Source organism: Stenotrophomonas sp. 99219_Sma (assembly GCF_056480785.1).
Genome location: NZ_CM151117.1, coordinates 115,344 through 325,000 on the forward strand (window position 1 = coordinate 115,344; position 209,657 = coordinate 325,000).

A 209,657-nucleotide genomic window follows, 5' to 3' on the forward strand; every position below is an offset into this window, starting at 1 on the left:
CGTGCACTGGGTGATGGCCGATATTCCGGCCTCGGTGCAGGAGATCGCCGCCGGCAGCTGCAGCGATGGCTTCGTGGTGAAGGGCAAGACCGCACCGGCTGGCCCGGCGGGCAGCCGCCAGGGCCTGAACGACTTCACCGGCTGGTTTGCGGGCAACCCGGACATGGCCGGCGATTACCTGGGCTATGACGGCCCCTATCCGCCGTTCAACGACGAGCGCATGCACCGCTATTTCTTCCGCGTGTTCGCGCTGGATGTGGCCTCGCTGGAGCTTCCGGCGCGCTTCACCGCCGCCGACGCATATCGCGCCATGCACGGCCACGTGCTGGCCGAAGCCGCACTGCATGGCACCTACACGTTGAACCCGGCGCTGGGCTGAGGCTCGCTGTCTGTAGAGCCGAGCCCACGCTCGGCTTTGCTTTCTGTAGGGTCGAGCCATGCTCGACTCACCGTGAAAGTAGTCGAGATCCTATGTTCGTGGTCAAGCCTGCTGGAAGCAGGCTTGACCCACCTTCAGCATGGCCGGATCGAAGTCCCGGCCGCTTTTGAAGACACCCCAGGCGATCCTGGCCAGCTTTCTGGCCAGGATGTTGAAGACGGCGGTGCTGGGGTGACCGCGTTTTGACAGCTCGTCGTAGAGCGGTTGCCCCCGACGACACCGCTTGAGCCCCATGGCGGCCATGTAGAGCATCTGGCGCAGCACTGGCGCGCCCTGTTTGGACAGCCTACGCCGTCCCGTTCTGCCGCCAGACTCGTTAGGCCGGGGATCCAGGCCGGTGCAGGCGATCCACGCGTTGGCGTTGGCCAACGGCCAGCGCGTCATGTAGTAGATCAGGTGAGCGGCGACGGCAGGGCCGACACCAGGGATGGTCAACAGGCGCTTGTAGAGCGTGCCATGCTCTCCATCGCGACCCAAGCGCTGCAGTTCGCTTTCCAGCTCGGACAGCGTCCCAGCCAGAGCGCAGAACAGATCTGACAGCTCCCCGGGGGCACTTTTGCTTACCCCGAAGGATTGCTCCAGGCGCGCGCGTGTCTTTACCAGCGTCTGCCGCTTGCGCAGCAAATCGTGCATCTGCTGCTGCTCGTCGGTACGCGGTACGTATTCACGCAGGCGATCGTTCTCCTTCTTCACGTACCGGGCGATCGCTTCGGCGTCCATGGCGTCCGTCTTGCCACGCGAGCCCGTCGCCCGGCCGTAGTGCTTGATCAGACGTGGATTGATCACATAGACAACGTGGCCTGCCTGGCCAGCCATCCGAGCCAACAACTCGTAGTACCGCCCCGTCGCCTCCATGCCAATCCGGCATCGCTGGGGCAAGGTGTTGAGCCACTGGGCTATGCCGGCCCGGGTGTTGGCGATCCTGTCGCCGGCCTTGCGGTCGGCCACTGCCGGTACGAACTCCTTGGAGTCCACGTCCACGCCAATATCGAGAGAATCAGACATTTGTACGGCTCCCAGCTATCTTTAAGGGGCTGGGGTGGTACCGCACCGACGTTAGCTTGCCTACATCGACGATCCCCTTTGGGGGCCGTACGATCCTTTATCGACGTTCGTGTGCGGGATGGGGATCGCTCGACTCGTCTGTCGGCTAGTATCCGCAGATGCATGCTTGACGGTCCCTCCACCCTGGCTCCTACATACCTCGTAGGAGCCGGGAGGAACATACAAGCATGGCTCGACTCTACAGAACGAAGAAGGGCGGCCTTTCGGCCGCCCTTCCATCGTTTTATTTCTTCTCGATGGCCGACTCGACCACCATGTCCAGCACGTACGCCTGCGACGGCGCATCGGCCGGCGGGTTCTTCACTTCGTAGCGCTTCACGCGCACCACGTTGCGCACGCCGTCCTCGTGGGTGTAACCCTCGATGTTGCCGTAGAAGTTCTCGAACTTGCCCGGCTCACCCTGCTTCAGGCCCTTGTCGTCGAACTTCACTTCACGCACCTGCAGGCACTGGTAGTCCGGGATCAGCGGGTGCGAGCACTTCTCGGTCTTGGCGGCCACTTCCAGGAATACGGTCTCGCCGGCGCCGCCGTAGCGGGTTTCAGCGGTCGGTTCCGGGTTGAACACCAGCACGTCGCCCTTCGCGTTGGTCAGGGTCAGCTTGCCATCGGCATCCTGCTCGGCCTTCAGCTCGCCCTGCAGGCGGCTCGACACGGCCTCGTCCAGCGCCATCAGCGCCTTGTCGGTGCAGGCCATCATGGTCGAGGCCATCGCACTGACCGTCAGCTTGCCGTCGGCCAGGGTGTAGCCGCCACCCATGTGGTTGCAGGCGTTGCTGACCGACAGGCGGCCATCAGCGAAGTCCAGGGTGACCGGCTTGTCTTCGCGGGCGAACAGCGCGTCGATGCGCTTGCCGTCGGCGGCGGTGGCCTGCTGCAGCAGCCAGTGCTGGCTCTGCAGGCGCTGCGCGTCCAGGTGCGCCAGCGTCTGCTGGTCTGCTGCCTTGGCCGCGGCCGGGGCCACGTCGTCGCCGCCGGTGCCGGCCGGGGCCGGGGTCTGGCTGCAGGCGGCCAGCAGGGCCAGCGGGAGGAGCAGGGTGAGCTTGCGGTTCATGGTGATTCTCCTTGGGGAACCGTGGGGGAAACGGGGTGGGGCCGGCAACGGGGTTACCGTGCCCCGGCGCTGTTCAGCTGCCGGACGGCAACCACAGCAGCAGCGCGGCGCCCAGCGCGATGCGGTAAAGCGCGAACGCGGTGAATTTGTGCGATTTGATGTAGCCCATCAGCCACTTCACTACGACGAAGCCGGTGACGGCCGCGGCAAGGAAGGCCACGCCCACCTCGGTCCAGTTCTCGCTGCCCAGCTGTCCGGCCTTGGCCATTTCCAGGAAGGTGTAGGCGCTGGCGGCGAACATGGTGGGAATGCCGACCAGGAACACGAACTCGGCGGCGGCCGCGCGGCGGCTCAGGCCCAGCAGCATGGCCAGGAAGATCGCCGAGGCCGAACGCGAGGTGCCGGGGAACACGCCGGCCACCACCTGTGCCAGGCCGACGCCGATCGCCACGGTCCAGGTCACCTGGTCGCGGTCGGGCAGGCGCGCGGTGTAGGCCTCCACCAGCAGCATCCAGATGCCACCGATGATCAGTGCCCAGGCCACCGGGCTGACCGTCTCGGGCAGCGACCAGCCGGCTTTGCGCACCACCAGGCCGACCACGGCGGTGACCAGGAAGGCCGCGCCCAGCTTGAATACGTACTCGCGGTTCTCGCGCTGCCCGAAGCCGGTGGCCAGCTGCAGCAGGCGCTGGCGGAACACCAGTACCACCGCCACGATCGCGCCGGCCTGGATGACGATGTTGAAGAAGTCCGAACGGGCACCCAGCCAGTGCTGGGCGATGAGCAGGTGGCCGGTGCTGGAGATCGGCAGGAACTCGGTCAAGCCTTCGAGGATGCCCAGCAACAGGGCGGAGAGCAGGTCGGACATGGACGGTGCGGGCACGCGCGGCAGGAAGGAAGAAGGTCGAGAGGATAGACGATCACTGCCGCACCAAACGGGTGCGTCCGCTGTCGGCTGCACCCATTTGGTGCGCACGGTTCTGCACCGCTGCGGGGCGGCCTTATTGAAATCAATGACTTGCAGCCTACGAAAAGTTGGCACGGTCGTTGCTGTACCTCAGCAGGCATTCATCCCCATCCGAGGTCGTACCGATGTCCGTGGAAAACGTTGAGAAGCTGATCAAGGACAACCAGATCGAGTTCGTCGACCTGCGCTTTGTCGACATGCGTGGTGTCGAGCAGCACGTGACCTTCCCGGTCAGCATCGTCGAGCCGTCGCTGTTCGAAGAAGGCAAGATGTTCGATGGCAGCTCGATCGCCGGCTGGAAGGGCATCGCCGAATCGGACATGGTGCTGCTGCCGGATACCGCCAGCGCCTACGTCGACCCGTTCTACGCCGATCCGACCATCGTGATCAGCTGCGACATCCTCGACCCGGCCACCATGCAGCCGTATGGCCGTTGCCCGCGCGGCATCGCCAAGCGCGCCGAGGCCTACCTGAAGTCCTCCGGCATCGCCGAAACCGCGTTCTTCGGCCCGGAGCCGGAATTCTTCATCTTCGATTCGGTCCGCTTCGCCAATGAAATGGGCCACACCTTCTTCCAGGTCGACTCGGAAGAAGCGGCATGGAACAGCGGCGCCAAGTACGACGGCGCCAACAGCGGCTACCGTCCGGGCGTGAAGGGCGGTTACTTCCCGGTGCCGCCGACCGACACCCTGCACGACCTGCGCGCCGAGATGTGCAAGACCCTGGAACAGGTCGGCATCGAAGTGGAAGTGCAGCACCACGAAGTGGCCACCGCCGGCCAGTGCGAGATCGGCACCAAGTTCAGCACCCTGGTGCAGAAGGCCGACGAACTGCTGCGCATGAAGTACGTGATCAAGAACGTCGCGCACCGCAACGGCAAGACCGTCACCTTCATGCCCAAGCCGATCGTCGGCGACAACGGCAGCGGCATGCACGTGCACCAGTCGCTGTCCAAGGGCGGCACCAACCTGTTCTCCGGTGACGGCTACGGCGGCCTGAGCCAGCTGGCGCTGTGGTACATCGGCGGCATCTTCAAGCACGCCAAGGCCATCAACGCCTTCGCCAACTCGGGCACCAACAGCTACAAGCGCCTGGTGCCGGGCTACGAAGCACCGGTGATGCTGGCCTACTCGGCCCGCAACCGTTCGGCTTCGTGCCGCATTCCGTGGGTGTCCAACCCGAAGGCACGCCGCATCGAAATGCGCTTCCCGGATCCGATCCAGTCCGGCTACCTCACCTTCACCGCGCTGATGATGGCCGGCCTGGACGGCATCAAGAACCAGATCGACCCGGGCGCACCGAGCGACAAGGACCTGTACGACCTGCCGCCGGAAGAAGAGAAGCTGATCCCGCAGGTCTGCTCCTCGCTGGACCAGGCGCTGGAAGCGCTGGACAAGGACCGCGAGTTCCTGAAGGCCGGCGGCGTGATGAGCGATGACTTCATCGACGGCTACATCGCGCTGAAGATGCAGGAAGTGACCAAGTTCCGCGCGGCCACCCACCCGCTGGAATACCAGCTGTACTACGCCAGCTGACCGGTGGCGATGGCGGTGGGCTTCCCCTCCCACCCGCCGCCATCGCTTCCGTCTTCGCGGCTGGGGAGCCGCAGGGCGGGCCCCGGTCCGCCGTGGTAGAGCGGACCCCGACCCGCCGTGGTAGAGCGGGCCGCTGGCCCGCTGCAGTAGAGCGGACTGTTAGTCCGCTGAAACAGGGGCAAGAGAGACCGGATACGCGACCAGGGCCGCCCTCCCTCCCGCGTCGGTCGTGCAAGGAGAGAGGCACGGCCGTCCCGGCCCTGTACGTGTCCGGTGCAACAGCCACGGCCATCATCCTGATGGCCGCTGGTTGCCTGATGCCAACGCGCGCTGGCGCGCTGGCCCCATCCACCCTCGGGACATGCGCATGAAACTGATCTCCGCCATCATCCGGCCGTTCAAGCTCGACGAGGTCCGCGAGGCCCTCTCCGACGCAGGCGTGTCGGGCATCACCGTGACCGAAGTGAAAGGCTTCGGCCGCCAGAAGGGCCACACCGAGCTGTATCGCGGCGCCGAGTACGTCGTCGACTTCCTGCCCAAGATCAAGATCGAAACCGTGGTCACCGATGAGCGTGCCGACGCGGTGATCGAAGCGATCCAGTCGTCGGCAGGCACCGGCAAGATCGGTGACGGCAAGATCTTCGTCACCGCCGTCGAACAGGTCATCCGCATCCGCACCGGCGAAATCGGTGCCGACGCGCTGTAACCCCTTTCCGGAGACTCCCCCATGAAGATGCGCCTTCTCACCGGGTGGCAAGCCCGGTTCCACTTCGTGTGCCTGTTGATGCTGCTCAGCGCGCTGGCCGCCGGTGCGTGGCCGGGCAGTGCCCACGCTCAGGCCCAGATCTCGCCGCTGCCGAGCGAAAGCGTGGCGGTCGAACCGCTGCAGGATCCGGTCGCTGCGGCCGCCGCACCGGCCGCGGCTGAAGCCGCCGCGACCTACGACCATGGCGACGTGGCCTGGATGCTGACGTCCACCCTGCTGGTGTTGCTGATGGTGGTGCCGGGCCTGGCGTTGTTCTATGGCGGCCTGGTGCGTTCGAAGAACGTGCTGTCGGTGCTCAGCCAGATCCTGGTGGTGTTCTCGCTGGTGCTGCTGCTGTGGGTGGCCTATGGCTACAGCGCGGTGTTCAGCGCCGGCAACCCGTTCTTCGGCTCGTTCACCGAATTCGCCTTCCTCAAGGGCTTCACTCCGGAGTCGGTCGGCAACACCCCGATCAAGGGCCTGCCGGATTACCTGTTCGTCGCCTTCCAGTCGACGTTTGCTGGCATCACCACCGCGCTGATCGTCGGCGCGTTCGCCGAGCGCATCAAGTTCCGTGCGGTGCTGCTGTTCTCGGCGCTGTGGTTCACCCTCAGCTACATCCCGATGGCGCACATCGTCTGGGGTGGCGGCTACCTGGGTGAGATGGGCGCGATCGATTTCGCCGGTGGCACCGTGGTCCACATCAACGCCGGTGTGGCCGGTCTGGTCGCCGCGTGGTTCGTCGGCAAGCGCCTGGGCTATGGCCAGACCGCGCTGAAGCCGCACAACGTGCCGTTTACCTATATCGGCGCGATGCTGCTGTGGGTCGGCTGGTTCGGCTTCAACGCGGGTTCCGCCGCTGCCGCCGATACCGTCGCCTCGCTGGCCTTCCTCAATACCGTGCTGGCCACGGCCGCTGCCGTACTCGGTTGGACGCTGGTGGAAGCGATCAGCAAGGGCAAGCCGTCGGCACTGGGCGCGGCCTCGGGCGCAGTGGCCGGCCTGGTCGGCATCACCCCGGCCTGCGGCACTGTCGGCCCGCTCGGCGCGATCATCATCGGCTTCGTCGCCGGCGTGGTCTGCGTGTGGGGTGTGACCGGTTTGAAGCGCCTGCTGAAGGTGGACGACACCGCCGACGTGTTCGGTGTGCATGGTGTCGGCGGCATCGTCGGTGCGATTCTCACCGGTGTGTTCAGTGCGCAGTCGCTGGGCGGCACCAAGGCCGATCTGGATATCGCCCATCAGGTCTGGGTGCAGGTGGTCAGCGTCGGCCTGACCGTGGTCTGGTCGGCGGTAGTGACCACGCTGATCCTGCTGGTGGTGCGCAGCGTGGTCGGCCTGCGCGTGACCGAGGAAGCAGAGCGCACCGGCCTGGATGTGACCTCGCACGGCGAGTCCGCGTACGAGGCCTGAAATAGCGGCCGAGCTGCTGCATTGATGTTGTGGGTGCCGACCGTTGGTCGGCACTTCTACTGGTCTGGTAGGTGCCAAGCTTGCTTGGCACTGGGTCTGGGTCTGCTCTGGTGGGTGCCGACCACTTGGTCGGCACGGCAGCATGCATCATCGCGCCTGATCGCGCACAATCGGGCCATGCACCCGATCCGCACCGCCCTGATGCTCTCGGCCTGCCTGCTGCTGGCCGCCTGTGCCTCCGCGCCGCAGGAAACCCGCAACCCGCTCGCCACCTGGGTGCCGTCGCCGAACCAGAACGCGCGCACGCCCGTCATCATCGTCATCCATCACACCGAGCAGAAGTCAGTGCAGCAGAGCCTGCGTACGTTGCGCACGGCCAACAGCGGTGGACCGGTCAGCGCGCACTACCTGATCGGTGCCGATGGCCATCGCTATCAGCTGGTTGCCGATGAGCGCCGCGCCTGGCACGCCGGCGCCGGGCGTTGGGGCACCATCACCGACCTCAACTCGGCATCGATCGGCATCGAGCTCGACAACGACGGCCGCAGCCCGTTCAGTGCGGCGCAGATCGAATCGCTGATCGTGCTGCTGCGCGATCTCACCGCCCGCCTGAACATTCCGCCGCGGCAGGTGATTGGCCATGCTGACCTGGCGCCGACGCGCAAGCAGGATCCGAGCCGGTTCTTCCCGTGGCAGCAGCTGGCCGAGGCCGGTTTCGGCGTCTGGCCGCGCGCGGCCGACGGTGCGGCACCGGAAGGCTTTGACGCGTGGAGTGCGCTGGCCCGCTTCGGCTATCCGCTCGACAACCGGGACGCCACCGTCGCAGCCTTCCACCGCCGTTTCCGTGGCCGCGACGACCTGCCGAAGACACTGGATGCTGAAGACGCCCGCATTCTGCATTCCCTGCTGCTGCAGACGCCGTGAGCCGGCGCATGAACGCTTGGCCCAGCGCTGGGTTGCCGCCCAGCGGCCGGCACTCCACCATGGCGGCATGATCGATTCCGCCATCTTCTTCAAGCGCAAGCACTGCATCCTGCTGGCAGCGGCTGTGCTCGCCGGCTGCTCCACCACCGCTCCCCGCACCGGAACCGAAGTGCCGACGCCGGTCACGCCGCCCGCTGCCACCTATGCCAAGGCCGCATGGAGTGCACTGCCACCGGTCTCCGACAGCGACCTGCAGGCCGGTTTCGTCGCCTGGCGCAGCAGCTGCACCCGCCTGAAGAACGATGCGGTCTGGGCCAAACCCTGCGCCACCGCCGCGACGGTTTCGGACAAGGACCCGGCGGCGATCCGCCAGTTCCTGCAGCGCGATTTGGATGTCTATGCATTGCGTGCCGGCGGCCACCAGGCCCACGGGCTGATTACCGGCTACTACGAGCCGATCTACCCCGGCAGCCTCACCCGCACGGCTGCTGCCACCGTACCGGTTTACGGCACGCCGAATGATCTGATCGTGGTGCAGCTGGACAGCGTCTACCCGGAATTGAAGGGCAAGCGCCTGCGCGGGCGCGTCGAGGGCAAGGTGCTCAAGCCCTATGACGACGCCGGCACCATCGCGGCCAAGGGCGCCAAGGCGCCGGTACTGGCCTGGCTGACCGACCCGATGGACCTGCAGCTGCTGCAGATCCAGGGGTCGGGCCGGGTGCGCCTGCCCGATGGCACGCAGGTGCGGCTGGCCTATGCGGAACAGAACGGCCACCCCTACCGCGCGATCGGTCGCTGGCTGGTCGACCAGGGCCAGCTGAAGAAAGAAGACGTCACCATGGACGCGATCCGCGCCTGGGCCCGGGCCAATCCCGCGCGCGTGCCGGAACTGCTGCGCAGCAACCCCAGCTACGTGTTCTTCGTGCGCAACCCGGACAGCCCGGAAGGCCCACGTGGTTCACTGAACGTGCCGCTCACCGCCGGCTACAGCGTCGCAGTGGATCGCACCGTGGTGCCGCTGGGCAGCCTGCTGTGGCTGTCCACCACGCGCCCGGACGGCACCCCGGTGGTGCGCCCGGTGGCCGCGCAGGACACCGGCGGCGCCATTGCCGGTGAAGTGCGCGCCGACCTGTACTGGGGCAGTGGCGATGCCGCAGGCAAGCTGGCCGGCGACATGAAGCAGAAGGGCAACATCTGGATGCTGTGGCCGAAGGGCGTGGCGCTGCCTGCGTCGGCCCGGTGAAGCACTCACCTGCGCGCTGCGAGGTCGGGCGATAATGGCGCCATTCCGAACTTTCCGACCGCGCCTGCGGCCAGGACCTCTGCAATGACCTACGCAAAGCACAACGCAAAACCCGGCGCGAAATCCGCCGCGAAGAAGTACTACAAGCACTGGGCCGAATCGGGCCTGGGCAAGGGCAACGTGCTGATGGAAGCCCGTGGCGAGAAGATCGTGCGCCAGGTGGAGATCTACGGCACCAAGATGGTCTGGGCCGACGAGCATGCCCACAGCGATGACCGCTTCCTGCTGGCCGACCAGCCGGTGTCGTTCCTGGATTTCGACGAAGACGACGAGATCAGCGCGCGCGAATTCGAAAGCGCCTGGAAGAAGGCCCGGGAAGCCACCGGCTACCCGGTGTAAGCCACCGCTCCACCCCGTTTTTGTAGAGTCGAGCCATGCTCGACTGCTGTTTGCCAGGAGCAGTCGAGCATGGCTCGACTCCACATGGCAGACGCATGTAATGTTATATAATTACATTTCATCTGCGCCCGTCCACCCCCATGAAAACCTCCACGCTGGTGGCCACCCTCGCGGCGGCTCCGTTCGCCCCTGAAGCACTCGCACAATCGGCCGACGCCGCACTCACCCTCGGCAGGGTGCAGGTACACCAGCACGGGGAGGGCCAGCTGAGCGCGCACCAGGTGCTGACCTCGGTGGACGTGCTGGGCGCGGACCAGATCGAAGACCGAAACGTCTCGCACAGCTGGGAACTGCTCGGGCAGATGCCCGGCATCCAGCTCACCGAAACCCGGCAGGGTGCCGAATCGGGCAAGGTCAGCTTCCGCGCCTTCAACGGTGAGGGCTACCTCAATGCCATCAAGACGCTGATCGATGGCATCCCCAGCAACGTCAACAGCGGCAACCAGCGCTTCATCGACATGCTGTTCCCGCTGGAAATCAGCTACATCGAAGTAGTGCGCGGTACCAACGATCCGCGCTATGGCTTGCACAACATCGGCGGCACCGTGAACTTCGGCACGCGCCAGGGCGGCAGCTATACCGATGCGCGGCTGGCCTACGGCAGCTACAACACCCGTGATGCGCAGCTGGCGGTAGGCCGTGAAGCCAATGGCGTCGCACAGAACTATTTCGTCGGCACCCAGGCCAGCGATGGCTACCGCGACCACGACACCTCGAAGAAGTACTCGCTGGGCGGCAAGTGGTTCTACGGCTCGCTGGACGAGGGCCTGCGCGTGGGCCTGACCGCGCGTGCGTACCACCACGAAGCCGAAGAACCCGGCTTCATGACCGCCGACGAACTGCGCACGCATCGCCGCGGCAGCGACCTGCGCAACGGCAACGATGGCGATGACCGCGACATGCGCCAGATTGCCGCGCACCTGGATATGAAACTGTCCGAGAGGCTCACCTTCGGCACGCGGCTCTATTACAACCGCTACGAAGACGACCGCCGCGTGACCTTCAGCGACCTGCCCACCGGCAACCTGCCGCGCCAGCGCCGCGTGTGGGATGAGCGGCAGACCGGCCTGCTCAGCACGCTCACCTGGCAGGCCAGCCCCGCGCTTACCGTCGAGGGCGGCTTGAACTACGAGCAGCAGGACAACAGCTACCTCCGCGATCGCTACGCCTACGCCGAACCCACCGACTTCAGCCGTGCCCCGGCACGGGTGCAGAACAACGACCGCCACAGCTTCGACAATTGGGGCGCCTACGTGCAGGCCATCTACCAGCCCGTCGAGGCGTGGAAGATCGTGCCGGCCTACCGTGTGGACCGCTTCAGTGGCCGTACCCACCTGATGAACGGCCTCAGCGCTCGGCTGCAGGATTACGGCAGCATCGGCCAGCCCAAACTGAGCGTCATCCACAGCCTGGGCGAGAACACCCACGTCTACGCAAACTGGGGCCGCACCTTCCAGGTGCTCACTGGATCCACCGCGCCGGCTTACCTCGCCCCGGGCCAGGCGCCGATGCATCCGTCCACCAACACCGGCATGGAGCTGGGCCTGAAGTTCCAGCCGTTCGCGGGCAGCCAGGCACGTCTGGCGGTATGGCAGCAGGATGCGGAAAACGAGGTGTCCAACATGCCGGCCACCGGTACCACGGTCACCTTGGGCAAGACCCGCCGACGCGGCGTGGATGCGCAGTTGAGCCTGCAGCTGGGCGACGACTGGACGGTATGGGCGTCGCACGCCTACCAGGAAGCGAAGATCACCCGCGACGACCGCGACGCCAGCATTTCCCTGCAGGGCCGCGAAGTGGCCGCCACCCCGCGATACATCAGCAACCTGGGGGCGGATTACCGCGCCAGCGACGCGCTTCGCCTCGGCCTGCAGGCACGCGCGCAGGGCGACTACTACCTTGAGGAGCGCAATGTGGCCGGAAAGTTCGGTGGCTTTGCCGTGCTCGACCTCAGCGCGGCCTACCAGATCAACCCACGCTGGAGCGTGGACCTGCAGCTGAAGAACGTTACCGGACGCCAGTACGCCTACGCCTGGTACGACAGCTTCTTCTGGGACAGCGCTCGCCCGATGTTTTCGCCGGCCCCTGGCCGTAGCGTGTTCGTCGGCCTCAATATGAAACTGTGACCCGCTCACGTATCCGGAAGTGGGCGAGCTTGCTCGCCCTGCGGCAGTGGTCAGGGCCCTTTCCTGACGGAAAGGGATCCGACCCCGGACCCGCGTTTTGCACTACATTGGTGCAATGTCCGACCCCGCACCCCCACCGTCCCTCGATGCCCTGGGCACGCCGTTGGCCTGGGCCGGGGCCGATGGCTGCATTGCCGGCTGCAATCCGGCCTTCGCCCGCTGGCTGGGCGTCAGCGTCCGGCGCCTGCTGGGGCGGCCGCTGGCTGCACTGGAAGTGCAGGGCGAAGCCCTGGCTCATTTCCTGGCCCGCGATGAGCGCGACAGCCTGCGCCTGAACCGGTTGGCGCTGGCGGTGCCCGGCGAGGCCCCGCGCTTCGCCGAGGGCTGGATGAGCCGCCGCGATGATGGCGGCTGGCTGCTGGAGGCGCATCCGGTCGATGAATTCCCCGGGCTCGACCCGACCCAGGCCCTGCCCAGCGCGCTCAGCGCGGCGCTGAAGGGACTGGCCCACGAGCTTCGTAATCCGCTGGCCGGGTTGAAGGGCGCGGCCCAGCTGCTGGCCCGCCGCGCGGCCCAACGCGATGCCAGCGAACGTGAGCTGATCGAACTAATCGGGTCCGAGATCGAGCGCCTCAACGGCCTGCTCGACCAGCTGCTGTCGCCGGCCCCGGCTGCACCGCATGCCGAGCTGAACATCCACGCCGCGCTGGAACGCGTGCTGCGCCTGGCCGAGAACGAGGCCGGCTGGGCGGTACGCCTGCAGCGCGACTACGACCCCAGCATTCCCGAATTCCACGGCGACGCCGACCGCCTCACCCAGGCGGTGTGGAACCTGGTGCGCAATGCGATCCAGGCCGGCGCCGGCAGCATCACCCTGCGCACCCGCGTGGAGCATGGCGTACGCATCGCCGAGCAGCTGCACACGCTGGCGCTGCGCCTGGAAATCGCCGACGACGGCCGTGGCGTGCCCGAGGAGCTGGCCGAGCATCTGTTCCTGCCCTTGGTCAGTGGCCGCGCCGAAGGCACTGGCCTGGGCCTGGCGCTGGCCCAGCAGGTCGCGCGCGAGCATCGCGGTACGCTGACCTACCGTTCGCGCCCGGGCCATACCGTGTTCACCCTGCTGCTGCCGATCATCAGCGGCGCCGTCCCGGCCGAGGAGGCCCCGCGCGATGTCTGAACCTTCCACCGCCGCACAGCGCATCTGGGTGGTCGATGACGATCGTGCCGTGCGCTTCGTGCTGTGTACTGCGCTGCGCGAAGCGGGCTACCAGGTCGTCGATTTCGACAGTGCCGCTCCCGCCCTGCAGGCCCTGAGCGAAGGCCCGCCACCGGCGCTGCTGTTCACCGATGTGCGCATGCCGGGTGACGATGGCCTGGTGCTGTTGGACAAGCTCAAGGCCGCGCTGCCGCAGCTGCCGGTGGTGGTGATGTCGGCCTACACCGATGTGGCCAGCACGGCCGGTGCGTTCCGCGGTGGCGCGCATGAATTCCTGTCCAAACCGTTCGACCTGGACGACGCGGTGGCGCTGGCGCAGCGTGTGCTGCCGGCGGTGGCGCCGGCATTGGCTGCCCCCAGCCCCACAGCTGAAACTCCCAGCGACCAGCCACCGCAACTGGTGGGCGATACCCCGCCGATGCGCGCGCTGTTCCGTGCCATCGGCCGCCTGGCGCAGGCGCCGCTGGCGGTGCTGATCACCGGCGAAACCGGCACCGGCAAGGAGCTGGTGGCCAATGCGCTGCATCGCGAATCGCCGCGCGCGCAGGGGCCGTTCGTCGCGCTCAATACTGCTGCAATCCCGTCCGAGCTGCTGGAAAGCGAGTTGTTCGGCCACGAAGCCGGCGCCTTCACCGGTGCCCAGCGCCGCCATATCGGCCGTTTCGAGCAGGCCAACGGCGGCACGCTGTTCCTCGATGAAATAGGCGATATGCCGTTGCCGCTGCAGACCCGCCTGCTGCGCGTGCTGGCACAGGGCGAGTTCTTCCGCGTCGGTGGTCGCGAGTTGATCCGCGTCGACGTGCGGGTGATTGCCGCCACCCACCAGGATCTGGAAGGCCTGGTCGCGCAGGGGAAGTTCCGTGCCGATCTGCTGCATCGCCTGGACGTGGTGCGCCTGCAGCTGCCACCGCTGCGCGAGCGTCGCGAGGACATCGCACAACTGGCAAGTACGTTCCTGGGCGCCGCCGCACGCAAGCTGGATACGCCGCCGAAGCGCCTGACCGCTGCCGCACTGCAGGCGCTGCGCGAACACGATTGGCCGGGCAACGTGCGCGAGCTGGAAAACGTGTGCTGGCGGATGGCGGCGTTGGCCGCCGCTGACACCATTGGCGTGGCCGACGTCGATACCGCGCTCAACCGTACGCGCGGTCGTCGCAGCAGCACCACCAGCGCCGATCCGGGGCAGTGGGAGGCGCTGCTGGCCGAATGGGCACGCCGGCAGCTGGCCGAAGGCACCGAAGGCCTGCACGCGCAGGTGCGTGAGCGGGTCGACCATGCCCTGCTGGAGGCCGCGCTGCAGATCACCCATGGCCGCCGTGCTGAAGCCGCGGCCCGCCTGGGCCTTGGCCGCAATACCCTTACCCGCAAGCTGGGCGCTGGCCGCCGTCGCGGGGGCCATTGAACGGTCCCTGCACGCGATCCTCGCGCCCGCTTGCCGAACCGTTGATCGTTCATGGACGATGCCGTCCGTAGTGTCACCTGCAAGGAGTCTTCGATGCGTCTGTCCTTTGCCATCCTGCCGTTGTCCGCCGCCGTGCTGCTGTCTGCCTGTGGCAGTGCACCGAAGAAGGCCGAACCCACCCCGCCACCGCCGACCGTGGTCAGCGCCGCCAAGCAGGCCGAGGCTAATCTCTCGCCGGCCTCGGCCAGTATCGTCAGTGGCCGCATCGCGCTGATGGTGGAGCCCGGTGGCATCCACATCACCGGGCTGATCGGTGGCCTGCAGCCGATGCAGCAGGCTGGCTTCCACATCCACGAGCGCGGCGACTGCAGCGCGGTGGATGCCAGCAGTGCCGGCAATCACTTCAATCCCGGTGGCGCTGCGCATGGCCGCGCCGGCACCGGCAAGCACCACCTGGGCGACATGGACAATCTGCGTGCCGACGCCCAGGGCCGCGCCAACGTCGATATCCACCTCAAGGGCGTTACCCTTGGCGGAGGCGCCGCCACCGATATCGCCGGACGTGCACTGGTCGTGCATGCCAACGCCGACGACTATCGCAGCCAGCCCGCCGGCAATGCCGGCGTCCGCATCGCCTGTGGCGTGATCCGGGTTGTCCGCTGATCACTGCAGGCATCATCCAGGGAGAAATTCCATGCGTCTGATCCACACTTCGCTGTTCGCAGCCATTGCTGCACTGGGCCTGGCGGCCTGCAACCAGCAGCCGGCCGCGCCGCAGGCTGAAACCGCGCCGGCCGCTCCGGCCGACGGCGCCACCGCCGAACCGGCCGCAGCACCTGCACCGGCTGCCGATGCCTCGGCCACGGCCGAGCTGGCGCCGACCCAGGGCAACGAGACCAAGGGCAGCGTCACCTTCAAGGTGGTTGACGGCAAGGTCCACGTGACCGGCCAGATCAGCGGCCTGAAGCCGGGCAGCGAGCACGGCTTCCACATCCACGAGAAGGGCGACTGCAGCGCGCCGGACGGCATGAGCGCCGGCGGCCACTTCAACCCGGGCAAGCAGGATCACGGCAGCGTGTCCGCCGATCCGCACCACGGTGGCGACATGCCCAACATCAAGGCCGACGACAAGGGCGTGGCCACCATCGACGGCCCGGTGTCGAGCAACGTCAACATCGGCAAGGGCGATGACTTCGACATCATCGGCCGCGGCCTGATCGTCCATGCCGATGCGGATGACTACAAGACCCAGCCGACCGGCAACGCCGGTGCGCGCCTGGCCTGCGCAGTGATCCAGAAGGCGCAGTAAGCCATCAGAAAACGCCGGCGCAAGCCGGCGTTTTTCTTTATCGGTAGTGCCGGCCGCTGGCCGGCAATCGCAGATCCGGAGGTTGCCGGCCAGCGGCCGGCACTACCAACAGGCCACCCGGGTCAGCGCGCCAGCAGTTCGCGCGCGTCCTGACCGGCCTCGCAGTGCACGAACAGCACCGGCACGCCGTGCGCTTCCAGCACCGCGGCCATCTGCCGCTGGCGCATCAGGAACTGCTCGTAGATGCCCTTCAGGCGGTCGCAGTCGTTCTTGCCGTGGTTGTAGTGCGCGCACCAGCCGGCCGGATCGAACAGCGCCATGCGTGCCTCGCCGTGCGTGTAGCGCAGCAGCGGCTCGGGCGCGGCGTTGAGCCATTCGTCCTCGCCCGGGGCCATGATCGCGGTCTCGATCAGCGGCCACAGCGCGGCCAGGCCCTGATTGTCGTACTGCATCGACATCATCGCGGCCAGATCATTCACGGTGAAATAGCGCGCATGCTCGATGCGGGCACCGAAGCTGTTCTGCGCCATCAACGCGGTATCGGCATGGGCCATGCCGTTGGCCAGCAGCGTGTCTTCCAGCGCCTCGGCCACCGCATTGGTCGTCGCCACGTCGCTGCCGGTCAGCAGGAACGGCACCACGCGCAGGCCACCGCCCACCAGGCTGGCATCGGCCTGGAACGGCAGCGGCACGTCACCGTTGGCATCGGTACCGAAGGCCAGCAGGCGCGGGCCCTGGTTACGGCCCGGCGCACGCATCTGCAGTTCTTCCAGACGGCGGTGGATCGGCCAGCCCGGACGCAGTACTTCGGCCGGATCGAAATGGGCGGCGGCGAACACCAGGTCCAGCTCGGCCACCTGCGGCACCAGCTTGGACAGGTCGCGGCCGACGCGATCGGCCAGTTCACCGGCCTGTTCGGCGCTGAGCACCGCCTGGCGGGGGATTTCGCCGCCGGCCAGTTCCAGGGCCAGCACGCCAAGGGCATTCATCGCGGGGTCGGGTTTGCTCATGGTTCCACGGTTGGCCCATCACAGGGCGGCAGCTACACTTGGCTCCATTATGCCTGCTCCGTCGTGCAGGCCATGTTGCAGACACCCTCATCCATGCCAGGTATCTCCATGCCCAACGCTCGTCCCGTCGCCATCCTCGGTGGCGTCCGCATTCCGTTCTGCCGCCAGAACACCGCGTATTCGGATGTCGGCAACCTCGGCATGTCGGTCCGTACGCTGGGCGCGCTGGTTGAACGTTTCGGCCTGCACGGCCAGCAGCTGGGTGAAGTGGCGATGGGTGCGGTGATCAAGCACTCCAGCGACTGGAACCTGGGCCGCGAAGCCACGCTGTCCTCCGGCCTGTCGCCGTTGACCCCGGGCATCACTTTGCAGCGCGCCTGCGGCACTTCGCTGGACAGCATCATCACGGTTGCCAACAAGATCGCGCTGGGCCAGATCGAATCCGGTATCGGTGGCGGTTCAGACACAACCTCCGACGTGCCGATCGTCTACGGCAAGAAGCTGCGTGCACGCCTGCTGGCGGCCAACCGTGCCAAGAGCACCGGCGACAAGATCCGCGCGCTCACCGCTGGCTTCAAGTTCTCCGAGCTCAAGCCCGAATTCCCGGGCGTGGCCGAGCCGCGCACCGGCAAGAGCATGGGCGACCACTGCGAGGACATGGCCAAGGAATGGAACATCTCGCGTGACTCGCAGGACGAGTGGGCGGTGTCGTCGCACAAGAAGCTGGCTGCTGCCTATGAGCGCGGTTTCTTCAACGACCTGATCGCACCGTTCCGTGGTGTCGAGCGTGACAACATCCTGCGCCCGGATACTTCGCTGGAGAAGCTGGCCACGCTGAAGCCGGCGTTCGACAAGGTTTCCGGCCGCGGCACGCTCACCGCCGCCAACTCCACGCCGCTGACTGATGGCGCCGCCGCGGTGCTGCTGGCCAGCGAAGAGTGGGCGCGTGCCCACGGCCATGAGCCGCAGGCCTATCTGCGTGACGCGCACGTCTCGGCGGTGGACTTCGTGCATGGCGAAGGCCTGCTGATGGCGCCGACCGTGGCCGTGCCGGAGATGCTCAAGCGCAACGGCCTGACCCTGCAGGACTTCGACATCTACGAGATCCACGAAGCTTTTGCCGCGCAGGTGCTGTGCACCCTGCGTGCGTGGGAGAGCGAGGATTACTGCCGCAATCGCCTGGGCCTGGATGCACCGCTGGGTCGCATCGACCCGGACAAGATCAACTTGCTGGGCTCGTCGCTGGCCACCGGCCACCCGTTCGCGGCGACTGGCGCACGCGTCATCGCCACCGCAGCCAAGCAGCTGGCCGAACGCGGCGGTGGCCGCGCGCTGGTGTCGATCTGCACCGCCGGCGGCATGGGCGTAGTGGCGATCGTCGAGCGCTGATCGCTGCGACCGCGCGCCAACCAAGGTTGGCGACTACCCGGAATATGCGCTGGATCTGCTGCGGTAGATGCCGACCTTGGTCGGCCATGCGATGCCATCGTTCGGAAGATGTCAGAGCGCCAACCAAGGTTGGCGACTACCGGGTTCCACAGATGAAAACGCCGCCCAATGGGCGGCGTTTTTCTGCTCCGGTGGGTGCCGACCGTTGGTCGGCACGCTTCACGGCAACCGTGGATTGCCGAATTCGTCGCGCTCTTCGTTGGCGTCATACACCGGCGGCTGCACCGTAACCGGCTGCTCCTCCACCGTGGCACGCAGCGGCGCTTCGGTGCCGCGCACCAGTTCCACGCTGTCCTCGCCACGCTGCAGTCGCAGCGCATTGGCCAGGCACTGCGCGGCCAGCGCGTGCTCGCCACGCTGTGCGAACAGCTCACCCAGTGCCTCCCACGCCGGGGCACCGGCGCCCGCGGCGATGGCCTCGTGCAGGAACGCATCGGCGGCATCCCACTGCTGCTGGGCCAGGGCCACGCGGCCCTGTGCCAGGCGCAGCGCAGCCGAGCTGTCGTGCACGTTGCGCCAGCGCGCGAGGTTGGCCTGACGCGTGGCCAGGCGCTCGGCCGGCAGGCGGCCATACAGCGCCACCAGTTCGTCATCCCAACGCTGGTCCAGTGCCTGTTCCAACGCCAGCAGCGCCGGTTCGTCCCAGTTCAATGCAACCGCACGACTGGCATACGCACCCACCACGTCCGGGGTTGGCCGCAGCGCCTTCGGCGTGGCTTCCCATTGCGCGGCCAGCGCATTGACGTCGGCCGCTTCCAGTAGTGCCTGTGCGGCCAGGCGTGCTTCCAGTTCGCTGTTTGCGTCGGCCGGCAGCACCTTGCTCTGGCGCAGTGCACCCAGCTGGCCATACGCCTCGTGGGCGCGGCCGGCCTGTGCCAGCGCTTCGGTACGCAGCCACAGGCCGCGCGGCGGCAGCGGCTGGATCGTCGCCACATCCAACGCGTTGATCGCATCCACCGGCAGATCGCGCGCCAGCAGCTGTTCGGCGCGTAGAAGCGCCTGCAGGGTGGCATCGCTCTCGCCCAGGCGCTGCAGCAGGGCTTCACCGGCGGGGCCGTCGGCACGTGCCTGCGCACTGCGCACGGCATTGGCCAGCGCCACCGCGCTCACTTCCGGATCCTTGGCGGCACCATCCAGCAGCTTTTCCGCGCGTTGCCACTGGCCGTGCTCATAGGCCTGCAGGCCGTCGATCAGGCGCACCCGGCCCTGCTTGCGGCGGTAGCGGCCCCAGGCGCGGAACGGTGCAGCGATCAGGCTCCACAGCAGCCACAGCACCAGCACCGCGATCACCGACAGCAGTGCCACCTTGGGCAGGTTGCTGTGGTAGTCGTAGCCGCCGTAGCGCAGGGTCACTTCGCCGAAGCGGTTGAGGTCATCGGCGCCGAGCCATTGCGCGGCCACCACGCCGATGGCCACGGCCAGCAACAGCACGACCAGGGATTGCAGGGGTTTCATGGGGGATTACCTCCGGTCGGTCTGGGTGCGCAGTTGCTGCAGGGTGCTGCCAAGAACGCTGTTGCTGGCCTGCAGCGGAAGCTCGCGCAAGGCCTTCAGTTCAGCACGTTGCGCGCGCAGGGCCGGTGAATCCGGCCAACGCCGCTGTGCCCAGTGTTCCACGCGCGCCAACGCGGTATCGCGACCGGTGCGGTCGCCACGTTCGATTGCGGCACGCGCCAGGGTCAGTTCCAGCTGCAGCGCATCGTCGGCATTGCGGCGTTCGGCGGCGGTCAGCGGGCCATTCTGGCGGCTCGGGGTGATGTCCACGAACGGTGCCAGCGTGGCCTGCCACCAGGGCTTGCCGGCGCCGGGCGCGGTGCTACCCGTCACCTGCGAGGGCAGGCCCTGCAGGGCCTTGGCCAGGGCATCCAACCGCTGCAGCGATTGCACGCGCGGGCCGGTGCCCAGCGCATCCAGTGCATCGCGTTCCTGTACCAGGGCCTGGCGCAGGTTCAGGCCGTCGCTGTCGGGCAGATCGGCCAGCGCTGTGGCGGCCTGTGCATACAGGCGGCGTGCGCCTTCCACGTCGTCGGCGTAGTTCAGGCGCTGCGCCGCCTGGGTCAGCAGCAGTTCGGCCTCATCGCGCTGTACCGCCTGACGGCCCTGGTTGGCGCTGTCGGCCAGCTTGGCCAGGTTCTCTTCCAGCAGCGCACTGCGCTGGGAAAGGCCCAGCATCTCGTCGCGCAGCACGCGGTTGGTGGTCGCCGCATCCTGCAGGCGCTGGCTGGTTGCGCGCTGGTCGCGGCGCAATGCATCCAGCGTCGCCTGCAGGCCCTGCAGCTGTACGGCCGTGGTCTGCGCCTGCGCTTCCTGTTGGTGCTGTTGCTGCTGCCAGACGTACCAGCCGGCATAGCCGCCCACGCCAAGCACGACCACCCCGGCCAGCGGCAGCAGCCAGCGCACGGGTCGACGGGGCGGGGAAACGGGCGGAGTCTCGTTCATGGGGCTTCCTTGTCGGCACCGTCGCCGGTCAGGTTCCGGCAGGCCGCGTTGTGCACAGCATCACTGTTGCCGACCACAGCGGCAAGCGTGACCCACGTCCCTGTTCAGTTCGCTGCCGGGACGGTGAGCGTGGCGTGTGCAGCCGCCACCAGCTGCGCGGTGGTGGGCCCGGCCGCGCGCACCACGCGCTGCAGCCTCAATGCGTGCGCCTGTTCGCCCAGCCGTTCGCTGGCCACGACGGCGTTGGCATGTGCCTGACAGCGTTGCTGCAATGCCGGCGGAAGCTGCTGCCAGAAATGCAGCAACGCCTCACCACTGCTGACCGCCAGCACCCACGGATACGCTGAATGCGCCAATCGAGCCAGCGTGCGTGGCGACAGGCGCAGCAGGCGACGCTGATAGACATCGGCGCGTTCGATGCTGGCGCCGGCCGCCTGCAGTTGCGCGGCAATCAGGCCGCGTCCGCCGGGGGCGGTCACCAGCCCGATGCGCAGGCCGCGTACGTCCGCCAGTACCGGCAGCGCCAGCAGGCCCTCGCTGTCCATCCGCTGCGGCGCATGCACCTCGGCGACGCCCTGCGCCCGCAGCGCGCGCGCGGTGCCGTCGCCCACGGTCAGCCACGGACTGCGCTGTGCCTCGGCCAGCGGCAGCAGGGACGCGGCCGCTGCCACAGCGGCCGGGCTGGTGAACACCACCCGATCGCAGTTCAGCGCGCGTTGCAGCTGGTGCACCACTGGCGTGCCGTTCAGGCGCTGCAGGCGCCAGGGTGGCAGGGCCAGCACATGCCCGCCCAGCCCAGCAACGGCGCGGCGCAGCGCGGAATTCTGGCCCTGCGGTCGCAGCGAAATGAAGGTCCAGCCCGGCTCGGAACCGGCAGCGCCAGTGGGTATCGTATGGTCGGCCATTGCCTGCATTATGCGGGCCCTTCGTTGTCGTGGTCCCTGCTCCGATGTCCGTTGATGCTCTGACTTCCTCGCTGGCCGCCCTGCAGGACGTGCTTGACTGCATGCCGGCGGTCCGCGCCATGCAGATCCAGCTCGACGGCTATGCCGATGGCGTGCTGCGCATCACCGCGCCGCTGGCCGCCAACGTCAACGACAAGGGCAACGCCTTCGGTGGCAGCCTGGCCTCGGTGCTGACCCTGTCCGGCTGGGCACTGGTCAGCCTGCGCCTGCGCCTGGCCGGCCACGATGCCGAGGTCTACGTGGCCGACAGCAACCTGCGCTACCTGGCACCGGTCTACGAAGACCTGCACGCCCATGCCGAAGCGGCCGAGGCCACTGGCTGGGATGCCTTCCTGAACACCTTCCGCCAGCGCCGCAAGGCCCGCATCAGCATCATCGCCACCCAGCCCGGTGCCGATGGCAAGCCCGCCGCCGAGTTCAGCGGTCGCTTCGTTGCCTTCGCCAAAGGGTAGGATGGCAGGCTGACGTTCTGGGGAAACCACCGATGCGCCGCCTCATCCAGTTCCTGATGTGTTCCCTGCTGCTGGCCAGCGCCGTGGCTTCGGCCGACGACCTGAGCCGCAAGCAGCGCAAGCTGCTGGAAGAGACCCAGATCGCCTACGGCGCCACCATCCGCTGGGGCAGCATGGACGATGCCATCGGCTATCTGGACCCCAAGCTGCGCAAGGAAAAGCCGCCCACCGAGTTCGAGCTCAACCGCTACGCGCAGCTGCGCGTGTCGTCCTACCGCGAGCGCAGCAGCGCGGCGCTGGAAGGCGGCCTGGTCGAGCGCCGGGTCGAAATCGGGGTGATCAACCAGAACACCCAGGCCGAACGCACCGTGGTGGTGGTTGAGCGCTGGCGCTGGGATGCCGAGGCCAAGCGCTGGTGGCAGACCGCCGGCCTGCCGGACCTGTGGAAGGGGCAGTGACGGGCCGCGTCCGGCTTGTGCGACAATCGGCGCCCGCTTAATCGACCCGTGACCTGAGTGAATTACGAAGAGTTGCTGGCCTTTGCAGGCCGAAACCCGATGCTGTCCGCGGCCCTGGTCGGCCTGACCGTGGCCATCATCGTCACCGAGATCCGCCGCTTGTTCCGGGGCTTCAAGGGCATCAAGCCCGCCGAACTGACCCAGCTGATCAACGCGGGTGGCACGGTGGTGGTCGACCTGTCGGCCAGCGGTGACTTCGAGAAGGGCCACATTGCCGGCAGCCGCAATGCCCAGGCCAGTGCCTTCGGCCCGGACAACAAGCTGGTGGCCAACGCCAAGCAGTCGCCGGTGGTGCTGGTGTGCCGCAGCGGCAACGCCTCGGAAACCGCCGCCAAGGCGCTGAAGAAGGCCGGCTTCGAAAAGGTCTACGTGCTCGACGGCGGCATTCCCGCCTGGCAGCAGGCCGAGCTGCCGCTGGTCAAGGGCCGCAACTGATTGCCGCAGGTGGCGGATCCGGCCTTGTATGGGCCTGATCCCGCCCCCATCGCAGTAGTTCGACCATCGTTTTCATTGCATTCACCTGGAGTTACTGGAAATGTCCGAAGAGATCACCAACGGCGCCGCTGCGCCGGTCGATGCCGCTACCGGCCCTGCTTTCACCGTCGAGAAGATCTACGTCAAGGACGTCTCCTTCGAGTCGCCGAACGCTCCGACCATCTTCAATGACCAGGTGCAGCCGGAACTGCAGCTCAACCTGAACCAGCAGGTGCAGCGCCTGGGCGAGAACGCCTTCGAAGTCGTGCTGGCCGTGACCCTGACCTGCCAGGCCGGTGAGCGCACCGCCTACGTGGCCGAAGTGAAGCAGGCCGGCGTGTTCGGCCTGGTCGGCCTGGACCCGCAGTCGATCGACGTGCTGCTCGGCACCCAGTGCCCGAACATCCTGTTCCCGTACGTGCGTCAGCTGATCAGCGACCTGATCCAGGCCGGCGGCTTCCCGCCGTTCTTCCTGCAGCCGATCAACTTCGAAGGCCTGTACGCAGAAACCCTGCGCCAGCGCCAGGAGCAGGGCGACGCACCGTCGCTGGCTGACTCCGAGCCGGCTGGCAACGCCTGATTCCTGCCGCGACGTCACGGATGAGCACTACCGCTGACAAGATCGCCGTGCTTGGCGCCGGTTCCTGGGGAACCGCGCTGGCCAGCCTGCTCGCACGGCACGGTCACCCGACCGTGCTGTGGGGGCGCGACGCTGCCGTGGTCGAGGCCATCGACCAGCGCCACGAGAACCCGCGCTACCTGCCGGGCATCCCGCTGCCGGACAGCCTGCGTGCCACCACCGACCTGGCGTCGGCAGTGGAGGGCGCCGCCTGGATCCTGGTGGTCACCCCGTCGCATGCCTTCGGTGAAACCGTGCGTGCGCTGGCGCCGCTGCGTCCGGCCGGTGCCGGCGTGGCCTGGGCCACCAAGGGCTTCGAACCTGGTTCGGGCCGCTTCCTGCATGAAGTGGCGCGCGAAGTGCTGGGTGAGGACGTGCCGCTGGCCGTCGTCACCGGGCCGTCGTTCGCCAAGGAAGTGACCCAGGGCCTGCCGACCGCGATCACCGTGCACGGCGACGTGCCCGAGTTCGCGCAGGCGGTGGCCGAGGCGATGCATGGCCCGGCGTTCCGCGCCTACACCGGCGACGACATGGTCGGTGCCGAGCTGGGCGGCGCGATGAAGAACGTGCTGGCCGTGGCTACCGGTGTGGCCGACGGCATGCAGCTGGGCCTCAACGCCCGTGCCGGCCTGATCACCCGTGGCCTCAACGAGATGCTGCGCCTGGCCGCGGCGATCGGCGCCAAGCCGGAAACGCTGATGGGCCTGGCGGGCCTGGGCGATCTGGTGCTGACCTGCACCGGCGACCTGTCGCGCAACCGCCGCCTGGGCCTGGCCCTGGGCCGCGGCCAGACGCTGCAGGATGCCGTGCGCGAAATCGGCCAGGTGGTCGAGTCGGTGCAGACCGCCGACGAGGTGATGCGACAGGCACGCCGTCATGGCATCGACCTGCCGATCTCGGACCGCGTGCGTGCCGTGCTGCACGGCGAGCAGACGCCTGAGGAAGGCCTGCGCGCGCTGCTGGCACGGGAACAGAAACCGGAGTATCCGGACACGCTGTTCAAGTGAATCGAAAAACCCCGGCTACGTGCCGGGGTTTTTTATGTGTGTGGCCCATCCACGCATGGCGTGGATCTACTCCGGAATCCGCTTCTGGTAGCAGCCAACCTTGATTGGCGCCCGGTAGCGCCGGGCCATGCCCGGCGGAATCCATCACCGCGCCCGTGGCGGCGCGCTGGTGTTGTCCATGTCCGAGAAGATCAACCACGGCCCGTCGCCCACGCGCTTCAGCGTCAGCGTGAACTTGCCGGTGTCCCCCACGTTGTTGCCGTAGGTGTAGGCACCGATGATGTAGCCCGTGCTGCCCTCCACCGAGTACGCCAGCGCGCGCAGCCGCAACGGGCTGCCGCCCTGGCCGGCATACGCGGCTTCGATCGCGCTGCGCCCACGCACCGGTAGCTGGTTGCTCTGCAGCACAAAACCATCCTCGGCGAACAGCGCAGCCAGTGCCCTGGCATCGCCCGTGCGCCAGGCCTGCTCGTAGTCGCGCAGTACGCGGTCCAGCGTCGCGGGCAGGGCCGCATCAGGAAGAGGCTGTGCGGGCTTCGCACCTTCAGCATCGTGGGCGATGGCCGGCGATGCCAGCAGCAGGGCACTGCAGAAAATCACGGCGAGTCGTGTGCGGTGCATGCGTCCGGCTCCAGGCGATGACGGGAACGTGCGAACGCATCCTAGCGCACTGCTGGTTAGAATCACGCAGGCGCCCGCGCGGCGGCATGCACCGCAGATCAGACAAGGACAAGGAATGAAGATTCGAATCACAGGGATGGCACTGACGGTCGCACTGCTGGCCGCCTGCGGACAGGCACCAGCGCCGGATGCAGCACCGACCGCACCGGCACCAACCACCGAAGCACCTGCGGCCACGGCAACGGTGGTCGAGCAGGCGCCGTCCATCGAAGACGGCGTAGACCCCTCGGTGTGGGACAACGAAGGCGAACCGGAAGACCCGAGCGCCGGCGGAGAACTCACCTGTGCGGACAACCCGCTGGCGACGCATTTCTTCACCCTGGTGGGCGGCAACACCGTGGACGACTGTGGCCGCAAGGATCCGAAGGTGCTGGCCGCGTTCAACGCCCTGATGAAGAACACAGCCGCGGCCGAATCTGCTGACAAGGAGATTCCGTCGCTGCGCGAACGCCTGTTGAGCGGGCCCAGCGGGCCCGGCGAGCTGGTGGTGCTGCAGGGCGAGCCATGGTGGTTCTACACCGCCTGCCAGGCCCACGACTGCCCCGGCACCGCATTGGCGATGCTGTACTCGCCCGATCAGTCGAAGATGGTCGGCCGCCTTACCGCGCGCTGCAGAATCTGGTGGCTGGGTGAACCCAGCGACGAGCAGCGCGCGCTGATCGAGCGCGAGCAGCCGGTGGACAAAGCGATGCTGAAGGAAGAAGGCGAGTCCTGCGAGTAATCGGTGGTGACGCCGGATGATGTTCCGGCGGCCGCATCATGCGGGTGAAAGCTGCCTCACCATGTCGGCGATGATCACGTGGACCAGTGTTCTCAGGAAATGCACTTCGCCTTCCAAGGTTGGGCCGATGTCGAAACGGGTCGACCATTGCTGGTTTTCCTGCAGCACCAGCGCGTAAAGCGCCTGGGCTTCGCTCGTGATGCGGTCGATCTGATGGCGCAGCTGCCGGGTGGCAGCCGGCCTTCCCAGGCCCAGCGCTTCACCGGCAGAAACCAGATGCTCGAAACGAAGGTCGTGGAAGCGCGCGACACCGAGAATGGGCCACGACAGTTCCGAGCGTTCTGGCCAACGTGCGCCCTCGTCGGCATACGCGCGGGTCTCGTAACATGCGGTGGACAGCAGGTCGTAGTGGGGGGCCAGTTCGATGCCCCTGCTGTCGACCAGGAAGCTCAGGTTCTTCAGGTGCGCATCGTTGTTGCCGGTGAGTACATTGAAGATCAACCAGTCGAACAGGCGGACGCGCGTCTTGAGCTTGCTTCTGCATTGCTCGACGATGACCTTCAGGGTGTCGATGCTGCCGAGCGTGTACTTGAACTGCCGGTCGAGGTTGAGCAGCTGGCAGGCGTCGATGGCATGACGGCGATGGATGGCATCGGCGGTGATTTCGCGATCAAAGCGCTCGATGATGAAGACCGGCTCCGGTACGTAGCGGCGCTCGATCTTCGGCACCTGCAGCCCCATGCGCTGTGCAAGGCGCATCACGAACCACTCGTTGGCCACGCTGTGGGGATAACTGCTGCTGGTGCTGTCAGGCTTGAGGATGTGGGTCGAGGGCTCGGCGCCCAGAGGTTGGTAGAGTTCTCCCCCTGTCTCGATGATTGCCAGCTTGTGCTGGGCACCTGCCAGTGACATGCGCTTGGCGGCACCCGCCGCAAGCGACGTGCGTGGCAGGCCTTGGATACGCGTGGAGAGTTCCGCATCGGGCAGTGGTTTTCTGCCGCCGGGTGGCAGGCGCTGGCCTGGAGGCAGCAGCGTCAACGAGCCTGCCGATTCCGCGCCATAGGCGGCCAGCAATGCGAACGCGTCCGCGCCATCCACCCTGGCATCGGTTGCCATCAGCGTGCGTTGCTGCTCTTCCGGCAGCAGATTGTCGAAGTACCACTGCACGGGGCGTTGGCTGGAGCCATCGAGGATGGCGGTGTCTTGCAGTGGCAACGCAGGCGCCAGTGGAAACCGATGTGCGCTGCCGAGCCACTCCGGCGCATAGGTGAAGCGCCACAGGTTTGCTGCTTCGGTCAGGCGGCCCACCGGCGCTTCGTCGATGCTGACCTGCAGTTCGCGTGGTGGAAGCGGATAGTGCAGTCCAGACAGGACGGTCGTTGTAATGACGTCCTTGAGATCAATACGGGGGGCGCTCATGGCACCTTCCCGTTGGCACGTTTGGCCAGCAGGGCCATCGCTTCGTCCGGCACGTCGATTTCGACATGCAGCCCCAGCTCGTCAAGCACGGTGAACAACTTGCCCCATTGCACCGTGGTACCGCCGCGTTCGACCTTTGCCAGGAAATTTTCGCTGACCCCGATGCCTTCGGCGGTTGCATCCTGGCGCAGTCCCTGATGCTTGCGGGCGGCTCTCACCAGTGGTCCCAAGGCCTCAGCCTTCTCAAGCCTGATCTTCAATGGGAACTCCCCCAGCAGAGCCTGACGCTCTGGATTCGACCCATCGTCTATACCATATAATCCTCACTGCGGTGAGGATTCTTCGCGCAAAGCCCAGGATTCCTTAGAATCCTTTCGATCTTGAGGATTTCTTGGCAAAAGAGCTGGATGCAAGAAAATCCTCATTGAAATAAGGATTTATCTGCAAAGGCGTCCAGCCTCCAAAAAATCCTCATGAACTCAAGGATTCTTTGACGTCGTGGGAGCGCGATGCCTCATCCGGTCCATATGGGCAGCGCCACGAGGGTGGGACCTCCGCGATGAGTGGGGTCCAGGTGGGGCCTGCCAGGAGCGTGCCCGGGAACCTCTGCCTGCAGCGCAGGCTCGCATCGTCAACAGGCCTGGCCGCACCCCGGCCACAACCAGCCATGGCCGCAGGCAAAGCGTCTGTTACTTGCTCGCGCGCCGCGCGCCCTTCTCGCCTTCGTCCTTTGCATCGCCCCGGCTCTGCGCGAACTCCGGGAACGTCTTCGCGATCGAATCCTTGTCCGGAAGGATGTAGAACACGCCGCCCTTCTCGAACGTGGATTGCACGATCTGCTCGTAGAACGCAGGCGTGACGTTGATGCAGCCGTGCGTAACGCGGTTGTCGTCCGGCGAAGGTGATGCCAGCCGTTCGGCGCGCTTCTCTTTCGGAGTGCCTGGCGGCAGCGGGTGCATCGAAACGGCGGAATCGTAGTCCACCCACAGCACGCGACCGGCATCGTCGGAGGGGCCATAGCCACCAATGAAACGGCCCGCCGGGGTAGTGCGGTCATGGCCTGGAATCGCACTCAGCGCGAGCTTGGCAACGCCGGGTGCGGAGTGATCGCCGATGGCCGAACCGAACAGCGCCGGTGCGGCACCGCGCAGCTTGCCGTCTCCACCGAAGACCAGTACCTGCGCAGCCGCCTTGTCCATGATCGCGAACGGATAACCCTGGTTGTCCTTGCTGGCGACTACCCAGCCGGCCAGTTCGATCACCGTCTCGGACACGCTCTGGTCAGCGGGCAGTTCATCGACTGCGGCGACCGGGGGTGCAGGTACGTCCTTGTCCCTGGCGTTGGCTACGCCGCTGCACGCAACGGCCAGTGCCATGGCCAGTGCGGCATGGAGGGCGCGGCGCGCAGGGGAGGAGGAGGTACGAATGGGACGGCTCCTTGCAGTGCAATCTTGGTGGAAGGATGCCAGTGGCCGGTGAAGGCCACTGGTTCCCGATACAGAGATGGATCAGTTCAAACGGTGAGGGAGGATCAGCCGCGCGGCTTGCGGCCGGCAGGTGCCCTTTCAAGCTGCTGCACGCGACCTTCGATCTGGTCCAGACGCTGGTTGGCCTGCTGCGCCGACTGGTTGGCGGACTCGGCACTCTGGGCGGCGCCCTGCACCTTTACATCGAGCTGGTCGAGACGCGAGTTGATCGTTGCAAACTCGTTCTTGTAAGAGGCGCAAGCGCCAAGGCTCACGGTGGCGATGAGCGCCACGCTGAGTGCACGGGCCATCTTCATGTGTTGCGAGGTCAGTTTCATCACTCCCTCCTTCGTCTGGGGAAGCTGGAATATAGCGGCGTTTGTTCCCGGCGCTACCAAGCGCTTTCAGCTGGAATTTGAATACGTGGAAGCACTGTGAAGCCCACCTCTGACCCAGCATTAACAAGCGGGATGAGGCGAGCTGATCCGGCCCGGCGGATCGCCTTGCGCCCCTTCATAACTGCCAATTCATCAGTATGAAGCGGGTGTCACAAGATGATCGATACACCGCATCAGTGCAGAAGTTGATTGGGACACGCAGTGACTGTCACTACGAAAAGGGAGACCGCGGCTGTCCGCCACTCTTCCCAACTGACAATGCACCAATCGGCCGAATGAACTGTTCAGTCTGCTCTACCCTGTGTCAGTCTCGGATGCTCCTCCGCAACCACGATAAATCCTGACGGCATGGCACTCACCGTCAGGGCTGCGGTGCTGCGATGGATCAGATACAAATCAGACATTGGTCCGGGAACTGCCAGCTTGCACCGGCCTCAAGAGCGGTTTGATCTTCCTCAATGCTTCACCGTTCAACGGATAGCGCCGATCGTTCACCTCATTCAGTCTCTCCAACATCCCGACGACCGCTGGAAGATCGATCGATGCGGCTTGGAGAACGCTACGCAAGGCGTCCACCGAAACTTCGTGCCGGATGCAACTGCAAAGAAGTGCAATCAAGCCTGTCGGCTCATGCCGAAGGTTGCCCAGATACTCCTGCAGGCTTGGCTTGTCGTCGATGGACAAGACACCGTTCGACCGTGGGGATCCGAATCTCTCATCCCAGAGAGCCCTGCGCAGTGCCAGATTGAGGAGAAGTTGCTGCCATTTCTCGCGGTATATCGTGTCATCAATGTGCAGAATCGAAAGGACCGCCGTGCCAAGCGCCTCGTTCAAATGTGCGACGTCCCACCGATGAACAGTGTGGGAGCTGCTGAGCCGGGCTGCGGCCTGGTCGAGAGCGGCAACACCAACGCAGGCGAGCATTAGCAGAAGTCTGCTGGCGTCTGACCTGTCAGAGTAGTCACGTTCTCCAACATCTGTAGAACCGAATTCCAATACCTCGCGCAGGCCATAGGCCGTGTCCCACCAGCTCAGCCAGGCCGCAGACAGATCCTTGCCGGAGCCGAGGGGAACTGCGAGCAAGTGGGAAGAAAGGTTGGGAGAGCCCTCTCGCGGGAGATGAAGCGATGCGCGTTCGACCAGAGAGCGTCCTTTTGTTCCTCTCCAGTCTTCGGGAGAAATCTCCCATTCGGACATCAGCCCTTCAAGACGGGGTCCATTCCCCTCTCCCTCATGAGCCATAAAACAGTGTACGCAATAGTGGCTCCAGTACTCCCACTCCGCGGCATCTGCTGGCGGGGTGCCGAACAGTTCCGAACTTTGTAGCTTCGATGTCGCAGCCTCCAGCAGTGCATTGTCTACAAAGCCGTCCGCCCGTACGTCTTGGAACTGAAGTTCTCCCCGGAGGATCATGTGCCGCATCAGCCACGAGCACCAACGTCCAAACGTCGCTGGTGCGTCCTCTCGAGCAGCTAGCGCACCCACGACTGCCTGCGCTAACTCGGTAGTCGCACGGGAGAGAGTGGAAACCTCCTCTTCGTCGGCGCCGTAACGTGGGACCGCTCTCATGGCTCCCATCAGATTGCTGCGGGCATGCACCAGCAGAAGTGGCAATAGAACCGAACCTGTCCAACGGCCGTCTGGATCAAATGCAAGGGGGGCCGCACGCACGCACGCCTCCCATCGACTGAAGCGCGGGTTGAATGCTGCAACTGACCCGCCGAACAGAGCGGCGTTAACAAGAAACGGATTGCTGGATCGTCCCAACAGCTGATGAAAATCATCCGGAGCGAACTCGGCGATAAGGCCGAAGACGCGCATCGCGTCCTCATAAATCATGACGTCAGAACCACGAAGGCCCCACCATATCTCGTCCAAGCGGTGAGTCGAGCCATCCCAGTATGCTCGGTGCTCCTGTACCACTTGACTGACTTTGGGGGTGAGAGACTTCATCTCACCTTGGTCCAGATCAGACCAGAGGGTCCTCGCCAGCTCGATGTAGGAACCTACCGTTTTGTCGTGGAGAGTAGCGAGCGCTGCCATCGCCTCGGGCAGCCAATTCTCGACCTCCCAAGAGTGGCGCGCGATCTGCTGAACATTGCCCCACGTAGACAGACTGGGCCGGTTGGCAAGCGCCTGAGCGCATGCCAGTGTTGAAAGCATCTCCGCGCTTCTGCAGGAGGATGAAGCATTCGAAATCAACAAGCCCCATTCTTCGTTCGAGATCAACCGCTCTGTCGAATCAATGTGGTTGGACAGCCCGCTCACTACTGATGAGCCGGCACCAGAAAGCTCGTCGACCAGCTGTAGAAAATCTTCGCGAGTTATGAAGCGCTCTTGGCAAAATTCGCCTGTGTCGCCGGGGTGGCGCTCTCCGATCCATTGCATGGCTACTTTCCCTCGCAGCTGCTCCAGGCCATATCGAAGAAATCGATCGCGCCTGAACTAATTGCGTCCCAGCCACGGCTGGCCGCGTTCACGTGATTATGAAATCCGCCCACCGTCGCGCCGAAGTGCCAAAGCTCTTCGTCAATTATTGCGAAGCGATCATGTATTAGATCAAATTTCTCGGTTAGACGGGTACAGACACGAATGCTGCATTCGGTCCCGCGTCGCGTCTGCCGAGCGTTTATTCTCTTGGCGCGATCCTGAAACCGCTGCAACGCCGCTGCATTGATCTCTGCATGGGCCTTGGTGAGTATCCGCACATCGCTTGCGATCAATTCTTCGTGCAACCAATCAATGATCCTTTCTATCCGGCTCTCGGGGTGCTGCTTCTCGGCGGGAAGAAGGAAGTACGGATCCACCACCCATATGCGGTCGGTTGCCTGTCGCACCGCCTCGCGAAAGGCAGACATCGGAGCGGGATCAAGGGAGTGCTTTCGCCCATAGACTGCATCGAGAGTGGTCGGAAACCGCCGGCTATCGCCGCTCTCACATCCCCAGATGATCTCCGCACTCCGAGTCTTCGATTCGCGCGTCCTTTCTACATTCACGCTAGAGGGGAATCGACTCATTGGGTGCCCCTGCCATTCTCGTCAATCACCATCGTTCGGTACCGGGCAAGATCGGGGGCATCGTGCGCCAACTGTTCCAGTCGAGTGATCACCTCAGAAGAATTGGGTAAGCGCACGATCATTGACGCCTTGTCTCCCAAGGAATTCAGTGAAGAACCCAGCATCCACACCTCATCATCCACCACCAGGAAGCGATCATGAAGACTGTGCTTGGAAATAACTCTGACTTCGGGGTTCAAATTCTGTATCGCTTTCAGGTCTTCAATATGTCCGTTGAAATGATCTAGTCTTTGAAGCTTGGTCATCGCTTTCTTGGGTTTGAACGCATTTGCCGTTGTCAATATCTGAATGCTCAGCGCACTTCCGTGCACCGAGTAGAGAAACTGATTCAACTGCAGAGCCCCTAGATAGGGATCCGCGATCATCAAACGCGACCGCACGCGGCTGATGATATCCCTTAGAAGATCTACTGCTTCTTTGCGTGATCCCGCCGGAAACCAGCGCTGTCCATAGTGGCGAGCTGCGTTGCGCCTCTCACGCGAGGCAGCCATGGCCGCTACGCGTGCTCCGGTTCCAGCGTCCTTCACTTCCCCGATGACACGACTCGACGTCATTTCTGAACTTTCCGCAGCCGTGTATTCGGCGTCGGGTGCGTCATCGGAATCGCTAAGCGCAACGTGAACCGTTCTCCGGATGCGAGGTATGAATCGTGTGGTTACGTTGACTTGCCTAAGGAAGGACGTTGGTGGGTGATATGCGAGAATTCCGTGCTCTTCATGAGTCAGGACGTATCCGTACCTTCCCATGCAACTGCCTTTCTCGACATCGAGAATTCCATCGTCGGGGACCGGGAGTGTTTCAAATCCGGTTAGCAGTTGTGTCTCGCTGTCAATTGCAGTGAGGTGAAGTCCGCGAAGGCTTTGCCCAATGCGAGGGATAATTCGATAGAAGATTCGCTCACCACGCTCCCCTTTGGCTGGAACCATGAAACACTCGACTTTTCGAACAATCGGATCGGGAGCAATATAGACTGCGCTTCCAAGATACTCCTGGTAATCGAACAGGCTGACGTGCATGCGCCGTGCGACGAACGCCTGCGCATTCTCATCGCGTAGGAATGCCTCAAGACCCTTGCACTCGCCAAATCGACGATGTATCCGTGCGGGAACACTGCCAATAAAGGGGGCTGGATTGTCGATCCGCTTCCCGGAAAGCTTGAAGAACGAGTCGCCAATCGGAAGGCCAAGCTTCGGCCAAGGCTGTAGATCTTCCAGTTGTGATACGAGGATCCTGGTAGCGTCTATGCTTTCGATGTCCGAGCTGTCGCCAGCCGTGGGTGAACTGCATTCACCCTCTTGAAGCGACAGGTACCAGGCGATCGCCTCCTTTTTTGCGAGTACGGTTCGACGGAAGCGAACAGTTTCCGTGCTCCCTTTCAGCGCAAATGATTCGTATCCATGCGGAATGGTGGGCCGGAGCGCGCCGAGCGGCAGTTCGCTCAGAGTAACGAACAACAGTCTTCCAACCTCACTACCGTCATGAATCGTGACAATTCTGAGTACCACCCACCCTTGGCCTTCTTCGCCTGCCACTTCGAAATGCTCCCTGTGATAGATATTGCTACTCCCGAGTGGCCCTCGGTGCGCCTTCTGTTGGAAGGGGCGCCCCTGGATCGGATCTCCGAGACCGCGCGTAGTACGATGATATCGGCGATATTCCGCGTTTCTCGAGGTGGCAGAGACTTGATCGGCTTCGTTGGTAGCAGCGAGCTGCCAATGGCGGCGACCGAAGTTCGAGGACAGTCTAGTACCAGACTGGTTCCCTTCTTTGGACAGAGGGTTCCAAAACGTTTGCACGAGCCGACAATCTCATCTTCTGCTGGCAGCAGGAGAGTGCTGGGGACCACGTTTGAAATGGGGCGGCGGGTGTCCGGCGGAGTTGTAGACAGACAACAGATCCAGGCGGACCCCATCGTGCGTGCTTCTGCTTTTGCTCTTGAGGGAGCCACTTCGAGTGGTCACGCCACCACTGTTCCCACGGGCTATGAGAAGCGTGGCCGAGGGCAGGCGTTCAGAGCAGAAGCGCGTGACATCCCCGGTCCGCACGATGCCGTGGGCCGCAGCAGGCGATTTCCGCTCAGCGGCCTCTACGAGTGGCACAACGATCAGGATCAACGCATGCAGCAGGCCGCGTGCGCGGTGTGGATCGGGTGGTGATGTGCAGGAGGGGGCTGACATGCGGAGTTCCCTGAACGCCAGCCTTATTTATACACCAGTCAGTTCAATATTCAGGGTTGATTAGACCCCCTAACGGATAATTCACACCTGTCGACCGCCTCCTCTCTCTCCCCCTCCCGGGAGGCGGTCGACGAAACCAAAATAATTAAAGGTGTGTCCCGATGAACAAGAATTCGCTGCTTGCCCTGGGTCTTCTGGCTGCTCTGCCGTTCGCTGCATCGGCAACCGATGGCCTGTCGTACAACTACGTTGAAGGCGGCTACGTGAACACCGATGCCAAGGGCGGCGACGCCGATGGCTGGAAGGTGAAGGGTTCCGTTGCGGTGCACCCGAACTTCCACGTCTTTGGCGACTACAGCGCCCAGGAAACCGACAAGTTCAAGAATGACGTCGACCAGTGGCGCCTGGGTGTCGGCTACAACTACGGCATCGCACCGAACACCGACCTGGTGGCCCGTGTTGCGTACCAGAAGTACGACGAGAAGCGCGGCCTGGACTTCAACGGCTACTCCACCGAAGTGGGCGTGCGCACCGCGTTCAACCCGTACGTGGAAGGCTACGTGATGGCCGGCTACGAAGATTTCAGCAAGAAGCACGGCTACAACCCGGACGGCGAGTTCTACGGCCGCGTCGGCGCCACCGCCAAGTTCAACCAGAACTGGGGCCTGAGTGGCGAAGTGAAGCTGGCCAAGGCCGGCGACCGCGAGTGGTTCGTGGGCCCGCGCTTCACCTGGTAACAAACGCCTGTCGTTAGTGCGTGTTGTGCTGGCGTGTGACTCTCTCTCTCTCCCACACGCCAACCGAAGCCCGGCCTCGCGCCGGGCTTCACTTTTATGGGCCCTGTGGCGCCACAATGCGGCATGGGCGACCCTTCCTCCCTCGCAGGTACTGGCATGGCCTACCAGGAGCATCTGGTGCCTGCGCCGCTGCGTGGCCACTTCGGCCAGCTGTGGCAGAGCCAGCTCCCTGCCGATGCCGATGGGCACATCACCGTATTGCCCGATGGCTGCGTGGATATCCTCTGGCGCGACGGCGCGCTGTTCGTGGTCGGCCCGGATCGGGTGGCTGCACATCCGGCACTGGCACCCGGTGCACAGGTACTGGGGGCACGCTTCCGACCTGGCCAGGCATTGGCCGCGCTGGGACTGCCACTGGCCGGCATCATTGGACAGGCGGTGCCGTTGGCCGATCTGAAGGGCGGATGGGCCACAGCAGCCGCTGCTTCCATTGGCGATACCGCGCCGGCTCAACGATTGCAGCGGATGGCGCAGTGCCTGCAACAGCACATGGGCGCGGCGGCCCTCGACGTGCAGGCGCAACGGGCTCATGTGTTGTTCCACGCGCTTGGCCGTGGCCAAGCTACGCTGGACGAGCTGGCGGCAGGCTTGAACCTGAGCCCGCGCAGCCTGCGCCGTTTCAGCCAGTCGCAGTTCGGCTACGGCGCCAAGACGCTGGAGCGCATCCTGCGCCTGCAGCGCTTTCTTCGCCATAGCCGCGCGCTGCCGCAGCACTCGTTGGCGATGCTGGCCGCTGATGCCGGCTATGCCGACCAGGCCCACCTCAGCCGTGAGGCGCGCGAGCTTGCCAGCATGACCGCACGGCAGCTGCGCCTGGAATGGGGCCGATGATGGCCGTTTTGTTCAAGACCGCCGTGCCGCGCTGACCGAAGCTGGGGCTCCCACCCAGGAGTCACGCCATGAGCCACGCCGCACCCCGCGATGCCGAGCGCCGCATCGACAACATCGAATTCAACGTCGCCGACATCGCCCGCAGCAAGCGCTTCTACGGCGAGGTATTCGGCTGGAAATTCACGGACTACGGCCCGGCCTACACCGAGTTCGACGACGGCCGCCTGAAAGGCGGCTTCGTGTCCGACACACCGGTACGTGCGCAGGGCGGCCCACTGGTGATTCTCTACTGCGCGGACCTTGCCGACGCCCAGCAGCGCGTGATTGCCGCCGGTGGCGAGGTGGTGCAGGCGGTATTCGCCTTCCCCGGTGGCCGCCGCTTCCACTTCCGCGATCTGGATGGCTACGAGCTGGCGGTCTGGAGTGATATGGATTGAGGTCTTCGTACCTTCGCCGGTGGACGGAACGAGAACCGCTCCGTCCCCGGTCAGGCGGTTCCGCTATGATCGCCCGCACATCGCCACACGCGATGCGCCCGCCTCAAGCCAGCAGGAACCGCCGTGAACTCCCAGCCCGCACCGATCACCGCCCTCAACCACACGCTCGACAACGAGCCGCAGCAGATCACCGCGCCGCTCACCCATTCGGCGGCGTTCCTGGTGCTGAAAGTGAAGGATGACGAGGCGTCGATCGCCAAGGCACGCGAGGTGCTGGCCAGCACCGATGACCTGATCAAGAACACTGCCATCCGTGAAATCGAGCGCACCTTCACCTGCAATGTGGCCATTGGTCACCGCGTGTGGCAGCCGTTGGTGGGCACCACGCCGCCGCGTGAACTGAAGCCGTTCCGCGAGATCAAGGGCGCGACTCACACCGCGGTGTCCACGCCGGGTGACCTGCTGTACCACATCCGTGCGCGCACCATGGACCTGATCGTGGCATTCGAGCGCAACCTGCTGATGGCGTTCGGCGATGCGGTGGAAACGGTCGATGATGTGGCCGGCTTCCGTTATTTCGATGGCCGTGACCTGCTCGACTTCGTCGACGGCACCGCCAATCCGGAAGGGCTGTCGTTGCCGGAAGCCACCATCGTGGGCGATGAAGATCCGGAGCATGCCGGTGGCAGCTACGTCGTGGTGCAGAAGTACCTGCACAATCTTGATGCCTGGCGCGCGCAGAAGACCGAGGCGCAGGAAGCGATCATCGGCCGCACCAAGCACGACAACATCGAGCTGGACGATGCACCGGCCGATGCACAGAAATCGCACAAGACCCTGTGCACCATCGAGGACGCCGACGGCGAGCACGAGATCCTGCGTGACAACATGCCGTTCGCCAACCCGGGCCGTGGCGAATACGGCACCTACTTCATCGGCTATACCCGCCGCCTGTGGGTGATCGAGAAGATGCTCGAGCGCATGTTCATCGGCAATCCTGCGCCGCTGCATGACCGCATCCTCGACTTCTCCACCGCCACCACCGGCGTGACCTTCTTCGCGCCCTCGCGCAAGGTGCTGGCCGACCTGGGCGATTGATCGCGCCGGCCAGCGCCGCCCGCCATCTGCCTGTCATCTACCGCGCCGACCATCAGACGTTGGATGAGAGCGCAGGGGCGGGCGATGGCGATGGCAAGGAACACAACCGGCGCACGCCGCTGGTGGCGGCCGCTGGCCGCGTTGTTCGGTGCGCTCGCACTTGGTAGTGCCAGCGTTTCCGCGCAGGAGGCTCCCGCACACTGGATGGCCTATGCCGCCGCCGTGGGTGGCCAGCTGCAGCAGCGCCTGCAGCAGGAGCAGGACCCGCAGGCGCAGCGCGTGCTGGAATGGATGCAGGCACACCCGGATACGCCGACGCCGTTGTCGGTGAGCGTGTGGATCGCGGCGGATGGCCGCATTTCGAAACTCGAATTCGACAGCCTGGGCGACGCCCAGGTCGACGCCGACCTGCGCGCGACCCTGCAGGCCGCGCCGTTGCAGGCCGCGCCACCGGCCGACATGCGTCAGCCGCTGCGGCTGGGCCTGCTGCTTACCCAGTAGATTCACGCCATGCGTGGATGCGCCTGGTAGATGCCGACCTTGGTCGGCACGCGCACGCCAACCAAGGTTGGCGACTACCGGTAGGCCCCTAGCCACGCATGGCGTGGCTCTACTGATCTTGCGGGTGCAGTAGATCCACGCCCTGCGTGGATGTGTTGGGTAGATGCCGACCTTGGTCGGCAGGCGTGCGCCAACCAAGGTTGGCGACTACCGGTAGCCCCAAGCCACGCATGGCGTGGCTCTACTGATCTTGCGGGTGCAGTAGATTCAGGCCCTGCGTGGATGTGTTGGGTAGATGCCGACCTTGGTCGGCAGGCGTGCGCCAACCAAGGTTGGCGACTACCGGTAGGCTCCCAGCCACGCATGGCGTGGCTCTACTGATCTTGCGGGTGCAGTAGATTCAGGCCCTGCGTGGATGTGTTGGGTAGATGCCGACCTTGGTCGGCAGGCGTGCGCCAACCAAGGTTGGCGACTACCGGTAGCCCCAAGCCACGCATGGCGTGGCTCTACTGATCTTGCGGGTGCAGTAGATTCAGGCCCTGCGTGGATGTGTTGGGTAGATGCCGACCTTGGTCGGCACGCGCGCCAACCAAGGTTGGTGACTACCGGTAAGCCCCGGCCACGCATGGCGTGGCGCTACTGCGTTGCCACCTGCGGTTCACGCGCGGCTGCGCTCCATGCGCGCAGGCCGAACACGGCCAGGCCGAGGAAGAACACGTACAGCGCGGCGGTCACGTGCAGCGACTTGAACAGGTACGCGCCCACGTACACCACGTCCACCGCGATCCACACCCACCAGCAGGCCACGTGGCGGCGCGCCTGCCACCACTGGCCCACCAGGCTCAGCGCGGTCAGCATCGCGTCCAGCCACGGCAGCGCGGCATCGGTGAAGGTGTGCATGGCCGCACCCAGCGCCACGCCACCACACAGGCCGATGGCCAGGTCGCGCAGCAGCTTGCCGCGTGCCAGTGGCACGATGCGGACGCTGCCCTCGTCGGAGGCGTGCTGCCGCCAGTTGAGCCAGCCATAGATCAGGAAACCACCGAAGGCGACCTGTAGCAGCGTGTCCGAATACAGCTTGGCCTCGGCGAAGACCAGCCCGTACAGCGTCACCGACAGCAGGCCGACCGGCCACGCCACCAGCCGGCGCTTGGCCATCAGCCATACGCCAAGGATGCTGCACAGCGCGGCGGTCCACTCGAGCATGACGCCGCTCACAGTGCGAACGTCACCGACAGGCGGGCCTGTCGCGGTGCGCCGGGGAACAGGTAGTAGTCACCGCCACTGCTGCCGGTATCGCGCCAGTAGAAGCGGTTGAACACGTTGTCCACCGACAGGTTCCAGGTCACCGCACGCTCGTGCAGGCGATGCTGGAAGCGCAGACCGGCATCGAACACCGAGTAGTCCGGTGCGCGTACACCACCGTCGGCGCGTGCCACGTTGGCACCGGCATAGCGCCAGCCGCCGGTCACATCCAGGCCCTGCACGAACGGGAGCGCATAGGCCACGTGCACGCTGGCGCGCACCTTTGGCACATTCACCAACTGATGGCCTTCATAGGCCGGGGTGCCGGTGTCGCGCGCGCGCGCCTGCAGCACGCTGGCGCTGGCCACGATCTGCAGCGCGTCTGTCAGCTGCCCGTTGGCAGTCAGCTCCAGGCCGGTGTGGGTCTGCGTGCCTTCCTCGACGAAGGTGTAGCCGACGTCGCTGCTGTCCGGCTTGGCGTACTGGTACGGCTGCGAGATGCGGAACACGGCTGCGCCCAGCGTCAGCGCCTCGACCGGCACGTACTTCACGCCCACTTCCAGCTGGCGCGACTGCACCGATGGCAGGAAGGTGTCGGCATTGCTGGTCCAGAATGGCGCTTCCTGGCCCAGCGAGATGCCGCGCACATAGCTGGCATAGGCATTGAGCTGATCGGTGGCCTTCCACACCACGGCGGTCTGCGGCAGGAAACGCGACAGGCGGCTGTGCCGCTGCGGGGTACCACGCTTGTCGTAGGCACGCTCGTCCAGGCGCACGAAGCGGCCGCCGGCCAGCCACTGCCAGTCATCACCGAAGCTCATCCGGTCCAGCGCGAAGAACGCGGTCTGGCGGCTGTCCAGGCGTCGTGCGGACGGCCCTGGCATCTTCGGCGACGGCTCGAACACCGGCACCTGCGCGTCGTGAATGTTGCTGGTGCCGACGTACTCGTTGACGCTCGGGCGCTTGTCCACGGTGCGGCGGAAGTAATCGGCACCGATGGTCAGCTGGTGGCCGACGCTGCCGGTCTCGAAGCGGCCACGCAGCTCGGCACGGGCCTGCTGGTTGCGGCGGGTGTCGTCCGGGCTGCGGTAGTCGTACACGTCGTAATCGCCATTGGGCGCGAAGTAGTTGCCCGGTACGCTGCCATCGGCGCATTGCGTGGCGTAGTAGCAGCCGTAGGCGAAGGCGACGTTGTCATCGATCACCGAGCGGCTGTGGCCGACCGAGACGCGCGACTGCCAGGCATCGTTGAAGTCGTAGGTGTGCAGGGCGGTGATGTTGGTGCTGGCGATATCCACCGGCCGCTGCCACGGCTGGTAGCCGAGCAGGAATTCGCGATCCACGCCGTGCGGCAGCTCACGCGCGCCCAGCAGTTGGTAGCCGGACACCGAACGCTGCGAGCTGGTCTGGTAGTTGGCATCCACTTCCAGCTTGCCGCGTTCGCCAATCAGCCAGTCGGCGGCCAGCGAGTAGAAGTTGCGACGGCCATCGGCGTGCTCGACGTAGGAATTGCTGGAATCCCATGCGGCATTCAGGCGCAGGCCGAAACGCGGGGTGATCCAGTGGCCGACATCGACGGCGACGTAGCGCGAGCCTTCCGAGTCGGTACCGAGCGTGGCGGTGCGCACTTCGGCCGGGCGCTTGCCGATGTAGTTGATGATGCCGCCGGGCGCCATCACGCCTGCGGCCAGGCCGGCTTCACCCTTGAGGATCTCCACCGACTGCACGTTCTCCAGCGCAAGGCGCTGTTCGCCGGCGATGGACAGGCCGTTGAAGCGGTAGCCGGTGGCGGCGTCCAGCGCGAAACCGCGGATGGCGATGTTCTGGTAGTAGCCCACCGGCGCATACGCATCGCCCAGCGAGGCATCGTTGCTGGCCAGCTCGGACAGCGAACGCACCTGCCGGCGGTCGAGATAGTCGCGCTCGAGCACGTTCACCGATGCCGGCGTGTCCTTCCAGGAACCACCACCGAAGGCGTTCACGCGCGAGGTATCGGCCTTGGGTTTGCCGGCCTGCACGCGCACTGCCGCCAGTTCGGTGGGCGAGCGCTCGGCGCCGGTGGCAGCCGCATCGGTGGCAGCGTCGGCCTCGCTGGCATGCAGCGGCAAGGCGGCGCAGAGGGCGAGGGAGAGCAGGGTGGGGCGCAGGCAGCGGTTCATTCGGTTCGTCTTCGGACAACAAGGGAGACGAAGCGACGGCGCGCAGGTGCACCGCCATGACGGGGGTGTGGCTGCGGCTCAAAGCTCCCTACGCCGGTGCAAACCGGATCAGGTTCCAAGGGACTCTCTCAGCCTGGCAGATCCAGGCACCCCCGCTTCAGGTGACCATTTCACTACAAATGGTACGGATTTGCGAGCCGGTGCCCTTCAGGCTGCCGCGTGCAGCGCCTGCAGCAGTGCCTGCCCCGGCGCGCCGTGGAACCACGCCGGGTGCCCCAGCATGAAGGGCTGCCAGGCCACATCCGCGTTCGCGGTCGAGCCGGTGACGCCTTCGAAGTACTCCACTTCGGACAGTGCGAAGTCGAAATGGACCATCGGCAGCAGGTCGGCCAGCAGGTGCACGCGTGCCGCCGACAGCGGCAGCACCTCGCGGTAGCCGTCGAGCAACGCCAGTGCGATGTCGATGCGCACCGCCTCCATGCCGCGCTCCAGTTCCAGCCACGCCACTGCGTTGCGCTCGATCGCGGTGGCGAGGTCGAACAGTGCGCTGGTGGGCGAAGCCAGGCCGAAATCCAGCACGGTGCTGACCTGCCCGTCGCGCCACAGCAGGTTGGAGACATGCCAGTCGTTGTGCGCCCACAGCCGTGGCTCGTCGCGCAGGCGTTCGGCCAGGCCGGCATGCCACGGCAGCACGTCGCGGCGAAGCTGGGTTTCCCATGGAATGCGCGCGAGGTAGCGGGCCAGCCCCGGTCGTGTGGGCAGTTCGGCTTTGATCGCGGCGATGGGATCGTCGGCGCGGATCAGATCGTCGCGCGCCACCAGCAGATGGGTACTGCGCTGTGGCGCGTGATAGCTGGCGGCGGCACGGTGCAGCCGGGCCAGCATGCGGCCGGCTTCGCGGGCCTGCGCGACATCGGTCAGCAACGACCACGACACGGCATCGCGGTACAGGTCCTCGCCCACGCCCACGGCATGCAGTTCGAAGGTCCATTCGCCGTGCTCTACTGCGGTGTGGCCATCGGTTGCCGCCAGCACCTGCACCACCGGTACGCCGGCGGCAGCGAGATGGGCGATGAAGTGGTGTTCTTCTTCCAGGCAGGCGGCGCTGCGAACGCTGTGGTGGTGGCGCTTGATGAACACCGGTCCGCGCGTGCCATTGACGATGGCGGCGGCCGACAACGGTCGAGGACTGTGCCAGTGCGGCTGGCTGCCCGCATCCAGCTGCGGAAAGCGCTGGCGCAGCCACGCGAGGTCTGCGGTGCTGATCGGCGGCCAGTCGGCAGCGACCTCGTCGTTGTTGAGGCCCTGCACCCGGTGGGAAGAAGAAGTCATGCCGCAGCCCCAATGGGGAAAGTCACATCCAAGGGTGCGCATTCAACGCCATGGCCGCCCGCAACGCAAACGGGCGGGTCATCGACCCGCCCGTCCGTGCATCGGCATGGGGGATGCCGCGCTGCTTACCAGCCGCGATGGCGGCCGCGGTCGTGGTAGTAGCGGTTGTCGTAGTAGCGCTCGCGCTGCCAGCGACGGTCGTCACCGCGGTCGTAGTAGCCGCTGCGGTAGTAGCCACGGTCGTATCGGCGATCGTAGCGGTTGTCGTAACGGCGATTGTCGTAGTAACGACGGTCGCGGCGGTCGGAAGTGGTCAGGTTGCCGATCGCGCCGCCGGCCACGGCACCGCCGACAGTGGCAGCGGGATCACCGTTGGAGAGCAGGTTGCCGGCCACGCCACCGACCACGGCGCCGACCAGGGTGCGCTTGTCCTTCCTCGACATCGCGCTGGCATCGCTGACCACGGCCACACCGGCCACCAGTGCCAGAGCCATCGCCAGACCGCGGAAGCTGAGTGCGGAAGTACTGAGCATGTTCGTTCTCCTGTGAGGTGCATGCCACGCTGGGCAGGGAGGGCGCGGGGCGCCCCGGCTGCCGTGATGTCCACGCTGGCGTTCCAACATTGCCGGAACATTGCCTGGTCCACCGTGCGGCTTGCGCATTCATCTAGCGGCAGGCGGCATGAAGCAAGGCTGAAAGCGGCCCCGGCCGCTCAGCTGGCAGAAAGGGAAAGGGCCACGCGAACGTGGCCCTCCCTTCTCTCCCAAGGCGCCGCGGGCCTAGACGCCCATCGCCTTCTGCGCCTGCCGGGCCTGCTCCTGCTGCGTCTCCTGCTGCTGGTGCAGCACGTTCGGCGCGCCCTGCACGGCACCGCTGCTGAGTGCCAGGCTCTGCTCGCTGGCCGTACGGGTCTCCACCGCCGCGCGAATGGCGGCCGGGTCGCCGATGGTGCCCTGCACGGCGAACAGGCGCTCACCGTTCGGGCTGGGCACCACCGAGTCGATGCGCTGCAGGCCGGCGGCATGCGCCTCCTTGGTCAAAGCCGCAGCAGCGCTTTCCAGCGTGTGGCGGTCCTTGAAGGTCCCGGCCGGCAGCAGTTCCAGACCCTTGCTGGCCTGGATGAACAACGGATTGCGCGGGTGCCGCTCGTCGTTCAGCAACGGCCGTTCGCGTGCGTCCTTGATTGCCTCCAGGGTCTTCGCCCCGACAATGCCGTCGACCACCAGGCCGTTGTCCTTCTGCAGCTGGCGCACTGCCGCGTCGGTGTTGCGGCCGAAGCGGCCATCTTCGACCAGCGGCTTGCCGTCGGCGCCGACGTAGCCCAGGTGGCCCAGCTGCTCCTGCACCTTGCGCACGCCCTCGCTGTGTGCGCCCTGCTTGTAGAGTTCGGCGTGCGGCGTGGCAGCGGCCTTGTGCTCGGCCGCGGGCCTGCCCTGAGTCTGTTCGTGCGACTGGGTGCGGTTCTCCAGCAGATCGCGCGCCTTGGACAGCGGGTCGGAGGCGTACAGCTTCCAGTTCGGGTGGTCCTTCACCTGCTTGAGGTAGTCCTCGACCGGCATGGTGTGCACGCCCTTGCTGCCGGTGGACTGGCTGATCAGCAGCTTGTCGGTGTTGGGGTCGCGCACCACCATCACGATGTGGTCGATGCCGTTCCAGTGCTCATGGCGGGTCCTGGCCGTATCCAGGCCGATGATCATGCCTTCCTTCAGCGCATCGGGCTTCAGGATCGCGTCGCGGTCCAGCAGCACGCCGGACTGGTCGAACGCCTTGCGCACGATCCCACCGGAACCGAGGTTGCCCAGGTCGATGCGATCAGCCTTGCTGAACACCGCGTGCCCGGCCTTCTGGTTGATCTCGTCCATGGTCCGGTTCTGCAGCGTGCCGACCCAGCCGGAACAGTCGATGTAACCCTGCTCCACGTTCTTGCCGGTCTTGCCCGGTACGTACAGTGCGTGGCCCGGAATGTTGATGGCGTACTTGACGTCGTCGTACTTCACGCCGGCCTCGTAGGCGGCCTGCAGTTCAATGCCTGGCTTCGGTGTGGCAGCTGCCGTTGCGGTTGCCGCCAGCGTGGCTGCACCCGCCGCCACGGCTGCGCTGGCCTGCGCAGGTGCTGCCGGGGTCTGGCCCTGGCCCTGCACTACCGCCTGCGGTTCGATGTTCTTTTCCGGAATGCTGATCGCTGCGTACTTGTGGATGTAATAGCTGGAGAACGTCCGCGCCAGGTCGCCGTCGTTCATCCCGCGCATCTCGGCCAGGGTGTGGCCGGTCAGCGCCTTCGCGTCGGAGCCGATCTGGTTCAGCACGTTGCGGCGCATGTTGATCTCGTCGCCGTGGCTGTTGCGGACCACACCGAAGGTGCCGGTGGCAATGGCAGTCTGCACCGAGCCGTAGCCGGCGCTGCCCTGCTGGTGGGCCAGGTACAGGTCCAGCCCGGTGGGCGTGTTGCCCCCGGACAGGTACGGGTTGCCGGTGCGCTCGTTGCGGCGCGCCATCGAGTCCAGGTTGTCCTGGTACATCTGCGCGGCCGCTTCGGTGTTGCGGGTGGGGTCGAACTCGTGGCCGGTCAGGTGGTACTGGCGCGCGGAGCCGGGCACGAACTGGAACAGGCCCTTGGCGCCGGATGAGGTGTTGTGGGCGCGCTCGTTGAAGGTGCCGCCGGTCTCGATGTGCGCGAAACGCATGAAGTCATCCACAGGGATGCCCTTCTGCCTGGCGACCTGCTCGACGATGTCCAGGACTTCCTTTCTGCTGTAGTCATGCTGTGCCATGACGTTTTCCTCGGGGTTGATGGAGCGGCGCGTGCCGCGAATCGCCAACCGGACTCATCCGTGAGTCAAGAACATGTCGGTCAACAGGGAACCCGCGCGTGGCGGGTGCTATCAGGGCGCGACGTACTGCTGGGTCGCGCTGTCGAAGGTGTAGTGCACGGCGTCGCCGGCACCCAGTGCGCGGGTCTTGCCGGGGCCTTCGATGGTGGTGCCCTTGAAGGTCACGGTCAGTCGCGGCAGGCCGTCGCCGTCGGCAGCGAAGGTCAGTTCGCCATCGCTGTCGGTGCAGGGCATCACGTTGCCGTCGTCGCAGGCGGCGCTGTTGTCCTCACCCGTGCGCACTGAACCGACATAGCGCCAGACCTTGCTGTCCACGTCGTCTTCGCTGCGCCTGGGGTTGAACAGCAGCAGCGCATAGCCGGTGCTGCTGATGCCGCGGTCGAAGCTGCTGGTCGGCACCGCCAGCAGCAGGCGACCATCGGCCGTGCGATGTTCAAGCGGCTTGCGCCGGGTATCGACATCGTCGGCCTTGTCGTACGCGCCCAGTGCGCCGATGGTCCATTCCTGGCCACGGAACTTCCATGGCTTCCTGGCGTCGGTGCCGGCCAGCACGAAGGTGGCCTCGGCAAGGTTGGCGCGGTCATCCGGACCGGCCGGCGTCTGCTCGCCCGGCTTGCCGTAGTGCTCGCGGGTATCCCAGGAGAAACCCGTGTAGTACGTGGTGCCATCGAGAGTGAAGGTGTGGCCGAACCAGAAGGTCGCCACGCTGCCGTTCTGGACCTCATAGGAGGTCGCGCCATCGCCGTCCACCTGGTAGGTGAAATACATCACGGTCGGCGCGTCGGGCGGGGTGGCGGCGGCATCGGGGGTGGGGGTCTGCATCGGGGCAACATCCTGTCGGGGCGCATTGGCAGCCTGCGCAGGGGCGCCGGGCTGGGAGGACGAGGGGGCCGGATCGGCGGCGCTGCAGGCGGCAGCGGAAAGAGAGACGAGCAGGCACGCCGCGAATGCGCGCAGAGGCCGCAACGGCAGGGTCCAACATAGCTTGGGGGGATGATGCATGCGCCTCTCCATGGTCAGCGTTGCCGGGCCAGACGGCCGGCAGGAAACCGCGCCACGTCCACCAGGAACGGGAGCGAGGACATGAGCCGGTCGATTCCTTCGACCTCGCATTGAGAACTCATGCCGGACCATCTTGGCACAGATCGGCGGCCGGTCAAAGAGGGCGGTGGCAGCTGACCTTCTTGTGTGATCTGGCTCTCAGATCTTGCCGTCGCGCAGGTAATCGAACAGCTCGGCGTCGCCCTTGAGGCCCAGTTTGAGCATGGCGTCACCCTTCTGCCGGCTGATGGTGCTGACGCTCTTGTGCAGCTGCAGCGAGATTTCCTTCACGGTCATGCCGGTGCCCAGCAGCCGCAGCACCTCCACCTCGCGTGGCGACAGTGGCTTGCCGTCGCCCTCGCGCATGCGCCAGCTGCCAGCGGCCTCGACCCGCTCGCGCAGGCTGCGGCTGATGTAGGGCTGGCCCCGGTAGACCGCCTGGATGGCCTGTGGCAGTTCGTCCATCGACGAACTCTTGTCGACCAGGCCGAGCACGCCGCTGTCGAGCACCATGCGCAGGATCGCCAGGTTGTTGGAGACACTGAGCATCAGCACCGGCAGGTCGGGATGACGGCGGCGGATCATGCCGATCATGGCGAAGCCGTCGGCCTGGGGACTGCCCGGCATGGAGTAGTCGGTTACCAGCAGGTCACAGGGTTGGCTGCCGAGCAGGGCCATCAGCGCCTGCGCGCTGTCGGCTTCGCCGACCACGCGGCCCACCCCGCTCGATTCGATGACGGCACGGGTACCGATACGGACCACCGGGTGGTCGTCTGCGATGATGATGCGCAAGCTCATGCTCTAGTATGGCCACCGGGCACGCCGGACCGCGACCATCGCGGTTCCTGGCAGATTCTAGGAGATCAACGCCGATGCGTAGCTGGGCTGTTCGCGGGCTGGTCCTGCTGCTGGCCGTGCTGGTGCTGCCTGCGGCGCTGGCACAGGCGGTGCCTGGGCTTTTGCCGCTCAGCCCGCTGCAGCGCGAGTACCTTGCCGCGCATCCGAGCATCGTCGTGGGCCAGTATGACAGTGGCTGGCCGCCGTTCGAGTCCCTCCGTGATGGCCAGCAGGTCGGCCTGGGCCCGGATTATCTGTCGCTTCTCGCCCGTCAGCTGGGCGTGAAGGTGGAGGCACGGCGCTATCCCGACTGGACATCCGTGCTGGATGCGGCATGTCGTGGCGAGATCGATGTAGTGATGAATGTCGGTCTCAGTGCCGACCGCACCCGCTGCATGGTCTATACCGCCGCCTATGGCGAGGCACCGCTGGCCCTGGTGGGACGCCCGGATGACCTGCGTGCCTCCGACATCCCCGACCTGGATGGACTGCGGGTGGTGATCGAGCAGGACTTCCTGACCGGCCCGCAGGTGCGGGCGCGCTTTCCCCGGGCACGACAGCTTGTCGCAAACAGCTCGTTGGCGGCGCTGGAGATGGTCAGAGACGACAAGGCAGACGTTTACATCGGCAATGCCTACGTGGCCACCGAACTGATCGCACGCGAGGACCTGCAGGGGGTCGTGCTGCTGCGCCCCAGCGATCTGCCGCCCGAACGGCTGCACTTCGGTGTTCCCAACAGCAAGCAGCCGTTGGCCGAAGCATTGGACCTGGCACTGGCTGCGACCAGCCAGGCCCAGCGCGATGCGCTGGTGCAGCGCTGGCTGCCACCTCCGCAGTGGTCGGCATCGGCACAGCTGGCGTTGAGCCAGGCCGAGAAACGGGTATTGGAGCAGCCGTTGAAGATCGGCTTCGCGCCGAACGCGGCGCCGCTGTCGTTCGCGGACCAGGATGGCAACCCCAGTGGCCTGGCCAGCGAATACCTGCGGCGCCTGCTGCAGGCTGGCGCCAACCTGCAGGTGGAAAACAGCCATGACTGGTACGAGGTGCGCGAGAAGGCGCGTCGCGGCGAGCTGCAGGCGGTGATGGGCATTCCTGCCGATTCTCGCTACCTGGGCCCGGACTGGGTGTTCAGCCAGCCCTTCATCAGCGTGCCGAACGTGATCGTCAGCCGGCGTGACAGCCCGGCGTTGCTGGGCCTGTCCGACCTGCAGGGCAAACGGGTGCTGCTGTCCGATCCGGAACGCGTGCGTGGCTATGTGCTGCAGCAGGCGCCGCAGGCGCGGATCATCGCGGCACGCAGCGCGGAACAGGCCCTGCAGCGCCTGATCAATGGCGACGCCGATGCCTACGTAGGCAACCTGGCACTGGTTGACCATCTGCTGCGCAACCGCTTCCCGGGGCGCCTGCAGGTGGCGGCACCGGCAGGTTTCAACGATCAGCTGGTGCTGGCGGTTGAGCGCCGCCATGCCGCCCTGGCCACCACCTTCGACCGCCTGCTGCTGCAGATGACGCCGCGCAAGCGCGAGGCCCTGCGCGGGGACTGGCTGGCCGTCGAGTACCGCAACGGCCTGGACTGGAACAGCGCGATGCGCTGGGGCGTGCCGCTGCTGCTGGTGCTGCTCACCGCGCTGCTGGTGCACGCCATCGGGCATTGGCGGCTGCGCCGCGAGGTGGCCGGACGGCGTCACCTGGAACAGCGCCTGGCCGAAGTCACCGACAACCTGCCCGCCGTGGTCTATCAGGCTCGCCGCGCGGCAGACGGAACCCTCAGCTTCCCGTTCATTGCCGGTGACCTGCAGGCGTTGTTCGGAATCAGCCGGCAGCAGGCCGAACAGGATGCAATGTGCCTGCTGGAGCGCATCGAGGAAGACGACCGCGAGCACATCCTGCATGCGGTCGAGCAGGCGGCGCGCCAGTTCGCACCGCTTGTTCTCGAGTTCCGGCTGCGACCTGAAGGCACCGGCGCGCGCTGGGTGCGCAGCCAGGCCCATCCCTATGCGGCGGAAGCGGGCGTGGTCACCTGGAGTGGATACTGGGTGGATGTCAGCGAGGCGCGTGCACAGGCCGAGGCCCTCACTGCGGCCAAGGCTGACGCCGAACAGGCGGCGGAGGCGAAGTCGCGTTTCCTGGCGACCATGAGCCATGAAATCCGAACGCCGATGAGTGGCGTGCTGGGCATGCTGGAAGTGCTGGCGCATTCGCCGCTGGATGCCGAGCAGCAGCGCATCCTAGGGGTGATCGAGGATTCGGCGCAGATGCTGCGGCAGATCCTCGACGATATTCTTGACTACTCGCGGCTTGAGGCCGGCGCGCTGCGCCTGGAACCGGTGCCGCAGCCGCTGCGGCCATTGCTGGAAAGCGTGTGCCGGTTGTTGTCGGCGCAGGCCAGTGCACGTGGGCTGGACCTGCACGTGCAGATCGACCCGCAGCTGGCGGCCGCGCACGAAGTGGATGGCGTGCGCCTGCGCCAGATCGTGTTCAACCTGCTCAGCAACGCCATCAAGTTCACCGTGCGCGGCGAAGTGCGGCTGCAGCTGGACGTGCTGGGGCCGACCGCCGAAGACGGCAGCCAGCCGCTGTGCCTGAGCGTCACCGACACCGGCATCGGCATCGCGCCGGAACAGCTGCAGCACCTGTTTGCGCCGTTCACCCAGGCCGGTGCCTACATCCAGCGCGACCATGGGGGTACTGGCCTGGGCCTGAGCATCTGCCAGCGCCTGGTGCAGATGATGGACGGCGAGCTGGAGCTGCACAGCACGCTGGGCGAAGGGACCCGCGCCGAGGTGCGGCTGTCGCTGGTGGAAGCCGGCAGCGGTGATGTGGAAGCGCTGGTCGCCGAGCAGGAACAGGCCTCGCTGCTGCCGCCGGCGCTGCGCCAGGCGCGGGTGCTGGTGATCGAAGACCACCCGACCAACCAGGCGATGATGGCCTGGCGACTGCAGCAGCTGGGGGTGCCGCATGTGATGGTCGGTGACGGCCAGCAGGGCTTGGATCGGCTGTCGTCGGAGAGTTTCGATCTGGTGATCACCGACTGCCGGATGCCGGTGCTCGATGGCTTCGGTTTCACCCGCCTGCTGCGCGAACGCGAGGGCCGCAACGGCCAGCCGCGGCTGACCGTGCTGGCGCTGACCGCCAGCGTGCTGGATGACGATGCACGGCGCTGCCGCGAGGCCGGCATGGACGAAGTGCTGGCCAAGCCGCTGTCACTGGCCACGCTGCGTACCGCACTGCTGCGCTGGTTGCCGCAGGCGCAGGGACAGTCGTTCGAGGAGCCGCAGGCCGGGTCCGCCGCCGACGATGCTGGGACGCTGCCCGATCTGGACAGCCTGCAGCGGCGCTTCGGCTCGCGTGCGGTGGCCGAGCAGCTGCGCGACAGCCTGTTGCAGGCCAGCGAGGGCGATCTTGCCGCCGTGCAGCGCGCGCTGCAGGCTGGAGATCGCGAGGCGGCCGCACTGCACCTGCATCGTCAGGCCGGTGGGTTGGGCGCCGTGGGAGCGACAGTGCTGGCCGGGCAGGCCAATGCGCTGGTAGAGCGTCTGCAGGATGCGGCGGAAGCCGATGTGGCGCCGTTGTTCGCGGCAGTGGCGGAATTTGTGGCACGGCTGCAGCGACAGCTGCAGCGCCTGGCTCACTGAGCCGACTGCTGCTGCAGGTAGGCGATCACCAGCGCGCGGCGTTCGGCGCTGGGGAAGGCGTTGTACATGCGTGTGCCGGGCACCACGTGGGTGGGCGACTGCAGGAACGCATCCAGGGTCTGCGCGGTCCAGGTGATATCGGCGCGGCGCATGCCGTCGGAATAGCCATAGTCCGGCAGGCTGCCAGCGCGGCGGCCGATCACGCCGTGCAGATTGGGTCCGAAGCGGTGGATGCCACCAGGTTGCACGGTGTGGCAGCCGGCGCACAGCTCGAACGCGCGCTGCATGGCCTGCTGCTGCGCCTGTTCCGGCGTGGCCGGTGCCGCAGGCGGGCGCTGGCAGGCCGTGGCCGCCAGGGTCAAAGCAATGGTGATGAGCAGGCGGAAAGCACGCATGGGCGGGCAGGATAGCGACGCAGCGGGGCAGGTGGGCTGCGACACGCGGTCGCAGCCCGGAGCAATCACATGCCCGAATAGTTCGGGCCGCCACCGCCCTGCGGGGTCACCCAGACGATGTTCTGGGTCGGGTCCTTGATGTCGCAGGTCTTGCAGTGCACGCAGTTCTGCGCGTTGATCTGCAGGCGCGCGTTATCGGCTTCACCGACGAACTCGTACACACCCGCCGGGCAGTAGCGGGCTTCCGGGCCGGCGTACTCGGCCAGGTTCACCTTCACCGGAATGCTGGGGTCCTTCAGCGTCAGGTGGCTGGGCTGGTTCTCGTCGTGGTTGGTGCTGCTGAGGAACACCGAGCTGAGACGGTCGAAGGTCAGCACGCCATCCGGCTTCGGGTAGGCGATGCGGGTGTGCTTGGCCGCCGGCTCCAGGCAGACGTGATCCGGCTGCGTGCGGTGCAGGGTCCACGGCGGATTGCGCACGCCCAGCTTCGGCAGCAGCCACTGCTCCACGCCGGTCATCAGCGTGGCCACGGTCTGGCCCTTCTTGAACCACTGCTTGAAGTTCTTGGCCTGCTGCAGCTCGGTGAACAGCCAGCTGGCTTCGAAGGCCTTTGGATAGGCGCTCAGTTCGTCGTGCTGGCGGTCGGCGGCCAGCGCGTCGAACGCGGCATCGGCGCACAGCATGCCGGTCTTGATCGCGGCATGGCTGCCCTTGATGCGGCTGGCGTTGAGGTAGCCGGCCTCGCAGCCGACCAGCGCGCCACCGGGGAACACGGTCTTGGGCAGCGACAGCAGGCCACCGGCGGTGATCGCACGCGCGCCGTAACCGATGCGGGTGCCACCCTCCAGGTGCTTGCGGATGGACGGATGGGTCTTGAAGCGCTGGAACTCTTCGAACGGGCTCAGCCACGGGTTCCTGTAGTCCAGGCCAACCACATAACCGATGGCGACCTTGCCGCCGTCGGCGTGGTACAGGAACGCACCGCCGTAGGTGTCGCTGTCCAGCGGCCAGCCGGCGGCGTGCACCACCAGGCCCGGCTCATGCTTGGCCGGGTCGATCTGCCACAGTTCCTTGATGCCGATGCCGTAGGCCTGCGGGTCCTTGCCTTCGTCCAGCTTGTAGCGTGCGATCAGCTGGCGGCCGAGGTGGCCGCGTGCGCCTTCGGCGAAGATCGTGTACTTGGCCTGCAGCGCCATGCCGCGTTCGAAGGCCGGGCCGATGCTGCCGTCCTTCTCGATGCCCATGTCGCCGGTGGCCACGCCGATCACTTCACCGTTGTCGCCGTACAGCACCTCGGCTGCGGCGAAGCCGGGGAAGATCGCCACTTCCAGCGCTTCGGCCTGCTGCGCCAGCCAGCGGGTCACTTCACCCAGGCTGATGATGTAGTTGCCTTCGTTGTGGAAGCACTCCGGCAGCAGCGCATTGGGCGTGCTGCGTGCGCCGGTTTCGCTGAGGAACAGGAATTCGTCGCGGGTGACCTTCTGCTTCAGCGGTGCGCCGCGCTCGGCCCAGTCCGGGAACAGTTCGGTCAGTGCGCGCGGATCCATCACGGCGCCGGAAAGGACGTGCGCGCCCGGTTCGGAGCCCTTCTCCAGCACGCACACCGACAGGTCGCGGCCGGCTTCGATCGCGCGCTGGCGCAGGCGGATCGCGGTGGCCAGGCCGGCGGGGCCGGCGCCGACGATCACCACGTCGAACTCCATTACTTCACGCGGGGGCAGGGCGTTGGCTTCAGCGCTCATCGATTGCATGACTCGTGGGTAGGGCCGGCATCGGGGCCACCGGCGGTGCCTGGGAATCGCGCGTGCAGCCACGAGCGAAACGGTTGTTTGAATGTGTCAGGGTACCGGGCCGCGCGTGATCGAGCTAGATCGACGATGTTCACGTCATGATTGCTGCGGTGCAGCGTAATGCACGTGGCCGGGTAGGTGCCAACCTTGGTTGGCACATTGTTTCACCGCCCGGACCCGCTTCCGTGTGGACCAAGGTCCACACCTGCCAGACGCGATGCTTGCGGATGACCGACAATGGCCGGGTCCTGACTGCGCGTGAGTGCCATGGCTTTGCATCCGTACGATCTGTTCGATGTCCGTTCCCTGCTCAACGAGGAAGAGCGCGCGGTGCAGGAGAGCGTCGCCCGCTTCACCAACGAGCGCGTGCTGCCGATCATCGGCGATGCCTTCGACCAGGCCCGCTTCCCTTCAGAGCTGGTGCCGGAGATCGCCGCGCTGGGCCTGCTCGGTGCCACCCTGCCAGCCGAGTACGGCGGCGGCGACCTGGGTGCGGTCAGCTATGGCCTGATCTGCCAGGAGCTGGAGCGCGGTGATTCGGGCCTGCGCAGCTTCGTCTCGGTGCAGAGCTCGCTGTGCATGTACCCGATCTATGCCTACGGCAGCGAGGAACAGCGCCAGCAGTGGCTGCCGGCGATGGCGCGCGGTGAGCTGATCGGCTGCTTCGGCCTGACCGAGGCACACGGCGGTTCCGATCCGGCCAGCATGAAGACCCGCGCTGTGCGCGACGGCAGCGATTGGCGCATCAGCGGCAGCAAGATGTGGATCACCAGCGGCCCGGTGGCCGATCTGGCCATCGTCTGGGCGCAGACCGAAGACGGCATCCAGGGCTTCGTGCTGGAAAAGGGCATGGCCGGCTTCACCACGCAGGAGATCAAGCACAAGATGAGCCTGCGCGCGTCGCTGACCGGCGCGTTGTTCTTCGACGACGTGCGCGTGCCCGACAGCCACCGCCTGCCGAACGTGAAGGGCCTGAAGGGCCCGCTGGGTTGCCTGACCCAGGCCCGCTACGGCATCAGCTGGGGCCCGATCGGCGCTGCCATTGCCTGCCTGGATGAAGCGCTGGGCTATGCCAAGGAACGCGTGCTGTTCGGTCGCCCGCTGGCGGCCACGCAGAGCGCGCAGATCAAGCTGGCCGAAATGGCCCGCCGCATCACCACCGCGCAGCTGCTGGCGCTGCAGCTGGGCCGCCTGAAGGAAGCTGGCCAGCTGCAGCCGCAGCAGGTCAGCCTGGCCAAGTGGAACAACTGCCGCATGGCCATCGACATCGCCCGTGAGTGTCGCGATCTGCTGGGCGGGGCCGGCATCACCACCGAGCATGTAGCGATCCGGCATGCGCTGAACCTGGAATCGGTGATCACCTATGAAGGCACCGAGACCGTGCACCAGCTGGTGATCGGCCGCGAACTGACCGGCATCAACGCGTTCTAGGCGGTGCGGGGAACACCATCCACGCATGGCGTGGATCAACTGCACATGGCACCTGCCACGGCCACCTGGGATGTGCTTTGGTAGGTGCCAACCTTGGTTGGCACATTCCTTCAGCGCGCGACCGGGCATCGGTGCGGACCAAGGTCCGCACCCACCAGAAGCAGGTCCACACCCACCTGAGGCGGTTTACGCGCCGCCAGCAAACCCGTGCTGCCGCCACGCTTCGTACATCACCACCGCAACGGTGTTGGAAAGATTGAGGCTGCGGTTGTCCGGCCGCATCGGCAGGCGCAGGCGGCGGCCATCGGGCAAGGCATCGAGCACGTCCTGCGGCAGGCCGCGGCTTTCCGGGCCGAACAGGAAGGCATCACCATCTTCAAAGGCCACGCTGTCGTAGCGCACGCTGGCCCGGGTACTCAGTGCGAACAAGCGCTTTGGTGCGATCCGCGCCAGCGCGGTGTCCAGGTCGGGGTGCACCTGCAGGCGCGAGTATTCGTGGTAGTCCAGGCCGGCGCGCTTGAGCTGCTTGTCTTCCAGTGCGAAGCCGAGCGGCTCGACCAGGTGCAGCTGCGCGCCGGTGTTGGCGCAGAGCCGGATCACATTGCCCGTGTTGGGCGGGATTTCCGGTTGGAACAGGATCACATGGAACTGGGGCGCGGCATTCATCGGCGCAGTGTACCTGCGACGACCGCCGCCTTTACGGCGCACGCCCTGCGCTGGGCAGGGCGGCACCGCTTACGGGCGCAGCAGGACCTGGGCGGTTTCGGTGGCCAGGGCCTGCAGGTCGGCGGCGCTCGGGCGCACCTGCAGGGCCGGCAGGTTGACGATGACCGAGTTGGCGACGTTGGTGGCGGCAGCAGCCAGGGTGGCGGCGTAGCGCTGGGCTTCCATTTCGGCGGCCAGGGCGACGCGCTGTTCCAGGCTCGGGCGCACTTCCACCGAGGCCAGGGTGGTGATCGGCATCGCGGCAGCAACCGGGGCGGCAACGTAGCCGTTGCGCTCGGCCAGCTGGTCGGCGCTCGGGCGCACTTCCACGGTGGCCAGGGTCGGGATGCCGCTGGCCTGTTCCCAGGCCTGCTGGGCCAGCTGGTCGGCGGCCGGGCGGACCTGCACGGTGGCCAGGGTCTGGATGGATTCGGAGGCCTGCACCGACGAAACAACCGCGGTGCCGGCGATCAGGGCGATGGCGATGGCAATGGTCTTGGCGTTCATGACGGGGCCTGTTTAGTGTTGGTGATCAGTGGTGTGGTAGTAAGGTAGTACACCGATTATGGGCTTGCAAGGAAAATTTTCGGTTTCCTGCATGTGTTCAGTCTTCAGTCAGCTTTCATCTGAAGCCCTTCCTGGCGCAGGAAGTACCAAGCAATCCCCGTGCCAACTTTTAGTTGTTGATTTGCAAGAGTTTTTGTTTGGCCGAGAAGTGTCCGGTAGGCGGACACCTGTCCATTCGATGTGCTGCGGACACTGTCCGGACGGTCCTGGCGGGCGCTTGTGACCGGTCGGGCAGCGCAGATCGGCGCTGCGGATGGGGCACAGGGGCAAACACCCCCAGTGACTGCTGGCCGATTCCTGCCGCTGCGTGCGCAGGCTAGGATCGGGGTTCACCTATGTGACCAAGGATCCGGATATGTCTCTCGCCCTTCGCCCGCGCGCTGCACTGCTGGCCGTCGCCCTCAGCACCGCCCTGGGCACGCTTGTGCCTTCCCATGCGCTGGCGGCCAAGCCGGCCGCACCGGCCAAGGTCGATATCCCGTATGAGCAGTTCACCCTGCCCAACGGCCTGCGCGTGATCGTGCATACCGATCGCAAGGCGCCGATCGTCGCCGTCAACGTCTGGTACCACGTGGGCAGCAAGGACGAACCGGCCGGCCGTACCGGCTTCGCGCACCTGTTCGAACACCTGATGTTCCAGGGCAGCGAAAACCACGACGGCGAATTCTTCGAACCGTTCAAGCAGGTCGGTGCCACCAACCAGAACGGCACCACCAATACCGACCGCACCAACTACTTCGAGAACGTACCCACCACCGCGCTGGACATGGCGCTGTGGATGGAGTCGGACCGCATGGGCCATCTGGTCGGTGCGATCGACCAGGCGGCGCTGGACGAGCAGCGTGGCGTGGTGCAGAACGAGAAGCGCCAGGGCGAGAACCAGCCCTACGGTCAGGCCTGGGACCAGCTCAACAAGGCGCTGTACCCGGTAGGCCACCCGTATCACCACGGCGTGATCGGTTCGATGAACGATCTGAACGCGGCGTCGCTGGATGACGTGAAGACCTGGTTCCGCACCTGGTACGGCCCGAACAACGCGGTGCTGGTGCTGGCCGGCGACATCGACCTGGCCACTGCCAAGGAAAAGGTCGGCAAGTACTTCGGCAGCATCCCGGCCGGCCCGACCATGGCGCAGCCGGCAGTGAACGTGGCCAAGCGCAACGCCGACACGCGCGAGACGATGACCGACAAGGTGCCGCAGGCGCGCATCTACCGCGCCTGGAACGTGCCGCAGGTCGGCACCACCGATGTCGATCAGCTGCAGCTGTTCGCGCAGGTCCTGGGCGGTGCCAAGTCCTCGCGCCTGAGCCAGCGCCTGCAGCACCAGGACAAGCTGGTGGACAGCATCGCCTCGGGCCTTTCGACCTCGCAGCTGGGTTCGAACTTCGTGATCATGGCGACGGTCAAGCAGGGCCAGGACCCGGCCAAGGTCGAGAAGATCATCGACGAGGAACTGGACCGCCTGATCAAGCAGGGTCCCACCGCGGCCGAGCTGGAGCGCGCCAAGACCGGTGCCCGCGCCGGCTTCATCCGCGGCATCGAGCGCATCGGCGGCTTCGGCGGCAAGGCCGACGCACTGGCCGAGTGCGCGGTGTTCACCGGCGACCCGGGCTGCTTCCGCACCTCGCTGGCCAACATCGAGAAGGCCAGTGCCGCTGATCTGAGCCGGCTGGGCGCGCAGTGGCTGGACAAGGGCAGCCACACCCTGGTGATCGCACCGGGTGAGCGTGTGGCGCTGAAGGAAGACCCGAGCCAGGCACCGAAGCCGTTCAACGTTCCCGCGGTGGACCCCAAGTACAGCACCTTGCCGGAGCAGGTCGACCGCAAGGCCGGCGTGCCGCAGACCCGCGAGTTCCCGCAGCTGAAGTTCCCGGCGCTGCAGCGCGCCACGCTGAAGAACGGCACCCAGGTGATCCTGGCCGAACGCCACGAGATTCCGGTGGTGCAGTTCAGCTACCAGTTCCCGGGCGGCTTCAGCGCCGACCAGGGCCGCAAGCCGGGCACCGCCAACTTCACCATGAGCCTGATGACCGAAGGCGCCGGCAAGCTCGGCTCGCTGGCCTTCGCCGATGCTGCCGATGCGCTGGGCGCCAGCCTGGATGCCTCGGCCGGCCTGGACTCGATGAGCGTGGACCTGTCGGCACTGAAGGAAAACCTGGCACCGTCGCTGGCGCTGTACCGCGACCTGCTGCGCGAGCCGCGCTTCGAGCAGGGTGAGATCGACCGGGTCAAGGCGACCTGGATCGCCGGCATCCAGCAGGAGAAGGTCAACCCGGGTGCGGTGGCGATGCGCGTGCTGCCGCCACTGCTGTATGGCAAGGGCCACCCGTATGCCATTCCGTTCACCGGCAGTGGCGATGAGGCGGCGATCAGCGGCCTGACCCGCGAAGATCTGGTTGATTTCCACCGCGACTGGCTGCGCCCGCAGAACGGCACCCTGATCGTGGTCGGTGATACCACGCTGGCGGAAATCGTGCCGCTGCTGGACAAGCAGCTGGGCGACTGGAAGGCTGCCGGCGATGCCCCGCAGGTGAAGGCGGCCACCGACGTCGCATTGCCGAAGGGCCCGCGCGTGTTCCTGATCGACCAGCCGGGCGCGGTGCAGGCCAACCTGTTCGCCGGCCAGGTGGTCGCGCCGTCCAGCGCCACCAGCTCGACCCGCTTCGATATTGCCAACGGCGTGATCGGTGGCGACTTCACCTCGCGCCTGAACATGAACCTGCGTGAGGACAAGCACTGGTCGTACGGTGCGCGCAGCAGCGCGATCAATTCGGTGGGCCAGCGCCCGTGGATGGCCAGCGCGCCGGTGCAGATCGACAAGACCGGCCCGGCGATGGCGGAAATGCGCAAGGAAATCGCCGCGTTCGCCGACGGCAGCAAGCCGGCCACCGCCGCCGAGGTCAACCGCATCCGCAACATCCAGACCCTGAGCCTGCCCGGTGCCTATGAGACCGCCAGCGCGGTGGCGTCGACCATCGGTTCGATCGTGCAGTTCAAGCGCCCGGACGACTACGTGCTGCGCCGCAAGGCCGAGATCGAGGCGATGACCCCGGCACAGGTGCAGCAGGCCGCCGCCGAGATCAAGCCGCAGGCGCTGACCTGGGTGGTGGTGGGTGACCTCAAGCAGACCGAAGCGGCCGTGCGCGCGCTGAACCTGGGCGAGGTGACCGTGATCGATGCCGAAGGCAACCCGGTCAAGAAGTAAGGCACTACCCGGCCCGCCATGGGGCGGGCCGGCTCCTCCGGTAGTGCCGGCCGCTGGCCGGCAACTCCGTGACCCGAAGGCGGGGTCAGGCTCCCCTGCGGGGGATCTGACCCCACCCACCGGCTACCCCCGATTCAGGCTGTTCAGGCAGAATCCCCCCATACCCTTCCAGGATCTGCCCATGCGCGTTCTGCTGCTTTCCTCCCTGCTGCTCACCGTCACCGCCTGTACCTGGGTGCCGATCGAACCGGCCGGCAAGGCGACCCGCGTGCTGCCGGCAGGCCCGGTTCCCGCTGGCTGCATCGCCAAGGGCGAGGTGGTGGTCACCGTGAAGAGCAAGGTCGGCTTCTACAACCGCAACCCGCTGCGTGTGCAGGAAGAGCTGGAAACCCTGGCCCGCAACGAGGCCCCGAGCGCCGGCGCCAACGCCGTACAGGCCGCCGCCGCTCCGGCCGATGGCAGCCAGCGCTTCGCCGCTTTCCAGTGCCCGCCGCGCTGAACGCTTCACCATACGGCCAAGCCTGAATTCGTAAAGATGCGGTGAAGGCCCCGGGGGTTATAGAATAGCGCCCCCTTTTGCCTGAGCCTTGGCGCTAACCTCGATGCTCTTCAAGAATGTCTCGATCGCCGGCCTGGCACACGTTGATGCGCCGCATACGCTGACGACCAAGGAAATCAACGAGCGGCTGCAGCCGACGTTGGATCGCCTCGGTATCCGCACCGACGTGCTCGGCGATATCGCCGGCATCCATGCCCGCCGCCTGTGGGACAACGGCGTGCTTGCGTCCGATGCCGCCACCATGGCCGGCCGCAAGGCGCTGGAAGACGCGGGCATCGATGCGACGCAGGTCGGCCTGCTGGTCAACACCTCGGTCAGCCGCGACTACCTGGAGCCGTCCACGGCCTCCATCGTGTCGGGCAACCTCGGCGTCAGCGACGAGTGCATGACCTTCGACGTCGCCAATGCCTGCCTGGCCTTCATCAACGGCATGGATATCGCGGCGCGCATGATCGAGCGCGGCGACATCGACTACGCGCTGGTGGTGGATGGCGAGACCGCCAACCTGGTGTACGAGAAGACCCTGGAGCGCATGACCGCCCCGGACGTCACCGCCGACGACTTCCGCAACGAGCTGGCCGCCCTGACCACGGGTTCGGGCGCCGCCGCGATGGTGATGGCGCGCTCGGAACTGGTGCCGGATGCGCCGCGCTACAAGGGTGGCGTGACCCGCTCGGCCACCGAGTGGAACCAGCTGTGCCTGGGCAACCTGGACCGCATGGTCACCGACACCCGCCTGCTGCTGATCGAAGGTATCAAGCTGGCGCAGAAGACCTTCAGCGCCGCCAAGATCGCACTCGGCTGGGCTGTGGAAGAACTGGACCAGTTCGTGATCCACCAGGTCAGCCAGCCGCACACCGCCGCGTTCATCAAGAACTTCGGCATCGACCCGAAGAAGGTCATGACCATCTTCGGCGAGCACGGCAACATCGGCCCGGCCTCGGTGCCGATCGTGCTGAGCAAGCTCAAGCAGCTGGGCAAGCTGAAGAAGGGCGATCGCATCGCGCTTCTGGGCATTGGCTCGGGCCTGAACTGCTCGATGGCTGAAGTGGTCTGGTAAAAAAGTCACCGCTGACCTGCTGCACGATGGGCAGCGATGATTTTTCCAAGTGTCCAGGGGCCGGTTCTACCGGCCCTTTCTACAGGTGCGATTCGATGTCCCAGCTTCCCGGTTACCCCGCCCACCCGCAGCGCTTCGAGGTCCGCCCCGGCCTGTCGATGAACTATCTCGACGAAGGCCCGCGCGATGGCGAAGTGGTGGTGATGGTGCATGGCAACCCTTCGTGGAGCTATTACTGGCGCACGCTGGTGGCCGGCCTGTCGGACACGTACCGCTGCATCGTGCCGGATCACATCGGCATGGGCCTGTCGGACAAGCCCGATGACAGCCGCTACGAGTACACGCTGCAGTCGCGCGTGGACGACCTTGATGCGCTGCTGAAGCACCTGGGCATCACCGGTCCGGTGACCCTGGCCGTGCACGACTGGGGCGGCATGATCGGCTTCGGCTGGGCGCTGTCGCACCACGACCAGGTGAAGCGCCTGGTGGTGCTCAACACCGCCGCGTTCCCGATGCCGGCAGCGAAGACGATGCCGTGGCAGATCGCGCTGGGCCGGCACTGGAAGATCGGCGAGTGGATCATCCGCACCTTCAACGCGTTCTCGTCCGGTGCCTCGTGGCTGGGTGTGGAGCGGAAGATGCCGGCCGATGTGCGCCGCGCCTACGTGTCGCCGTACAACAACTACGCCAACCGCATCAGCACCATCCGTTTCATGCAGGACATCCCGCTGTCGCCGGCCGACAAGGCCTGGTCGCTGCTGGAGCGTGCCGGCAAAGCGCTGCCGTCGTTCGCGGACCGCCCGGCCTTCCTCGGCTGGGGCCTGCGCGACTTCGTGTTCGACCACCACTTCCTGAAGGGCTTCCAGGCCGCGCTACCGCAGGCCCAGGTGCATGCCTTCGAGGACGCTGGTCATTACGTGCTGGAAGACAAGCACGAAGTGCTGGTGCCGGAAATCCGCGCGTTCCTGGACAAGAACCCGATCTGAGGTGTGCCGACCAACGGTCGGCACCCACCGGAAGAGGACATGGGTAGGTGCCGACCGTTGGTCGGCACACCCGAAGGGTTCATGAGGTTGCCGGCCAGCGGCCGACACTACCACTACGCCGCGATCGGCGCCTGCGGTGACGGGCTGTTGCCGTTGTCGTCCGGGTGGTCGTCGTCGTTGCCCGCTTCGTCGCGCCAGCGCCAGTCGGCCAGGGTCAACGGATCCAGGCCATAGGCAATGCGCGCCTTGTCGCACTGCGGGCTGGCCTTGCCGTACTCCCACGATGCATCCACCTCACGGCACACGCTGGGCCGGTTGGGGTGGATGGTGCAGCGTGAATACACGCCGATCTGCGCATCCAGCGCCACGCAGCGCACCGGCTTGGAGTGGGTGCCGCGCATGCACAGGCGATGCGGGTCCAGCACCTCGGTCAGCTGGTGCGGTACGCCGCCGGGGGTGACCTCGTCCGATTCCATCCAGTGGAAGGCCACGCGGTATTGGGTGCAGCAGGCGCCGCAGGTCATGCAGGGATGTTGCATGGGCAAGCCGCCTCGGGCGGCAGTCGGAATCAGGAACGAGGGTGCGGATTTTCCACGAAGTTGGCCGCCGCGCAAGAAATTCCGTAAGCGGCGACAATGAACGGATGAACCGACCCTGCAATATTGCCGCCCGTTTGCCTGAACTGGCGCGTGAACGGCCCGACCAGATCGCCATCCGCTGCCCGGGCCGCCGTGGCGCCGGCAACGGCATGGCCGCCTACGACGTGACCCTGGATTACCGCCAGCTGGACGCCCGCAGCGACGCCATGGCGGCTGGCCTGGCAGGCTACGGGATCGGTCGCGGGGTGCGCACGGTGGTGATGGTGCGGCCGTCGCCGGAGTTCTTCCTGTTGATGTTTGCCCTGTTCAAACTGGGTGCGGTGCCGGTGCTGGTCGACCCGGGCATCGACAAACGCGCGCTGAAGCAGTGCCTGGATGAGGCGCAGCCGGAGGCTTTCATTGGCATTCCGCTGGCACACGTGGCGCGGTTGGCGCTGCGCTGGGCGCGCTCGGCGACCCGCCTGGTCACCGTCGGCCGCCGCCTCGGCTGGGGCGGGACCACGCTGGCCGCGCTGGAGCGCGCCGGTGCCAACGGGGGGGCGATGCTGGCCGCCACCGATGGCGAGGACATGGCCGCGATCCTGTTCACCAGCGGCTCCACCGGCGTGCCCAAGGGCGTGGTCTACCGCCACCGTCATTTCGTCGGCCAGATCCAGCTGCTGGGCAGTGCCTTTGGCATGGAAGCGGGCGGGGTGGACCTGCCGACCTTCCCGCCGTTTGCCTTGTTCGACCCGGCGCTGGGCCTGACCTCGGTGATCCCGGACATGGACCCGACCCGGCCGGCACAGGCCGACCCGGCACGCCTGCATGACGCCATCCAGCGCTTCGGCGTGACCCAGCTGTTTGGCTCGCCTGCGCTGATGCGGGTGCTGGCCCGTCACGGCCGGCCGTTGCCGACGGTGACCCGGGTGACCTCGGCCGGTGCGCCGGTGCCGCCGGATGTGGTCGCCACCATCCGCAGCCTGTTGCCGGCCGATGCGCAGTTCTGGACCCCGTACGGCGCCACCGAGTGCCTGCCGGTGGCGGTGGTGGAAGGCCGCGAGCTGGAGCGCACCCGTGCCGCCACCGAGGCCGGTGCCGGTACCTGCGTGGGCAGCGTGGTTGAACCGAATGAGGTGCGCATCATCGGCATCGATGACGCACCGTTGGCCGACTGGTCGCAGGCGCGCGTGCTGGCCACCGGCGAGGTGGGCGAGATCACCGTGGCCGGACCGACCGCTACCGACAGTTACTTCAACCGCCCGCAGGCCACCGCGGCGGCGAAGATCCGCGAGACCCTGGCCGATGGCAGCACGCGCGTGGTGCACCGCATGGGTGACGTGGGCTACTTCGATGCGCAGGGCCGCCTGTGGTTCTGCGGCCGCAAGACCCATCGCGTGGAAACCGCACGGGGGCCGCTGTACACCGAACAGGTGGAGCCGGTGTTCAATACCGTGCCCGGGGTGGCGCGCACGGCGCTGGTCGGTGTTGGTCCGGCGGGAGCACAGGTGCCGGTGCTGTGCGTGGAGCTGCAGCGTGGCCAGTCAGACAGCCCGGCGCTGCAGGAGGCGCTGCGTGCGCACGCCGCAGCCCGCGCACCGGAGGCCGGCCTGCAGCACTTCCTGGTGCATCCGGCGTTCCCCGTCGATATCCGTCACAACGCCAAGATCGGCCGCGAGAAGCTCGCCGTCTGGGCCAGCGCCGAACTGGAGAAGCGCGCATGAAGATCCTGGTCACCGGTGGTGGTGGTTTCCTTGGCCAGGCGCTGTGCCGTGGGCTGGTCGAACGTGGCCACCAGGTGCTGGCGTTCAACCGCAGCCACTACCCGGAACTGCAGGCCATGGGCGTGGGCCAGATCCGCGGCGATCTGGCCGATGCGCAGGCGGTGCTGCACGCGGTGGCCGGCGTCGATGCGGTATTTCACAACGGCGCCAAGGCCGGCGCCTGGGGCAGCTATGACAGCTACCACCAGGCCAACGTGGTCGGCACCGACAACGTGATCGCCGCCTGCCGCGCGCACGGCATCAGCCGGCTGGTCTACACCTCCACGCCCAGCGTGACCCACCGCGCGACCCACCCGGTGGAAGGCCTGGGGGCTGATGAGGTGCCGTACGGCGAGGACTTCCAGGCACCGTATGCGGCGACCAAGGCGATCGCCGAACAGCGCGTGCTGGCGGCCAATGACGCCTCGTTGGCGACGGTGGCGCTGCGCCCGCGCCTGATCTGGGGCCCGGGCGACCAGCAGCTGGTGCCGCGCCTGGCCGAACGTGCGCGGCAGGGCCGCCTGCGGCTGGTCGGCGACGGCAACAACAAGGTGGATACCACTTACATCGACAATGCCGCGCTCGCGCACTTCCTCGCTTTCGAAGCATTGGCGCCGGGCGCGGCTTGTGCGGGCAAGGCCTACTTCATTTCCAACGGCGAACCGCTGCCCATGCGCGAGCTGGTCAACAAGCTGCTGTCCGCGGTGGGTGCACCAACGGTGGACAAGGCGATCAGCTTCAAGACCGCTTATCGCATCGGTGCGGTCTGCGAGCGGCTGTGGCCGCTGCTGCGCCTGCGTGGCGAGCCGCCGCTGACCCGCTTCCTGGCCGAGCAGCTGTGCACGCCGCACTGGTACAGCATGGAGCCGGCGCGCCGTGACTTCGGCTACGTGCCGCAGGTCAGCATTGAAGAAGGGCTGCGCAGGCTGAAGGCTTCATCTGCCGCATAGGTCGCCATCACTGGTTGCACACCGCCAGATCGGGAGGATGGACCCACGCCATCCAACGGCCCGGACATCTGCGAGGAGCACCATGCTGCATTACGCCGTTATTTTCTTCGTCATCGCCATCATCGCTGCCGTGCTCGGCTTCTCCGGCATCGCCGGTGCCGCCAGCAACATCGCCTGGATCCTGTTCGTTGTGTTCCTGGTACTGGCAGTGATTTCGATGTTCCGCAAGCGCGGCTAGAAGACCGCTGGGTAGTGCCGGCCGCTGGCCGGCACTGCTCTTTCCGGTGGGTGCCGACCGTTGGTCGGCACGCATCTTTGTAGAGTCGAGCCATGCTCGACTCATGAAAAGCAGTCGAGCATGGCTCGACTCTACAGAGAGCGCTGCTACACAGCGCTGTGCAATCCGCGATCGGCTGCATGACGCTCCAGCGCCAGTTCGATCAGGCGCGTGATCAGCGTGGTGTAGTCCACACCGCTGGCGCCCCACAGCTTCGGGTACATGCTGATGCGGGTGAAGCCCGGCAGCGTGTTGACCTCGTTGATGACGATCTCGCCGTCTGCGGTGAGGAACACATCCACGCGCGCCATGCCCGCACACTCCAGCGCCTGGTAGGCCCGCAGCGCGATCTGCTGGATACGCGCCTGGGTTGCAGCATCGATATCCGCCGGCACCACCACCTCGGCGCCATCCTCGTTGATGTACTTGGTGTCGTAGGCGTAGAACTCGTCGTGCACCACCACCTCGCCGCACAGGCTGGCCTGCGGCTGTTCGTTGCCCAGCACCGCGCACTCGATCTCACGGCCGACCACCGCCGATTCGACCAGCACCTTGTGGTCATAGCGCAGCGCCAATGCAAGTGCCTCGGCGAAGCCCGCCGCATCCTTGACCTTGCTCACACCCACCGACGAACCCTGGTTGGCCGGCTTCACGAACAACGGCAGGCCGAGCTGCGCGATCACCGCATCGACATCAACGTCAGCGGCCTGGTGACGTCGGATGCACAGCCACGGCGCCACCTGCAGGCCAGCGTCGCGCAACAGGCGCTTGGTGACGTCCTTGTCCATCGCCACCGCCGAGCCCAGTACCGGAGAACCGACGAAAGGCAGGTTGGCCATGCGCAGCAGCCCCTGCAGCGCACCGTCCTCGCCCAGCGGCCCGTGCACGATCGGCAGTACCACATCGATCTGGCCCAGCGCGCTGGCCGCATCGGACGGCTGCAGCTGTGCCTGCTCAGCACCCGGGCGTACCGCCAGCGACGTGCCGGACCGATGCAGCGCGATGCGCGACGGATCATCGGCATTGATCAGGAAGGTATCCGGCTGGCTCAGATGCCATTGGCCCTGCTTGTCGATACCGACCAGCACCGGCTCGAAGCGCTCGCGATCAAGCGCATCGAGGATGTTCTTCGCCGACTGCAGCGAAACTTCGTGCTCGGAGGACTTGCCCCCGAAGATGATGCCGACCCGGGTCCGTGCCATGGTGTTGCGATGTCCTGTGCGTTGCGTGGCCGTACAGCATGAACCTTCCATTGACGCACAGGTGAGGCACAGATGAACCGCCTGACGGTCGGCTCGAGTAGCGGCCAACCCTGGTTGGCACCCCCGGAAATCCAGCGCCGACCAAGGTCGGCATCCACCAACGCGAGATGCCATCAGCATTGGGGTCAGAGCCCGTTGCGCAGCAACGGGATCCGACCCCGGATAGCCTGACAGATCGCAGGAACCTGTCGAAGGCGGGGTGGGTCCGGTTGCGGGGGCGTGAGCCGCATGGGCCCGAGGCATGCCTCGGGCGGGTTGGGCAGGACGCCCAACCCCGGTCTTGCCGTGTGCGCAGGACAGCGCACACGAGCAAGCGGCGACCGAGCTTACAGGGACGTACTTGCAGCGGCCCCCGCAACCGAACCCACCCCGCCTCTCCACAGGAAGCCAGCCTTTGATGTTGCTCTGGCAGTCGCCTCTGCGGGTGCCGGGCGGCAGCCCGGCCCAAGCCCCCCACCCACGCAGGTAGAATGCGCACATGGCTCTCTCCCTGCTCAAGTCCCTCAAGCCGGTCGCTGGCCGCGCCCTGCAGATCGCCCTGAACCGCGCGCTGGCGCTGGATCCGGATACCCGCCATGCACTGGCCAGCCTCGACGGCCGGCACATCGACCTGACCCTGGAAGCGCCGTCGCTGGCCATGCGCATCAGCGTCGACGGTGATGCACTGCGGGTCGGCCCGGTGGACGCGCAGGAAGCCGACCTGGCCGTGCGCAGCAGCCTGGCCGGCGTGCTGGCGCAGCTGCCGCTGCTGGCCAACGCACGGCGCGGCGACAACAACGGCAAGGGTCGCGTGCGCGTGGCCGGTGATGCCGAACTGGCGCGTCGCCTGCAGCAGCTGGCCAAGGGCTTCGACCCGGACTGGCAGCAGCCCTTCGTCAGCGTGTTCGGCGAGGTGCTGGGCGTGCAGGTGGCCAACACCCTGCGCGGTGCCCTTCAGCACGCGCGCCAGGGCGCGATCGACCTGGCCCACAGCGCCGCCGAGTTCATCACCGAGGAATCGCGCGACGTGGTGCCGCGTGCCGAGCTGGATGCCTTCCACGACGATGTGGACGTGCTGCGCGACGACGTCGAACGCCTCGGTGCACGCGTGCAGCGTCTGCGGGGTGCCGCATGAAGGCCGTGCTGCGTGCCAGCCGCATCGGCCGGGTGATCCTGCGTTACCGCCTCGACGACCTGTTGCAGGGCACTCCCGCCGAGCGCTGGCTGCGCCTGGCCAAGCCGTTCGTGCCGCGCGCCTCGGCCGACATCGCCGCTCAGTCGCGCGGTGCACGCCTGCGTCTGGCGCTGCAGGATCTGGGCCCGATCTTCGTAAAGTTCGGCCAGATCCTGTCCACCCGCCGCGACCTGGTGCCGCCGGATGTGGCCAATGAACTGACCCTGCTGCAGGACCGGGTCAAGCCGTTCGATGGTGAGACCGCGCGTCGCATCGTCGAGGAAGCGCTGGGCCTGCCGGTCAGCGAGGCCTTCGCCAGCTTCGATACCGAACCGCTGGCCTCGGCCTCGATCGCGCAGGTGCACGCAGCCACGCTGGCCGATGGCCGCCAGGTGGTGGTCAAGGTGCTGCGCCCGGGCATCGAGAAGCAGATCGACGCCGATATCGCGTTGCTCAATTCGCTGGCTGCCCTGGTCGAGCGCACCCACCCGCGCGCCGAAAAGATCCGCCCGCGCGAAGTGGTGGCCGAAGTCGAGAACACCCTGGCTGCCGAGCTGGACCTGCAGCGCGAAGGCGCCAATGCCAGCGTGCTGCGCCGCTTCTGGGAAAACAGCGACGATCTGTACGTGCCGGAAGTGATCTGGAGCCACACCGCCGAGCGGGCACTGACCCTGGAACGCGTGTGGGGCATCCCGTCCGATGACATCGCCGCACTGGACAAGGCCGGCATCGACCGCAAGGCGCTGGCCGCCAAGGGCGTGCGGGTGTTCTACACCCAGGTGTTCCGCGACAACTTCTTCCACGCCGATGCGCACGCCGGCAACATCTGGGTCGACACCGATCCGGCGCGCCGCGCCAACCCGCGTTTCATCGCGCTGGACTTCGGCATCATGGGCCAGCTCTCGCAGGAAGATCAGTACTACCTGGCCGAGAACTTCATGGCCATCTTCAACCGCGATTACCGCCGCATCGCCGAACTGCACGTGCAGGCGCGCTGGATGCCGGACAACGTGCGCATCGATGACCTCGAGGCCGCCGTGCGTTCGGTGTGCGAGCCGTACTTCACCCGGCCGCTGTCGCAGATCTCGCTGGCCGAAGTGCTGATGAAGCTGTTCCGCGTGGCCCAGCGTTACCAGCTGACCCTGCAGCCGCAGCTGATCCTGCTGCAGAAGACCCTGCTGAACATCGAAGGCGTCGGCCGCCAGCTCGACCCGCAGATCGACATCTGGGCGGTGGCCAAGCCGGTGCTGGCGAAGATCCTGCGCGAGCGTTACAGCCCGCGCCGGGTGGTACGCGAGATCGGCAAGCGCCTGCCGGAAATCATGACCCATGCGCCGGACATGCCGCGCCTGGTGCACGCCTGGCTGACCCAGCAGGTGGAAGGCCGCCACGAACTGTCGATGCGTTCGCGCGACCTGGCCGCACTGGATGCCAGCGTGCAGCGCCTGCAGAAGCATGCGGTCGGCGCGATCACCGGTGTCGGCCTGCTGGCCATCGCTGCACTGATGTATGTGCTGCAGCCGCCGGGCTGGTACTGGGGCGACGTGCCGGCGTGGAGCTGGCTGTCCGGTGCGGTCGGCGCAGTGGCGCTGCTGCGCGCGTGGTGGAAGTAGGCCCCATGCTGCAGGCACTCAAGGACGAACTGATCCGCTTCGGCGCCGACAACGACGCACGCGAGAGCGAGCGCGGCCGACGCATGCTCAACATCACGCCCGACACCGGTGAATTCCTGTCGGTGCTGGTGCGCTTCGGCAACGCTCGCCGGGTGCTGGAAATCGGTACGTCCAACGGCTATTCCACGCTGTGGCTGGCCGAGGCAACCGCCGCCATCGACGGCCACGTGACCACGCTGGAATACGCCGAGAACAAGGTGGCGATGGCGCGTGATACCTTCGCGCGCAGTGGTCTGGCCGATCGCATCACGCTGGTCCACGACGATGCCGGGCTCTGGCTGGCGCAGGCCGCCGATGCCTGCATCGACCTGCTGTTCCTCGATTCGGACCGCGGGCAGTACGCCGGCTGGTGGCCGCAGCTGCGTCGTGTGCTGCGCCCGGGTGGCCTGCTGGTGGTGGACAACGCCACCTCGCATGCGGAAGAGATGCAACCGCTGCGCGTGCTGCTGGACGCTGATCCGGACTTCAGCACCAGCCTGGTGCCGGTGGGCAACGGCGAGCTGCTGGCCGTGCGCAGCGCCTGACCGCTCTACAGGTAGGTGCCAACCTTGGTTGGCACGCTGTTGCCGGCCGCTGGTCGGCAACCGCAGCCATCCGACTGCCCGGAGACAGCCGGCCAGCGGCCGGCTCTACCCCATTCAGTGCCCAGCCCCGATAATCCTGCCGTGAGCACCGAACCCGATACCCTCGCCGCGGTCGAGACCGACACCGTGCCCCTGCAGCTGCTGCACCTGGATGAGCGCCTGGCCGTGGTCAACAAGCCTGCCGGGCTGATGGTCCACGACAGCAAGCTGGCTCGTGGCGAAGACGACTTCCTGGCCGACCGCCTGCGCGAGCAGCTGGGCCGCCCGATCTTCCTCGTGCATCGCCTGGACCGGGCCACCAGTGGCTGCCTGCTGCTGGCCTTCGACCGCGATACCGCCAGTGCGCTGGGCAAGGCCCTGATGGGCGGCGAAGTGCTGAAGGACTACCTGACGGTCTGCCGGGGCTGGCCGGCCGAGCTCGCCTGGCAGGTCGATCATGATCTGGACGGCGGCCCGGGCAAGCCGGTGAAAAAGCCGGCGATCACCGACTTCCAGCGCCTGGCCACCGGCGAGCTGTCGGTGCCGGTCGGTGAATTCACCAGCTCGCGCTACGCACTGCTGCGCTGCCAGCCGCAGACCGGACGCTTCCGGCAGATCCGCCGGCACCTCAAGCACCTCTCGCATCACATGATCGGCGACACCAGCCACGGCGATGGCCGCCACAACCGCATCTTCCGCATGCAGGGCGTGCACCGCATGCTGCTGCACGCCGAGCGCCTGCGCTTCCCGCATCCGGACGGTGGCACGGTGGACGTGCGTGCGCCGTTGGACGGCGGGTTCCAGAAGGCGCTGGACCTGTTCGGTTGGCAGGTGGATACCGATTGACGGTAGTGCCGGCCGCTGGCCGGCATCTGCGCGATTCCATATGTAATGGGGAGCCGGCCAGCGGCCGGCACTACCTCATTTCTTTTCCGGCTCGTTGACGATCGCTTCCAGATCCTTCTGCAGGTCCGCGAACAGCGGCTGCATGCGCGCCTGGATTGCCACCATCACGTTCTGCATCAGCGCCGGGGTCTTGTCCAGCAGGCTCTGGCCGGCCGCGCTCTCGTAGAACTCGGCCATCGCCAGCACGTCTTCCTTGCTGAAGGTCTTTTTGTACAGGTCCACGTACATCGGTCGCAGCTGCTGCCACGACAGGGCCTGGCGCAGGGTCTGGCTGGTCCGCGCCTGGATCCGCTTCAGCTGTTCCTGCTGCTGGGCATTGAGCTGGCGCTGCGCGGCCACCTGCTGGAACTGCTGCTGCTGCATCGCCTCGATCTGCGGCAGCATGGTGTCGATCATGCTCTGCGCGCGCGAGGCCGACAGCAGGCGGTTGATGTCGCCATCGGTCGGCGGCGCGGCCAGGGCCGGAACGCTCGCCACGGCCAGCGCCAGCAGCAGGGCAGCGCGGCGCAGCAGGGACGGCAGGGCGGGTACGGTGCGGGTCATGCGGGGCTTCCTGCAGTACATGGGACGGCCAGCATACCCGCAGCCAAGGCGAAGGCGGCGTGTTCGGTACCTGATCGGCGGCATACGGGGCGCGATGCCGCACTCCGGTGCGTGGCTGCCGCTACAATGCGCGGATGGGCAGTGGACCGGTCACCATCAGCGCGCAGCTTGAAATCCCCGACGGCGAGATCGTCGAGCGGTTCGTGCGTGCCAGTGGCGCCGGTGGCCAGAACGTCAACAAGGTCTCCACCGCGGTGGAACTGCGTTTCGATGTGGCCAACTCGCCCTCGTTGCCCGAACCGTTGCGCGCGCGCCTGCTGGCGCGGCGTGACCGGCGCATGACCGGCGAAGGCGTGCTGGTCATCGACGCGCAACGTTTCCGGACCCAGGATCGCAATCGCGAGGATGCGCGCGATCGGCTGGCGGCCTTCATCCAGGCCGGGCTGAGCGTGCCCAAGCCGCGCAAGACCACCAAGCCGACCCTCGGGTCGAAACTGCGTCGTCTGGACGCCAAACGCGGGCGCGCGCAGATCAAGCGCGGGCGCTCATCACGTGACTGGGAGTGATTGCTTGAACAACCCGACTTCGTTGCTGCCGGCCGTGCCGCCGCAGATGCCGCAGGTCAAACCCAACGCCTTCCTGCGCTGGCTGGCGCGCTGCACCCTGCGCATGGGCGGCTGGAAGGTGACCGGTACCCTGCCTGACATCCCCAGGCTGGTCTTCATCATCGCCCCGCATTCGTCCAACTGGGATGGCCTGTGGGGCATGGCCGCGAAGATCGCGCTGGGCATGAAGGTGAAGGTGCTGGGCAAGGCATCGCTGTTCTGGTGGCCGCTCGGCCCGCTGCTGCACAAGCTGGGTGTGATCCCGCTGGACCGCAGCTCGCCGCAGGGCACCGTCGGCCAGGCCGTGGACCTGCTGCGCAACAACGAGAAGATGTGGTTCGCCATCACGCCCGAGGGCACCCGCAAGGCCGTGAAGGACTGGAAGGCCGGCTTCCTGAAGATCGCGCGGATGGCCGACGTGCCGATCCTGGCCGCGTATTTCCACTACCCGGAGAAGACCATCGGCATCGGCCCGCTGTTCACGCCGACCGGCGATGACGCCGCCGACATGGCCGCCATCCGCGAGTTCTACCGGCCCTGGATCGGCAAGACCCGCGGTACGGTCTGAGCCGGCCGCAGGCTGCCGCATAGACGCCACGTCCGGCACATGCCGGGCGAGCGCGACAGGAGTAGGGTGGAGGGCTGGTATCCCGTACCGTCTGCCCAAGGAGTGTTTTACATGTCGCGTACCGTAGTCCTGGCCGCCGCCATCAGCCTGGCGCTGGCGGCCTGTTCCGGCAAGGAGTCCACCCCCGTGTCCGATGCCCAGAAAGCCCCGGCCCAGCAGCCGGCCGAAGCCTCCACCAATCCGCTGCTGAGCGCCAGCACGCTGCCGTTCCAGGCGCCGCAGTTCGACAAGATCAAGGACAGCGACTACCTGCCGGCGTTCGAAGAAGGCATGCGCCAGCACCTGGCCGACGTGCGCAAGATCGCTGACAGCAGCGAGCCGGCCACCTTCGACAACACCATCGTGGCGATGGAGCGCAGCGGCGAGACGCTGAACCGTGTGTCGCGCATCTTCTTCGGCCTGGTCCAGGCCGATACCAACGATGCGCGCCAGAAGATCCAGGAAGACGTGGCGCCGAAGCTGGCCGCGCACCAGGACGAGATCAACCTCGATCCGAAGCTGTTCGCGCGCGTGAAGTCGCTGTACGACCAGCGTGACACGCTGGAGCTGGACCCGGTGCAGAAGCGCCTGGTCGAGCACTACTACGACGGCCTGGTGCGCGCCGGTGCGCAGCTGTCCGATGCCGACAAGGCGAGTCTGCGCAAGCTCAACGTGGAAGAGACCACCCTTTCCACCCAGTTCCATACCCGCTTGGTGGCCGCCACCGCCGCTGCGGCCGTCGTTGTCGACGACAAGGCCAAGCTGGCCGGCCTGGACGAGGACGCGATCAACAACGCCGCCAACGCCGCCAAGGACCGCAAGCTGGATGGCAAGTTCCTGCTGCCGCTGCAGAACACCACCCAGCAGCCGGTGCTCGGCTCGCTGAGCGACCGCGACCAGCGTGCCGCCGTGCTGAAGGCTTCGGAAACCCGCGCCGAGCGTGGCGATGCCAACGACACCCGGCAGACCGTGCAGCGCCTGGCCCAGCTGCGTGCGCAGAAGGCCAAGCTGCTCGGCTTTGACACCTTCGCCGACTACCAGCTGGGCGACCAGATGGCCAAGACCCCGGCCGCCGCGCTCAAGCTGCTGACCGACACCGTGCCGGCCGCCACCGCCAAGGCGCGCGCCGAGGCCGGCGAGATCCAGAAGGTGATCGACGCGCAGAAGGGTGGTTTCCAGGTCGCTGCCTCGGACTGGGACTTCTACGCCGAGCAGGTGCGCAAGGCCAAGTACGATCTGGACGAGTCGCAGATCAAGCCGTACTTCGAACTGGACAACGTGCTGCAGAACGGCGTCTTCTACGCCGCCACCCAGCTGTACGGCATCACCTTCAAGCCGCGTACCGACATTCCGACCTACAACCCGGACATGAAGGTGTACGAAGTGTTCGACAAGGACGGCACCTCGCTGGCCCTGTTCTACACCGACTACTTCAAGCGTGACAGCAAGTCCGGCGGTGCCTGGATGGACGTGTTCGTCGAACAGGACGGCCTGACCGGTGCCAAGCCGGTGGTCTACAACGTCTGCAACTTCACCAAGCCGGCCGCCGGCCAGCCTGCGCTGATCAGCTTCGACGACGTGACCACGATGTTCCATGAGTTCGGCCATGCGCTGCACGGCATGTTCTCGAACGTGAAGTACCCGTCGATCGCCGGTACCGCCACCTCGCGTGATTTCGTCGAGTTCCCGTCGCAGTTCAACGAGCACTGGGCGCTGGATCCGAAGGTGTTCGCCAACTACGCCAAGCACTACAAGACCGGCGAGGCGATGCCGCAGGAACTGGTCGACAAGATCCTCAAGGCACGCAGCTTCAACCAGGGCTACGCGACCACCGAGTACCTGTCGGCCGCGCTGCTCGACCTGGCCTGGCATACGCAGAAGGCCGATGCGCCGCTGCAGGATGTCGGCGCCTTTGAAGCCAGCGCGCTGAAGAAGTTCAAGGTCGACCTGCCGCAGGTGCCGCCGCGTTACCGCACCACCTACTTCGATCACATCTGGGGTGGCGGTTACTCGGCCGGTTACTACGCCTACTTCTGGGCCGAAGTGCTGGACCATGACGCCTACCAGTGGTTCACCGAACACGGTGGCCTGACCGCGGCCAACGGCCAGGAGTTCCGCGACAAGATCCTCTCGCGCGGCAACAGCGTGGAGCTGTCGACCCTGTACCGCGATTTCCGCGGCAAGGACCCGTCGGTGGAACCGCTGCTGAAGTTCCGCGGGCTGAAATAAGAAAGCGAAAACGGCGGGGGCAACCCCGCCGTTTTTCTTTCTGTAGCGTCGAGCTTGCTCGACATTCTTCTGTAGAGCCGAGCCTACGCTCGGCTGCGATTCCCGCCCTTGTAGAGCCGAGCCATGCTCGGCTGCCTTTCGATGAAAAACCAGTCGAGCATGGCTCGACTCTACAAACAACGTTACGTCCCCACGTGCACCCGGTTCGCCTGCTCGGCCAGGCCCAGGTGATCCAGCGCGATATCCAGCGCCAGCACATAGCTCTGCGCGCCGTAACCAGCGGCGATGCCCAGGCGCTGGCCGACACCGGCCGGCAGGCACGGCTCGGCCACTGCACCGTCGTCATGCACTTCCACATAGGCGTTGTGCAGGTAGGGCAGCAGGCGCTGCAGGCGCAGGCTGTTGGCACACGCACCCGGATCCAGCAGGGTCACCTCGCCGCGACTGTGGTCGGCCACGCGCAGCGCGTCCAGCAGTTCCTGTTCCGAACCACAGGCACGGATCGCCACGCTGGTGCCGGCGTCGATCGCACGATGCACCAGTGACTTGAGTACCGGTGCCGGCAACGGCATTGCCGTGCGGATCAGCGCACCGGCCGCTTCCGGGCCACGGATGATGAAGATCGACATGGCTCAGCCCTCCTGTGCCAGACGGCGGCCGACAATGGCCAGCGACAATGGATACCCCGCCTGCTGGCTGCGCTGGTCCACCACCACCGCAGCAGGACCATGCTGCAGGCGCAGGCGCGCATCCAGGCCGGGTTCGCTGGGTGACTGCAGTTCGATGTACTGCGCCGGCAACCGTTCCAGCGCCGCCTGCAGCGCGCCGCCCTCGGCCTGCCATTGCGCCTCGTCGGCCACGCCGACATCCAGCAGCACCCAGTCGGCCGAGCGCGCCTGCGGCTGGCACAGGCACTGGCGCACTTCAGACAGGCTGGCGCAGTCGCTGCACAGCACGCGATGGCCGGCCAGCTGCGCCGGCAGCTGCGGACGCGGCGCCGACGAAGATGCGTGGCGGATCACCAGGAGGGTCATACAACACCTTGCGGAATGCGCCCTGTGGCGCGGTGGGCACACGATGCGCGCGGTGGCCGTAAAGGTGCGATGCCCGCGCCCGGGCCGGGGCGTAAAACCTGCGTAACCCGTGTCCGGCGCTACCGGGAACCTCCTGCGCCCGGATGTGGTCTGATAGCGCTACCACTTGCTCGGAGCCTGTCATGGATGCTGTTGCCCGCCCCCCGTTTTCCGAACGCGCGCTGGTCTGGCTGAAGAAGGAGGCGCTGCCGTTGCTGGTGATGCTTGGCCTGCTCGCCGCCGCCCGCGATACCCTCGCCAACCACTACGTGGTGCCCAGCGGCTCGATGCAGCCGACCCTGCAGCCCGGCGACCGGGTGGTGGTGGACATGCGCGCCTATGGCCTGCGCCTGCCGTTTACCGGCAAGGAACTGATGGCGACCGGCACCCCGCAGCGCGGCGAAGTGGCGGTATTCGACTCGCCGGCCGACGGCACCCGCCTGATCAAGCGCGTGGCTGCAGTGGCCGGTGATCATGTGCAGCTGCGCGAAGGCCATCTGAGCATCAACGGCCAGCCGCTGCAGACCGCCGACCTGCAGGACGTGGAAGCCTTCGGCGAGCGCCGTGCCCGCCTCGACCTGGACATGGGCGGCGGTCCGGACATCGCTGACCTGGTGGTGCCGGACGGCAAGGTACTGGTGCTGGGTGACCACCGCGGCAACAGCTTCGACGGTCGCTTCTTCGGCTTCGTTGACGCCGACAAGCTCTACGGCCGCGCCGTGGCGGTGTACTACCGTCGTGGCGACGGTTTCGAGTGGCAGCGTCTGTAAGCTGAATTGATACTTCTTATGTATCAATCCTGACCTATCAGGTTATGGATCGACTGGATGGACGGGCCTAGTCTGAGGCCCGTTCCCTCCCACGCTTGGCCGCCCCACCGGCCCATCGATCCCATGACTGGCGAAACCGCGGCGGCCGTCGAACGCCGCCCCCCCACTGTCGATCCCATCGCCGAGACCCGCATCCAGCAGGGCACACCGGCCTTCCGCCGCACCGCGCTCGCGTTGTTCCTGGCCGGTTTCTCCACCTTCGGCCTGCTCTACACGGTGCAGCCGCTGCTGCCGGAGTTCAGCCGTCATTTCGGCGTGTCCGCCGCCGGCAGCGCGATGTCGCTGTCGTTGACCACCGGCACGCTGGCAGTGGCGATGCTGCTGGCCGGCCTGCTCTCCGATGCGGTCGGCCGCCGTCCTTTGATGATCGCCGCGCTGCTGGCCTCGGCCACGCTGTCGCTGTGCACGGCACTGGTGGATGACTGGACCACGCTGCTGGTACTGCGCACCCTGCTCGGCCTGGCGTTGAGCGGCGTGCCGGCAGTGGCGATGACCTACCTGGTCGAGGAAATGGACAGCCGCGCGCTGGGCCTGGCGATGGGCCTGTACATCGGCGGCAACGCCATCGGTGGCATGAGCGGGCGCCTGCTGGCCGGCATCATCGCCGACCACTGGGGCTGGCGCTGGGGCATCGGCGTGGTTTCGATCATCGCCATCGCCAGTACCGTGCTGCTGTGGCTGCAGCTGCCGCCGTCGCGCCACTTCCACCCGCGCCGCGATGGCCTGCGCCAATTGCCGTCGCGCTGGCGCACGCTGTTCGCCGACCCGGGCCTGCCGTGGCTGTTCGCCACCTCGTTCGTGCTGATGGGCGTGTTCGTCACCCTCTACAACTATCTCGGCTATCACCTGCTGGCGCCGCCGTACCACCTCAGCCAGACCGTGGTCGGGCTGATCTTCAGCGTGTACCTGGTGGGTACCTTCAGTTCGGCGTGGATGGGCCAGCAGGCCACGCGCTACGGTCGCGGCCGCATCCTGTCGATCTCGTTCGCGTTGATCGGTGCCGGCATCGTGCTGCTGGCGATGCCGTGGCTGAGCGCGATGGCACTCGGTATCGCGCTGGTGACGTTCGGCTTCTTCGGCGGTCACTCGGTGGCCAGCAGCTGGGTCGGCAGCCGCGCCGGCGCGATGCGCGCCGAAGCCTCGGCGCTGTACCTGTTCGCCTACTACCTGGGTTCGAGCGTGCTCGGTGGTGTGGGTGGCCTGGCCTATGCAGCGTGGGACTGGCTGGGCGTGTGCCTGTTCGCCGCCGTGCTGACCCTGATCGGCGGTGGCATCGTCTGGGCGCTGCAGCAGCGCGCGCCCCTCAGCCGGTGACGGCGTGAACCTGCTCTGGTAGATGCCGACCTTGGTCGGCGCCGTGGCCGTGGGCCAACCAAGGTTGGCCGCTACCGGGTGAGTTGCGCCTCACCCTTCCGCGAACGCCTCGCGCAGCAGACCAGCAAAATTGCGGATCAGCGGCGTCACACCCTCGCGATGCCAGGCCAGCTGCACTTCCGAATGCGCACCGGCATCGGCCAGCGCTACGAAGCGCGCGCCTTCCACCCGGATGTGGTCGCAGGACGACGGCAGGATCGCTGCGCCCAGGCCTGCGGCGGCCAGACTGATCAGCGTCGATGCCTCGCCCGCCTCCTGCACGATGCGCGGGGTGAATCCCGCCGCCGCACACAGCGCGATCATGTGGTCGTGGATGCCGGCACCGGCACTGCGGCGGAACGCCACGAACGGCTCCTGGGCGAAATCACGCAGGGCCAATGTGCCCTGCTTCGAAAGGCGGCGCAGGGCAGGGTGGTCGGCGTGCACGATCAACGCCAGCGGATCGACGAACAGGCTGTGCGCCACCAGTTCCGGCGGCAGCGCACGCTTGCGGATGATGCCCACGTCCAGGCTGCCATCGAGCAGTGCATCGATCTGCTGCAGGGTGTTCATCTCGCTCAGCTGCAGCCGCACCTGCGGGTACTGCTGGCGGTAGCGCAGGATTGAACGCGGAATCTGCGGTGACAGTGGCGTGGCCCGGGTCAGGCCGATACGCAGTTCGCCCTGCTCGCCGCGCTGCGCGCGCTGCACCTCGTCCACCGCAGTCTCCACCTGCTGCACGATGGCGCGTGCACGTTCCTGCAGCAGCTCGCCCGCAGGCGTCAGCTGCACGCGGCGATGGCTGCGCACGAACAGGCGCGCACCAATCAGGTCTTCCAGCTGGCGGATCTGCTGGCTGAGCGGTGGCTGCGACATGCCCAGCCGCTCCGCCGCCTGTCCGAAGTGCAGCGTATCGGCAACGGCGAGGAAGTAACGCAGATGGCGGAGTTCGATGGACATGGGTCCAGTCTAGCCAGACCGGCACCGGGCTTGTCGCCTTCTTCGATCGCTTTTCCGCCAGTCGAGATCCTATGTTCGTGGTCAAGCCTGCTGGAAGCAGGCTTGACCCACCTTCAGCATGGCCGGATCGAAGTCCCGGCCGCTTTTGAAGACACCCCAGGCGATCCTGGCCAGCTTTCTGGCCAGGATGTTGAAGACGGCGGTGCTGGGGTGACCGCGTTTTGACAGCTCGTCGTAGAGCGGTTGCCCCCGACGACACCGCTTGAGCCCCATGGCGGCCATGTAGAGCATCTGGCGCAGCACTGGCGCGCCCTGTTTGGACAGCCTACGCCGTCCCGTTCTGCCGCCAGACTCGTTAGGCCGGGGATCCAGGCCGGTGCAGGCGATCCACGCGTTGGCGTTGGCCAACGGCCAGCGCGTCATGTAGTAGATCAGGTGAGCGGCGACGGCAGGGCCGACACCAGGGATGGTCAACAGGCGCTTGTAGAGCGTGCCATGCTCTCCATCGCGACCCAAGCGCTGCAGTTCGCTTTCCAGCTCGGACAGCGTCCCAGCCAGAGCGCAGAACAGATCTGACAGCTCCCCGGGGGCACTTTTGCTTACCCCGAAGGATTGCTCCAGGCGCGCGCGTGTCTTTACCAGCGTCTGCCGCTTGCGCAGCAAATCGTGCATCTGCTGCTGCTCGTCGGTACGCGGTACGTATTCACGCAGGCGATCGTTCTCCTTCTTCACGTACCGGGCGATCGCTTCGGCGTCCATGGCGTCCGTCTTGCCACGCGAGCCCGTCGCCCGGCCGTAGTGCTTGATCAGACGTGGATTGATCACATAGACAACGTGGCCTGCCTAGCCAGCCATCCGAGCCAACAACTCGTAGTACCGCCCCGTCGCCTCCATGCCAATCCGGCATCGCTGGGGCAAGGTGTTGAGCCACTGGGCTATGCCGGCCCGGGTGTTGGCGATCCTGTCGCCGGCCTTGCGGTCGGCCACTGCCGGTACGAACTCCTTGGAGTCCACGTCCACGCCAATATCGAGAGAATCAGACATTTGTACGGCTCCCAGCTATCTTTAAGGGGCTGGGGTGGTACCGCACCGACGTTAGCTTGCCTACATCGACGATCCCCTTTGGGGGCCGTACGATCCTTTATCGACGTTCGTGTGCGGGATGGGGATCGCTCGACTCGTCTGTCGGCTAGTATCCGCAGATGCATGCTTGACGGTCCCTCCACCCTGGCTCCTACATACCGCGTAGGAGCCGGGAGGAACATACAAGCATGGCTCGACTCTACAAAATCCGGTTTCGATCATTTGCAGCGGGGGTCAGAGCCCATTGCGCAGCAACGGGATCCGACCCCGACAGATCGCGGGAATCTGTCAGAGGCGGGACGGCGTGGGTGGGCAGGACCGTTGGCGCCATGGATGGCGCCATCGAGCCCCCATGGACGGGTTTACGGCGTGTCCTGCCCACCCACGCCGCCCCGCCATCCCACGGATAGCCCGCTGTTGCCGTTGCTTCGGCTTCGGCAGGTGCAGGGCGCAGCCCTGCCGCACACCCTCACCGCTCGGAATGCCCGCTCTGGTCGTAATCGCGCGGGCTGAACAACTCCGGCTGGATCAGCTCGATGAACGCCCGCGCCTGCGCCGACAACGCCTTGCCCCGGCGCACGATCACCCCGTAACTGCGTTCCGGGAACCAGCGCTTCATCGACCGCGCCGCCAGCCGCTCGCGATCGGCCTCGTTCAGGCACAGCGCCGGCACGATGGAAATACCCATGCCCATCGCCACGTACTGCTTGATCACCTCCCAGCCACCCACTTCCAATGCCACGGTGTAGGCGATGCGGTGGCGCTGGAACACCTGGTCCACCAGGCGGTAGGTGATCTGCCGCTTCGGCGGCAGCACCAGCGGATAGCGCGCGATGTCGGCCAGCTCCAGCTCGCCGCCACTGGCCAGCGGATGGTCGTGCGGCGCGATCAGCACCTGCTCGAAGCGGTAGGCCGGGGCGTAGCTGAGGTCGGCCGGCACGTCTGTCATCGAACCGATCGCCAGGTCGGCCGCGTCCTCGCGTAGCAGGTCGGTGCCGTCGGCACTGATCGCGTTGTGCAGGGTCAGGCGCACGTCGGGATGGTGCAGGCGGAAGCGTTCGACGATCTTCGGCAGCAAGTACAGGATGGTCGAGCTGTTGGCGGCGATGTTCAGCTCGCCCGCGTCCAGGCCGCGCACCTTGTCGCGGAAGCGCGCCTCCAGCCCGTCCAGGCTCTCTACCAGTGGCTGCGCCATCTCGTACAGCAGCTGGCCCTCGCGGCTGGGCACCAGGCGGCGCCCGCTGCGCTCGAACAACGGCACCCCCAGCTCTCGCTCCAAGGCCTGCAACTGCAGGCTGATGGCCGGCTGGCTGACGAAAAGCGCCTCAGCCGCCCGTGAGACCGAGCCCAGGCGCACGGTCTGGCAGAACGCGCGCAGCGGCTTCAACCGGTCGGATTTGTAAGAAAAACGCGGACTTGGCGGGGGGCGTGTGCTCATCGTGTCACAAGTATTAGCACAACTTATGTAGAGCATTGCAAAAACTGTTTTGCCAAATACTCGGCGCCGACGGCACCGTGGAGGCGTTCCCCCACCGCTGGAGTCGCCCCATGTCCGCCGTCGCTTCCGCTGTTCCCACCCCCGCCAGCAAGGCCACCCCCGGCATCGCCCTGGCGACCCGCGTGGCCGGCCAGGACACCCTGCTGCCGGCGCCGCTGCTGGCCCTGCTGGTGTCGCTGCACCGTGCGGTGGAACCGGGCCGGCAGGCACGGCTGCAGGCGCGCCGCGTGCGCCAGGCGTTCTTCGACCAGGGCGGCCTGCCGGACTTCCGCGAGGACACCGCCGCGATCCGCAGCGGCGACTGGCGTGTTGCCCCGCTGCCGGCGGCGCTGCAGGACCGCCGTGTCGAGATCACCGGCCCGACCGACCCGAAGATGGTCATCAACGCGCTGAACTCCGGCGCCAAGGTGTTCATGGCCGACTTCGAGGATTCGACCTCGCCGACCTGGCGCAACCTGCTGGCCGGGCAGCAGTCGCTGGCCGCCGCGGTGCGTGGCGATCTCGAGTACACCGCACCGGCATCCAACGGGAAGGCCGGCAAGCACTACACCTTGCGCCCGTTCGACGAACAGGCGGTGCTGATCGTACGCCCGCGCGGCTGGCACCTGGACGAGAAGCACGTGCGCATCGATGGCCAGTTCATCGCTGGTGGCCTGTTCGACGCGGCGGTGTTCGCCTTCCACAACGCCCGCACCCTGCAGGCCAAGGATCGCGGCCCGTACTTCTACCTGCCCAAGCTGCAGAGCATGGAAGAGGCGGCGCTGTGGGAGACCGCGCTGTCGCACATCGAAGGCATGCTCGGCCTGCCGCACGGCCAGATCAAGGTGACCGTGCTGATCGAAACGCTGCCGGCGGTGTTCGAGATGGACGAGATCCTGCACGCGCTGCGTGACCGCATCGTCGGCCTGAACTGCGGGCGCTGGGACTACATTTTTTCGTACCTGAAGACCTTCCGCCGCCATGCCGACCGCGTGCTGCCCGAACGCGGCCAGGTGACCATGACCCAGCCGTTCCTGAAGGCGTATTCGGAGCTGTTGATCCAGACCTGCCATCGCCGCGGTGCGCATGCGATGGGCGGCATGGCTGCGCAGATTCCGATCAACAACGATGCCGCTGCCAACGAGCAGGCGATGGCCCGCGTGCGTGCTGACAAGCTGCGCGAGGTCACTGCCGGCCACGACGGTACCTGGGTGGCGCACCCGGCGCTGATTCCGGTGGCGATGGTGATCTTCGACGAACACATGCCCACCGCGAACCAGCACAGCGTGCTGCGCCAGGATGTGCGCGTCGGCCGCGACGAACTGATCGCGCGGCCGACGGGCACCATCACCCGTGCCGGCTTTGAGGGCAACGTGGAAGTCTGCGTGCGCTATCTGGCGGCGTGGCTGGATGGCAACGGCTGCGTGCCGATCCACCACCTGATGGAGGACGCGGCCACCGCCGAGATCAGCCGCAGCCAGCTGTGGCAGTGGCTGCATACGCCGGGCCAGCAGCTGGACGATGGCACTGCGATCGACCTGGCGCTGCTGGATTCCACCCTCTCGCAGCTGCCGGCACGGCTGGGCGATACCGCCGCGCTGCCCGGTGGCGCGCGCATCAGCGAGGCCATCGCCCTGCTCGGCGAACTGAGCCGCAGCGAAGAGCTCACCGATTTCCTGACCCTGCCGGCCTACGCGCGCATCGACTGATCGCCGACCGCGTTTCCTGCCGTTTCCCTCCCCGCTGCACGCACGAACCGAACTGGAGAAAGACATGAGCAAGCTGCCCACTGCCGAACAGATCCAGCACGACTGGGATACCAACCCGCGTTGGGAAGGCATCCAGCGCAACTACAGCGCCGCTGACGTGGTGCGCCTGCGCGGCACCGTCCACATCGAGCATTCGCTGGCCCGCCTGGGTGCGGAGAAGCTGTGGGCGTCGCTGCATGAGCGCGAGTTCGTCAACGCGCTGGGTGCATTGACCGGCAACCAGGCCATGCAGCAGGTCAAGGCGGGCCTGAAGGCGATCTACCTGTCCGGTTGGCAGGTGGCGGCCGACGCCAACCTGGCCGGGCAGATGTACCCGGACCAGTCGCTGTACCCGGCCGATTCGGTGCCGGCGGTAGTCAAGCGCATCAACAACACGCTGCTGCGCGCCGACCAGCTGCACCACGCCGAAGGCAAGGACGACATCGACTTCCTGCAGCCGATCGTGGCCGATGCGGAAGCCGGTTTCGGCGGCGTGCTCAATGCGTTCGAACTGATGAAGGCGATGATCGAGGCCGGTGCCGCTGGCGTGCACTTCGAAGACCAGCTGGCCTCGGTGAAGAAGTGCGGCCACATGGGCGGCAAGGTGCTGGTGCCGACCCGCGAGGCCATCGAGAAGCTCAACGCCGCGCGCCTGGCCGCCGACGTGCTGGGCGTGCCGACCCTGCTGGTGGCGCGTACCGATGCCGAGGCCGCGGATCTGCTGACCAGCGACATCGATGGCAACGACAAGCCGTTCGCCACCGGCGAGCGCACCGTGGAAGGCTTCTACAAGACCCGTAATGGCCTGGACCAGGCGATCAGCCGCGGCCTGGCCTATGCGCCCTATGCCGACCTGGTGTGGTGCGAGACCGGCAAGCCGGACCTGGAATTCGCACGCAAGTTCGCCGAGGCGATCCATGCGAAGTTCCCCGGCAAGCTGCTGGCCTATAACTGCTCGCCCAGCTTCAACTGGAAGAAGAACCTGGACGACGCCACCATCGCCAAGTTCCAGAAGGAGCTGGGCAGCTACGGCTACAAGTTCCAGTTCATCACCCTGGCCGGCTTCCATGCGCTGAACTACGGCATGTTCAATCTGGCCCACGGCTATGCACGTCGACAGATGAGCGCGTTCGTGGAACTACAGGAAGCCGAGTTTGAAGCGGCCGAGCGCGGCTTCACTGCGGTCAAGCATCAGCGTGAGGTTGGCACCGGCTACTTCGATGCGGTGACCCAGGCGATCCAGCAGGGCCAGTCGTCGACCACCGCATTGACCGGTTCGACCGAGGAAGAGCAGTTCCACGGCGGGCGCAGCGAACGCGCGGCGTGATGCGGTAGTGCCGGCCGCTGGCCGGCAACCGCGTGATCCTTCGGGCACCACAGGGAAGCCGGCCAGCGGCCGGCGCTACCGAAGCTTCGGAATCCGATCAGGGTGGCCAGGGAAGGGCCAGACAACGCCGGCCGGTCGGGGGACCTGCCGGCGTTGTTGTATCGATGCAAGGGAGCAGCGCGCAGCCAGCGTCAATCAGGCGCACCCCCGCGTGCCGGCAACTTGGCCGAAAGCCTGTGAAATCCAGCATCGGATTGATCCAGCAGGGGTTTTGCCCGGACACCCGTGACCAGAACGGGCCACCACCGATCTTCACATCAATCAAGATCGGCAGACGGGTCAAAATGAGATAGGGCGCACACTTTAAAGCGGTGCTATGCTCCGCGGCTCACCAGGGGACGCTGGCGGCGGGTGCAGGGAATGACCGGCAGGGGTGCGGCCGAGAACAGTGATGTGACGTCAGGTATCGCCCGGGTGGCGATGGCCGAGATCGTGCACGCGCTGCTTTCCGCTGCCGAGGTTGCATTGTTCGCCAGATTTGCCCGTCCATGCAAGCTTCATGCCGGACAGTGGTTGTTCCAGCGTGGCCATCGCGGCGAACGGATGTATGTGATCCTCCAAGGCCAGATCGAACTGGACTTCGGAGAGGACCTGGTGATCAAGACGCTCGGCCAGCATGAGTTCTTCGGTGAGCTTGGCCTGCTGGTCGGCGATCACCTGCGCAGCGCCAGTGCACGCGCGCTGGCCGACTGTGAAGTACTGGAGCTGGGCCCGGCCGACTTCCATCGCCTGGTGGAATCCGATCCCGGCCTGGTCGCCTACTTCCTGCGCCGTACGATCATGCGCGTGCTGACCAATGAGCAGGCGCTGATCAGCCAGCTGCGCCGGCGCAACCACGATCTGGAAACCGCGCTGGACAACCTGTACATCACCACCCACCAGTTGACCCACACCCGTGAACTGGTACGTACCGATGAACTGACCGGGCTGCACAACCGTCGTGGCCTCACCCTGTACCTGCAGGAATGCCGCGCCGATGGCGAAGGGTTGCCGCAGGCACTGCTGCTGATCGACTGCGACCGCTTCAAGCAGATCAATGATCGCCACGGCCACCAGGCCGGCGACCGTGTACTGCAGAGCATGGGCAACATCCTGCGCTCGATGGCCGGTGAGCAGGACCTGGCCTGCCGCCTCGGCGGCGATGAGTTCTGCCTGATCCTGCGCCGTGGCAACCATGAGATCGTGCAGCACGCGGCCGAGTTCATCCTCAGCGCGGTGCATGGCCTGCTCGAACGCAGTCATGGCACGCCGCACGTCAGCCTGGTCAGCATCGGTGCCAGCCTGCTGGCGCCGGAGGCGGGCTGGAGCGAGTGGTACGCCAACGCGGATCGCGCGCTGTACCAGGCCAAGCGCGATGGTGGCAACTGCCTGCGCTGGGTGGATGCAGCGGACATACCTTGATCGGGAGAGACCGGCGATGAATGGCGACAACGGAACGTCGACGCCGCACAACCAGCAACTACGTGCGTTGCTGTTCACCGATTTGTGTGATTCGCTGCTGCTGGTCGAACGCATCGGCGATGTTGCTGCCGCCGAGCTGTTCCAGGAACACGACCGCTTGGTGCTGGCGCTGCAGCAGCGCTGGCACGGCCAGCTGATCGACCGCTCCGACGGATTGTTCATGCTGTTCGAGCGCCCGATTGATGCGCTCGGATTCGCCCTGGATTACCAGCGTGGCCTGCAGCCGCTGGGGCAGGCGCGTGATCTCCGACTGCAGGCGCGGGCTGGGTTGCACGTGGGTGAGGTCATCCTGTGGAACAACAGCTCGGAATCGATCGCGCTTGGAGCCAAGGCTGTGGAGGTGGAGGGCCTGGCCAAGCCGATGGCCGCGCGCCTGATGCAGTTGGCTCCCCCCGGACAACTGCTGATGTCGGCGGCTGCTGAATCGGTGGTGCGCCGTGCAGCGACGGAGCTGGGTGAACTGGGCGGTCGCCTGCAGTGGAGGTCATTCGGTCGCTGGCGCTTTCGCGGTGTGGCGCAAGCGATGGAAGTGCTGGGCGTGGCGGTGGCGGGGAAGGGCATGCTTTCCCGGCCGCGTGCCAGCGACAAGGCACGCCCTGATGTTCCGGTCTGGCGGCGTCCGCTGGCGATGGCCGCGCAGGCGGCCCTGATTGTCTCTGTCGGGCTGGGCCTGTGGCTGCTGGCCCGGCCACAGCCGGCGATTGCCTTCGCCGAACGCGACTGGGTGGTGATGGCCGATGCGCGCAACCTGACCGATAACCCGGTCCTGGACGACGCCCTGAACCAGGCGTTGCGCATCGGGCTTGAGCAGTCGCGTTACGTAAACGTGATCAGCGACATGAAGGCGCGCGACACCATGGCGCGCATGTTGATGCCAGAAAACACCGAGATCGATCGTGCCGCCGCTGTCCAGATCGCAATGCGCGATGGCGCGCGCGCGGTACTCGATCCCTCGATCCGTGAGGTACACGGCCAGCTGCGTGTGGCCGTCGATGTCGTCAATCCTGCCACTGGCGAGACCGTCTACTCGGTTTATTCCGATGGCAAAGGCCTGCCTTCCGCGCTGACCTCCAGTGACCAAGTGGTGGTGCAATTGCGATCGCGGTTGGGCGAAGCGATGGCGCAGATCGGCAAGACATCGGCACCGTTGCCGCAGGTGGCAACAGCCAACCTCGACGCACTGCATGCCTACGCACGCGGACAGCTTGCCTATGGCCGCGGACAGACCGAGTCGTCATTGAAATTTTTCCAGATCGCAACGCGCATCGATCCCGACTTCGCCATGGCCTATGTCGGGCAGATGCGATCGATGTTCAGCCAGGGCCAGCTGGAGGACGCGCGCGGTTTGCTGACCAAGGTCAGGACGCTGCGTCATCGGCTGAGCACGCGTGAGGGCCTGTATCTGGATGCATGGCAGGTGGAGCTGGAGTCCGGTTCTGAATCCGCCGCTGGCGAGGCCTGGAAGGTACTGGCCGATCTGTATCCGGATCATCACGGGGCCAGCGTCAACCATGGTCTGGCCGAGTTCGTGCTGGGCCACTACGAAAAGGCGGAGCAGGCCGTTGCCCATGCCAACGTGGAGCAGAACCCGTTGCGCAGCGTGACGCTGGAGCTGCTCGGGCGCATCCAGTTGGCACGGGGAAAGGTCGATGAGGCGGTAGCAACGCTGCATCGTGCCATGCAGCTCGCCGAAGGTCGCCCGAACCGGCAGCTGGTTGCGGCGCTGGCCGTGTCCGGGCGAAATGCAGAGGCCAGTGCAGTGCTGGCGCGGTTGCCGGAGAACGGGCCGGGACGGTGGCTGGAAGGGACTTCACTGGCCATTGATGAGGGGCGATTCGAGGAGGCGTTGGCAGCCTCGGTCGCGTCCGCAGGCCGGTGCAATGGCGGTCCCTTCGTATGTGATCTGCTGGGCACGGTCAATTTGGCTGTTCACGCCGCGGCGGCTCGATGCGTAGCGCCACGCGACTTCTCAACGCAGGCCAGCGCGCTGCTGCGGAATGCGGCACGCCCCGAAAACGGTGAACGCGGACAGTATCTGTATTTCGCTGCGGCCAGCTTGTATGCGGCACAGCGCTTGGGCCTGCAATCCTCGATCGGCCGGCAGGTGGCCGAGCTTGACGTATTGGCGGCCGACGCCGTCGACCCACGTGCGCGCCAGTTGGCGGCGGTGGTCAAGGCCAATGCGTTGCATCTGTCCGGTGACAGCGCGCAGGCAATCAAGATGCTGCAGGCGATGGTTGATGGCAGCGAGCTGTTCCAGGTCCACAGCGTGCTGGCAGCGGCCTACGCCGCACAGGGCGCGATACAGGAGCAGCAGTCGCAGCTGGACTGGATGCGTCGGCACCGCGGGCGCGCCTATACCGAATTCGCAGGCTCGTCCGTGTTGCAGGCATTGAATGTAGGCGACAGCCAGCGTGGGCCATCACGCCCGGGATGCGCCCTCTCACCGGACGCATCCTGAGCGATCAGCACCAAGGTCAGGGCGTCGGTGCCTGCGAACCGTCGATGAAGCAATGCGGATGGCTGAACACCGCGCGCTCGGTCAGCTGCTGCACCAGATTGTCGCGTGCAGCGGCCAGATCTTCATTGGAGGCCAGGTCGGCGGACAGCATGCAGCCCTGCGCGGCGGCACCCGCCTCGACACTGATCTGCTGCAGGGCTGTTGCCGGGTCCTGCTTGAATGCTGTGCGGAAGTCTGCGTCGGTGGTGAGCAGATCAAGCAGCGTGGTGGCGTCAGCGAGGGACAGTGGGGATTTGCGGTTGGTCATGAGCGTGGGATCCAAGGAGACAGGGAAGGTCGAACAAGTGGCGCGTGCCTTTGACCGTAGTCATAGCGGCGCGGATCGATGGGTCTTGAACGCGGTACTGGGCCATACTTACCCAGCTCCACCGGCAGCACATTGCCGGAATCCCATTTGCCACAGGAACGTCGATGACCTCTTCGCGGTACCGCCGATGCCACGCGCTGGCTGTTGTTCCCGATGAACAACCATCGTTCTCCCTGAACAGCCTGCTGGCTGGTGGAACCGGTGTGGAGTTCGTGCAGCAGTTGCAGGTGCGTGCTGCCCATCTCGATCAGCCTGTGACGCTCGATGCCGACGCTTGTGCGTTGCTGTTGCAGACCAGCGCCGAGCGCTGGCAGGTCTTGCCGGATGACCTGCAGAACCGCGCCCGAGTGGCATCGCTGCTGGAGGCGGGGTTGCTCATCGCCGAGAAGGGCGCGCCCGAGGCGGCGCGACAGGCTGACCAGCGTGTTCGCGACGGACACTGGTGGGCCTTGTCAGCCATCCATCATCGCCATTCCCGCTGGGCGGGCGTAGACAGTGCCGGCGATATGGAGAAGCACCGGATGGTGACCGCACAGGACCTGGTGCAGCAGCTCGGCAAGCCACCGGCCGAAGCCCCGGTGCGGCAGCCGGGTGCCATCGCTCTGCCGGTCGCGGCACCCGATGCCGTGGCACAGCTGTTGGCTGCACGTACCACCTGCCGCAACTACGCCGAGGACAAGCCTCTATCGCTGGAGATGCTGGCGGGCATGATGCAGCACGTGCTGATGGCGCAGGCACAGGTAGAAACCGAACCCGGCGTGCGCTTCCTGAAGAAGAACGTACCGTCCGCGGGTAGCCTGCATCCGCTGGAAGCGTACGTGATTGCGCGCAAGGTCGATGGCCTGCAGCCTGGGTTGTATCACTACCATGCTGTGGCTCACGAGCTGGCACGGCAACAGGCACAGCCCGCCCAGCTGGACGATTTCTGCCTGCGCCTGTTGTCGGGCCAGCACTGGTTCGCTTCGGCCCACGCCATGGTGGTGCTGGTCTGCCGTTTCGGTCGCAACTTCTGGAAGTACCGCAACCACGCCAAGGCCTATCGCGCCGTTAGCCTGGATGTCGGCCATGTGTCGCAGGCACTGTATACAGCGGCCACGGCCAATGGCTTGGGCGGCTTCGTCACCGCGGCGATCAATGAGACGGAGATCGAGTCGCTGCTGGGGTTCGACCCGATGGTCGACGGCGCAATGGCGGTGTGCGGATTCGGTTGGCGTGCGCAGAGCATGACCACGGCGGAGCTGGACCCTGCGGGGCATGTCTGGAAGCGCGAGGCCCGCGATTGAACAAGCCCGGCAGGGCGCTGGAGTACCCAGCGCCCCTTGTCGGGTGCATTACTGGATGATGCGGTGGACGTGACCGGCTTCGAAGGTGAAGACCACGGTCATGGATGCGCGGTGGCTGGAGAGATAGTTCACCAGGGCATCGCGGGCCTGGCTCAGCTCTTCCTTGCTGGCCAGCTTGCCGGTGCTCAGGCAGGGCGGCACCTGCGCCATCGAGTCGAATGCCAGGCCGATCTGCCGGCAGGCCTGCAGCGGGTTCCTGCTGAACTGCGCACGGAACACATCATCGCTGCACAGGCGGTCGAGCAGGGCAATGGCGGTTTGCGGCTCAAAGCGCGGCGACTCGGTGGTGGTGTGTTCGCTGGAGAACCGGGTACGAGTGGATGGCAACATCGAATCTACCTCTGAAGTGGATTGAGGGGCGTTCAAGCGGCCTGCGGTACGGCGGAGTGGTGCACGCTTCCCTGCAGATGCCCGGATTCGAACATGAAGGGGACAGTGAATGCGGCGCGCTGGGCCAGGAGCGCGGCGATCTGCTGGCGCACCTGTTGGAACTCTTCCTTGCTGGCCAGGACGTTGTGGATGGCGCAGGGGCTTGTGCCGGACTGTGCCTGCAGCCCATGCCGCGCCATCGCAGCGCCGGCATCGGCTGTGAACTCTGCGCGGAAGGCGTCGTCAGAACACAGCAGGTCGAGCAGCCGACCGGCATTGACAGTGGTCATCGGGGACTTTGCGGACATCGCAAACACTCCTTGTGGGTCAATGTCCGCCGATTAAACCACGTGTGACTACCGCGAGCGTGCCGCAGCGCAGCGTCAAGCAAGGCGCGCCGAGCCGGTACAGGCCAGTGGTCCTGCTGGGCATGGCACCGTGGTTCCAGAAACGTTGGAAGAGCGCACCGGAGATGCCAGCTTGACGTTCCTGCGACACAGTTTCAGGGCGGTGTCCAGGTCGGAGGCGTCGTCGGCGACCTGGCCCATCGAGCACGAATTTGGCCTAGATCCGCGTTCCGAGGGCGTCCTCGCCGTATGCGGTTTTGGCTGGCGCGCCCCGACCATAACCACGACCGAACTGGACCCGGCAGGTGTGATCTGGAATCCCGAGGACCGCGCGGTCTGAACCCACGCGGCCCCCGCCACGTCACGCCGCTTCGAAGTCCACCAGCACCGCACCATCACCCACCTGGTCGCCGGCCTTGGCGCGGTAGCCCTTCACCGTGCCGTCTGCCGGTGCCTGCAGGGTGTGCTCCATCTTCATCGCTTCCAGCACCACCAGCGGCGTGCCGCGCTTGACCTCGGTGCCGGCCGCGACCAGTGTCGCGACGATCCTGCCCGGCATCGGCGCCAGCAGGCTGCCGGCATCGGCCACGGCGTGGTCCGATTCGCCCACCGGATCGTGCAGGGTGAAGCGGTGCTGGCCATCGGCGCCGAACAGATACAGCTGGTCGCCTTCGCGCAGTAGCTGCAACGACCAGCGGCGCTCGCCCAGCAGCACGGTCAGATGCTGCGCATCGGCCGTGCCAAGCACCTGCACCGGCGCGGCGTCATCGCACTGCACGCGCCAGCCATCGGTCTGCGTCCACACCTTCAGCGTGTGCTTGCGTTCGCCCTGCTGCAGCGGCAGCACGCGCGGTGCCGATGCGCCAAGGCGCCAGCCGTCCTGGGCCTGCCACGGCGAATGCGGATCGCGCGCGTCGGTGCTGGCGCCGCCCGTGCTTGCAACCGCAGCCACCGCAGCCAGCTGCCACAGGGCATCATCCGTGTCGCCCACTGCACTCAATGCCGCCTGCTCGCGCTCGATAAGCGCGGTGTCCAGCTTGGCCTGCGCGAACGAATCGGTGTTCACCAGGCGGCGCAGGAAGCCGGCATTGGTGGTCACGCCCACCACCTGGCAGTCCGCCAGCGCCTGGCTCATGCGGCGCAGGGCGGCATCGCGGTCCACGTCCCAGACGATCAGCTTGGCAATCATCGGATCGTAGTACGGGGTGATGCTGTCGCCTTCCTCCACGCCGGTATCCACGCGCACATGGGCCGACGGGGTCGGCAGGCGCAGGCGGCGCAGGGTGCCGGTGGAGGGCAGGAAGCCCCGGTCGGCATCTTCGGCATACAGGCGCGCTTCGATGGCGTGGCCGTGGATCGCCAGCTGTTCCTGGCGCAGCGGCAGCGGCTGGCCCGAGGCCACGCGCAGCTGCCACTCCACCAGGTCGGTGCCGGTGATGTACTCGGTCACCGGGTGCTCGACCTGCAGGCGGGTGTTCATTTCCATGAAGTAGAAATCGCCGTCCGGGCCGGCGATGAACTCCACCGTGCCGGCACCGACGTAGCCCACCGCGCGCGCGGCATCGACTGCCGCCTTGCCCATTGCAGCACGACGTTCTGCGCTCATGCCCGGCGCCGGCGCCTCTTCCAGCACCTTCTGGTGGCGGCGCTGCACCGAGCAGTCGCGCTCGAACAGATAGACCGCCTCACCGTGGCTGTCGCCGAACACCTGGATCTCGATATGGCGTGGGCGCTCGACGTACTTCTCGACCAGCACATGGTCGTTGCCGAACGCCGAGGCCGCCTCGCGCTGGCAGCTGGCCAGCGCATCGACGAAGTCCTCGCTGCGTTCGACCTTGCGCATGCCCTTGCCACCGCCACCGGCGCTGGCCTTGATCAGCACCGGGTAGCCGATGCCATCGGCCTGCGCGCGCAGGAAGTCCGGCGCCTGCTGGTCGCCGTGGTAGCCCGGCGTCAGCGGTACACCGGCCTTGGCCATCAGCGCCTTGGCCGCGCTCTTGTCGCCCATCGCGCGGATGGCGCTGGCCGGCGGCCCGATGAAGGTGATGCCGGCGGCGGCGCAGGCATCGGCGAAGTCGGCGTTCTCGGACAGGAAGCCGTAGCCGGGGTGGATCGCCTGCGCGCCGGTCAGGCGTGCGGCGTCGAGCAGGGCATCGCTGCGCAGGTAGCTCTCACGTGCGGCGGCAGGACCAATGTGGATGGCTTCGTCGGCCAGCCGCACGTGGCGTGCGTTGCGGTCGGCATCGGAATACACCGCCACGGTGGCGATGCCGAGGCGGCGGCAGGTGGCGATGACGCGGCAGGCGATCTCGCCGCGGTTGGCGATCAGGACTTTGGTGAACATGGCAACAGGCTCGGTCATGGCACGGGTTACATGCGGAACACGCCGAAGCGCGTCTGCTGCGGGGCGGCGTTGAGGCTGGCCGACAGCGCCAGGGCGAGCACGCGGCGGGTGTCGGCCGGATCGATCACGCCGTCATCCCACAGGCGCGCGCTGGCGTAGTACGGATGGCCCTGCTGCTCGAACTGGTCGCGGATCGGTGCCTTGAATGCATCTTCCTCCACTGCCGGCCACTGGCCGCCCTTGGCTTCGATGCCATCGCGCTTGACCGTGGCCAGCACGCTGGCGGCCTGTTCGCCGCCCATCACGCCGATGCGCGCGTTCGGCCACATCCACAGGAAGTTCGGCGAGTATGCGCGGCCGCACATGCCGTAGTTGCCGGCACCGAACGAACCACCGATGACCACGGTGAACTTGGGCACCTTGGCGCAGGCCACGGCCATCACCAGCTTGGCGCCGTCCTTGGCGATGCCGCCCTGTTCGTACTTGCGGCCGACCATGAAGCCGGTAATGTTCTGCAGGAACACCAGCGGGATGTTGCGCTGGGTGCACAGCTCGATGAAGTGCGCGCCCTTCAGTGCCGACTCGGAGAACAGGATGCCGTTGTTGGCGATGATGCCGATCGGGTAGCCGTTCAGATGCGCAAAGCCGGTCACCAGCGTTGCGCCGTAGCGCGGCTTGAATTCATCGAAACGCGAACCATCGACCAGGCGCGCGATCACTTCGCGCACGTCGTAGGGCTTGCGCGTATCGGCCGGGATCACCCCGTACAGTTCGTGTGCCGGCAGCAGTGGTTCCTCGTTGGCCTGCACCGCCATCGCCGGTTCCGGCTTGCGCCAGTTCAACTGCGCGATGATCGCGCGCACCCGCGCCAGTGCCTGCAGGTCGTTGTCGGCCATGTGGTCGGCCACGCCGGAAATGCGCGTGTGCACATCGGCACCGCCGAGTTCCTCGGCCGTCACCACTTCACCGGTGGCCGCCTTCACCAGCGGTGGGCCGCCGAGGAAGATCGTGCCCTGCTCGCGCACGATCACCGTCTCATCGCTCATCGCCGGCACATAGGCGCCGCCGGCGGTGCAGCTACCCATCACGCAGGCAATCTGCGGGATGCCCTGCGCGGACAGGTTGGCCTGGTTGTAGAAGATGCGGCCGAAATGATCGCGGTCGGGGAACACCTCGTCCTGCAGCGGCAGGAAGGCGCCACCGGAATCGACCAGGTAGATGCAGGGCAGGTGGTTCTGCTCGGCGATCTCCTGCGCGCGCAGGTGCTTCTTCACCGTCAACGGGTAGTAGGTGCCGCCCTTCACCGTGGCGTCGTTGGCCACGATCACGCATTCCACGCCGCTGACGCGGCCGATGCCGGCCACCACGCCCGCGGCGGGCACGGCGTCTTCGTACATGCCGTGCGCGGCCAGCGGCGCGATTTCCAGGAAGGCGCTGCCGGGATCGAGCAGGGCGTCGATGCGGTCGCGCACCAGCAGCTTGCCGCGTGCGGTGTGCTTGGCGCGCGCGGCTTCGCTGCCGCCCAGCGCGGTGCGGGCGAGGGTGGCATGCAGGTCGTCGACCACGGCCTGCATGGCGGCGCGGTTGCTTTCAAACGTTTCGCTGCCCGGTTGCAGCTGGCTGTTCAGGACGGTCATCGCGTTGGCCTTACAGGGTGCGCTGGAACAGTTCGCGGCCGATCAGCATGCGGCGGATCTCCGAGGTGCCGGCGCCGATTTCATACAGCTTGGCGTCGCGCCACAAACGGCCGGTCGGGTACTCGTTGATGTAGCCGTTGCCACCGAGGATCTGGATCGCCTGGCCGGTCAGCCAGGTGGCCTTCTCGGCGGCGTACAGAATGGCACCGGCGGCATCCTGGCGGGTGGTGCGGCCCTGGTCGCAGGCGCGCGCGACGGCATAGACGTAGGCGCGGCACGCGCCCAGGCCCACGTACATGTCGGCGATCTTGGCCTGGATCAGCTGGAAGCTGCCGATCGGTTCGCCGAACTGGTGGCGCTCGTGCACATAGGGCATGACCACGTCCATGGCCGCGGCCATCAGGCCCAGCGGGCCACCGGACAGCACCACGCGCTCGTAATCCAGGCCGGACATCAACACGCGCACGCCACCACCGACCTGGCCCAGCACGTTTTCTTCGGGAATCTCGCAGTCCTGGAACACCAGCTCGCAGGTGGGCGAGGAGCGCATGCCCAGCTTGTCCAGCTTCTGCGCGGTGGAGAAGCCCTTCATGCCCTTCTCGACCAGGAACGCGGTGATGCCCTTGGCACCCGCTTCCATGTCGGTCTTGGCATAGACCACCAGCACGTCGGCGTCCGGGCCGTTGGTGATCCACATCTTGTTGCCGTTGAGCACGTAGCGGTCACCGCGCTTGTCGGCGCGCAGCTTCATCGACACCACGTCCGAACCGGCACCCGGCTCGCTCATCGCCAGCGCGCCGACCAGGCTGCCGTTGCACAGGCCGGGCAGGAAGCGCTGCTTCTGTTCTTCGTTGCCGTTCTTGCGTAGCTGGTTCACGCACAGGTTGGAGTGCGCGCCATAGGACAGGCCGATGCCGCCGGAGGCACGCGAGATTTCTTCCATCGCCACCACATGGGCCAGGTAACCCATGCCGGTGCCGCCGTATTCTTCTTCCACGGTGAGGCCGAGCAGGCCCTGTTCGCCCAGCTTCGGCCACAGGGCCAGCGGGAACTGGTTGCTGGCATCGGCCTCGGCGGCCAGCGGTGCGACCTCGGCGGCGGCAAAATGGGCCACGCTCTGGCGCAGCAGGTCGATGTCTTCGCCAAGATCGAAGTTCAGGGATGGCACGTGCATTGTGGTGGCTCCACGGCGGGATGGCAGGAAATGGACGCACCCGGCGGGGGAGCGGGCGGCGGTCTGCAGGACCGCTGCCCGCACGGGCGATTGGACCCCAGCGTAGCGGGGTTCGGGTAAGAAGTGAATACAAATTCAAAAATTGAAACTAGAATCAAAACATGGCCTACAAACGCTCTGCACTGATGGAAGAACGCCTGGCCGGGGCCCGTGAACGGATCCTGCTGGCCACCCGTGAGCTGGTCGCCACCGGCGGCTGGCGCAATGCCCCGGTGACCGCCGTGGCGACCCAGGCGGGGGTGTCCACCGGCCTGATCTACCGCCACTTCCCGTCCAAGGCCGAGCTGTTCGTGGAGGTGCTCAACGCCGCGGTGGCCCACGAGGTCGCGATCATGGAGCGCATCGCCAGCGGCCCGGAGGTGGCCAGCGAGCGCCTGCGGTTGGCGATCACCGCCTTCGTCCGCCGCGCCCTGGCCGGGCCGGGGCTGGCGCATGCCTTCATCGTCGAACCGGTCGACCCGGACGTGGAAGCCGAGCGCATGCGTGGTCGTCGTGCCTTCGGCGACGTGTTCCTGCGGCTGGTGGAGGAGGGCGTGGCCGCCGGTGAGCTGCCGGCGCAGGACGCGCATGTGGCCGCCGCCTGCCTGGTCGGCGCCTTCACCGAGGCGATGGTCGGCCCGACCGCGCCCAGCCGCGAAGCACACCGCGACGAAGACGCACTGGTGGATGCGATCTGCAGCTTCTGCCTGCGCGCGATCGGCGCCCGGTAATCCGGTAGCGCCGGCCGCTGGCCGGCTTCTGCACGATCCATCCGGCGGGCTGGCGATGCCGGGCAGCGGCCGGCACTACCGGGTCCGAATGCTGCGCCGCACCAGCAGTGACGCCTGTTGTCGCACGCAAAGCGCGTTCTATACTCGGTCCATCACGCAGTCGCTCAGCCGTGGTCCAACGACTATCAGCCAGGGGTAACGAAGAGTGCGGAATTACGATCTGGAGTTCCTGAAACGCTTCTCCATGGTGATCGCGCTGCTGGCGACCATCACCCTCGGCCTCATCCTCCTTGCCGCTTACATCCACACCCGGATTCCGCCCGAGGTGTCGCCGACCGCGGCCAAGCGCACCGAACAGCGCATCTCGCCCACCGGCGCGGTCTATGCCGGCAGCACCGGCGCCGCCGCGCAGGCTGCGGCCAAGGCCGCCGCGCTGGCCAAGGCCGCCTCGCAGGTGGCCTACGGCGGCACCAAGGACGGCAAGGTCATCTTCGACAACCTGTGCACCGCCTGCCACACCACCGGCGTGGGCATGGCGCCGACGCTGGACCATTCGCACTGGGACAAGCGCATCGCACAGGGCAAGGACACTCTCTACAAGCACGCCATCGAGGGCTATACCGGTCCGGATGGCGGCATCATGCCGCCCAAGGGCGGCAACCCGGCGCTGACCGAGGAACAGATCCACGCCACCGTGGACTGGATGCTGGGCAACCTGAAGTAACCGGTAGTGCCGGCCGCTGGCCGGCAACCACGCATGGCACGAAGGTCATGAGGTTGCCGGCCAGCGGCCGGCACGACCCAGGCTTTGCCCACCAAGGTCAAAACCCTGCCCGCAGGCGGGGTTTTGCATTTCAGGGTTAGTCTGTGCGCCTCTTCCATGGAGTCGCCCGTCGATGCGCCGCCGTTCCCTCGCCCTTGCCCTGTCCCTGCTGCTGCCGGCCGGCGCCTTTGCCCAGGCCCAGCCGCAGGCCGCACCGGTCGCGTCGCCGTCCGCCGCGCGCAGCAGCGCCACCGTGGTGCTGACCACCGCACCGGCCGACTGGCGTGCGCTGGATGGCCAGCGCGTGCGCATCGCCGCACCGCTCACCCTGGCCGGCACCGATGGCCTGGAGCGCTTTGGGCAGCTCACCGTGGCCTTCGATGGCCGCCTCTGGCAGCCGACCGAAGTGGCCGCGCCGGGTACTGCCGGCTATGAGCAGGTGATGGCCGACAACCAGCGCCGCCGCCTGCTGCTGGACGACGGCAGCGAAGCCCGCGACCCGGCCAGCGTGGCCTACCTGCCAGCCAACCCGGTGCTGCGCACCGGCATGCAGCTGCGCAATGTGGAAGGTGTCGTGCACGTGGATGCACAGGGCCGTCCGCGCCTGCAGGTCGAGGGTGCACTCACGTTGCCCGAGCTGAAGCGTCCGGCGGTGCCGACGGTGCCGGGCAGCCTGCATATCGCTGCATTCAACCTGGAGAACTTCTTCAATGGCGATGGCCAGGGCGGTGGCTTCCCGACCCTGCGCGGCGCGCGCACGCTGGAAGAGCACAAGGCGCAGGTCGGCAAGCTGGTGGCCACGGTCAACGCGCTCGGTGCCGACATCGCCGCGTTGATGGAACTGGAAAACGATGGCTATGGCCCGCAGTCGGCCATCGCCGAACTGGTCAGCGCCCTCAACGCCGGTCTTGCCGCCGACAAGCAGTGGGCCTTCGTCGATGCCGGCGAGGGGCCGGGCAGCAACCCGATCCGGGTTGGCATCATCTATCGCAGGAGCGCGTTCAAGCCGCTGGGCAAGCCGTTGACCAGAACCGACGGTCCGTTCGCCGAACACAGCCGCGCACCGCTGGCGCAGGCCTTCCAGGGCAAGGGCGCACCGTTCATGGTGGTCGCCAACCATTTCAAGTCCAAGGGCTGCCGTGATGCCAGCGGCGGCGATGCCGACCGCAACGATGGCCAGGGTTGCTGGAATGCCACCCGGGTGGAATCGGCAAAGCAGTTGAACCAGTGGGTGCAGGCCGAAGCTGGCCGCCTGAAGGTGAAGGACGTGGTGCTGCTGGGCGATTTCAACGCCTACGCGATGGAAGACCCGATCCGCACCCTGCATGACCTGGGCTGGCAGGACGCATTCAAGGTCGCGCAGGTCGAGCATCCTTACAGCTACGTCTACAACGGCTATACCGGCCGCCTCGACCATGCGCTGCTGAGCCCGGGCATGGCCCAGCGCCTGCGCGGTGCCGCCGAGTGGCACAGCAATGCCGACGAACAGGACGCCAGCGGCTACCAGGGCCGCAACGTGCAGGGCCCGTGGCGCAGTTCCGACCACGATCCGCTGCTGCTGGGCTTCGATAAATAACGCCCAGCGCCGGGTCGGATCCCATTCCAACGAAATGGGCTCTGACCCCGAGGCCGGGCTCAGCCCCAGGCGATCAATCCAATCGCCAGCACCGCCAGCGCCAGCCCGGCGCGGTTCCACTTCGTGGTGGCCTCGCCGAAGGCGAACACGCCCACCAGCGCGCCCAGCACCACCACGCCGATGTTCATGCCGGCGAACACGGTGGCCGGGCTCTCCGGCATGGACTGATGCGCGTGCACATAGAAAAGAATGTTGCCGCCGTTGAGCAGGCCCAGCAGCGCGCCCGCACCGAGGTTGCGCCAGGCCAACCGGCTGCGGCCACTGGCGTGCCGCCACAGCTGAAGTGCCAGCATCAGCACGAAGGCCACGCTGAAGCTGGCCAGCACCGCCGCCATCGACGGCGTGCCGGACAGCGCCACCTGCTTGAGCAGCACGTCGACCACCGCGAACCCGGCCCAGACGCCCAGCAGCCAGCCCCAGCCGCCGGGTGAGGACGCCACCGCCGGGCCGCGCGGGCGCAGGCTGATCGCCACCATCGCCAGCAGGCCCAGGCCGAGACCGGCGAGCTTCCACGGCGTCGCAGTCTGGCCGAAGAACAGGAAGGCGGCGGCCAAAGACAGCAGCAACGACAAGCGCTGCGCCACGTCGCTGCGGACGATGCCGGCCACCGCCACCGCGCGGCCCAGCACCAGGAAGATCGATGGCAGCACCACCGCCAGTGCCAGCAGCGACAGCCACGGGGCATGTGGCGCGCGCAGTGCGTCCAGCGGCGGCTGCAGCACCACGGCGGTGAGCGTTGCCGCCACCAGATAGTTCCAGGTGACCATCTGCGAAACATCCAGCTGGCGGCGTCCGGCCACCTTCAACAACACCGAAACCAGCACGCTGCAGATCACGGCCAAGGACAGGTAGAGCATGGGGCGGGCACAGGGCAGGGGCAGGGGACGGTATCATGGTGCCATGCACAAGCCTTCGTTCCCCGTCGCCCCCGGCGAAACCGCCTGCCTCGAACTGGACGGCCCGGCCGGCCCGCTGGAAGTGGTCGTTGACCTGCCCAAGGCCGATGTGCCGGTGCAGCCGATCGTGGCCATCGTCTGCCATCCGCTGTCCACCGAAGGCGGCACCCTGCACAACAAGGTGGTCACCATGACCGCCACCACGCTGCGCGAGCTGGGCATCGCCACGGTACGCTTCAACTTCCGCAGCGTCGGCGCGTCGGCCGGTGAGTTCGACCATGGCGTGGGCGAGCAGGACGACCTGAAAGCCGTCGCCGCCTGGGTGCGCAGCCAGCGCCCGGACGACCGCCTGTGGCTGGCCGGTTTCAGCTTCGGCTCGTTCGTTTCTTTGAAGGCCGCTGCCGCGCTGCAGCCGGAAGCGCTGATCTCGATCGCGCCGCCGGCCGGTCGCTGGGACTTCGATGGCATCGCGCCGCCGGCGCGCTGGCTGGTGATCCAGGGCGAGCAGGACGAGATCGTCGACCCGCAGGCCGTCTACCAGTGGCTGGACACGCTGGACGTCCCGCATGAGCTGGTGCGCATGCCCGAGACCAGCCATTTCTTCCACCGCAAGCTGATCGACCTGCGCGGCGCGCTGACCCACGGCGTCAAGCACTGGCTGGGCGCAGCGGCATGAGTGCAACCGAGCTGACCCCGTCGCAGCGGTACGCGGAAGGGGTTGCCCGTGGCGACTGGCAGAACGACCCGGCCCAGCACGCAGCGCTGGCCGAACTGGACCGCATCCACCTGGGCCTGGTCGACAGCGCCGAAGACGGCTGGCTGGACCGCCTGTCCTCGTTCTGGAAGAAGCCCGAGCCGGTGAAGGGTCTGTACTTCTGGGGCGGCGTCGGCCGTGGCAAGACCTTCCTGGTCGACCTGTTCTACGACGGCCTGCCGATCAAACAGAAGTACCGCACGCATTTCCACCGCTTCATGCGCAGCGTCCACGAGCGCCTGCGCGAGCACCAGGGGCAGAGCGACCCGCTGGCGAAGATCGCCCAGGAATGGCGCAGCAACCTGCGGGTGCTGGTGCTGGACGAATTCTTCGTCACCGACATCGGCGACGCGATGCTGCTGGCACGGCTGCTGGAGCGCCTGTTCGCCGAGGGCGTGACCCTGGTGACCACCTCCAACACGGCGGTGGAGAACCTGTACCTCAACGGCCTGCAGCGCGAGAGCTTCCTGCCGGCCATCGGCCTGCTGCAGCGCTTCTGCGTGGAGCTGTACGCCGAGGGCACCGAGGATTACCGGATGCGCGCGCTGACCCGCTCGCCGGTGTACCGCGCACCGCTGGCCGCCGACAGTGATGAGTGGCTGGCCACGCGCTGGAACGAACTGAGCGGCGGCCAGCCGGCCAAGCCCGGCAACATCGAGATCGAAGGCCGCAAGATCCCGGTGCGCGGCCGTGGCAAGAGCATTGCCTGGTTCGATTTCGCCGCGTTGTGCGAAGGCCCGCGTGGCCCGTCGGATTACATCGAGATCGCGCACGAGTTCAACACCGTGCTGCTGGGCGGCATCCCCGCCTTCGACCGCCTGAACGAAGATGCCGCGCGCCGCTTCGTCAACCTGATCGACGAGCTGTACGACCGCCACGTCAACCTGGTCTGCACCGCCAGTACCTCGCCGATCGAGCTGTACACCGGCCAGCGCCTGCAGGGCGCGTTCGAGCGCACCGCCTCGCGTTTGATTGAAATGCAGAGCGCCGAGTACCTGGGTACCCCGCACCGGGCGTGAGGGCGCCACCCAGGTAAATGCGTTGCCGGCCAGAGTTCCGGTAGTGCCGGCCGCTGGCCGGCATCCGCCGCGCGGTTACCGGGTCGGCGCCACGGCGTTCCCACGCGGCCGCTCATCCGGCCCGGCCGACACATGCAGGCCCGAGCCATCGCCGTGCTCTACCCGTACGCTCTCGCCGCGCTCCAGCAGCCGCAGTGGCTGGCCTTGGTAGCGCACTTCCAGCGCGTCATGAGTGTCGGCCAGCGACTGCACCAGCGGGCACAGCGCCTGCGCGCGGGCCTCGATGCGCTCGGCGCGGCCTTCCAGCTGCTGTTCCATCTGCGCGTCCAGGCGGTCGGCGCGTTCCTCCATCGCATCGCTGCGACCGGTGAACACCTGCCACAGCACGCTGCGGGCGATGGACGCGGACAGCGACTCGGCCATGTCCTGCACCTTGGCCTCGAAGCCCGGCCCGAACACTGCCTGTTCCCAGTAACCCTTGCCCAGCGTGCCGCCGATCCAGTCATCGGCCTGCCGGCGCAGGCGCCGGACCTTGCGGCTGTTGGCGGTGCCGGTGAGGCTCTCATAGACCCCGTCGAGCACGTCGAAGCTCAGCCCACTCACTTCATGGGCCAGCGCGGTGGCCGCCGGCATCAGCTGCCGCGCCCCGGCCTCCATCTGCCGCAGGCGGGCGGCGTCGGCCTCGCTGACCGGCACGATCGTGTCGTCCAGGCTCAGCACGCCATCGTGGAACACCACCTCGTGCGGCGCCTGCGGGCCATGCCGCAGCCAGATGCCGCCGCTGTCCACCAGCACGTCGTAGTCGGTATGGATGCCGCACTGGTCCGAACGCAGGTCCGGCCCCTCGGCGGCCAGCGCTGGGGCAATGAACAGGGCAGGCAGCAGGGCCAGCGCGGGCGTCACCGGCCGGAAGTCACCCGTCCACCGGATTCCCACCGGCTGCCCACCAGCTATCCACAGGGTTGTCCCTAGCCAGTTTCATCACTGTCATGTGAAGCTGTCATTGTTCCGTTTTCGCGGTGCGTTGTACCACCGCGATGACGCCTTTCGGGCTTGACTGCGCAGCCCGTTCCGGCAGGTCTGAAGCGTCTGATCCGGGCGCCGATGGCACGATCCTTGCGGCGCAAGGGATTGCCGAATTTCACTACATTTGGCGTTGACGGACCCCATTACCCCCACTATCTTGTGGCCGTCGGTCGCAGCAACCCCAATTCCAGGGGGTGCCCTGGGTACCCATCCGCGATCGTCAACGGCAGTGGCAGGCGCAGGGTCTCATCCCCTGCGACGCCGTCCTGCCATCCTGGGCTGTCATGTCCCGGGCTGCGTCACCCGATGCATCGAGCACCCACCAATCACGCCAAGAGGACACACGCCGTGACCACCGAATCCAGCGCCACCATCGAGAAGGAAAGCGAATTCCTGTTGACGTCGCCGCCGACGGCCAACGCGATGAGTGTGACCAAGCGCAATGGCACGACCGAACTGGTGGACCTGAACAAGATCGTGCGCGCGGTGCAGCGTTCCTCCGAAGGCCTGCACGCCGTCGATCCGATGCGCGTGGCCACCCGCACCATTTCCGGCCTGTACAACGGCGCCACCACCCGCGAGCTGGACGAACTGTCCATCCGCACCGCCGCCCTGCTGATCGGTGAAGAGCCCGAGTACGGCCGCCTCGCTGCGCGCCTGCTGGCCAACTACATCGCCAAGGAAGTCTCGGGCCAGGAAATCTACGCCTTCTCGCAGTCGGTCAGCCGTGGCCATGAAGTCGGCCTGATCAACGACCGCCTGCTGAACTTCGTGCAGACCAATGCGCGCAAGCTCAACGATGCCATCGACATCTCGCTGGACCTGAACTTCGATTACTTCGGCCTGCGTACCCTGTACGACCGTTACCTGCTGCGCCATCCGCACACCCGCAAGGTGATCGAGACCCCGCAGCAGTTCTTCCTGCGCATTGCCAGCGCGCTGAGCGAGGATGTGTCCGAGACCCTGGCGCTGTACAAGCGCATGGGCAACCTGGACTACCTGCCGTCCAGCCCGACCCTGTTCAATTCCGGCACCACCCACGAGCAGCTGTCCTCGTGCTTCCTGCTGGATTCGCCGCAGGACTCGCTGGAGTCGATCTATTCCAAGTACGGCGACATCGCCCAGCTGTCGAAGTTCTCCGGCGGCATCGGCGTCAGCTACACCCGCGTGCGTTCGCGTGGTTCGCTGATCAAGTCGACCAACGGCCACTCCAACGGCATCGTGCCGTGGCTGAAGACCATGGATTCGTCCGTGGCCGCGGTGAACCAGGGCGGCAAGCGCAAGGGCGCAGCCTGCGTCTACCTGGAAACCTGGCACGCCGACGTCGAGGACTTCCTCGAGCTGCGTGACAACACCGGTGACGAAGCCCGCCGTGCGCACAACCTGAACCTGGCCAACTGGGTGCCGGACCTGTTCATGAAGCGCGTCGAGGCCGACCAGGAATGGTCGCTGTTCGATCCGCGCGTCGTGCCGGAGTTCACCGACCTGTTCGGCGAAGCCTTCGAGCAGGCCTACCTGCAGGCCGAAGCGCAGGGCAAGGCCAACCGCACCATCTCCGCGCGCAAGCTGTACGCCCGCATGATGCGTACGCTGGCCGAGACCGGCAACGGCTGGATGACCTTCAAGGACAAGTGCAACCGCGCCAGCAACCAGACCCTGCGTCCGGGCAACGTGATCCACCTGTCCAACCTGTGCACCGAAATCCTGGAAGTCACTTCCAACGATGAAACCGCAGTGTGCAACCTGGGTTCGATCAACCTGGGCAACCACTTCGACGAGCACAACGAGTTCGACTTCGAGAAGCTGGCCGAGACCGTGCGCCTGGCCGTGCGCCAGCTCGACCGCGTCATCGACCTGAACTTCTACCCGATCGAAACCGCCCGCCGCGCCAACCTGCGCTGGCGTCCGGTCGGCCTGGGCTGCATGGGCCTGCAGGACGTGTTCTTCCGCAAGCGCCTGCCGTTCGACAGCGCCGAAGCCCGTGCCCTGTCGAAGAAGATCGCCGAAGCGATCTACTTCCACGCGCTGGAAACCTCCTGCGAGCTGGCCCAGGAACGCGGCAAGCACCCGTCGTTCAACGACACCCGCGCCGCCGGTGGCGAGCTGCAGTTCGACGCCTGGAACGTGGTGCCGGAAGACACCGCGCGCTGGGATGCCCTGCGTGCCCGCATCAAGGAGCATGGCCTGCGCAACTCGCTGATGATCGCGATTGCACCGACCGCGACCATCGCCTCGATCGCCGGCTGCTACGAGTGCGTCGAGCCGCAGGTGTCCAACCTGTTCAAGCGCGAGACCCTGTCCGGTGACTTCCTGCAGGTCAACCGCTACCTGGTGAACGAGCTGAAGAAGCTGGGCCTGTGGACCGCCGACATGCGCGACGCCATCAAGCTGGCCGAAGGCTCCATCGCCGGCGTGGCACAGATTCCGGAAACGCTGCGCGAGGTCTACCGCACCGCGTGGGAACTGCCGATGCGTTCGCTGATCGACATGGCCGCCGAGCGTGGTGCCTTCATCGACCAGTCGGCCTCGCTCAACCTGTTCATGGAAAGCCCGAACATCGGCGCGATGTCCTCCATGTACATGTACGCCTGGAAGCAGGGCATCAAGACCACCTACTACCTGCGTTCGCGCCCGGCCACCAAGATCGCCAAGACCACGGTGAGCAGCGCAGCCCCGGCCAAGGTGTTCAGCCCGGACGAAGCCATCGCCTGCTCGCTGGAAAACCCGGAAGCCTGCGAGGCCTGCCAGTAAGAGCGGCACCGCCGCGCGGTAGTGCCGGCCGCTGGCCGGCAACCCCGGCCAACGATCATCACCCACGGTAGCGCCGGGCCATGCCCGGCGGCTCACCCAGGAATTCAAGGAAACACCCATGGCCGACAAGCCCAAGCAGATGCTGCTCGATCCCGGTTTTGAACTGACCCTGCGCCCGATGCGCTACCCGCAGTTCTATGACATGTACCGGAACGCGATCAAGAACACCTGGACGGTGGAAGAGATCAACTTCCAGATCGACATCACCGACCTGCACAGCAAGATGTCGCCGGGTGAGCGCCATCTGATCCACCGCCTGGTCGCGTTCTTCGCCACCGGCGACTCGATCGTGTCCAACAACCTGGTGCTGAACCTGTACCAGCACTTGAATGCGCCGGAAGCGCGCATGTACCTGTCGCGCCAGCTGTATGAAGAAGCGCTACACGTGCAGTTCTACCTGACCCTGCTCGACAACTACCTGCCGGATCCGGAAGAGCGCGTCAAAGCGTTCGCCGCGGTGGAGAACATCGACTCGATCAAGAAGAAGGCCGATTTCTGCTTCAAGTGGATCGACTCGATCCAGGACCTGAAGCGCATCGAGACCCGTGCCGAGCGCCGCCAGTTCCTGCTCAACCAGATCTGCTTCGCCGCCTGCATCGAAGGCCTGTTCTTCTTTGCTGCGTTCGCCTACGTGTACTACTTCCGTTCGCGCGGTCTGCTGCCGGGCCTGGCCTCGGGTACCAACTGGGTGTTCCGCGACGAAAGCGCGCACATGGAGTTCGCGTTCGAGTCGGTGCGTGTTGTTCGCGAGGAAGAACCGGACCTGTTTGACGAAGAGATGAAGCAGCAGGTCTACGACATGCTGGCCGAAGCCATCGAATGCGAAGTGCAGTTCGCCGAGGACGTGCTGTCCGGCGGCGTGGCCGGCATCTCCACCCGCGACATGCGCCAGTACCTGCAGCACTGCGCCGACCAGCACTTCGCCAAGCTGGGCATGGAAAAGAAGTACAACGTGCGCAACCCGCTGCCGTTCATGGAACTGCAGGACGTGCAGGAGCTGACCAACTTCTTCGAACGCCGCGTCTCGGCCTACCAGGTCGGCGTGCAGGGCGAAGTCGCCTTCGACATGAACTTCTGATCGAACCGGTCAGATCTGTCGCAACGAAAAACCCCGGCCAACGCCGGGGTTTTTTTGTTGGTAGCGCCGGGCCATGCCCGGCGGAGCCTGCCTGGTGCTACTGGCCGCCATGCTGCACGCGGGCCTTTGTAGAGTCGAGCTTGCTCGACTGCCGTTCGCGCAAAGCAGTCGAGCAAGCTCGACTCTACAATCAGCGTCGCCCTTCCACCGCCATGCGTACCGCCAGCCCGGCCAGCACTGTGCCCATCAGCCAGCGCTGCACCACCTGCCAGGTCGGGCGCGCGGCCAGGAAACCGGCGATGCTGCCAGCGGTCAGCGCAATCATGCCGTTCACGGTCACACTCACCGCGATCTGGGTGGAGCCCAGCACGATCGACTGCATCAGCACACTGCCCTCGCCGTCCGGATGCAGGAACTGCGGCAGCAGCGACAGGTACATCACCGCCACTTTCGGGTTCAGCAGGTTGGTCAGGAAGCCCATCGTGAACAGTTTGCGCGGGCTGTCCTGCGGCAGTTCGCGCACCGCGAACGGCGAACGGCCACCGGGCTTGAGCGCCTGCCAGGCCAGGTACAGCAGGTACAGCGCGCCGCCGATGCGCAGCGCGTCGTAGGCGAACGGCACGGTCATCAGCAGGGCGGTGATGCCCAGTGCCGCACACAGCATGTAGAACACGAAGCCCAGCGCCACCCCGCCCAGCGAGATCAGGCCTGCCATCGGCCCCTGGCAGATCGAGCGTGAGATCAGGTAGATCATGTTCGGCCCGGGCGTGAGCACCATGGCCAGTGAAACAAGCGCGAAGGCCAGCAGGTCGGAAGTGGCGGGCATGGGCGGTCCTGGCAGTGGGCGTGGCGCAGTTTAACGCCTGCCGCAGGCGCGGCCTGCGCAGGCACCGCTGCCGGGTGACCGTTGCACGTGCATTCCGATGGCCATCACGCCGGTCGCTTAGAATCCGCAGCACCCCACACCGAAGCCCCCCATGACCCCCATCCCCGAGACCGTGCCGCCCACCGAAGTGCGCATGGCCGAAATCGTCTTTCCCAACCACACCAACCACCTTGGCACCCTGTTCGGTGGCCAGGCGCTGGCGTGGATGGACAAGGCCGCCTTCCTGGCCGCCGCCCGTTACTCGCGCCGCACCGTGGTGACCGCGCGCAGCGACCAGGTCGACTTCAAGCTGCCGATCCGCATCGGCCAGATGGTGGAAACCATCGGCCGCATCGTCGAAGTCGGCCGCAGCTCGATGAAGGTGGAGGTGGAACTGGTCGCCGAAGACCTGCACAGCGGGGAGCGCAAGCTGTGCACCCGCGGCCACTTCGTGATGATCGCGCTGGACGAGGAAGGCCACCCGATCGCGGTACCGCCGCTGCCGGCGGCCTGACCCGGCCAACGGACCGGCGCTTGCGGGGGCGCCACCGCGCCCCCATCTGGCAGCCATGACCCTGCCACTGACCGACTTCATCGACCGTGCCCAGCGCCTGTTCGTGCTGACCGGCGCCGGCTGCAGCACCGCCTCGGGCATTCCCGATTACCGGGATGCCGACGGCCAGTGGAAACGCACGCCACCGGTGACCTACCAGGCCTTCATGGGCGAGGCCGCCACCCGCCAACGTTACTGGGCGCGCAGCCTGCTCGGCTGGCCGCGCTTCGGCCTGGCCCGGCCCAACGGCACCCACCAGGCCCTGGCCGCGCTGGAACGCCGCGGCACGCTGCAGGTGCTGCTGACCCAGAACGTGGACGGCCTGCACCAGCGCGCCGGCAGCCACAACGTGATCGACCTGCATGGCCGCCTGGACCTTGTGCGCTGCATGGGCTGTGAGCGTCGCAGCGATCGTGAAGGCTTCCAGCAGCGCCTGCTGGACGCCAATCCCGGCTGGGACGCGCTGGAGGCAGGCATCGCGCCCGATGGTGATGCCGATCTGGAGGCCGATTTCTCCGCGTTCGTGGTGCCCGAGTGCCCGCATTGCGGCAGCGTGTTGAAGCCGGATGTGGTGTTCTTCGGCGAAAACGTGCCGCGGGAGCGCGTGCAGGCGGTGCAGGAGCACCTGCAGCAGGCCGACGCCGTGCTGGTGGTGGGTTCATCGCTGATGGTCTATTCCGGCTTCCGCTTCGTGCAGGCGGCGGCCAGGGCAGGGCTGCCGGTGGCGGCGTTGAACCGTGGCCGCACCCGCGCCGACGACCTGCTGCAGTTCAAGGATGAACGGGACTGCGCCGAGGCGCTGGCCGCGTGGGCTTCGTCCTGAGCCGAGCACACGCTCGGCTGCACGCCCACCGCGAAACAGCGATCCATCCAGACGGTTGATTCGCAGGCCGTGCGGCGGTGCAATACGCACCCCCTACGTCGTTCATCACCGTCTTGAGCCAGCTGTTTTCGCCGATCTCGTTCGGCCCCCTGACCCTGTCCAACCGCATCGTCATCGCGCCGATGTGCCAGTACTCCGCCGAAGATGGCCGCGCCAGCGACTGGCACGCCATGCATCTGGGCAACCTGGCGCAGTCCGGTGCCGGCCTGCTGATCCTGGAAGCCACCGCGGTCGAACCGCGCGGCCGCATCAGCTGGGCCGACCTGGGCCTGTGGGATGACGGCACCGAGGCCGCACTGGCGCAGGTGCTGGCCAGCGTCCGCCGCTGGTCGCCGATGCCGCTGGGCGTCCAGCTGGGCCATGCCGGCCGCAAGGCCTCGGTGAGGCGTCCGTGGGACGGTGGTGGCCAGTTGCCGGCTGATGATGCGCGTGGCTGGGTCACCGTGGCGCCGTCGCCGCTGCCGTTCCATGCCGCCGATCCGGCACCGCAGGAACTGGACGAGGCCGGCATCGCCGAGGTCATCGCCGCCTTCGCCGCCAGTGCGGTGCGCGCCGAGCGCCTGGGCTTCGAGCTGATCGAGCTGCATGCCGCGCACGGTTATCTGCTGCACCAGTTCCTGTCGCCGCTGAGCAACCGCCGCACCGATGGCTACGGTGGCTCGCTGCCGAACCGCCTGCGCCTGCTGGTGGAGGTGTTCGATGCTGTGCGTGCGGCAGTGTCCGACAAGGTCGCGGTGGGCGTGCGCATCTCCGCCAGCGACTGGGTCGATGGCGGTTGGGATCTGGTGCAGAGCGAAGCGCTGGCGCAGGTGATGGACGCGCGCGGCTGCAACTTCCTGCATGTCTCCAGCGGTGGCCTGGACGAGCGCCAGAAGATCACCGTCGGCCCGGGTTACCAGGTGCCGTTCGCAGCGGCGATCAAGGCCAAGGTGCGCATGCCGGTCATCGCCGTGGGCATGATCACCGAGCCGGAGCAGGCCGAATCGATCCTGCGCCATCGCCACGCCGATGCGGTAGCCCTGGCGCGCGGCATCCTCTACGACCCGCGCTGGCCGTGGCATGCCGCCGCCGCGCTGCGTGACAGCGTGGAGCCGGCACCGCAGTACCTGCGCTGCGAGCCGCGTGATGCGCGCGGCGTGTTCAAGACGCGCTGAGGCTCACACCCGCCAGGCCGGCGCCATGCCGGCCTGCAGGTGCTCGAACAGCGCGCGGATCTTGGCAGTGAAATCGCGGCGGTCGCTGACGCAGAAATAGACCTCCATCGGCTCCGGGCGCCATGCAGTGTCGGCGCCGAACACTGCCTGCAGGCGGCCATCGCGCAGGTACGGCTCTGCCACGAATGCGGCCAGCCGGGTGATGCCGGCACCGGCTGCGGCCAGCGTCGCCAGCGCATCGATGTCATCGCAGACCATGCTCGGCGGCAGTGCGGCGTCCACGCGCTGGCCATCCTTCAGCAGTCCCCAGCGCAGCGGCCGGCCGTCGGTGGGAAAGCGGTGCAGCAGCCCGCGATGGCCGCTCAGCTCGGAGGGTTGCTGCGGGGTGCCGTGTGCCTTCAGGTAGGCCGGCGAGGCGCAGAACACGAACGGCACGCGCGCCAGCTGCCGTGCGACGACCCCGTCCTCCAGCTGTGCACCGATGCGGATGCTGGCATCCACCGCTTCCGGGCCGTGCTGCACGGCGCGATCGGTCAGCCGCAGCTCCAGCTGCAGTTGCGGGTAGCGCTGCTGCAGCGAAGGCAGCAACGGCGCAAGCACGTGGCGACCGAACGCGCTGCTGCTGGCGATGCGCAGCGGTCCTGCCGGTTCGATGTCACCGGAGGTGACCATCGCCTGCGCGCGCGCCAGGTCGGCTTCGATGTGGCGCACCTGCGCCAGGTACAACGCGCCGGCCTCGCTGAGGGCCAGCTGGCGCGTACTTCGGTTCAGCAACCGTACGCCCAGATGCGCCTCCAGCCGGTTGATGTTCTGGCCGACTGCGGTGGCGCTGATGCCAAGGATGCGGGCCGCTGCGGCAATGCTGCCGGTCTCTGCGGTGCGGGTGAAGCTGCGGATCAGTTGCAACAGGTTCATGACCGACCAGCTTGCCATGGAGAAACCCAAGTATCGCTTGGGACTGAACCAAGCAGGTCGGTTGCATCGGTGACCATCGATCCCGAGGGCAGGTCGCTGCCCTACACTCGGGCGATGCGCCCCGATTCCATCCTGACCCTGTCCTGCCCCGACCGTACCGGCATCGTCTACCGCGTTTCCGGCCTGCTGTTCGACCACGGCTGCAACATTCTCGACGCCCAGCAGTTCGGCGACGAGGAAAGCGGCCGCTTCTTCCTGCGCGTGCACTTCGACCGCGATGCTGGTCTGCCGCTGGAGACCGTGCACGCGGCCATGGCTACGCTTGCCACCAGCTTCGGCATGGACTGGCAGCTGCATGATGGCCGCCGCCGCGCGCGCCTGCTGGTGCTGGTCAGTAAGCAAGGGCACTGCCTCAATGATCTGCTGTTCCGCGCCCACAGCGGCCAGCTGAAGGTCGACATCGCCGCAGTGGCGTCCAACCACGCCGACTTCGCACCGCTGGCAGCGTCCTACCAGGTGCCGTTCCACCACCTGCCGGTGACCGCCGATACGCGTGCGGTGCAGGAGCAACAGATCATCGACCTGGTCGAGCGCGAACGTATCGACCTGGTGGTACTGGCGCGCTACATGCAGATCCTGTCACCCACGTTGTGCCGCGCCCTGGCCGGCCGTGCGATCAACATCCACCACAGCTTCCTGCCCAGCTTCAAGGGCGCGCAGCCGTATCATCAGGCGCACGCACGCGGGGTCAAGATCATCGGCGCCACCGCGCACTACGTCACCGAGGATCTGGACGAAGGCCCGATCATCGAACAGGACGTGGCCCGCGTGGACCACGCCATGGCGCCGCGCGAACTGGTGCGGCTGGGCAGCGATACCGAATCGCTGGTGCTGGCACGCGCCGTGCGCCGCCATGTGGAACACCGCATCCTGCTCAACGGGCACCGTACGGTCGTGTTCCGGTAATCGCCCATCCCGCGTCCGCCGGGCATGGCCCGGCACTACCGAATCCTGATTTCATCCAATGAAAAGCCCCCGGTTCGGCCGTCCCGCGATCTGTAGGGGGGCGTAGTTAGGGGGCTGGATGAATCGATTGTGTTGTCGTGGGCAGGAGCGCGCAAGCGGCATAAGCGACGTGCGCGGTAGCGCCGGGCCGTGCCCGGCGGTGGTGGGTCAGGCGATCGAAATCCCCGCCTTGCCCAGCGCTTCACGCACCATCGCGTCGTTGGCGTCGGTCACCGGCTTGGTCAGCTCCCACAGGAATTTCACCCGGAAGCCGGACTTCACCGCGTCCTGCGCGCTCCACAGCACGCAGTAGTCGCGGGCCAGGCCGCACACGTGCACTTCGCGGATGCGGCGTTCGTGCAGCCAGCCTGCCAGGCCGGTGGCCGGGCGCTCGCCATCGGGGCCATGGTTCTCGCGGAAGGCGCTGTACGAATCCACCTGTTGGCGCGTGCCCTTGCGCAGGATCAGGTCGGCCACGGTCCAGTCCACGCCCGGGTGCAGCGCGGCACCGGCGCTGCCCTGCACGCAGTGGTCCGGCCACAGGGTCTGCGGCTGCGCGTGCAGCAGGATGGTCTCGAAGGGCCGTCGGCCGGGATGCTGGCTGGCGAACGAGGCGTGGTCGGCCGGGTGCCAGTCCTGTGTCGCCACCACGGTGCCGTAGCGGCGCTGCGCCAGTAGATCGGCGATCGGTGCCACCAGCGCATCGCCCTGGTCGCAGGCCAGCGCACCGCCGGGCATGAAGTCCGGCTGCAGGTCGATCACCAGCAGGGCGACATCGGCGGGCAGGGCGGTCATGGCAGTTCCGGTACAGCAGAAGGGGCGACCAGCGTGGCCGCCCCATGCGCACACGTCAATCGCCCTGCGGCGTCTCAGCGTCCTGCCCGTAGTACAGCAGGCCGATCTTGATCCGTTCGCGGCCGTTCTCGCGGCGGTGGCGGTTGGCATCGCGCAGCGAGTACACGCAGCCGCAGTATTCCTGCTGGTAGAACTGCTCGCGCTTGCTGATCTCGACCATGCGGCTGGCGCCGCCGCCCTTGCGCCAGTTGTAGTCCCAGTACTGCAGGCCTTCATAGCGGGATGCAGCGCGGATGCCACAGTCGTTGATCTGCGCCATGTTCTTCCAGCGCGAAATGCCCAGCGACGAACTGATGGTGTCGTAGCCGTGCTCGTGCGCATACAGCGCGGTGCGCTCGAAACGCATGTCGAAGCACATCGTGCAGCGGATACCACGCTCGGGCTCGTTCTCCATGCCGCGTGCACGGCTGAACCAGTTGTCCGTGTCGTAATCGCAGTCGATGAAGGGAATGTTGTGCTGTTCGGCGAAGCGGATATTCTCCTGCTTGCGCAGCTCGTACTCCTTCACCGGGTGGATGTTGGGGTTGTAGAAGAAGATCGCGTAGTCGATCCCGGAGGCGGTGATCGCCTCCATCACTTCGCCGGAGCAGGGTGCGCAGCACGAGTGCAGCAGCAGGCGCTGGCCGTTTTCGGGCAGGGACAGGGTGGGGCGTTGGAGCTCGGTCATCGTCAGGTACCGCATGGACCGCCGGCAACGGCGGTGGCCCATGCATCAGCGCGTGGGTGAACAGGTCTGGCCGGAAACCGTGAACAGGACGCACGCGGCCGCACCGCCTGCACGCGCAGGACAACGACGGCCCCGGCAACCTCCCCGCGGAGATTCCAGGTCGAGTCAGGGGACGGTCGTGTCCCCCGGCCGGGGCCGGTATTCGGGCTGATGGACACGGGCCGCAGCCCACCTACTACCTGCCGCTTCCCAGGCGTGAGCCCAGTGCTGTTGGCAGGATTCGTTTCCATTCACCGCTGCGGGGCAGCTCCGGAATGGGCGCGCAAGGCGCCTTCACCGGATTCCCGTTTAAATCCCTGCCGCCATCAATGCCACGGCAAGGATACCTTCGGCGTGCCCACGGTGGACGCGTCGAGGCCAATGGTCAAGGGTCAATGAAAGCGCAGGGCTGTGGCTCGCTTCTCAGGCTGTGAGAGCGCCTCTTGCCATACTGGGCACCGACAGACGGGAGGTGGCTCGTGGCGGCGAAGTACTGCGATCTGGTCATGAAAGGCGGCATCACCAGCGGCATCGTGTACCCCAATGCGGTACTGGCGCTGGCCCGCGAATATCGCTTCAAGAGCATCGGCGGCACCTCGGCCGGCGCCATCGCCGCGGCGGTGGCGGCCGCGGCGGCGTGCGGTGATCGCCGCCAGCAGGCGGGTGAACACCTGCCCGGCGATGCAGGCTACAGCGGGCTGTCGGCGGTGTCGGCGCAGCTGTCGCGGCGTGGCTTCATCTACAGCCTGTTCCAGCCGGCGCGAGGCGCTCGTGCAGCGTATCGGCTGCTGGTGGTGCTGACCGGCAATGCCCGCCTGCCGCACAAACTGCTGTGCCTGGCCATCGCGGTATTCGAGATCGCGCCGCTGGAAGTGCTGGTGTCGCTGTCGCTGCTGCTCGGCCTGGGCTGGTGGGGCGGCGGTTGGAGCGGCGTGGCCGCCACGCTGCTGCCATCACTGCTGTGCGCGTACGGTGCCGGCGTGGCCGGTGCCGCGCTGCGGGTAGCGCGGGTGGCGCGCCGTAACCTGCTGGGCCTGTGCAGCGGCCTCGGCCGCGATGCACGCACGCCGGCATTGACCGAATGGTTGCACGAGTGCCTGCAGCAGCTGTCCGGCAAGCCGCTGGATGCACCGCTCACCTTCGCCGACCTGCACGATGCGCCGCGCTATGCCGGCGAGCCGGACAGCCCGCATGCGATCAGCCTGCAGATGATCACCACCTGTGTGTCGCACAACGAGCCGCGCACGCTGCCGCTGGGCGGCGCGCAGTTCTGGTTCCTGCGCGAGGAGTTCGAGCAGCTGTTTCCGGCCAGCGTGGTGCAGTGGCTGGTGACGCAGGCCGGCCCGCCACTGGAGGTGGAGGGGCGCCGGTACTACCACCTGCCGCAGGGCCCGAAGCTGCCGGTGCTGGTGGCCACGCGCATGAGCCTGAGCTTCCCGCTGCTGATCAGCGCGGTGCCGTTGCATGAGCCCTCACGCCGCGAGCGTCGCTGCGAACCGACCGCACCTGCGGCCGACCAGGAGCACAATGTGGCCGACAGCATGGAAGGGCTGACCAGTGCCGGGCAGACCTGCGGCCCGGTGATCACCGCCTTCCGCATCTGCTGGTTCTCCGATGGTGGCATCAGCAGCAACTTCCCGATCCACCTGTTCGATGCCGCGTTGCCGCGCTGGCCGACCTTCGCCATCAATCTGGTCTACCCGCAGCACGCCGAAGACGTGAGCCACGGCAGCAGTGGCCGACAGGCGCTGGAACATGCCGTGTTCCTGCCCACCGAGAACCGCCACGGTTGGCAGCGTACCTACCAGTCGATCGCCACGCCGTTGGCGGCCGCCGAGCTGGGCCGCTTCCTGTTCGCGGTGGTGGCGACCATGCAGAACTGGCGCGACCTGCTGCAGGCGCGTGCCCCGGGCTACCGCGACCGCATCGTGCACGTCAGCCTGCAGGGCGACGAGGGCGGCATGAACCTGGACATGCCGCAGGACGTGCTGACCCGCATCGCCGACAAGGGCAGCCTGGCCGGTGCGCGCTTCTGTTCGTTCTCGTTCGAGAACCACTATTGGATCCGCTGGCGCAACCTGGCCTCGGCCTACCAGCGCTACACGCTGGAAGTGGCGCGCACCGACGACCCGGCGCAGCAGGTACTGGCCTACCGCGCGGCGTACTCGATGGTTGCCAGTGGCCAGCCGACGCCACCGTCGTACAAGCTGGGCTCGGAAGACAAGCGGCTGGCATCGCAGCAGTTGTGGGGGCTGATGGTCGAGCAGGGACGTACCTGGGAGGACCTCGGCCCGGACCTCACCGACGGCGCACCGCGCCCGCTGCCGCAGATGAAGGTCACGCCGATCTACTGACCCGGTAGTAGATCCACGCCATGCGTGGATGGAACCCCATCGAAATCAAATATTTCGAACATTCATCGAAGAGCATCCACGCACGACGTGGATCCACCGTGTCGACCAAGGTCGACACCTACCCACAGCAGCAAAGGATGCCGTTTCGACAGCTCGCGGAGACCTGTCGAAGGGGGGTGGGTCCGGTTGCGGGGGCGTGAGCCGCATGGGCCCGAGGCATGCCTCGGGCGGGTTGGGCAGGACGCCCAACCCCGGTCTTGCCGTGTGCGCAGGACTGCGCACACGAGCAAGCGGCGACCGAGCTTACATGGGTGAGGGCGCTTTGCTTGCGAAGCATTGCTTCGCAAGCGCCCGAACGCACAGCCGCCAGCGGCTGGGCCGGGCCCCGGAGGGGGACTTGCAGCGTCCCCCGCAACCGGACCCACCCCGCCATCCCACGGAATGCCAGCTGTTGCTTTTGAGGTTGCCGGCCAGCGGCCGGCACTACCTCAGGTGCAGGACGCAGCCCTGCCGAACCACCCCTACCTCCCCGGCAACTGCGCGAACGCGCGCTGCATGCAGTCCTCCCGCGGGCACACCCGGCAACCCGGCCCGATCGACACCGAATTACCCGGGCTCTGCACATCCAGCCCCAGCGAATACACCAGTCGCTCGGCATGCTGCAGATCGCAGCCCAGCGCCACCGCGAAGGTCTTGCGTGGCTGGCCATGGCCCACCGGGCCACTGCTGACCTGCCGTGCCAGCCAGAAGTGGCGCCGGCCATCGGGCATGCGCGCGGTCTGCGTCAGGATCCGCCCGGGCTGGTTGAACGCCTCGTAGACGATCCACAGCGGGCACGAACCACCCACCTGCGAGAAGTGGAAATCGGTGGCGGAGTGGCGCTTGGACACATTGCCGGCGCGATCCACGCGGATGAAGAAAAACGGCAGGCCAGGCGCACTGCGTCGCGCCAGCGTGCTCAGCCGGTGGCAGACCGCTTCGAAGCCGACGCCGAACTGATGCGCCAGCAGTTCGATGTCGTAGCTGCTGGTTTCCGCCGCACGCAGGAAGCGCATGTACGGCATCACCAGCGCGCCGGCGAAATAGTTGGAAAGACCGATCCGCGCCTGCGCAATGCGCGCGTCGTCGGTGAACCCGGCGCGCGCCACCACCGCATCGATCTGCGGCAGGTAGCCGTGAAGGGCCAGCTCGGCCGCCATCTGGAACGCCTGCTGGCCGGGCTCCAGGTAATCGGGCAGCCACAGCCGCCGCGCACCGGCATCGTATTGCCGCTTTTCGCGCCCGGCCTGCAGTGCGGCCACTTCCACCAGCACGCCATGGCGGTCGGCCAGCAGCTGGCGCAGCCGCGGTGCCACGTGCCCGGGCGACAGCCCCCACTCGGCGAACAGCTGCTCGGCCAGCTCGTCCAGCTCGGGAATGTGGTTGTGCATGCGGTTGAAGAACTCGCGCACCTGATCGCCAGCGGGCAGGGTGCTGCCGGCGCCGGGCTCGCCCAGCTGGAATTCCAGTGCGGCGGCATGCTCGCGCAGCGCCAGGTGGCGGCGGTGCAGGTCCAGCAGCGCGCGGCTGACCTGCGGCAGGTTGCCGGCCAGCGCGCGCAGTTCGGTGGCGCTGACCTCGGCCAGGCCCAGGTCACGCAGGGTCTCGCCCAGCGCTTCCTGCAGCGCGGCGGGCTCATCCTCGTCGAACAGTGCGGAAACGTCGCCCAATACCTCGCCCAGCTTCTTCTGCACAGCCGGGGTCAGTGGGCGCTTGTTGCGCTCGATCTGGTTCAGGTAGCTGGCCGACAGCCCCAGCGCCCGTGCCAGATCCGCCTGGCTGTAGCCGCGCTGCTCGCGCAGCCGCAGCAGGCGCAGGCCAAGTTGTCGCTGGGGGGCTGAATAATTCACAGAATTAACATGAATCGTCTGGCGTGTTGGCCAGATTAAGCGGATTCAGCCCGGAAATCGAGGTGGGTGCTGTGAATAATGCCAAGCATCTTTCGCACCCTGTGGGATTGTCGTCATGACTGTTGCAGCGCCCCGTATCCGCATGCTGATCGATGGCCAGTTCGTTGAATCGGCCACCTCCCACTGGCAGGACGTGATCAATCCGGCCACCCAGGACGTGCTGGCCAAGGTGCCGTTCGCCACCACCGGCGAAGTGGACGCCGCCGTCGCCGCCGCCAAGGAAGCCTTCAAGACCTGGCGCAAGACCCCGATTGGCACCCGTGCGCGCATCTTCCTGAAGTACCAGCAGCTGATCCGCGAGAACATGAGCGAGCTGGCCCACATCCTCACCGCCGAACAGGGCAAGACCCTGCCGGACGCCGAAGGCGATGTGTTCCGCGGCCTGGAAGTGGTCGAGCACGCCGCCGCCATCGGCAACCTGCAGCTGGGCGAACTGGCCAACAACGTGGCCAATGGCGTGGACACCTACACGATCATGCAGCCGCTGGGCGTGTGCGCCGGCATCACCCCGTTCAACTTCCCGGCGATGATCCCGCTGTGGATGTTCCCGATGGCGATTGCAACGGGCAACACCTTCATCCTCAAGCCGTCCGAGCAGGACCCGATGGTCACCATGCGCCTGGTCGAGCTTGCGCTGGAAGCCGGCATTCCGAAGGGCGTGCTGAACGTCGTCCACGGTGGCGAGGAAGTGGTCAACGCGATCTGCGACCACCCGGACATCAAGGCCGTGTCGTTCGTCGGTTCCACCCGCGTCGGCACCCACGTCTACAACCGTGCCTCGCTGGCCGGCAAGCGCGTGCAGTGCATGATGGGCGCCAAGAACCACGCCGTGGTGCTGCCGGACGCCAACAAGGAGCAGACCCTCAACGCGATGGTCGGTGCCGCCTTCGGTGCCGCTGGCCAGCGCTGCATGGCCGCCTCCACCCTGGTGCTGGTCGGTGAAGCACGCAACTGGGTGCAGGACCTGGTCACCAAGGCCAAGACCCTGAAGGTCAGCGGCGGCACCGTCGCCGGCACCGACGTCGGTCCGGTCATTTCCTGCAGCGCCCGCGAGCGCGTGGAAGGCCTGATCGCGTCGGGCGTGGAGCAGGGCGCCAAGCTGGTGCTGGATGGCCGCAAGCCGCAGGTCGATGGTTTCGAGAAGGGCAACTTTGTCGGTCCGACCATCTTTGCCGGTGTCACCACCGACATGCGCATCTACCAGGAAGAAATCTTCGGGCCGGTGCTGGTCATCCTCGAAGCGGAGACGCTGGAAGAGGCCATCGCGATGGTCAACAGCAACCCGAACGGCAACGGGACCGCACTGTTCACCCAGTCCGGCGCCGCCGCGCGCAAATTCCAGGAAGACATCGACGTCGGCCAGGTCGGCATCAACGTGCCGATCCCGGTGCCGGTGCCGCTGTTCTCGTTCACCGGTTCGCGCGCGTCCAAGCTGGGCGACCTGGGTCCGTATGGCAAGCAGGTGGTGTTGTTCTACACCCAGACCAAGACGGTCACCGCGCGCTGGTTCGATGACGAGACGCTCAGCCACGGCGTCAACACCACGATCAGCCTGAAGTAACGGCAGGAGCAGCCATGAGCCACTCGATGACGACGGAACTGGAAGAAGCGCAGCAGGCGTACCGCGAGGCGGCGCACGACTTCGCACAGGCCGAACTGGCGCCGCACGCCGCGCGATGGGATGCGGAGGGCATCTTTCCGCGCGAGGCGATCGCCAAGGCCGGTGAACTGGGCTTCTGCGGCCTGTACATGGACCCGGAAGTGGGCGGCAGCGGCCTGAGCCGACTGGACGCCGCCGTCGTCATCGAGGAGCTCGCCAACGTCGATCCGTCGACCGCGGCGTACATCAGCATCCACAACATGGCCTCGTGGATGGTGTCCAAGTGGGGCCAGCCGGCACTGCGCGATGCGTGGGGCACCGATCTGTCTTCGGGCAACAAGCTGGCCTCGTACTGCCTGACCGAACCCGGTGCAGGTTCCGATGCGGCCTCGCTGAAGACCACCGCCGTGCGCGATGGCGACTTCTATGTGCTGAACGGCTCCAAGGCCTTCATTTCCGGCGCCGGTGCCACTGAACTGCTGGTGGTGATGGCGCGTACCGGTGGTGCCGGTGCCGGCGGTGTCAGCGCCATTGCGGTGCCGGCGGACCTGCCGGGCATCAGCTTCGGCCGCAAGGAAGAGAAGATGGGCTGGAACAGCCAGCCCACCCGTGGCATCACCTTCGAAAACGTCCGCGTGCCGGTCAGCCACCTTCTGGGAGAGGAAGGCGGCGGCTTCAAGCTGGCGATGAAGGGGCTCGATGGCGGCCGCATCAACATCGCCGCCTGCTCGCTGGGCGCCGCGCAGGGTGCGCTGGACGCTGCACGCCGCTACATGGGCGAGCGCCGCCAGTTCGGCAAGGCACTGGCCGAGTTCCAGGCCCTGCAGTTCAAGCTGGCCGACATGGTCACCCAGCTGGTGGCCGCCCGGCAGATGGTGCACACCGCTGCGCGCAAGCTCGATGCCGGTGCCAGCGACGCCAACGTGTGGTGCGCGATGGCCAAGCGCTTCGCCACCGATGCCGGTTTCAACGTCTGCAACGAAGCACTGCAGATCCATGGTGGCTACGGCTACATCCGCGAATACCCGATCGAGCGCCTGCTGCGTGACTGCCGCGTGCACCAGATCCTGGAAGGCACCAACGAGATCATGCGGGTGATCGTTGCCCGTCACCTGCTCAACACCGAAGAGGAACTGCGATGAAGGATTGGCGTACCCAGGAGCACGTAGGCCTGAAGGTCGAGGTGGATGGCCACACCGCCATGGTCACCCTGAACAACCCGCCGGCGCATACCTGGACCGTGCACAGCCTGTCGGCGCTGCGCGACCTGGTGGGCGCGCTCAACGCAGACCGCGACATCTACGCGCTGGTGATCACCGGTGACGGCGAGAAATTCTTCTCCGCCGGTGCCGACCTCAACCAGTTCGCCTCCGGCGACAAGGCCGCTGCGCGTGAAGCCGCGCGCCGCTTCGGTGAAGCCTTCGAGGCGCTGTCCGGTTTCCGTGGTGTGTCGATTGCCGCGATCAACGGCTACGCCATGGGCGGTGGCCTGGAATGCGCGCTGGCCTGCGACCTGCGCATCATTGAAGACCATGCCCAGGTTGCGCTGCCGGAGGCCACCGTCGGCCTGCTGCCGTGCGCCGGTGGCACCCAGAACCTGCCGCGCCTGGTCGGCGAGGGCTGGGCCAAGCGCATGATCCTGCTGGGCGAGCGCATCAACGCCGACACCGCACTGCGCATCGGCCTGGCCGAAGAAAAGGTCGGCAAGGGCGAAGCCAAGGCGCTGGCGCTGGAATGGGCGAAGAAGGCCGGCAAGCAGAGCCCGACCAGCATCGCCGCCTGCAAGACCCTGGTGCAGGCCACCCGCACCGGCACCCACGCTTCGGCGCTGGTGGCCGAACGCGAAGCCTTCGTCGATCTGTTCGACACCGCCGACCAGGTCGAGGGCGTGACCGCCTTCCTGGAAAAGCGCGCCGCGCAGTGGAAGAACGCATGAGCACCGACACCGCTGCCGACGACGCACCGGTGCTGTTCGAAGAGCGCGCCGCCAGCAACGGCACGCGCATCGGCATCGCCACGCTCAATGCGCCGCGTACGCTCAACGGTTTCTCGCTGCCGATGGCGCACCTGCTGCTGAAACAGCTGAATGCCTGGGCCGACGACGATGGCATCGCCATGGTGGTGCTGCAGGGCGCCGGCGAAAAGGCGTTCTGCGCCGGCGGTGACCTGCACAGCCTGTACAAGAGCATGGTCGCCTTCCGCGAGGCCGGCCGCAGCGACATCCGCGAGAACGACTACGCGGCCGAGTTCTTCGACGTCGAATACCGCGTCGATTACCTCATCCACACCTATGCCAAGCCGATCCTGTGCTGGGGCCATGGCATCGTGATGGGCGGTGGCATCGGCCTGATGTCCGGTGCCAGCCACCGCGTGGTCAGCGAGCGCTCCAAGCTGGCCTTCCCGGAAATCACCGTCGGTCTGTTCCCGGATGTGGGTGGTAGCTGGCTGCTGCCGCGCGTACCGGGCAAGGGCGGCCTGTTCCTGGCGCTGACCGGCGCGCTGCTCAATCCGGGCGACGCCATCTACGCCGGCCTGGCCGACGTGCACGTGGCCGAAGAACGCCGCAGCGCGGTGTTCGATGCGCTGCTGCAGGTCGCGTGGTCCAGCGATGCCGCACACAACCACGAACGGCTCAGCCATCTGCTGCAGTCGCATGCCAGTGACGCCGCGACCGGTCCGCTGCTGGCCAATGCGGCGCAGGTTGATGCGTTGTGCGAAGGCGATGACCTCTCCGCGATCATCGGCCGCATCTCCACTCTGCAGACCGACGATGCCTGGCTGCAGGCGGCACAGAAGACCCTCGCCGCCGGTGCACCAGGCTCGGCACGGTTGTCGTACGAACTGCAGCGCCGCAGTGCCGGCCAGGGCCTGGCCGCGATCTATCGCCTGGAGTACATCGTCGCCCTGCATTGCGCCGCCCACGGTGATTTCGCTGAAGGCATCCGCGCGCTGCTGATCGACAAGGACCGCAATCCGCAGTGGAACCCGGCCACTCTGGCCGAGGCCACCGGCGCGTGGGCCGACACCTTCTTCGCTTCCCCCTGGGCCGATGCCGCGCATCCGCTGGCCGACCTGGGCACTCCCCTTGTTGAAAGGAGCCTTGCATGAGCCGCATTGCATTCATCGGGTTGGGCAACATGGGTGGCCCGATGGCCGCCAATCTGGTCAAGAACGGCCACACCGTGCGCGTGTTCGATCTGGTCCCGGCCGCGGTGCAGGCCGCCGTCGATGCCGGCGCCAGCGCGGCCGCATCGGCGCGCGAAACCCTGGCCGATGCCGAGGTGGTGATCTCGATGCTGCCGGCCAGCCGCCACGTCGAAGGCGTGTACCTGGGCGATGACGGCATTCTGGCCGCGATTCCGGCAGGCGCACTGGTCATCGACTGCAGCACGATCGCACCGGCCAGCGCCCGCAAGGTCTCTGAAGCCGCTGCCGCACGTGGCCTGCAGATGATCGACGCACCGGTGTCCGGCGGTACCGCCGGTGCCCAGGCCGGCACCCTGACCTTCATCGTCGGTGGCGAGGAGGATGCGCTGGAGCGCGCCCGCCCGGTGCTTCAGGCGATGGGCAAGAACATTTTCCATGTGGGCGCCAGTGGTGCCGGCCAAGTGGCCAAGCTGTGCAACAACATGGCGCTGGGCGTGATCATGGCCGTCACCGGTGAAGCCATCGCCCTCGGCGTGGCGCACGGGCTGGACCCGAAGGTGCTGTCGCAGATGATGGCGGTCAGCACCGGCCGCAGCTGGGCCACCGAAGTGTGCAACCCGTGGCCGGGCGTGCTGGAAAACGCCCCGGCCTCGCGCGGCTACAGCGGCGGCTTCGGCAGCGATCTGATGCTGAAGGACATGGGCTTGGCGGTGGAAGCGGCGATGAGTGTCGGCGCCTCGATCCCGCTGGGCGAAGTGGCCCGCAACCTGTACTCGATGAATCACCAGGCTGGCCGCGGCAAGCTGGATTTCTCCAGCGTCGTGCAGCTCATTACGAGCGAGAAGTGACCTGGTAGTGCCGGCCGCTGGCCGGCAACCTCATGCCCCGTGCGGGACAACGAAGGTGGGATGGGCGGATGTTCGGTTTCGACCGGCATCCGCCCATTTTTTTGCTCTGGCGCGGGTAGTGCCGGCCGCTGGCCGGCATCACCCCATCAGGCAACGACCAGCGTCACGTCGATGTTGCCGCGGGTGGCGTTGGAGTACGGGCACACGATGTGCGCCTTCTGCACCAGATCTTCCACCTGCTCGCGCGGCACGCCCGGCACGTTGATGGTCAGCTCGGCTTCGATGCCGAAACCGGTCGGGATCTGGCCGATGCCGACCTTGCCGGTCACGGTGGTGTCGGCCGGCAGCGCGACCTTGGCCTGGCCGGCCACGAACTTCAGCGCGCCCAGGAAGCAAGCCGAGTAGCCGGCCGCGAACAGCTGTTCCGGGTTGGTGCCCGGGCCGCCGGCGCCGCCCAGCTCGCGCGGGGTCGACAGCTGGATATCCAGCACGTTGTCGGAGGAGACGGAACGGCCTTCACGGCCGCCGGTGGAGGTGGCCTGGGCGGTGTACAGAACCTTTTCGATGGACATCGGGATGCTCCTGGTCGGTGGGTGGGTGTTGCGTTGGAGCCTACTTTGCCCGGTTTCTGCGTACGTTGGGTTGCAATGCGTACGAAAAACTTGATCGATCGTCCTGCTGGCCTAGATCGTCCACTCGCGGTCGGTGGTGAACATGATGGTCAGCCAGCGGTCCGGCGAGGCCTCGCCCAGTGCATCGCCGATCTCGTCGCGCAGCTGGTCCCATTCCACCAGGGGCCGCGGCGGGTCGTTTTCCGGTACCACGAAGAACAGCTCGATCTGCTCGCCACGCCCCACCTGGGCCACGTAGCTGCGGTGCTCGACGAAGCCGTGCTTGGCCACGATCCCGCGTGCCACTGCATCCACATGGGCCTGCAGTTCCGGCGGGGTGACCAGCAGGATGCCGGCCAGCGCCCGGCGCACCGTGCCGAGCGGGGCGATCATCACCAGCACGCAGACGAAGGCGAGGATGGCCGGGTCGATGTACGGCCCGACCCACGCCAGCGACGTGCCCTGCACCAGTACGCCGCCGAGGAAAGCCAGCAGGTAGCAGGCCGACATGCTGGCCGCGATCACCCAGTTCTTCGCGTCCAATGCGATGAACTCCGAGCCGATGCGGCGGTTGGCGCGCAGGATGAACCAGGCCAGCGCGCCTTCGCCCACGATCGACAGCCCGGCGAAGGCAATGGCCGGGCCGAGGGCGATGTGGCGGCCCCCGGACATCAACGCGTCCACCGCATTGACCAGCGCATACAGCGCCGCGCCGATCATCAGCGTGCCGCTCACCCCCAGCACGATCGGCTCCAGGTGCCAGAAGCCCATGGTGAAGCGCTGGTTGAGCCGCGACTGCAGGGCGTCGGTCTGCGTGGACAGCGCGATCAACCGCGCCACCAGCAGCGACAGCCAGGTCATTACCACGTCGATCAGGCCGTAGATGCCGTCGAAGATGATCAGCGAGGAATTGGCCAGCAGGCCGAACACCACTGCGGCGGCGGCCAGCAGCAGCGAGGCGGCGATCGACAGGCGCAGCACGCCCTGTTCGGTGGCGGGGTCGAAGAACTGCGGGCGGTTGGCGGCCATGGTTCAATTGTAGAGCGGAGCCAGGCTCCGCTGCCTTTCGCTGCCTTCGCCGGCCAACCGCGCTACCCCCGTGGGGCCGCTTCCCGTAGACTGCGCCCCTCCCACGTACCGACGCCCGCCTGCAGTGATCACGCCACCCTGACCCTTGCCGCACATCGGCAGCCGGCCCGCCCGGCTCAGGAACCCGTGTCTTTCCACTGCAGCGCCATGCGGCCACGCCCGCCTGTGCGCGGAGCTTTCCCATGCAAACGTCCTACCCCCTGCGCCAGCAATGGCTCGGCAACATCCGTGGCGACCTGCTGTCCGGCATCGTCGTCGCCCTGGCCCTGATTCCCGAAGCCATCGCGTTCTCGCTCATTGCCGGCGTCGACCCCAAGGTTGGCCTGTACGCCGCGTTCTCGATTGCCGTCATCACTGCCATTGCTGGCGGCCGCCCTGGCATGATCTCCGCCGCCACCGGTGCGATGGCGCTGGTGATGGTCGACCTGGTCAAGGACCATGGCCTGCAGTACCTGTTCGCCGCCAGCATCCTGGCCGGCCTGCTGCAGGTGCTGGCCGGCGTGTTCAAGCTCGGCTCGTTGATGCGCTTCGTCTCGCGCTCGGTCATCACCGGCTTCGTCAACGCGCTGGCGATCCTGATCTTCCTGGCGCAGATGCCCGAGCTGATCGGTCGCGGTCCTACGGTCTATGTGCTGTGCGCCGCCGCGCTGGCGATCATCTACCTGTTGCCACGCCTCACCCGCGCCGTGCCATCACCGCTGGTGGCCATTGTGGTGCTGACCGCCGTGGTGATCGGCTTCGGCGTTGACGTACGCAGCGTCGGTGACATGGGCCAGTTGCCTGACAGCCTGCCGCATTTCCTCATTCCCGATGTGCCGCTCACCTGGGAAACGCTGCGCATCCTGCTGCCGGTGTCGGCCACGCTGGCCGTGGTCGGCCTGCTCGAATCGATGATGACCCTGCAGATCGTCGAGGACATCACCGAGACGCCCAGCGAGCGCAACCGCGAATGTGTCGGCCAGGGCGTGGCGAACACGGTGACCGGCTTCCTCGGCGGCATGGCCGGCTGCGCGATGATCGGCCAGTCGGTGATCAACGTGACCTCCGGTGGCCGCGGCCGCCTGTCCTGCCTGGTGGCCGGCGTGTTCCTGCTGGTGCTGGTGGTGTACGGCAGCGATCTGGTGCGGCAGATCCCGATGGCGGCGCTGGTGGCGGTGATGATCATGGTCAGCATCGGCACCTTCAGCTGGCGCTCGCTGCGCGACCTGCGCACGCATCCGCGTAGTTCCTCCGCGGTGATGCTGCTGACCGTGGTGGTCACCGTGGCCACCCATGATCTGGCCAAGGGCGTGCTCAGCGGTGTGCTGCTGTCGGCCCTGTTCTTCGCACGCAAGGTCGGCCGCATGCTGGACGTGCAGCGCGACGATGCCGGTGACACCCAGGTCTACCGCGTGCGTGGGCAGGTGTTCTTTGCCTCGGCAGGGCAGCTGGGTGCGGCGTTCGATTACCAGCACGTGGCGCCGAAGGTACAGATTGATCTGCGCGATGCGCACCTGTGGGATCTGACTGCCGTGGCCGCGCTGGAGCGGGCGCAGGAAAAGCTGGCCGCGCATGGGGCGGAGGTGACGGTGGTGGGGCTCAATGCGGCCAGCCAGACCCTCATTGAACAGGTGGGTGGCAAAGGCGCTGCTGGCAGCGCGCATTGACGCTATCGGCTCTCGTGGAGCAACTGCAACGCCATGGCCGCTGTTGCGGTTGCTGCATCTTCAGCCTGTGAACCCCACCCAAGGTGGAAGAATCGCCGCGATCGTGCTCCGTTGTGATCCTCACGACGGAGTACTTCTGCCGGAATGGATTCGCTCTTCAACAACGCCGCCACGCTGCTGACCTTTCTGCTGCCGGGTTTCCTGTCTGCATGGGTGTTCTATGGGCTGACATCCCATCCCAAGCCGCCGCAGTTCGAACGGACCGTGGAAGCGTTGGTGTTCACCTTCGCGGTCCAGGTGCTGGTCAAGTTCACCGAACTGATGCTCCTGCTGGCGGGTCGCTGCTTTGTGCTGGGGACCTGGACCGAGACCAGCAGCCTGCTATGGGGTTTTGTCCTCGCCGCACTGCTGGGGGCAGGATTGGCCCTCGCTGCGAACAAGGATTCCCTCCACAGGGTTCTCCGTCGTGCAGGCTTCACCACGAGGACATCCCACCCGAGCGAGTGGTACTGCGTGCTGGGTACGCGTCCTGCCTTCGTGGTGCTGCAATTGAAGGATGGCCGTCGATTGACCGGCTACCCCAAGGAGTGGCCGATCAGCCCCGCTGCGGGACAGTTCTACATGCAGATGCCGGCCTGGCTGGTGGATGCGGATCCACCCGATGAAGGTACCGATCCAGCAGCGGATCCCGTGGCCAGCCCCGCCGTGGTCGAGCTTCCGCAGCTCGATGGCATACTGATTCACGCAGTGGATGTGCAGTGGGTCGAGATTCTCCAGGAGACAGACGATGGCTAAGTTGAGGAAGGGTTCCAACCCACCACTGGACCAGTTGGTCGTATCCATGGAGAACGCGAACCCCAAGCTCCCCGAGGGCAGGAGGCGTCCGCCGCCACCGCCCAGCCCGCCCCGGCCGCCAGCCGGAGCCGGGCCCAACCGGCGCTCGCCGCGCGGCTGACCGGGCGCATTCAGCCGCGCGGTGTAAACTATTGATCTCACTGGCAATGCCAGTCTCCACGATCAATGCCCCGATGACGTCCGCCACCGCCCGTTACGCCGATTCCCTGCGCCTGTCCGTTGCCCCGATGATGGACTGGACGGACCGCCACTGCCGCGTGTTCCATCGCGTGCTGGCGCCGGGTGCGCGCCTGTACACGGAGATGGTGCACGCCAACGCGGTCATCCACGGCGATCGCGAGCGCCTGCTCGGCTTCGACCGCAGCGAACAGCCGCTGGCCCTGCAATTGGGTGGCAGTGATCCAGCGCTGCTGGCGCAGGCCGCCCGCATCGCCGCCGAATGGGGTTATGACGAGGTCAACCTCAACTGCGGCTGCCCGTCTGATCGCGTGCAGGCCGGGCGTTTTGGCGCGTGCCTGATGCGCGAGCCGGCGCTGGTGGCCAAGTGCGTCGCGGCGATGGTCGACGCGGTTGATATCCCGGTGACGGTGAAGTGCCGCCTGGGCGTGGACGAGGACAACGACTACGACGTGTTTGCCAGCTTCGTCGACTGCCAGGTTGCCGCCGGTGCGGCGATGGTGGTGGTGCACGCGCGCAACGCGTGGCTGAAGGGCCTGTCGCCGAAGGAGAACCGCGAGGTTCCGCCGCTGAAGTACGACTGGGCCTACCGCCTGAAGCAGGAGCGCCCGGCACTGCCGGTGGTGATCAACGGTGGACTGGCCAGCCTCGAGGCGGTGCAGGCGCAGGCCGCGCACGTCGATGGCGTGATGCTGGGCCGTGCGGCTTACCACGACCCCTACCTGCTGCATCAGCTGGACGCGCTGCACACCGGCGTCCCGCTGCAGGCCCGTGGCGATCTGCTGCGCGCGATGCGCCCCTACATCGAGGCGCGGCTGGGCGAAGGCCTGGCGCTGAAGCACATCACCCGCCACGTGCTCGGCCTGTTCCACGGCCAGCCCGGCGGCCGCGCATTCCGCCAGGTGCTGAGCGAGGGCGCACACCGTCCGGGCGCCGGCTGGAGCCTGATCGAACAGGCCCTGGCGGTCACCGACCGCGAAGCTGATCGCGCCGCAGCGTGACCGCAGTCACATTCCTGACTTGACAAGGGACGGCGATTCGTCCCGAATGTTCACTTAGCTGAACGACTCGGGCGCAGGGCCGGAAAAGTTCAGACCGGATTCACCGCTGTAAACCAAGAATTTGCAAAAGATTTGTAAAACGCTGGGTTTCGAACCCGGCGCCGGATTTACGACTTTTGAACGAATCGCCGTGCTCGGCTAGGATCGCATCGATGTCTTCCGCTCCCTTCCATCGCCGCATTGCCCTGGCCACCTGCGTGGTGCTGGCGGCTGCGCCGCTGTCTTCGGCGCTGGCGCAACAGCCGCCGCGCGGCGACCAGGGGCGGGCGGAGATGATGGAGCGGGGCGAGCGCGGTGGCCGTGGCGACGAGCGTTCGCTGTCCGATGCCGTGCGCCGCGTGCAGCGCACCACCGGCGGCCACATCCTCGGCGCCGAGCGCGTGCCGTTCGACGGTCGTGATATCAACCGGGTGAAGTACATGGACGATCGGGGCCGGGTCCGCTACATGGACGACCCCGCGCCGTCGCGTTCACAGCCGCGCACGCCGCGGTCGGATATGTCATCACTACGCGGCGATAACCCCTGAACAGGGATAGTCGTCGCTATCAACCCGTACCCCACAGGCCTCCGGGCCACACCCAGGACACTAGGGAGAGTTCATGCGTATCCTTCTGGTCGAAGACGAAGCCCCGCTGCGTGAGACCCTGGCAGCCCGGCTCAAGCGCGAAGGCTTTGCCGTCGATGCTGCGCAGGACGGCGAGGAAGGCCTCTACATGGGGCGCGAAGTTCCGTTCGATGTCGGCATCATCGACCTCGGCCTGCCCAAGATGTCGGGCATGGAGCTGATCAAGGCCCTGCGTGACGAAGGCAAGAAATTCCCGGTGCTGATCCTGACCGCGCGTTCGAGCTGGCAGGACAAGGTCGAAGGCCTGAAGCAAGGCGCCGATGATTACCTGGTCAAGCCGTTCCACGTCGAAGAACTGCTGGCCCGTGTCAACGCGCTGCTGCGCCGCGCCGCTGGCTGGAGCAAGCCGACGCTGGAATGCGGCCCGGTCGCCCTGGATCTGGCTGCCCAGACCGTCAGCGTGGCCGGCAGCAATGTCGACCTCACCAGCTACGAGTACAAGGTGCTGGAGTACCTGATGATGCATGCCGGTGAACTGGTCTCCAAGGCCGACCTCACCGAGCACATCTACCAGCAGGACTTCGACCGCGACTCGAACGTGCTGGAGGTCTTCATCGGCCGCTTGCGCAAGAAGCTGGACCCGGATGGCGAGCTGAAGCCGATCGAGACCGTGCGCGGACGCGGCTACCGTTTCGCGATTCCGCGCAACGAGGGCTGAGCCGGCTCACCCTGGCGATACCATGATGTCCGGCCGTCTGTGGTTCTTCCGACGCTGGCGGCCGCGCTCACTGCAGGCGCGCCAGATGCTCGCCGCGTCCGTGGGCCTGGTCGCGTTCCTGGCACTGGCCGGTTACGCGCTCGACGCCGCCTTCGCCGATACGGCGAAGGCGAACCTGCGTGAGCGCCTGAAGAACTACGCCACCGCCTATGCGGCCGGCATCGACTTCACCCGCGACCGCTCGCTGTACATCCGCGAGCAGCCACCGGATTCGCGCTTCGATGTGCCGGGCAGCGGCCTGTACCTGCAGGTGGTGATGCCGCACGGCAAGGGCAATTCGATGTCTGCCGAAGGCCCGATGCTGCCCACCGTCGGCGGTGGCCTGCTGGCGCCGCGCCAGGAAGTGTTCGAAGGCCCGCTGCCGATGATCCAGATCGACGGCAGCCAGGGCTCGGTGTACCGCTATGGCCTGGGCCTGGTGTGGGACGCCGACGCCGATCCCGCCACCGAATTCCCGTACACCATCTACGTGATGGAAGACTCGCGCGCGCTGGGTGCGCAGCTGCGGGTGTTCCGTGGCCGGGTGTGGTTCTACCTGGGTGGCATCGGCTTGATCCTGCTGCTGCTGCAGACCGTCATCCTGCAGTGGAGCCTGCGGCCCCTGCGTCGCGTGATCACCGAGCTGACCAAGGTGCAGCGTGGCGAGACCGCGCGCATGAGCGAGCGCCACCCGCGCGAGCTGGAACCCCTGACCGACAGCATCAACGCCTTCATTGAAAGCGAGCGCGAGAACCTCGAGCGTCAGCGCAATACCCTGGCCGACCTGGCGCACAGCCTGAAGACGCCCATTGCGGTGCTGCGCACGCAGATGGACAGCGGCGCGGGCGATGGTGCGCTGCGCGAGGAGCTGGACGTGCAGCTGCAGCGCATGAACAACCTGGTCTCCTACCAGCTGGCACGTGCTGCGTCGTCGGGCCACAAGCTGTTCTCCGCGCCGCTGCCGATCGAATCCAACGCCGAGGAAATCGTGCGTGGCCTGGAAAAGGTCTATGCCTCGAAGGGCGTGCTGTGCGAATTCGATATCGACCCGGCCGCGCGCTTCCACGGCGAACCGGGCGACCTGCAGGAACTGCTCGGCAACCTGCTGGAAAACGCCTTCAAGTGGGCCAACCGCCGCGTGCTGCTGACCGCGCAGCCGCTGCCGGCACCGAACGCGCGCCGCGCGGGCCTGCTGCTTGCGGTGGACGACGATGGCCCCGGCATCGCCCCGGACGACATCGGCAAGGTGCTGCAGCGTGGCGTGCGTGGCGACGAGCGCGTGCAGGGCCACGGCATCGGTCTGTCGATCGTGCAGGACCTTATCAAGGATTATCGCGGTGAACTGGCTGTGGGCCGCTCCGAGGAACTGGGCGGCGCCCGTTTCGAAGTGCGCCTGCCGCCGGGGCCGTAATCCGCGCGTTCCCGTCCGCCGGGCATCGCCTGGCGCAACCGCGCGTGGCGTTCCGGTGGTAGTGCCGGCCGCTGGCCGGCAACCTCATGATCTTCGGTGGCATTGCCAGGTTGCCGGTCAGCGGCCGGCACTACCGTGTTTCGATCGCCGGCGGCTTGCCATAGAACCGCCGCAGCTGCGCGGCCACCTCCGGCAACGCCTGCTGCAGCAGATCCGGCGCGGAGAAGTGGTACTCGCTGGTCACCGCGAAGAACTCTTCCGGCGCTTCGGCCGCATACGGATCGATCAACGTCTCTTCGCCGGCATCCACCCGCACGCAGAAGGCATCGTAAGCCTGCTGGAACGTGGCCGCCCACTCGCGCTGCCATGCGCGCGGCAGCGGCGGCGTGCCGTCCATCGCACCATCCAGTGCATCCAGCTTGTGCACCATCTCGTGCACCGCCACGCAGTAGCCCTCGTGCGGCGCCGCCAGGTCGGCCTGCACATCGGCCCAGGACAGGATCAACGGACCGCTGTCCCACGATTCGCCAATCAGTTCGTCATCCCACTCGTGCAGCACGCCGGCCGCATCCATGTGGCTGCGGTGCACGCGGAACGCATCCGGGTAGACGATCAGCTGCGACCAGCCTTCCAGTCCTACCTCGCCGAATTCCAGCAGCGGCAGGCAGCACAGCGCGGCCAGCAGCACACCATCGCCGGCCTGCAATTGCAGGTCACCAATCGGGGTAATGGTCTTCTCATGCAGGAAGCGCGTGGTCAGCACACGCAGGCGTGCGCGGCGTTCGTCGTCCAGTCCGTGCAGCCAGGCTGCGCGGCGGCAGGCGTCATCCCAAAGTGCATCGTCGATCGGCCGCGGCGCAGGCCGCAGCCACTGCAGCAACGACTTGATCAGCGGAACATTCCCGGCAGGTAGCTGTGCCACTTCGGCGCGCGGATGCGCGGCAGCATGTCGTCGTCGCTGCCACCGCCACCGGTGGTGGTGCTGGCCGCCGGGCGTACCGGTGCCGCCTTGGTGCTGGCGGCCGATGCGCTGGCGGTGGGCGCGCGCTGCGAGGCGGCATCGCCATTGGAGGACACGCAGGCCCCACGGCTGTCGTCCAGCGCTGCCGTCGCAGACGCCGCGAAGGGCATCAGCAGCAGGATCAGGCAATGGGCATAACGGCGCATTGACGACATCCACGTTAAGGGAGGGTGAGTTCCCGATTCTAGCCCGAACCCGGCGCCCCGTTGGAAGCCCCCGCGAAACCCAGCGTGGCGGGCGTCGCTGGCGGCTTTCCCGCATAATTCCTTCCTGACTTCGTGGAAGCTGCCGTGGACGATCGCCAATTGCTGGCCAAACTCGCTGCCGGTCGCCTGTCCGGCGACGCCCTGGCCCGTGAGCTGGGTCAGACCCGGGCGGCCATTTGGAAGCGTATTCAAGGACTTAGGGCCGCCGGTGTGGACATCGAGGGCCGTGCTGGCGAAGGCTATGGCCTGACCCGCCCGGTCGACCTGCTGGACCCGGACGCGATCCGCGCCGGCCTGCCTGCCGACGTCCAGGCCCTGCTGCACGACCTGCAGGTGGCCTGGACGGTGGACTCGACCAACGCTGAATTGCTGCGTTGCAGCGCGCCCCAGCGCGGGGTCAGCGTCCTGCTGGCCGAACGCCAGACCGGTGGCCGTGGCCGTCGCGGCCGTGCCTGGGCCTCGCCGCTGGCCGCGCATATCTACCTGTCGGTGCTGCGCCTGTACTCCGGTGGCCTCGGCCGCCTGGCCGGGCTGAGCCTGGTGGCCGGTATCGCCGTGGCCGAAGCGCTGCACGACCTGGGCTACACCCAGGCGCAGCTGAAGTGGCCGAATGACCTGATCGTCGATGGCAAGCGCAAGCTGGTCGGCCTGCTCGCAGAAGGTGGTGGCGAATACGCCGGCCCGGCACGCGCGGTGATCGGCATCGGCATCAACACGCACATGCCGCCGTCGTTCGCCGAACAGATCACCCAGCCGTGGGTGGACCTGGATACGCTGGCCGGCAAGCCGGTGGACCGCAACGTGGTTGTCGCCGCGGTGCTGGCACGCCTGCTGCCGGCGCTGGAAGAATTCGATCGCGAAGGACTGGCCCCGTTCCTGCCGCGCTACGCCGCGTTCGACATGCTGGCCGGCCGCGAAGTACGCGTGGAACTGGAAGGGCAGTGGCAGCATGGCACCGCGCTCGGCCTGGCCGATGACGGCGCCTTGCGCGTGCGCATCGATGGCCTGGAACGCCTGCTGCACGCCGGCGAAGTCAGCGTGAGGGCGGCATGAGCGATTGGTTGTTCGACCTGGGCAACTCGCGCTTCAAGTTCGCGCCGTTGCAGGATGACCGTGCCGGTGACGTGCAGGCCTGGGCGCATGGCGCCGAAGGCATGGCCGGGCAGCCGCCACACAGCCTGCCCAGCGGCCGCACCGCGTTCGTGGCCAGCGTGGCCGCACCCTCGCTGACCAGCGCCATGCTGGATCAGCTGCAGCGCCGCTTCGAACACGTGCATGTGGTGCGCACCAGCGCCGAGTGCGCCGGTGTACGCATCGCCTACGCCAAGCCGGAAAAGTTCGGCGTCGACCGCTTCCTGGCCCTGCTGGCTGCGGCCAAGGCGCAGCGCCCGGTGCTGGTGGTCGGCGTGGGCACCGCACTGACGATTGATCTGCTCGACGCCAATGGCCAGCATCACGGCGGGCGCATTTCCGCATCGCCCACCACCATGCGCGAAGCGCTGCACGCGCGTGCCGTGCAGCTGCCGGCCACCGGGGGTGACTACAGCGAGTTCGCCAACGACACTGCCGATGCGCTGGCCTCCGGCTGCGATGGCGCTGCCGTGGCGCTGATCGAGCGCAGCGCGCAGCAGGCGCTTGCACTGCTGGGCGTGGCACCGTCGCTGCTGGTGCACGGTGGCGGCGCACCGGCGTTGATGCCGCTGCTGCCCGGCGCCGACTACCACCCGTCGCTGGTGCTGGATGGCCTCGCCCGCTGGGCGGTGCACCAGCCCGCAGGCTAGTATCCGCGCATGCTGACCCGTGCCCTGATCGTCGTACTGGCCATCCTCAATCTTGGCGTCGCCTGCTGGTGGCTGCTGCGCGATGCACCGCAACCGCCCGCGCCGCCGCCGCAACCCGCTGGCGTAGCCGAGCTGCGCTGGGTGCCGGGAGGTGTGGATGCGACTGCCGCTGCCGAAGCCAGTGCTGCCGCCCCGACCGCGCCGTTGATGGAGCGCGAACCGGCGACGAAGACGGCTGTGGCTGCCACGCCTGCACCCGCTACGCCGGCCCAGCCGGAGGTCGCCAAGCCGCAGGTGGCTGAGGCTACGCCGGTTGCTGCCGCTGCCAAGCCGGTAACGCCGCCTGCACCGGCCCCGGCGCCGGAAAAACCCGTAGCCCCGCCCGTGGCTGCCGAGCCGCCGCGCTGCGTCGCGCTGGGCCCGTTCGCCGACCGCGCCGCCGCGAGCAGCGCGCAAGGCAAGGCCGGTACTGTGCTCAGCCAGGTGCGCCTGCGCGAACAGCCCGCTGCCAGCGGCAGCGCCCGTTTCCGGGTGATGCTGCCGGCTGCCGCCAACCGCGACGAAGCCCAGGCCACCGTAAAGCGCATCGTCGCCGCCGGTCTGAGCGACTACTACATCATCAGCCAGGGCGAGGACATCAACGCCGTGGCGCTGGGCCAGTACCGCAACCGCGAGGGCGCCGAGCGCCGCATGGCGGCGGTGCAGGCCGCAGGCTTCCAGCCGCGCCTGGTGGCCAGCGGCGACGCCGGCCAGTGGTGGCTGGAAGGGCAGCTGGCGGCGGGCGCGCAGCCGGCCCAGGCCCAGCAGCGCAGCGGGGCGGCACAGAGCCGGTCGCTGGAATGCACGCGGTTGCGCTAGAATCCCCAGACCGCGGCGCTGCCGCCGGTGTACCACCCATGCCGCTTTAGCTCAGTTGGTAGAGCAACTGTCTTGTAAACAGTAGGTCATCCGTTCGATTCGGATAAGCGGCACCATCTTCGATCCCTTGGCATCCGCACATGTCCACGGGGAACAATCAACCCGCTGAAATGGCGGGTTTTTTTGTGATTTTTTGTCCCCGGTTGTCCATGAGCATCCGCCTGCGTGGGGGGCAATTGGGGCGCACATACGGTAGTTGTAAGCTGAGTTTTATCTGTTGTTGAGCGCTGTTGAGGCAAGGAATGCAAAAAGATTGAAGTGCTCTGTCTCACTCCATTCTTCCGACTCGTGGTCCCATAAAAATACTTCAGAGGAGCATTTTTCTTCTGTCGACCGAAATCCGTAGTAATCGCCTGATCCGTTTTCAGAAAATATTATGTAGTTCTTTCGAATGGCTTGATTTGTTAGATTTTTCTTTTCCAATGGAAAGGCGCTACTAAGGCTAGGCGAGTAAACAATCCCGAAAGCAAAGTACCCGCTGCCATACTTGGTTGTGAACTGTTTGTATTCATCCGGCAATTGTGCGCCGATATTCGCCTCCAGCTGAGAAATTTCTTCTCTGCTGCTGGGTGAATCACTCTCCAATTGAAACCAGATAGGGTTCGTGCGCATTTTATTGGCAACAAGATTAGAGAATTCTTGAAAATTCATTTGTATCCCTCGGTTGTCTTGGATCGGCCTAGCGCCGTTGATCCTGTATCTTGTTCTCGCGCGCGGTAAAGCCAGTGCAGGTTTTTCTTGATTCACCCCCTGTAGGGCTAGGCAAATACAGCTTGCTGTTTAACCCTCCCGCCAGTTTGATCGAATCCGCCGTCTGGTGCCGCCCGGTACTGGCTGCAGTGGCGATGCAGCTCATAACGCAGCGCGCTTTGAGCTTCCCCAGCGGCGCGCTCTGGGTGCTAGTGCGTCGTGGCTGTGCGATAGTCAAGGGAGGTGCAATGTGCCTCGGTGCTCCATCACTGGAGAGGAGAATGCTGGCAAGCCCAGTTCCACCTGCCGTTCCTCGCCAGCGTTCACCCTTGTGCGGTCCGAGTCCAGTGCTCCTTGGAGCTCCAGCGCATACTCGGATCAGGCATCTGACGTCGACTAACGAATGGATGACGATCCAGGTAAGATCGATCTGCCTGATGGTCAGGTCATCAGCCGGAATGGCATCACCTGGCGGTTGACTCTGCGTAACCAAGATAAAGCGAAATGAAGGGGCAGGCTTGAGTCCGAGCAAGCTTCAGTTTAAATCGGCAGCCCTGACACACGTATCGGATTGCCCGTCGGGATTGAGCGATGCCTGTGGCGGCACACTGTTGGCTCGCTTTCTGCCAGAGGCGCTGGCGATCATCGTGCTGATAGCGACAAAGTCCGTCATAGGCAAGGCCGCAATCGCCTCCATCGCGTTCAGTATCTGTCTTTAGGTGCGGGGCAGGGCCAAGGAGCTCTGGTTGCAGCCATAGCGGGCGACTCGGCTCAACGACCAAGCCTGAGCGCCGTTGTGTCCCGGGCTAAGCATCCGGCGCACAGCTCGGCCGCTTCTTCTGCACCAAGGTGCCGCATCAATTTCAAACTTGTTGCATTCCATTGGCGCCCGAGTGGCTCTAGAGTTGCTATTTGCAGCGGGCTTGTCTCAGTGATTCGGGACGTAGACGCAAGAACACGCTACACGGATCCACTCGAGACCCTGCTGCGCAAGCTGCGGTCCTTCGCGGAAGGTGATCCGTGACCGTCACCTTCTTCCATTCTCACCGGACCCGTCCCATTGCCCAAAGGTTCGCGACAAGCCGCGTCTCCATCTGGCGCGCTGGATTGGCTGCCCCGTCTATCGTCGCTGCGCAGCAATGCAGGTCGCGATGATCCCCACCGATCCCGACTGAACGCGCCTAGCACGATTCGGGAACACAGAGACCAAAGATCGCGATGAGCTGCATCGACGACATCGAACGTGAAGTCGACAAGATCGAACTCAATAACGCAAAAGGCCGGCCAGTCATCAGGCTTGGCCTGATTGCCACGCTCTACTTTCGACATGGCTACCACCCTGCGGTAAGAAAGAGGATAGCGGCCTGCTTCAGCGATTTCCATGCGGAGTTCGGTGACGTCCTTCGCGCGATCGTATACCGGCGTCGTGGTCGGTTGACGCCCGGGAAATTGCAGAGCGCGCTGGAGCGATTCAGCGCGGAAGGGGAAGGTCGTGAGCTAAACATCAACAGTGCGAGGTCGGTGCATGAAGCGGAATCGCATTGCCTGCAGGTGCTGACAGAGCGTGAAGTATGTGAGTCCGTCAGCCGCTCATACATCAAAATGACAATGCCTTGGCAGATGCTGAAGAGCCAGGATGATGTTGACCGCTTTCAGGCATGGGTGATGCGACTAGCCGACCGCGTCGATGCTGAGCATGGCTATGCCGGTCTGTCTCCTGTGCTGCCTTACGACTTCGACAGTTGTTCACACCTGGAGTATGCGATCGCGCGGACGTATCCGGGCCTGGAGGCCGATACGCACGCCTATGCAGCTTCGCTCAAGCTGGCCGGCTTCATCAAAGGGATCAACTGGCTCACCCTCGTGAGTCGCCCTCTGCTGGAGAGGTTGGGCGGATTGGATCTGGTTCGAACCGATCTTTCGTCGCACGAAGGCATCCAATGCCTGGAGTATGCCGGTGGATTGGCGATCAGGGCGGGTGCGCGGCCCGAGCTTGGCTCAGAGACTGAGCCGCCTGTGAGATATGTAACTGTCAATCGGGTGATGAGGCCATTGCGCTCGCCGGACCAAGACGAACTGCAATCCTACTCTTTCGATGGCGAGGACCGTGACAAGGACCCATCAAGTCGCTGGTACGCAAGGTTTGACCAGAACTGATGCGGGAAGCGCCCACCATTGATTCGGTGGGATAGTTAGTCTCGAGACCTGCGCGCCGACGCACCCTGCAAAAAGGTAGGCGGCGCCGTTCTTTCTCGATACGGGTGCAACGCTGGTAGCTTCGCATCGCATCTTCTCACCCTGTGACTTGGAGCTGGGTGATCCTCGTTTGCAGCTCTCATTGGATGCTGCCCGCGATCCACTAGAAGCATTTTCGCTTGTTCCTCTGGGTAAAGTCGAAGTTGATAGGTAACAATTCAGATGATGCAGGTAGCCACAAGTCTAGACGGGCTGCAGGAGGCGTCTTGATTTGCCTGGTTGCGTTGCTTTTATTGCTGTTTGCCAGCTGGCTGATGGTGCGGCAGATGGCTTCCGATGCCGGGAAAGAGCTGCGCAGTGCCGACAGCCAGAATGGCAGCTGCGTGCTCAAGACCTATACGCGGCGCTACAGTGCCGCCGGACTCGGAGGGCGCATCGCATCGCTGTTCGGCAGCAGCTACTACTACAGGGTGTACAGCCGCGACGGGCGATTGCTGGCCACCTCGGAGTGGACACTGTGGGAGCGCGAGTTTGGGGATATGGATGCTCACTGGATCAATCGAACTGCGATGTACCCCGGCCAAGACGGCTGGGCGGGTTGGAGGTTGCCGCAATGCGACTGATAAGAACGCAGGGTATTGCGTGTTTGTGTGAGGTGATCAGAGCGAGTAAACGCTGATCCCGGTAACGCGTTCTCGCTTCCGTTCTTGCCAAGTTCTCCAGTCTGGCGTGCGGCCAGCGACCTGAATTTTCCTGCGGGCTGCTGTTGCGGTGGAATTGCCCACCAAGCTTCTGAGGAGCGTAGCTTTTAGGCTACGGCCAGTAGCGTAGGTAGTTAACTTGTCTGCTGGCTAGAGGCGGCAAGGGTGTGCAGCAGCGCGATATCGAGAGGGCCAGGAGATTGCGCATGCCCTGTGAGTATCAAATTAGCTGTAGGTGAAACGACTCAATACCGAAGTACTGGAGCTGTCCCATCATGGCCATCAAGAAGAAAGTAGAACTCAAAGCATTTGATGTGGCCGAGCACCTTCAGACACCGGAGGAGATGGCGGCCTATCTCGATGCCTGCATCGAGGAAAGCGATGGCGATTCCGCGTTCATTGCCAAGGCGCTCGGCGACATCGCGCGCGCTCAGGGCATGAGCAAGGTCGCACGTGCGGCGGGCCTGTCGCGGGAGAGTCTGTATCGCGCATTGTCGGGCGAGCGCAGCCCTGATTTCGCGACCATCCTCAAAGTGACCCGTGCCTTGGGTGTACGCCTGCATGCCAGCGCAGCATGACCACATGCGCCGACTTTGACGCGTTGACATGGTGCGGGTCGTAGAAACGGCGGAATGAACATGAAGAACCGCCTTTCGGCGGTTTTTCGTCCCAAGCCGGTGAGCCAACTCAATGACGCAGCAAAGGAGGAGTCGTCTGGCGATTCTCGTTCCAGGTAGCTTGCGTGTCATGCGGCGTATCAGTGCATTACGCGTCAGACGTTGCCGGCTCAAGAAGTCCGGCGCGATCAGTCTCAATCAAACCGGATGATGCGGATCAACCCTCTTGTTGACGATCTGTCTCCGAAGGCGGCCACCGTGCCACAGGGGAATACCTCTTTCGCATCGTCATGGTTGATGAAGGAGATCGTGCAGTGTGACCGCGTTTCAGGCGTGATCCGGGTGATGACTCTGCAATTCAGGACGAAGCTGTACCACATGAGCTCAGGGCTTATCGAAAGCGCCATGGGGCGCGCCGTGGAGGCGAGCATCTCGGCAACAGCGCCGCCGCGCGAATCCACTTCGTCCAGCCGCAGCTCAACAAGAACAGGTTTCAGATTTGGATAGGGGGTACTCATGCCAGCAGCGGGTCTGCCTGATTCGATAGCCGGGGTTGCGACGCGTTGAACCTGCATGCTGGGGATCTCAACGTTCCGCATTATTGAGCCCCACCCACCTGCAACGCCACATACTCTGCCAGCCCCCGGCAGGCCAGCATCAGCCCTTCGCGCGTGCCATCGCCGATATCGTCCTTCTCTTCCCCGTCCACGCGCACACGCTCGGCGGCGTGGTACAGCTCCAGCAGCGACACCAGGCCCACTGCGGCGCGGTCCCTGCGTGCAGCAGCCACGGCGTCGCCAGGTTTGCCTGCCGGTTCCGGCCACGGCTGTCCATCGGCGGCGTCACCCATCTGGATGCGCTGCAGGCAGCCGGGCAGATTGATCGGTGCAGGGGCCTCGTTGGCGGCAGCGAAAGCGGCTTCCAACGGCTGCGCCAGTTCGGGCGGCAGGCGCAGGGCGGCATCGCCCAGGGTGGCGGTCAGGTACGGGTGGTGGGTCTTGGGCATGCGGGCGTCCTCGTCGGGAACAGAGGCGCCACCCGAAGAGGGTGGCGGGCGATGCGTGGCTTCCAAGACCGGGAATCGATGAGCCGGCGGGCACGGGGCCCCCACGCACCGCCCGCCGTCGATCGGCGAACGGATTGCCAGCCGGCGCCGCTCTTGGGAAGACGGCGCCGGCTGGCAAGCGTATACAGCATCGATTACGCGGGCTTGGAAGACCCGACCACCTTTGCGGGTGGCGATTCATCATGCGCATGTGAAATCACCGCCCGCCAGTCGTTTGTTTCGATGGCATCGGGCGATCTGAAAGGAAAAATGAATTATCGCGTTTGGCTTGTGCTGCGCACTTGCATGGCAAAAGCGACAGATCGCGCAACGCTGGAACGTGCGGGCGCATACCCCATCGCAGCGCAGCCACCTGCGCGCAGGGCGAAACGACGCGTAAAGCCAACTTAACTGACCGCACAGTTCACCCACCCGATCATCATAAGCGGCCAACGGCATCGGTGCTTCACATCGGCACAAAGTGGCCCCGGCGTTGCGACGGCACTAAGCTGCCGGGCCTGTGCCAACCCTATGGAAGCCCCCCATGTCCCACCTCCTGTCCAAGGCGGCCGAACAACAGGATCTCGACCGCATCGACGCACTGCTGGATGCCGGCGCGGACATCGAGTGGCGGCACAAAGGCACCGGACGCACGCCGTTGTTGTCGGCGGTGATCGCCGGAAAGGCTGACGCGGTGGCGCGGCTGCTGGACCGCGGTGCCAACATCGAGCATGCCTGCACGGCGGTGGGCTTTACCGCACTGGGATGGGCGACCGAGCGCGACGACGCAGACATCGGACGCCTGCTGATCGCGCGCGGCGCCTCGCTTGACGTGGCCTCGCCGGAACTGCATCGCACACCGCTGATGGTGGCGGCGCAGGGCGGTCATCTGCCGATGGTCGAGCTGTTGCTGGCTGGCGGTGCTGATGTTGCACGCGTGGATTTCGAAGGACGCAATGCGCTGTCGCTGGCCGAAGCGCGCGGGCATGCGGCTGTGGTGCAGTGCCTGCAGGCAGCGGGCGCACAGATGTCACCGGTGTTGGAGGAGGCGCCGCCGCTTGCGTGGCCTGAACCGGCCGCAGAAGGGGAACCGGCAGCCGTGGTGCGTGGCTATATGCTGGCCTGCCATGCGTGGGAAACGCGTGGTTACCGTGATGCCAAGGCCGGTGGAGACCTGCTCGGTAGTCCATCATTCCAACAGGAGCGCGCAAACATCCTTGCGGCCTGGTGTACCGACCGGAAGCGGGTGTATTCCACGGGCATGTCGGTGGGCAATCCGCCGGTGCACGTGCCGGAGGATCTGCTGGCCGCCGTCGGTCAGCCGACGGCCTCCAAGGCCGAAGTGCTGGTACGTGACCATGCACAGAAATCTCGCGCGCTACGTTACGAACGCCTGTTCGTGCTCAAGCGCGTGGCAGGGCAATGGCGGATCGACGTGCTGAAGAAGCGCCTGTTCCGCACCGAAGCGTGGTCGTCGGCGATTCTCTGAGCGAGACCCGCCGCGCGTCAGCCACACGTCTTCCGCAGCAATACCCACGCCAGCATCAGGGCGAACGTTCCGACCAAGGTCAGGCCGAACCACAGCGCGGCCACTTTTACGTTGCCGATCAACGCCGCCAGCATACGGTGCAGTTCGCTCTTCAGGATTGGATCTTCAGCGTGTGCCTTGCGCAGACGCTGCCAACCCAACCCGAGGAATACCAGGGTCGAGAACGGCACCAGCAGGAGCGCCGTCTGGATCAACCAACCGTTCGGCGTCGCATCGACCGTACCGTTCAACAGAAGCACAAAAGCGGCAAAGGGCAGCGCCCCGAAGAAAAAGCGCGGCCAGGCAGTATTGATGAAGGGCGACATCGCAATCTTCCATGAAGGACGGTCGGGTCCGCGCGGCATCATGCCATGCCAATGCCCTGCTGCACCGCCGCGAGTGGTGTCACACAGCTCTGGCTAGACTGTGCTTCTTTTTCCCCACCGCAGGAGGCACCCATGGCCCATCCCATTTCCGTATCCCTGATTGGCGTTCCCACCGATGTCGGTGCGGGCCATCGCGGTGCACGGCTGGGGCCGGAAGCGCTGCGCGTGGCGGGCCTGCCGGAGGCGCTGGAGGCGCGCGGCGTGGACGTGCGCGACCTGGGCAACCTGGATGGCCCGCGCAACCCGTGGACCGCGCCGGTGGAAGGCTACCGCCACCTGGATGAAGTGGTGGCGTGGAACCATGCGCTGATGGAAGCCAGCTATGCCGAACTGCAGGCTGGCCGCATGCCGATCATGCTCGGCGGCGACCACTGCCTGGGCATCGGTTCGATCACCGCCGTGGCGCGCTGGTGCCGCGAGCAGGGCAAGACCCTGCGCGTGCTGTGGCTGGATGCCCATTCGGATTTCAACACCAGCGACGTGACCCCGTCGGGCAACATCCACGGCATGCCGGTGGCCTGCCTGTGCGGCCTCGGCCCGGATGCGTTGACCCGCCTCGGCGGCACCGTGCCGGCGATCACCCCGGCGCAGATGCATCAGATCGGCATCCGTTCGGTTGACCCGGACGAGAAGCGCCTGATCAAGACCCACAAGGTGGATGTCTATGACATGCGCTACATCGATGAGAACGGCATGAAGCGCACCGTAGAAGCAGCGCTGGCAGGCATCGACGAGAACACCCATCTGCATGTCAGCTTCGATGTGGACTTCCTCGACCCCAGCATCGCGCCGGGCGTGGGCACCACTGTGCCGGGCGGGGTGAACTACCGCGAGGCGCAGCTGGTGATGGAGATGATCGCCGACACCGGGCGCATGGGTTCGCTGGACATCGTCGAGCTCAACCCCTTGCTGGACAAGCAGAATGCCACCGCCGAACTGGCCGTGGACCTGGTCGAAAGCCTGTTCGGCAAGTCCACCCTGATGCGTGACTGACGGCGCCGCCTGAACGGATCTGAGATCCGTTCACGCCCGCTCCACGCCACTGCCGCCAGATTGCACTTCACGCGGCGGTGGTGGGCGTTGGCCTTCTCCCGCCGAGCGAAACAATCCCATCCGCGAATGAAGCGGTGTAGCGGCAAACCCAAGGAGAAGCCCATGAAGCGCGTAGTTGCCCTGATGCTGTTGTCGATGTTCTCGGTGGCCCTGCTGGCCGGCTGCAACACCATTGCCGGTGCCGGCAAGGACGTGCAGAAGGCGGGCGAGAAGGTCGAGGACACCGCGAAGGGCCGTTGAGCCCTGCACGGAACGGAAAGAGAAAAGGCCGGGGATTTCCCCGGCCTTTTTTTGCGCGTGCTTTTCGCTGCGTGCTGTCGAAGCGGAGTGAACCATTCAAGCAGGTGAGCATCTATTTCATTGCCGGTTGACCGGTATTCAACAGCCGCTGCGCGAAGCTGGAGCCACGGTAAGAACGCCGTTGCAACCAAGGACTCCCAGCAATGAACAAAGACATCATTTCCGGCAAGTGGTCGCAGCTGAAGGGCAAGGCCCAGGCCAAGTGGGGCGATCTGACCAACGACGACTTCGATGTGGCCGAAGGCAATGCCGAGTATCTGGCCGGTCGCCTGCAGGAACGTTATGGCTGGGCCAAGGACCGCGCGGAGAAGGAAGTGCGTGAGTTCCAGGACGCCGTGAGCAAGGACTACCCGGACTACAAGTAAGCACTTCGGTTTCCCCCACGGCACAACGCCCGCACCGAGAGGTTGCGGGCGTTGTGTTGTCTGGGCGGGACGATCAGCGCGCCGGCGGGTCCGGCACGTAGCGGTTTGGGAAGGCCTGTGGTTCGCGCGGCAGGCGCGAGGGCGAATCCACCAGGATGCCGCGTGCGCGCAGGTTGCGGGCGCTGTCGTAACGCAGCTGCAGTACCTGTGCCGGGCTGCGGCTGGCGCGTTCGAAGTCGGTATCGCGCACCGAAGACTGCTCGCGAGCACCGTGGCCGGTGCCCAGCGCTGGCGCCTGCGACTTGCTGGAATAGCCCTCGATGCGGCTGCTGCTCGCACTGGCATCGGCCGACGCTTCCGCCGCCGGGGCTGGTAGCGGCAGGCCACGGCGCAGGATCGGATCCGGACGCCAGCGGCGCGCTTCCTCGAACACCGCCACGCCCACCACGCCGATGTTGTCCGGGCGGCCGGTGCGGCTGGCGTAGCTGCCGCTGGGGCTGCTGAACACGAACTGCGCCACTTCGTCCTGGCTCTTGCGCCAGCCGGTGATGTCGGCGCGCTGGCCGGGGTTGAGCACGTAGCCGGTCTGCGAGGGATCGGCATCTTCGCCGGAGATGGCGTTGACGCCGTCCACCGACAGCACCACCAGCACCCGGCGCGGGCTGTCGTTGTACAGGCGCACGGCGTAGCGGTGGCCGCGCTCGCCGGCCACCCAGCGCTGGCCCTCGGCGGGGTAGCTGCGCAGTTCGGTGCCGCGGTCGCGGTCGACCAGGGCCATGCGGACGGGGCCGCCCTCGTACACCGGCGGCGGCATCGGGGCCGGGCGGAAGCCGGCCAGGGGCAGGATCAGCAGCAGGGGCAGCAGGCGTTTCATCGGGCGTCTCCAGCGGGGTTGCGTGAATGAACGCGCCGCAGGCCCTGACGGGGTTGGTGGCGTGCAAGGTAAACTGGCCCCGTTCATCGAAGGTTACCCCACGCAGTCATGACGACCCGAGTCCTTACCGGCATCACCCCCTCCGGCACGCCCCACCTGGGCAACTACGTTGGCGCCATCCGTCCGGCCATTGCGGCCAGCCGCGCGCCGGGGATCGAGAGCTTCTTCTTCCTGGCCGACCTGCACAGCCTGATCAAGTCGCAGGACCCGCAGCGCACCCAGCGCGCGACCCTGGAGATCGCGGCCAGCTGGCTGGCCTGCGGGCTGGACCCGGAACACGTGTGGTTCTACCGCCAGAGCGACATCCGCGAGACCACCGAGCTGATGTGGTTCCTGACCGCCATCGCCAGCAAGGGCATCCTCAACCGCGCGCATGCCTACAAGGCGGCCGTGGACAAGAACCGTGAGGAAGGCGTGGACGAGGATGCAGGCGTCAGCGCCGGCCTGTTCATGTACCCGGTGTTGATGGCCGCCGACATCCTGATCTTCAAGGCCAACCAGGTGCCGGTGGGCCGCGACCAGATCCAGCACATCGAGATGGCGCGCGACTTCGCGCAGCGCTTCAACCACGTGTACGGCAAGGAGTACTTCCCGCTGCCGGACGTGGTGATCGACGAGCAGGTGGCGACGCTGGCGGGCCTGGATGGCCGCAAGATGAGCAAGAGCTACCACAACACCATTCCGCTGTTCGTGCCGCGCGAGGAGCTGAAGAAGCTGGTGTTCTCGATCCTGACCGACTCGCGCGCACCCGGCGAGCCGAAGGACACCGAGGGCTCGGCGCTGTTCCAGATGTACCAGGCGTTCGCCACCCCGGAACAGACCGCGGAATTCGCCAAGGCGTTCGCCGCCGGCATCAGCTGGGGCGATGCCAAGCAGCAGCTGTTCGAGCGCATCGACAGCGAGCTGTCGCCGCTGCGCGAGCGCTACAACGCGCTGATGGCCGAGCCGGAGAAGATCGAGGCGCTGCTCAAGCGCCGTGGCCAGCAGCTGCGCGAGCAGCTGGCGGCACCGCTGCTGGACGAGCTGCGCCACGCGGTGGGCCTGCGTGATCTGTCCAGCGCGGGCGATATCGCCAGCGAGGATGCCGGCGTGGCCCGCGTGGCACCGCCGCTGTTCAAGCAGTACCGCGAAAAGGATGGCCGCTTCTACTTCAAGCTGACCGCTGGTGACGGCACCTTGCTGATCCAGAGCGAAGGTTTCGATTCGCCGCGCGATGCGGGCCAGCTGATCGCGGTGATCAAGCAGGCCGAGCAGGGTGACCAGCTGCAGAGCGAGCTGTTCAAGCTGGAAGCGGAAGTGGATGTAGTGCTGGCCGCGCTGGCGGCGCTGCGAGCCGACTGATCGGTAGATGCCGACCTTGGTCGGCGCCGTTGAAGGGCGGATGCCGGCCAGCGGCCGGCACTACCCGTGAACGAAGGTCATGGCATGATGTCCGCGCGCCTCCGGCGCGATGACATGGAGTCTGCGATGGCCTGGTTGTCGCTGCTGCTGTTCCTGCCCTGGTTCCTGCTGCTGGGCAGCCTGTACTGGCTGTTCCCGCGCCAGCCGCGCACCGCGCGGCGGCGCCTGTTCGACAGCACCACCCTGGTGCTCGCATTCGCGCTGAGCATCGTGTCGATGCTGTGGGGCTACCGCATTGGCGTGGTGCAGCCGGGCGCCGGTCCGATCTGGCCGCAGGTGCTGGCGGTGCTGTACGCCTACGGCGCGTTCCTGGCGGTGCTGGTGTTGGCCCTGTTGCTGCGGCCGCGGTTCGCATTGCGCTCCGGCTGATCGGTAGTGCCGGCCGCTGGCCGGCACATGCATTCTCCTGGCTATCCCGAGGTTGCCGGCCAGCGGCCGGCACTACCCGACCAAAGCCGCATCGAACCCGGGCCGCCTGCGCGCCTACCATGGGGGTCTGTTCCCGATCCTGCCAGGTGCGTGCCGATGACCGCCGACCCCAGCATCCACACCATCGATACCGGTTTCCAGCGCCCGGATTTCGACGCGGCGTATCTGATCGTTGAGAACGGCCGTGCTGCGTTCGTCGACTGCGGCACCGGCCTGTCGGTGCCGGCGATGCTGCAGGCGCTGGCGGATGCCGGCCTGGGCGTGGAGGCGGTGGACTGGCTGCTGCTCACCCACGTGCATCTGGATCATGCAGGCGGTGCAGGCCTGCTGATGCAGCAGTTGCCGAATGCGAAGGCGGTGCTGCACCCGCGCGGTGCGCCGCACATGATCGATCCGACCCGCCTGATTGCGGGTGCCACGGCGGTGTATGGCGCCGAAGAGATCGCGCGCAGCTATGGCCACATCGAGGCGATTCCGGAGCACCGTGTGGTGGTGGCCGAAGACGGCCACCGCATCGACCTGGCCGGCCGCGAGCTGGTGCTGCTACATACCCCGGGCCACGCGCTGCACCACTACTGCGTGTGGGATGCGCGCAGCCGCAGCTGGTTCACCGGCGATACGTTCGGTATCTCCTACCGCGAGCTGGACAGTGCGCAGGGGGCTTTCATCTTCCCCACCTCATCGCCGGTGCAGTTCGATCCGGAGGCGATGAAGGCCTCGATCCGGCGCATGCTGGGCTACGCGCCGCAGGCGATGTACCTGACCCACTACGGTCGTGTGGAACAGGTGGAGAAACTGGCCGACGACCTGTTCGAGCAGATCGATGCGATGGCCGCCATCGGCCGCCAGTGCGATGGCCGACCGGACCGCCACCGCTGCCTGCTGGCCGCACTGCAGGCGCTGTACCTGGAACGTGCACAGCTGCATGGCTGTGCGCTGGACGATGCGGCGGTGACTGCGGTGCTGGCGATGGACATCGAACTCAACGCGCAGGGCCTGGCCTGCTGGCTGGACCGCATCAGCAAGTAGATCCACGCCACGCGTGGATGACGTGGACCCAGGCTGCGCCGTGATGTCACGACCACGTTACACTCTGGTGACTTCCAAGCTAGCCGTGGTACTGCCGTGAATCCGATGCGCGTGTTGCTGCTGTCGTCCTGCCTGTTCGTCGGTGGCCTGGCCCATGCGGCCAACGACCTGCCGGGTGGCGGTATCGATCCGCAGGCACTATCGCGCCACGTGCATGTGCTGGCGTCGGATGAATTCGAGGGCCGCGCGCCGGCCACCGAGGGCGAAGAGCGCACGGTGCAGTACCTGATCGAGCAGTTCCGCAGCTACGGCCTGCAGCCGGGTGGCGTGGATGGCAGCTGGGTACAGCCGGTGCCGCTGGTGCGCGCACAGCTGGAGGGTGCGGCCAAGGCCAGCCTGTCGCTGAAGCAGGGCAAGCGCGCGCTGGCCAACGGCGTGGACGTGACCCTGCAGAGCCTGCAGCCGCGCAAGCGCGTGCAGATCAAGGATGCGCCGCTGGTGTTCGTCGGCTACGGCATCGACGCGCCGGAGCGCCAGTGGAACGACTACAAGGATGTGGACCTGCACGGCAAGATCGCCGTCGTGCTGATCAATGACGCCGATTTCGAAGCCGATGCGCCGGGCGCGTTCGACGGCAAGGCGGTGACCTACTACGGCCGCTGGACCTACAAGTTCGAGGAAGCCGCGCGCCGTGGCGCCGAGGGCGTGCTGATCGTGCACGAGACCGCACCGGCCGCCTATGGCTGGGCCACGGTGAAGAGCTCGGGCACTTCGCCGCTGTTCGACATCGAGCGCGGCCAGGCCGAGGCAATGGCGCAGCACACGCCGCTGCGTGGCTGGATGCAGCGCGAACTGGCCGAGGCGATCTTCGCCGACGCCGGCCTCGACTTCGATGCGGAAAAGCGCAAGGCCATGCGTGCAGACTTCCGCCCGGTGGCGCTGGACAATGCAAAGCTGAGCGTGGATTTCGCGCTGAAGCGCGAGCAGGTGGTGACCCGCAACGTGGTGGCCAAGCTGCCCGGTGGTGAACACGCCGACGAGGCGGTGATCTTCTCCGCGCACTGGGATGCCTTCGGCATCGGCCAGCCGGACGCCAAGGGTGACCGCATCCGCCGCGGTGCGATCGACAACGCCACCGGTGTGGCCACCGTGCTGGAACTGGGCCGCGTGTTCGCCGCCGGCCCGCAGCCGCAGCGCACGCTGTACTTCGTGGCCCTGACCGCCGAAGAGAAGGGCCTGCTGGGTGCCAGCTACTACGCCGCGCACCCGCTGGCGCCGCTGGACAAGACCGCTGCAGTGCTGAACATCGAAATGTTCAGCCCGGATGGCGCGACCCGTGACATCGCGTCGTGGGGCAAGGGCCGGGTCTCGCTGGAGGGTGACCTGGAGCGCGTGGCCAAGGTCCGCGGCCGCAGCTACAGCCCGGACCCGAACCTGGAAGCCGGCTTCTTCTACCGTGCCGACCATTTCGCCTTCGCCCGCCTGGGCGTGCCGGCGATCACCATCGGCCCGGGCCTGGACAAGCTGGACGGTGGCGTTGAAGCCGGCCGCGCGCTGCGCGAGAAGTACTTCGCCGACTGCTACCACCAGGCCTGCGATGTGTGGACGCCGAGCTGGGACCCGAGTGGCCACGCCGCCGACACCCTGCTGGTCTACGACCTGGGCGCCGAGCTGGCCAACAGCCGCCGCTGGCCGACGTGGGAAAAGGAATCGGAGTTCCGCGGCGCGCGCGACAAGAGCGAAGCGGCCCGCCGTTGAGGTAGTGCCGGCCGCTGGCCGGCAACTCCCTGCTCTTTCCGGAGGTTCATGAGGTTGCCGGCCAGCGGCCGGCACTACCGAAAGAGGTGGCGTTGCCGGCCAGCGGCCGGCACGCCCGGGTATTCGTCAGCGCCGGCGCAGCAGCGTCCACGCACCCCAGCCACTGGCGGCGAGCGCTGCCAGATAGCACGCCATCATCGTGCGCAGTCCAACCGGCGACCCTGCATTGATGCCGCGATGCAGGCGCAGCTGCAGCGAGCTGTGGCCGCTGCCCAGGTCCACCGCCAGCTGCAGCGCCAGCGCGGCGCAGAACACCAGCAGGGCAATCCCGAATCCGATGCGCGGCCACGCGGCCTGTGCGCTGGGGCGGCGCAGCAGCCAGGCCAATGCCGTGGCTGTGGCCAGCGTCGCCGCGATCCACATCAACGGCGTGGCGGGAGACGCAGCGGCCACCGGCATTGCACCGGTGGCCGCGATCAGGGCAACGCGCTTACTTGCGGGTGCCGTCGAGCCAGTTCGGGCCCTTGTTGGTGAGGAAGAACACATAGACCACCAACGATACCGCGATCGTCGCGGTCACGTAGATGGCGAACCAGTCGACGTGGCCGGTCTTCAGCGCGCCCTGGTACAGCAGTGGGGCGGTGCCGCCGAACAGCGAGTTGGCCAGTGCGTAACCCAGGCCCACGCCCAGTGCGCGCACATGGGTGGGGAACAGCTCGGCCTTCACCACCGCGTTGATGGAGGTGTAGCCGGTGAGGATGACGAACGCCATGGCCAGGGTCAGGAAGGCCAGGGTGGCGTCATGCTGGTGCGGCAGCTGGGTGATCAGGTACCAGCTGTACAGCACGCCGCCGACGCCGAAGAACACCAGCAGGGTCTTGCGGCCGATGATGTCCGACAGCCAGCCACCGACCGGCTGCAGCACCATCAGGAACGCCAGCACGCCCAGGTTGATCAGGGTGCCGGTCATCGGGTCGTTGCCGGCGAAGGCGCTCTGGATCATCTTCGGGCCGTTCACCGAATAGGTGTAGAAGGCCACGGTGCCGCCGGCGGTGATTAGGAAGCACAGCAGCAGCGGCCGCCACTGGTGCACGAACAGTTCGTACATCGAGCCGGACTTCTGTGCCTTGCCCTCGCGTGCGGCCTCGATGGACGACTCCGACAGCGACTCGTCCATGCCACGACGCAGCCAGAACACCACCACTGCGGCGATGCCACCGATGCCGAAGGCGATGCGCCAGCCCCACTCGGAGATTTCCGGCTTGCCCCAGAAGGTCAGCATCAGCAGTAGCGTCAGCTGGGCCAGCACATGACCACCGACCAGGGTGACGTAGTGGAAGGAGGACAGGAAGCCGCGGCGGCCGGGAATGGCGGCCTCGGACATGTAGGTGGCGCTGGCACCGTACTCGCCACCGGTGGCGAAGCCCTGCAGCAGCCGCGCGAACAGCAGGATCACCGCGGCCCAGATGCCGATGCTGGCGGCGGTGGGGGTGATGGCGATCAGGAACGAACACAGCGCCATCAGCGTGACCGAGACGGTCAGTGCCAGGCGGCGGCCATGGCGGTCGGCGAAGCGGCCGAAGAACCAGGCGCCGATCGGGCGCATCAGGAAGGTCGCCGCGAAGATCGCCCACACGTACATCGTGGAGTTCTTGTCGTCGGGCGAGAAGAACTGCGATTCGAAGTACACGGCGAACACCGAGTACACGTAGACGTCGTACCACTCCACCAGGTTGCCGGCTGAGCCTTTGAGGGTGTTGGAGATCGACCGCCGCAGGGCGGCGCGGTCGTTCGCGGGGACAGCAGGTTGGGACGTAGTGCTCATCTGGGTGGGAATCCTCGATGCGGCGCGTCCGTGCGCAGGGAAAACGGCGCCCGGCCTTGGGGCGGCGCGGCCGGGCAGCCCTCTTGGTACTGCATCGACCGTCAACACGGGGTAGCAGACCAGAGCAGGGTGCATGGATGGATGACAGCGTGCCACCGTATGGGGTCCCGGACCATACTCAAAACGTCCTAGAATCCGCCTTCCCCCGGCTCCCTGGTGTGTCATGTCGGCTCCCCCCTCTTCGTCTGCGGCTGCCCCCCGGGGTGGCCTTGTCGCGCTGGCACTGCTGCTGGTCTACGTGGTCTGGGGCTCGACCTACCTGGGCATCGCCAAGGCCCTGCACGGCGGCGCACTGCCGCTGACGATGGTCTCCGGCAGCCGCTTCATCATTGCCGGTGGCCTGATGTTCCTGGCCTTGCGCCTGTTCTGGAAGATGCCGAACCCGACCCTGCGGCAGTGGCGCAACCTGGTCATCATGGGCGTGACCATGCTGGTGCTGGGCAACGGCATGGTGGTGCTGGCCGAGCGCGAGGTGTCCTCGGGCCTGGCCGCCACCGCAGTGGCCTCGGTGCCGCTGTGGATGGCGCTGTTCTCGGCGCTGCGTGGCCAGCACGCCAGCAAGGGCGAATGGCTGGGCATCGCCATCGGTTTCCTGGGCGTGGTCTGGCTCAACGCCGGCAGCAGCCTGACGGCCTCGCCGACCGGGCTGGTGCTGCTGCTGATCGCGCCGATCGGCTGGGCCTTCGGTTCGGTGTGGGCGCGTGGGCTGGACCTGCCGGGCCCGTTCATGACCGCTGCCGGGCAGATGGTCTGCGGTGGCGTGCTGCTGGTGCTGATCGGCCTGGCGGTAGGCGAGCGCCCGACCACGCTGCCCGATACCGGTGGCCTGCTGGCGATGGCCTACCTGTGCGTGTTCGGCTCCATCGTCGCGTTCACCGCCTACGTGTGGCTGCTGCAGAACGTGCGCCCCGCGCTGGCGGGCAGCTACGCGTACGTCAATCCGGTGATCGCGGTGCTGCTGGGCGCACTGCTCAACGGTGAACGGTTCGGCTGGCGCGACCTGTTGGCGATGGTGGTGATTCTTCTGGGTGTGGTGGTGCTGACGATGGCAAGGACGAGAAAGAAATGAGCATGGATGAGAAAGAACAACGCCGGGGCCTGCTGGTCACCGCCTCCACCTTCGTGATCTGGGGCCTGGTGCCGGTGTACTGGCACCTGCTCAACGAGGTGCCCTCGTTCCAGATCATCGCCCACCGCATCATCTGGAGCACCGTGCTGGTGCTGGGCTGGCTGCTGCTCAGCTCGCGCCTGGGCTGGTGGCAGAAGATCGCCGCACAGCCGCGCGCGCTGCCGATCCTGCTGGTGTCGAGCCTGACCATCGCCTTCAACTGGGGCCTGTACATCTGGGCGGTCAACGCCGGCCATGTCATCGAGACCAGCCTGGGCTACTTCATCAACCCGCTGGTGAACGTGCTGCTGGGCGTGCTGGTGCTGAAGGAACGCCTGCGCCGCCTGCAGTGGGTGGCGGTGGCGATGGCGGCGGTGGGCGTGGCCTGGCTGACCATCGACGCCGGCACACCACCGTGGATCGCGCTGGGCCTGGCCTGTTCGTTCGGCCTGTATGGCCTGCTGCGCAAGCTGGTTTCGGTCGACCCGGTGGCCGGCTTGGGCGTGGAAAGCATGTACCTGTTCCTGCCGGCGCTGGCCTTCGCGATCTGGGCCGAGAATGGCCACGGTGGCGCGTTCTTCCATGGCTGGGGCTGGCGCAACGACCTGCTGCTGATCTTCGGCGGCGCAGTCACCGCCGTGCCGCTGATCGGCTTCGCCTACGGCGTGAAGCGCATTCCGCTGTCGCTGGTCGGCATCCTGCAGTACATCGCGCCGAGCCTGCAGCTGCTGCTGGGCGTGTTCTTCTTCCACGAAGCGTTCGATACTGCCAAGGCGATCGGCTTCGCCGCGATCTGGGCCGGCCTGATCCTGTTCGTCGGCGACAACATCCGCACGATGCGCGCCAAGCGCTAGCGCCGCGTCCGCTCGGCTGACACGTGTGCACAAAAAAGAGCGGCGCCCCGAGGGGCGCCGCTCTGCTTCCATCCACAGCCAGGAGAGAGTTGGCTGTGACGGGAACGCGGTTGCAGGCTTAGAAGCGCTGCTGGTACTTCATGTACATGAAGCGGCCGATGTCGAAGCCACCGTAGTAGGTGAAGCTGCTGTTCGGCTGGCTGTACATGATCGGACCCTGGTGGTCGAAGACGTTGTTCACGCCCAGCGACACGGTGCCGTCCCACGGCAGGCTGTAACGCACCTGCAGGTCGTGGAAGGTGTTGGAGCCTACCTTGTTGGTCGGCGATGCACTGGTGTACGACGAACTGAAGCCCGGCAGGTTGCACTCGTCCATGTACGAGCACTTCTCCTTCATGCTGGAGTAGTAGCGCGCGGTCCAGCCGATGCCGAGGTCGCCGTACTGCCAATCCAGGTTGAAGGTCGAGCGGACGCGGAAGTCGCCGCCCCAGCTGGTGCGCTGCTCCACCGGCGTGGTCGCGGCGTTGTCGTTGCGCTGCTTCAGGTAGTCGGTGTAGGTGGTGTTCCAGTTGACGGCGAACTGGCCGAACGTGGTTTCCGGCAGGCGGTAACGCACGTTGATGTCATAGCCGGCGGTTTCGCGGAAACCGGCATTGACCAGCGAGCGGTCCAGGCTGTTGACCTGGCCGTTGCTGCCACGGGTGAAGCGACCACAGGCGGCGTCCGAACCTTGCACATAGCACTGCTCGAGAATGCTGTTGGTGGTCTCGGAGACGATGGCGTTGTTGATGCGGATCTTCCACCAGTCGAGGCTGACATCCAGGCCGGCCACGAAGTCCGGGCTGTACACCAGGCCCACGGTCCAGGTCTTGGCGGTTTCCGGCTTCAGCGCCGCGTTGGAACCCGAGTTGAAGTCGACGGTCGACTGCTGGCCCGGCTTGGTGGCAACGGTGCCATCGCTGTTGAGCTGGCGGAAGTTGGCCGGCACCTTCAGCGCCTGGCAACGGGCAGCAACGGTCGGGCTGGTGGCCGCGGTACCGAACGAGGTATCGCACGGATCGGTGAACGAATCGCGGGTGCTGACGGTACCGCCGTACAGGTCATCCACGGTGGGCGCACGGAAGCCGGTGCCATAGGTTGCGCGGACCAGCAGGCTGTCGATCGGCTTCCACTTCAGGCCGAACTTGCTGTTGGTGGTCGAGCCGAAGTTGTTGTAATCCGAGTAGCGACCGGCCACGTCCAGCGACAGTTCGCGCGCGAACGGCAGATCGGCCAGCAGTGGCACCTGCAGCTCCAGGTAGACCTCGTTGAGCGAGTAGTCGCCACGGGTCGGCTGGCCGCTGGTGCCGGTAATCTCACCCTTCTGCACCCGCATGTCCGGGGTGTAGCTGGCTTCTTCGCTGCGGTGCTCGAAGCCCATCGCGCCCATGATGTCGCCGGCCGGCAGGGTGAACAGCGAACCGGAGATGTTGGCGCTGGCCACCTTGGTGGTGCTCTTCATCTTGTCGACGAAGCGGGCGAACAGGTAGTCCTGTACGTCCTGGTTGCTCAGCGAGCCAGGGCCGGTATAACCCATCGGCGCAGCCGGGTTCCACGGCACGCAGCCGGCGATCACCGCACCCGGTGAGCCGCAGCGGGCCACGTTGCCATCCATGAAGGACGGGCCGACGGCCTGGTTGACGTGCGGCTGGTACATGCTGCCGGTACCGATGCGCTCGCCTTCATTGCGGTTGTACATGTAGCTGACGTTCCAGTCCCAGTACCGCGAACCGGTTTCGAAGCTGCCTTCCAGGCCGATGCTGGCGCGCTTGGTCTCCAGATTGTTCTCGGTGCCGCGCGGCAGCTCCTCGGAGCGGTGCGCGAACAGCACATCCTGGCCCCACAGGTTGAACGTGCTGTCCTTGGACAGGGCGGCACGGCTGCCGTTGCGCGCCTGGGCGGCGCTGACCGAGTACGGGTAGCCGGCTAGCTGCTTGGTCGATTCGCGCTTGCTGTACAGCGCGTCGGCGACGATGCGCAGGTCGTCGGTGATCGAGAAGCCGCCGTTGGCGAACACCGAGGTGCGCTCCAGGCCGGTCAGCAGGCTCATGTTGGTCTTGCTGTTGGCACCATCGGCCGGATCCGGCGCGTGGAAGTTGCCCTTCTGGCTCGGATCGCCGCCCGGGCCCACGGTCAGGTTCTTGCCACCGACGGTGACGTAGCCCCACGGGGTGTTGCCGTTCAGGTTGTCGGTCGGGTGGCGCGGGCCGTTGGGATAGCGGCTGAACTCGCGATCCTTGCCCAGCACTTCGTCTTCCTTGGTGCGCTCAGCACCCACGGTGAACCAGCCGCGGTCGAAGGTCTTGCCGAAGGTGGCGCTGTAGGAGCGCTTCTGGCCGTCACCCTGGCCGTACTGGCCGACATAGACGCTGGCTTGGCCACCGTCGAAGTTCTTGCGGGTAATGATGTTGACCACGCCGGCGATGGCGTCCGAGCCGTACAGCGCGGACGCGCCATCGGTCAGCACTTCCACGCGCTCGACGATGGCCGACGGAATCGAGGCCAGGTCGGAGTAGCCGCCGGCGCTGACGCCCATGCGGCGGCCGTCGATCAGCACCAGGCTGCGTTCCGGGCCGAGGTTGCGCAGGCTGACGTACATGCCGCCGAAGTCGCGCGAGGAGGTCAGCGAAGACGCGCGGCTCATGCTCGGCGAACCAGCAGCGGGAATGTCCTGCAGGATGTCGGCGACGTTGACGTAGCCCTTCTTCTCGATCTCGGCGCGGTTGAGCGCGATCACCGGCTGTGCGGTCTCGACACTGGCCTGGCGGATGCGCGAGCCGGTGATTTCGATGCGGTCGAGGGTGGTGGTGGCGTCGCCGGTGCTCTGTGCGAAGGCGGGGGTGGTGCAGCTGGCGGCCAGCGCGATGACGATCGCGTTGCGCAGCGGAGTGGTTTTCAGGGACATCCGTGAAATCTCGTGTTTCAGTAAAAACAAGCGCCCGTTCTATGGGCGCGTGGGGTGCTGCAAACCAACGTGGGGGGCGCGATTCTAGATTGTTTCCATTCGTAACTGTTTGTCTCTGCGCCACGGATGTGCGCGAAAATGAATCGCAACCAACAATCCACAGATGTGATGTGCGCAACGTCACGTGCGTTGCGTTGGCGATGGGCAGAGGCATCGATAGCGGCGGATTTCCCGCAATCTGTAGCAGTGCGTGTGTGCAGGCATCCATCCACGCATGGCGTGGATCTACTGGACGTACTGGTTCATCACCCGGCCTGGCTGCATCGCCCTGAGTAGATCCACGCCATTCGCGGATGACGCGCAAGAAAAAGGGACGGAGCGTTCGCTCCGTCCCCTGCGCAATGCGCGTTGTATCGCTGCGTGATGCTCAGGTTTCGCGCAGCGCCGTGGTGATGGGTAAACGTGCCGCGCGCAGCGCCGGGAACAGGCCGCCGACCAGGCCGATGCCCAGCGCCCATTTCAGGCCGGTCCACAGCAGTTCCGGCGACACATGGAACTTGAACACCACTGCGCTGAAGTTGCTGCCGATGGTGGACACGCTGTAGCCATTGAACAGCAGCCATGCCACCGCACACCCCAGCAGGCCGCCGAGCAGTGCCAGCAGCATCGTCTCCAGCATCACCGCCGTCACCACCGGCAGGCCGCGGAAGCCGATCGCGCGCATGGTGGCGATCTCGCGCGCACGCGTGGCGACCGCCGCGTACATGGTGTTGAGCGCGCCGAACACCGCACCGACCGCCATGATGGTGCCGATCACCTTGCCGAGGATGTCGATCAGCTTGGTCAGCCCGCCGCCCTGCTTGCTGTAGTAGACGCGGGTGGTTTCCACGTCCAGTTTCAGGCGCGGGTCGGCGGCGACGGCGGCCTTGAACTGCTCGAAGCCGGCCTTGCCATCGGTGCGCACGCTGATCGACTGCCACGCACTGCGCTGGTAGGTGGTGGCCAGCGTATCGGCGTCGGTCCACAGTTCCGAGTCATGCGCATCGCCGGTGGCGAACACACCCACCACGGTCCAGGTCTGGTTGCCCAGGGTCAGCGTCTTGCCAACGTCCAGATCGCGGAACTGGCCCTTGGCGCCCTGGCCGACCACGATCTCGCGCAGGCCGGTGGCGAACGTGCGGCCTTCGACGATCTTGACCTTGTCATGCACCGCCCACGCCTGCGGGCCGACGCCGCGGAACTGCGCGTTGACGTCGGTGCCGTCGGACTTCGATACCAGGTTGACCACCTGCGACAGCTCCGGCGACAGCAGCGGCCGGCCTTCGGCATCGCGAGTGATGCCGGGCAGAGTGGACAGCGTCGGCACCTGTTCGCGGGTGATGACCGAGTTGGTTTCGGCCTGCGAGCCGCCGCGCAGCACGATGGCAGTGGTGTCATCGCCGGTGTTGTTGAGCGTGGCCTGGAAGCCTTCGCCCATCGCCAGCATCGCCACCAGCACGCCGACCACGCCAGCGATGCCGACCACGATCACCGAGGACGCGCCCCAGCGCTGCGGCAGGCTGGCCACGCCGATGCGGGTGGCGGCCAGTGCCAGTCGCCCACCGCCGGTCAGCAGCAGCCACAGTGCCACCAGCACGGCCACGGCCAGCACGCCGATCCACGGCAGGCTGATCCACAGCACCAGGCCGATCACCAGCAGCAGCACCGTCACGCCGTTGCCCAGCCACTTCTTGAGTTTGCTCTTGAACATGTCTGCGTTCTCCTCAGCGGCCGGCCAGTGCGTCGACGATCTTCAGGCGCTTGGCACGCAGCGCGGGCAACAGGCCGACGATGATGCCGATCACCACGATCAGGCCCAGCCCCATCAGCCAGGTCGGCGTCGGCACGTGCGGCGGCAGCATGCCCATGCTCTTTGGCCCGATCGCCGGCAGGATCAGCGCAGCCAGGCCCATGCCGATCAGGCCGCCGAGGCCGATCAGCAGCACCGACTCCACCATTACCAGGGTCAGCACGGTGCTGTCCTTGAAGCCCAGCGTCTTCAACGTGGCCAGCTCCGGCACGCGCTCGCGCACGGCCTGCGCCATGGTGTTGCCGGTCAACAGCAGCAGGGTGAAGAACACCGCGCCCATGATCGACGTAACGATCATGCCGATGTCCGCGAACTGCTTGACGAAGGCCTGCTGGAACGCCGATTCGGTCTGGGTCTTGGTCTCGTGGTCGGAGTTGGCCGAGATCGCGTCGATCGCCTGCGCCACCCGCGAGGACTGGTCCGGGTTGTCCAGCGTCACCGTGTACCAGCTCACCTGGTTCTTGATGTAGTCGTTGGATTCATCGAAGTACTTCCAGTTCATCATCAGCTGGCGTTCTTCGTTGGCGGCCAGCGCACGGTCCTTGGAGCGGTAGATGCCCTTCAGCTCCAGCGGCCAGTCGTTGCTGCCGCCACGCGGGAAGATGGTTGCCTGCAGCGGGATGGTGTCGCCGATCTTCCAGCCGAACTGCTTGGCCAGGGTCTCGCCGACGATGGCACCGGTGCGGGTCTGCTTCCAGTCCTCCAGCTGCGCCGGGTCGATCTGCAGCTCGCGGTAGACATCGAAGTAGTTGGGCGACACCGAGAAGTTCGGGAAGAAGTTCTTCGGGTCCTGGTAGATGCCGCCGAACCACATGCCGTAGGCCACGTCGCGCACGCCGGCCACCTGCCGCACCTGCGCTTCCAGGCGGATCGGCAGTGACTGGGTGATCGACAGCCGCGACGCCACCACCAGCCGGTTGGCGCCTTCCACGCTGCCGCCGGAGGTGAATGCCACGCGTACCGAGTCGAGCATGCCGAACAGCAGGAACGCGGCCACCACCGAAAGCAGGGTCAGCAATGTACGGGTGCGGCTGCGGAACAGCTGCGCCCACACCAACGAGAAGTATTTCATCGCCGTGGCCTCCGTCAGTGGGCCAGCGGCGCGTCGGCCAGCTCGCCCTTGTCCAGGTGCACCGTGTGCGTGGCGTACTCGGCGGCCTTCGGGTCATGGGTGACCATGATGATGGTCTTGCCGTGCTCGCGGTTGAGCTGCTGCAGCAGGCCGAGGATTTCCTCGGCAGACTGGCGGTCGAGGTCGCCGGTCGGTTCGTCGCAGATCAGGAAAGTCGGGTCGGAGACGATTGCGCGCGCGATCGCCACGCGCTGCTGCTGGCCGCCGGACAGTTCATTGGGGCGGTGGCTGCGGCGGTCGGCCAGGCCGACCAGGGTCAGCGCGATCTCGGCGTTGCGCTTGCGCTGCGCCGCGCTGAGGTGGGTCAGCAGCAGCGGCAGTTCCACGTTCTTCTGCGCGGTCAGCATCGGCATCAGGTTGTAGAACTGGAACACGAAGCCGACGTGGTGGCTGCGCCAGGTCGACAGCTGGCCGCCACTCATCTGGTCGATGCGCTCGCCTTCGATGCTGATCTCGCCGCCGCTGGGGTTGTCCAGGCCACCGATCAGGTTGAGCAGGGTGGTCTTGCCCGAGCCGGACGGGCCCATCAGCGCGACGAAGTCGCCGCTGGCGATGTCCAGGTCGATGCCGTGCAGCACCTGTACCTTTTCGGGGCCACGCTGGTAGGTCTTGGTGATGTTGCGCAATGAAACCAGGGTCGACATGGGTGGTTCTCCACGGAAGGCGGGAAACGGGGAAGCGCACCTGCGGTGGCCGCAGGCGTGCGTCGAGCGGTGTTGCCGGCGGCGCCCATGGGCGCCAGGCCGTTACTGCGCTTGTTTCTGTTGCACCTTGGCGCCATCGCGCAGGGTGTCGGGCGGGTTCACCACCACCGATTCACCCGCGCTCACGCCCTTGAGGATCTGGCGGTCCTTGCCCATCGCCTGGCCGGCCTCGACCGTGCGCTGCTGCACGCGGTTCTCATCACCCAGCACGAAGGCCACCGAGGCGCCCCCGCGCTGCACCACGGCGCCGCCCGGCACGCGCACGCCCTGCGGCTTGGCGGCCGCCTGCGGCTGCGCCTGTTCCAGGAAGCTGACCCGCACGCCCATCTCCGGCACGATGCGCGGGTCTTTCACCTTCAGCGCCACGCGCACCTTCACCGTGGCCTTGCCGCGGTCGGCGGTGGGGATGATGGCGATGACCTCGCCGGGAATCTTCCATTCCGGGTAGGCATTGAGCGTGGCTTCCACCGGCATCTTCGGCTGCACGCGGCCGATGAAGGCTTCGCCGACCTCGACTTCGATCTCCAGCGAGTCCATGTCGACGATGGTGCCGATGCCGGTGCGGGTGAAGCCGCCGCCGGCCGACAGCGGCGAAACGATTTCGCCGGGCTGCGCAGCCTTGGCGGTGACCACGCCGGAGAACGGCGCGCGCACGATGTTGTTGTCCACGCCCAGATCGGCGATGGCGAGCTGGTCGTTGGCGACCTTGACGTTGCGCTGCGCGGTGTCCAGCTGTGCACGCAGGCTGTCGCGCTGGGCCACCGCCTGGTCGTACTGCGAGCGCGACACCAGCTGCTGGCCGACCAGTGCCTGCAGGCGGCTGGCTTCGGCGGCGGCCTGCTTCTGCTGTGCCTCCAGACCGGCCACCTGGCTGCGTGCGGCCTGCAGCTGCGAGGCATACAGGCTGCGCTGCGCGTCGGCATCGATCGGGTCCAGCGTGGCCATGATCTGGCCCTGCTCCACGCGCATGCCTTCCTCGATCATCACCTCGCGAACCTTGCCGGTGATCTTGGCCGAGACCGTGGCCATGCGCCGCGCAACTACATAGCCGCTGGCATCGAGCACCGAACTGCTGGCGCTGCCCTGCTGGATGGCCACCGCTGGCGCGGTTTCCACGTCCACCGCTGGCGTACGCCCGAACAGGGCGAAAGCGACAGCGGCCAGCAGCAACACGACCACGATGATCGCGATCCACAGCCAGCGACGGCCACCACCACTGCCACTCCCTCCGGAGGCGGGCGGCGGGGACTTGCGGTCGATACGGAGTTCCTTCAACAACTCGGCAGAAGCGTTCATTCGTTCCATCACAGACGTTCGGGCGGGTGTGGCCGGAAGAGCGGACGGCGGCGGTTCCGGCGGTGGAGCGTGCGGCACAGCATGAAGGCAGGCACAGCGATGACGGCAGTGACAGCTGTCACCCGATGACACTGACGGCGGCAACTGCGAAACGTGACCACGGCGGCACAGGATGGCAACGTCCCCGCTACTGGTACCGCCCATGGATCCGATCGCCCCGTCGCTGGCCCGCCTGCAGCAGGTGCAGGTGCGTTACCGCGACCATACCGCCCTGCATGGCATCGACCTGCAGGTACGCGCTGGCCAGGTGCTGGCGCTGCTGGGCCGCAACGGTGCCGGCAAGAGTACCGCGATCAGCGTGCTGTTGGGTCTGCGCCGCGCCGACGCCGGACAGGTCGAGCTGCTTGGCGGTGACCCGCAGCAGCGCGCCAGCCGTATCGGCCTGGGCGTGATGCTGCAGAGCACCAGCCTGCCGCCGATGCTGCAGGTGGACGAACTGGTGGCGCAGGCCAGCGCCTGCTATCCCGACCCGATGCCGTTGCAGGAGGTGCTGCAGCGCGCCGGCCTGCAGGCGCTCGCGCGCCGCCGCTATGGCCAGCTCTCCGGCGGCCAGCAGCGTGCCGTGCAGTTCGCCATCGCCCTGTGTGGCCGCCCACGCGTGCTGTTCCTGGACGAGCCCACCACCGGCCTGGACATCCAGGCGCGGCAGGCGATGTGGCAGGCGATCCGGCAGCTGGTGGCCGAAGGCTGCGGCGTGCTGCTGACCACCCACTACCTGGAGGAGGCCGAAGCGCTGGCGCAGCAGGTAGTGGTACTGGAGCAGGGCCGGGTATTGGCCGATGCACCGCTGAGCGAGCTGCGCCTGGCCGATCGGCCGCGCCGCATCCGCTGCCGCAGCGGGTTGCCCATTGCGGACGTGCAGCAGTGGCCGGGCGTGCAGGAGGTGCAGCGCGACGGCGAGCACCTGCAGCTGCTGGCGAGCCCGGCCGAGCCTGTGGTGGCGCGCCTGCTGGCCGCCGATGCGCAGCTGCGCGAACTGGAAGTACAGGGCGCGGCGCTGGCCGACGCCTTCCTCGACATGACCCGGGAGGCCGCATGAACACCCTTGTCCGTACCACCGGATTGCCGCTGCCTGCATGGCGACAGGCACTACGTCCGTACCGCGCCGAGCTGATGGCCGAACTGCGCCGCGCCTGGCGCACGCCGGCGTTCGCGGTGCCCTCGCTGCTGTTCCCGGTGCTGTTCTACCTGCTGTTCGGCGTGCTGCTCGGGCGCGGTCATGCGCCGTTGTACCTGTTGGCCACCTACTGCGTGTTCGGCGCGATGGCCCCGGCCCTGTTCGGCTTCGGCGTGCAGTTGGCGCTGGATCGTGAAGGCGGCCTGCTGACCCTCAAGCGCGCGCTGCCGATGCCGGCGGCGGCACCGCTGCTGGCACGGCTGGCGATGGCGGTGATGTTCGCGCTGCTGGTGGCGTTGCTGCTGATCGGCGTCGCACGCGTGTTCGGTGGTGTGCAGCTGCAGGCGTTGCAGATGGTGCAGCTGCTGGTGGTGGCGGGCCTGGCGGCACTGCCGCTGGGGGCGATTGGCCTGCTGATCGGCAGCCATGTCAGTGCCAGCGCGGCACCGGCGATGGTCAATCTGGTCTACCTGCCGTTGGCCCTGCTGTCGGGCCTGTGGCTGCCGCTGTCTGTGCTGCCCACGCTGTTCTCGACGATGGCCCCACTGTGGCCGACCTGGCATCTGGCGCAGCTGGCGCTGCCGGTGGTCGGGCTGCCGTCGGTGGGCAGCGTGGCCGGCCACCTGCTGGTGCTGCTGGCGGTCACGGTGGTGGCGCTGCTGCTGGCGCGCCGTCGCCTGCGCCGGATCGGCTGAACTGGCATGATCGGCAGCGATCGTCCCCGCCTGGATTCTCCCGTGTCGTCGAGCTGGCTTGCGTCCCTGCTGCGCCCTGCGCCGGATTCGGCCGTGGCCGAACTGCTGCGACGTGGCAAGTCGCCCTGGAGCGGAGCGATCCACCTGCTGTGGTCGGTATGGATCTTCCTCACCCCGGTGCTGGGCAATGGCTTCACGCTGCGCTGGCTGCTGCTGACCCTGCTCAGCTATCCGTTGTTCCTGCTGCTCTATGCCAGGGTGATGCTGTCGCCACGGCACCATGGGTGGCGCTATGCGCTGGGCATGATCGTGCTAGCGCTGGTACTGCTGCCCTGGTACCCCTCGGGACTGAGCTACTTCGTGTTCGGCTGCGTGATGATCCGCATGAGCGGGCGCAGCAGCTGGTGGGCGTACCTGCTGCAGCTGACCGCGCTGAACCTGCTGTTCTGCGGCACCGCGCTGTACTTCGGCTATCCGTGGCAGGCCATGGTGTGGATGCCGGCGGTGTCGTTCATCGTCGGGCTGGTGGTGAACGTGGAGGCCCTGAGCCAGCAGCGCGACGTTGCCCTGCAGCTGTCGCAGGACGAGGTGCGGCGACTGGCCACCACCGCCGAGCGCGAGCGTATCGGCCGCGACCTGCACGACCTGCTGGGGCACACGCTGTCGCTGATCACGCTGAAGCTGGAGCTGGCACGCAAGCTCTACGATCGCGATGACGCGCGTGCACGGCAGGAGATCGGCGAGGCCGAGGACATTGCACGCGAAGCGCTGGCACAGGTGCGCAGTGCAGTGACCGGCATCCGCGCCAGCGACCTTGCTGGCGAGCTGGCATCGGCGCGCCTGCTGCTGGAATGCCAGCAGGTACATCTGCAGTACACGACGCCACCTGCGATGCCGGTGGAGGTGGAGCGCGGGCTGGCGTTGGTGCTGCGCGAGGCGGCGACCAACATCGTGCGCCATGCGCAGGCGACCCGGGTGCAGGTGGATTTCATGCTTGAGGAACGACAGTTGGCGATGCAGATACGCGATGACGGCCGTGGAGGCGTGCAGGCCGAGGGCAATGGGTTGAGTGGCATGCGTGAGCGGGCCGCAGCACTGGGTGGCCAGTTGACGCTGCAGTCGCCGCGCGGGGCGGGCACCGTGCTGACGGTACGCGTGCCGTTGATGGCCGCGACCACGCCGCTGTCGCCCACGTCGTTGGCGCAGGACGGTGCCGCATGATCCGCATCCTGCTGGCCGAAGACCAGGCCATGGTGCGCGGCGCACTGTCGGCGCTGCTGGGCCTGGAGCCGGACATCGAAGTGCTGGGCAGTGCTGCCGATGGCGAGGCCGCCTGGCGGATGCTGCAGCAGCTGCAGCCGGACATTCTGGTGACCGACATCGAGATGCCGGGCCTGAGCGGGCTGGAGCTGGCGCAACGCATCGCCCGCCACGAACTGCCGATCAAGGTGGTGATCGTGACCACCTTCGCCCGTGCCGGCTTCCTGCGCCGCGCGCTGGAGGCGGGGGTGCTGGGCTACCTGCTGAAGGACGCACCGGCCGAGAACCTGGCCGATGCCCTGCGCAAGGTGAAGCAGGGCATCCGCGCGATCGACCCGCAGCTGGCACTGGATGCGTGGTCGCAGGCCGACCCGCTGACCGACCGTGAGCGCCGCGTGCTGCGGCTGGCGGGCGAGGGCCGCACCGCCAGTGAGATCGCCGAGCAGCTGGGGTTGTCGCACGGTACGGTACGTAATTACCTGTCCGAGTGCATCGGCAAGCTGGGCGTGGCCAATCGGATCGAGGCGTATCGGCTGGCGCGGCAGAAGGGGTGGTTGTAGGGGCGGCCTGCTGTTCCCAATGATGTCGTTTCCGCGACCGCGGGTGGGTGTCACTTTCTTTGCTCGTGCACCACGCTGCAGGAGCAGCGTGGAACGGCGTAGCCGGCCCGCAGGGTGGCGCACATGGATGTGCGCCATCAAGAAAGTAACCAAAGAAGCGCTCCGCCGGCCGCGAGCCGGCGCGCTTCGCACGCCGGTGCCCTGCGCTCAAGGCGGACTTGAAGGGCAAGATCAACAGCTAGAGCATCCACGCATGGCGTGGATCTACTGGGTGCAGCTGTGGCATTTGACCTTGGGTCCGCCTTGAGCGAGCCGAGCATCGCAGGTGAATCAGGGGCGAAGAGGCGCCGGTGTCTGAGCGCAGCGAGTTCGGCGCCGTCCCCTGGTTCACCGAGAAGCACAGGGCACCGGTGCGCAGCACCGGCTCGCGACCTGGCGGCGTGTTTCTTTGGTTACTTTCTTTGCACGAGCAAAGAAAGTGACACCTCTCCGCAGGCGCGGAAATGATCCGCCGGGCATGGCCCGGCGCTATCCATGCGTGGGCGCAGGTGGAACCCGCTCAATCCTTCCCGCGCGCCATCGCCTGGAACACGCCATCACGGCGCACCCACAGGTGGAACAGCGCCGCACCCACATGCATCAGCACCGTGGCGAACAACACATACGCCAGCAGGCTATGCGCGTTACGCAACGCGGCATACAGCGCCGGGGTGTGCGGCACGATCGGCGGCAGGTGCAGGCCGCCCCACAGCACGATCGGGTAACCGCCGGCCGAGAGCATCGCCCAGCCGATCAGTGGCATCGCCAGCATCAGTGCATACAGCATCCAGTGCGAGGCCTTGGCCGCCATCACCTGCCATACCGGCAGATCCGCTGGCAACGGCGGCGGGCGATGGCGCAGCCGGTTGTACAGGCGCAACAGCACCAGTACGCCGATGGCGATGCCCAGCGGGCGGTGCAGGTCGATCAGCATCGGCCGCAGGTGCAGCGAGGCGACCATGGTCACGCCGATGAACAGCATGGCGATGATCATCAGTGCCATGGACCAGTGCAGCACGCGCGCGAGCAGGTTGAAGTGGCCGTTGCCGGTGCTCATCGTGCGGCCTCCTTCGGTTGCTCGACGTTGCCGGTGGCGCGCTCGCGTTCGCGGCGGTTGAAGGACTGCGAATACACCGCCGAGCGGGCGGCCAGGATCGGATCGTCACTGCCACGCACGCCACTGGGCAGGATCAGCGGATCGAAGTTGATCTGGCCGCAGGCGCCTTCTTCCTGCGACTGCAGGCGGTCCAGGCTGAGCACGCCGGCCACCACCTGATCACGCGATTCGGGCCACGGTACCGAAGGATCATCGATGGCATCGCCGGGCTCGGCGGTGGTCACGACCAGGTTCCAGCGCACCGGGCCGCTGGCCAGGCGCTGCTGCAGTTCCTGGCTGAGGAAATCGACGCTGGCCTGCTTGCGGGTTTCCGCATCCATCTCCACCACCGGCGCCTGCGGCTGCCAGCGCCAGCGCACCGCGCGTTTCTGGCCCTGCGCGTTGGTGAACCAGAAGCTGTTGACGCTGTTGAAGGTGGTGTCAGCCCAGCTGCTGGTCCACGGCGCGGTCTTGGCCCACTGCTGGAACGCTTGTGCACTGGGGTATTTCGCCAGCACCGCGGCCATTTTCTGCGGGTCGGGCTTGCCGGTGGCCGGGTCCGGGATGGAGGCGCGCGTCTGCGCGTAGAACGCCTCGGCGTTGGGCACGGCGAAGAACGGGAAGCTGTTCATCGCCATCCGCCATTCCTGGCCGTCATCGCTGACCATCTGCACCGCGAGGCTGCGCACGCGTGCGGTGTTGTCGGCGCCGTACGGGTCGCCGCCGCCGATCGACAGGCGGCCCATCACCGGCACGCGGCGCTGCGAGAACACGCGGGCGCTGGACAGGGTGGGGGCCTGCGCACTGGGTTCGAACCAACCGCTTACACACACGCCCTTGCTGTGCGCACGGCGGAAGCCCGGATGGGCCGGGCCGGTGGCCTCGATGGTGTCGGTGAAGCGCTGCGCGGTCAGGCGGCCGCCAATCCAGCCGGCCAACCAGGCGAAGGCCAGCGCCACCGCACCCAGAATGAGTGCGATCAGTGCGATCCAGAGCAGGGGGGAATGCTTGCGCGGCGCGCCCGGTGTCTGGCCGGCGCGGGTGTAGCGGAAGAGCGACATGGTCGGAGTCCTGCCTTCACGGAGCGTGTGGGTGGTCGACCCACACATCCTCGCAGAACCCTTCCAGGCCCGGTATTCAATTTTTCGTCAAGTTTGCCGGGGACGGCGTGCCGACCAAGGTCGGCACTCACCCGATCAGCTGTAGCGCTGCTTCAGCATCGCCCACGCCGAACGCAGCGCCAGTGCTTCACCGCCAGCCGGCCGGCCCGGGCGTTCGCCGTCGTTCCAGGCGTACACGTCCAGATGCGCCCAGCGCTGGCCGTCTTCCAGGAAGCGTTCCAGGTACAGCGCGGCGGTGACCGAGCCAGCCATGCGCGAACCGGCGTTGGCCAGGTCGGCGATGCCGCTGCTCAGGTAACGCAGGTAGGGGCGCCACAGCGGCATGCGCCAGACCGGGTCGCGGGTCGCGTTGCCGGCCTGCAGCCACTGCTGGGCCACGCTGTCGTCGTTGCTGAAGAGCGCCGGCAGGTCCGGGCCCAGCGCGATGCGCGCGGCGCCGGTGAGGGTGGCGAAGTCCAGCACCAGGTCCGGTTTCTGCTCGCTGGCGAAGGTCAGCGCATCGCACAGGATCACGCGGCCTTCGGCGTCGGTGTTGTCGATCTCCACGCTCAGGCCCTTGCGGGTGGCGATCACTTCGCCCGGGCGGAAGGCATCGGGGCCGATCGCGTTTTCCACCGCCGGCACCAGCAGGGTCAGGCGCACCGGCAGGCCGCGCGCCATCACCAGGCCGGCCAGGGCCAGTGCATGCGCGGCACCGCCCATGTCCTTCTTCATGTTGCGCATGCCGTCGGCCGGTTTGATGTCCAGGCCGCCGGTATCGAAGCACACGCCCTTGCCGACCAGCACCAGTGCCGGATCGGTGTCCTTGCCCCAGCGCAGCACGACCAGGCGCGGAGCGCGGTGCGAGGCGCGGCCGACGGCATGGATGGCCGGGAAGTTCTGCTTCAGCAGTTCATCGCCGGTGATCGCCTCGACCTGCGCACCGTGCGCATCGGCCAGCGCGCGCGCGGCGTCTTCCAGCTGCTGCGGACCCATGTCTTCGGTCGGGGTGTTGACCCAGTCGCGCACGCGCAGGCTGGCGGCGATCAGGTCGGCCACTTCGCCGGTCGGCTCAGCCACCAGGCGTGCCGGTGCACGGTGGCGCTTGCGGTAGCGATCGAAGCGGTAGCTGCCCAGGCCCCAGCCCAGCTGCAGCAGCGCCTGTTCGGCGGCCGGCAGTTCGCTGGCCAGCTGCCACACGCTGCCTTCCGGCAGGGCATGCGGAGCATGCGAGTAGCTGTAGGCATCGCCACGATCACCCACGCCGATCACCGCACCGGCCAGGCCATCGGCGCCGGGCAGCAACGCCGTGGTGAAGGCACCGGCGGTGAAGCCCTGCGACGCCAGCCATGCCTGGGTGGCGGCCGGCTGGCCGTCCTTCCAGGACGCGAACTGCTCGCGGTCCAGCACGTACAGCGGCAGTGCTGCGGCGGTGTCGGCAGTGAAACCAGTGATCTCGCTCATGCGTCAGGTACTCCGGGGTGCGGCAGCGTCGAGGTTGGCATCCAACCAGTCGGCCAGGCCGGTGAGGGTGTCGAACTGCAGGTCCGGCTGCAGCTGCGGATGGGTCCAGGTGGCTGCTTCGCGGTTGATCCAGCAGCCGCGCAGGCCGGCGGCGATCGCCCCGGCCACGTCCATTTCGGCGTGGTCGCCGACGTGCAGTACCTGTGCCGGCGCAACACCCAGGCGGGTGCAGGCGGCGTGGAAGATGCTCGCCTCCGGCTTCGCTGCGCCGTGTTCGCGCGCGCCCAGCTGGAAGGCGAAATGATGGGCCAGGCCGATCCGCTCCAGATCGGCATTGCCGTTGCTCAGCGCCGCCACCGGCACCCGCGCGGCAATCCGCGCCAGTGCGTCGATCGCATCGGGGTAGCACTCGACCTGGTTGCGCGCGGCGAAGAACACGTCATACGCCGGCTCCAGCAGATCCAGGCTGGCACCACTGGTGTGCAGCGCTTCGTGCAGGGTCAGCCGGCGCAGTGCGCTCAGGTCGTGATGGAGGTGCGGATGGGCGTGGTACAGGCGCTCGCGCAGTTCGCGCATCGCCGCCACCGGATACATCTCGGCCGTGGCGGGGCTGTGCTCACGCATCCACGCGTGCAGGACCAGGTCGATGCGGGCGCCGATCGGAGCGAACGGCCACAGCGTGTCGTCAAGGTCGAGGGTGATGGCTTGGACGGGGAACTTCACCCCGCCATTCTACCCCTGCCCGCGCGGGCTTTCATTCCAGCAGACGCGCCCAGCCCTGCATCCCGTCCAGCCGCGCCAGCACCAGCTTGATGCAGACCAGCAGCGGCACCGCCAGCAGCAGGCCGATCATGCCCCAGGCCCAGCCGAACACCATCAGCGCCAGGATCAGCACCAGTGGCGACAGTTTCATGCGACGGCCCAGCACGATCGGGGTCACCATCTGCCCTTCCAGGGTGTGCAGGCCCAGGTAGGCGGCGGCTGGCAGCAGGGCCTGCAGCGGGTCGCGGAATTCCACGAAGCCCATCAGCAGCATCAGCGCCACGCCGATCAACGGACCCACATACGGAGCGAAATTCAGCAGTGCGGCCACCGTGCCCCACAGCAACGCTTCCTGCAGGCCGATGCCGAGCAGCATCAGTACGCCGGCGAACACCAGCCCGACCAGGGTGTTGATCACGCTGATGGTCAGCACATAGCGCGACACCTCGCGCTCGATCGAACGCAGGATGTCACTGGTGAAGCGCTGCTGCTGACGGTTCGGGAACAGGGCGATCGCCGCGCGTTGCAGGCTCTGCCCGTAGATCATGAAGAACAGGGTCAGCAGCACCACCGCCAGCACCGAGGCGGCCAGCCGTGGCGCGCGGGTCAGCATGCGGTAGGGGTCGTCCAGCTGGGTGCGGATCACCTGCACCTTGCGGTTGCTGTCACCGCCGGCGACGCGGGCGAAGTTCTCCGCGGCCTGGTTGGCCTGCTGCACCGGCTTGGTCAGGTCCTGCACCTGGCGGGCGATCTTGCGCAGCTGCTGCGGTGCTTCCTGTGCCCATTCCATTGCCGGGCCGATCAACTGCACCGCCAGCGAACCGGTCACGCCCAGGCCCGCGCCGAGGATCAGCAGAGCGCCCAGCGCACGCGGAATCCACAGCTTCTGCAGCAGGCGCAGGATCGGATTGCCGACCAGTGCGAAGAACATCGCCAGCAGCACCGGCAGGATGATGTCCTGTGCCGCCCACAGTGTGTAGCCCACCGCCAGGGTCGCCAGCACCACCAGCGACATCGGTCCGCGCGGACGCGACGGTGGCGGCAACGGGGCGTCGGGCTGTTCGGGGCCGGCCGGTGACGGGGACAGGAGGGACTCGCTCATCGACGCACCAACCGGGAAGGGGAGCGCATTATCCGCCGGCCGCGATCGGCGCGGCGGATTCCATGGATCAACGTTCGGACAGCTCGGTAGCCGCTTCGGCCGGACGCGGTCCGCGCAGGTCCGGTTCCGGTTCTGGCTCCGGCACGGAACGTGGAGCCGGTGCCGGCCGTGGCTCGGCAGCGGAGGCCGCCGCCTGTGCCTGTTCGCTGGCTTCGTCGGCTTCCTCAGCCGCGTCGTCGGCAGTGGCTGCGGCCTGCGCCGCCATCGCCGTGGCGAACGCCGCCTGTGCACTGGCGAACAGGTTCGAGACCGAACCCACCATCTGCAGCCAGCGGGCACCGTTGACCTTGCCCGGCACTTCCAGCTTGCCGGCGATGAAGCCACCGGCCAGGCCGACCACCACGATGCGCAGCGGCGACCAGCCCTTTCGCCAGACGTCGCTGAGCGTGGACCAGTGGTCCTGGGTTTCGCCCAGGCGCACGGTCACCACCTGTTCGCAGCGTTTCACACGCCGTTGCAGCGCGCCGAACTTCATGGCTTGCCCTCGGGCAGCTGCACTTCGGCATCGGGATCGTCTTCGCTGGGTTCGTCGAACAGGCCCAAGCGTGACAGCTGGCGCCGGGTAGCGTGCATGCCAGTGTGGTGGAAGAAGTAGGACACCCGCCAGATCGCATAACCGGTGACGGCCAGGCTCAGCAGCGAGGTGATCAGCAGCGCCTGCAGCCAGCTCAGGCCCCAGCTCTGCAGCAGGGCGATGAGGGTGGCGGCCATCAGCAGCCAGGCCGAGGCACCGAACACGATCGCCACGCCGGCCCAGGCCAGCGCGCGACCGAATGCACTACGCGCCAGCGCGAAGTCGGCCGAGGCCAACCGGCGCAGCGAGCGCAGCGTGTGCTTGGCAGAATCGGCAGCGGCACGACCGGCCGCGCCGACCTGGCGGATGCTCTCATCCAGCGGCGGGGTAGCCGCCGGATCAGGCGCTTGCGCGTTGTCTTCGCTCACGCCGCGGCTTACTTGTCGCTGCTGCCGCGGGCCAGCTTGGCGATGATCCAGCCGGCAGCGAAGGCGACACCGAACGAGGCCAGCGGACGTTCACGGATCAGCTCAGCGGCGCTGTCGATCAGGTCCTTGCCCTTGTCCATCAGTGCGTCGACCTGTTCCTTGGCGGCTGCACCACCAAACTCGGCGGCGGCCAGCCCGGACAGCGCGCTGTCGGACAGTTCAGCCTTGACGTTGGCCTTGCCGATGCGCAGTTCGTCGCCGGCTGCGCCGGTTGCACCCTTGATCGCACCGCCGGCGGCCGACGCGGCCTGCTTCAGGTGGGAACCGGCTTCACCCAGGTGTTCCTTCAGGTTCTCGGTATTGGTGGGGCTCATCGAATCACTCCTGTTGCGATGGGGGAACGGGAGTCGGCGGTGCCGACCTGGACTGACAGCAATAGCATTGCCGGGGTATAGGGGGTGTTACGGCAGGGCGATCAGCGCATCACGAGCTGGCCCTGCTGCTGGCCATTGTTGCGCAGCACGCGTATCACCAGGGTCGGCGGGCGCTGCTGGAAGTTGGCGCGCCAGCTGGCCAGGTCGGCGAATTCGCCCACGGTGGCATCGGTGATGATGTCGCCCTGCTGCAGGCCGTTGGTGGCCGCGCGGCTGCCGCGCTTGACCTCGCTGACCAGCACGCCACCGACACCGGACTGGCGCAGCGACTCGGGCAGGTCGACGAAGGTGGCCCCGGTCAGGCGCGGGTCCAGGCTCTCGCCGGTGACCGCGCGCGCCTGTTCCTTCAAGGTTGCCTTGATCTGCAGCGGCTTGCCCTCGCGGCGCACGTCCAGCGTCAGCGTGCTGCCGACCGCCGCCAGGCCTTCCACGTTGTGCAGGGCTTCTGCGCTGTCCACGCGCTGGCCGTTGGCCGAAACCACCACGTCGCCCGGCTTCAGTCCGGCGGTCGCAGCGGCCGAACCGGCCAGCACGCGGGTGATCAGTGCGCCACGGCTTTCACCCAGGCCCAGGCCCTGCGCGATCTGCGCGGTCAGGTTCTGGCTCTCCACGCCCAGCGTGCCGCGCACCACTACGCCGTGCTTGACCAGCTGGTCGACCACGCTGCGCGCCAGGTTGGAGGGGATCGCCAGGCCCAGGCCGATGTTGCCGGCCATGCTGCCCTGCGGGTTGAAGCTGGCGGTATTGATGCCGACCAGCTGGCCCTGCAGGTCGACCAGCGCGCCACCGGAGTTGCCCGGGTTGATCGACGCATCGGTCTGGATGAAGTTCTGGTAGCCCAGCCCGCGGATGCCGCTGCGGCCCACCGCCGAGACGATGCCGGAGGTGACCGTCTGGCTGAAACCGAACGGGTTGCCGATGGCCACCACGAAGTCACCGACCCGAAGCTGGTCGCTGTTGCCGAGCTTGATGTCGGTCAGGTTCTGCGCCGGGATGCGGATCAGCGCGATGTCGGTATCGCGGTCCGAACCGAGGAACTCGGCCTTGACCGTGCGCCCGTCGGCCAGTGTCACCTGCACGTCATCGGCGTTGTCGATGACGTGGTGGTTGGTCAGCACCAGGCCCTCCTTGGCGTCGATGATCACGCCCGAGCCCAGCGATTCGTTGATGCGTTCCTGCGGGATGTCCGGGAACAGGCGGCGGAAGAACGGATCGTTGAAGAAGGGGTTGCGCACGCGCACCACCTGCTTGGTGTTGACGCTGACCACGGCCGGCATCGCCTTCTCCAGCATCGGTGCCAGCGACGGCACCGCCTGTCCGGCCACCGAGGCCGGCAATGCCGCCGTGGTCGGCAGTACCGCAGGCAGCGGCGCGGCGTCGGCGCGGTTGTCCAGGTGGGCATTGATGCCGGTGGCAACGAAGCCACCGAAGGCGGCGGCGATTGCGAGCGTGAGCAGGGTGGGAAGCGGTCGCATGGGAGTCGGTTCGCTGGCGTGGGTGGGGGCGGTTCGGCCCTACGGTAAAACAAGCTGAATGAGTGTGTCGCGATCTGGATAAATGCGCCATGAAAACCGGGCGCCCGGAACGCGGGTCGGCGTCGCCATCTGTGGGGCGGTGGCGACAACGTCGGGCGTGCTTCGCAATGTGCCGACGTCTGCCGAAGCGCGTGTGGATACAGGCTGATACTTGCGCAGTTCTGCGCATCCTGGTGCCGCGATGCGCCATATCGCATGCCTTTCGCAGCACTCTGGCAGGTGCGCGCAGGCAGCACCTGCCGCTACCCGCACCGTGCGGCGCAGCACTGAAAAAAAGGGGTTTCCTGTCAACCCACTGTGCTCGAGAGGGTGCTGGGCTACACCATTACCGTCGCAGCAGATGCGATTGCGGGCGCATGCCCCGTTCCACGATCGTCAATGTCGGTATAGCATCGCCCCGTTTTGATACTTAAGGCCCCCAGGAGGGCAACATGAGCAACGGTAATGGTGTGTCGGTCGTGACCGACGCCGTCGAGAACGTCAAAGAAACCGCCACCAACGTTGGCGAGACCATCGCCCACGCTGCCGAAGACGCAGTGAAGTCGGTCAAGAAGACCGTCAAGCGCGCCACCAAGGCTGCCGGCACCCGCGTTGCCAAGGCCAAGAAGGCCGTGGCCAAGGTCGAGAAGACCGTTGCCAAGAAGGCCGAGAAGGCTGCCAAGTCGGTCGGCAAGACTGTTGCCAACGCCAAGAAGAAGCTGGAAGCCGCCAAGAAGAACGCCAAGGCCGAAGCCGCTGCCCTGAAGAAGGAAGTGGCCAAGAAGAAGGCGGCTGCAGGCAAGGCCGTGACCAAGAAGGCCGCCGCTGCCAAGAAGACCACCAAGGCTGCCACCAAGGCTGCTGGCAAGAAGGTCGCTACCGTGAAGAAGGCTGCCACCAAGAAGGCCGCCGTCGCGAAGAAGACCGTTGCCAAGAAGACCGCGGCCGCCAAGAAGGTTGTCGGCAAGAAGGTCGCCACCGCCAAGAAGGCCGTGGCCAAGAAGACCGTCGCCGCCAAGAAGGTCGCTGGCAAGAAGGCCGTGGCTGCGAAGAAGGTTGTCGGCAAGAAGGTTGCCGCTACCAAGAAGGTCGCCACCAGGAAGACCGCGGCCGCCAAGAAGGTTGTCGGCAAGAAGGCTGCTGTCGCCAAGAAGGCCGTCGGCAAGAAGACCGCTGCTGCCAAGAAGGTTGTCGGCAAGAAGACCGCCGTTGCCAAGAAGGCGGTGGGCAAGAAGGTTGCCGCCACCCGCAAGACGGTCGCCAAGAAGGCTGCGCCGCTGAAGAAGGTCGCCGCCAAGAAGGCTCCGGCCAAGAAGGCCGTGCGCAAGGTCGCCAAGCGCAAGTAATCGCGCCGTGACCGAAGGCCCTGCCACCCAACGGGTGGTGGGGCCTTTCGCGTTTCTGGGGCACGGTCTGGGGCAAGATGCAGGTTCTTCCTGCAGGAGCCCCGGGCATGCGTGGTATCGACTTCAGTTCCTGGCAGGGCGTGCTGTCCACATTGGCCGGCCTGGTCCTGATCACCCTGCTGGGCGTGGGCATCCGCCTGCTGGTGATGCAGACCCTGCAACAGCGCCGCGAGCGCGAGAACCGGCAGATCAACGAACGGCTGCGCACGCTGATGGCGGCCTACAAGACCCTGGGCGGGTCGTTCACTGGCGAACTGGGCGTGGATCCCAGCCATCGCCGCGACCTGCGCCAGCGCGAAGATGTCGAAGGCATCGCCGAACCCCGCTCGGATCGCGCGCGCCGCATCCGCGATGCCGTCGAGGCCGCGTTGTCGGACATCCTGTTGCTGGGCACCGACGAGCAGGTGCGGCTGGCCGCGCGTGCGGCCAACGAACTGGCACAGGGGCGGCCGGTGCACCTCCACGAACTGGTGGTCTCGCTGCGCGACTTCGTGCGCGAAGCGCTGGATCTGGCCCCCATCCCGACCGACCTGCAGATTCCACCGCAGGGCCCGACCCGGCCCGCTGCCAGTGGCGGTGGCAAGGGCCGCAACGATGGCGATGCCAAGGGCGGTCGTGCGGGTGGTGGCGGTGGCGGCGGCGGTGGCGGAATGGGGGCCGGAATGGGCGGCATGGGCCTCGGCGCCGGCGCCGCACTGGGCGCCGGCCATGCCTCCGCCAGCGATGACACGGACGCGCGCTGAGCACGTCCGCCCGGTTCAGCGCGTCAGCTCGTAGATCGGCACGAACCCACCGTAGATCATCCGCGCGCCGTCGAACGGCATCGGATTCGTCGCGGGATCAAACCGCGGGTCTTCCATCATCTTCTTCATGCCGGCGTCGCGGGTCGGCTTGTCCGGCCATTCGATCCAGGAAAACACGACCGTCTCATCTGGTGTGGCTTTCACCGCACCGAAGAAGTCGGTGGTTTTGCCGTGCGGTACGTCGTCACCCCAGCACTCGACCACACGCAGCGCGCCGTACTCGATGAAAACGGGATCCCCTGTGCGTGCATGGGCGAGGAACTTCTCCTTGTTGGCGGTGGGCACCGCCAGGACGAAACCATCGATGTAGCTCATTGCCTGCCTCCGGATGGACCGTGCCGCATGCACGGCCTTCAAGTACCCGACGAACCAGGGCGCCGTGGATCGACATCCTGTGTGCGCCTGTTCAGCCCGGCCCACCGGGCAGCGGCGCCAGCACCGTCTCCGGTGGCTGCTGGCCGGCCAGGTGGCGCACGAAGTAGTCCCACATGCGGTGCGTGTAGGTGGCGTCGTTGCGGAACAGTTCGTGGTCCTGCCGGGCCAGGTACAGCAGGTCGTAGCTGCGCTGGGCCTTGTTCAGGGCGGCGGCCAGTTGCAGGGTCAGCGCCGGCGGCGCGTTCTCGTCCAGTTCGCCATAGACCAGCATCAGATGCCCACGCAGGTTGCCGGCCAACGCTGCATTGTCGAGTCCGGCAAAGGGCGCCGGCACGCCATCGGCCAGGGGTGTTGGCGGCAGCACGCCACCGAACAGCCGGTCCATGCCGTGCAATGCACCGCCGTACATGCCCTGGAAATTGTGGCTGCCGGCCGAGGCCACGCCCACCTTGTAGAACGCCGGATAGCGCAGCAGGGCGCGCGCTGCACTGTAACCACCGAACGAATGCCCGTAGATGCCGACCCGCTGCAGGTCGATGCCCCGGTAGCGTTCGCCCAGCTGGCGCAGCGCAGCCACATGGTCATCCAGCTGCACATCTGCCCCGTGCAGGAAGCTGCTGTCATGGAACGCCTTGTCGCGGCCACCGGTGCCGCGCGCGTCGATGCTGACCACCACGAAGCCCAGTTCGGCCAGGCTGGCGCGTGACACCGGATTCAAGGCGGACACCGCCTCGGCGTAGGTCACCGGCGCATTGCTGACGAAGGAGCCACCGTACATCGCGTCGATCACCGGAAAGCGGCCGTCATCGCGATAGTCGCGGGGCAGGTAGACGGTGGCGAAGATCGGCGTTCGCCCATCGGCGGCCAGCAGCCGCTCGCGCCGTGGGGGGCGCCAGCCGGCAGCAATGATCGCGCTGTTATCGGCTGTTTCCAGCACCATCACTTCACGGCCGTCATCGCTGGCCCGCAGCACGGTGCGTGGTGGCTGGTCGAGACGGGAAACGGTATCCACCAGATAGCCACCGCCAGGCGACAGCGCCTGGGGGGCGCGCCCGCCGAACAACGCGCCGGTGCCGGCATCGGCCAGATGGTCGTTGCCATCGGCGGCCAGGCGCTGGACCGGTCCCCCCTGCAGCGATACACGGTACAGGCCGCGTACGTAGGGGTCGCCACCGTCGACGCCGCCGGCGCTGAAGTACGCCCGGCCACCCGCAGCGTCCACGCCCAGCAGGTCGCGCACCGCCCATTGGCCGCGGGTGAGCTGGCGCAGCACCCTCCCGTCGGACAGGCGGACCCGGTACAGCTGGCCCCAGCCATCGCGCTGCGAGAACCACACCGCCGTGTCCTGGCCGGGCAGGATGGCCACCGCTGGCCGGTTGTAGGAATACACGTTGAGCTGCAGGCGGGTGTCGCTGGCTTCTTCCAGAACCGTGCGCAACGCACCGTTGTTGGCATCGATCTCCACCAGACGCAGCCTGCGCGGTGCGCCGAAGTGCGCGATCACGGCATACAACCGGTCGCCGTCCCAGCCGAGTACGCCGGCTTCGCTGAGGGTGTTCCAGCCTTCCGGCAAGGCGATGTCATGCTGCTGGCCATTGCGGGTGTCGACCACATACACGCTGTCGCGCACCTGCCGGGTGTCACCCAGCACCCCCAGCTTCACCGTATGCACGCGCGGCCGCGCGCTGTTGGCCGGGCTGCTTTCCAGATAGGGGTAGTCCTGCAGCGCGCGTTCGTCGTAGCGGATGCCGGCCACGTAGCGACCGTCCGGTGACCAGCCGACCGCGAACGGCCGCGTCGGCATCCGGCCCTGACGGCGGGGAATGCCGCGCAGGGTGAAGTCCGGCAGCACGCCATAGCCATGATTGGATTCACCGCCGCTGGTCAGCGCTCGTGCTGCCGTTCCGGGCGAGTGCAGCCACAGGTTGTGATCGCGTACCTGCAGCCAGGCATCACCGCCGGGCGATGGCAGTGCATCGGCCGCTGGCGCTGCATCCTGCGAAGGCACGCACTGCAGGCGTGGCCATTGACAGCTGATCGCCGCCTCGCCGTTGAACTGCAGGCGCAGGCCTCCATCCAGTACCTGCACGTTGTTCAAGCGCAGGCGTGGTCCGCTGGCGCCGAGAGGTGCAACCGCAGCGTCCAGCGCATCGGGTTCGAACAGGATCTGGCGTGTGGCCTGGACTGGATCGACCAGTACCGCTTGGCGCCGGCCCTGCGTGGTTTCGCGTTCGTACCAGAAGCGCCCATCGGCCAGCCAGTGGGGCAGCACCGAAGCATTGCGCAGCGCACCGCGAAGGTGACTGTCATGCACGCGTTCGGCGCGCTGGTAGTCAGCGGCCTGCAGTGCGTGCGCAGCGTGAATCGGGAACAGGGCAGCGCATGCCAGGAGCGCGGCGCGAACAGGCACCAGCGGCGGATCGGAAACGTACAAGGCAACCTCCTGTTGCAATCGACGACGAATCACAAATGCACGCGCGCCGCGCGCGTATGCCAGAGACAGCCTGAATCAAGGCAAAAAATTCAGCAATGCGAAGACCGCTGTTTTCAGGGAGCGTTGTGGCGAATAACGGAGAATTTACATTCCCGATGCGATGGCGCCCTGGCGCTGCTGCACACCATAAGAAAGTAAAGGTGTACCCCCATGAAGAATTCGCTGATTGCTCTGGCCCTGGCCGCTGCCCTGCCGTTCACCGCCTCGGCTGCTGAGAACCTGTCGTACAACTACGCCGAAGCCGACTACGCCAAGACCGACATCGACGCGTTCAAGGCCGACGGCTGGGGCGTGAAGGGTTCGTACGGCTTCCTGCCGAACTTCCACGCTTTCGGTGAGTACAGCCGCCAGGAAATCGACCACACCAACATCAAGCTGGACCAGTGGAAGATCGGCGCCGGCTACAACGTTGAAATCGCCCCGACCACCGACTTCGTTGCCCGCGTTGCTTACCAGAAGCGCGACCAGAAGCACGGCCTGGACTTCAATGGCTACAGCGCTGAAGCCGGTATCCGCACCGCCTTCGGTGCCCACGCCGAAGTCTACGGCATGGTCGGCTACGAAGATTTCTCGAAGAAGCACGGCATCAATCCGGAAGGCCAGTGGTACGGCCGCCTGGGTGGTCAGGTCAAGCTGAACCAGAACTGGGGCCTGAATGGCGAGCTGAAGATGAACCGCGACGGCGACAAGGAATACACCGTCGGCCCGCGCTTCAGCTGGTAATTGCTTCCTCGGCGCGCCTGCGCGCCGAAGATGCCTCGACAGGCCCGGCCCATGCCGGGCCTGTTGCGTTTCCGGCTGGGCAAACGCTACCTGACCGTGTCGCGGCGGAAGGGCGGCATTGCAACGAATTGGATTCCGCAGGCGTCGGCTGCGCCCTAGGGTGAGTGGCCTGTTCTGCAGGAATGCAACGATGCCCACGTTTCCGTCGCCCCGCGATTCTCCCTGCCGCCTCTTGCTGCTGGATCCACACCCGCTGTTGCGGCATGGCGTGCAGGAAGTCCTGGCCCGGCAGGCGGGCCTGCAGGTCGATGGAAGCTACGGCCGCAGCGGTGATCTGCTGCAGCGCCTGCAGCAGCAGGCGGCCGCGATCGATCTGCTGCTGGTCGACGCCTTGCCGATCGGTGACAGCGGCGAAGGCCTGGAACTGCTGCGGCACCTATCACGCCACTGGCCGGCAGTGCCGATCCTGGTGCTGACCGCACACTGCAACGCGGGTGTCATGTCCTTGGCCTTGCAGGCCGGTGCGCGCGGATTCCTGTCCAAGGCCTGCGCGCCGCAGATGCTGCTGCGGGCAGTGAGCGTGGTTGCCCGTGGCGGGCGCTTCGTGCCGCCGGATCTGCGTGCACAGTTGAACCAGTCCCGTCGGCAGCGCCAGCAGTCCATGCGTTCACCACGGTTGAGTACCCGCGAGCGCACCGTCCTGCAGTGGGTGCTGCGTGGTTGCAGCACCGGCGAGATGGCACGCCGCAGTGGGCGTGCAGCCAGCACCATCAGCACGCAGAAGCGAGCGGCGTACCGCAAGCTGGGCATCCGCAACGATGGCGAGCTGTTCCGCTTCCGCCATCTGATCGACGCTGATTGAGGTGGCGTTACTCGCCCTGGTACTGCTTTTCTTCCACCAGGGCCGAACCGGCCACGCGGTTGATCTCGTTCTTCACCTGCACGCGCTCGCCATTGGTGCCATAGACACCACGCGCCAACTGGATGAAGGCATCGTCGAACACCTGGGCCGCTTCCTTGTCGCGCAGCTGGTCCTGGATGTCCCACATGCGCTCGTTGATCGCCTTCAGTTGCTGCTTCAGCACGGCCAGCGCCGGCTGAGCCTGCAGCTGCAGCTGCAGCAACGGCAGCAGGCCGTCCAGCTCGGTGCGCACGTTGCTCAGCTTGGCGGCATCGTCGATGCGCTCGGCCTTGATCTCGAGAATGGTGATCTTGTCGATCAGCTCGCCGATCGATACCGGAGTCAGGATGGCGTCCACGCGGTTGGTTCCTGGAAACAGGGCGCCATGATACCGCGCTGCTGGCATGTGGCCCCGGTCCGCGGGATTTACGCCGAATTTGCGCCACGGGCCCGGCAGCACCCTCGATCCGTTACGGCCACCGCCTCGACACTGCGGTCCCGGCGGCGTGACCGCCTTCGACGAGGAACACAGTGCAGTGAACAGCAAGGGGATGATGGCGGCAGTGGTGGCCGCCCTGGCAGGGCTGCTCGGCATCGGCACCGCCCAGGCGCAGGTGCAGGTGAGTGGCAGTGCCGCATTGACCAGCGATTACGTGTGGCGCGGCAGCTCGCAGAGCGACGGCGACCCGGCGGTGCAGGCCGGCGCGAAGGTCTCGATCCCATCGGGCTGGTACGCCAGCGTGTGGGGGTCCAACGTATCGTTCAAGCCGGACAACGGCGCGCGCAGCGAGTTCGACCTGGTGGCCGGTTGGAGTGGTGCACTGGGACCGGACTGGGCACTGGATGCCAACCTGACCCGCTACGTGTACCCGGGCACCGGCCGCGCGCTGGACTGGACCGAGCTCAATACCACCGTGACCTGGAAGCAGCGCGCTTGGCTGCAGCTGGCGCATTCCAACGACGCGCTGGCGGGCGGCCATCGCGGCACCTACGCCCAGCTGGGTGTGCGGGTGCCGTTGCACGAGCGGTTCCGCCTCGAAGCGGCGGTGGGCCAGTATTGGCTGGCCACCGCACAGGGGCCTGATTACCTGCATGGCCAGCTCAGTGCCATCGCCTCGCTGACCCCGGCATGGGAACTGCGCGCCACCGTGCATGACACCGACAACGCAGCGAAGCGGCTGTTTCCGGGCAATGCCGGCGGACGCTGGGAGCTGGCGCTGCAGGGCAGCTTCTAGTCAGTCACCGAAGCCTGGCGCGCGCGCAGCGCGCCGGGCAGCCACAGCAGCAGGGCCAGCATGGCCACCGCAGCACCGGCCACGCAGACGCCGGTCCAGCCGAAGCGCTGGTAGACCTGCGCCGACAGCAGCGAACCCAGCGAACCGCCGATGAAGTAGCCGGTCATGTAGCCGGCATTGAGGCGGTTGCGCGCTGCCGGTTGCAGTGCATAGATCAGGTTCTGGTTACTCACGTGCAGCAGCTGCGCGGCCAGGTCCAGCACCACCACGCCGACCAGCAGCGCCAGCAGCGAGTGTGCCGACAGCCCCAACGGCAGCCACGAGAGCAGCAACAGCATCAGTGCGATGGCAGTGGCACGTCCGGTCTGGCCACGATCGGACATGCGCCCGGCCAGGCCGGCCGCCAGCGTACCGGCGGCGCCGACCAGCCCGAACAGGCCGATGGTGGCATCGCTGTAGGCGTAGGGCGGTTGTGCCAGCAGGAACGCCAGCGGCGTCCAGAAGATCGCGAACATGGCGAAGCTGCAGGCGCCCAGCAGGGTGCGCTGGCGCAGCACCGGCTCCTGCACGAACAGCACACCGATCGAGCGCAGCAATGCGAAATAGCCGAGGCCGGCGCTGTGGTGGAATCGCGGCAGGCCGCGCTGCAGCGCCAGCGCGGTCAGCACCAGGGTGCCGGCGGCGATCGCATACACCAGGCGCCAGTCGCCCAGGCTGGAAAGCAGGCCGGCCACGGTGCGCGCCAGCAGGATGCCCAGCAGCAGGCCACTCATCAATGTGCCGACCACGCGGCCACGATGTTCCGGCGCGGCCAGCGTGGCCGCAAACGGCACCAGTACCTGCGCCACCACCGAGAACAGGCCGGTGATCGCGGTGCCGACCAGCAACCAGGTCAGCGATGGTGCACAGGCACTGATCACCAGCCCGCCTGCCGACAGCAGGCTCATCACCACGATCAGGCGGCGGCGTTCGAACAGGTCTCCCAGCGGCACCAGCAGGATCAGTCCAGCGGCATAGCTCAGCTGTGCGGCAGTGACCACCATGCCGACCTGGCCGAACGGCACGCCGAAGGCATCGGCGATGGTGTGCAGCAGTGGCTGCGCATAGTAGTTGCTGGCCACGGCCACGCCGGTAGCCACCGACATCAGCAGCACCTGCCAGCGGTGCAGAGGGGGGAGGGACGGACTCACGCGGTATTCCACAAAGCGGGATGCACAGTGTCCGCCTGCTGCGGCCATGATGGAAATGAATCATCATCATCCATGCCATCTGGAAACGAGATAGTTGGATGAATCTCAAACAGCTCGAGTTTGCCGTCGCCCTGGCCGAAGAGGGCAATTTCACCCGCGCCGCGGAACGCTGCCATGTGGTGCAGTCCGCGTTGAGCCACCAGATTGCCTACCTGGAGCAGGAACTGGGTACGCCCCTGTTCGAGCGCCTGCCGCGGCAGGTGCGGGCCACCGCCGCCGGCGAGGCGCTGCTGGTGCATGCACGCCAGGTGCTGGCCAGCCTGCGCCACCTGCGTGCCGACGTGGCCGCCGTCACTGGCGAGGTGCGTGGCCTGTTGGCGATCGGGCAGATCTCCTCGCTGACCGACATCGATGTGGTGGCGATGCTGGCGGCCTTCCAGCAGGCGCACCCGCAGGTGGAGTTCCAGCTGCGGGTCGACAAGAGCGAGGACCTGATCGCGCAGGTGCAGTCGCGAGAGCTGGACGTGGCACTGGTCGGATTGGCGCCGTCGGCGGGGTTGGACGGGGTCTGCCACCAGATGCTGCAGGAAGAAGACCTGGTGGCGGTGCTGGCGCCGTCGCACCGCTTGGCCCGCCGCAAGCGGCTGCCATTGACCGAACTGCAGGACGAGGCGCTGGTCGACTTTCCGCGCGGCACCGGTGCGCGGCGGCAGACCGACGATGCCTTCGCTGCCGCTGGCCTGCCGCACACGGTGCGCTTCGAGGTCAATCTGATGGAACTGATCGAGCGCTTCGTTCGCCATGGGCTGGCGGTTGGCATCGTGCCAGCGTTGATCGCCGACGGGTTCCAGGGGGTGGTACAGATTCCGCTGCAGCCGACCCCGACCCGCCGCGTGCACCTGGTCTGGCAGCGACTGCCGACACCGGCGGCGCGTGCGTTCGTCGAGGCCGTGCTCAGCCGCGCAGGCGCAGGCTCAGGCCCTTGAGGAAATTGCGCAGCATCTGGTCCAGGCAGCGCCGGTAGTTGGTGTGCCCGGGCTGGCGGAACAATGCGCCCACTTCCGACTTGGAGACGTTGAAACCGGCGCTGGCGAAGATCTCCATCAGATCGACGTCGCGCAGCTGGAAGGCCACGCGCAGCTTCTTCAGCACCAGGTTGTTGTCGATGCGGGTTTCCACCGCACGCTGCGGCTGGCTTTCGTCGCGACCGCGCAGGTGCACGATCAGGCCGTCGAGGAAGTGCGCCAGCGCGCTGTCGCTCATCGCCTCGAAACCGGCTTCGTCCTCGCGGCGCAGCCAGGCCTTCACCTGTTCCGGATCCACGGCGAAGGCCGGGTCGGCCATCTGGCACAGGGTCACCACGTGGTGGTCGCCCAGGTCCAGGGAGTAGCGCACGCTGCGCAGGACATCGTTGTTGATCATGGCCCCAATTGTACCGGTCACCCCGACAGGTGGGGCCGGATCTGGCCGATCAGGCAACGCAACCCCCGGCCGACGGTGCCAGAATGGGGGTCTGGTTTTTCCCCCTGGAGTTGCCTGATGACCCGCACTGTCCTGATTACCGGCGCCACGTCCGGCTTCGGCGCCGCCGCCGTCCACCGCTTCGCCCAGGCGGGCTGGAAGGTGATCGCCACCGGCCGCCGCGGCGAACGCCTGCAGCCGCTGGTCGAGCGCTACGGCAAGGACGTGGTGCATGCCGCCGCCTTCGACATCCGCGATCCGATGGCGATGGAAGCGGCGCTGCTGGCACTGCCGCCGGCCTTTGGCGAGATCGATCTGCTGGTCAACAACGCCGGCCTGGCGCAGGGCACTGCGCCGGCACAGAGCGCCAAGTTGTCGGACTGGACCACGATGATCGACACCAACATCACCGCGCTGGTGACCCTGACCCACCGCCTGCTGCCGCAGCTGGTGGAGCGCAAGGGCGCAATCATCAACATTTCGTCGGTGGCCGGCGTCTACCCGTACCCGGGCGGCAATGCCTACGGTGGCACCAAGGCTTTCGTCAGCCAGTTCTCGCTCGGCCTGCGTTCGGACCTGCACGGCACCGGCGTGCGCGTGACCACGATCGAGCCGGGCATGGCCGAAACCGAGTTCACCGTGGTGCGTACCCATGGCGACCAGGCGGCGTCGGACAAGCTCTATACCGGCGCCAACCCGATGACCGCCGAAGACATCGCCGAACAGATCTTCTGGGTGGCCAGCCTGCCGCCGCACCTGAACATCAATCGCCTGGAACTGATGCCGGTCAGCCAGTCCTTCGCCGGTTTCCAGGTCGCCCGCGAAGGCTGACGTTCATTTGTAGAGTCGAGCCATGCTCGACTGCTCTTCGCCCTTTGTAGAGTCGAGCTTGCTCGACTGCTTTGAACGGCAGTCGAGCAAGCTCGACTCTACACAGACAAAAAAAAGCCGGGCTGTGCCCGGCTTTTTCATTCACTTCGGCAGACTCACTGTGCCTTGATCGCCATCGCCTGCAGGCCGGTGCCATCCAGCTTCTGCTTGGCTTCAGACAGTTCACCTGCACTGCCATACGGCCCCATGCGCACGCGGTACACGGTCTTGCCGTTGATCTGCGCCGATTCGACGCGTGCCGCCAGGCCCATCATCGCCAGCTTGGCCTTGGTCGCTTCGGCATCGCCGGAGGCACCGAACGCACCCGCCTGCAGGATGTAGCGGGCATTGTCGGCGGCAGCCGGTGCCGCAGCGGCGGGGGTAGTGGCCGCGGTCGGCGCGGTTTCCGCACGCGCTGCCGGAGTGGCGGCGGCGGTGCTGGTCGACGCCGTCGGCGTGCTGGCCGGAGGCGTTGCCGCAGCCGGTCGTTCGCTCAGCGGTGCTGGCAGCGGACGGCTGGTGGCGGTCACCGGCGCGGTGCTGGCCACGCTGGCGGTTGCCGTCGGTGCCGGCGCGGTAGCCGCTGGCGGCGGAACCGGCTTGCCTTCCAGTGCCGCCTGCGCGCGCTGCGCTTCGGCCTTGGCCCGGCGCTGGTCCTCGGCACGCGCGCTGGCAGCCAGTTCGGCGTCGGACATTTCAACTTCCTTGCCCGGCAGCAGGGTGTAGAAGTCGTACTGGGTGGCGGCCGGCTTTTCCGGTTCGGCCGGCTTCGGCGTGGCCGGCTGCGCGGCCGGCTGGGTGCCGACATCGCTGTCGGCATCAGCGACCGGGGCAGGCTGCGCGTTCGGGTTCGGCTGCGGACCGGCGCGAAGGAAGCCATCGCCTTCGCCCTTGAACAGGTTCGGCGCCGCCAGGAACACCACGGCCGCAATCGCCACGCCAGCGACCAGCCACACCCATCCGGGTGTGCCCTGGCTGCTGCTGTTGCGTCGTGCCTGGTTTTTGCCGCGTCGTGCTGCCATGTGTACTGCGTCTCCTGATGCTTACATTTTTTCCGGGGCGCTGACGCCCAGGAGTTCGAGGCCGTTGGCCAGCACCTGGCGCGCGGCGCAGGCCAGGGTCAGCTTGGCGTTGCGATCCGCAGCGTCTTCCACCAGCACCGGCGTCCCGTGATACCACGTGTGGAACGCGTGCGCCAATTCACGCAGGTACTGCGCCACCAGATGCGGTTCCAGCGCCACGCCGGCCGCCTCCACCACTTCCGGGTACCGCGAGATCTCGTTCATCAGCAGCAGCGAGGCGTCGTCGGCCAGGCGGCCGAGGTTGGCCAGGCCATTGCCCTGTTCGTACACCAGGCCCTTCTCCTGTGCCTGGCGCAGCAGGCTGCAGACGCGGGCGTGCGCGTACTGCACGTAGAACACCGGGTTGTCGTTGCTCTGCTGGCGGGCCAGGTCGATGTCGAAGGTCAGCTGCGAATCGGGCTTGCGCGCGATCAGGAACCAGCGGGTGGCATCGCGGCCGGCCTCCTCGATCAGGTCGCGCAGGGTGAAGTAGCTGCCGGCACGCTTGGACAGCTTCACTTCCTCGCCGCCACGCATGACGGTGACCATCTGGTGCAGCACGTACTCCGGCCAGCCCTGCGGGATGCCCACTTCCATCGCCTGCAGGCCGGCGCGCACGCGTGCCAGCGAACCATGGTGATCGGCGCCGAGCTCGGTGATCGCGCGCTCGTAGCCGCGCTGCCACTTGGACAGGTGGTAGGCCACGTCCGGCACGAAGTAGGTGAAGGTGCCGTCGGACTTGCGCATCACGCGGTCCTTGTCGTCACCGAAGTCGGTGCTGCGCAGCCACAGCGCGCCACCTTCTTCATAGGTATGACCCGACGCCTGCAGCTTGGCCACCGCTTCGGCCACCTTGCCATCGGCGTACAGCGAGCTTTCCAGGAAGTAGATGTCGAAGTCGACGCCGAACGCGGCCAGGTCCAGATTCTGCTCGTTGCGCAGGTAGGCCACGGCGAAGCGGCGGATCGCCTGCATGTCGTCCGGGTCCTTGGCGCCGACCACGGTGCTGCCTTCCAGATCGACGCTGGCGCCGGCCATGTAGGCGCGGGCGACGTCGGCGATGTACTCACCGCGGTAGCCACCTTCCGGCCAGCCATCCTGGTCCGGCGCGATGCCCTTGATCCGCGCCTGGGTGGACAGCGCCAGGTTCTCGATCTGCACGCCGGCGTCGTTGTAGTAGAACTCACGCTTGGCGTTCCAGCCGTTGGCGTCGAGCACGCGCGCCACGCAGTCGCCGATCGCCGCCGCGCGGCCATGGCCGACATGGAGCGGGCCGGTCGGGTTGGCCGACACGTACTCCACGCCCACCGTGCGGCCATTGCCGGACAGGTTGCGGCCGTAGTCGTGGGCTTCCTTGATGACCGACGCGGCTTCACGCTGGTACGCGGCCGGCGCCAGGTGGAAATTGATGAAGCCGGGGCCGGCGATCTCGACCTTGCTGACGTCCTCGCTGCGCGGCAGTGCCTCGACCAGCGCCTGTGCCAGTGCGCGCGGATTGCTGCGCGCGGCCTTGGCCAGCAGCATCGCGGCATTGGTGGCGAAGTCGCCGTGGTCACGGGTCTTCGGGCGCTCGACCACGAAGTCCGGCGGCAGGGAGTCGGCGGGCAGGGTGCCATTGGCGCGCAAGGCTTCGATGCCTTGGCTGATCAGGGCGCGGAGGAGATTTTTCACGAGGCCTGCTGTGAGAATGAGCGGCGGAATCGCCCATTTTAGCGCAGATACCAGCGGCCACGCTGACCGAAACCTGCCTGTGGGGGCGACCGATGGCGCCTGGAGGGCGGGCGCTCAGCCGAACAGGCGGGGCTGGGGCGGCGACAGCAGGCCTCGTTCAGCAAACGAAACGGGGCGGCCCTCACCGACCACGAAGTGGTCCAGCAGGCGGACATCCACCAGCGCCAGTGCCTGCTGCAGTTCGTCGGTGATGCGGGTATCGGCGCTGGAGGGTTCCGGGTCGCCGGAAGGGTGGTTGTGGCTGAGGATCACCGCCGCCGCGTTGTGCAGCAGGGCGCGCCGCACCACTTCGCGGGGGTAGACCGGTGCGGCGTTGATGGTGCCGTGGAACAGCTCCTCGCAGGCGATCAGCCGGTGCCGGTTGTCCAGGAACAGGGCCATGAAGATCTCCCGGGCCTGCCCCCGCAGGCGGTGCTGCAGATAGCGGCCGACCGCGGCCGGGTTGTTGCCGACCGCTTCGCCGTGCTCCAGCTCCGCTGCCAGGTAGCGGTGGGCCAGTTCCAGCCCGGCAGCCAGCGTACAGCTGCGCGCCGGGCCGAGCCCGGGCAGACGGGCCAGGTCGCCTGCGGAGCGGTCCAGCAGCACCCGCAACGGGCCATGCGCCTGCAGCAGGTCGCGCGCGGTCTGCACGGCATCGCGGCCACCGAATCCGGAGCCGAGGAACAGGGCCAGCAGTTCGGCGTCGGAAAGTGCCGTGGGCCCGCGCGCGATCAGCTTCTCGCGGGGGCGTTCCTGTTCGGGCCAGTCATGGATGGGCATGCCTGCATCATCGCCAGCCCGGGTGGCGGCTCCCATCGGTGCACACCGCAGCACCGGGTCGGGCGATGCCTCACCCGCGCCGGGTCTGCAGATAGTCGAACAGTTCCTGGTTGTTCTGCAGGCCCAGCTTGCGCTTGGCTTCGGCCTTCTGCCGGCTGATCGTCTTGGGGCTGCGCCCGCAGCGTTCGGCGACGGCATTCACGCTGAGCCCGGCCGCCAGCAGATCCAGCACTTCCTGTTCCCGCGCCGACAGCGGCGCCGGTTCGCGCGGGAACAGCAGGTCGCGCGCCTGCAGGTGGTGGCGCAGTTGTTGGGAAACGAACACCTGGCCGGCCAGTGCGGCGTTCAGTGCCTGCGGCAGTTCGGCGAAATCGGCGCATTTGTCGACCAGCCCACTGATGCCCTCGCGCAGCAGTCCGTCCAGCAGCCCGGGATGGCGGGCGCCGGTCAGCACCACCACCGGCAGCCCGGGGTGACGCACGCGCAGCGCGTCGATCAGCTCTGGACCGTCCGGGCCGTCACCCGGCATCGACAGGTCGGTCAGCACCGCATCGCAGTCGTGGTGGTTCACCAGCTCCAGCAGCTGGGCGCCGTCACGTGCACTGCCGACGATGTCCATCAGGTGGGTCTGCAGCACGATACGGATGCCATGCAGGACCACGGGATGGTCGTCGGCAATGATGATGCGTGGATGCACGAGGCTCCTCGAAGGTCGAACAGGCCACGGCAGACGGCAGCCAATGCCTGATTCTGCAAAAGCGCAGACCCGTAGAGGTATAGGAAAGGTCCGAAACCGATGCCCGGCTAACCCAGGGTCAGGCGCAGCGCGCTCCATTTACTGATAGCTGTCCGCTATGTGCACCCTGCACCGGGACATTACCGACCATCGGGTAAGCTAGCGCCCTCGTTTGCACAGGAATTCCAGGTGGCTGACTCCCCCAACGCTTCCCCCGCGCAGGCCCGCGCGCTGGAAGGTCAGAAACTGCTGTTGTGCGTCGGAGGCGGGATCGCGGCCTACAAGGCCCTGGAACTGGTGCGGCGCCTGCGCGACGCCGGTGCCCAGGTGCAGGTGGCGATGACCGCCGGTGCCCAGCAGTTCGTCACTCCGCTCAGTTTCCAGGCCCTGTCCGGGCAGCCCACCCGCACCACGCTGTGGGACAGCGCCGCCGAACAGGCCATGGGCCACATCGAGCTGGCGCGCTGGGCCGACCGCATCGTGGTTGCCCCGGGAACCGCCGATCTGCTGGCCCGGCTGGCCCAGGGCCATGCCGATGACCTGGTCAGCACGCTGTGCCTGGCCAGTACCGCGCCGTTGACGATCTGCCCGGCGATGAACCATCGCATGTGGCTGCACCCGGCCACCCAGGCCAACATCACCCTGCTGCGCCAGCGCGGCGCGCAGGTGATCGGCCCGGTCGACGGCCCGCTGGCCGAAGGCGAGTCCGGTCCGGGGCGTCTGGCCGAACCGGGCGACATCGTGGCCGCGCTGGCCGCCAATGGCAGCAGCGCCGCGGCCGTTGCCGCGCCGGAAACCCGCGCGCTGCAGGGCCTGCGCCTGCTGATCAGCGCCGGCCCGACCTATGAAGACATCGATCCGGTGCGCTATGTCGGCAACCGCAGCAGCGGCAAGATGGGCTTTGCCCTGGCCGCGGCCGCCGCGACGATGGGCGCACAGGTGGTGCTGGTCAGCGGCCCCGTACAGCTGCCGACCCCACCCGGCGTGCAGCGTGTGGACGTGCGCTCGGCCGCGCAGATGCGCGATGCCGTGCTGAAGTCGCTGCCGGCCGACATCTATATCGGTGCCGCTGCGGTGTTCTGACTACACGCCGCGCCAGGTCGCGCCGCAGAAGCTGAAGAAGACCGCCGACAGCCAGTCGCTGGTGATCGAGCTGGTGCGCACGCCGGACATCCTTGCCGAGGTGGCTGCGCAGACGCAGTCGCTGAAGCTGGTGGTCGGCTTTGCCGCCGAAACCCACGACGTGGAGAAATACGCGCGTGGCAAGCTGGTCGACAAGCGCCTGGACCTGGTGATCGCCAACCAGGTCGGCATCAGCGGCGGCGGTTTCGAGAGCGACAACAATGCCGCCACGGCCTTCTGGCAGGACGGTGAACAGGTATTCCCGGCCACCTCCAAGCGTGAGCTGGCCGAACAACTGCTGGCGCTGATCGCGCGGAGACTCCAGGCATGACCCAGGCATCCACTTCCCAACCGCTGCAGGTCAAGCTGCTCGATCCGCGCTTCGGCGACAGCTGGCCGCTGCCGGCCTACGCCACCGAGGCCAGCGCCGGCATGGACCTGCGCGCGGCGCTGGATACCGCGCTGACCCTGCAGCCGGGCGACACCGCGCTGGTTCCCAGCGGCCTGGCCATCCACATCGCCGATCCGAACCTGTGCGCGGTGATCCTGCCGCGCTCGGGGCTGGGCCATCGCCACGGCATCGTGCTCGGCAATGGCACCGGCCTGATCGACGCCGATTACCAGGGCCCGCTGCTGATCAGCGTCTGGAACCGTGGCCGCGAGGCCTTCACCATCGAGCCGGGCGATCGCATCGCGCAACTGGTGATCGTGCCGATTGCCCGCGTCAGCCTGCAGGTGGTGGATACTTTCACCGACAGCGTGCGGGGAACGGGTGGATTCGGCCACACCGGGGTGCGTTGACAGGGGACATCGATGAGCGGCATCGGGGAAGGACAGCGGGGACGGTCGTTGGGACGCAGTGCGCCACTACTGGGGGTGCTGCTGATCCTGCTGGCCGGCTGGTTCGGATGGAGCGCAGTGCAGCAATGGCGCCAGGAGGCCAACGGCCAGGCGCTGGAAGCTGCACGTGACCAGGCCGTGCAGGGCCTGCAGGAGGCCGCTGCCGGCCAGCTGAAGCAGCTGCAGCAGCAGCTGAAGAACGAGCGCGTGCAGCAGGCGCTGCAGGCCGGTGATGCCGCTGCGGCGGCACTCGCGGTCCGCGAGAGCTGGACCGGCGTCGAGCACGCCGAGGTACTGGCCGCCGATCTGGCCAACGCCTACGCCGACCCGGCCGCCTTTGGCTATGCGCGATTGGCGCTGCTGGAAGCGGCATTGGCCGAAGGCAAGCCCAGCCTGCGCGTGGTCCGCGATGGCGGTGGCAATCGCCTGGGCCTGGCAGCGCCGGTTCAACTGGGCAGTCTCGGCCCGGCGGTGCTCTACGTGCGCCAGCCATTGCTGCGGCTGACCTCGCCGCTGGACCAGGTGAGTGCGCCATCGGCCGGTTTCCTTGGCCTGCGCCAGGGCGCGCATGACCTCGTCGCCCAGGGCGATGCCGGCCTGGCCGAAAGCGCCGAAGCATTGGCGCGGCCGATTCCGGGGACGCCGTTGCGGCTGGTGGCCGCGGTACCCAATGTCGAACCTGGTCCGCTGGGCCTGGGTTCGCTGGCCAGCGCCATCGTTGCGCTGCTGCTGGCGTTCATCGCCGTGCTGCTGGTGGTGGGGCGCGGCCGCCTGCCGAAGTCGTTGCCGCTGCCGCGCCGGGCGACCGTGGCGGAAGCCGATCATGGCCCGACCCTGAACGAGAGCCTGCAGATGGCGCCGCCGCCGGTGGCCGAGGCCAGCACAACTGAAAGTGCACCGCCGCCCCCGCCACCGGTTCCGGCCGAGGAACTGGCGGCCGGTATCTTCCACGCCTACGACATCCGCGGCGTGGTTGGCAGTGAACTGACGCCGAAAACGGCGGCGCTGATCGGCCAGGCCATCGGCACCGTGGCCCTGGAGCAGGGCCTGCGCGAGGTGGTGATCGGCCGCGACGGCCGCCTGTCCGGCCCGGAACTGGCCGCAGGGTTGGCCGAGGGCCTGAGGCGCGCCGGTTGCGCGGTGATCGACATCGGCCTGGCACCGACCCCGGTCGTGTACTACGCCGCCTTCCATCTGCGTACCGGCACCTGCGTGGCGGTCACCGGCAGCCATAACCCGCCCGAGTACAACGGTTTCAAGGTGGTCATCGGCGGCGAGACGTTGTCCGGTGATGCCATCACCGATCTGTACCAGCGCATCGTCGAAGGCCGCCTGGTACAGGCCGCCGAGCCGGGCGATTACCAGCAGCGCGATGTCAGTGCCGACTACATCCAGCGCATCGCCGACGACGTGCAGCTGGACCGCCCGTTGAAGGTCGTGGCCGATGCCGGCAACGGCGTGGCCGGCGCGCTCGCGCCGCAGCTGCTGGAAGCGATCGGTGCGGAAGTCATCCCGCTGTACTGCGATGTCGACGGTACCTTCCCCAACCATCATCCCGACCCCAGCGAGCCGGCCAACCTGGAAGACCTGGTGCAGACGGTGAAGCGCTTCGGTGCCGATCTCGGCGTCGCCTTCGATGGCGACGGTGACCGCCTGGGCGTGGTCACCGGCGAAGGAAAGATCATCTATGCCGACCGCCTGCTGATGCTGTTCGCCGCCGACGTGCTGATGCGCAATCCGGGCGCGATGGTGATCTACGACGTGAAGTGCACCGGCAAGCTGTCCGACCACGTGCTGCGCAATGGTGGCAGCCCGCTGATGTGGAAGACCGGGCATTCGCTGATGAAGGCGAAGATGCGCGAGACCGATGCCGAGCTGGCTGGCGAGATGAGCGGCCACTTCTTCTTCAAGGAGCGCTGGTTCGGTTTTGACGATGGCCTGTATGCGGCTGCGCGCCTGCTGGAGATCCTGGCCCAGCGCGAGGAGACTCCGGACGAGGTACTGGCAGAGCTGCCGGAGATGGTGGCCACGCCGGAACTGAAGGTGCCGGTGGCCGACGGTACGCCGCACGCGCTGGTGGCGATGCTGGTGGCGGCGGCGCAGTCGCCGGACAACCCGTATGTGGGCGGTCGGTTGTCGACCATCGATGGCCTGCGCGTGGACTTCCCCGATGGCTGGGGCCTGGTGCGCGCCTCCAACACCACGCCGGTGCTGGTGCTGCGCTTCGAGGGCAATGACGAGGCGGCGCTGGAACGCATCCAGGCGCTGTTCCGCAGCCAGCTGCAGCCGGTGCTGGGCGACACCCCGCTGGGGTTCTGAGGTGGGGCCGGGCTGCGCCCGGCACCCGCCGAAGCAACGGCAGCAGCAACATCAACATCAACATCAACATCAACATCAAAAGCGAGCTATCCGCGAGATGGCGGGGCGGTGTCGGAGTGCGGGGTGTCAGCCGCATGGATGCGGCTGCCAAGCCTACAGGGACGTACTTGCGGCGTCCCCGCACTCCGACACCGCCCCACCCCTGACAATTTCCGCGATCTGTCGGAACGGCATGGACCGCTGTTGGTAGGTGTCGACCTTGGTCGACACAGTAGATCCACGCCATGCGTGGATGCTCTTCCGGATTCGCTTTGGTGGGTGCCGACCGTTGGTCGGCACGCCTTCACCCCTTGAACCGCAGCCCGACGCCCGGTTCGGTGAACAGGTAGCGCGAATCCAGCGCTGAATCGCCCAGCTTGTGCCGCAGCTTGCCGACCAGGATGCGCAGGTAATGGGTGTCGTGCTGGTGGGTCGGGCCCCAGATCTCCTGCAGGATCTGGGGCTGGGTCACCACCCGCCCGGCGTTGCGCAGCAGCAGCGACAGCAGCGCGTACTCCTTGCGGGTCAACGCTACCGGCTCGCCATCCAGCGCCACTTCACGGCGGACCAGGTCCACATGCAGGTGGCCATCGTCGAATACCGGTGGCGTGCCATCACTGGGTACGCTGCGCGTGCGCAGCAGCGCCCGCACCCGCGCCATCAGCTCCTGCGTGCCGAACGGCTTGGTCACGTAGTCATTCGCGCCGGTATCCAGCGCACGCACCTTCTCCGCCTCGCCGGCACGCACGGTCAGCATGATCACCGGCACCTGGCTCCACTGCCGCAGCTGTTCCAGCACCTCGTGGCCTTCCATATCCGGCAGGCCGATATCCAGGATCACCAGGTCCATGTCTTCGCTGGCGGCCAGTTGCAGGCCTTCCTGGCCGGTCGCCGCCTGCCGTACCTGGTAGCCCTGCGCGCGCAGGCTGATGTCCAGGAACCGGCGGATCTGGGTTTCATCATCGATCACCAGCACGCGCGCGGCCGGTACGCTGGCATCAATCGGGGTCGGGCTCATCGTGGGAGGCTGGCTTGAGCAGGGGCAGGGTGATGCGGATCAGGGTACCGCGACCGTCGCGTCCGGGCAGCGCCTGCACGCTGCCGCCATGTGCGCCGATCATGCCCTGGCAGATGGTCAGGCCCAGGCCGGTGCCATGGCGGCCACGGTCGCCACGTTCAACGCTGTAGAACATGTCGAAGATGCGCGCACGCTCGTCGTCGGGAATGCCGGGGCCGGCATCGATCACGTCGATGCGCAGCTGGCCGTCCAGTTCACGCGCCTGCACCTGCACGGCCGTATCCTGCGGTGAGAACTTGGCCGCGTTTTCCATCACGTTGAACACCGCCTGTTCGACCAGCGCCGGGTGTACCCAGATCGGCGCCAGCGTGGCCGGAATGTCCAGCTCCAGCCGCACCTTCGGCTGGTAGCGCTGCAGGCGCCGTGCGGCCGAGCCGATCAGTTCGTCCACGCCGATCCAGTCGCGGTTGATCTTCAATCCCTCGTGGCCGAGGCGGGTCATGTCCAGCAGGTTCTGGATGTAGCGGTCCAGCCGTTCGCCCTCGACCAGGATGGTGTCGAGCAGGGCACGGCGATCGGCCGTATCCATTGCCGCACCATAGCTGGCCAGGCTGTCGGCCGAGCCGATCATCGCCGCCAGTGGCGAGCGCAGGTCGTGCGACACCGAAGAGAGCAGCGCCGAGCGCAGTCGCTCGGTCTCGTTGCTGACGTGCGCCTGCTCCAGTTCCGCCACCAGCCGGGTGCGCAGCGCGGCCTGCGCGATGTCATCGACCATCGCTTCGGCCAGTTGCCGTTGTTCGGGCAGCAGGCGCGCCTGTGCACCGGGCAGATACAGGCCGGCCACGCCGATCGCGCGGTCCTCGCCATCCAGCAACGGCAGGAACCACCACTGCGCGCCGGCCAGGGTATCGGTGAAGCGGCCACTGGGCTGGCCATGGCGCAGCGCCCAGTCGGCGGCGGCCAGGTCGGTGTCGCCGGGCTGGCTGCGGCCACCGGTTGCGGTATCGGCGCCGATCCGCAGCCACGCCGGCACGTCCATGGCCTGTTCCAGTGCATGCCGACCCGCCTGCGCCACCTCGCCGTTGCCGGCGGCACTGGCCAGTTGGCGGCCCAGCTGCTGGCGCGCACGCGCATGGCGATTGGCTGCACGCAGCGCGATCACCTGCATGCGCAGGCGCGAGGCCAGGCGTCCGGCCACCAGCGCGGCGGCCAGGAACAGGAATACAGTGATCACGCCCTGGCGCGCGCCGATGGCGAAGGTGAAGCGGGGTGCGATGAACAGGAAGTTGTATGCGAGGAAACACAGGATCGCCGCCATCACCGCCACGCTGGCGCGCGTGCGCGCGGCCACCACTACCACCGCCACGATGAACACCATCGACAGGTCGGCCATGCCCACCCAGCGTTCGGCCAGCCATGCCACCGCACAGGCCAACGCGGTGGCGATCAGTGCCTGCGCCAGTTCGTAGCTGATGCCGCGCACCGGCGGCAGCAGGCCCTCGCGGCGCGAGCGCGCACGTGCCTGCGGGGTGCTGATGATGGTGATCTCGTAATGCGCGCCGCGCTGGATCAGCTGCTGGGTCAGGGTGCGGTTGAACATCCGCGCCAGCGGTCGCTCGCGGGTGCGGCCCAGTACCAGGGTCGACACGCCGTTATGTGCGGCATGGTCAAGCAGGGCATCGGCGATGCTCGATCCGTGCAGCAGTTCGGCGTCGCCGCCCAGCCGACGTGCCAGTGCGAAGGCAGCATCGATTTCGCGTCGGGTCGCGTCATCCTGGCGCCGGCCCTGCACGGTCACCACCGTCCACGGCGCATCGCGGCGCTCGGCGATGCGACGCGCCACCCGCACCAGGTATTCGCTCTGGCCGCCGCCATCAACGGCCACCAGCACGCCGCGACGCAGCGGCAGGTTGCTCTCGCCGCGTGCAGCGCGTGCTTCACGCAGGCTGCTGTCGACGCGGTCGGCGGCTTCCTGCATCGCCAGTTCACGCAGCGCGGTCAGGTTGGCCGGCGAGAAGAATGCCTGCAGCGCCTGCGCGGCCTGTTCGGGCACATAGACCTTGCCCTGCTGCAGGCGTGCGATCAGTTCGCGTGGCGGCAGGTCGACCAGCACGATGTCATGCAGGCGGTCGAGCACGCCGTCCGGCACGGTCTCGCTCACGCGCACGCCGGTGATCCGCATCACCACATCGTTGAGGCTTTCCAGATGCTGGATGTTCACCGTGGTCCAGACGTCGATGCCGGCATCCAGCAGCTCCATCACGTCCTGCCAGCGCCGCTCATGACGGCTGCCCGGCGCATTGCGATGGGCCAGTTCGTCCACCAGCACCAGCGCCGGATGCCGTGTGAGCACGGCATCCAGATCCATCTCCTGCAGGATGTGGCCGTGATAGGCCACTGCCTTCAGCGGCAGCTGTGGCAGGCCCTCCAGCAGCGCCTGGGTATCGGCGCGGCCGTGGGTTTCCACCAGGCCCACCACCAGGTCGACACCGCGGCGCAGCTGTTCCTGTGCGCGGGTCAGCATGGTGTAGGTCTTGCCCACGCCCGGCGCCGCACCGAGGAACACGGTCAGCTTGCCGCCGGCTTCGCGTTGCAGGCCTTCAACCAGGGCATCGGCCTGGCGGGTACGCGCATCAGTCATGGGTGCCGCTGTCATGGCCGCCATTGTGCGCGCAGCCGGTGCAGGCCGGCATCACGGTGCCTTGGCCGCGTGGTCCAGCGCGAAGTTCAGCGTCACCACGTTCACCCGCGGCTGGCCGAACAGGCCCCACTGGCGCCCTTCGGTATGCGCCTGCACCAGTGCCTGCACGCGCTCCACCGGCAGGCCGCGGGCACGTGCCACGCGTGCCACCTGCAGGCGCGCCGCCGCCGGCGACAGCTGCGGATCCAGGCCACCTGCGGACTGCGTGACCAGGTCTGCCGGTACCTGCGCCGGGGTGACGCCTTCGCGCGCGGCCACCGCAGCGGTGCTGGCGGCAACACGCTCGGCCAGGGCCGGATTGCTGCGCGCCATGTTGGAACCGGCCGCGGCCATCGGGTCGTAGTTGGCTGCCGACGGACGTGCCTGGAAGTAGCCGTCACCGGTGAACGGCTGCGACAACCACGCCGAGCCGCGTACCTGGCCGTTGCCATCGCGCAGCAGGCTGCCCTCGGCCTGGGTCGGGTAGGCCAGGCCGGCAAAACCGGTGGCGATACCGGCGTAGACCGCACCGGCCAGCAGCAGGGTGGCGAGGCCCAGGCCGATCGCCGGGCGCCAGCTGGCACCATCCTGCAGGCTGGCCACGCGGGCCTCGGCCTTCTGTTCGCGCGGAAGGGAAGATGAAGTGGAAGTAGTACGGTTCATGCGCCGAATACCAGGACAAGAAGGAGGTCAATTACCTTGATCGCTGCGAACGGCAGCAGCACGCCGCCAAGGCCGTACACCAGCATGTTCCGGCGCAGCAGTGCGGTTGCAGTGGCCGGGCGGAAGCGCACGCCACGCAGGGCGAGCGGGATCAGGGCGGGAATCACCAGGGCGTTGAAGATCAGCGCTGCCAGCACCGCATTGCGCGGGCTCGACAGCTGCATCACGTTCAAGGCGGCCATGGTCGGAACGGCCGCGGCGAACAGCGCCGGCAGGATCGCGAAGTACTTGGAGACGTCGTTGGCCAGCGAGAAGGTGGTCAGCGCGCCGCGGGTGATCAGCTGCTGCTTGCCTACTTCCACCACCGCCAGCAACTTGGCCGGGTCCGAATCGAGGTCGACCATGTTGCCGGCCTCCTTCGCCGCCTGCGTACCGGAGTTCATCGCCAGACCGATGTCGGCCTGGGCCAGCGCCGGCGCGTCATTGGTGCCATCGCCGACCATCGCCACCAGGCGGCCACCGGCCTGCTCCTGGCGGATGCGTGCCAGCTTGTCTTCCGGGCGGGCCTCGGCGATGTAGTCGTCGACACCGGCTTCGGCAGCGATCGCGGCGGCGGTCAGCGGGTTGTCGCCGGTGATCATCACCGTGCGGATACCCATCGCCCGCAGCTGCGCGAACTTCTCGCGCATGCCGTGCTTGACCACGTCCGACAGCTCGATCACGCCCAGCACGTGGCGGCCCTCGGCCACCACCAGCGGGGTGGCACCGTTGCGTGCGACCTGCTCGACGCGCCCGGCCAGTTCCGCCGGCACGTTGCCGCCCAGCGCCTGCACGTGGGCACGGATCGCATCGGCGGCACCCTTGCGGATCTGCCGCCCATGTTCCAGGTCCACGCCGGACATGCGGGTCTGCGCACTGAACGCCAGGTACTCGGCGTGGTGCGGTTCGGCGGTAGCGCAGCCCTGTTCGCGCGCCAGGCGCACGATCGACTTGCCTTCCGGGGTCGGGTCGGCCAGCGAGGACAGCAGTGCGGCCTCGCGCAGCTGGCTGGCATCGATGCCGGCCAGCGGATGGAAGTGGCTGGCCTGACGGTCGCCGTAGGTGATGGTGCCGGTCTTGTCCAGCAGCAGCACGTCGACGTCGCCGGCCACCTCCACTGCCTTGCCCGACTTGGCCAGCACGTTGGCGGCCAGCGCACGGTTCATGCCGGCGATGCCGATGGCCGGCAGCAGGCCGCCGATGGTGGTCGGGATCAGGCACACCAGCAGCGCGATCAACAGCAGCGGATCGACCTGCACGCCTACGGCCGCGCCGATCGCCGGCAGCGTCGCCACCACCACCAGGAAGGTCAGCGTCATCGCCGCCAGCAGCAGGGTCAGCGCGATCTCGTTGGGGGTCTTCTGGCGGTTGGCACCTTCCACCAGCGCGATCATCCGGTCCAGGAAGCTGTGGCCCGGCTCGGCGGTCACCCGCACGATGATCTGGTCGGACAGCACCTTGGTGCCGCCGATCACGCCGGAACGGTCGGTACCGGCCTCGCGCAGCACCGGTGCCGATTCGCCGGTCACCGCGGCTTCGTTGATGGTGGCCAGGCCCTGCACGATCTCGCCATCGGCCGGCACCAGCTCACCGGCACTGACGATCACGTGGTCGCCCGGGCGCAGCTCGGCGGCCGGCACCTGGGTTTCGGCGGCGCCTGGCTGCGGCGCCGCCAGCCGGCGTGCCACCAGGTCCTGGCGGGCACGCCGCAGCGACGCGGCCTGGCCACGGCCACGCGCTTCCGCTACGGCTTCGGCGAAGTTGCCGAACAGCACGGTCACCAGCAGGATCGCGGTCACCGCCAGGCCGAAGCCCAGCGGCGCGTTGCCGGTCAGGGTGACGATCGCGGCGACGATCGTGCCGGCCATCACCACCGCCATCACGGGGCTGCGCACCAGATGCATCGGCGACAGCTTGAGAACCGCTTCGACCAGCGCACGGCGCAGGCCGGCGCCATCCAGCAGGGCAGGGCGCGCTGCATGGGTACTACGGGTTGAACTTGCTTGGGTACTCATCAGGGTGTCCTTAGTGCAGTCCCAGGCTCAGGTGGTCGGCGATCGGGCCGAGTACCAGCGCCGGCATGAACTGCAGCACGGTCAGGATGACGATCACCGAGACCAGGGTCAGGGCGAAGGTCGGGGTTTCGATCTGCAGGCTGCCGGCAGACTCCGGGGCCTGGCGCTTGGCAGCCAGCTGTGTGGCCACCACCAGCGGAATGATCAGCAGCGGGAAGCGGCCCAGCAGCAGTACCAGCGAGCAGCTCAGGTTCCACCACAGCGTGGCGTCGCCCAGCCCTTCGAAGCCCGAGCCGTTGTTGGCGTAGGCCGAGACGTACTCGTAGAAGACCTGGCTGATGCCATGGAAGCCGGGGTTGGAGGTGCCCGCCAGGCCGGGCACGGCCAGGGTGATCGCAGTGAACACCAGCAGGGTGATCGGCTGCAGCAGCACCAGCAGGGCCAGCAGGCGCACCTGTGGCGTCTCCAGCTTGCGGCCGAACAGTTCCGGCGTACGCCCGGTCATCAACCCGGCCAGGAATACACCCAGCAGCAGGTACACGATGAACTGCTGCAGGCCACAGCCGATGCCGCCCCAGATCGCGCTGACCAGCATGTTGACCATCGCGATGCCGCCACTCAGCGGCGCCAGCGAATCGTGCATGCCGTCGACCGAGCCATTGGAGACCTGGGTAGTCACTGCCGCCCACAGCGCGGTGCCATCGGCGCCGAAGCGCACTTCCTTGCCTTCCATCAGCAGCGGCGTGGCGGCGCTGGCGCTATGTCCTTCGCTCCACATCATCGCGCCGGTGGAAAGCAGCGACATGCCCAGCATGCAGCTGAACACCAGGGCGCCGAAGCGACGTCGGCCGGTGAACGCACCGATCATGAAGATCACTGCCATCGGCACCAACAGGATGCCGACGATTTCCAGCGCGTTCGACAGCGGGGTCGGGTTCTCCAGCGGGAAGCTGCTGTTCGGGCCGTACCAGCCGCCACCGTTGGCGCCCAGCTGCTTGGCCGCGACCATCGCCGCGACCGGGCCCAGCGGCAGCTTCTGTTCGGCCATGCCGGCGCTGGCGTCGATCGGCGTGGCCTGCGGCCCACCGGTCATCGTCGACGGCACGCCCTGGCTGGTCAGCAGCAGGGTCCACACCAGGCACAGCGGCAACAGGAAGCGCACGCACAGGCGCACCACGTCCACGTAGTAGTTGCCCACCGCCACCTGGCGGTCATCGCCGGTACCCGTCGCCGCCGCCTGCGGCGCACGCGAGAACAACGCGCGCAGCGTCGCCACTGCCAGCGCCAGGCCCATCATCGGCGTCACCACCTGCAGGCCGGTGATGCCGGTCATCTGCGAGAGATAGGACAGCTGCGCCTGACCCGAATAGTGCTGCTGGTTGGTGTTGGTCAGGAACGAGATCATCGTGTGCAGCGCGGTGTCCCAGCGCATGTTCGGGATCTGGTCCGGATTCAGCGGCAACCAGGCCTGGGTCATGAACACCGCCTGGGTCAACACAGCAACCACCACGTTGCTCAGCACGAAGGCCAGCACGTAGCCGCGCCAGGACATCGAGCGCGACGGATCGACCCCGAACACCCTGTACAGCGGCTTCTCGATCCAGTGGAACAGCACGTCGACCTTCATCGGCGTGCCACGCATCACGCGGGCCAGGTACAGGCCCAGCGGCCACGCCAGCAGCAGGCTGGCGGCAATAATCACAAGCATCTCAGTCATGGCCGGCTCCGCTCAGAACGACTCGGGCCGCAGCACGACATAAAGAAGATAGGCGGCGGCGACCAGCACCAGCACGCCACACAACAACGACAGCCAGGGGGACATTGCAATAGCGTCCTGGTGGAACCCCTCCACCTCAGGCCGTCATCGTCGTCCTGCCCCCCATAAACGCACTACGCGCCGGACCGGGCCGACGCGTAAAGAGTGCATAAATTCCGTGGTCCAATCCGTAACCAGGCCCTGGGTAGCGCCGGGCCATGCCCGGCGACGGGAGCGTGGTCAGCCCGCCGGAGCCTGGCTCGCCGGCACCAGCCCCTTCAGCTCGCGATAGCGCTGCAGGGTGCTGTCGATCTCGGCCTTCAACGCCTGCTGCTGCTGCAGGAACCCGGCTTGCAGCCGTTGCTGCGACTGCAGCTGCACATGCCGCTGGCGGATCGCCTCGGCCTGCTTGTCGGCCACCTTGCCACCGGCCAGTTCGCGGTCACCTGCGGCCGCCAGCAGCGCCACCAGCGACTCACGCAGGCTGGTGACGTTGTACTCGGCGGTCTTCAGGTTGTTGTCCAGCACTTCCTGGCGCTCGGCGAACACCCGGCGCAGGTCGTCCTCGCTGCCATAGGTGGTCAGCATCGCCTGCTCGGTGCGCTGGCGGGTCTGCGCGGCCATCAGGTCCAGCTGCTGCTGCGCCGCCTCCGTGCTGGCGGCGGCGCGCTCTTCGTCGGTCAACGCGCGCTGGACCTGCGCATTGCGCAGGCCGCTCTTCGCGTTGAACTCCTCGCGGGCATGGTTGACCGCGTCGGCCGGCAGCGAATCGCTGCAGATCCGCTCCTTGCCCTCGTTCCAGCAGTACAGCTTCTTTTCCGTCTTGACGCTGTCGCGCGACTGCGCCGGTACGGTGAACGGCACGGCCAGCAGCAGGGCGGCAAAGAGGACAGCAGGAACTCGGGACATGACCTTTCCCCTGGGTCGGTCAGCGGATCGAACGGACGCCGTACTGGGCCCGGTAGGCTTCCAGCGGCTGCCGGTAACCCACAAGTTCCGGGTTGCCGGAGGCGAAATCAAGCAGATCGGCCAGCGATGCCACGGCGATCACCGGAATGCCGGCTTCCTCGGCCACCGACTGCGCCGCCGAACGGCGATCGGTTTCCGAAGCGATCTCCTGGCGGTCCAGCGCCACCACGATGCCGGCCGGGGTGCCACCGGCGGCGCGGATGATGCCCAGCGCTTCACGGATCGCGGTACCCGCAGTGATCACGTCGTCGACGATCAGCACGCGCTTGCCATTCATGTCGGCGCCGATCAGCTGGCCGCCTTCGCCATGGTCCTTGGCTTCCTTGCGGTTGAACGACAGCGGCAGGTCACGACCACGCTGGGCCAGTTCGCAGGCCATCGCGGTGGCCAGCGGAATGCCCTTGTAGGCCGGGCCGAACACCACGTCGTACTTGATCCCGGTGGCATCGATGGCATCGGCGTAGCAGGCGCCGAGCTGCGACAGCAGCGAACCGGAGTCGAAACGACCGGCGTTGAAGAAATAGGGGCTCAGCCGGCCGGACTTGAGGGTGAACTGGCCGAAGCGCAGGGCGTCGGCGGTCAGGGCCAGCTGCAGGAAACGGTGGCGGTGGTCGCTCATCAAAACTCGATTCATCTTCATTTGGAGCACAAATCCTAATCCAGCTGGGCGTTTCGCGCTCGTCCAGCGCCATGTGAAAGCCGTCCAGGCCCAGCCTGGCGGACTGCGCAGCCCGGCGGGCAACCGGTATGCTTGCCCGGTTTCCCGCCGCAGGTCCCCCGCATGCGCATCATCAGTTTCAACGCCAATGGCATCCGTTCCGCCGCGACCAAGGGCTTCCTCGACTGGTTCCGGGCCCAGGACGCCGACGTCCTGTGCATCCAGGAAACCAAGGCCCAGGAAGACCAGCTGACCGATCCGATGTTCCGCCCGGACGGCCACCACTGCTTCTACCGCGACGCCATCACCAAGAAGGGCTACAGCGGTGTAGCGATCTACAGCAAGCGCGAGCCGGACCAGGTGATCACCTCGCTGGGCTGGGCCCCGTTCGACGACGAAGGCCGCTACATCGAGGCGCGCTACGGCAACCTCAGCGTGGTCTCCTTCTATATCCCGTCGGGCAGCTCGGGCGACCTGCGCCAGGGCTTCAAGTTCGAAGTGATGGAATGGCTGCGGCCGATCCTCGAGGAATGGGCGCGCAGCGGCCGCGACTACGTGCTGTGCGGCGACTGGAACATCGTGCGTTCGGCGCTGGACATCAAGAACTGGAAGTCCAACCAGAAGAACTCCGGCTGCCTGCCGGAAGAGCGCGACTGGCTCAATGCCCTGTGCGCCGACCATGGCCAGGCCACCGATGTCGCCGCCGGACGTGGCTGGGCCGATGCCTACCGCCTGCTCAACCCCACCGGCGAGGACTACACCTGGTGGAGCAACCGTGGCGCGGCCCGTGCCAACAATGTCGGTTGGCGCATCGACTACCAGTTCATCACCCCGGGCCTGCGTGACCGCCTGCGCAGCTGCTCGATCTACCGCGACGAGCGCTTCTCCGACCACGCGCCGTTCATCGTGGACTACGACCTGTGACCGAGGCGGCCACGCCGGTCAGCTACAAGGGCTGGGCAGGAATCAAGCGTGCCTTCGGTACCCCGTCGGCGCTGACCATGGCCATGCTTGGCTTCGGTAGCGGCCTGCCGTTCCTGCTGATCGCTTCGCAGACCCTGTCCACGCGCCTGCGCGACGTCGGCCTGGACCTGGGCAGCATCGGCCTGATCAGCCTGGCCAGCTTCTTCTACCTGCTCAAGTTCCTGTGGGCACCGTTGCTGGACCGCTATGCGTTCCCGTTGCTGGGCGGGCTTGGACGCCGCCGCTCATGGTTGCTGGTATCGCAGGTCGTTGTGCTGGTGGCCCTGGTTGCGTTGGCCTTCGTGCGGCCCGAGCAAGGGGTCTGGCCGTTGGTGATGTGGGTACTGGTGGCCTCCTTCGCCGGTGCCACCCAGGATTCCGCGGTCGATGCCTATCGCATCGAGATCGCGCCGCAGTCTGCGCAGGCCGCGCTGGCCGCAACCTATACGCTGGGTTACCGGATCGGCCTGATTCTGGCCGGCGCTGGTGCGCTGTACCTGGCTCAGTTCGAAGGTTGGATCGTCGCCTACCTGGCGATGGCCGCGCTGATGCTGCTGCCGATCGTCACCACCCTGCTGTGTGCCGAACCAGAGCGCCCGGCCACCGCGGTGCAGCGCCGCATCGACATTGCCGAAGCCTTCGTCCAACCCATTTCCAGCTTCTTTACCCGCAATGGTGTGGCACTGGCGCTGGCGCTGCTCGCATTTGTCGGGTTCTTCAAGTTCCCCGATCAGGTCATTGGTGTGATGGCCGGTCCGTTCTATCTTGATTCGGGGTTTGACAAGGCCGACATCGCCACCGTCTCCAAGCTGTTCGGCGTGTGGATGGGAATCGGCGGTGCGTTCCTGGGCGGTATCGCAGTGGCCGCGTTCGGCTTCCGCCGCATGCTGCTGGTGGCCGCACTGGGCGTGGCGCTGTCCAACCTGGCCTTCCTGCTGATGGCGCACAACCCAGGCAAGCTGTGGGCATTCTATGCCGCGCTCAGTGCCGACAACCTGTTCCAGGGCTTTGCCGGCACCGTGCTGGTGGCCTTCATGTCGTCGCTGACCGACCGCAACTTCACCGCAACCCAGTACGCGCTGCTGGTCTCGCTGGCCAACCTGCCCGGCAAGTTCGTCGGCGGTGTCTCCGGCTACATCGTCGAAGCCACGTCCTACAGCACGTTCTTCATTCTCAGCTCGGTCACCGTGGTGCCGACCCTGCTGCTGCTGGCCTGGCTGTGGCCGCGCATCGCCGACCGTGGGCCACCGCCGGTCGCCTGATTGCCTGCCCGCCCGGTCTGCGGGATCATCGCCCCCGACGCGCCGAGGGGGCGGTGCCTTGCGAACGGGGAAGTGAGCATGGCCGACGTTGTGCTGCGGGACCTGGACCCGCTGCTGCTGGAACGTATCCGACGTGTCGCGGTTGCCCGCGGCTGGACCCACGAACAGACCTGCGCCGCCTTGCTGGAGCAGGGCCTGTTCGGCAGTGAACTGGAGGTCCGCTCCGGCTTCGGCGATCCCGAAGTGAACGCGCTCTCCGACGCCATCGCCGCCCTGCAGGCCCTGCCCGCAGGGCAGGGCTTCGATTAGTGCCCATGTAGCGTCGAGCCACGCTCGACCGCCGTTCCCGGTAGATCCACGCCATGCGTGGATGACCACCTCACGCCAGGTGGATCGCCCCCAGGATCCGCGGCCCCGTTGCCCCGGTCACGCCCGGCAGGTTGCCGGCCAGCCCGTCCATCGTCCGCTGCGCCAGCCAGGCGAAGCCCATCGCTTCCACGTACTCCGGGTCCAGCCCATGCACTGCGCTGGACTCCACCTGCACCCCCGGCAGCCGTGCAGCCAGCCGCTTCATGAGCTGCCGGTTGCGCACCCCGCCGCCGCAGACCAGTAGGCGCCGGGTCTGCGGCTGCTGCGCCAGCAGCGCATCGGCCACCGTCGCCACGGTCAGCTCCAGCAGGGTGGCCTGCACATCGGCGGCAGCGTACTGGCCTTCGCCCATGTGGGCCTCGGCCCAGGCCAGGTGGAACTGTTCGCGGCCGGTGCTCTTCGGCGGCGGCAGCGCGAACCACGGCTCCGAACGCCAACCCGCCAGCAGGCTCTCGTCCACCGCGCCACTGGCGGCATACGCGCCGTCGGCATCAAAGGTGCGGCCGGTGTGGCGCTGGCACCAGGCATCCATCAGCGCGTTGGCCGGGCCGGTATCGAAGCCACGCACCGCGCCTTCGCGCGGGATCAGGGTCAGGTTGGCGATCCCGCCCAGGTTGAGCACGGCGCGGTCTTCATCAGCCGTGCCCAGCATGCCGAGGTGGAAGGCCGGCATCAGCGGCGCACCATGGCCTCCGGCTGCCACGTCGCGGCGGCGGAAATCACACACCGTGGTGATCCCGGTCAGCTCGGCGATGCGGTTGCCGTCGCCCAGCTGTACGGTGAAGGCCGGATTGGCCAGCGGGCGATGGCGCACGGTCTGGCCGTGCGAGCCGATCGCGCGGACCTGGCTGCGGTCCACACCGGCCTCGGCCAGCAGTTGATTGGCGGCTTCAGCGAAGCTGATCGCGATCCGCGCGTCCAGTTCGCCCAGCTCCTCCAGCGAGTCCAGCGGGCCCCCTTCGCCCAGTGCCACCAGCCGCGCCCGCAGCACCGGCTCCCAGCGGGCGGTCAGGCCATGCACGAAGCGGCAGCCAGCGCCGCTGGGGAACTGCACCAGCGCGGCATCGATGCCATCGGCGCTGGTGCCCGACATCAGGCCAAGGTACAGGGGGGCGTCAGCGTCGACAGTTGTGTTCATGGCAGGCATAAAAAAAGGACGCGGCAAGCTTGGGCTGCCGCGTCCTTCTTCGTCAACGCAGGGGCTCAGCCGCGCTTGCGGCCGGTTGCCTGTTTGTCCTTGGCGCTGGCAACCTCGGGGGCGGCCTCGTCGCGGCTGGTCGGTGCCGGGCTGGCGTCGGCGTAGATCAGCTTCTCCATGCCCTGGATGCGCGCCATCGCCGGTGCGGTCTGCGCGCGGAAGGCGACCAGCTCGGCGCCCTTCAGCGGCTCCGGCGGCGGCATGGTCACGGTCAGCGGGTTGCGGTGCTCGCCGTTGACGCGGAATTCGTAGTGCAGGTGCGGGCCGGTCGCCAGGCCGGTCGAGCCGACATAGCCGATCACCGTGCCCTGGGCCACACGCTGGCCGGTCTTGATGTTCGCAAAGCGCGACATGTGGCCGTACAGGGTGGTGTGGCCGCGGCCGTGGTCGAGGATCACCACGTTGCCGTAGCCGCGCTGCACCCCGGCGAACTGCACGCGGGCGTCGCCGGCGGCCATGATCGGGGTGCCGGTGCGCGCGGCGTAGTCCACGCCCTTGTGCATGCGCATCTTGCCCAGCACCGGGTGCTTGCGCGCGCCAAAGGTCGAGCTCAGCCGTGCGAACGGGATCGGCATGCGGATGAAGCTCTTCTTCAGCGAACGGCCGTTGATGTCGTAGTACTCGGACTTGCCGTTGCGGTCGAAGCGGAAGCCGGAATAGGTCTTGCCACCGGTGGTGAAGGTCGCCGCCAGGATCTTGCTGGTGTCCACCTTCTCGCCTTCGCGCCAGGTTTCATCCATCACCACGCTGAAGCGGTCGCCCGGCTGCAGGTCCTTCGAGAAGTCGATGTCGTACTTGAAGATGTCGTCGGTCATCGTCGCGATCGCCGACGGCGACAGCCCGGCGCGGCGGGCCGCGGCATACAGCGAGCTGGTGATCTCGCCGCTGGTGACCACCGTGCGCGTGGAGGTCTCGCGTTTGGTCACCTTCTCCTTGATGTCATCGCCGGCCAGGCTCAGTTCCACCCGGTTGTCGGCATCGCGGTCGAAGCGGATGCTGCGCAGGTCACCGGACAGCGGCATGTCGAAGGCGATCTCGGCACCCGGGCGCAGCTTGGTCAGCGCCTCACGTGCACCTGGGTGGTCCAGTACCCGGTGCAGGGTGGTGGCCGGAATGCCGGCCTTGTCGAACAGGTCGCTCAGGGTCTGGCCGCGCTGCACCCGCAGCACCTGCCAG

194 protein-coding genes, 1 tRNA gene, 2 pseudogenes and 2 riboswitches (2 of these 199 cut by a window edge) are annotated in these 209,657 nt (G+C 66.7%); of the genes and pseudogenes, 105 read left to right on the plus strand and 92 right to left on the minus strand.

Features of this window, described 5'->3' with window-relative positions; all coding sequences use genetic code 11:
• A protein-coding gene (locus ACZK13_RS00475; RefSeq protein WP_125893046.1) for a YbhB/YbcL family Raf kinase inhibitor-like protein crosses the window boundary here: on the plus strand, window positions 1-379 show its 3' portion. 233 nt of this gene lie to the left of the window's left edge; 379 of the gene's 612 nt are visible here — the last part of the coding sequence; its start codon lies off the left edge, out of view; it ends in the stop codon at window positions 377-379.
• A gap of 102 nt (window positions 380-481) precedes the next feature.
• Here ACZK13_RS00475 and ACZK13_RS00480 read toward each other — a convergent pair whose 3' ends face one another.
• The 3 genes from ACZK13_RS00480 to ACZK13_RS00490 all read right to left on the minus strand — a co-directional run bounded on the left by ACZK13_RS00480 (window position 482) and on the right by ACZK13_RS00490 (window position 3,423).
• Window positions 482-1,444, minus strand: a complete 963-nt coding sequence (locus ACZK13_RS00480) for an IS110 family transposase (protein ID WP_182266802.1) — start codon at window positions 1,442-1,444, stop codon at window positions 482-484.
• 283 nt (window positions 1,445-1,727) lie between these two features.
• The gene (locus tag ACZK13_RS00485; RefSeq protein ID WP_012509681.1) at window positions 1,728-2,555 is read right to left on the minus strand and encodes an META and DUF4377 domain-containing protein; all 828 of its coding nucleotides are present in this window, start codon (window positions 2,553-2,555) and stop codon (window positions 1,728-1,730) included.
• Window positions 2,556-2,628: 73 nt separating this feature from the next.
• Window positions 2,629-3,423, minus strand: coding sequence for an undecaprenyl-diphosphate phosphatase (locus ACZK13_RS00490; protein WP_012509682.1), 795 nt, complete (start codon window positions 3,421-3,423; stop codon window positions 2,629-2,631).
• Window positions 3,424-3,647: 224 nt separating this feature from the next.
• Here ACZK13_RS00490 and glnA point away from each other — a divergent pair, with 224 nt between their 5' ends.
• The 11 genes from glnA to ACZK13_RS00545 all read left to right on the plus strand — a co-directional run bounded on the left by glnA (window position 3,648) and on the right by ACZK13_RS00545 (window position 15,894).
• Entirely contained in the window at window positions 3,648-5,057 is a 1,410-nt protein-coding gene (gene glnA / locus ACZK13_RS00495; RefSeq protein ID WP_004153533.1) for a type I glutamate--ammonia ligase, read from the plus strand.
• Between the two features lie 367 nt (window positions 5,058-5,424).
• Window positions 5,425-5,763: a P-II family nitrogen regulator gene (locus ACZK13_RS00500; RefSeq protein WP_004134334.1), complete on the plus strand. Its 339-nt coding sequence runs from the start codon at window positions 5,425-5,427 to the stop codon at window positions 5,761-5,763.
• A gap of 21 nt (window positions 5,764-5,784) precedes the next feature.
• Complete coding sequence (locus tag ACZK13_RS00505) at window positions 5,785-7,215, plus strand: ammonium transporter (protein WP_071228817.1); 1,431 nt, start codon at window positions 5,785-5,787, stop codon at window positions 7,213-7,215.
• Between the two features lie 177 nt (window positions 7,216-7,392).
• Window positions 7,393-8,139, plus strand: a complete 747-nt coding sequence (locus ACZK13_RS00510; RefSeq protein WP_125893050.1) for an N-acetylmuramoyl-L-alanine amidase — start codon at window positions 7,393-7,395, stop codon at window positions 8,137-8,139.
• A gap of 67 nt (window positions 8,140-8,206) precedes the next feature.
• Entirely contained in the window at window positions 8,207-9,382 is a 1,176-nt protein-coding gene (gene mltA / locus ACZK13_RS00515) for a murein transglycosylase A (RefSeq protein ID WP_125893052.1), read from the plus strand.
• Window positions 9,383-9,466: 84 nt separating this feature from the next.
• Window positions 9,467-9,781 carry a hypothetical protein gene (locus tag ACZK13_RS00520; RefSeq protein WP_032130155.1) on the plus strand — a complete coding sequence of 105 codons (315 nt, stop codon included), beginning with the start codon at window positions 9,467-9,469 and terminating at the stop codon, window positions 9,779-9,781.
• Window positions 9,782-9,921: 140 nt separating this feature from the next.
• Complete coding sequence (locus ACZK13_RS00525) at window positions 9,922-11,967, plus strand: TonB-dependent receptor (RefSeq protein ID WP_125893054.1); 2,046 nt, start codon at window positions 9,922-9,924, stop codon at window positions 11,965-11,967.
• Window positions 11,968-12,082: 115 nt separating this feature from the next.
• Complete coding sequence (locus ACZK13_RS00530; RefSeq protein ID WP_125893056.1) at window positions 12,083-13,144, plus strand: two-component system sensor histidine kinase NtrB; 1,062 nt, start codon at window positions 12,083-12,085, stop codon at window positions 13,142-13,144.
• Window positions 13,137-14,585 (plus strand): nitrogen regulation protein NR(I), encoded by a 1,449-nt coding sequence (ntrC, locus tag ACZK13_RS00535; protein ID WP_125893057.1) that lies wholly within the window; start codon window positions 13,137-13,139, stop codon window positions 14,583-14,585. The genes ACZK13_RS00530 and ntrC overlap by 8 nt, the downstream gene beginning before the upstream one ends.
• Before the next feature lie 93 nt (window positions 14,586-14,678).
• Window positions 14,679-15,248, plus strand: coding sequence for a superoxide dismutase family protein (locus ACZK13_RS00540; protein ID WP_014035519.1), 570 nt, complete (start codon window positions 14,679-14,681; stop codon window positions 15,246-15,248).
• A 31-nt stretch (window positions 15,249-15,279) separates the two neighbouring features.
• On the plus strand, window positions 15,280-15,894 hold the full coding sequence (locus tag ACZK13_RS00545; RefSeq protein ID WP_049462224.1) for a superoxide dismutase family protein: 615 nt from the start codon (window positions 15,280-15,282) through the stop codon (window positions 15,892-15,894).
• A gap of 122 nt (window positions 15,895-16,016) precedes the next feature.
• Here ACZK13_RS00545 and ACZK13_RS00550 read toward each other — a convergent pair whose 3' ends face one another.
• Window positions 16,017-16,904, minus strand: coding sequence for a hypothetical protein (locus ACZK13_RS00550; RefSeq protein ID WP_125893059.1), 888 nt, complete (start codon window positions 16,902-16,904; stop codon window positions 16,017-16,019).
• A gap of 93 nt (window positions 16,905-16,997) precedes the next feature.
• On the opposite strand from ACZK13_RS00550, the gene ACZK13_RS00555 reads away from it, so the two are divergent.
• Window positions 16,998-18,293 carry an acetyl-CoA C-acetyltransferase gene (locus tag ACZK13_RS00555; protein WP_099551602.1) on the plus strand — a complete coding sequence of 432 codons (1,296 nt, stop codon included), beginning with the start codon at window positions 16,998-17,000 and terminating at the stop codon, window positions 18,291-18,293.
• Window positions 18,294-18,512: 219 nt separating this feature from the next.
• Here ACZK13_RS00555 and ACZK13_RS00560 read toward each other — a convergent pair whose 3' ends face one another.
• The 3 genes from ACZK13_RS00560 to ACZK13_RS00570 all read right to left on the minus strand — a co-directional run bounded on the left by ACZK13_RS00560 (window position 18,513) and on the right by ACZK13_RS00570 (window position 21,706).
• On the minus strand, window positions 18,513-19,808 hold the full coding sequence (locus tag ACZK13_RS00560) for a heme biosynthesis HemY N-terminal domain-containing protein (protein ID WP_032130162.1): 1,296 nt from the start codon (window positions 19,806-19,808) through the stop codon (window positions 18,513-18,515).
• A gap of 6 nt (window positions 19,809-19,814) precedes the next feature.
• Window positions 19,815-20,792 (minus strand): uroporphyrinogen-III C-methyltransferase, encoded by a 978-nt coding sequence (locus ACZK13_RS00565; RefSeq protein ID WP_125893061.1) that lies wholly within the window; start codon window positions 20,790-20,792, stop codon window positions 19,815-19,817.
• 104 nt (window positions 20,793-20,896) lie between these two features.
• On the minus strand, window positions 20,897-21,706 hold the full coding sequence (locus tag ACZK13_RS00570; protein ID WP_253145861.1) for a uroporphyrinogen-III synthase: 810 nt from the start codon (window positions 21,704-21,706) through the stop codon (window positions 20,897-20,899).
• A gap of 35 nt (window positions 21,707-21,741) precedes the next feature.
• On the opposite strand from ACZK13_RS00570, the gene ACZK13_RS00575 reads away from it, so the two are divergent.
• From ACZK13_RS00575 to ACZK13_RS00595, 5 genes are all read left to right on the plus strand, one after another.
• Window positions 21,742-22,209 (plus strand): YiiD C-terminal domain-containing protein, encoded by a 468-nt coding sequence (locus tag ACZK13_RS00575; protein WP_005407593.1) that lies wholly within the window; start codon window positions 21,742-21,744, stop codon window positions 22,207-22,209.
• A gap of 32 nt (window positions 22,210-22,241) precedes the next feature.
• Entirely contained in the window at window positions 22,242-22,667 is a 426-nt protein-coding gene (locus ACZK13_RS00580) for a hypothetical protein (RefSeq protein ID WP_100470146.1), read from the plus strand.
• Between the two features lie 57 nt (window positions 22,668-22,724).
• Window positions 22,725-23,162: a rhodanese-like domain-containing protein gene (locus tag ACZK13_RS00585; protein ID WP_004134671.1), complete on the plus strand. Its 438-nt coding sequence runs from the start codon at window positions 22,725-22,727 to the stop codon at window positions 23,160-23,162.
• 100 nt (window positions 23,163-23,262) lie between these two features.
• Window positions 23,263-23,781, plus strand: a complete 519-nt coding sequence (secB, locus tag ACZK13_RS00590) for a protein-export chaperone SecB (protein WP_005407596.1) — start codon at window positions 23,263-23,265, stop codon at window positions 23,779-23,781.
• Window positions 23,782-23,801: 20 nt separating this feature from the next.
• Entirely contained in the window at window positions 23,802-24,827 is a 1,026-nt protein-coding gene (locus ACZK13_RS00595) for an NAD(P)H-dependent glycerol-3-phosphate dehydrogenase (protein WP_004153554.1), read from the plus strand.
• A gap of 144 nt (window positions 24,828-24,971) precedes the next feature.
• Here the strand turns inward: ACZK13_RS00595 and ACZK13_RS00600 are convergent, their stop codons facing one another.
• Window positions 24,972-25,448, minus strand: a complete 477-nt coding sequence (locus ACZK13_RS00600) for a YybH family protein (RefSeq protein WP_125893065.1) — start codon at window positions 25,446-25,448, stop codon at window positions 24,972-24,974.
• A 115-nt stretch (window positions 25,449-25,563) separates the two neighbouring features.
• Between ACZK13_RS00600 and ACZK13_RS00605 the strand changes: the two genes are divergently transcribed.
• Window positions 25,564-26,229, plus strand: a complete 666-nt coding sequence (locus ACZK13_RS00605) for an Ivy family c-type lysozyme inhibitor (RefSeq protein ID WP_253145862.1) — start codon at window positions 25,564-25,566, stop codon at window positions 26,227-26,229.
• 36 nt (window positions 26,230-26,265) lie between these two features.
• Here ACZK13_RS00605 and ACZK13_RS00610 read toward each other — a convergent pair whose 3' ends face one another.
• The 7 genes from ACZK13_RS00610 to ACZK13_RS00640 form a co-directional block, all read right to left on the minus strand.
• Window positions 26,266-27,648, minus strand: coding sequence for a HipA domain-containing protein (locus ACZK13_RS00610; RefSeq protein ID WP_100435579.1), 1,383 nt, complete (start codon window positions 27,646-27,648; stop codon window positions 26,266-26,268).
• Window positions 27,645-27,908 carry a helix-turn-helix domain-containing protein gene (locus tag ACZK13_RS00615; protein WP_049398603.1) on the minus strand — a complete coding sequence of 88 codons (264 nt, stop codon included), beginning with the start codon at window positions 27,906-27,908 and terminating at the stop codon, window positions 27,645-27,647. Before ACZK13_RS00615 ends, ACZK13_RS00610 begins: the two co-directional genes overlap by 4 nt.
• Before the next feature lie 429 nt (window positions 27,909-28,337).
• Complete coding sequence (locus tag ACZK13_RS00620) at window positions 28,338-29,024, minus strand: hypothetical protein (protein WP_293798924.1); 687 nt, start codon at window positions 29,022-29,024, stop codon at window positions 28,338-28,340.
• A gap of 155 nt (window positions 29,025-29,179) precedes the next feature.
• Window positions 29,180-29,452, minus strand: a complete 273-nt coding sequence (locus tag ACZK13_RS00625) for a hypothetical protein (RefSeq protein ID WP_012509703.1) — start codon at window positions 29,450-29,452, stop codon at window positions 29,180-29,182.
• A gap of 456 nt (window positions 29,453-29,908) precedes the next feature.
• Window positions 29,909-31,900 (minus strand): hypothetical protein, encoded by a 1,992-nt coding sequence (locus tag ACZK13_RS00630; protein WP_253145866.1) that lies wholly within the window; start codon window positions 31,898-31,900, stop codon window positions 29,909-29,911.
• Window positions 31,901-31,902: 2 nt separating this feature from the next.
• The gene (locus ACZK13_RS00635) at window positions 31,903-32,370 is read right to left on the minus strand and encodes a hypothetical protein (protein WP_253145867.1); all 468 of its coding nucleotides are present in this window, start codon (window positions 32,368-32,370) and stop codon (window positions 31,903-31,905) included.
• A 155-nt stretch (window positions 32,371-32,525) separates the two neighbouring features.
• A complete protein-coding gene (locus ACZK13_RS00640; RefSeq protein ID WP_253145869.1) occupies window positions 32,526-34,121 on the minus strand; it encodes a VPA1262 family N-terminal domain-containing protein in 1,596 nt (531 codons plus the stop codon).
• Window positions 34,122-34,927: 806 nt separating this feature from the next.
• On the opposite strand from ACZK13_RS00640, the gene ACZK13_RS00645 reads away from it, so the two are divergent.
• The 5 genes from ACZK13_RS00645 (at window position 34,928) to ACZK13_RS00665 (ending at window position 38,430) form a co-directional block, all read left to right on the plus strand.
• The gene (locus ACZK13_RS00645; protein WP_004134798.1) at window positions 34,928-35,503 is read left to right on the plus strand and encodes an OmpO family porin; all 576 of its coding nucleotides are present in this window, start codon (window positions 34,928-34,930) and stop codon (window positions 35,501-35,503) included.
• 123 nt (window positions 35,504-35,626) lie between these two features.
• Complete coding sequence (locus tag ACZK13_RS00650; protein ID WP_125893073.1) at window positions 35,627-36,394, plus strand: helix-turn-helix transcriptional regulator; 768 nt, start codon at window positions 35,627-35,629, stop codon at window positions 36,392-36,394.
• Window positions 36,395-36,462: 68 nt separating this feature from the next.
• Complete coding sequence (locus ACZK13_RS00655) at window positions 36,463-36,831, plus strand: VOC family protein (protein WP_049423115.1); 369 nt, start codon at window positions 36,463-36,465, stop codon at window positions 36,829-36,831.
• A 123-nt stretch (window positions 36,832-36,954) separates the two neighbouring features.
• Entirely contained in the window at window positions 36,955-37,929 is a 975-nt protein-coding gene (locus ACZK13_RS00660; protein ID WP_049423112.1) for a Dyp-type peroxidase, read from the plus strand.
• Window positions 37,930-38,013: 84 nt separating this feature from the next.
• Window positions 38,014-38,430 carry a hypothetical protein gene (locus ACZK13_RS00665; RefSeq protein WP_125893075.1) on the plus strand — a complete coding sequence of 139 codons (417 nt, stop codon included), beginning with the start codon at window positions 38,014-38,016 and terminating at the stop codon, window positions 38,428-38,430.
• Between the two features lie 636 nt (window positions 38,431-39,066).
• On the opposite strand, the gene pnuC is transcribed toward ACZK13_RS00665, so the two are convergent.
• From pnuC to ACZK13_RS00700, 7 genes are all read right to left on the minus strand, one after another.
• On the minus strand, window positions 39,067-39,636 hold the full coding sequence (gene pnuC / locus ACZK13_RS00670) for a nicotinamide riboside transporter PnuC (RefSeq protein WP_125893076.1): 570 nt from the start codon (window positions 39,634-39,636) through the stop codon (window positions 39,067-39,069).
• 8 nt (window positions 39,637-39,644) lie between these two features.
• Window positions 39,645-41,834: a TonB-dependent receptor gene (locus tag ACZK13_RS00675; protein WP_253145699.1), complete on the minus strand. Its 2,190-nt coding sequence runs from the start codon at window positions 41,832-41,834 to the stop codon at window positions 39,645-39,647.
• A 68-nt stretch (window positions 41,835-41,902) separates the two neighbouring features.
• Window positions 41,903-41,998: riboswitch (TPP riboswitch) on the minus strand.
• Between the two features lie 43 nt (window positions 41,999-42,041).
• Window positions 42,042-43,166, minus strand: coding sequence for a phosphotransferase enzyme family protein (locus tag ACZK13_RS00680; RefSeq protein ID WP_253145701.1), 1,125 nt, complete (start codon window positions 43,164-43,166; stop codon window positions 42,042-42,044).
• Window positions 43,167-43,291: 125 nt separating this feature from the next.
• Window positions 43,292-43,699 (minus strand): glycine zipper 2TM domain-containing protein, encoded by a 408-nt coding sequence (locus tag ACZK13_RS00685; RefSeq protein WP_071228796.1) that lies wholly within the window; start codon window positions 43,697-43,699, stop codon window positions 43,292-43,294.
• A gap of 246 nt (window positions 43,700-43,945) precedes the next feature.
• Window positions 43,946-45,937: an XVIPCD domain-containing protein gene (locus ACZK13_RS00690; protein WP_253145703.1), complete on the minus strand. Its 1,992-nt coding sequence runs from the start codon at window positions 45,935-45,937 to the stop codon at window positions 43,946-43,948.
• Window positions 45,938-46,048: 111 nt separating this feature from the next.
• The gene (locus ACZK13_RS00695) at window positions 46,049-46,819 is read right to left on the minus strand and encodes a hypothetical protein (RefSeq protein WP_180837891.1); all 771 of its coding nucleotides are present in this window, start codon (window positions 46,817-46,819) and stop codon (window positions 46,049-46,051) included.
• A 378-nt stretch (window positions 46,820-47,197) separates the two neighbouring features.
• A complete protein-coding gene (locus tag ACZK13_RS00700) occupies window positions 47,198-47,836 on the minus strand; it encodes a response regulator (RefSeq protein ID WP_032130138.1) in 639 nt (212 codons plus the stop codon).
• A 74-nt stretch (window positions 47,837-47,910) separates the two neighbouring features.
• Here ACZK13_RS00700 and ACZK13_RS00705 point away from each other — a divergent pair, with 74 nt between their 5' ends.
• A complete protein-coding gene (locus ACZK13_RS00705) occupies window positions 47,911-51,510 on the plus strand; it encodes an ATP-binding protein (RefSeq protein ID WP_253145705.1) in 3,600 nt (1,199 codons plus the stop codon).
• On the opposite strand, the gene ACZK13_RS00710 is transcribed toward ACZK13_RS00705, so the two are convergent.
• A complete protein-coding gene (locus ACZK13_RS00710; protein ID WP_032130140.1) occupies window positions 51,504-51,905 on the minus strand; it encodes a c-type cytochrome in 402 nt (133 codons plus the stop codon). The genes ACZK13_RS00705 and ACZK13_RS00710 overlap by 7 nt on opposite strands.
• A 65-nt stretch (window positions 51,906-51,970) precedes the next feature.
• Entirely contained in the window at window positions 51,971-53,647 is a 1,677-nt protein-coding gene (locus ACZK13_RS00715; protein WP_049461849.1) for an electron transfer flavoprotein-ubiquinone oxidoreductase, read from the minus strand.
• Between the two features lie 315 nt (window positions 53,648-53,962).
• Between ACZK13_RS00715 and ACZK13_RS00720 the strand changes: the two genes are divergently transcribed.
• Complete coding sequence (locus ACZK13_RS00720; RefSeq protein WP_071228793.1) at window positions 53,963-55,126, plus strand: acyl-CoA dehydrogenase family protein; 1,164 nt, start codon at window positions 53,963-53,965, stop codon at window positions 55,124-55,126.
• 186 nt (window positions 55,127-55,312) lie between these two features.
• On the opposite strand, the gene ACZK13_RS00725 is transcribed toward ACZK13_RS00720, so the two are convergent.
• Both ACZK13_RS00725 and ACZK13_RS00730 read right to left on the minus strand, forming a co-directional pair.
• Window positions 55,313-55,792, minus strand: coding sequence for a tRNA (cytidine(34)-2'-O)-methyltransferase (locus tag ACZK13_RS00725; RefSeq protein ID WP_005407625.1), 480 nt, complete (start codon window positions 55,790-55,792; stop codon window positions 55,313-55,315).
• Between the two features lie 69 nt (window positions 55,793-55,861).
• Entirely contained in the window at window positions 55,862-56,338 is a 477-nt protein-coding gene (locus ACZK13_RS00730; RefSeq protein WP_032130143.1) for an XAC0231 family protein, read from the minus strand.
• A 415-nt stretch (window positions 56,339-56,753) separates the two neighbouring features.
• On the opposite strand from ACZK13_RS00730, the gene ACZK13_RS00735 reads away from it, so the two are divergent.
• The 4 genes from ACZK13_RS00735 (at window position 56,754) to ACZK13_RS00750 (ending at window position 62,208) form a co-directional block, all read left to right on the plus strand.
• Window positions 56,754-59,603, plus strand: a complete 2,850-nt coding sequence (locus ACZK13_RS00735; RefSeq protein WP_478482147.1) for a M16 family metallopeptidase — start codon at window positions 56,754-56,756, stop codon at window positions 59,601-59,603.
• 181 nt (window positions 59,604-59,784) lie between these two features.
• Window positions 59,785-60,102 carry a DUF4156 domain-containing protein gene (locus ACZK13_RS00740; RefSeq protein WP_005407628.1) on the plus strand — a complete coding sequence of 106 codons (318 nt, stop codon included), beginning with the start codon at window positions 59,785-59,787 and terminating at the stop codon, window positions 60,100-60,102.
• 103 nt (window positions 60,103-60,205) lie between these two features.
• Window positions 60,206-61,222 carry a 3-oxoacyl-ACP synthase III gene (locus tag ACZK13_RS00745; protein WP_107431623.1) on the plus strand — a complete coding sequence of 339 codons (1,017 nt, stop codon included), beginning with the start codon at window positions 60,206-60,208 and terminating at the stop codon, window positions 61,220-61,222.
• A gap of 95 nt (window positions 61,223-61,317) precedes the next feature.
• On the plus strand, window positions 61,318-62,208 hold the full coding sequence (locus ACZK13_RS00750; RefSeq protein WP_049400565.1) for an alpha/beta fold hydrolase: 891 nt from the start codon (window positions 61,318-61,320) through the stop codon (window positions 62,206-62,208).
• A 113-nt stretch (window positions 62,209-62,321) separates the two neighbouring features.
• On the opposite strand, the gene ACZK13_RS00755 is transcribed toward ACZK13_RS00750, so the two are convergent.
• Complete coding sequence (locus ACZK13_RS00755; RefSeq protein WP_004135417.1) at window positions 62,322-62,747, minus strand: YkgJ family cysteine cluster protein; 426 nt, start codon at window positions 62,745-62,747, stop codon at window positions 62,322-62,324.
• Between the two features lie 104 nt (window positions 62,748-62,851).
• On the opposite strand from ACZK13_RS00755, the gene oleC reads away from it, so the two are divergent.
• The 3 genes from oleC to ACZK13_RS00770 all read left to right on the plus strand — a co-directional run bounded on the left by oleC (window position 62,852) and on the right by ACZK13_RS00770 (window position 65,737).
• Window positions 62,852-64,510, plus strand: coding sequence for an olefin beta-lactone synthetase (gene oleC, locus ACZK13_RS00760; RefSeq protein WP_253145712.1), 1,659 nt, complete (start codon window positions 62,852-62,854; stop codon window positions 64,508-64,510).
• Window positions 64,507-65,499: a 2-alkyl-3-oxoalkanoate reductase gene (gene oleD, locus ACZK13_RS00765; RefSeq protein ID WP_032130147.1), complete on the plus strand. Its 993-nt coding sequence runs from the start codon at window positions 64,507-64,509 to the stop codon at window positions 65,497-65,499. Before oleC ends, oleD begins: the two co-directional genes overlap by 4 nt.
• An 82-nt stretch (window positions 65,500-65,581) precedes the next feature.
• Complete coding sequence (locus tag ACZK13_RS00770; RefSeq protein WP_004153593.1) at window positions 65,582-65,737, plus strand: DUF1328 domain-containing protein; 156 nt, start codon at window positions 65,582-65,584, stop codon at window positions 65,735-65,737.
• Window positions 65,738-65,883: 146 nt separating this feature from the next.
• Here ACZK13_RS00770 and ddlA read toward each other — a convergent pair whose 3' ends face one another.
• Window positions 65,884-66,978, minus strand: a complete 1,095-nt coding sequence (gene ddlA, locus ACZK13_RS00775) for a D-alanine--D-alanine ligase (RefSeq protein WP_253145722.1) — start codon at window positions 66,976-66,978, stop codon at window positions 65,884-65,886.
• Between the two features lie 538 nt (window positions 66,979-67,516).
• Between ddlA and ACZK13_RS00780 the strand changes: the two genes are divergently transcribed.
• The 4 genes from ACZK13_RS00780 (at window position 67,517) to ACZK13_RS00795 (ending at window position 71,273) form a co-directional block, all read left to right on the plus strand.
• Entirely contained in the window at window positions 67,517-68,152 is a 636-nt protein-coding gene (locus tag ACZK13_RS00780; RefSeq protein WP_132808782.1) for a ubiquinone biosynthesis accessory factor UbiJ, read from the plus strand.
• Window positions 68,149-69,804, plus strand: a complete 1,656-nt coding sequence (gene ubiB, locus ACZK13_RS00785) for a ubiquinone biosynthesis regulatory protein kinase UbiB (RefSeq protein ID WP_125895904.1) — start codon at window positions 68,149-68,151, stop codon at window positions 69,802-69,804. Before ACZK13_RS00780 ends, ubiB begins: the two co-directional genes overlap by 4 nt.
• A gap of 5 nt (window positions 69,805-69,809) precedes the next feature.
• Window positions 69,810-70,388 carry an O-methyltransferase gene (locus ACZK13_RS00790; protein ID WP_253145724.1) on the plus strand — a complete coding sequence of 193 codons (579 nt, stop codon included), beginning with the start codon at window positions 69,810-69,812 and terminating at the stop codon, window positions 70,386-70,388.
• A 117-nt stretch (window positions 70,389-70,505) separates the two neighbouring features.
• Window positions 70,506-71,273 carry a pseudouridine synthase gene (locus tag ACZK13_RS00795; RefSeq protein WP_430541993.1) on the plus strand — a complete coding sequence of 256 codons (768 nt, stop codon included), beginning with the start codon at window positions 70,506-70,508 and terminating at the stop codon, window positions 71,271-71,273.
• A gap of 75 nt (window positions 71,274-71,348) precedes the next feature.
• On the opposite strand, the gene ACZK13_RS00800 is transcribed toward ACZK13_RS00795, so the two are convergent.
• Window positions 71,349-71,876, minus strand: coding sequence for a DUF2059 domain-containing protein (locus tag ACZK13_RS00800; protein ID WP_125895907.1), 528 nt, complete (start codon window positions 71,874-71,876; stop codon window positions 71,349-71,351).
• 134 nt (window positions 71,877-72,010) lie between these two features.
• Here ACZK13_RS00800 and arfB point away from each other — a divergent pair, with 134 nt between their 5' ends.
• The 3 genes from arfB (at window position 72,011) to dcp (ending at window position 75,317) form a co-directional block, all read left to right on the plus strand.
• On the plus strand, window positions 72,011-72,442 hold the full coding sequence (gene arfB / locus ACZK13_RS00805; protein ID WP_253145734.1) for an alternative ribosome rescue aminoacyl-tRNA hydrolase ArfB: 432 nt from the start codon (window positions 72,011-72,013) through the stop codon (window positions 72,440-72,442).
• Between the two features lie 46 nt (window positions 72,443-72,488).
• Complete coding sequence (locus tag ACZK13_RS00810) at window positions 72,489-73,049, plus strand: lysophospholipid acyltransferase family protein (protein ID WP_223276957.1); 561 nt, start codon at window positions 72,489-72,491, stop codon at window positions 73,047-73,049.
• A gap of 111 nt (window positions 73,050-73,160) precedes the next feature.
• Complete coding sequence (gene dcp, locus ACZK13_RS00815; RefSeq protein WP_032130469.1) at window positions 73,161-75,317, plus strand: peptidyl-dipeptidase Dcp; 2,157 nt, start codon at window positions 73,161-73,163, stop codon at window positions 75,315-75,317.
• A gap of 182 nt (window positions 75,318-75,499) precedes the next feature.
• Here the strand turns inward: dcp and ACZK13_RS00820 are convergent, their stop codons facing one another.
• The gene (locus ACZK13_RS00820) at window positions 75,500-75,946 is read right to left on the minus strand and encodes a 3-dehydroquinate dehydratase (protein ID WP_004153636.1); all 447 of its coding nucleotides are present in this window, start codon (window positions 75,944-75,946) and stop codon (window positions 75,500-75,502) included.
• Window positions 75,947-75,949: 3 nt separating this feature from the next.
• Entirely contained in the window at window positions 75,950-76,351 is a 402-nt protein-coding gene (locus ACZK13_RS00825; RefSeq protein WP_021203742.1) for a hypothetical protein, read from the minus strand.
• 182 nt (window positions 76,352-76,533) lie between these two features.
• On the opposite strand from ACZK13_RS00825, the gene lepB reads away from it, so the two are divergent.
• Window positions 76,534-77,160 (plus strand): signal peptidase I, encoded by a 627-nt coding sequence (gene lepB, locus ACZK13_RS00830; protein ID WP_253145736.1) that lies wholly within the window; start codon window positions 76,534-76,536, stop codon window positions 77,158-77,160.
• A 123-nt stretch (window positions 77,161-77,283) separates the two neighbouring features.
• Entirely contained in the window at window positions 77,284-78,534 is a 1,251-nt protein-coding gene (locus ACZK13_RS00835; RefSeq protein WP_478482150.1) for an MFS transporter, read from the plus strand.
• A 90-nt stretch (window positions 78,535-78,624) separates the two neighbouring features.
• On the opposite strand, the gene ACZK13_RS00840 is transcribed toward ACZK13_RS00835, so the two are convergent.
• From ACZK13_RS00840 to ACZK13_RS00855, 4 genes are all read right to left on the minus strand, one after another.
• Window positions 78,625-79,533 (minus strand): LysR family transcriptional regulator, encoded by a 909-nt coding sequence (locus ACZK13_RS00840; protein ID WP_253145741.1) that lies wholly within the window; start codon window positions 79,531-79,533, stop codon window positions 78,625-78,627.
• A gap of 81 nt (window positions 79,534-79,614) precedes the next feature.
• Window positions 79,615-80,358 carry an IS110 family transposase gene (locus tag ACZK13_RS00845; RefSeq protein ID WP_478482153.1) on the minus strand — a complete coding sequence of 248 codons (744 nt, stop codon included), beginning with the start codon at window positions 80,356-80,358 and terminating at the stop codon, window positions 79,615-79,617.
• A gap of 18 nt (window positions 80,359-80,376) precedes the next feature.
• A complete protein-coding gene (locus ACZK13_RS00850; RefSeq protein ID WP_049459104.1) occupies window positions 80,377-80,577 on the minus strand; it encodes a hypothetical protein in 201 nt (66 codons plus the stop codon).
• A gap of 508 nt (window positions 80,578-81,085) precedes the next feature.
• A complete protein-coding gene (locus tag ACZK13_RS00855; RefSeq protein ID WP_253145778.1) occupies window positions 81,086-82,054 on the minus strand; it encodes a LysR family transcriptional regulator in 969 nt (322 codons plus the stop codon).
• A 110-nt stretch (window positions 82,055-82,164) separates the two neighbouring features.
• On the opposite strand from ACZK13_RS00855, the gene aceB reads away from it, so the two are divergent.
• The 4 genes from aceB (at window position 82,165) to ACZK13_RS00875 (ending at window position 89,150) form a co-directional block, all read left to right on the plus strand.
• Window positions 82,165-83,802, plus strand: coding sequence for a malate synthase A (gene aceB, locus ACZK13_RS00860; RefSeq protein WP_253145769.1), 1,638 nt, complete (start codon window positions 82,165-82,167; stop codon window positions 83,800-83,802).
• A gap of 64 nt (window positions 83,803-83,866) precedes the next feature.
• On the plus strand, window positions 83,867-85,168 hold the full coding sequence (aceA, locus tag ACZK13_RS00865) for an isocitrate lyase (RefSeq protein ID WP_004135729.1): 1,302 nt from the start codon (window positions 83,867-83,869) through the stop codon (window positions 85,166-85,168).
• A 420-nt stretch (window positions 85,169-85,588) separates the two neighbouring features.
• Window positions 85,589-86,629 (plus strand): GGDEF domain-containing protein, encoded by a 1,041-nt coding sequence (locus tag ACZK13_RS00870; RefSeq protein ID WP_253145767.1) that lies wholly within the window; start codon window positions 85,589-85,591, stop codon window positions 86,627-86,629.
• Window positions 86,630-86,645: 16 nt separating this feature from the next.
• Complete coding sequence (locus ACZK13_RS00875) at window positions 86,646-89,150, plus strand: putative peptide modification system cyclase (protein ID WP_253145766.1); 2,505 nt, start codon at window positions 86,646-86,648, stop codon at window positions 89,148-89,150.
• A gap of 16 nt (window positions 89,151-89,166) precedes the next feature.
• Here the strand turns inward: ACZK13_RS00875 and ACZK13_RS00880 are convergent, their stop codons facing one another.
• Window positions 89,167-89,457 carry an NHLP-related RiPP peptide gene (locus tag ACZK13_RS00880; protein ID WP_012509741.1) on the minus strand — a complete coding sequence of 97 codons (291 nt, stop codon included), beginning with the start codon at window positions 89,455-89,457 and terminating at the stop codon, window positions 89,167-89,169.
• Between the two features lie 164 nt (window positions 89,458-89,621).
• Between ACZK13_RS00880 and ACZK13_RS00885 the strand changes: the two genes are divergently transcribed.
• Entirely contained in the window at window positions 89,622-90,800 is a 1,179-nt protein-coding gene (locus ACZK13_RS00885) for a putative peptide maturation dehydrogenase (RefSeq protein WP_125895447.1), read from the plus strand.
• Between the two features lie 48 nt (window positions 90,801-90,848).
• On the opposite strand, the gene ACZK13_RS00890 is transcribed toward ACZK13_RS00885, so the two are convergent.
• Together ACZK13_RS00890 and ACZK13_RS00895 are read right to left on the minus strand one after the other, a co-directional pair.
• Entirely contained in the window at window positions 90,849-91,190 is a 342-nt protein-coding gene (locus ACZK13_RS00890; protein WP_080355176.1) for an NHLP-related RiPP peptide, read from the minus strand.
• A gap of 32 nt (window positions 91,191-91,222) precedes the next feature.
• Entirely contained in the window at window positions 91,223-91,537 is a 315-nt protein-coding gene (locus ACZK13_RS00895; protein WP_125895448.1) for an NHLP-related RiPP peptide, read from the minus strand.
• A 238-nt stretch (window positions 91,538-91,775) separates the two neighbouring features.
• Here ACZK13_RS00895 and ACZK13_RS00900 point away from each other — a divergent pair.
• Window positions 91,776-91,916, plus strand: a pseudogene (locus ACZK13_RS00900) (putative peptide maturation dehydrogenase); the annotation flags it as partial.
• 21 nt (window positions 91,917-91,937) lie between these two features.
• Here ACZK13_RS00900 and ACZK13_RS00905 read toward each other — a convergent pair.
• From ACZK13_RS00905 to ACZK13_RS00915, 3 genes are read right to left on the minus strand one after another with little or no spacing between them, the layout of a single operon-like run.
• A complete protein-coding gene (locus ACZK13_RS00905; protein WP_253145763.1) occupies window positions 91,938-93,920 on the minus strand; it encodes an acetyl/propionyl/methylcrotonyl-CoA carboxylase subunit alpha in 1,983 nt (660 codons plus the stop codon).
• Between the two features lie 26 nt (window positions 93,921-93,946).
• The gene (locus ACZK13_RS00910; protein ID WP_478482156.1) at window positions 93,947-95,557 is read right to left on the minus strand and encodes a carboxyl transferase domain-containing protein; all 1,611 of its coding nucleotides are present in this window, start codon (window positions 95,555-95,557) and stop codon (window positions 93,947-93,949) included.
• Between the two features lie 10 nt (window positions 95,558-95,567).
• Window positions 95,568-96,731 (minus strand): isovaleryl-CoA dehydrogenase, encoded by a 1,164-nt coding sequence (locus tag ACZK13_RS00915; RefSeq protein ID WP_014645571.1) that lies wholly within the window; start codon window positions 96,729-96,731, stop codon window positions 95,568-95,570.
• A 161-nt stretch (window positions 96,732-96,892) separates the two neighbouring features.
• Here ACZK13_RS00915 and ACZK13_RS00920 point away from each other — a divergent pair, with 161 nt between their 5' ends.
• The 3 genes from ACZK13_RS00920 to ACZK13_RS00930 all read left to right on the plus strand — a co-directional run bounded on the left by ACZK13_RS00920 (window position 96,893) and on the right by ACZK13_RS00930 (window position 99,840).
• Window positions 96,893-97,501: a TetR/AcrR family transcriptional regulator gene (locus ACZK13_RS00920; RefSeq protein WP_005407661.1), complete on the plus strand. Its 609-nt coding sequence runs from the start codon at window positions 96,893-96,895 to the stop codon at window positions 97,499-97,501.
• Window positions 97,502-97,706: 205 nt separating this feature from the next.
• Window positions 97,707-98,225 carry a c-type cytochrome gene (locus tag ACZK13_RS00925; RefSeq protein WP_005407662.1) on the plus strand — a complete coding sequence of 173 codons (519 nt, stop codon included), beginning with the start codon at window positions 97,707-97,709 and terminating at the stop codon, window positions 98,223-98,225.
• Between the two features lie 172 nt (window positions 98,226-98,397).
• The gene (locus ACZK13_RS00930; protein WP_049400583.1) at window positions 98,398-99,840 is read left to right on the plus strand and encodes an ExeM/NucH family extracellular endonuclease; all 1,443 of its coding nucleotides are present in this window, start codon (window positions 98,398-98,400) and stop codon (window positions 99,838-99,840) included.
• Window positions 99,841-99,899: 59 nt separating this feature from the next.
• Here the strand turns inward: ACZK13_RS00930 and ACZK13_RS00935 are convergent, their stop codons facing one another.
• A complete protein-coding gene (locus ACZK13_RS00935; protein WP_032128214.1) occupies window positions 99,900-100,757 on the minus strand; it encodes an EamA family transporter in 858 nt (285 codons plus the stop codon).
• A gap of 43 nt (window positions 100,758-100,800) precedes the next feature.
• Here ACZK13_RS00935 and ACZK13_RS00940 point away from each other — a divergent pair, with 43 nt between their 5' ends.
• Window positions 100,801-101,472 (plus strand): alpha/beta hydrolase, encoded by a 672-nt coding sequence (locus tag ACZK13_RS00940; protein WP_049400585.1) that lies wholly within the window; start codon window positions 100,801-100,803, stop codon window positions 101,470-101,472.
• Window positions 101,469-102,569 carry a cell division protein ZapE gene (gene zapE / locus ACZK13_RS00945; protein ID WP_032128212.1) on the plus strand — a complete coding sequence of 367 codons (1,101 nt, stop codon included), beginning with the start codon at window positions 101,469-101,471 and terminating at the stop codon, window positions 102,567-102,569. Before ACZK13_RS00940 ends, zapE begins: the two co-directional genes overlap by 4 nt.
• Before the next feature lie 75 nt (window positions 102,570-102,644).
• On the opposite strand, the gene ACZK13_RS00950 is transcribed toward zapE, so the two are convergent.
• Window positions 102,645-103,505, minus strand: a complete 861-nt coding sequence (locus ACZK13_RS00950; RefSeq protein ID WP_253145761.1) for a DUF2884 family protein — start codon at window positions 103,503-103,505, stop codon at window positions 102,645-102,647.
• Window positions 103,506-103,943: 438 nt separating this feature from the next.
• Between ACZK13_RS00950 and ACZK13_RS00955 the strand changes: the two genes are divergently transcribed.
• Entirely contained in the window at window positions 103,944-106,346 is a 2,403-nt protein-coding gene (locus tag ACZK13_RS00955; protein WP_032128210.1) for a ribonucleoside-diphosphate reductase subunit alpha, read from the plus strand.
• A 118-nt stretch (window positions 106,347-106,464) separates the two neighbouring features.
• Window positions 106,465-107,484, plus strand: coding sequence for a ribonucleotide-diphosphate reductase subunit beta (locus ACZK13_RS00960; RefSeq protein WP_004153683.1), 1,020 nt, complete (start codon window positions 106,465-106,467; stop codon window positions 107,482-107,484).
• A 190-nt stretch (window positions 107,485-107,674) separates the two neighbouring features.
• On the opposite strand, the gene ACZK13_RS00965 is transcribed toward ACZK13_RS00960, so the two are convergent.
• Window positions 107,675-108,310: a LysE family translocator gene (locus ACZK13_RS00965; RefSeq protein ID WP_032128209.1), complete on the minus strand. Its 636-nt coding sequence runs from the start codon at window positions 108,308-108,310 to the stop codon at window positions 107,675-107,677.
• Window positions 108,311-108,461: 151 nt separating this feature from the next.
• On the opposite strand from ACZK13_RS00965, the gene ACZK13_RS00970 reads away from it, so the two are divergent.
• From ACZK13_RS00970 to ACZK13_RS00980, 3 genes are all read left to right on the plus strand, one after another.
• Window positions 108,462-108,863 (plus strand): acyl-CoA thioesterase, encoded by a 402-nt coding sequence (locus tag ACZK13_RS00970; RefSeq protein ID WP_004153688.1) that lies wholly within the window; start codon window positions 108,462-108,464, stop codon window positions 108,861-108,863.
• A 55-nt stretch (window positions 108,864-108,918) separates the two neighbouring features.
• Entirely contained in the window at window positions 108,919-109,725 is an 807-nt protein-coding gene (locus tag ACZK13_RS00975) for an NAD-dependent protein deacetylase (RefSeq protein ID WP_180838044.1), read from the plus strand.
• Window positions 109,726-109,838: 113 nt separating this feature from the next.
• Window positions 109,839-110,939 carry an NADH:flavin oxidoreductase/NADH oxidase gene (locus ACZK13_RS00980; RefSeq protein ID WP_253145759.1) on the plus strand — a complete coding sequence of 367 codons (1,101 nt, stop codon included), beginning with the start codon at window positions 109,839-109,841 and terminating at the stop codon, window positions 110,937-110,939.
• Window positions 110,940-110,942: 3 nt separating this feature from the next.
• On the opposite strand, the gene ACZK13_RS00985 is transcribed toward ACZK13_RS00980, so the two are convergent.
• A complete protein-coding gene (locus ACZK13_RS00985) occupies window positions 110,943-111,854 on the minus strand; it encodes a LysR family transcriptional regulator (protein ID WP_049399772.1) in 912 nt (303 codons plus the stop codon).
• 114 nt (window positions 111,855-111,968) lie between these two features.
• Here ACZK13_RS00985 and purU point away from each other — a divergent pair, with 114 nt between their 5' ends.
• Window positions 111,969-112,820, plus strand: coding sequence for a formyltetrahydrofolate deformylase (gene purU, locus ACZK13_RS00990; RefSeq protein WP_253145756.1), 852 nt, complete (start codon window positions 111,969-111,971; stop codon window positions 112,818-112,820).
• 207 nt (window positions 112,821-113,027) lie between these two features.
• Here purU and pncA read toward each other — a convergent pair whose 3' ends face one another.
• Entirely contained in the window at window positions 113,028-113,654 is a 627-nt protein-coding gene (gene pncA, locus ACZK13_RS00995) for a bifunctional nicotinamidase/pyrazinamidase (protein WP_253145754.1), read from the minus strand.
• 55 nt (window positions 113,655-113,709) lie between these two features.
• Window positions 113,710-114,396: an epoxyqueuosine reductase QueH gene (locus tag ACZK13_RS01000; RefSeq protein WP_012509762.1), complete on the minus strand. Its 687-nt coding sequence runs from the start codon at window positions 114,394-114,396 to the stop codon at window positions 113,710-113,712.
• Between the two features lie 161 nt (window positions 114,397-114,557).
• Window positions 114,558-114,772, minus strand: a riboswitch (cobalamin riboswitch).
• Window positions 114,773-114,926: 154 nt separating this feature from the next.
• On the opposite strand from ACZK13_RS01000, the gene ACZK13_RS01005 reads away from it, so the two are divergent.
• Window positions 114,927-116,774 carry a patatin-like phospholipase family protein gene (locus ACZK13_RS01005; RefSeq protein ID WP_253145752.1) on the plus strand — a complete coding sequence of 616 codons (1,848 nt, stop codon included), beginning with the start codon at window positions 114,927-114,929 and terminating at the stop codon, window positions 116,772-116,774.
• Window positions 116,775-117,295: 521 nt separating this feature from the next.
• On the opposite strand, the gene ACZK13_RS01010 is transcribed toward ACZK13_RS01005, so the two are convergent.
• Window positions 117,296-118,663 (minus strand): helix-turn-helix domain-containing protein, encoded by a 1,368-nt coding sequence (locus ACZK13_RS01010; RefSeq protein ID WP_049421469.1) that lies wholly within the window; start codon window positions 118,661-118,663, stop codon window positions 117,296-117,298.
• A 115-nt stretch (window positions 118,664-118,778) separates the two neighbouring features.
• On the opposite strand from ACZK13_RS01010, the gene ACZK13_RS01015 reads away from it, so the two are divergent.
• The 5 genes from ACZK13_RS01015 to mmsB are packed head-to-tail and all read left to right on the plus strand — an operon-like array spanning window position 118,779 to window position 124,318.
• Complete coding sequence (locus ACZK13_RS01015) at window positions 118,779-120,284, plus strand: CoA-acylating methylmalonate-semialdehyde dehydrogenase (protein WP_049399840.1); 1,506 nt, start codon at window positions 118,779-118,781, stop codon at window positions 120,282-120,284.
• A 14-nt stretch (window positions 120,285-120,298) separates the two neighbouring features.
• Window positions 120,299-121,465 (plus strand): acyl-CoA dehydrogenase family protein, encoded by a 1,167-nt coding sequence (locus ACZK13_RS01020; RefSeq protein ID WP_253143785.1) that lies wholly within the window; start codon window positions 120,299-120,301, stop codon window positions 121,463-121,465.
• Window positions 121,462-122,259 carry an enoyl-CoA hydratase gene (locus ACZK13_RS01025; protein ID WP_180838049.1) on the plus strand — a complete coding sequence of 266 codons (798 nt, stop codon included), beginning with the start codon at window positions 121,462-121,464 and terminating at the stop codon, window positions 122,257-122,259. Before ACZK13_RS01020 ends, ACZK13_RS01025 begins: the two co-directional genes overlap by 4 nt.
• Window positions 122,256-123,431, plus strand: coding sequence for an enoyl-CoA hydratase/isomerase family protein (locus tag ACZK13_RS01030; RefSeq protein ID WP_253143784.1), 1,176 nt, complete (start codon window positions 122,256-122,258; stop codon window positions 123,429-123,431). Before ACZK13_RS01025 ends, ACZK13_RS01030 begins: the two co-directional genes overlap by 4 nt.
• Window positions 123,428-124,318, plus strand: coding sequence for a 3-hydroxyisobutyrate dehydrogenase (gene mmsB / locus ACZK13_RS01035; RefSeq protein ID WP_004136647.1), 891 nt, complete (start codon window positions 123,428-123,430; stop codon window positions 124,316-124,318). The genes ACZK13_RS01030 and mmsB overlap by 4 nt, the downstream gene beginning before the upstream one ends.
• 146 nt (window positions 124,319-124,464) lie before the next feature.
• Here mmsB and ACZK13_RS01040 read toward each other — a convergent pair whose 3' ends face one another.
• A complete protein-coding gene (locus tag ACZK13_RS01040; RefSeq protein WP_180838051.1) occupies window positions 124,465-124,890 on the minus strand; it encodes an organic hydroperoxide resistance protein in 426 nt (141 codons plus the stop codon).
• Window positions 124,891-125,001: 111 nt separating this feature from the next.
• Window positions 125,002-125,958 (minus strand): cation diffusion facilitator family transporter, encoded by a 957-nt coding sequence (locus tag ACZK13_RS01045; RefSeq protein WP_032128195.1) that lies wholly within the window; start codon window positions 125,956-125,958, stop codon window positions 125,002-125,004.
• Window positions 125,959-126,200: 242 nt separating this feature from the next.
• Between ACZK13_RS01045 and ACZK13_RS01050 the strand changes: the two genes are divergently transcribed.
• From ACZK13_RS01050 to ACZK13_RS01075, 6 genes are all read left to right on the plus strand, one after another.
• Window positions 126,201-127,664, plus strand: coding sequence for a SulP family inorganic anion transporter (locus ACZK13_RS01050; protein ID WP_125895196.1), 1,464 nt, complete (start codon window positions 126,201-126,203; stop codon window positions 127,662-127,664).
• Between the two features lie 144 nt (window positions 127,665-127,808).
• A complete protein-coding gene (locus tag ACZK13_RS01055) occupies window positions 127,809-128,459 on the plus strand; it encodes a DUF6338 family protein (RefSeq protein ID WP_253143781.1) in 651 nt (216 codons plus the stop codon).
• Between the two features lie 206 nt (window positions 128,460-128,665).
• Window positions 128,666-129,697, plus strand: coding sequence for a tRNA dihydrouridine(20/20a) synthase DusA (gene dusA / locus ACZK13_RS01060; RefSeq protein WP_293794165.1), 1,032 nt, complete (start codon window positions 128,666-128,668; stop codon window positions 129,695-129,697).
• Between the two features lie 212 nt (window positions 129,698-129,909).
• Window positions 129,910-130,284, plus strand: a complete 375-nt coding sequence (locus ACZK13_RS01065; RefSeq protein WP_005407693.1) for a hypothetical protein — start codon at window positions 129,910-129,912, stop codon at window positions 130,282-130,284.
• A gap of 73 nt (window positions 130,285-130,357) precedes the next feature.
• A complete protein-coding gene (locus tag ACZK13_RS01070; protein WP_004136763.1) occupies window positions 130,358-131,041 on the plus strand; it encodes a response regulator transcription factor in 684 nt (227 codons plus the stop codon).
• A gap of 25 nt (window positions 131,042-131,066) precedes the next feature.
• On the plus strand, window positions 131,067-132,491 hold the full coding sequence (locus ACZK13_RS01075; protein WP_032128221.1) for an ATP-binding protein: 1,425 nt from the start codon (window positions 131,067-131,069) through the stop codon (window positions 132,489-132,491).
• A 130-nt stretch (window positions 132,492-132,621) separates the two neighbouring features.
• Here the strand turns inward: ACZK13_RS01075 and ACZK13_RS01080 are convergent, their stop codons facing one another.
• Both ACZK13_RS01080 and ACZK13_RS01085 read right to left on the minus strand, forming a co-directional pair.
• Window positions 132,622-133,413 (minus strand): M90 family metallopeptidase, encoded by a 792-nt coding sequence (locus ACZK13_RS01080; protein WP_285301397.1) that lies wholly within the window; start codon window positions 133,411-133,413, stop codon window positions 132,622-132,624.
• Window positions 133,380-133,658 (minus strand): hypothetical protein, encoded by a 279-nt coding sequence (locus ACZK13_RS01085; protein WP_032128189.1) that lies wholly within the window; start codon window positions 133,656-133,658, stop codon window positions 133,380-133,382. The genes ACZK13_RS01080 and ACZK13_RS01085 overlap by 34 nt, the downstream gene beginning before the upstream one ends.
• 144 nt (window positions 133,659-133,802) lie before the next feature.
• On the opposite strand from ACZK13_RS01085, the gene birA reads away from it, so the two are divergent.
• The 4 genes from birA (at window position 133,803) to ACZK13_RS01105 (ending at window position 136,473) form a co-directional block, all read left to right on the plus strand.
• Window positions 133,803-134,771 carry a bifunctional biotin--[acetyl-CoA-carboxylase] ligase/biotin operon repressor BirA gene (gene birA / locus ACZK13_RS01090; RefSeq protein ID WP_478482158.1) on the plus strand — a complete coding sequence of 323 codons (969 nt, stop codon included), beginning with the start codon at window positions 133,803-133,805 and terminating at the stop codon, window positions 134,769-134,771.
• Complete coding sequence (locus ACZK13_RS01095; RefSeq protein ID WP_478482159.1) at window positions 134,768-135,499, plus strand: type III pantothenate kinase; 732 nt, start codon at window positions 134,768-134,770, stop codon at window positions 135,497-135,499. Before birA ends, ACZK13_RS01095 begins: the two co-directional genes overlap by 4 nt.
• Before the next feature lie 9 nt (window positions 135,500-135,508).
• Window positions 135,509-136,357 carry an SPOR domain-containing protein gene (locus ACZK13_RS01100; protein ID WP_478482161.1) on the plus strand — a complete coding sequence of 283 codons (849 nt, stop codon included), beginning with the start codon at window positions 135,509-135,511 and terminating at the stop codon, window positions 136,355-136,357.
• A gap of 40 nt (window positions 136,358-136,397) precedes the next feature.
• Window positions 136,398-136,473, plus strand: a tRNA-Thr gene (locus ACZK13_RS01105).
• Between the two features lie 154 nt (window positions 136,474-136,627).
• On the opposite strand, the gene ACZK13_RS01110 is transcribed toward ACZK13_RS01105, so the two are convergent.
• Window positions 136,628-137,068 (minus strand): SMI1/KNR4 family protein, encoded by a 441-nt coding sequence (locus tag ACZK13_RS01110; protein WP_125895926.1) that lies wholly within the window; start codon window positions 137,066-137,068, stop codon window positions 136,628-136,630.
• Window positions 137,069-138,325: 1,257 nt separating this feature from the next.
• Between ACZK13_RS01110 and ACZK13_RS01115 the strand changes: the two genes are divergently transcribed.
• From ACZK13_RS01115 to ACZK13_RS01125, 3 genes are all read left to right on the plus strand, one after another.
• On the plus strand, window positions 138,326-139,264 hold the full coding sequence (locus ACZK13_RS01115) for a type VI immunity family protein (RefSeq protein WP_049399856.1): 939 nt from the start codon (window positions 138,326-138,328) through the stop codon (window positions 139,262-139,264).
• 305 nt (window positions 139,265-139,569) lie between these two features.
• Window positions 139,570-139,926, plus strand: coding sequence for a hypothetical protein (locus ACZK13_RS01120; RefSeq protein ID WP_125895925.1), 357 nt, complete (start codon window positions 139,570-139,572; stop codon window positions 139,924-139,926).
• 353 nt (window positions 139,927-140,279) lie between these two features.
• A complete protein-coding gene (locus ACZK13_RS01125; RefSeq protein WP_293794210.1) occupies window positions 140,280-140,582 on the plus strand; it encodes an addiction module antidote protein in 303 nt (100 codons plus the stop codon).
• A 233-nt stretch (window positions 140,583-140,815) separates the two neighbouring features.
• On the opposite strand, the gene ACZK13_RS01130 is transcribed toward ACZK13_RS01125, so the two are convergent.
• Both ACZK13_RS01130 and ACZK13_RS01135 read right to left on the minus strand, forming a co-directional pair.
• Window positions 140,816-141,139, minus strand: a complete 324-nt coding sequence (locus ACZK13_RS01130; RefSeq protein ID WP_293794211.1) for a hypothetical protein — start codon at window positions 141,137-141,139, stop codon at window positions 140,816-140,818.
• A gap of 80 nt (window positions 141,140-141,219) precedes the next feature.
• Window positions 141,220-141,627, minus strand: a complete 408-nt coding sequence (locus tag ACZK13_RS01135; RefSeq protein ID WP_293794213.1) for a hypothetical protein — start codon at window positions 141,625-141,627, stop codon at window positions 141,220-141,222.
• 583 nt (window positions 141,628-142,210) lie between these two features.
• Here ACZK13_RS01135 and ACZK13_RS01140 point away from each other — a divergent pair.
• Window positions 142,211-143,155: an ankyrin repeat domain-containing protein gene (locus ACZK13_RS01140; RefSeq protein WP_478482164.1), complete on the plus strand. Its 945-nt coding sequence runs from the start codon at window positions 142,211-142,213 to the stop codon at window positions 143,153-143,155.
• A gap of 17 nt (window positions 143,156-143,172) precedes the next feature.
• On the opposite strand, the gene ACZK13_RS01145 is transcribed toward ACZK13_RS01140, so the two are convergent.
• Window positions 143,173-143,520: a hypothetical protein gene (locus ACZK13_RS01145; RefSeq protein ID WP_478482166.1), complete on the minus strand. Its 348-nt coding sequence runs from the start codon at window positions 143,518-143,520 to the stop codon at window positions 143,173-143,175.
• Window positions 143,521-143,652: 132 nt separating this feature from the next.
• Between ACZK13_RS01145 and rocF the strand changes: the two genes are divergently transcribed.
• The 3 genes from rocF to ACZK13_RS01160 all read left to right on the plus strand — a co-directional run bounded on the left by rocF (window position 143,653) and on the right by ACZK13_RS01160 (window position 145,298).
• Window positions 143,653-144,573 carry an arginase gene (gene rocF / locus ACZK13_RS01150; protein WP_094001609.1) on the plus strand — a complete coding sequence of 307 codons (921 nt, stop codon included), beginning with the start codon at window positions 143,653-143,655 and terminating at the stop codon, window positions 144,571-144,573.
• A gap of 162 nt (window positions 144,574-144,735) precedes the next feature.
• Window positions 144,736-144,873 (plus strand): entericidin A/B family lipoprotein, encoded by a 138-nt coding sequence (locus tag ACZK13_RS01155; RefSeq protein WP_008266021.1) that lies wholly within the window; start codon window positions 144,736-144,738, stop codon window positions 144,871-144,873.
• Between the two features lie 203 nt (window positions 144,874-145,076).
• Window positions 145,077-145,298, plus strand: coding sequence for a CsbD family protein (locus ACZK13_RS01160; RefSeq protein WP_004153772.1), 222 nt, complete (start codon window positions 145,077-145,079; stop codon window positions 145,296-145,298).
• 73 nt (window positions 145,299-145,371) lie between these two features.
• Here the strand turns inward: ACZK13_RS01160 and ACZK13_RS01165 are convergent, their stop codons facing one another.
• A complete protein-coding gene (locus ACZK13_RS01165) occupies window positions 145,372-146,172 on the minus strand; it encodes a hypothetical protein (protein WP_180838608.1) in 801 nt (266 codons plus the stop codon).
• A 108-nt stretch (window positions 146,173-146,280) separates the two neighbouring features.
• On the opposite strand from ACZK13_RS01165, the gene ACZK13_RS01170 reads away from it, so the two are divergent.
• From ACZK13_RS01170 to ACZK13_RS01185, 4 genes are all read left to right on the plus strand, one after another.
• On the plus strand, window positions 146,281-147,573 hold the full coding sequence (locus tag ACZK13_RS01170; RefSeq protein ID WP_032128180.1) for a tryptophan--tRNA ligase: 1,293 nt from the start codon (window positions 146,281-146,283) through the stop codon (window positions 147,571-147,573).
• Between the two features lie 126 nt (window positions 147,574-147,699).
• On the plus strand, window positions 147,700-148,002 hold the full coding sequence (locus ACZK13_RS01175; RefSeq protein ID WP_065724234.1) for a hypothetical protein: 303 nt from the start codon (window positions 147,700-147,702) through the stop codon (window positions 148,000-148,002).
• Between the two features lie 156 nt (window positions 148,003-148,158).
• Entirely contained in the window at window positions 148,159-149,091 is a 933-nt protein-coding gene (locus ACZK13_RS01180) for an MBL fold metallo-hydrolase (protein ID WP_478482168.1), read from the plus strand.
• A gap of 105 nt (window positions 149,092-149,196) precedes the next feature.
• A complete protein-coding gene (locus ACZK13_RS01185; RefSeq protein ID WP_478482504.1) occupies window positions 149,197-150,849 on the plus strand; it encodes a M28 family metallopeptidase in 1,653 nt (550 codons plus the stop codon).
• Window positions 150,850-150,975: 126 nt separating this feature from the next.
• Here the strand turns inward: ACZK13_RS01185 and ACZK13_RS01190 are convergent, their stop codons facing one another.
• Both ACZK13_RS01190 and ACZK13_RS01195 read right to left on the minus strand, forming a co-directional pair.
• On the minus strand, window positions 150,976-151,272 hold the full coding sequence (locus ACZK13_RS01190) for a hypothetical protein (protein ID WP_253143788.1): 297 nt from the start codon (window positions 151,270-151,272) through the stop codon (window positions 150,976-150,978).
• A 67-nt stretch (window positions 151,273-151,339) separates the two neighbouring features.
• The gene (locus ACZK13_RS01195) at window positions 151,340-152,674 is read right to left on the minus strand and encodes an MFS transporter (RefSeq protein ID WP_010486964.1); all 1,335 of its coding nucleotides are present in this window, start codon (window positions 152,672-152,674) and stop codon (window positions 151,340-151,342) included.
• A gap of 223 nt (window positions 152,675-152,897) precedes the next feature.
• Between ACZK13_RS01195 and yedA the strand changes: the two genes are divergently transcribed.
• Both yedA and rarD read left to right on the plus strand, forming a co-directional pair.
• Window positions 152,898-153,803 (plus strand): drug/metabolite exporter YedA, encoded by a 906-nt coding sequence (yedA, locus tag ACZK13_RS01200; protein ID WP_125894900.1) that lies wholly within the window; start codon window positions 152,898-152,900, stop codon window positions 153,801-153,803.
• Window positions 153,800-154,696 (plus strand): EamA family transporter RarD, encoded by an 897-nt coding sequence (rarD, locus tag ACZK13_RS01205; RefSeq protein WP_253143749.1) that lies wholly within the window; start codon window positions 153,800-153,802, stop codon window positions 154,694-154,696. Before yedA ends, rarD begins: the two co-directional genes overlap by 4 nt.
• A 118-nt stretch (window positions 154,697-154,814) precedes the next feature.
• On the opposite strand, the gene ACZK13_RS01210 is transcribed toward rarD, so the two are convergent.
• The 5 genes from ACZK13_RS01210 to ACZK13_RS01230 all read right to left on the minus strand — a co-directional run bounded on the left by ACZK13_RS01210 (window position 154,815) and on the right by ACZK13_RS01230 (window position 162,621).
• Window positions 154,815-157,640 carry a TonB-dependent receptor gene (locus ACZK13_RS01210; protein WP_180838484.1) on the minus strand — a complete coding sequence of 942 codons (2,826 nt, stop codon included), beginning with the start codon at window positions 157,638-157,640 and terminating at the stop codon, window positions 154,815-154,817.
• Window positions 157,641-158,067: 427 nt separating this feature from the next.
• Window positions 158,068-159,390 carry an ABC transporter permease gene (locus ACZK13_RS01215; protein ID WP_253143747.1) on the minus strand — a complete coding sequence of 441 codons (1,323 nt, stop codon included), beginning with the start codon at window positions 159,388-159,390 and terminating at the stop codon, window positions 158,068-158,070.
• Window positions 159,391-159,403: 13 nt separating this feature from the next.
• Window positions 159,404-160,561 (minus strand): ABC transporter permease, encoded by a 1,158-nt coding sequence (locus ACZK13_RS01220; RefSeq protein WP_032128170.1) that lies wholly within the window; start codon window positions 160,559-160,561, stop codon window positions 159,404-159,406.
• Window positions 160,562-160,575: 14 nt separating this feature from the next.
• Window positions 160,576-161,265, minus strand: coding sequence for an ABC transporter ATP-binding protein (locus tag ACZK13_RS01225; protein WP_049435531.1), 690 nt, complete (start codon window positions 161,263-161,265; stop codon window positions 160,576-160,578).
• Window positions 161,266-161,367: 102 nt separating this feature from the next.
• Window positions 161,368-162,621, minus strand: a complete 1,254-nt coding sequence (locus ACZK13_RS01230; protein ID WP_253143746.1) for an efflux RND transporter periplasmic adaptor subunit — start codon at window positions 162,619-162,621, stop codon at window positions 161,368-161,370.
• A gap of 202 nt (window positions 162,622-162,823) precedes the next feature.
• Here ACZK13_RS01230 and ACZK13_RS01235 point away from each other — a divergent pair, with 202 nt between their 5' ends.
• The 4 genes from ACZK13_RS01235 to ACZK13_RS01250 are packed head-to-tail and all read left to right on the plus strand — an operon-like array spanning window position 162,824 to window position 166,313.
• Window positions 162,824-163,720, plus strand: a complete 897-nt coding sequence (locus ACZK13_RS01235) for an ABC transporter ATP-binding protein (RefSeq protein WP_121505143.1) — start codon at window positions 162,824-162,826, stop codon at window positions 163,718-163,720.
• On the plus strand, window positions 163,717-164,493 hold the full coding sequence (locus ACZK13_RS01240; protein WP_478482171.1) for an ABC transporter permease: 777 nt from the start codon (window positions 163,717-163,719) through the stop codon (window positions 164,491-164,493). Before ACZK13_RS01235 ends, ACZK13_RS01240 begins: the two co-directional genes overlap by 4 nt.
• Window positions 164,494-164,499: 6 nt before the next feature.
• On the plus strand, window positions 164,500-165,714 hold the full coding sequence (locus tag ACZK13_RS01245; RefSeq protein WP_423173887.1) for a sensor histidine kinase: 1,215 nt from the start codon (window positions 164,500-164,502) through the stop codon (window positions 165,712-165,714).
• A complete protein-coding gene (locus ACZK13_RS01250; protein ID WP_005407733.1) occupies window positions 165,711-166,313 on the plus strand; it encodes a response regulator transcription factor in 603 nt (200 codons plus the stop codon). The genes ACZK13_RS01245 and ACZK13_RS01250 overlap by 4 nt, the downstream gene beginning before the upstream one ends.
• Before the next feature lie 559 nt (window positions 166,314-166,872).
• Here the strand turns inward: ACZK13_RS01250 and ACZK13_RS01255 are convergent.
• The 9 genes from ACZK13_RS01255 to ACZK13_RS01295 form a co-directional block, all read right to left on the minus strand.
• Entirely contained in the window at window positions 166,873-167,409 is a 537-nt protein-coding gene (locus ACZK13_RS01255) for a cytochrome b (RefSeq protein ID WP_012509795.1), read from the minus strand.
• On the minus strand, window positions 167,406-168,509 hold the full coding sequence (locus ACZK13_RS01260; protein ID WP_253143744.1) for a catalase family peroxidase: 1,104 nt from the start codon (window positions 168,507-168,509) through the stop codon (window positions 167,406-167,408). Before ACZK13_RS01260 ends, ACZK13_RS01255 begins: the two co-directional genes overlap by 4 nt.
• A 135-nt stretch (window positions 168,510-168,644) precedes the next feature.
• Window positions 168,645-170,012, minus strand: a complete 1,368-nt coding sequence (locus ACZK13_RS01265) for a leucyl aminopeptidase family protein (protein ID WP_253143743.1) — start codon at window positions 170,010-170,012, stop codon at window positions 168,645-168,647.
• 3 nt (window positions 170,013-170,015) lie between these two features.
• Entirely contained in the window at window positions 170,016-170,735 is a 720-nt protein-coding gene (locus tag ACZK13_RS01270; RefSeq protein ID WP_253143742.1) for an HAD family hydrolase, read from the minus strand.
• A gap of 31 nt (window positions 170,736-170,766) precedes the next feature.
• The gene (locus tag ACZK13_RS01275; RefSeq protein ID WP_253143741.1) at window positions 170,767-171,876 is read right to left on the minus strand and encodes an AI-2E family transporter; all 1,110 of its coding nucleotides are present in this window, start codon (window positions 171,874-171,876) and stop codon (window positions 170,767-170,769) included.
• 67 nt (window positions 171,877-171,943) lie between these two features.
• Window positions 171,944-172,411: a protein sip-5 gene (locus ACZK13_RS01280; RefSeq protein ID WP_071229379.1), complete on the minus strand. Its 468-nt coding sequence runs from the start codon at window positions 172,409-172,411 to the stop codon at window positions 171,944-171,946.
• Window positions 172,408-172,878, minus strand: coding sequence for a phage holin family protein (locus ACZK13_RS01285; RefSeq protein WP_049398102.1), 471 nt, complete (start codon window positions 172,876-172,878; stop codon window positions 172,408-172,410). The genes ACZK13_RS01280 and ACZK13_RS01285 overlap by 4 nt, the downstream gene beginning before the upstream one ends.
• A gap of 8 nt (window positions 172,879-172,886) precedes the next feature.
• Window positions 172,887-173,252, minus strand: coding sequence for a hypothetical protein (locus ACZK13_RS01290; RefSeq protein ID WP_032128158.1), 366 nt, complete (start codon window positions 173,250-173,252; stop codon window positions 172,887-172,889).
• Window positions 173,253-173,353: 101 nt separating this feature from the next.
• Complete coding sequence (locus ACZK13_RS01295; protein WP_032128157.1) at window positions 173,354-174,787, minus strand: Do family serine endopeptidase; 1,434 nt, start codon at window positions 174,785-174,787, stop codon at window positions 173,354-173,356.
• A 491-nt stretch (window positions 174,788-175,278) separates the two neighbouring features.
• Between ACZK13_RS01295 and ACZK13_RS01300 the strand changes: the two genes are divergently transcribed.
• Together ACZK13_RS01300 and ACZK13_RS01305 are read left to right on the plus strand one after the other, a co-directional pair.
• Window positions 175,279-176,172: a hypothetical protein gene (locus ACZK13_RS01300; RefSeq protein WP_049435203.1), complete on the plus strand. Its 894-nt coding sequence runs from the start codon at window positions 175,279-175,281 to the stop codon at window positions 176,170-176,172.
• A gap of 107 nt (window positions 176,173-176,279) precedes the next feature.
• Entirely contained in the window at window positions 176,280-176,975 is a 696-nt protein-coding gene (locus ACZK13_RS01305; protein ID WP_253143740.1) for a hypothetical protein, read from the plus strand.
• A 15-nt stretch (window positions 176,976-176,990) separates the two neighbouring features.
• Here ACZK13_RS01305 and ACZK13_RS01310 read toward each other — a convergent pair whose 3' ends face one another.
• Both ACZK13_RS01310 and ACZK13_RS01315 read right to left on the minus strand, forming a co-directional pair.
• Entirely contained in the window at window positions 176,991-177,350 is a 360-nt protein-coding gene (locus tag ACZK13_RS01310; RefSeq protein WP_005407745.1) for a DUF1428 domain-containing protein, read from the minus strand.
• 91 nt (window positions 177,351-177,441) lie between these two features.
• Window positions 177,442-179,844, minus strand: coding sequence for a S9 family peptidase (locus ACZK13_RS01315; protein WP_253143739.1), 2,403 nt, complete (start codon window positions 179,842-179,844; stop codon window positions 177,442-177,444).
• 210 nt (window positions 179,845-180,054) lie between these two features.
• Between ACZK13_RS01315 and ACZK13_RS01320 the strand changes: the two genes are divergently transcribed.
• Together ACZK13_RS01320 and ACZK13_RS01325 are read left to right on the plus strand one after the other, a co-directional pair.
• Window positions 180,055-180,627: an OmpO family porin gene (locus tag ACZK13_RS01320; RefSeq protein ID WP_032130335.1), complete on the plus strand. Its 573-nt coding sequence runs from the start codon at window positions 180,055-180,057 to the stop codon at window positions 180,625-180,627.
• Between the two features lie 190 nt (window positions 180,628-180,817).
• The gene (locus tag ACZK13_RS01325) at window positions 180,818-181,489 is read left to right on the plus strand and encodes a response regulator transcription factor (RefSeq protein WP_180838492.1); all 672 of its coding nucleotides are present in this window, start codon (window positions 180,818-180,820) and stop codon (window positions 181,487-181,489) included.
• Between the two features lie 7 nt (window positions 181,490-181,496).
• On the opposite strand, the gene ACZK13_RS01330 is transcribed toward ACZK13_RS01325, so the two are convergent.
• Window positions 181,497-181,886, minus strand: a complete 390-nt coding sequence (locus ACZK13_RS01330; RefSeq protein ID WP_032130333.1) for a DUF6165 family protein — start codon at window positions 181,884-181,886, stop codon at window positions 181,497-181,499.
• 178 nt (window positions 181,887-182,064) lie between these two features.
• On the opposite strand from ACZK13_RS01330, the gene ACZK13_RS01335 reads away from it, so the two are divergent.
• Entirely contained in the window at window positions 182,065-182,763 is a 699-nt protein-coding gene (locus tag ACZK13_RS01335; RefSeq protein ID WP_253143787.1) for a TorF family putative porin, read from the plus strand.
• On the opposite strand, the gene ACZK13_RS01340 is transcribed toward ACZK13_RS01335, so the two are convergent.
• Entirely contained in the window at window positions 182,760-183,908 is a 1,149-nt protein-coding gene (locus ACZK13_RS01340) for an MFS transporter (protein ID WP_336684602.1), read from the minus strand. The genes ACZK13_RS01335 and ACZK13_RS01340 overlap by 4 nt on opposite strands.
• 143 nt (window positions 183,909-184,051) lie before the next feature.
• Here ACZK13_RS01340 and ACZK13_RS01345 point away from each other — a divergent pair, with 143 nt between their 5' ends.
• Window positions 184,052-184,939, plus strand: a complete 888-nt coding sequence (locus tag ACZK13_RS01345) for a LysR family transcriptional regulator (protein WP_149909351.1) — start codon at window positions 184,052-184,054, stop codon at window positions 184,937-184,939.
• Here ACZK13_RS01345 and ACZK13_RS01350 read toward each other — a convergent pair.
• On the minus strand, window positions 184,908-185,375 hold the full coding sequence (locus ACZK13_RS01350; protein WP_005411992.1) for a YehS family protein: 468 nt from the start codon (window positions 185,373-185,375) through the stop codon (window positions 184,908-184,910). The two genes, ACZK13_RS01345 and ACZK13_RS01350, sit on opposite strands and share 32 nt — an antisense overlap.
• 117 nt (window positions 185,376-185,492) lie before the next feature.
• On the opposite strand from ACZK13_RS01350, the gene ACZK13_RS01355 reads away from it, so the two are divergent.
• Complete coding sequence (locus ACZK13_RS01355; RefSeq protein WP_197597411.1) at window positions 185,493-186,245, plus strand: SDR family NAD(P)-dependent oxidoreductase; 753 nt, start codon at window positions 185,493-185,495, stop codon at window positions 186,243-186,245.
• A gap of 155 nt (window positions 186,246-186,400) precedes the next feature.
• Here the strand turns inward: ACZK13_RS01355 and ACZK13_RS01360 are convergent, their stop codons facing one another.
• The 4 genes from ACZK13_RS01360 to ACZK13_RS01375 form a co-directional block, all read right to left on the minus strand.
• Window positions 186,401-187,306, minus strand: a complete 906-nt coding sequence (locus ACZK13_RS01360) for an SPOR domain-containing protein (protein WP_049399052.1) — start codon at window positions 187,304-187,306, stop codon at window positions 186,401-186,403.
• A gap of 21 nt (window positions 187,307-187,327) precedes the next feature.
• Window positions 187,328-189,016 carry an arginine--tRNA ligase gene (argS, locus tag ACZK13_RS01365; RefSeq protein WP_012478915.1) on the minus strand — a complete coding sequence of 563 codons (1,689 nt, stop codon included), beginning with the start codon at window positions 189,014-189,016 and terminating at the stop codon, window positions 187,328-187,330.
• A 114-nt stretch (window positions 189,017-189,130) separates the two neighbouring features.
• Window positions 189,131-189,835, minus strand: coding sequence for a RadC family protein (gene radC, locus ACZK13_RS01370; RefSeq protein ID WP_253143738.1), 705 nt, complete (start codon window positions 189,833-189,835; stop codon window positions 189,131-189,133).
• Window positions 189,836-189,905: 70 nt separating this feature from the next.
• Window positions 189,906-190,532, minus strand: coding sequence for a response regulator (locus ACZK13_RS01375; RefSeq protein ID WP_253143737.1), 627 nt, complete (start codon window positions 190,530-190,532; stop codon window positions 189,906-189,908).
• 228 nt (window positions 190,533-190,760) lie between these two features.
• On the opposite strand from ACZK13_RS01375, the pseudogene coaBC reads away from it, so the two are divergent.
• The 3 genes and pseudogenes from coaBC (at window position 190,761) to ACZK13_RS01390 (ending at window position 194,852) form a co-directional block, all read left to right on the plus strand.
• Window positions 190,761-192,024, plus strand: a pseudogene (gene coaBC, locus ACZK13_RS01380) (bifunctional phosphopantothenoylcysteine decarboxylase/phosphopantothenate--cysteine ligase CoaBC).
• Window positions 192,021-192,494: a dUTP diphosphatase gene (gene dut, locus ACZK13_RS01385; RefSeq protein ID WP_180838585.1), complete on the plus strand. Its 474-nt coding sequence runs from the start codon at window positions 192,021-192,023 to the stop codon at window positions 192,492-192,494. Before coaBC ends, dut begins: the two are co-directional and overlap by 4 nt.
• Window positions 192,495-192,506: 12 nt before the next feature.
• Complete coding sequence (locus ACZK13_RS01390) at window positions 192,507-194,852, plus strand: phosphomannomutase/phosphoglucomutase (RefSeq protein ID WP_253143735.1); 2,346 nt, start codon at window positions 192,507-192,509, stop codon at window positions 194,850-194,852.
• Window positions 194,853-195,195: 343 nt separating this feature from the next.
• On the opposite strand, the gene ACZK13_RS01395 is transcribed toward ACZK13_RS01390, so the two are convergent.
• From ACZK13_RS01395 to pyrE, 8 genes are all read right to left on the minus strand, one after another.
• Window positions 195,196-195,909 carry a response regulator transcription factor gene (locus ACZK13_RS01395; protein ID WP_004153862.1) on the minus strand — a complete coding sequence of 238 codons (714 nt, stop codon included), beginning with the start codon at window positions 195,907-195,909 and terminating at the stop codon, window positions 195,196-195,198.
• Window positions 195,890-198,550: an ATP-binding protein gene (locus ACZK13_RS01400; RefSeq protein ID WP_253146024.1), complete on the minus strand. Its 2,661-nt coding sequence runs from the start codon at window positions 198,548-198,550 to the stop codon at window positions 195,890-195,892. The genes ACZK13_RS01395 and ACZK13_RS01400 overlap by 20 nt, the downstream gene beginning before the upstream one ends.
• A gap of 51 nt (window positions 198,551-198,601) precedes the next feature.
• On the minus strand, window positions 198,602-199,252 hold the full coding sequence (kdpC, locus tag ACZK13_RS01405) for a potassium-transporting ATPase subunit KdpC (protein ID WP_253146023.1): 651 nt from the start codon (window positions 199,250-199,252) through the stop codon (window positions 198,602-198,604).
• Window positions 199,249-201,306, minus strand: a complete 2,058-nt coding sequence (kdpB, locus tag ACZK13_RS01410; protein ID WP_253146022.1) for a potassium-transporting ATPase subunit KdpB — start codon at window positions 201,304-201,306, stop codon at window positions 199,249-199,251. The genes kdpC and kdpB overlap by 4 nt, the downstream gene beginning before the upstream one ends.
• A 10-nt stretch (window positions 201,307-201,316) precedes the next feature.
• Complete coding sequence (kdpA, locus tag ACZK13_RS01415; protein ID WP_253146021.1) at window positions 201,317-203,023, minus strand: potassium-transporting ATPase subunit KdpA; 1,707 nt, start codon at window positions 203,021-203,023, stop codon at window positions 201,317-201,319.
• A gap of 12 nt (window positions 203,024-203,035) precedes the next feature.
• On the minus strand, window positions 203,036-203,128 hold the full coding sequence (locus ACZK13_RS01420) for a potassium-transporting ATPase subunit F (protein WP_005407770.1): 93 nt from the start codon (window positions 203,126-203,128) through the stop codon (window positions 203,036-203,038).
• A 174-nt stretch (window positions 203,129-203,302) separates the two neighbouring features.
• Complete coding sequence (locus tag ACZK13_RS01425) at window positions 203,303-203,971, minus strand: hypothetical protein (protein ID WP_180838590.1); 669 nt, start codon at window positions 203,969-203,971, stop codon at window positions 203,303-203,305.
• 19 nt (window positions 203,972-203,990) lie between these two features.
• Window positions 203,991-204,650 (minus strand): orotate phosphoribosyltransferase, encoded by a 660-nt coding sequence (gene pyrE / locus ACZK13_RS01430; RefSeq protein WP_010486876.1) that lies wholly within the window; start codon window positions 204,648-204,650, stop codon window positions 203,991-203,993.
• A gap of 162 nt (window positions 204,651-204,812) precedes the next feature.
• On the opposite strand from pyrE, the gene ACZK13_RS01435 reads away from it, so the two are divergent.
• The 3 genes from ACZK13_RS01435 (at window position 204,813) to ACZK13_RS01445 (ending at window position 207,223) form a co-directional block, all read left to right on the plus strand.
• The gene (locus tag ACZK13_RS01435) at window positions 204,813-205,613 is read left to right on the plus strand and encodes an exodeoxyribonuclease III (protein WP_014035707.1); all 801 of its coding nucleotides are present in this window, start codon (window positions 204,813-204,815) and stop codon (window positions 205,611-205,613) included.
• On the plus strand, window positions 205,610-206,914 hold the full coding sequence (locus ACZK13_RS01440; protein ID WP_049421491.1) for an AmpG family muropeptide MFS transporter: 1,305 nt from the start codon (window positions 205,610-205,612) through the stop codon (window positions 206,912-206,914). Before ACZK13_RS01435 ends, ACZK13_RS01440 begins: the two co-directional genes overlap by 4 nt.
• 78 nt (window positions 206,915-206,992) lie before the next feature.
• Window positions 206,993-207,223 (plus strand): hypothetical protein, encoded by a 231-nt coding sequence (locus ACZK13_RS01445; RefSeq protein WP_180838591.1) that lies wholly within the window; start codon window positions 206,993-206,995, stop codon window positions 207,221-207,223.
• Between the two features lie 70 nt (window positions 207,224-207,293).
• Here the strand turns inward: ACZK13_RS01445 and ACZK13_RS01450 are convergent, their stop codons facing one another.
• Together ACZK13_RS01450 and ACZK13_RS01455 are read right to left on the minus strand one after the other, a co-directional pair.
• A complete protein-coding gene (locus ACZK13_RS01450; RefSeq protein ID WP_180838592.1) occupies window positions 207,294-208,421 on the minus strand; it encodes an anhydro-N-acetylmuramic acid kinase in 1,128 nt (375 codons plus the stop codon).
• Between the two features lie 65 nt (window positions 208,422-208,486).
• A protein-coding gene (locus tag ACZK13_RS01455; RefSeq protein ID WP_032128447.1) for a M23 family metallopeptidase crosses the window boundary here: on the minus strand, window positions 208,487-209,657 show its 3' portion. It continues 302 nt past the right edge of the window; the window shows 1,171 of its 1,473 coding nt (coding positions 303-1,473); its start codon lies off the right edge, out of view; the stop codon is at window positions 208,487-208,489.

Excerpts from the sequence above, each read along its gene's own strand:
- ACZK13_RS00480 (WP_182266802.1), bottom strand. The coding sequence starts at position 1,444 with ATGTCTGATTCTCTCGATATTGGCGTGGACGTGGACTCCAAGGAGTTC.
- ACZK13_RS00485 (WP_012509681.1), bottom strand. The coding sequence starts at position 2,555 with ATGAACCGCAAGCTCACCCTGCTCCTCCCGCTGGCCCTGCTGGCCGCC.
- ACZK13_RS00490 (WP_012509682.1), bottom strand. The coding sequence starts at position 3,423 with ATGTCCGACCTGCTCTCCGCCCTGTTGCTGGGCATCCTCGAAGGCTTG.
- glnA (WP_004153533.1), top strand. The coding sequence starts at position 3,648 with ATGTCCGTGGAAAACGTTGAGAAGCTGATCAAGGACAACCAGATCGAG.
- ACZK13_RS00500 (WP_004134334.1), top strand. The coding sequence starts at position 5,425 with ATGAAACTGATCTCCGCCATCATCCGGCCGTTCAAGCTCGACGAGGTC.
- ACZK13_RS00505 (WP_071228817.1), top strand. The coding sequence starts at position 5,785 with ATGAAGATGCGCCTTCTCACCGGGTGGCAAGCCCGGTTCCACTTCGTG.
- ACZK13_RS00510 (WP_125893050.1), top strand. The coding sequence starts at position 7,393 with ATGCACCCGATCCGCACCGCCCTGATGCTCTCGGCCTGCCTGCTGCTG.
- mltA (WP_125893052.1), top strand. The coding sequence starts at position 8,207 with ATGATCGATTCCGCCATCTTCTTCAAGCGCAAGCACTGCATCCTGCTG.
- ACZK13_RS00520 (WP_032130155.1), top strand. The coding sequence starts at position 9,467 with ATGACCTACGCAAAGCACAACGCAAAACCCGGCGCGAAATCCGCCGCG.
- ACZK13_RS00525 (WP_125893054.1), top strand. The coding sequence starts at position 9,922 with ATGAAAACCTCCACGCTGGTGGCCACCCTCGCGGCGGCTCCGTTCGCC.
- ACZK13_RS00530 (WP_125893056.1), top strand. The coding sequence starts at position 12,083 with ATGTCCGACCCCGCACCCCCACCGTCCCTCGATGCCCTGGGCACGCCG.
- ntrC (WP_125893057.1), top strand. The coding sequence starts at position 13,137 with ATGTCTGAACCTTCCACCGCCGCACAGCGCATCTGGGTGGTCGATGAC.
- ACZK13_RS00540 (WP_014035519.1), top strand. The coding sequence starts at position 14,679 with ATGCGTCTGTCCTTTGCCATCCTGCCGTTGTCCGCCGCCGTGCTGCTG.
- ACZK13_RS00545 (WP_049462224.1), top strand. The coding sequence starts at position 15,280 with ATGCGTCTGATCCACACTTCGCTGTTCGCAGCCATTGCTGCACTGGGC.
- ACZK13_RS00550 (WP_125893059.1), bottom strand. The coding sequence starts at position 16,904 with ATGAGCAAACCCGACCCCGCGATGAATGCCCTTGGCGTGCTGGCCCTG.
- ACZK13_RS00555 (WP_099551602.1), top strand. The coding sequence starts at position 16,998 with ATGCCAGGTATCTCCATGCCCAACGCTCGTCCCGTCGCCATCCTCGGT.
- ACZK13_RS00560 (WP_032130162.1), bottom strand. The coding sequence starts at position 19,808 with ATGAAACCCCTGCAATCCCTGGTCGTGCTGTTGCTGGCCGTGGCCATC.
- ACZK13_RS00565 (WP_125893061.1), bottom strand. The coding sequence starts at position 20,792 with ATGAACGAGACTCCGCCCGTTTCCCCGCCCCGTCGACCCGTGCGCTGG.
- ACZK13_RS00570 (WP_253145861.1), bottom strand. The coding sequence starts at position 21,706 with ATGCAGGCAATGGCCGACCATACGATACCCACTGGCGCTGCCGGTTCC.
- ACZK13_RS00575 (WP_005407593.1), top strand. The coding sequence starts at position 21,742 with ATGTCCGTTGATGCTCTGACTTCCTCGCTGGCCGCCCTGCAGGACGTG.
- ACZK13_RS00580 (WP_100470146.1), top strand. The coding sequence starts at position 22,242 with ATGCGCCGCCTCATCCAGTTCCTGATGTGTTCCCTGCTGCTGGCCAGC.
- secB (WP_005407596.1), top strand. The coding sequence starts at position 23,263 with ATGTCCGAAGAGATCACCAACGGCGCCGCTGCGCCGGTCGATGCCGCT.
- ACZK13_RS00595 (WP_004153554.1), top strand. The coding sequence starts at position 23,802 with ATGAGCACTACCGCTGACAAGATCGCCGTGCTTGGCGCCGGTTCCTGG.
- ACZK13_RS00600 (WP_125893065.1), bottom strand. The coding sequence starts at position 25,448 with ATGCACCGCACACGACTCGCCGTGATTTTCTGCAGTGCCCTGCTGCTG.
- ACZK13_RS00605 (WP_253145862.1), top strand. The coding sequence starts at position 25,564 with ATGAAGATTCGAATCACAGGGATGGCACTGACGGTCGCACTGCTGGCC.
- ACZK13_RS00610 (WP_100435579.1), bottom strand. The coding sequence starts at position 27,648 with ATGAGCGCCCCCCGTATTGATCTCAAGGACGTCATTACAACGACCGTC.
- ACZK13_RS00620 (WP_293798924.1), bottom strand. The coding sequence starts at position 29,024 with ATGGCACTGGCCGTTGCGTGCAGCGGCGTAGCCAACGCCAGGGACAAG.
- ACZK13_RS00625 (WP_012509703.1), bottom strand. The coding sequence starts at position 29,452 with ATGAAACTGACCTCGCAACACATGAAGATGGCCCGTGCACTCAGCGTG.
- ACZK13_RS00630 (WP_253145866.1), bottom strand. The coding sequence starts at position 31,900 with ATGCAATGGATCGGAGAGCGCCACCCCGGCGACACAGGCGAATTTTGC.
- ACZK13_RS00635 (WP_253145867.1), bottom strand. The coding sequence starts at position 32,370 with ATGTCTGCCTTTCGCGAGGCGGTGCGACAGGCAACCGACCGCATATGG.
- ACZK13_RS00645 (WP_004134798.1), top strand. The coding sequence starts at position 34,928 with ATGAACAAGAATTCGCTGCTTGCCCTGGGTCTTCTGGCTGCTCTGCCG.
- ACZK13_RS00650 (WP_125893073.1), top strand. The coding sequence starts at position 35,627 with ATGGGCGACCCTTCCTCCCTCGCAGGTACTGGCATGGCCTACCAGGAG.
- ACZK13_RS00655 (WP_049423115.1), top strand. The coding sequence starts at position 36,463 with ATGAGCCACGCCGCACCCCGCGATGCCGAGCGCCGCATCGACAACATC.
- ACZK13_RS00665 (WP_125893075.1), top strand. The coding sequence starts at position 38,014 with ATGGCGATGGCAAGGAACACAACCGGCGCACGCCGCTGGTGGCGGCCG.
- pnuC (WP_125893076.1), bottom strand. The coding sequence starts at position 39,636 with ATGCTCGAGTGGACCGCCGCGCTGTGCAGCATCCTTGGCGTATGGCTG.
- ACZK13_RS00675 (WP_253145699.1), bottom strand. The coding sequence starts at position 41,834 with ATGAACCGCTGCCTGCGCCCCACCCTGCTCTCCCTCGCCCTCTGCGCC.
- ACZK13_RS00680 (WP_253145701.1), bottom strand. The coding sequence starts at position 43,166 with ATGACTTCTTCTTCCCACCGGGTGCAGGGCCTCAACAACGACGAGGTC.
- ACZK13_RS00685 (WP_071228796.1), bottom strand. The coding sequence starts at position 43,699 with ATGCTCAGTACTTCCGCACTCAGCTTCCGCGGTCTGGCGATGGCTCTG.
- ACZK13_RS00690 (WP_253145703.1), bottom strand. The coding sequence starts at position 45,937 with ATGGCACAGCATGACTACAGCAGAAAGGAAGTCCTGGACATCGTCGAG.
- ACZK13_RS00695 (WP_180837891.1), bottom strand. The coding sequence starts at position 46,819 with ATGCAGACCCCCACCCCCGATGCCGCCGCCACCCCGCCCGACGCGCCG.
- ACZK13_RS00700 (WP_032130138.1), bottom strand. The coding sequence starts at position 47,836 with ATGAGCTTGCGCATCATCATCGCAGACGACCACCCGGTGGTCCGTATC.
- ACZK13_RS00705 (WP_253145705.1), top strand. The coding sequence starts at position 47,911 with ATGCGTAGCTGGGCTGTTCGCGGGCTGGTCCTGCTGCTGGCCGTGCTG.
- ACZK13_RS00710 (WP_032130140.1), bottom strand. The coding sequence starts at position 51,905 with ATGCGTGCTTTCCGCCTGCTCATCACCATTGCTTTGACCCTGGCGGCC.
- ACZK13_RS00715 (WP_049461849.1), bottom strand. The coding sequence starts at position 53,647 with ATGAGCGCTGAAGCCAACGCCCTGCCCCCGCGTGAAGTAATGGAGTTC.
- ACZK13_RS00720 (WP_071228793.1), top strand. The coding sequence starts at position 53,963 with ATGGCTTTGCATCCGTACGATCTGTTCGATGTCCGTTCCCTGCTCAAC.
- ACZK13_RS00725 (WP_005407625.1), bottom strand. The coding sequence starts at position 55,792 with ATGAATGCCGCGCCCCAGTTCCATGTGATCCTGTTCCAACCGGAAATC.
- ACZK13_RS00730 (WP_032130143.1), bottom strand. The coding sequence starts at position 56,338 with ATGAACGCCAAGACCATTGCCATCGCCATCGCCCTGATCGCCGGCACC.
- ACZK13_RS00735 (WP_478482147.1), top strand. The coding sequence starts at position 56,754 with ATGTCTCTCGCCCTTCGCCCGCGCGCTGCACTGCTGGCCGTCGCCCTC.
- ACZK13_RS00740 (WP_005407628.1), top strand. The coding sequence starts at position 59,785 with ATGCGCGTTCTGCTGCTTTCCTCCCTGCTGCTCACCGTCACCGCCTGT.
- ACZK13_RS00745 (WP_107431623.1), top strand. The coding sequence starts at position 60,206 with ATGCTCTTCAAGAATGTCTCGATCGCCGGCCTGGCACACGTTGATGCG.
- ACZK13_RS00750 (WP_049400565.1), top strand. The coding sequence starts at position 61,318 with ATGTCCCAGCTTCCCGGTTACCCCGCCCACCCGCAGCGCTTCGAGGTC.
- ACZK13_RS00755 (WP_004135417.1), bottom strand. The coding sequence starts at position 62,747 with ATGCAACATCCCTGCATGACCTGCGGCGCCTGCTGCACCCAATACCGC.
- oleC (WP_253145712.1), top strand. The coding sequence starts at position 62,852 with ATGAACCGACCCTGCAATATTGCCGCCCGTTTGCCTGAACTGGCGCGT.
- oleD (WP_032130147.1), top strand. The coding sequence starts at position 64,507 with ATGAAGATCCTGGTCACCGGTGGTGGTGGTTTCCTTGGCCAGGCGCTG.
- ACZK13_RS00770 (WP_004153593.1), top strand. The coding sequence starts at position 65,582 with ATGCTGCATTACGCCGTTATTTTCTTCGTCATCGCCATCATCGCTGCC.
- ddlA (WP_253145722.1), bottom strand. The coding sequence starts at position 66,978 with ATGGCACGGACCCGGGTCGGCATCATCTTCGGGGGCAAGTCCTCCGAG.
- ACZK13_RS00780 (WP_132808782.1), top strand. The coding sequence starts at position 67,517 with ATGGCTCTCTCCCTGCTCAAGTCCCTCAAGCCGGTCGCTGGCCGCGCC.
- ubiB (WP_125895904.1), top strand. The coding sequence starts at position 68,149 with ATGAAGGCCGTGCTGCGTGCCAGCCGCATCGGCCGGGTGATCCTGCGT.
- ACZK13_RS00790 (WP_253145724.1), top strand. The coding sequence starts at position 69,810 with ATGCTGCAGGCACTCAAGGACGAACTGATCCGCTTCGGCGCCGACAAC.
- ACZK13_RS00800 (WP_125895907.1), bottom strand. The coding sequence starts at position 71,876 with ATGACCCGCACCGTACCCGCCCTGCCGTCCCTGCTGCGCCGCGCTGCC.
- arfB (WP_253145734.1), top strand. The coding sequence starts at position 72,011 with ATGGGCAGTGGACCGGTCACCATCAGCGCGCAGCTTGAAATCCCCGAC.
- ACZK13_RS00810 (WP_223276957.1), top strand. The coding sequence starts at position 72,489 with ATGCCGCAGGTCAAACCCAACGCCTTCCTGCGCTGGCTGGCGCGCTGC.
- dcp (WP_032130469.1), top strand. The coding sequence starts at position 73,161 with ATGTCGCGTACCGTAGTCCTGGCCGCCGCCATCAGCCTGGCGCTGGCG.
- ACZK13_RS00820 (WP_004153636.1), bottom strand. The coding sequence starts at position 75,946 with ATGTCGATCTTCATCATCCGTGGCCCGGAAGCGGCCGGTGCGCTGATC.
- ACZK13_RS00825 (WP_021203742.1), bottom strand. The coding sequence starts at position 76,351 with ATGACCCTCCTGGTGATCCGCCACGCATCTTCGTCGGCGCCGCGTCCG.
- lepB (WP_253145736.1), top strand. The coding sequence starts at position 76,534 with ATGGATGCTGTTGCCCGCCCCCCGTTTTCCGAACGCGCGCTGGTCTGG.
- ACZK13_RS00835 (WP_478482150.1), top strand. The coding sequence starts at position 77,284 with ATGACTGGCGAAACCGCGGCGGCCGTCGAACGCCGCCCCCCCACTGTC.
- ACZK13_RS00840 (WP_253145741.1), bottom strand. The coding sequence starts at position 79,533 with ATGTCCATCGAACTCCGCCATCTGCGTTACTTCCTCGCCGTTGCCGAT.
- ACZK13_RS00850 (WP_049459104.1), bottom strand. The coding sequence starts at position 80,577 with ATGTCTGATTCTCTCGATATTGGCGTGGACGTGGACTCCAAGGAGTTC.
- ACZK13_RS00855 (WP_253145778.1), bottom strand. The coding sequence starts at position 82,054 with ATGAGCACACGCCCCCCGCCAAGTCCGCGTTTTTCTTACAAATCCGAC.
- aceB (WP_253145769.1), top strand. The coding sequence starts at position 82,165 with ATGTCCGCCGTCGCTTCCGCTGTTCCCACCCCCGCCAGCAAGGCCACC.
- aceA (WP_004135729.1), top strand. The coding sequence starts at position 83,867 with ATGAGCAAGCTGCCCACTGCCGAACAGATCCAGCACGACTGGGATACC.
- ACZK13_RS00870 (WP_253145767.1), top strand. The coding sequence starts at position 85,589 with ATGACCGGCAGGGGTGCGGCCGAGAACAGTGATGTGACGTCAGGTATC.
- ACZK13_RS00875 (WP_253145766.1), top strand. The coding sequence starts at position 86,646 with ATGAATGGCGACAACGGAACGTCGACGCCGCACAACCAGCAACTACGT.
- ACZK13_RS00880 (WP_012509741.1), bottom strand. The coding sequence starts at position 89,457 with ATGACCAACCGCAAATCCCCACTGTCCCTCGCTGACGCCACCACGCTG.
- ACZK13_RS00885 (WP_125895447.1), top strand. The coding sequence starts at position 89,622 with ATGACCTCTTCGCGGTACCGCCGATGCCACGCGCTGGCTGTTGTTCCC.
- ACZK13_RS00890 (WP_080355176.1), bottom strand. The coding sequence starts at position 91,190 with ATGTTGCCATCCACTCGTACCCGGTTCTCCAGCGAACACACCACCACC.
- ACZK13_RS00895 (WP_125895448.1), bottom strand. The coding sequence starts at position 91,537 with ATGTCCGCAAAGTCCCCGATGACCACTGTCAATGCCGGTCGGCTGCTC.
- ACZK13_RS00905 (WP_253145763.1), bottom strand. The coding sequence starts at position 93,920 with ATGTTCACCAAAGTCCTGATCGCCAACCGCGGCGAGATCGCCTGCCGC.
- ACZK13_RS00910 (WP_478482156.1), bottom strand. The coding sequence starts at position 95,557 with ATGACCGTCCTGAACAGCCAGCTGCAACCGGGCAGCGAAACGTTTGAA.
- ACZK13_RS00915 (WP_014645571.1), bottom strand. The coding sequence starts at position 96,731 with ATGCACGTGCCATCCCTGAACTTCGATCTTGGCGAAGACATCGACCTG.
- ACZK13_RS00920 (WP_005407661.1), top strand. The coding sequence starts at position 96,893 with ATGGCCTACAAACGCTCTGCACTGATGGAAGAACGCCTGGCCGGGGCC.
- ACZK13_RS00930 (WP_049400583.1), top strand. The coding sequence starts at position 98,398 with ATGCGCCGCCGTTCCCTCGCCCTTGCCCTGTCCCTGCTGCTGCCGGCC.
- ACZK13_RS00935 (WP_032128214.1), bottom strand. The coding sequence starts at position 100,757 with ATGCTCTACCTGTCCTTGGCCGTGATCTGCAGCGTGCTGGTTTCGGTG.
- ACZK13_RS00940 (WP_049400585.1), top strand. The coding sequence starts at position 100,801 with ATGCACAAGCCTTCGTTCCCCGTCGCCCCCGGCGAAACCGCCTGCCTC.
- zapE (WP_032128212.1), top strand. The coding sequence starts at position 101,469 with ATGAGTGCAACCGAGCTGACCCCGTCGCAGCGGTACGCGGAAGGGGTT.
- ACZK13_RS00960 (WP_004153683.1), top strand. The coding sequence starts at position 106,465 with ATGGCCGACAAGCCCAAGCAGATGCTGCTCGATCCCGGTTTTGAACTG.
- ACZK13_RS00965 (WP_032128209.1), bottom strand. The coding sequence starts at position 108,310 with ATGCCCGCCACTTCCGACCTGCTGGCCTTCGCGCTTGTTTCACTGGCC.
- ACZK13_RS00970 (WP_004153688.1), top strand. The coding sequence starts at position 108,462 with ATGACCCCCATCCCCGAGACCGTGCCGCCCACCGAAGTGCGCATGGCC.
- ACZK13_RS00975 (WP_180838044.1), top strand. The coding sequence starts at position 108,919 with ATGACCCTGCCACTGACCGACTTCATCGACCGTGCCCAGCGCCTGTTC.
- ACZK13_RS00985 (WP_049399772.1), bottom strand. The coding sequence starts at position 111,854 with ATGAACCTGTTGCAACTGATCCGCAGCTTCACCCGCACCGCAGAGACC.
- purU (WP_253145756.1), top strand. The coding sequence starts at position 111,969 with ATGCGCCCCGATTCCATCCTGACCCTGTCCTGCCCCGACCGTACCGGC.
- pncA (WP_253145754.1), bottom strand. The coding sequence starts at position 113,654 with ATGACCGCCCTGCCCGCCGATGTCGCCCTGCTGGTGATCGACCTGCAG.
- ACZK13_RS01000 (WP_012509762.1), bottom strand. The coding sequence starts at position 114,396 with ATGCGGTACCTGACGATGACCGAGCTCCAACGCCCCACCCTGTCCCTG.
- ACZK13_RS01005 (WP_253145752.1), top strand. The coding sequence starts at position 114,927 with ATGAAAGGCGGCATCACCAGCGGCATCGTGTACCCCAATGCGGTACTG.
- ACZK13_RS01015 (WP_049399840.1), top strand. The coding sequence starts at position 118,779 with ATGACTGTTGCAGCGCCCCGTATCCGCATGCTGATCGATGGCCAGTTC.
- ACZK13_RS01020 (WP_253143785.1), top strand. The coding sequence starts at position 120,299 with ATGAGCCACTCGATGACGACGGAACTGGAAGAAGCGCAGCAGGCGTAC.
- ACZK13_RS01025 (WP_180838049.1), top strand. The coding sequence starts at position 121,462 with ATGAAGGATTGGCGTACCCAGGAGCACGTAGGCCTGAAGGTCGAGGTG.
- ACZK13_RS01030 (WP_253143784.1), top strand. The coding sequence starts at position 122,256 with ATGAGCACCGACACCGCTGCCGACGACGCACCGGTGCTGTTCGAAGAG.
- mmsB (WP_004136647.1), top strand. The coding sequence starts at position 123,428 with ATGAGCCGCATTGCATTCATCGGGTTGGGCAACATGGGTGGCCCGATG.
- ACZK13_RS01040 (WP_180838051.1), bottom strand. The coding sequence starts at position 124,890 with ATGTCCATCGAAAAGGTTCTGTACACCGCCCAGGCCACCTCCACCGGC.
- ACZK13_RS01045 (WP_032128195.1), bottom strand. The coding sequence starts at position 125,958 with ATGGCCGCCAACCGCCCGCAGTTCTTCGACCCCGCCACCGAACAGGGC.
- ACZK13_RS01050 (WP_125895196.1), top strand. The coding sequence starts at position 126,201 with ATGCAAACGTCCTACCCCCTGCGCCAGCAATGGCTCGGCAACATCCGT.
- ACZK13_RS01055 (WP_253143781.1), top strand. The coding sequence starts at position 127,809 with ATGGATTCGCTCTTCAACAACGCCGCCACGCTGCTGACCTTTCTGCTG.
- dusA (WP_293794165.1), top strand. The coding sequence starts at position 128,666 with ATGCCAGTCTCCACGATCAATGCCCCGATGACGTCCGCCACCGCCCGT.
- ACZK13_RS01065 (WP_005407693.1), top strand. The coding sequence starts at position 129,910 with ATGTCTTCCGCTCCCTTCCATCGCCGCATTGCCCTGGCCACCTGCGTG.
- ACZK13_RS01070 (WP_004136763.1), top strand. The coding sequence starts at position 130,358 with ATGCGTATCCTTCTGGTCGAAGACGAAGCCCCGCTGCGTGAGACCCTG.
- ACZK13_RS01075 (WP_032128221.1), top strand. The coding sequence starts at position 131,067 with ATGTCCGGCCGTCTGTGGTTCTTCCGACGCTGGCGGCCGCGCTCACTG.
- ACZK13_RS01085 (WP_032128189.1), bottom strand. The coding sequence starts at position 133,658 with ATGCGCCGTTATGCCCATTGCCTGATCCTGCTGCTGATGCCCTTCGCG.
- ACZK13_RS01095 (WP_478482159.1), top strand. The coding sequence starts at position 134,768 with ATGAGCGATTGGTTGTTCGACCTGGGCAACTCGCGCTTCAAGTTCGCG.
- ACZK13_RS01100 (WP_478482161.1), top strand. The coding sequence starts at position 135,509 with ATGCTGACCCGTGCCCTGATCGTCGTACTGGCCATCCTCAATCTTGGC.
- ACZK13_RS01110 (WP_125895926.1), bottom strand. The coding sequence starts at position 137,068 with ATGAATTTTCAAGAATTCTCTAATCTTGTTGCCAATAAAATGCGCACG.
- ACZK13_RS01115 (WP_049399856.1), top strand. The coding sequence starts at position 138,326 with ATGAGCTGCATCGACGACATCGAACGTGAAGTCGACAAGATCGAACTC.
- ACZK13_RS01125 (WP_293794210.1), top strand. The coding sequence starts at position 140,280 with ATGGCCATCAAGAAGAAAGTAGAACTCAAAGCATTTGATGTGGCCGAG.
- ACZK13_RS01130 (WP_293794211.1), bottom strand. The coding sequence starts at position 141,139 with ATGAGTACCCCCTATCCAAATCTGAAACCTGTTCTTGTTGAGCTGCGG.
- ACZK13_RS01135 (WP_293794213.1), bottom strand. The coding sequence starts at position 141,627 with ATGCCCAAGACCCACCACCCGTACCTGACCGCCACCCTGGGCGATGCC.
- ACZK13_RS01140 (WP_478482164.1), top strand. The coding sequence starts at position 142,211 with ATGTCCCACCTCCTGTCCAAGGCGGCCGAACAACAGGATCTCGACCGC.
- ACZK13_RS01145 (WP_478482166.1), bottom strand. The coding sequence starts at position 143,520 with ATGTCGCCCTTCATCAATACTGCCTGGCCGCGCTTTTTCTTCGGGGCG.
- rocF (WP_094001609.1), top strand. The coding sequence starts at position 143,653 with ATGGCCCATCCCATTTCCGTATCCCTGATTGGCGTTCCCACCGATGTC.
- ACZK13_RS01155 (WP_008266021.1), top strand. The coding sequence starts at position 144,736 with ATGAAGCGCGTAGTTGCCCTGATGCTGTTGTCGATGTTCTCGGTGGCC.
- ACZK13_RS01160 (WP_004153772.1), top strand. The coding sequence starts at position 145,077 with ATGAACAAAGACATCATTTCCGGCAAGTGGTCGCAGCTGAAGGGCAAG.
- ACZK13_RS01165 (WP_180838608.1), bottom strand. The coding sequence starts at position 146,172 with ATGAAACGCCTGCTGCCCCTGCTGCTGATCCTGCCCCTGGCCGGCTTC.
- ACZK13_RS01170 (WP_032128180.1), top strand. The coding sequence starts at position 146,281 with ATGACGACCCGAGTCCTTACCGGCATCACCCCCTCCGGCACGCCCCAC.
- ACZK13_RS01175 (WP_065724234.1), top strand. The coding sequence starts at position 147,700 with ATGGCCTGGTTGTCGCTGCTGCTGTTCCTGCCCTGGTTCCTGCTGCTG.
- ACZK13_RS01180 (WP_478482168.1), top strand. The coding sequence starts at position 148,159 with ATGACCGCCGACCCCAGCATCCACACCATCGATACCGGTTTCCAGCGC.
- ACZK13_RS01185 (WP_478482504.1), top strand. The coding sequence starts at position 149,197 with ATGCGCGTGTTGCTGCTGTCGTCCTGCCTGTTCGTCGGTGGCCTGGCC.
- ACZK13_RS01190 (WP_253143788.1), bottom strand. The coding sequence starts at position 151,272 with ATGTGGATCGCGGCGACGCTGGCCACAGCCACGGCATTGGCCTGGCTG.
- ACZK13_RS01195 (WP_010486964.1), bottom strand. The coding sequence starts at position 152,674 with ATGAGCACTACGTCCCAACCTGCTGTCCCCGCGAACGACCGCGCCGCC.
- yedA (WP_125894900.1), top strand. The coding sequence starts at position 152,898 with ATGTCGGCTCCCCCCTCTTCGTCTGCGGCTGCCCCCCGGGGTGGCCTT.
- rarD (WP_253143749.1), top strand. The coding sequence starts at position 153,800 with ATGAGCATGGATGAGAAAGAACAACGCCGGGGCCTGCTGGTCACCGCC.
- ACZK13_RS01210 (WP_180838484.1), bottom strand. The coding sequence starts at position 157,640 with ATGTCCCTGAAAACCACTCCGCTGCGCAACGCGATCGTCATCGCGCTG.
- ACZK13_RS01215 (WP_253143747.1), bottom strand. The coding sequence starts at position 159,390 with ATGTTCAAGAGCAAACTCAAGAAGTGGCTGGGCAACGGCGTGACGGTG.
- ACZK13_RS01220 (WP_032128170.1), bottom strand. The coding sequence starts at position 160,561 with ATGAAATACTTCTCGTTGGTGTGGGCGCAGCTGTTCCGCAGCCGCACC.
- ACZK13_RS01225 (WP_049435531.1), bottom strand. The coding sequence starts at position 161,265 with ATGTCGACCCTGGTTTCATTGCGCAACATCACCAAGACCTACCAGCGT.
- ACZK13_RS01230 (WP_253143746.1), bottom strand. The coding sequence starts at position 162,621 with ATGAACGCTTCTGCCGAGTTGTTGAAGGAACTCCGTATCGACCGCAAG.
- ACZK13_RS01235 (WP_121505143.1), top strand. The coding sequence starts at position 162,824 with ATGGATCCGATCGCCCCGTCGCTGGCCCGCCTGCAGCAGGTGCAGGTG.
- ACZK13_RS01240 (WP_478482171.1), top strand. The coding sequence starts at position 163,717 with ATGAACACCCTTGTCCGTACCACCGGATTGCCGCTGCCTGCATGGCGA.
- ACZK13_RS01245 (WP_423173887.1), top strand. The coding sequence starts at position 164,500 with ATGATCGGCAGCGATCGTCCCCGCCTGGATTCTCCCGTGTCGTCGAGC.
- ACZK13_RS01250 (WP_005407733.1), top strand. The coding sequence starts at position 165,711 with ATGATCCGCATCCTGCTGGCCGAAGACCAGGCCATGGTGCGCGGCGCA.
- ACZK13_RS01255 (WP_012509795.1), bottom strand. The coding sequence starts at position 167,409 with ATGAGCACCGGCAACGGCCACTTCAACCTGCTCGCGCGCGTGCTGCAC.
- ACZK13_RS01260 (WP_253143744.1), bottom strand. The coding sequence starts at position 168,509 with ATGTCGCTCTTCCGCTACACCCGCGCCGGCCAGACACCGGGCGCGCCG.
- ACZK13_RS01265 (WP_253143743.1), bottom strand. The coding sequence starts at position 170,012 with ATGAGCGAGATCACTGGTTTCACTGCCGACACCGCCGCAGCACTGCCG.
- ACZK13_RS01275 (WP_253143741.1), bottom strand. The coding sequence starts at position 171,876 with ATGAGCGAGTCCCTCCTGTCCCCGTCACCGGCCGGCCCCGAACAGCCC.
- ACZK13_RS01280 (WP_071229379.1), bottom strand. The coding sequence starts at position 172,411 with ATGAAGTTCGGCGCGCTGCAACGGCGTGTGAAACGCTGCGAACAGGTG.
- ACZK13_RS01290 (WP_032128158.1), bottom strand. The coding sequence starts at position 173,252 with ATGAGCCCCACCAATACCGAGAACCTGAAGGAACACCTGGGTGAAGCC.
- ACZK13_RS01295 (WP_032128157.1), bottom strand. The coding sequence starts at position 174,787 with ATGCGACCGCTTCCCACCCTGCTCACGCTCGCAATCGCCGCCGCCTTC.
- ACZK13_RS01300 (WP_049435203.1), top strand. The coding sequence starts at position 175,279 with ATGAGCAACGGTAATGGTGTGTCGGTCGTGACCGACGCCGTCGAGAAC.
- ACZK13_RS01305 (WP_253143740.1), top strand. The coding sequence starts at position 176,280 with ATGCGTGGTATCGACTTCAGTTCCTGGCAGGGCGTGCTGTCCACATTG.
- ACZK13_RS01310 (WP_005407745.1), bottom strand. The coding sequence starts at position 177,350 with ATGAGCTACATCGATGGTTTCGTCCTGGCGGTGCCCACCGCCAACAAG.
- ACZK13_RS01320 (WP_032130335.1), top strand. The coding sequence starts at position 180,055 with ATGAAGAATTCGCTGATTGCTCTGGCCCTGGCCGCTGCCCTGCCGTTC.
- ACZK13_RS01325 (WP_180838492.1), top strand. The coding sequence starts at position 180,818 with ATGCCCACGTTTCCGTCGCCCCGCGATTCTCCCTGCCGCCTCTTGCTG.
- ACZK13_RS01340 (WP_336684602.1), bottom strand. The coding sequence starts at position 183,908 with ATGTCGGTGGCTACCGGCGTGGCCGTGGCCAGCAACTACTATGCGCAG.
- ACZK13_RS01345 (WP_149909351.1), top strand. The coding sequence starts at position 184,052 with ATGAATCTCAAACAGCTCGAGTTTGCCGTCGCCCTGGCCGAAGAGGGC.
- ACZK13_RS01350 (WP_005411992.1), bottom strand. The coding sequence starts at position 185,375 with ATGATCAACAACGATGTCCTGCGCAGCGTGCGCTACTCCCTGGACCTG.
- ACZK13_RS01355 (WP_197597411.1), top strand. The coding sequence starts at position 185,493 with ATGACCCGCACTGTCCTGATTACCGGCGCCACGTCCGGCTTCGGCGCC.
- ACZK13_RS01360 (WP_049399052.1), bottom strand. The coding sequence starts at position 187,306 with ATGGCAGCACGACGCGGCAAAAACCAGGCACGACGCAACAGCAGCAGC.
- radC (WP_253143738.1), bottom strand. The coding sequence starts at position 189,835 with ATGCCCATCCATGACTGGCCCGAACAGGAACGCCCCCGCGAGAAGCTG.
- dut (WP_180838585.1), top strand. The coding sequence starts at position 192,021 with ATGACCCAGGCATCCACTTCCCAACCGCTGCAGGTCAAGCTGCTCGAT.
- ACZK13_RS01390 (WP_253143735.1), top strand. The coding sequence starts at position 192,507 with ATGAGCGGCATCGGGGAAGGACAGCGGGGACGGTCGTTGGGACGCAGT.
- ACZK13_RS01395 (WP_004153862.1), bottom strand. The coding sequence starts at position 195,909 with ATGAGCCCGACCCCGATTGATGCCAGCGTACCGGCCGCGCGCGTGCTG.
- ACZK13_RS01400 (WP_253146024.1), bottom strand. The coding sequence starts at position 198,550 with ATGACTGATGCGCGTACCCGCCAGGCCGATGCCCTGGTTGAAGGCCTG.
- kdpC (WP_253146023.1), bottom strand. The coding sequence starts at position 199,252 with ATGAACCGTACTACTTCCACTTCATCTTCCCTTCCGCGCGAACAGAAG.
- kdpB (WP_253146022.1), bottom strand. The coding sequence starts at position 201,306 with ATGAGTACCCAAGCAAGTTCAACCCGTAGTACCCATGCAGCGCGCCCT.
- kdpA (WP_253146021.1), bottom strand. The coding sequence starts at position 203,023 with ATGACTGAGATGCTTGTGATTATTGCCGCCAGCCTGCTGCTGGCGTGG.
- ACZK13_RS01420 (WP_005407770.1), bottom strand. The coding sequence starts at position 203,128 with ATGTCCCCCTGGCTGTCGTTGTTGTGTGGCGTGCTGGTGCTGGTCGCC.
- ACZK13_RS01425 (WP_180838590.1), bottom strand. The coding sequence starts at position 203,971 with ATGTCCCGAGTTCCTGCTGTCCTCTTTGCCGCCCTGCTGCTGGCCGTG.
- pyrE (WP_010486876.1), bottom strand. The coding sequence starts at position 204,650 with ATGAGCGACCACCGCCACCGTTTCCTGCAGCTGGCCCTGACCGCCGAC.
- ACZK13_RS01435 (WP_014035707.1), top strand. The coding sequence starts at position 204,813 with ATGCGCATCATCAGTTTCAACGCCAATGGCATCCGTTCCGCCGCGACC.
- ACZK13_RS01445 (WP_180838591.1), top strand. The coding sequence starts at position 206,993 with ATGGCCGACGTTGTGCTGCGGGACCTGGACCCGCTGCTGCTGGAACGT.
- ACZK13_RS01450 (WP_180838592.1), bottom strand. The coding sequence starts at position 208,421 with ATGAACACAACTGTCGACGCTGACGCCCCCCTGTACCTTGGCCTGATG.